Genomic DNA, 168,107 nt, shown 5'->3' on the forward strand with positions numbered 1-168,107 from the left:
TGATGTACGGGACCTCGGGCGGTACGGCCCCCGTCGCGCGCAGCAGCGCCTCCAGCGGGACGGCGTCCCAGCCGATGGTCTGCCCGTGGACGACGGTTCCGCCCGGTGCATCGCGGTCGACGATGCCGGGCACGCCGACACCGACCCCCAGGAGCCGCTCCGGCCCGATCCCGGCCCGCTCCAGGACGGTGGCGATCCCGCTGCTGATGTGGTCGACGATCGGGCCGACGTCGTAGCAGCCGCGCGGCTGCAACGGGAGCTCGGTGCGCGCCAGTTCGGTGAGCGTCAGGTCGAACAGCTCGACCCTGACCCGGGTTTCGCCGACATCGATGCCGATCATGTGCGCGCTGCCGGGCGCGACGCGCAGCAGCGTACGCGGGCGGCCGCCGTCCGAGTCGACGACGCCGGCCTCCTCCAGCAGTCCGTCCGCGACGAGTTCGCCGACCACGTTGCTGACGGATCCCGAGCTCAGCCCGGTCGCGGGTCCCAGTTCCTGCCGGCTCAGCGGCCCTCCGAAGTACAACTGCTGCAGCACGGCGCTGCGGTTGCCCCTGCGGAGGTCCCGCACCGTACGTCCACTGCGCCCCGTCGTCATCTGACTCCTTCCGCCCCTGACATCGATCGCAACATACCGTGCGCAACCGCCGGGCGCGATCCTCCGGCGCCGCTTATCTCACGTCCTAAATTAATTCCCCGGGTCCTTCGGCCGGCCTTCTTCGCGCCGCGCCGCGCCCGCCCCTCCTCCCGGGACGGGCGCGGTACTTCGTGGTGGGATGGGGGGCGGGGGACAGGTGAACGGCGCACGGAGAGGCGAGAGGTATGTCCGAGGACCAAGAGGGCACCATGCGGGCGATGACGTACGACACGTACGGCGGAGTGGAGGTGCTCTCCGAGACCCGGATCCCGGTACCCAAGGTCGGGCCCGGCGAGGTCCTCGTGCGGGTCCGCTGCGCCTCCGTCAATCCCGTCGACTGGAAGATCATGGCGGGCGGTCTCGACGGCCTGATGGACGTCGTGTACCCCGTCGTCCCCGGCTGGGACGTGGCCGGGACCGTCGAGTACGTGGGCATCGACACCCCGGAGTTCGCCGCCGGCGACGAGGTCGTCGCCTACGCCCGCAAGGACTACGTGCACGGCGGGACCTTCGCCGAGTTCGTCACCGTCCCCGTACGGGCCCTCGCGCCCAAGCCCGCCTCCCTGACCTGGCAGCAGGCCGCCGGGCTGCCCCTGGCCGGCCTCACCGCCTACCAGCTGCTGACGCGCCTGGACACCGGCAAGGAGGACATCGTCCTGGTGCACGGGGCCGCGGGCGGCGTCGGCTCGCTGGGCGTGCAGATCGCCCGGGCGCTGGGGGCGCGCGTCATCGGCACCGCCTCCGCGCGCAACCACGACCGGCTGCGGGAGCTGGGCTGCGAACCCGTCGAGTACGGTGACGGCCTCGCCGAGCGGGTCCGCGCCCTCGCGCCCGACGGGGTCACCGTCGTCGCCGACTTCGTCGGGGGAGTCCTCGACACCACCCTGGCGGTCCTGGCCGAAGGCGGCCGGCACGCCTCCATCGCCGACAACACGGTGCTCGGCTCCGGCGGCCAGTGGATGTGGGTGCGCCCCGCCGGGACCGACCTCGCCGAGCTGGGCCGGCTGGCCGACGCCGGGCAGCTCACCGTCACCGTCGCCGAGACCTTCCCGCTCGCGGAGCTGGCGGCCGCATTCGAACGGAGCCGGGAGGGGCACACCGCCGGGAAGATCGTCCTGGAGGTCTGAGCCGGAACGCACGACCGCGCGCCGCCCGGGTGGGTTCCGGGCGGCGCGCGGGGCGTACGGGGTGTCCTGCCGGGGATCAGGCGCAGGACCGAAGGGGAACAGGGCGTGGCCGTGGCCGGTGTCCCGCCGGGTCAGGCGCAGGCGTACGTACCGGACCGACGGGGGAGCGGGCGCCTACGGGAGGCGTCCGTCGGGGCCCAGGACGGTACCGGCCTCCGGGTGGAACTGGTCGTAGCCACGGTTGTTGCACTGCAGGCCGCCCTTGATGCAGTGCTCCACCATGGCGTTCAGGGTGCGCTCGTCCCACGCGTTGAAGAAGTCGTAGTGGAAGGTGTGACCGGACCCGCTGGACAGCCTCACTTGAGACATGTCACCGCTGACCGGGAAGGCCATCTTGAACTCGACCATCGGGACCGCGACCGGGTGGGAGGCGGGGCAGACGTTGTCGTTGTTGCCCGGCTTGGTCACCGGGTAGGCCATGTGCGCCTTGTGGTCCGGGACGTCGAGGTTCTTGCCGTCCCAGCAACTCGGAGACTGCATGCGGATGTTGAGCTGCGAGCCGGCCGGGCAGTTCGCCGGGAACTCGGTGTTCTTGAAGCTCTCGCCGCACTCCCAGCCCTCGACCCAGCCCTTGTGCGCGCGGAACTCCGCCGCGGTCTGGGTCGGGCTGCCGACGACGAAGCGCAGACCCTTGGGGAACGGGCGCACGCTCGTGTAGTCGGTGACCCCGGTCTTGTAGTAGATGGTCTGGGGGCCGGTGGGCAGGATCTTCTGGGTGCCGTTGAGGAGCGTCGGCATCCAGTAGCCCGACAGGTCGCCGACCGCGGTGCAGGCCGTGCTGCCGGCGCTCAGGGAGGCGGTGGTGCTGTTGGCGTCCGTGCCGGTGTTGCCCATGAAGGTGTGGTCGTGGGAGGCGCCGGGCCGGCCCGCGAACACGATCGGGTCGTCGGGCGCGGTCTTCGTGACCGAACAGTTCGCCTGGAACTCGTGGAAGTAGCGGTCCGGCGGGTTGTTCCAGGACGGGGTCACGCCGGTGACCTGCGGGACGGCCGGGATGTAGCCGTCGCCGTCGGGGTCGTCGCCCCCGGCGACCGCCGCCACGGCGGAGTGGTCCATGTTCATGTGGACGGCCCCGGAGTCGGGCGAGGCCTGCGCGGTGAGCGTGGTGGCGCCGAGACCGGCGGCGGCCGTGACGGCTATGGCCGCCGAGACCAGGAGTGCGGACAGGGCCCGCGGTCGGAGATGCATCGTTGGGTTCAGCTCCTTGTGGAGGGAGGGGAGGAGAGGGCGCAGGGTGGGAGAGCGCTCTCTCGGTTGCCCCGGAAAACGCGGGGCGGCCGGTGGCCGCCCCGCGAACCGGGCGTCAGGAGGTGATCAGGGGAAGGAGACGACGGTGGAAGGGGTCGTCGAGGTCCCCGAGGTCGGTGCGCCGGTGTTGTTGATGACGTGCTCGTACTGGCCGTTGCCGCCGAGCGAGACCACGAGGATGTCGTGGAACTTCACGCCGGGCTTCACCGGGACCTCGAAGCCGTGGTCCTGACGGATCGTCGGGTCCACGTTGTAGTAGCAGTAGCTGCCCAGGCCCCAGCCCTCGTGGGTGTTGACCGAGTCGGCGACCTTGTAGGCGGCGTACCCCTTGACCGAACCGTTCTGGATCGCGGCCTGGTTGGGGGCGTCGTACGCCTTCTCGTTCTGGAAGAAGATGGTGCGGCCGCGCTCGCCGTTCCACTCCACGTCGTACTTGTTGAAGTGCTCGACGAACAGGCCGGTGGCCAGCACGTCGTCACCGTTGACGCGGAACCCGTAGTCGGAGCGGTTGGTCTCCCAGCCCACCCCGTCACCGTGGTCGGCGCGCCAGATCCAGGTGTGGTCGACGATCGTGTCGTGGTTGTTGATCACCATGCCGACCGTGGCCTTGCCGGCGCCCGCGCCGCCGACGCGGATGAACACGTCCTGCACGGTGGTCGGGTTCGCCGCGTGGTCCGTGGTGGTGCCGGCCGGGCCGACCTCCAGCAGGCTCGGGGAGTTGACCTGGCCCGCGTCGACCAGGAAACCGGCGAGCTTGACCCCGTCGACGTCGCCGACCTTCATCGCCGTCACCCCGTTGTCCGGGACGATGGTGGCGAGGCCGAGGCCCAGGACGACCGTGTCCGCACGGTTGACCTGGATGGTCTGGTTGACGTGGTAGACGCCCGGGGTGAAGAGCAGGTGCAGGCCCTGGGCCAGCGCCTGGTTCATCGTGGCGGCGCTGGTGCCCGGCTTGACCACGTAGAACTGGCTCAGCGGGATCGAGGAGCCCTGCGGGGCTCCGTTGCCCCAGGAAGTACCGCGGGCGTTGGTGCGCTTGGCCGGGACGAACACCTTGTACTCGGCGCCGTCCAGGTAGAGGAACGGCTTCTCGCGGGAGACCGGAGTGGTGTCGAGGGTGGTGTAGCGGGGCTCCGGGAAGGCCTGCGCGGGCGCGCCCTGGGTGCCGGAGAAGACCTGGTTCCACACGCCGTTGGACCAGCCGCCGATGGAGCTGTCACGGGTGTACCACTGCTGCTGCGAGTAGTTGCCGACCTGGCCGTCGATCTTGGAGTCGGCGATGAAGCCGCCCGAGGACCAGCCGTAGCCGGACGGGGCGAGGTTGAGGCCGCCCTTGACGTGCATCCGGCGGAACGGGGCGGCCTGGGAGACGGCCCAGCGGTCGGTTCCGTTGACCGGGTTGAGCGCGAGGTTCTCGGCCGAACGCCAGAAGTTCTGCGTGGCGTTGCCGCCGAACCAGCCCGCGTCCACGGTCACGTCGCCGTTGATGGTGGTGTCGTCCGGGCTCAGCCCGAGGCCGGAGATCGAGGTGTAGAAGCCGATCTGGGCGTTGAGGCCGTTGTAGGTACCCGGCTTGAAGAGGAACTGGTAGCGCCCGGAGCCGAACTGCGCCGACTCCTGCTGCGCGAAGACCTGGTCCAGCTTGGCCTGGATGTTCGGCGTGGACGGGTCGAAGACGATCACGTTGGGGCCGAGGTCACCGCCGCCGGGGAGCTGCGGGCCGGTGCCGCCGGTGGTCCCGTAGACCTGGAACTCCCAGAGGGAGTAGCCGTATCCGGTAGTCCGCTGGGTGCCGTACACGCGGACGTAGCGGGCGGTGCCGGTGATGTCGTGGGTCTGCACGCCGCCCGTGCCGTTGGCCGTGGAGTAGGCCGTGGACCAGTTCGTGCCGTCCGTGGACAGCTCGACGCGGTACGCCTTCGCGGCGGCGGTCTCCCAGCGCAGGACGACCTGGCTCAGCTGGGCGGCCGCGCCGAGGTCCACCTGTATCCATTGCGGATCGGAGAACTGGCTCGACCAGCGCGTCCCGTTGTTGCCGTCGACGGCCGCGGAGGCGGGGGTGCCGGCACCCTCGGAGGAGGAGGCGGTGGCGGGCTTGCCCTGGGAGAGGAGCGTGGGGGCGGCGGTTGCCGCGGTGCTCGGCAGGAGCACGAGGAGGGCTGCGACCAGGACCCCGGCGAGGGAAGCCACGGTCAGCCGGGACGGACGCGAGGCGCGGGGCGCGCGGTGGGGTGGGTGGGCGGAGAGGAGGGGCATGCGGGGCTACTCCTGACGTTGTGGATCCGGGGGGATCGAAGCGTGAGTGAACTGCCCGGCGCCTGGGCCGTCAAGGGTTTGAGCGTTCATGAACTGAAGATCCAATGACGTGTCAAACGTGCATCAGGCCTGTGAACTTGGAGTTTCTTCAATCCTTGTGAAAAGTATTGACGAAAAAACTTCACAGGACTCTACTGATGCTCTGACCGCTCCGTCCCGCCGTGCCGGTCAGGGCGTGCCCCTCGGGTCGGGGAGGATCGGCCCGCGGTGTCCGTCACCGCGGGTCCGGTCTGATCCGTAGGGCATGCCCTGGGCGGGGCGGAGCTCCCGTCGGGACCGCTCACGACGTTCGGAGGGTGGGGTCCGATGGTCGGCCCGTGCCCTTCCCGCGTTCGTTACTTGTCGTCGGGGAAGGTCGGGGAAGCTCGGGCAACGTCAGGGAAGGTCGGGGACGGTCCCGCAGTCCGCCCACGTCACCTCGGTGCCGGGCAGTGTCGCGGACCAGGGCCCGGCCACGGACGCCAGGGTGCGTGCGTCCGGCGGCGTGTGGCCGAGGCCGATCGCGTACCGGGCCAGGGTCCCGGTCCGCTCGAAGGGGCGGGGCCAGGCGTGGGCGTCCGGGCACCCCGCCCCGGCCAGGGCGCCGAGCAGGGCGCGCAGCCGCCCTCGGGTGCGGCCGAGGTTCTCCTCGAAGTCACGGGGTCGCGAACCCGTCACGGTGACCACGGCCCAGGCGGCGTTCCGCCGGTGCGGGGGCGCGGCGACGCCGAGGGCGTCGGTGAGCCGCGCGGTGGGACTCTCCTCCAGCGCCTCCCATGCGGCGAACAGCTCCCTCGTGAGCAACTCGGCTCCTCCGGGGGTGACTTGGTCGGTGCAGCTACGGACCGGGGCGGAGGGGGTCAGCACGGTGACGGGATCACCGGCGGCGCCCTGGGCTGCCCGTGCCGGTGCCGGTACGGCTGCCCGCGCGGCTGCCGGTGCCGGTGCCGGCGTGGTCTGCGGCCGGTCCAGGGCCACCGGGGTGCGCCAGTCCCAGGCGGCCCAGGTGGCGAAGAAGGTGCGGAGCAGGGGCCCGGGGGAGAGGTCGGGGGCGGGAGCGGACCGTGCGGGCAGCCAGCACCGCCCAGGCGAGTCCCGGCAGCCCGCCGAAGGGTGCCGAGTCCAGACCGCGGGACCGGGCCCAGGCCTTGACCTCGCGCGCCAGCCGGGCGAACGCGGCATGCTCCGGGCCCGCGAAGTCCCGTACCGCCTCGGCGTCGCTCACCGCACTCAGCGCCACCGCCGCGGCCTCGCCCAGCTCCGCCCGCCGGGCGACGGCCCGTTCCGGCGGCACCGCCCCGGTGGCGACCACCACGAGGTCCACGTCCAGCCCGGCGACGCCGAGCCGCAGGCCCGGCACCCGGGCACCGGTCACCTCGCGCAGCCGCACCGCCCCGGGCAGCGCCGCTGCGATCCGTGCCCGCACCGCCGCCAGGTCGACGGCCCCGGGCAGCGCCGCGACCAGGTCCAGATCGGCCCCCTCCGTCGCACATCCCATCCGCCGCGACCCGACCAGGTGCACCACCCCCTCGGGCAGCGCCGCGACGATCCGCGCAACGAGGGCGTCGGCGAGAACCGCGCCGCCGCCTTCACTGCCGCCTTCACCGCCGGCCGCGTGACCGGCATCCGTACCGGCGTCGGCGTGCGCCCCGGCCCTGTCCCTGTCCCCGGCCCCGTCCGCCGCCGGCTCCGGCTCCGGGCTGCTTCGGACGGCGGGTGTGGGGCGGGCCGGTTCGGGGAGCCAGTGGGTCGCGCCGGTACCGAGTTCCACCGTGGCGCGGATCTCCATCGGGCCGTCCCCGCGCCGGGACAGCACGGCGACCGAGGTCACGCGGGCGGCCCGGGCGGCACCGAGGCGAGCCGCGCACTCGCGTTCCGCGCGGTGGGGATCGGTGCTGCGGCCCAGGGTCAAGTGGGGGGTGAACCCCTCCGCCCGGCCCCGGCAGCCCGGGAAGCGGGCGGCCAGGGCGCGGCGCAGCTCCTGCCACGGGGCGTCACCGGCCGCGGCCGGGTCGAGCCACAGGGTCGGGCCGAAGGAGTGCACGCCCTCCAGGCGCGCCGTGAACGCGGCCGTTTCCGCGGCCGCTTCGGCCAGCAGGGGCAGGGCCGCTTCGAAGGAGGACTCCGGTACGAAGCCGAAGAGCAGGTTCACGTGTGCGGGCCAGCGTTCCGCCTGCGGGTCATGTGCGCGGCGCAGCTCCTCCACGGCCTCGTCGGGCGGGAGCAGCCAGGCCACCGCCGTCCGTGCGGTGGGCCGGACGTCCAGGACCGCGTGCCCGGAGTCCGTGCCCCCGTCGGCCGCCGGGGTGAAGTCCAGGGCGGCCTCGACCCCGTAGTGGTCCGAGATGAACAGGCCCTCCAAGCCAGGGCTGTTGCCGCGCAGTGCGGCCTCCGTCACGTGAATCTCCTGCGACCGCAGCAGGATCCGGTCCAGACGAGCAGCCCGACCCGTCAACGACCCCACGGCCGCCAGCGGATTGGCGACCGGATCGAAGGTGGGGGTCCCGTCCTGCGGACCGTGCACCTCGGTCCACGCGTCCCGGAGTCCCAGCGCCGCGGCCGGCCCCGTGGCTCCCGAACGGCCGTCGTTGAAGTCTCCGAGGAGGACCGCGTCGGCGGCCTCGATGCCTGCCAACCCCTCTGAAATACGGGCCAGTTCGACCGTGCGCCGGTCCTCGCCCCGCTCCGTGTGGTCGCTCGTCAGATGGGTGGCCGCGACCACCAGCGGGCCGCGGGCCGTGTCCACGGTCACGGCGACGACCGCCTTGTGCGGACCCAGTACGTGAACGCCCGCCTCCCGCACCGGCAGTCGGCTCAGCACCAGCAATCCGCTCTCCGCCACGTCCCGGCCGCCCGGGTCCGCCGCGACGGTGTAGCCGTCCCGGACCCACGGTTCGGCGAGCAGCATGTGAAGAAGCTCCCGCTCCACCTCCTGGAGGGCGATCACGTCGGCGACGGCGGTCGCCAGGTCGGCCAGCAGCAGTGGTCTGCGCCGCTCGGTGGCGATGCGCGGGGCGTCGTACCGGTCCCAGAGTGTGTTCCACGTCAACAGGCGGATGCGGGAGGGGCGTTGGGCGTGGGAGGTCGCACCCTCGGGCGCGGCCCGCCATGCGCCGCCACCGGACGCGTCCCACGCGTACGGGGTCCGTGCGGTGAAGAACGGTGCGCGCAGCAGCCTCGGGTCGCGGACCCGCCCGGCCGCGGTGCCGTCGATGGTGTCGACGCCCGTCGCCCGGTCCCAGACCAGCTCGCCGTCGGCTTCCACGAACAGCACCCGGTGCCAGGGGATGTCGCCCCCGGGCACGAAGGACGGCAGGGGTACCCGCTTCGGCGCGGCTCCGCGCTGCAGCAGACCCAGCGTGAATCGCGCGGGATCGAAGCGGGGGTCCCAGCGGACCTGGTGGTAGAGCTCCTCGCTGGTACGCATCAGCCCTCCTCACGGGTCGCGGAGCGGGCCGCCGTGCCGACTGCCGTGCCGGGGGCCGGGCCGACTGCCGTGCCGGGGGCCGGGCCGGCCGCCGGGCCGATCGTGCCCGCCGTGTCCTCTACGGTTCCACCCGCCCCGATGTACCACGTGCGGTGCGCCTCACCGGGATAGGGCGGAACGAACCGCCGCAGCTGGGAGACCAGCACCTGCTCCGGTACGGGGTGGGTGCGCCGGGAGTTGCGGCGCATCAGCTCCGCCTCCCCGACCAGCAGGACGGCGTGGGTGACGAGCGCGTCACGCCGCCGGGCGACCGCACCGGCCAGCCCGCGCTGGTGGGCCGTGAGCGAGGTCGCGTCCCACACCACCGTGCCCCCGCGCCGTGCGGCCGAGGCGAGTGCGGAGTCCAGTCGGTCGAGGCCCTCGCGGAGCACGTCCGCGTTGTCCCGCTGGTCCGCTCGGGAACCCCGGGCACCGCGCAGGTCGTCGAGGCTGACGTAGGCCTCCACCCCGGGCAGGTTCCGGGCGTACGTGCTCTTCCCGCTGCCCGAGGGTCCGCAGAGCTGCACCAGCCGCGGGAAGGAGGCGCCGTCCCGCCACCGCCAGGTCGCCGCGACGGCCTCCTCGGCGCCGGTCAGTTTGCCCTGGCCGTAGGCGAGGCGCGCCTCGGCCCAGCAGCGGTCGGCCGCGTCGGCGCCCGTACCGCCGCCGCCGTTTCCGTCCCCACCGCAGGCCCCGTCCGCGTTGCCCGTCCCGGCTCCGGCCAGGGCCTCGCGCAGCGAGGCCCGCAGCGGCTCCAGCGGCGCGGGCCCGAGCAGCCCCGCCTCCTCGGCGTGCAGCGCGGACCACTCCACGCACGCTCCGGCCCCCTCGTCGCCGTCGCCGTCGCCGGATCCGGGGAGCGCCCCGGCCAGTGCGTGCAGCACTCCCAGATCGGCCGCCTCCGCCATCCGCACGAGCCCCGCCCGCCGTTCCGCGTCCGGATAGGGGAAGGGCGTGCGCAGCGCCGGGCAGAGCCCGACCAGGTCCGCGACCCGCCGTGCCGTCGCCATCCCGAGCGGGCCCGCCGCCAGCCGGGACGCGAGCACGGCCCGCGGGACGCCGTGCAGGGCCGCGGCCAGGATCCCGGCCAGCCGCTCCTCGCCGGACCGGCGCACGTCCAGCCCGTCGATGCGGTCCGCCACGTCGGCGACCAACCGCTCGACTCCCGCCGCCCCGACGGCCGTGTCCGCAGTGTCCCCAGTGTCCGCCCCCGCCGCTCGGAGCAGCCCGACCGCGCGGAGCAGCCCGGCCGCGTCCGGGTCCGCGCCCGACCGGGCGTCCCAGAGGGCGGCCGCGGGACCGAGCCCGTTCGGCACGACCTGGGCGTACATCCAGTGCGTGTCCGTGCGTACGTGCCCGCCCCGCACCCACTTGGCCACGCACCGCCCGAAGTCGGCCCGGTCGAAGCCGGCCGCGGTGCGGACGACGTACCCCTCCTGGCGCGCCGTGTCGAGCCGGAGCCGGCGCAGTGCCCGCTCGTCGTAGATCCCTCGCCACAGGACGCGCGGTCCCGGGACCCCGAGGCCGCGCAGGAAGAGCACGGTCCGGTCCCAGTCCAGGCAGTGGTCGCCGTCCCACACCGAGAACCCGTAGAACCACGCGTCGAGTTCCTCGTACGCGAGGGAGTGGCGGGCGTAGACGTTCTCCCCGCAGACCCGCCAACCGGCCGGTATCCCCGGGCCGATACGGCTCTGCAGGCCCTTCACCCAGGCCCGCGACGGATGGTGGCCCGAGTCGAGCGACCGCGCGTGCAGTCCGTCGGCGTACAGGGTGGTGTTCTCGCCGTCGAGCTTCTCGGTGACCACGACCTCGCGCCCGGCGAACCCGGCCTGCATGGCGGGACCGGTGGTGCGCACGTCGTCGGACGTCGCACCCGGGGACCAGGGCAGGTGCGGGGTCCGGGGGTAGTGCGTACGCATGATCCGCTCCCTGCGGGCCGGGGCTGGTGCCCGGTCACTCTAGGGAGGCGGAACCCGCCCGGACCAGCGAATATCGGCGGCTCAGTAACCGACGGTGAACCGCTTGCCCGGGTGCGCGTCGCGCTCGATCTCGTCCAGCAGGGCGACCGCGAAGTCCTCCGTGGAGATCAGACTGTTGCCGTGGTCGTCCACGACCAGGTCGTCGAGTCCCAGCCGGTACGTGCCCGTGCGGGTGCCCGGCTCGATCGTGGCGGCCGGGCTGAGGTTGGTCCAGTGGACCTCGTCGACCGGAACGGTCCGCAGGAAGTCGAGGGCGTCCCCGTGCGCGTGCATGAGGGCCACGACCGGCGCCGGAATCCCGGCCTGGTCCCAGACCATCGGTCCGCCGGGGGTGCGCAGGGAGCCCGCCCCGCCGACGGTGACCACGCGCGGCCTGGGGCCGTCCTCGCCGAGGGCCTGCACGCCGCCGATCAGTGCCTTCGCCGCGCCGACGAGCGTGCCGGGATCACCGGAGCCCGGACCGTAGGCGCTGACCACCACGTCCTGGCCGGCCGCCGCCCGGCTCACGGACGCGGTGTCGAGGACGTCGCCGCGTACGACGGAGATGTCCGCGGAGCTGGCTTCGGACTCGGCGAAGTGCGCGGGATCGCGCACGACGGCCGTGACCTCGTGTCCGCGCCCGAGTGCTTCGTGCAGCACACGGGATCCGATCATGCCGGTCGCGCCGAAGAGAGCGATCTTCGCCATGGCCACTCCTGGAGGTGGAGGCTGGAGGGTCCCCGGTCGGGGTCCGCCGGGCCCATCCAAGCGAATCCGGCGTCCCGCACCCGGCAGCGCCACGCGGTCGGCGGCAGCACGGTCGGCGCCGTCAACGGCACAGCGCCACGATCGCCGGATCCACCCTCCCGCGGGCCGCCGCGCACAGCGGAGCCATGTCGTACGTGCGGCTCGGCGCGGGCCGGCTACGGCGCGCCTTCGCGGCCGGTGCCGCGGGCTTCCTCGGCGCGGCCCGCCGGGGCCGCTCCGGCCGGTGCCTCGGGGCGGCGGGCGCGACCCGGCCCCGTGCCCGCGCCCGGGCGGCCGGCGCCGCGGGCGCGGCCGGCCGCGGCGCCACGGCGCTCCCCGGCAAGAGGGTCGGGGCCGCCCCCGGCGCGGGATCCTGCTCCTGCTCCGGGGCCGGGTCCGGATCCTGTGCCACCTCCGGCAGCGTCCCCAGCGGCCAGGCCTCCGCGGCCGGTTCCGGGAGGGCCGTCCGCGTCTGCGCCGGCCCGGACCGTGTTCCGTTCCCGGACCCGGGAGGGGGAACGGCTCCGGGCCCGCCCGGGCCCACGGTCACACATCCGGTCAGACACCCGGCCGCCAAGGCCAGCGCGACGATGATCAGGGGCATCCACGGTCCCCGGCGCGACTCCATCCGCCCACCCTGCCCGACGGACCCCCGCACCCCCGTACCCGCTCACCCGCACGGGTGGTCCGGATCTCCCGACGGGAGGGCTCAGCCGCAGGTCACGCTGTCCCTCGGCGTGTAACGGGTCTTCATCGTCTCGCGCTTGACCTCTTGCCCGCCCTTCACGAACACCCGGTCGACGGCGACGTCGAATCCCTCCAGCGGGGACTGGGGTTCGCACTTCGGGCCGGTGTCCGTGCGGACGGCGGGCGGCTTGACGTTCGTCCGCGGGCCCTTGGCCGCGCGGACCTCGTCGTACTTCTTCGTTCCCAGGAAGCTGATGGTGATCGAGGTGTCGGTGGCCTCGGCCTGGATGTAGAGGGCCTTGCCCGAGTCGTTGGCGAAGCGCAGGTCCAGGCTGCCCCAGGCCACGGTGGCCTCGCGGCCCTCCGGATAGCGCTCGATGTAGAAGGAGTGCGCGCCGTACTCGACGGGCTTGACCCCGGAGAAGAACATCGCGTTGAAGACCGTGGTGGCCACCGCCGAGACTCCGCCGCCGGAGGCCTTCTCGTACTGGCCGTTGTTGATGATCAGGCCGTCGACGAAACCGTTCTCCTTCGTGCGCTCACCGACGCGGCGGTTGAAGCTCCACGTCTCGTCGGGCAGCACGAGCGAGCCGTCGATCAGCTCCGCTGCCCGCCCGATGTTCGTCGTACGGTACGGGGCCTTCTCGAAGTCGACCGTGAAGGAGGACACCTCCTCCTTGATGCCCAGCTGCCCGACCGTGTCCTTGGTGAGCGAGGGCCGGACCTCCTCGGTGGCGACCTCGCCCGTACGCTCCGCCGCGCCCGTCCGCGTCAGCAGCGGCAGCACGGCCGCGGACAGGCCCTCCTCGGCGACCCGGCGTCCGGCCCGGCCCTCCTCGGCGACGGAGACCGCGCCGGCGGAGTCCTTGCGCAGCTTCGCCTCGACGGGCTGCGGCGTGGCCTGCCGCAGCGGACCGGCCAGCTCCGGGTCGGCGAGCAGAGCCTTGGCGTCGAGGCCGGGGGCGAGGCGGCCCCGGCCGTCGTCCTTGAGGCTCAGGTGCTTGGCGAGGACGGCCGGGCCGACGGGTATGCGCTTGCCCTGGACGGTCAGGGTGACCGGGGCGGACACGGCGGGTTCGGCGAACTCCTTCAGCGCCCGCTCCGTCTCCTGCTGCCCGATGCGGGGCTCCGTGGTCCTGACGGGGAGCACGACGGGTCCGCCGTCCGCGGGACGGGCGTAGGACGTGCGGAGCACCCCGAGGGAACCGTCGACGTCGAGTTCGGTACCGGTGACCGGGGCCACCGCCTTGGCCTTGCCCTTCTCGAAGGAGACCGAGCCCTCCCGGGCTTCTTGCCGGGTCCTGGCGCCGACCCCGTCCAGGGCGGAGCGGGCCGCCTTCTCGTCGAGGCGGACCACCGGTTCCACCGCGGGATCACCGGAGGAGAACAGCCGGCCGATGACGCTGACCGGGTCGGAACCGGAGCGGGCCGCCCGGTCCGCGGTGGCGGCGGTGTCCAGGGACAGGCCGAGCGTCGCGGGAGCGGCCTGCTCGGTGCGCTCCCCGATCCGCAGGGCCAGCGGGGAGGCGGCGGCCGGGCCGAGCGCACGGTTCAGGGTCTGCCGGGCCTCGGCGCGGCTCATCCCGCCTATGTCGATCCCGCGCACCTTCGTACCAGCGGCTATGTCGTCGCCCGCCAGCAGCAGGCCCGCGGCGTACAGCCCACCGAATCCGAGGACAGCGGCGCCGCCCGCCACGCCGGCCACGGCCGGAACGGTCCACCGCTTGCCGGTGGCCGCCCGGGTGCCCCTGCGGGGTGCGCGTCGCATGTCTGGTCTCTCCTCGGTCCGGTGACGTGGTCGGACCGGCGGTTTTCATGCCGCCAGTCCGCCCCGGGAACGTAGCAAGATCCGTGTAACCAGGTAATAAGGAGGTATAGGGGTGGCAAAGGGGAATGTGCCGATCTCCGTAACCCGGGGGGTGTCCGCGCTGTTGCACAGCCCGCGGGACCACCCGTGCGGAACGCCCCGTCGGGGCCCGCGCGATGGCCGCGATGCCGGCGCGACGGGGCAGCACGCCGCCCCCCGCGGTGCCCCTACGGTGAATGGAGTCCGATGCCGCAGCTGACCGACGAGGACGTGACCGAGGACACGGGCCCCGCCCCGGCCGCACCGGGGGCCCGCGCCGCCGTACCACCGGCCGCCGTACCCCCGGCGGTGCCCCATGCGTCACCGGCCGAGCGCCCCGGCACGTGGATGACCCCCGAGGAGTACGGGGCCTCCCGAGCCACCCTCTGGACCGGCGCCGTCGTCCTCGTCACCGATCCGGACGGCCGTGTCCTCGTGCAGAGCGTCGACTACCGGCCCGACCGGCTGCTGCCCGGCGGCGCCGTGGACGCCGGGGAGGCGCCCGCCGCCGCGGCGGCCCGCGAGGTGTACGAGGAGCTCGGCGTCGAGGGCCGCTACCCGCGCGGCCTCGCCGTCGACTGGATCCCGGCCGACGCACCCGGCATGCCGCCCGGTATGGGGTTCCCCGGCGAGATCCTCTACGTCTTCGACGGCGGCACCTGGACCCGGGACCGCATCGAGTCCGTCCGCCTCCCCGCGCAGGAGATCACCGCCGTCCACTTCGCCGAACCGGCCGAACTGCCCGCCCTGATGGACGCGGGCGACGCCCGCCGCGCCCTGTCCGCGCTCCGGGCCCGGATCAACGGCGGAGGCGCCGCCCTGCTGGAGGACGGCCGCCCCACCACCCCCACCGCCCTGGACCGGCTCGGCGTCCTGCGCAGCCCCCGCGGTGCGCTGCACGGCACCTGGCACCCGGGCCCGGTCCCCGCGCACGTGACGACGCGCGATCCGGCCGGCTGGCTCTTCGCCCCCGACGGGCGCGTCCTGCTGCTCGTCGCCCGCGCCACCGGCGCCGCCCACCTCCCGCCCCCGACGGCGGGCCGCACCGCGGGCGCGCTCCCGCTCGGGTACCGGTACGCCGACCAGGGAGCCCACCCGCGCACCGCGGCCCGGATCGTCGCGCTGCCCCCGGGCCCGGACCCGGCGTACGCACGGCTGCTGGCCACCCCCGAACAGGTCCGCGAACTGAGCGACTGGGGCCCGGCGGGCCACGAGGAACTCGCCGCCGTCCACACCGCCCGCGCCCACCTCGCCCTCCCGGCGCCGCCCCGCACCCCGCCGACCGAGCTCCCGGCGGAGGGCTGCCACTGGTGAGCGCGGTGCGGCTCAATCCTCGCCACGCGGGCCCCGGTCCCGCAGCATGAGGGCATGAGCGAGACTGCGATCACCTACACCGTCTACGTCCAGGCCGATCCCGCGCGCGTGTGGCAGGCCCTCACCGAGCCCGCGTTCACCCGCCGCTACTGGGGGCTCGACTTCGAGACCGACTGGCGGGTGGGCTCGACGATGGCCTGGGTGGAGCGCGGGGCGCGGACGAGCGATCCGGAGCAGGTGGTGCTGGAGTGCGTACCGGAGCGGCTGCTCTCCTACACCTGGCACACCTTCACCCCGCAGTGGGCCGCCTCCGTGGGCATCGGCGAGGAACTGCGCGCCGAACTGGCCCGCGAGCGGCGCACGAAGGTGACGTACGAGATCGAGCCGGTCGGTGACACGCTCGCCCGGCTCACCATCCTCCACGAGGACTTCGAACCGGGCGGCACCCTCATCGGCATGTGCGGGCGCGCCTGGCCGATGCTCGCGTCCAGCCTCAAGACCCTCCTGGAGACCGGCGCCCCGCTCCCCGAGCCGGGGCACGCCAACGACCAGGGCTCCGGCGGATACGAGAGCCACGGGGGCTGAGCGCGCGGCCCGGTACGCCGCCGGACACGGGGATGCGGGGTCCGCCGGCGGGGTCAGGTGCGCGACGGGACGGTGCAGCTCGGCCGCCCGTCGGGGATGTCCTTGCTGTCGTCGTACGGGTCGACCACGGGCCACGGCCGTGCGGCGGCGGCCGCCTCCCTGGAGAAGTAGGGGTGGACGAAGCCGTCGACCGTGCCGCAGTCGTGGTTGCCGAGCTGCCGGCGGTACCCGGCCGGAACCAGCTTCCCGGCCGTCACACCGGGGGACTCGGACGCGGCGTAGAGCAGCACGAGCTGCCTGCGGACGACCACCCGCGCCACCTCCTCCGTGCCCGGCGCGGGCCCCGGCTCCGGGTGCGGGGCCACGCGCCGCACGGCGTAGACGAAGGTGTAGTCGGCGTGGATCCTGAGCTGTCCCGGAGCGCCGCCCGCCTCGTAGGTCATCCGGCCGCGCACCCTGATGCCGCCTAGGGCCGGGGTGAGGCGGGCCGGGTCGAAGCGGGTGAACAGCTCGGTGGGATCGGCGTCCGGAAGCCCCGGCGCGCGCAGGTGCTCGGTCAGCTCGGCGCGGGCGGGCTGCAGCGGATCGAGCAGCTCCATGGCATCGGCGGGCCAGGCGCCCTGGAGCACCTCCGGATCCAGATTGGCCGCGACCAGGAACTCCCGGGCCCGGCGCAGTCCGTCGGCGACCTTCTCCTTCGGGACCGAACCGACCGCCGCGGCCGCGGGCAGCGGGAGCTCCTCCTTCTCGGACGCCCAGGTCCGGGCGGGCGAGCCGCGCAGCGGCAGGCCCGTCGTGGCCGGCCAGTCGTCGGGCCACGCCTGCTCGTCGAGCGCGGCGGCGTAGGGCTTGCCGTCGGGCCCCTCCTCCGGGGCGGTCACCAGCCACGCGGTGACCCCGGCGAGCGCCAGTGCGGCGGCCGCGCCGACGGCCAGCCGCCGGGCCCGCCGCCTGCGCTGCTCGGCGTGGAAGACCGCCCCGGGGTCCTGGCCCTGGCTCTGCGCCCCGTGCGGGTCCGGGCCCTGGCCCGGGTTTTGTGCCCAATGCGGGTGCGGGTGCGGGTGCGGGTGGGGGTGCGGGTCCGGGCGTGGGTCCTGGTCCTGGCCCTGCTCTTGCGCCCAGCGTGGGTCCTGGTCCTGGTCCTGGTCCCGGTCCTGGTCTCGTGCCCAGCGTGGGACCCGGGCCTGGCCCTGGTCCTGGCTTTGCGCCCAGCGCGGGACCCGGACCTGGCCCTGGTCCTGCCCCTGTCCCCGGTCCCCGCTCCGGCCCCGCCCGTGGTCCCGCCCGTGGTCCTGTCCGTCCGCGCGCAGTCGCGCGACGAAATCCGCCGGCTCCGTCATGTCAGGCCCCCGCCCGTGCTCTTGGCTCCGCTCCATCTCACAGGGCGTCACCGATATGGCACAACCCGGACCGAGATCACGTAACAGTCCTGTGACCTGCGCAGATGCGGGACGACCGGCTCCGCTGAGCCCCCGTCGCCCCCACCGTCGCCGTCTCGCGGGCGCTTGATGCCACCCTGACAACTCGCCGTTCACCGGGGTCGTGTGGAATGGCCGCATGGGGAGAAGCGAGCACCAGATGCGCCGAGGCGGCCCGGACCGCCCGACCGAGGGGACGACGGGCGCGGTGGCGGCGAACGTGCCGTCCGAGCACTGGCGCTACGCCCGGCACCTGGAGTCCCTGGCGGCCGTCTCCGGTCAGCCCGGGGAGGCCGAGGCCGTGGCCGCCGTGCTGCGCGACCCGGACCTGGTGATGGCCGAGAGCGCGGTGGTCACGCACCTCGACCGGCGGGCGGCCGGGCTGCTGGCCGACGAGGCCTTCCCGGCCTGGGCGCAGGCCGTCGGCGCCGCGCTGGGCGGCCGCACCTTCGCGGCCCGCCGACTGCGCGAGTGGACCCTGCTGAAGGCCGTCACGCGGGGCGAGCCCTGGTCCGCGGCGGAGCTCCTCGCCGCTTCCGACTGGTGCCAGCGCACGGCGGCCCAGTACCTGCACGCGGGCGAGGCCCTGCGGCTGCTCGCCGCGGGCGCCCGGACCCGCCGGGTCCGCAACGCGGCGGCGCAGCGGCTGCTGCGGCGGACCGTGGTCGGCTCCTGAGCCGCCCCGGACACCCGGAGGGGTCCCGGACACACCGGAGGGCCGGAACCGCACCCGCGGTCCCGGCCCTCCCGTGCGCTACTTCGTGCCGCGCCGCACCCGCGCCGCGGCGCGGGCCTCGGCGGCCTGCCGGGCCTCGATGGTCTTGCGGGACTCCTTGCCCTTCCCGGGCCGCCCGGGCCGGGTGCCGATCCCGCGGAAGCCCAGGTCCGAGCCCGAAGGCCGGCCCTTGGCGTCGGTGGCCGCGGCGCCCGCCAGGGGCACGCCGGAGGGGGCCTTCGCGCCGGTGATGCGGCTCAGCGCGGCCTCGCCGGAGCGGACCTGGGTGATGGTCGGCCGGATCTTGGCGTCGGCCATCAGCCGGACGATGTCGCGCCGCTGGTTGGGGGTGACCAGGGTGACGACCTTGCCGGACTCGCCGGCCCGCGCGGTGCGGCCGCCCCGGTGCAGGTAGTCCTTGCTGTCGGCCGGCGGGTCCACGTTGACCACGAGGTCGAGGTCCTCGATGTGGATGCCCCGGGCGGCGACGTTCGTCGCGACCAGGACGTTCAGCAGGCCGTCCTTGAACTGGCCCAGCGTCCGGGTGCGCTGCGGCTGCGACTTCCCGCTGTGCAGTCCCTCGGCGCGCACGCCCATGGCCCGCAGGTGCTTCACGAACTGGTCGACCCCGTGCTTGGTGTCCAGGAACATCAGCACCCGGCCCTCGCGCGCCGCGATCTCGGTCGCGGCCGAGACCTTGTCGGCGGCGTGGATGTGCAGCACGTGGTGGTCCATCGTGGACACCGAGGCGGACTGCGGGTCCACGGAGTGCCCGACCGGGTCCTTCAGGTACCGCTGGACGAGCGCGTCCACGTTGCGGTCCAGCGTGGCCGAGAACAGCATGCGCTGGCCGGCGTGGTGGCACTGGTCGAGGATCTCGGTGACCTGCGGCATGAAGCCCATGTCGCACATCTGGTCGGCCTCGTCGAGTACGACGATCTTCACGCGCTCCAGGTGCACGTCGCGCCGCCCGATGAGGTCGCTGAGCCGCCCCGGGGTGGCCACGACGATCTCGGCGCCGGTGCGCAGCGCGCCCGTCTGCTTGCCGATCGACAGGCCGCCGACGACCGTGGCCATGCGCAGCTTCAGGGCCTGCGCGTACGGGGCCAGGGCCTCGGTCACCTGCTGCGCCAGCTCGCGGGTCGGTACGAGGACCAGCGCGAGCGGCCGCTTGGGATCCGCCTGCTGTCCCGCCGTACGGGCCAGCAGGGCCAGGCCGAAGGCGAGGGTCTTGCCCGAGCCCGTCCGTCCGCGGCCGAGGATGTCGCGGCCCGCGAGGGAGTTGGGGAGGGTCGCCGCCTGGATGGGGAACGGCGCCGCCACCCCCTGGTCGGCCATCGTCGTCACCAGCTCAGGGGGCAGGCCGAGCTCCGAGAAGGACTCCACCGGCGGCAGCGCCGGCGTGGTCGTCCGGGGCATTGAGTACTCGCCCTGGGGGCCGAGGGTCCGCGGGGTCTTCCCGCCGCCCTTCGCACCGCCCTTCGGGCCTGCCTTCGCTCCGGGCTTGATGCCGAAGCGCCCATGAGGTGACGGGTTCTTCATGCAGAACCTTCCGTGAGACGCGTGTCAAAAATGGTGGGGCGAAATGTTCGGTCACGTTGATCGGGAGCGCGACGCGAAGGCCGCCAAAAGACGAATTTTACCATCGGGCCTACGGGGCCACGGGCCCGAGCTCCCCGGCCCGTACCCGGTCCAGATGGGCGGTGACCTCGGCCGTCGCCCGCCCGAACCAGTCGGCGATGACGGCGATCTCGTCGGGGGTGTACTCGGCGAACAGCGCACCGAGCCGGGCGTAGAAGGGCTCGTAGACGGCGAAGATCCGTGCGGCGGCGGCCGGTTCCGCGACCACCCGCACCCGGCGCCGGTCGGCGGGATCGGGCTGCCTGCTCGCGTATCCGGCGCGCTCCAGGCGGTTGAGCACCCCGGTCACCGCGCCGGTGGTGAGGTTGGTCAGCTCGGCGAGGTCGCCCGCACCGAGCGGGTCCTCACCGGCGCCCAGGATGTGGCCGAGGCAGGTCAGGTCGGTGACGTTCAGCCCCAGGAGCTGTGCCACCTCCTGCTGGCCGACGATGCCGAGAGCGACGTACCGGTCCATGCGCGTCAGCGCCTCCTGGACCGTGGCCGCGGGGCGGGGCTTGCCCTGCACGCGGATACTCCTTAGCATCTAAGTTACTTAGCTCGTGAGATAAATGGCTTTCCCCGTAAGAGAACGCCATCCGAGCCTACTGAACCGACGAAGCAGGGGAGAACGATGAGCGCTCACGGGCACGTGGACCTCGGCCACACGGTGGCGGGCTGGACCGGCACCTCGATCGCCCTGGTGGGAACTGCGGGGGCGGGCGCGTCCCTGTGCGCCGCCTGGACCCCCGGCATCTGGATCGGCCTGGGGGTCGTCGTGGCGGCGGCCCTCGTCACCTGGCTGCTGCACCTCGCCGGCTGGGGCAAGCCGAGCGGGCCCCGGCCGGAGAGCCAGTGGGACTGGCGGGTCCGCGACACCGCCGCGCACTCCGGCCACGCCGACTGCCTGGGCTGCCGGCTCAGCGGACCGCGGCGAGGTGCCGCAGCAGCCCTTGGCTCTCGATCCGCCGCGTCGTTGCCCGCTGCGGATAGCACCGCATGAACATCCGGGTGAAGTGCTCCCCGTAGTGGATCACCGCGGGCTCCGTGCCGCCGTACCCGCCCTGCTGCACCCGCGCCGGGTCGAGCGGGCGGATCCGGGCACCGAAGCGCGGCTCGTGGAAGTAGGCCAGGGCGTACCGCTCCCGGTCCGCCAGCCGCACCCGGTGCGGGGTGGACAGCAGGGCGCCGCCGGTCATGAACTGGAGGATGTCCCCGGGGAACACCGTCAGCACCCGCGGTACGGGCGGTACCGGGGTCCAGCCGGGCCGGTCCTCGGCGAAGCCCGCCGTGCTCTCGCCCGGCAGCCAGTTGCGCGGACGGTCCTCCCCCGTCACCGGAGGCCGTACGAAGAGCCCGCCCACCTCGTCCTGGGCGGCGATCACGAGCAGTCCGTAGTCGGTGTGGGCCCCGATCCCGCGCTCCGGCGTCCGCCCGGCGGCGGGGAAGCGCAACACCCGCATGTGGTGCCAGCCCCCGCGGGTCGGGCCCGCGAGCCGGTCGATGCCGGCCGGTCCGAGGCCGAGCCCGAGGGCCACGAGCCGCAGCAGCCGCTCCCCGAGCCCGCCGACGCCCGCCAAGTAGGCCTCCATGGCCGCACGGTAGCCGGGGGAGGGCCAGGGGACCGGGCCGTGGCAGGGCAGGCCCCCGGCCTCGGCCGGAGCGATGTCGGGGGTGATGGTGAAGATCTCCGAGGCGTCCGGCCGGCCGGCCGTCACCTCCTCGCCCGAGGCCGTGTACCCGCTGTACGAGGTGTCGTTGAGGTACCCGGCCTTCTCCTCGGCGGGCCGGGCGAAGAACCGCCGGCTCGCCGCCAGCGCGGCCCGCGTACGGGCCTCCTGCCGTCCGTCGGCAGCCACTTGGAAGATCCCGTCGCGCTGCCAGGCACGGACCATCGCCCCGCCGAGCATGATGTCCGCCGTCGTTCCCGTGATCCGAGCCGGCACCCGGAACGTCGCGAGCTCGCCCATGTCCGTCCCCTCTCGAAGACTCCTCCGGAGCGCCCCGCCGAGCCCCGTGCCGGGGCCCGCACGAAGGCCTGCTCCCCCGATTCACGGACGGGGCGGAGGAAAGTTCGAATACCCGGAAGCCCCCCGGTCGGCCGCGCTTGGCGTGTGCTCGGGCCGATCAATGGGCAGGATCGGGACCGGCCGCGTGTGCGGCCGGTGGAACGTTGTGAAGGATCAGTACAGATGGCAACTGGCACCGTGAAGTGGTTCAACTCGGAGAAGGGGTTCGGGTTCATCCAGCAGGACGACGGCGGTCCCGACGTGTTCGTGCACTTCTCCGCAATCCAGAGCACCGGCTTCAAGGAGCTGCTGGAAGGCGCGAAGGTCGAGTACGACGTGACGCAGGGGCCGAAGGGGCCCCAGGCGGAGCAGGTGGTCCCCATCGGCTAGCGCCGCTTCACGAGCCCGGCCCGTGAGCTGAGCCCCGCCTGCCGACCCGGCGGGGCTCACGCACGCCCGGACCGGCCGGGTAGCGTGGGCCGGATGATGACCGGCACGCCGGACACCCGGCTGATCGTGATCCGCGGCAACTCCGCCGCGGGCAAGTCCTCCGTGGCGGAGGGGATCCGCGACCGCCACGGCCGGGGCCTCGCGCTCGTGGGCCAGGACAACCTGCGCCGCGTCGTCCTGCGCGAGCGGGACACTCCTGGCGCGGCGAACATCGGCCTCATCGGCAGCGTGGCCCGCTACGCGCTGGACCACGGCTTCCACGTGATCGTCGAGGGGATCCTGTACGCGGACCGCTACGGCCCCATGCTCGACGCCCTGCGCCGCGCCCACCGCGGGCCGACGCACTTCTACTACCTCGACGTGCCCTTCGAGGAGACCCTGCGGCGGCACGCGGGCAAGCCGTATGCCGCCGAGTTGGGTGAGGCGGAGCTGCGGGACTGGTACCGGCCGCTCGACCTGCTGCCCGGCGACTGGGAGAGCGTCATCGGAGCGGAGCACTCGCTGGAGGACACCGTCACCCGGGTCATGGCCGAGACCGGACTGTCGGCGCAGGGCGGTCGTACCGACCCGTAGCGGAGGCCTTCCGGGGGTCAGCCCGCCCGGTGCAGGGCGATGAGGAGCAGCCAGATCCGGTCCGCCAGTGCGGCCGGGTCCGCCAGATCGCCGGGCAGGTCGCCGTGCAGCCAGTCCGCGAACACGGCGGTGAAGGCGGCGGCCACCGCCGAAGCCACCAGTTCGGGGCGCGGGGCCCCCACCGCGGCACGTTCGGCCCGGCTGCGTGCGCGCAGTTCCCGGTAGAGGCGTTCGCCGAGCGGGCCGCCGCCGCCCGGCAGGAGCAGGGTGCGGTAGAGCGGTGCCCGGTCGGCCGCGCCGCCGAGGAAGGCGGCCAGTGCGGCCGGGGGCCGGGCCGGGGGGAGGGCGGACGGATCCGTCTGCCAGGCGTGCAGGGCGTCGACCGCCGCGTGGACGACGCCGGCGCACGCGTCCACCGCGAGCGCGGTGAGGTCCTCGTAGTGCAGGTAGAACGTGGCCCGGCCGACGCCGGCCCGGCGGACCACCGCCGAGACGCTGACCTCGCCGAGCGGCCGGTCCGCGCACTCGGCGAGGAGGCTCTCGCGCAGCCGCTCCTTGGTGCGGGCGGTCCGGGGGTCGGTCCGCCCGTCGGCCTGCGGGTCGGTGTGCCCGCCGGTCCGCGGGGTCATCCGGCCAGCAGCGCCGCGCCCAGGGCGAGGGCTCCGGGCAGGGCCTGGGTGAGGAGGATGCGGCGGTTGGCGGTCGCGGCCCCGTACACCCCGGCGACGATCACGCAGACGAGGAAGAAGATCTGCGTGGCGAGCGAGTCGATGACCAGCGACCAGACCAGGCCGGCGGCGAGGAATCCGTTGTAGAGGCCCTGGTTCGCGGCGAGCGGGGCGGTCAGCCGGGCCGTGTCGGCGTCGAAGCCGGACAGGGCGCGGCCGGGCGGCCGCTGCCACAGGAACATCTCCAGGACCAGGAAGTACGCGTGCAGCGCGGCGACGAGGCCGATGAGGATCGTTGCGACCGTGTGCACGGCCACCTCCCGGGGGCGGGGCGAGCGGAGGGCGGCCCCTCCGACTTCCTGGACAACTGTACAGGAAGTCGCTGCGCGATCGACGGCCCGTGGCACGACTACGCTGACCGCATGACTGCGCTCGTATATGAAGACTTCGCCCCCGGACGCCACCGCGAGGCCACGCTGATCCGGCACGCGCTCGGCAGCGTGCACGAAGAGGCCCTGGTCGCGGGCCTGGCGGGCGGTATCGGCTTCATGTACTTCGTCTTCGAGTACGCCGGACGGCCGCCGATGCCGACGATCGTGGCCCAGGCCCACCCCGACCCCTGGGTCCAGGTCGCCCTCGGCCGCCTGCGCATCCCGTACGAGGCCACGCGCAGCGCCAAGCCGCGCTGGAACCGGGTCGAGGCCGCGCTCGACGCCGGGGCCCCGGTGTTCTGCACCGTCGACCGGTCCGCCCTGCCCTGGCACGGACCCGCCCCGGTGGCCGAGCTGGCCGCCGCCGATCCGTACGTGGTGGCCCTGGTCGGCTACGACGGGGACACCTTCCGGGTCGACGACCCGGCAGCCGGTCTGGACGGGGCGGGCGGCCCGTACGCGATCGGCCGCGAGGAGTTCGGTGCGGCCTGGTCCGGGCACAAGAAGGGCCGCCACCAGATGGTGGTGACCACCGGGAAGCCGGCCGGCGAACCCGACCTGGACGCGGCGGTCGCCGCCACCGTCTCGCGCCTCACCGGTCCGGTGCTCGGCAACCACTTCGACGTCAACTTCGGCTTCTCCGGCATGGAGAAGTTCGCCTCGCAGCTGCGCGACACCAGCACCCGGACGGGCTGGGAGCGGCGCTTCGCCACCCCCGAGGCCTTCGCCCTCGGCACTCAGCGGCTGTACGCCTGCCTGGAGGAGGAGTGGACCGCCCCGGGCGCCACCCGGCCGCTGTACGCGGACTTCCTCGACCTCGCCGGCCACGCCGAGGCGGCCGCGCTCTTCCGCGACTCCGGGCGCCAGTGGTCGCGGCTGGCGGAGCTGGCCCGCGCGGCGGACCCGGCGGCGGACGCCGAGGGCCGGCGTGAGCTCTTCGACGCCTGCGCCGAGCTCGTGGACGGAGCCCTGGTGCTGGAGCGGCGGGCGGCCGGACTGCTGCCGGAGGCCGCGCCCGCCGCGTAGGGGTGGCACGGGACCGCGTCAAAAGTTGAGTTGTTCAATTTTTGACGCGGTGAAACCTAGGGGCGTACGGTGGACAAACCGTCCCCGAGCATCCCTAAGGCCCCGTACCGCTCATGGAAATGACCCTCGTCTCGATCGTCGGCGTCAGCAGCATCGTCGCCGTCGCCGCCTTCTCGAAGCGACTCGGCCTCGCCGCCCCGCTGAGCCTGGTGGTCGTCGGCATCGCCCTCAGCTTCGTACCGGGCGTGCCGGCGCTCGCCATCGAGCCGGAGTGGGTCCTCGCGGGCGTGCTGCCACCCCTGCTCTATTCGTCTGCCGTGAACATGCCCGCGTCGGACTTCCGCCGCAACATCAAGGCGATCAGCGGTCTCGCGGTCCTGCTGGTGGTCGTCACCACCCTCGGGGCGGGCTGGCTCTTCCACTGGCTCATGCCCGGCCTCGGCTGGCCCGCCGCCTTCGCCCTCGGCGCCGTGGTCAGCCCCACGGACGCGGTCGCCGCGACCTCCATGGGCAAACAGCTCGGCCTGCCGTCACGGCTGCTGACCATGCTGGAGGGCGAGGGACTGGTCAACGACGCCTCCGCACTGGTCCTGCTGCGCTCCGCGATCGCGGCGATGGCCGGAACCGTCTCCCTGGCCGGGGTCGCCGGGAACTTCCTCTTCTCCGTGGCCCTCGCCACCGCCGTCGGCATCGTCGTGGGCCTCGTCAACGTCCGGGTCCGGGCCCTGCTCAAGGACAGCCTGCTGAACACGGCGATCTCCTTCGTCGTGCCCTTCGTCGCCTTCCTGCCGGCCGAGGAGTTCCACGCCTCCGGAGTCCTCGCGGTGGTCGTCGCGGGTCTCGTCACCGGCCACCAGGCCCCGCGCTTCCTCAGCGCCCAGGACCGGCTGGCCGAGGCCATGAACTGGCGCACCCTCGCCTTCCTGCTCGAAAGCGCCGTCTTCCTCCTGATGGGACTCGGCCTCAAGGGCCTCCTCGACCAGGTCGCCGCGGACGGACTCAGCGCCTGGCGCGCCCTGTTCATCGGCCTCGCGGCCGCCGCCCTGGTGATCGTGGCGCGCATGGTGTTCGTCGCCCCGCTCATCGCCTCCCTGCGCAAGGACGCGCAGCGGGCCGCCGAGAGGAAGCCCCGGCTCGACTGGCTGATGGACCGGCTCGGCGCACCGGAGTCCGAGCAGGAGACCAACCCGCTCAGGCCCCGCAGGGAGCTGACGCCCCGCCGCAGGGAGCAGATGAAGGAACGGGTCACCCGGGCTTCCGCCGACGCCGACTTCAAGGTCAACGAGAGCCTCGGCTGGCGCAGTGGCGTGGCCCTGGCCTGGGCCGGGATGCGGGGGGCGATCACCGTCGCCGCGGCCCAGACCCTGCCCGAGGACACCCCCTACCGCCCGCAGCTGCTGCTCATCGCCTTCGTGGTCGCCACCAGCACCCTGCTGCTCCAGGGGCTGACCCTGCCCGCCGTCATCCGGAAGGCGAAGATCTCCGGGGACGACCCGGTCCGCTTCCAGGAAGAGTACCGCCGGCTGCTCGACGAGGTGGCCGCCGCCGGCCGGGCCGCACTGGAGGAGCCGGGCCTCGTACGGGGCGACGGCAGCCCGTACGCACCGGAGGTCCTCGCGAAGGTCCGCGAGGACGCCCGGCTGGACCGGAAGGACACGGCCGGCAGCATTCCGGCCATCGAGGGAGCCCGCGAGCAGTACGTGGACCTGCGGCTCGGTGTGATCGCGGTGTCGCGGGACGCCGTGCTGGCCGCCCGCTCGACCGGGATCTACAGCTCGCAGGCCATCAACCAGGCCCAACGGGGGCTGGACCTGGACGAGGCCATGTTCCAGAGGCTCAGCGCCGCCACCGGCCACTGAGCCGCCGCCGGGCCGCCGCTCTCGCTCAGGCCTCCTCGACGCTGATCGCCGACACCGGGCAGGCCCGGGCGGCCTCCCGCAGCAGCGGGCTGCCGGCGCCGTCCTCGCGCCCCGGCAGCAGGGTGCCGAAACCGTCCTCGTCCTGGGTGAACACGGCCGGAGCGGTCAGCGCGCACTGCCCGGCCCCGATGCAGCGGTCCGTGTCCACGGAGACCCGGCTCACCCCGCTCACCACGCCACGGGGAGTTCGAGCATGCCCTGGATGGTGTCGCCGGGCTTGAAGGGGATCCGGTCCGGCTCGGTCGCCAACCGCAGACCGGGGAGCCGTGCGAAGAGGGTGCCGAGCGCGATCTCCATCTCCGCGCGGGCCAGGTTCTGGCCCAGGCACTGGTGGATGCCGAAGCCGAAGGCCAGGTGGTGCCGGGTGGGGCGGTGCCAGTCCAGGGTGTCGGGCTCGGTGAAGACGGCCTCGTCGCGGTTGATCACGGAGGTGGAGAAGATCACCCCGTCGTCGGCGCGAATGGTCGCGCCGCCGATCTCGATGTCCTCGGCCGCCACCCGCAGCATGCCGTCCGCGATCGACAGGAAACGCATCAGCTCCTCCACCGCCGCAGGCAGCAGGGACGGCTCGGCCCGCAGCTCGGCCAGCTGCTCGGGGTGGCTGAGCAGGGTGAACGTACCCAACGAGATCATGTTGGCGGTGGTCTCGTGCCCCGCGATGAGCAGGATCGCGGCCAGCGCGACCAGTTCCTCCACATCCGTCTCGCCGGTTTCGAGGCGCCGCACGATCAGCTCGTCGAGCAGCCCCTCGCCCGGGTGCTCGCGCTTGTGGCCGATGAGCTCGCGCAAGTAGCCGTCGAGCTGCTCCCGGGCGTCTTCGACGTCGGCGGGTTCCGGGCCGCGCAGCAGCCGCCGCGACTGGCTCTCGAAGAACTCGTGGTCCTCGTACGGCACTCCGAGCAGGGCGCAGATCACCATCGACGGCACCGGCAGGGCGAAGGCGCCGACCAGTTCCGCGGCGGGCCCGGCGGCGGTCATCGCGTCGATCAGCCGGTCCACGGTCTCCTGGATCCGGGGGCGCAGGGCCGCGGTGCGCCCCAGGGAGAAGCTCGGGATCAGCATCCGGCGCTGGGTGTTGTGGACCGGGTCGTCGACACCGAGCAGGGCGGCGCGCCGATTGCTCAGCCCCCTGAACCGCCTGGTGGGGGCGGGAAAGGAGAGGTTCTGCCGGTCGGCGGAGAGCCGGCCGTCGGAGAGCAGGGCACGCGCCTCGGCGTGCCCGGAGACCACCCACACGGAGCGGCCGTCGAAGAGGGTGACCCGGGAGAGCGGCCGGCCCGTCCGCAGTGGCGCGTAGGCCGCCGGCGGGTGGTAGGGGCAGGTCCGGTCCTGGGGGAACGCAATGGTCTTCTCGGACATACAGCACCTCGCACGCGATGGTTCCGTTTCGCCGGGATCCATTACATGCCTAAGGCACCTATCCGATCCACGGGACTTTCGGCCAGATCGTGCGCTTCGCCCGGATGGCGGAAGCGGAGCGCGCCGGGGGGTGCCTGGGGGCTATCCGAACGGCGAAAGCGGCCACGCCTACGGTGGGTTCGACGGGGCGCCGACCGGCGGGCGCCCCCTGCACGCCCCTCGGAGACGAAGTAGCGCTGGGCGGCGTGGTCCTTCCCATGATCTTCATGATCGGAGTGCTGGTGGTGTGTGTCGCCATCGCTCATTTCCAGCCGGAGGACAAGCGGGTCGGCTGCCTTCTGGTCGCGGGCGGCCTTCTCTCGGTGTGCGTGGTCACGCTCGCCGGGTTGTTGCTCGCCGTGAACACGGGCACCTGATCAAAGCCGGGCGTCCAGGAACGCCCGGAGCTGCTCCGCCGTCATCGGACCCGCCTGGGTGGCCACCGGCTCGCCGCCCGCGATGAGGACGGCGGTCGGCGCGCCCGTCACCTCGTACCGCTTGGTCTGCGCGGGGCAGCGGCCGATGTCCACGCGCACCGCCGTCAGCCGGGTCCCGTACTCCTGCGCCAGAGCGGCGACGACCGTGTCCATCGCGCGGCAGGGCTCCAGGGCCTTCGGCCAGCTGCCGCAGAAGTAGGCGAGCACCGGTCCGTCGGTCATGCGGAGGATGAAGTCGAACTCCTGGTCCTCCAGTGGCTGGTGTACCCGACGTGCCATGGGATGCTGCTCCGCTTCGTGTGCCGTGCGATCCGAACGGCTCCCATCATCGCCGCTCGGGCCCGTTGTCAGTGCCGTCTGTGAAGCTGACCGGTATGGACGACAGGATGCTCCGGCGCCGGGTCTACGGCGCCGACCACGACGACCCCGACCCGGGTCCGCTCCCGGGGCACGCCTACGGAGAGCTCGTGGGCGGGCCCCTCGACGGGCTGCTGCTCGACATCACGGGCTGGAGCGGCCCGCAGCTCGCCGAGGAGGCCCGGCTCCCCACGGAGATAGGGCGGTACGGTCCCGGCGGCCGGGCCCACTACCGCCGTCGCGCCGCCGATCCCGCCCACTGGGACTGGACGGGCGACAGCCGCTGACGCCGGGGCGCTGGGACGGGGGATGGCGGGACGGGGGGATGGCGGGGCGGCCGGCGAGGCCGTCTCAGCCCGCCGCGTTCCGGCCGACCCGGCGCGCCCACAGCACCAGCGGCACCTGGAGCGGCAGCCGGCCCAGGGCCACGGCCCGCTGGGCGGGGGAGCGGTGGCGGGCGTCGGCGGCCATCTTGACGTTCGCGGGGAACACCCCGACGAAGAACGCCGCCGTGGCCAGCGCCGCGACCCGGCGCGTGCGCGGGTGGGCCACCCCGGCCGCCAGGGCGAGCTCCGCCGCGCCGCTCGCGTACGTCCACCGGCGCGGGCTGCCGGGCAGCGAGCGCGGCACGATCGCGTCGAACTGCTTCGGGACGACGGCGTGCGCCACCGCCGCGCCCGCCAGCAGACCGGCGAGCAGGAGCGGTGAGGAAGGCATGCGCGGCATCGGGAATCCTCTCGGAGGGGCCTGGGCCCGGCGATCCTACTCGCCGGTAGCTCATGGTGGGGCGGAGACCGGAATCCCGGTCCTCACGCGCGTCCCGAAAATCTCCGAAGATTTTTCCGGGAAGCTGTCGATCCCGGCGTCTCCCGTTCGACGCAGGAGTGAGAGACGGGGAACGACCCCGCCCCACCACCGAGGAGTCACCATGCCGCGCTTCCTTTCGATGATCCGCATCGACGAGCAGAACCTCACCCCCGACACCCCCTTCCCCGCGGACTTCAACGACCGCATGGGCGCCCTGATGGAGGAGATCACCAAGGCCGGAGTCATGCTCGACACCGCCGGCCTGCTCCCCACCTCCGAGGGGACCCGGGTCACCTGGTCCGGCGGGAAGCTCAGCTACACCGACGGACCCTTCACCGAGACCAAGGAGGTCGTCGGCGGGTACGCCCTCATGCAGTGCAAGGACAAGGACGAGGCGCTGGAGTGGACCAAGCGCTTCCTGGAGATCCACCCCGAGAACTGGACGGTCGGCGCCGAGCTCCGCCAGCTCGACGGAAGCTGACGGGCAGCGCGGCGCGGCGACGGGCCCGTCCCGCGCCGCCCGTCCCGCGCCGTTTGCCCTGCCTCGTCATGGCTGCTCTGATGGGTAGCCGTGACGGCAGTGAGTACGACCCGAGCGGTCGAAGCGGTGTTCAGGATCGAGTCCGCGCGGATCATCGCGGGTGTCGCCCGGATCGTGCGGGACGTCGGCATCGCCGAGGAGATCACCCAGGACGCGCTGGTCGCGGCGCTGGAACAGTGGCCGGCCTCCGGCGTGCCCGACAGGCCGGGGGCCTGGCTGGTGGCCACCGCCAAACACCGGGCCATCGACCTCGTCCGCCGCAAGGAGACCTACGCCCGCAAGCTCGCCGAGGTGGGCCGCACCCTGGAGGACGTACCGCCGCCCGAGGAGGAGCCCGGGCTCGCGGACCCCGAGTCCATCGACGACGACCTGCTGCGGCTGATCTTCACCGCCTGCCACCCCGTCCTCGCCACCGAAGCCCGCATCGCGCTGACCCTGCGGCTGATGGGCGGCCTGACCACCCAGGAGATCGCCCGCGCCTTCCTCTGCCCCGAACCGACCGTCGCCCAGCGCATCGTCCGGGCGAAGCGGGCGCTCGCGAAGGCCGCGGTGCCCTTCGAGGTCCCGTACGGAGCCGACCGCGAAGAGCGCCTCGCCTCCGTGCTGGAGGTCATCTACCTAGTCTTCAACGAGGGCTACTCCGCGACCGCCGGCGACGACCTCGTCCGCCCCGCCCTGTGCGAGGACGCCCTGCGCCTCGCCCGGGTGCTGGCCGGGCTGATGCCCAAGGAGCCCGAGGTGCACGGCCTGGCCGCGCTGCTGGAGTTCCAGGCCTCGCGCATCGCCACCCGCACCGGCCCCGACGGGGAGCCGGTGCTGCTCGCCGACCAGAACCGGTCCAGGTGGAACCGGCTGCTGATCCGCCGCGGAGTCGAAGCCCTGCACCGCGCGGGCACCGGCCCCTACTCCCTCCAGGCCGCCATCGCAGGCTGTCACGCCGACGCCGTCCGCTACGAGGACACCGACTGGCCCACGATCGCCGCCCTGTACGGACGGCTCGTCCTGCTGATCCCCTCGCCGGTGATCGAGCTCAACCGGGCGGTGGCCGTCTCCATGGCCGAGGGCCCGGCGGCGGCGCTGCCCCTGGTCGACGCCCTGGCGGCGGAACCCGCCCTGCGCTCCTACCACTTGCTGCCGAGCGTGCGGGGAGACCTGCTGGAGCGGCTCGGCCGCCCGACGGAGGCCCGCGCGGAGTTCGAACGCGCCGCCTCCCTCACGCGCAACGCCCGCGAGCAGGACCTGCTGCGCGCCCGCGCCGCCCGCCTCTGAGACGTGCTGCCGGGCGGCTCGCGGGGATCGAACGTCGCGGGATCGGCCGTCGCGGGATCGGCCGTCGCGGGATCAGCCGCGCCGGGCGAACGCGGCCACGTCGAGCGGGGTGCGGTCCGGCCGGCGCGGCGGGGTCAGCGCGATGGGGCGGCGCAGCGATCCGTGCCGGGCGATCTCCCGGACCGTCTCGCGCAGGGCCTCCAGGAAGCCGTCCATGGTGCGGCGGGCGGCCGGTGTGTCCGAGTAGATGGAGTTCATGTGCAGCCCGTCCGTGTCCCGCTGGAACCAGGAACAGGCGCCGTTGGCCTGGGCCGACCACACGTGGGAGGTGGGCCGCCAGTCCTCGTGCCGCTCGGCGCCCGGGCACTTGCGCATGTCGATGTACGAGAAGAAGTTCACCGGGTACGGCCAGGAGCGGGCCGCGAACTCGCGGGGGGCCAGGAGCTCCCAGGCGCGTACGAACGGGACGTCGATGTGGCCGATCATCTCGTTGAAGCCCGCCCGCACCGAGGTCATCACCTGCTCGAAGTCCCGGCCGGGCGAGGCGTCGAACTCGATGGGCATGGTGTTGACGAACCAGCCCACCGAATTGCCCCACCCGGTCCGGCCGCGCTCGCTCACCGGCATGAACCCCCGGTAGACCCCCGGCCCGCCCGCCTCGCGCAGACAGACCGCGACGGCGGCGAGGACGCCCATGAACGGCTTGCCGCCCACCTCCAGACAGGCCTTCTCGAAGACCTCGGCCTCGGCGGCGTCCAGCAGCGGCGAGGCCTCGTTCACGATCGAGTACATCCGTCCCGGCTCCACCCCCAGTTCGAGCGGGAAGCGCGGGAAGAACTCGCCGCCGCCGCTCGCCATGAACTCCTTCCAGTAGCCGAGCCGTTCGTCGTCCGCGTCGATGGAGAGGTACCGGCCCCGCTGCTCCTCGGCGAAGTCGAGATAGCTCGGCGCGGGGGTCTCGTCGGGCAACTCGCCCCGGCGCAGGGCCTCGTAGCCCAGCTCGACCTCCTGGGCCACGATCGGCATCGACATTCCGTCGCAGACGATGTGGTCGAAGGCCAGATAGACGGTCGCGGAGTCCTCGCGCAGGACGGCGCCCATCGTGAACAGCGGCCAGGACAGCGTGTCGATGCTCCGCTTGAACCGCTCGACGAGGAAGCCGGTCAGCTTCTCGGTGCGGTCGAACTCGGCGACCTGGACGGTGTCCAGCGCCAGTTCGGCGGCGGGGATCGGGGCGCACGCCAACTCCCCGGCCAGGCGCCGGAACTCGCAACGCAGCACCTCGTGGCGGCGTACGAACGCCAGCAGCGCGCCGGTCAGGGCGTCCTCGTCCAGCGGGCCCGCGACCTCGAAGGTCACGGCGATCCACGACGCGGTCGGGTCGTCGGCGGCGCGGCTCTCCTCGGCGACGGTGAAGTGCTTGTCCTGGTTGAAGGAGGCCCTTCTGTCCGCGGCGCCGTCCGCGCCGTGGGCTCCGTCAGGGCCGGGGGACTGTGCCCCGGCCGTGGACCTCAACCGCCACTCGACGACCCGGCCGGGTGCCATGTGGTGCATCTCCAGAGGAAACTGCCGCATTCCGTCATCCCTTCGACCCCCGAGTCAACCCCGAGCGCCTAACGACACCCGGGCCACGGAAGTGACGCGCGCCGCGGGGTTCACCGCGGGCGGCGCGGGAGCGCAGGGAAGGCGGCCCCGTGGTACGGGCGCCGGCCCGCGCTCCGGCGGACCCGGCCGGCCCCCGGGGCGGATCAGCCCGCGGCGGCCTCCGGCGCACCCTCCGCACCCTCCGCGCCGGCCGCCGAGGCCGCCTCCGCGTGGGCCGGCGCGTCGTCGGGGCGCAGCTCGATGTGGTCCGCCGCCAGGTCCACCGCCACCCGGTGTTCCATGCCCAGGGCCTCCAGGAACTTCTGCGGCAGCTGCACGCGGCCCGTGCGGTCGAGCATCACGTACTCGCGCTCGCTCACCGATTCGGCGCCGTGCTCGTCGGTGACCGTACGGCGCAGCACCTCGCTGCTGGTGCGGCCGTCGCGCATGGCCACCGTGCGCCGGACCTCGCCCGCGACGAGCGGGTCGTGGGTCACGATGACCACGGTCGCGCCCAGTTCCCGGTTGACGGTGCGGAAGGCCTCGAAGATCGCCCCGCCCGTCTCGGAGTCGAGCTCGCCGGTCGGCTCGTCGGCGAGCAGCACCGCCGGATCGTTGGCCATCGCCACCGCGATGGCCACCCGCTGCTGCTGGCCGCCGGAGAGTTCGGCGGGGCGGCGGTTCGCCAGCTCGCCGATCTCCAGCGCTTCCAGGAGCTCACCGGTTCGGACCGCGTGACGCTTGGCGGCGGCCCGCCGCCCGCCCTTCAACTGCATCGGCAGGGCGATGTTCTGCGCCGTCGTCAGGAAGGGCAGCAGGTTGCGGGCCGTCTGCTGCCAGACGAAGCCGACCGCCTCGCGGCGGTAGCGCAGCCGGTCGCGTGCGGACATCTCCAGCAGGTCGTAGCCGCCGACGCTGGCAGTGCCTGCCGTGGGGACGTCCAGCCCCGCGAGGATGTTCAGCAGCGTGGACTTGCCGCTGCCGGACGCGCCGACCAAGGCCATCAGATCGCCCTGCGCCACGGTCAGTTCCAGACCCTGCAGGGCCTGTACCTCGACCCCGTCCGTGCTGAAGATCCGCACCAGGCGGTCGCAGGAGATGGCCGTGTCCGCCCCGTGCCGGCGGGGTTCGGCGGCGGCCAGGGCCTGCCGCCGCAGCTCCTCGTAGGTGGGCTGATCGCTGTTCACCGCTGGTCTCCCGCTCTCAACTCGGTCGTGATCTGTCGCCTGCCGGAGATCGCCGCCTCCGCGAGCACGGCCCCCGCGACGAGGGCGGCCAGGCCCAGTGCCTGGGTCAGCACGGGCGTGACGAGGACCTGCAGACCGGTCGGCACCCGGGTGCCGACCAGCGTGGACAGGTCCAGGGCCGGGCCCAGCAGCGCGACGGCGCCCGCCGCGAGCAGGGCGCCGCCGAGCGCGGCGGACAGGGCCAGGGGCACCGATTCCACCAGGATCAGCAGGATGCCCTGCCGGGGCCGCAGGCCCATCGTGCGCAGCCGTGCGAGCAGCGCCGCGCGGTCGGGGGCGGCCCGCACCAGGGTCAGCAGGACCGCCAGCAGCGCGAAGCCCGCGGCTCCGGCCAGCGAGGCCCAGAACAGCCGCTCGGCGGAGCGCTGGAGCGGGTCCGAGCCCAGCTCGGCCACCACGGCGGAGCTGGTCTGCACGCGATAGCGCTCCTGGGCGCCCGCCGGATCCGCGGAGCGGACCGCCTCCTCCAGCCGGTGCTGGTCGACCGGACCGAGGGCGAGCCAGGTGTTCGGCAGACCCATCTGCGGTACGGCGGCCAGTACTTGGGGTGCGGGCAGCACCACGGTGGTGGACTTCGCGCCGGGCCGGGCGGGGGTGCCGTCGACCACTCCGACGACCGCGAGCTTCAGCTCCCCGCCGTTGTCGAGCCGCAGCTGGAAGCCGGAGGTGTCGTCCTCGGCGAGGTCCCGGCTGATCAGCGCGGGCACCTTCGCGCCCGAGGTGCCCGCGGCTCCGGCCGCCAGCAGCGCCGGGTCGAACCGGCCGATGCCGGCCGCCGCGGACAGCCTCGCGTACTCCACCGGGTCCGCGACGACCACGGAGATCTGGGTACTGCCCGCCTTGGTGCCGTAGAGGAACACGTTGTCGTCGCTCCACACCTTCACCGAGGACCGTACGCCGGGCAGCGCGGCGGCCGCCTTCGTCAGGGCCTCCGGGAGGGTGCCGTTCGGCGCGGAGACCTGCGCGTCACCGCCGACGGTCGCACGGGCCGCCCCGGAGCGGGCGTCGGCCACCGAGGCGAGCACCGTGGCGCCGAAGCCTCCGGTGGTGACGGCCAGCAGCATGGCGATCAGCGGCAGTACGGAGGGGCGCGCCCGGCCACCGGTGCCCCGCGCGGCGCGCGCCAGCCCGAGGAAGCCGATCAGCCCCGGACCCCGCCCGGCGGCCCGGGCGAGTGCTCCGACCAGGGCGGGCTGGAGCCGGGCCAGCAGCAGGCCGCCGCAGAGCGCGAGCAGCAGCGGGGCCGCGATCAGCAGCGGATCCACCCCGGCGCCGGCCGGGGCCACCCCTCGCGAGCGGACCTCGAACACGGCGGCCGCGGTGGCCGCCAGTGCGAGCAGCTCCGCGACCAGCCGCCGCCGGGGCCCCGGCGGGCGCTTCGGCGACAGCAGCACGAAGGCCCGTACGGGAACGGCCAGCAGCGCCAGGAGCGTGGCGGCCGAGGCGGCGAGCACGGTGGCCGCCGAGCGGGGGGTCGGGAGCAGGACCACGGCGAGCACGGCCGCGAGCGCGGCGGCCGGCAGGACGGTGACGGCGTTCTCGGCGAGGAGCCGGCGCACGATGCCCGCGCGGGAACCGCCGCGGGCCAGCAGGAGCCGCAGCTCGGCCTCCCGCCGGTCCCCGGTGAGCCCGGCCGCCAGGCAGAACACCACGAACGCCACTCCGGCCACTCCGGCCGGGCCCATCGCGGCGAGCGGCGCGGCCGCCTGGCGCCGGGCCTCGGCCAGGGCGAACTGCTCGGGGAGGCGGGAGGTGAGCCTCAGGTCGCTCCGCCCGGTCTCCGCGGTGAGGCGCGTCGCGGTCGGACCGCCGAGGTACGAGGCCACCGCCTTGACGGTGGACGGGAGTTGATCGGCCCGCAGCGTCCCGGTGGCCACCGGGATCCGCCAGAAGTCCCGGTTGTCCCCTTCACCCCACTCGGGGAGCCGGCCGAGTGCCTCCGCGCCGACGAGGGCCTCGGTGCGCCAGAACGCTGAAGGAGGCTGGGTCGTGGTCATGTTGAGGCAGGCACGGAGGAGGCAGGTGTAGTCGGTCCAGTAGTCCTCGGCCTCGTCGTTCGCGGAGTAGAGGCCGACGACCTGCGCCTTCATCGTGGTCAGGTCCCGGCCGGTGGTGGTCTCCAGCACCATGCCGACCCGGATGCCGATGGTCTTCGCGGCGCTCTGCGACAGCGCGACGGGTATGGGACTGCCGGCGGTGGGGCCGGGCGCGCCCGGCCAGTGTCCTTCCACCAGGCGGACGTGCCCGGAGGCCGTGCGCAGATGGTGGAGGCCCAGCTGGGGCGGCACCCCGTCGGGGGCGGCCAGCCCGCGGTTGCCCAGCGGGCGGGCACCCGCGGAGGAACCGTGGACGGGGCCGTCGGGGGCGACGGCGAAACCCGGAGCGGTACGGGAGAGCAGGGTCCCCAGCACCTCGTCCAGGTTCTTCGCGCTCTCCTCCCCATAGCGCGGGCGGGCGGTGACGTACAGGCTGGTCTGGGCCGGCCCGCGCGCCTCCAGGAAGGACCGCAGCGCCTGGTCGGTGCCCCGGTCCATGGCGCGCGGCAGGGCCGCGGAGAGCAGGACGGCGACGAAGGCCAGGGCCGCGCCGAGCAGGGCGCTCAGCGGGGTGGCGCGCAGCCGGGTCCGCACCCAGGGTGCGGGCGGGGGCACGGCGTGCGGGGCGGAACCCGCAGGAGCCGGCGGGGTTGTCCCGCCCGGGGCGCGCCGCTCGGCGTCGGTCGCGGCCGGCCCGGTCATATGTCCTCCACGTGCCGCAGCCGGTCGGCCGGCTTCGAGCGGTTCTGATTGCGCCGGCCGCCGAAGACCGCCGACAGCAGCGGCACGGCGGCGATGGCGGCGGCGAGCAGCAGGGTCCGTCCCGCGGGCAGGTCCACCAGCACCTCGGGCACCGGGCGGCCGGCGGCCGGGGTCAGCACGGTCAGCGGGACGACGAGGTGGACGATGACCACGCCCAGCCCCACCCCGACCGCCGTGCCCAGCCCCACCAGCAGGCAGCTCTCGGCGGTGGCCGTCCGGGCCAGGTCTCGGCGCCGGGCACCCAGCGCCGTCAGCACCGAGAACTCCCGGGCCCGCTCGCGGGCCGCGGCCGCCGCGGAGGCGGCGAAACCGATCGCCGCCAGCACCGCGCAGGCCACCGCGAGCGCGGCCAGGGCGCCCTGCGGGCCCGCGCTGAGTGGATCGTCGAGCAGGGCGGCGGCCACCTCCTCGCGCAGCCGCACCTGCTGGGAGCCCGCGCCGGAGCGGAGTTCGGCGGCGGCGCGGGCCGGGGCCGGGTCGTCGGCGGAGGTGGCCGGCAGCCACCATTCGCCGGGCGTCGGCAGCTCCCGGCCGCCCGCGGCGAGCAGCCGGGCCGCGGTGTCCAGGTCGACGGCGATCGCGGTGTCGCCGGCCACCGGCAGCGAGCCGACCGCGGCGGTGACCCGGACCGGGACGGTGACGTCGTCCAGCTTGACCGGCACGAGATCGCCCACGCCCGCGCCGATCGCGGACAGGTACGTCCGGGTGGCGATCCCGGGAATCCCGGAGGCCGGAGCCGGCCCCGGCGTCAAAGCGGCCTGGACACCGCCGCGTTCACCGGAACCGTCCCGGTAGCGCAGCTTGACCAGGGCCGGACTGCTCGGCGCGGGCTGGGAGCCCGGGAGCAGTTCGACGGACGGGGCGCCGTCGTTGAGCGGCGGGGCCGCCACCTTCCAGTCGGGTGCGGGCACCGCGACCGGAGCCGCCGCGCCGTCCCGGGTCTGGGCGACCGCGAGGCCGCGTACGGTCAGCTCGTCGAAGATCTTGACCGTCTCACCGGGCTTCCCGGAGCCGTTCGCGGCGCCGGGCTCGGCGTTCGGATCGGTTCCGGGGAGCGGGCCCTCCCGGTCGTACGAGAACACGAGCCCGGCCACGCTCAGCGGGGTCGCGGCCGATCCGACGGGGGCGCCGAGCATCGCGCCGACGTGTACCGAGACGGTGGCGTCACCGCTGTCCGGGAGCTGCATCATCGGGGCCCGGTAGGTGATGCCGAACCGGTCGCGCAGCAGCAGTCCGAGGCCGGGGCGGCCGCCCGCGCCGGTGGGGCGTACGGAGACCGAGAGGTCGATGCGTTCCGGGTGGCCGGGCAGGGGGATGCCGGAGGCGGGGGCCGCGGACCGGGAGGCGGTGGCCAGCGGGGCGAACAGCTCCCGCATGCCGCGCCCGTCGCGCAGGTCCGCCCGCAGGGCGAGCCGGTCGGCGGCCGCCGCGTCCAGCGCCATCACCTGGCCCGTGCGCCCGCCCGGCAGCTCCTGCCGGGCCCGGAGCACCGGCAGGACGCGCTCCCCGCCGGGCAGCGCCGCGTACCGGCCGCCCCGGCCCAGCGCGGGCACGTCGCTGTGGGAGATCAGCAGGCCCCCGGCGGTCGTGAAGTCCGCCTGGTCGCGCTGGGACTCGGACCACGCGGTGTGCTGACCCAGGGCCAGGATCCCGCTGGACACCGCGAGGACGAGCAGCAGCACCGGCCCTGTGGCCCGCCTCGGCCGGCGGGCCAGCTGCCAGCCGACGAGCGCCGGCCCCAGCCCCCGGCCCCGGGCGGCGATCCGCGCGCCGAGCCGCGCCACGAAGGGCAGCAGGCGCAGCACGAGCAAGGTGCCCGCGCACAGCGCCAGCGTCGGGGCGGCGACCAGGACCGGGTCCACGCCGAACAGCCCGTCGGACCGTGCGGCCGGGCCGGAGCCGCCCGCGCCGTAGCGGGAGAGCTGCTCGTAGGCGAGTACGGCCAGGGCCACCAGCGCCAGGTCCGCGCCGGAGCGGGCGGCCCCGGCGACGAGCGCCTGGCGGCGGCCGGTCCGGTGCAGGGCGGCCGCGGCGGCGCCCCGCAGGACGACCGGGAGGGTGGTCAGCAGGACGCATCCCAGGGCGCAGCCCGCGGCGACGGGCCACAGCAGCCAGCTCCGGGTGACCGTGAACGGGACGTGCGCCAGCGAGCCGTAGCCGCCGAGCAGGCGCAGCAGCGGCGGGGTCAGCAGGGGAGCGAGCAGGGCGGCGGGCAGTGCCAGCAGCAGCGACTGGGCCGCGGTCAGGGCGCCGAGCCTGCCGCGGGAGGCGCCGCGCGCGGCGAGCAGGGCGCGCTCGCCCTCCTGGCGCTCCGTCAGCAGGTGCGAGACGAGCACCAGCGCCGCCCCGGCGAGCACGGCCAGTTGCAGCGCGCCGACCAGCAGGGTGGAGCGGGCGACGGTCAGGCCCGAGTGCAACTCGCCGAGCAGCGCCGCAAGCTCGGTCGACGGAGCGAGCCCGGAGCTGCCCTGGAGCTGCTTCAGGGCCTTGGCGGCCCGGCCGCGGACCGCCTCGGCTCCGGCCGCGTCCACGGTGGAGAAGTCCGCGGTGAGGAGCACGGCGCGGCTGTCCTGGACCAGCCCGCCCGCGGTGAAGGCGGAGTCGTCCACCAGGAGCGGCCCGTACGTGGCGAAGCCGGCGACCTGGAGCCCGCGCGCACCGAGCGGATCGAGCCGCCAGTACGGGGAGTCAGGCTCGGCCGCCCGGTAGACGCCCGTCACCAGCACGCTCAGCGGGGAGCCGCCGTACCGGTCGTCGAGCCGCACCTGCGCGGGCAGCGCGCCCTCGGTGAGCCCGAGCCGGTCCAGCGCCGCCTTCGGCACGGCCACCGGGACCGGGCCGCCGCGGTCGGAGACCGGTCCCGCGACGGGCTGCGGCCAGGTGCCCGCGAGGAGCCGTACGCGGTCCTGGGCGAAGGCGGCCAGCAGGGTCAGATCGGCGTCCTTGCCGGGGGTGTGCGGGCCGGGCAGCCCGTACGAACGGCTGCGCGCCACGCTCTCGGCACCGGCCGGGAGCCGGCCGAACAGCTCGCGCGCGAAGCCCCGTACCGCCTCGTCGTCCTTGGCGCGGTCGGCCGCCGGGTGCGAACCGGTGACCAGGACGGTGCCGCGCGCGAGACCGGGACCCTGGAGGGCCTGGCGCAGTCCGGCGTCGCCCACTCCGCGGGTGAACGCGAAGAGCGCGGTGAGCACGGTCGTGGTGATCAAAACGGTCAGCAGCACGGCGGCTGCGAGCGGCAATCGCCCGCGCAGCCGGCGCACGACGAAGCCGAGCATGTGCCTGTTCCTCCCCCGCACCGGACTGGTGCCCCCGGATATCGGACGATGCTGCCAGATTCGAACAGATAGCGGAAGGGACTTGCGTGAGTGGTGCAACGGATGAACAAATCGTCCGGACGGGACCGCAAGAACGCCGTTTTCGTCCGTTCATCCGCTTGGAGGGGGAGCCGCAGCATGACGCAGGACCAGGAACGGCGACAGGAACCGGGACGCGCACCGGAGCAGGACGCCGGGGCGGCGTCGGCGCTGACGACGTCGCCGACCGTGGCGCCGGTGGTGGCGCCGATGGTGGTGGTGCACGAGGTACGGCGCAGTTTCGGGACGGGCGAGCAGGCGGTGCACGCCCTGCGCGGCGTGTCCTTCGAGGTCCGCCGCGGCGAACTCACCGCGCTCAAGGGGCGGTCCGGCTCCGGCAAGACCACCCTGCTGAACCTGGTCGGCGGCCTCGACACCCCGACCGCCGGCAGCGTCGCCCTCGACGGCACCGACCTGGCCGGCCTCGACGAGGACGGCCGCCTCGCGCTGCGCCGCGACCGGATCGGCTTCGTCTTTCAGTCCTTCGGCCTGATCCCCGCCCTGACCGCCGCCGAGAACGTCGGCGTCCCGATGCGACTGCGCAAGGTACCGGCCAAGCAGCGCGAGGAACGCGCCCGCACCCTGCTCGCCCTCGTCGGGCTCTCCGAGCACACCGAGCAGCGCCCCGGCGAACTCTCGGGCGGCCAGCAGCAGCGGGTCGCCGTGGCCCGCGCCCTCGCCAACGAGCCCGACCTGATCATCGCCGACGAGCCGACCGGCCAGCTCGACTCCGACACGGGCCGGCAGATCATGCGGCTGCTGCGCGCGGTGGTGCGCAGCGAGGGGGTCACCGCACTCGTCGCCACGCACGACCCGGCGCTGATGGAACTGGCGGACCGGGTGGTGGAACTGCGCGACGGGCGCATCGTCGAGGCCCCGCCGCAGGACGCACCGGCTTCCGGGGAGCCGGCCGCGGCTCCGTAGGCCCTGCGGCGGCTACTCGGTGTGCAGGGCCGCTGCGATGGTCATCCGGGCCGCCGAGCGGGCCGGGACCAGCGCCCCCAGGACGGCGACCTCGACCAGTACGTCTACGCCGCCCTCGCCGCCGGAGCCAGTGGCTTCCTGCTCAAGGACGTCACCCCCGAGCACCTCGCCAACGCCGTACGCCTGGTCGACACGGGCGACGCGCTGCTCTCCCCGTCGATCACCCGCCGGCTGGTGGAGCGCTGCGCCTCGGCAGCGGCCGCGCGCGAGGGAGGCGGCCCGGCATCCCACCCCGACCTGGACGCCCTCACCCCGCGGGAGCGGGAGGTGCTCACCCTCATGGGCCACGGACTGTCCAACACGGAACTGGCCCGGGAGTTCACGCTCAGCGAGGCCACCGTGAAGACCCATGTGGCCCGGATCTTCGCCAAGCTGAGCCTGCGCGACCGCGCCCAGGCGGTCGTCCTGGCCTACGAGACGGGCCTGGTCACCCCGGGGACGGCGTAGGGGAGTTCCGCGCGGACCTCCCCGGCCGGCCCGGTGTCACGGCAGCTCGCGGGTGAGCCATACGTGCTCACCGCGATCGTCCGTGGCGACGCGGTGCCGCTCGAAGCCGAGCTTCTCGAGAACGCGCAGCGACGGCGTGTTCCACGTGCCGACGGTCGACCAGAGCCGCTTCCGCCCGGTCGCGGTGGCCGCATCGACCACCGCCCGGGCCGCCTCGGTGGCGTAGCCGTGCCCGTGCACGCTCTGGAAGAGCTCGTAGGCGATCTCCGGCTCGTCCAGGGTGGAGCGGCCGATGATCAGCCCGCAGTAGCCGATGAAATCGCCTTCCTCACGGCGCTGGACGGGCAGGAGAGCGATCCCCGTGCTCTCCGTCGCGGCAAGCAGCCCTGCGATGGCCGTCTGGATGTGTTCAACGGTGCCCACCCCTTTGCCGCGTTCGGCCACCAGATCACGGAACGCGGCGGCGTCCGACTCGACCCAAGGCCGCAGTATCAGCCGCTCGGTTTCGAGGTGGTAGGCCATCGTCTCGTACGTAGTCATGCTCCTCACTCTGCCCCACGGATCACTGCACACCACACCACCGGCGGAGTGCAGGAGGCGTGCCTCTCGGATCAGGCTGCGGGTGGGCCGGAGGCCGCCAGGAGGTGCAGGCGCAGGGCGAGTTGGATCTCCAGGGCGCGGGCGGGGGAGTTCCAGTCCTCGCCCAGGAGCCGGCCGATCCGGTCGAGGCGCTGCACGACGGTGTTCACGTGGATGTGCAGGGCCTCCTTGGCCTTGGAGAGGCTCGCTCCGTGGACGTAGTAGGCCTGGAGGGTGCGGACCAGCTCGGTGCCGCGCTGGGCGTCGTAGCCGATGACGGGGCCGAGCACCCGGTCGACGTAGCCGCCGACGTCCCCGTGGTCCCCGAGCAGCAGGCCGACGAAGCCCAGGTCCGGCAGGGCGGCACCGTGGCCGGTGTGGCCCAGCGCGTGCAGGGCCCGCAGGCAGCGTACGGCCTCGGCGTACACGGCCGGCAGTCCGCCGGGGTCGCCGGCCGGTCCGGCGGAGCCCACGGTGACGGGCGTGCCCAGCACCTGCCCCAGCTCGGCCGCCAGGGAGCGGGCGAGGTGCCCGGGCTGCCCGGCCGGGGCGAGCAGTACGACGTGCCCCTCGTGCAGCCCGGCCAGACCGTCGAGGGCGCGGGCGCGGCGGGCCGCCTCCGTCGACAGCCGGGGCCGCAGCGCCGCGTCGCAGTGCAGCACCAGGAGGGAGTGGGGGCGTGCGAGGTCCACGCCGAGTTTGCGGGCCCGGATCCGGCGGCTGCCGGTGTCGGGGGCGTGCCCCGGGCTCCGCGGGGTGAGCAGATCGCTGAGGAGTTCGCCGCGCACCCGGTCCTCGGCGTGGGCCACCGAGCGGCGGAGCAGCAGGAGCAGCGCGGTGACCAGGCCGGTCCGCTCGAACAGCCGCCGGTCGCTGTCCGACAGGTCGGTCCGGCCCGTCAGGGCGATGCTGCCGAGGAGTTCGGGCCCGGCCAGGACCGCGCAGACCCACACCCCGTCGACCGGAACGGCCCGGCCGCCTGAACGCGAGGCCGCCACACCCCGGGTGGGCGCGCCGATCGGCTCGGTGGCGACCCGGGCCAGCTCGGCGCCGTCGGCGTCGTGCACCACCAGCCCGCCCCGCAGCAGCGCGGCCACCTCCCGGGCCACATCGGTGACGTCCCCGCCGCGCAGCACCAGATCGGTGAGCCGGTCGTGGGTCTCGGTGGCCAGCCTCGCGGCCTCGCTGTGGGCACGGGCGGTCTCGGTGGCGGCGTTCAGCTCGACCAGCGCCGTCCGGGTCTCCTCCAGCAGCCGCGCCCCGTCGATCGCGACGGCCGCGTGGTCGGCCAGCGAGGAGAGCAGCGCGACCGCGTCGGGGGCGAACTCGCGCACCGACCGGTCGGCTGCGTAGAGCACCCCGATGACGTGCGAGGCGACGCGCAGCGGCACCCCGAGGATGCCCCGCAGCCCCTCCTCGCGCACCCCGGCGTCGATGGTGCTGGTGTGCCGGAAGCGGTCGTCGGCGCGGTAGTCGGAGCTGGCGTACGGACGCGCCGTCTGCGCGACGAGACCGCCGAGGCCCTCGCCCATGCCGAGGCGCAGCTGCTGGAAGGCGGCGGAGACGGAGCCGTCGGTGACGCGCATGAACGTATCGCCCACGACGGGGTCGTTGAGGGTGAGGTAGGCGCAGTCCGTGCCGAGCAGGGTCCGGGCGCGCCGCACGATGGCCCGCAGCACCGCGTCGAGATCGCGCAGCGCCGCGAGGTCGCCGGCGGTGTCGAACAGGGCGGTGAGCTCCGCCTCGCGCCTGCGGTGCTGGTCGAGCGTGCGCCGGATGTCCAGGGCGACCCGGGTCGCCTCCTCCACGAGGGCCTGGCCGTCGGCCCCGGCACCGGCGGTACGGGCCTGCGCGCCGGGCAGTGCGAACTGCTCGACGGGCGCGCCCTGGGCGAGCAGGTCCAGGAGCTGCCGCAATGCGGCCGCGGGCGCGGTGGGATCGTTCACGGGGGCCATGCTGGCAGCCCTTCGCTCCGGGGCGGCGAGCGGGTCCGCCCGCCGGACCGGAGGAACCGGTCACGGCGGGCGGCCCGTCGGGCGGCCGGCCCGTCGGGCGGGCGGACGCGGGCGGACGGACTCAGGCGGACGGACTCAGACGGGGTCGGAGACCGAGGCGGCGTACCCGCTCGCCCTTTCGGACCCCGCCGGCGCCGCTGCTTCCCCCTTCGGGACGGACAGGTCGCGGCCCCGGGTCTCGCGGGCGAAGAAGACCGTGAGGGTGGTGACGACGGCCGCCGCGGACAGGTAGACGGAGACCGGCACGGAGGAGTCGTAGTCCTTCAGGAGTTCGACGGCGATGATCGGCGCCAGCGCCCCCGCGACGATCGAGGCGAGCTGGGATCCCATCGAGGCCCCCGAGTAGCGGACCTTGGTGTCGAACATCTCCGAGATGAAGGCGGCCTGCGGCCCGTACATCGCCCCGTGCAGCAGCAACCCGGCGGTGACGGCGAGGGTGATGACGACGAACGACTTCGAATCCACCAACGCGAAGAACGCGAACGCCCACAGCGCCATGCCGACCGAACCGATCAGCGTCACCGGCCGGCGCCCGATCCGGTCCGAGAGCGCCCCCCAGGCGGGGATGGTCAGGAAGTGCACGGCCGAGCCGATCAGGAGCGCGTTGAGCGCGGTGGTCTTGGGGAGGCCGAGGTGGGTGGTGACGTAGACGAGGAGGAAGGAGGTGAGGACGTAGTACGAGATGTTCTCGCCGAAGCGGGTGCCGATGGCGGTCAGCACCTGCCGCCAGTCCTTGCGGAACACCTGCACCACGGGCGGCTTCTCGGCCTCCACCCGGCCCGCCGCCGCGGCCTGCGACGCGAGGAACACGGGCGACTCGGACACCGAGAGGCGGATCCACAGCCCGACCACCACGAGGACCCCCGAGAGCAGGAACGGGATCCGCCAGCCCCAGGAGAGGAACGCGGCGTCCGACTGCACGGCCGCGAGCAGCGCCAGCACTCCGGTAGCGAGCAGATTGCCCCCGGGAGCCCCGGACTGCGGCCAGGACGCCCAGAACCCGCGGTGTTCGGCGCCGCCGTGCTCGGACACGATCAGCACCGCCCCGCCCCACTCGCCGCCCAGCGCGAACCCCTGCACCAGGCGCAGCACGGTCAGCAGGATCGGCGCCCCGACCCCGATGCTCGCGTGGGTGGGCAGCAGCCCCATCGCGAAGGTCGCCCCACCCATCATCAGCAGACTCAGCACCAGCAGCTTCTTGCGCCCGACCTTGTCCCCGAAGTGCCCGAAGACCACCCCGCCCAGCGGCCGGGCGAGGAAGCCGATGGCGTAGGTGAGGAAGGCGATCAGGGTGCCCGTGAGCGGATCCGCGGTGGGGAAGAACAGCTTGTTGAACACCAGGGCGGCAGCGGTCCCGTAGAGGAAGAAGTCGTACCACTCGATGGTGGTGCCGATGAGGCTGGCGGCAACGATCCGCCGGATTCCGGTTGGAGCCTTAGGGTCGGTACCGGTGAAGGTCATGTGCACCACTTCCAGGTGTCTGCGGGAACGTCGGGCGTGGGCACAACGTAGGAGTCCGCAGGTCAGCGGCATATGTGGCGTGCCATCACAATCACCCCCACCTGAGTGTGCCCGATCACCACTCGGCCCGAACCGATCCCCGGGGCCCCTCCGGAAGCGGGTGGGAAGCCCCTGTCGGAATTGCAGAGTTGCGCCCGCTTTGGGGATGCGGTGCTGAGTCCCGTGCTGACTTGGTGCTGACCTGAAACCCCATGTCAGCACCCCTCGCAACCTGTCCCGTGCTGACTTGGTGCTGACTACGCAGCGTTGGGAGCGACGTTACTCCGGTGGGGCCGGCGTAGAAGGGGATGCAGCGGTAGAGCTCGGATCGACTCCGCTGCTGAGGCCCGGCTTGCGCTCGGGGGCGCCTGGCCCGACCTCGCGTGAAACCCGAGCGCTCGGCCTCATCTGGTGTGCCGCGGGTGTGCTGGCCGACGCGTCAACAAGGGCAGACCAGCGCGGGACCTAAGGTGATCGTGATGTTCTGGAACTGGATCGGACGGTCACACGATGATATCGCGCAGGCCCGCGAGGACTGGATGAATGGGTCGCGATTCGGTGAGGTGAAGGGCTACGACGGCCCTCCGATTCCGGCTCCCGAACTCCCGCCGACGCACCTGAAAGCCAGGGGGAGGGTGCGTTGACCTGCTGCTCTTTGTGGGGTGAGGGTCGGGTGCGGTGCTCGCTCCCGGCCCTCCGGTTTTGACTTCGCACGGGAGGTCGATGGGCATGGTGCGAGAGCCTTCGACGCCGCCGGTCGAGTCTCATATGTTGCCAGCTGTTACCAAGTTTGGTCGAACGAATGCTGACCTTTTGCTGACTCTACTGACGAGTAGTTAGATCTGACCGCTGGCTGGTCGAGTCCTCTTGCCTGCGAAGGATAGGGGTGGTCGCCGCTGCGCCGTCGGCTCCTACAATCGTGCCTTCGGGCCCGGCAGGGGCGCGCGATCCGTGGATGGAGTGTGCCTGGCGGATCTTGTGCACAAGTGACAGAGCCCTCGCTTGTCCAGTCCCCTCCACCAGTCTGTGACGGAACGTCGTGCGCGCGCCGGACGCCTACGGCTTTGAGGTGACCGGATGCTTCAGCTGAGCACCCTCTCTGAAGAATCTGGCGGCCGCGTCCATAGGTCCTGGAACCCGCCGGGGTGCGGGCCGCCGAGAGAGGGCACCACGCCCATGGGCTGCTGCTCCGGGGGGCCGAGGCATTCTCGTCCTGGTTGCCGTGGTCAAGATCGAAGGACAACGTCCAGGTGTTGCTGGACCGGCTTGAAGAGTCCGTACGGGATGTACTGCGGGATCTCCGACAGGGTCACCCACGCAACCTCAGCGATTTCGTCAGCGGCCGCCACGTGCGCGGCCCCGCCGACCACCTCGCAGGCTGTGTAGGACACTTGCCGACTGGTGATGGGATGGACCCGCTCGCCCAGCCGAACAACAGGGACCACGTCCAGGCCGGCTTCCTCCTTCGTCTCGCGGACGGCGGCTTCGTCGCATGACTCGCCCGGTTCGACTTTGCCCGCCGGGAATTGCCACGAGAGTTGGCCCTCTGCAACTCGTCGCCGTACGAGCAGTACTCGACCCTCATGAACCACAACGGCCCCGGCAACCCGACGCTGAGGTGGAGCATTGTCATTCAGCGACGTCTCTCGGTCACTCACGGCAGCCGCCGCCGTCCGGGGTGCGGAGGTCTTTGAGCGTCGGCGGGATGCCGGGGCTTGGTGACTTTCGCGAGCTCCTCGGTGTTACTGCGGTGAGTTGCATGGGTGCGACCCTCCGATCCTCATCCCTCGAAGAGCATTTCTTCCACTGCGGTCGGCGCCGCTGCCTCCTGCTGTACGCGCTCGAACTCGAGCTGCCATGCCCGCGCCTCTGCGTAAGCGACGTGGACCATACTGCCCGGGCACAGCACCAGTGCCCGGGGCTCGATCTTGTGGTCCTTGACCGATCCGTACCCGATCCGTTTGGTAGGCAACAAGGCGTGCGGAACGGAGCAAGAGGGGCATGGAGCCTTCGGGAGGGTCGCCATGTCACCAGGATGGCCCAATTAGTCCCGGCGCGGCAGGGAGCGCACGAGCGCGTACCGTGGCACATGGGTGAGCAGCTTCCTGTCGCCCATCTTGATTATTGGGGCCGCGCCCAGATGATCACCAGGCTGACGGCACCGGTTCCCAGCTTGAACAGGGCACCCTGAGCGCGCACGTGGCGACGTCGCCCGATGCCCTCCGCCAGGGCGGCATCCATTGAGGGGAGAGCTACGGCTTTCATTGCCGGCGTAGTTGCGCCCGTGCCTGGGACTCGGCCTGGCGGTCCCGCTCGGTACGCGCTTCCGCCAAGCGAGGCCGGAGGTCGGGTTCATGCAGGACGAGAAGTCCACAGTGTGCACGGAAGCGAAGCGCTGGTTCCAACTCGCCGTGCGGGGGCCGACCCGACTCGTCGGAACAGCGCAGTCCTGACCGTCGAGGGCCGCGAAACCTGCACGCCGTTCGTACATCCTCCGCTCCCATCACGACAGCGGCCTTCGCCTCGCCCGCTGCATAACCGGCCTGGTCGACGCGGACGACTGCATCGCCTGGTCCGATCCTCGCTGGGAGAGCGGTCGGATCCCGCGGGTCGGGGGCGAGGGCGTAGAGCTCGGCCCGGTAGGCGTAGCCGTCGGTGGTCCAGTCCCGGATGCGGCACAGGTCGGGCCGCGGCACTGCGGCGGGGAGGGTGCGGGAGGTGGACGGGCCGTTCCACAGCGTTCCACCCTCGATGCCAGCCTCGGCGCAGACCACGCGGAGCCAGTGCGGACCGGCCGCCGACGACAGGGTCCGGCCCCGGTACCCCCACACCCGGCGGCCGGTGGCGCGCAGGCCGAACTGATCGGCGGCGTGCTGCTGGGCGGCCAGCATCCGGTCGGCGGTGGCGGGGGTGGGGGTCTCGAACATGGCGGTCCTACCTCGGCTGGGAGACGGCTGCCGCGTCCTTGGATACCAGCTCGGTAGAGACAGCACGATGCCCCCATCCGAAAGTGAGGGGCACCATGAGGCTCGGCCCGACCGGATTTATTCGGCAGCGGGCAGCAGCCGCTCAAAGAACTCATTCACGACCGCCCCCACCGTGTCCGGCTGCTCCGGCGGCAACTCACGCGCCCCGAAGCGGTACAGCTCGTAGCCGGACAGCCTCAGATCCCGGTCCGCAGCCATCATCTCCCCGTACAGCTGCGGCGAAGCGATCTTCCGGACACCCTCGGCCAGCCGCTCCTCCCGGCTGTAGTGCTGCGCTCCGTCGATCTCGATCACGACCCGTGAGCCGTCAGGGAGCAGCATGAGGAAGTCCATCCGCTGCCGCTCCAGGTCCTTGTCGTTGGTGGGGTCTGTCTGGGAGTAGGGGTCGTAGTGGAGGTGAACCTCCGGGAGCAGGGCCGGCTGCTCGAAGCCCAGCGCGGGGTACAGCCGGTCGACCCGGGCGTAGTACGAGGAGAAGAACCTGCGCTGCGGCGGGGACGTCTTCGGCAGCGACTGGAACATCCGAAGACGCAGCAGGCGACTGACCGCGACGTCGTCCTTGCCCGCGGTGAGGTCCGGGTGCTCCGTACGCCACCAGTCGATGAGAGCCTGCACGGTCAGCCCCGACGACAAGAGCGGCCGGTCGTAGATCATCCACAGGTGCCGGTGCGTCGTGACCTTGATGATGTTCTGCGTCGCGTCGACCATCACGATCTTCGGCTTCGGCCCGAGGCCCGCGAAGATCAGCTGCTGGAACTGGCCATGCGCACTGCGAACCCCGTACGTCCGGAGCATCTCATCCACACGATCGCTCCCGACCTGCGTCACCACCCGCTGCGCAAAGGCGATCAGGTCTTGATCGGTCTTCACCGTGTCCAGGCGCACCCGCGTGTACGTGAACAGGCCGTCCTCGATGAACACCTCGCCCGGCGACTCCAGGCCCAGTCGACCAAGCAGGACCATCAGCCGTGACCCGTCCGGCGCGAACTCGACCAGTGCGTCCACGATCGCCTCGCGCAGCACCTCGGTCGGCACCGTCATCCGCATGTTTGCCCCCTCGCTGTCAAAATCGCAGCCCTGATGTCCATGTTGGCAGTGGGGTCCGACAACGGGCCTGCGGGGTGCCCACCGAAAGCCCGCTGCCTCCACGGTCCGGGCGTACCCGTAGCCGGGGAGAAACCGATCAGGCCGGAAGTGTGGGAGCCGGCTCGTCCGCGCCCTCCTCGCGATCGTCCTTCGGCCAATCAGGGTGCTCGGCGATCACGGCGAGTACAGAGCGCAGAGGCCACCCTCCGAACGCCCAACGACCCAGCTCGTAGCCGTCCACGGGGTAGATCCCATGGCGAATCCCGAACTGCATGGCCTTCGAGGTGAACGTCGAGTTCGTCACCATCATCACGGTGTCCGCGCCATGCTCCGGCCGGGCCGTCCCATTCAAGGAGTACATCTCGTCCGGCGTCACCGGCCGTCCCGTCGACCTGTGCTTGCACTGCACCACCACCCGGCCGTAGATGGGTAGGACGGCGACTATGTCCGCCCCTCTGTCGTTCGCCCCACCCCCCGCCTGGACGACCTCAGCCCCACTCCGGCGGAGCAGCTCGGCGACGAACTGCTCGAATAGCCGCCCATCCAGCGCATCCACATCGCTCAGCGAGTCCAGCGGCGGTGAGACCACCGGAGTCAGGGGATCCCTCCTCCCACGCCCTTGCGCCGCCCTCTCGGATGCCCACCGGTATGTCTCATCCAGCCGCTCGATGTCCTCGTCGCTGGAGACAATCCCTGATTCGACAGCGGCCTTCCGCCACTTCCGCGACTCGATGCAGCGAGTCGCGCAGGTGACCGACGGACCGCACCCGCAGTGCGTGTCGTAGTTCGCGTCGGGAAGGCCCACCCGAGCCATTCGCTCGTGCATCTCGGTGAGCCGGACATCGGTCATGCTCGCGGCCCGTGCAGCCGCAAGACGCTGCTCCCGGCGGTGATCCTGCTCGGCGACACCGAGCCGCTGCCACCGCTCGTCGAGTTCGACCCTCCGACTGACCACGCCGAGGATCGCAGCCGGCGGCAACTCGCGATACAGGCGCAGCCTCCGATCATCCCTACCCGAGTCCACGTCAGCCTTGCAGTCTGGACACAGCATGCCGCGCTCATACCTTGTGACCGGGTCGAAGTCCCGCACTGCGTGCTGGTAGTTGTTCGGCTTCCCGCAGATCGCGCAGTGACCGCACTGCCAGTACACCACCGCCAGGTACATCTCCTGCGGCTCCAGCATGGGGCCGTCCGGTATCCACCAGTGGTGACAGGCAGGAGCCTCGGCATCCAGAAGAAGGCCCACGTCGTCCAGCGCCCCGACCGGCATCCGCCTCCTTGCAGCCCAAGCCGCGACCTCGGGCTCCCTCGCCCGCCACCGCAGAAACCGACTGTCGTGGTGCTCGTGCCAGCTCACCGATGAATCTCCTCGCATCTCTCGGCCACGGCCTCACCCGCCCGCAACGAACAGGCGGGTGACTCCGGCCCCCACCACCCGATCATGCCGGTGGCCAAGCCCCCGTCCACTCCCAGGATCGTCTCCCAAGTGCCGTCGACTCCCCACCTGATCAGCCGCTTGTGGGCGGTCTGGAACGGGCCGAGCTCGTCGGGCAGGTACCGCCAAGGGGAGTTGGTGCGGTACTTCCAGGCGATGGCCTCAAGGGTGCGGCGGTGGTCGGCCCATCGCCTGCCGCGGACCGGATCGGCTGGCATCAGCGGCTCGATCCGGTCCCACATCGCATCGGTGATCACTAATCGGACGGACACATCCGATCAACTGACCAACGGATCAAAGAGACACGCGCTAGGCGATCGAGGCCCGGACCGTGCGCGCTTGCTGTGCAATCACCGGCGATGTGTGCTGAATCTCCGGAGTCAGGGTATGACGCCGCCGTTGCAGAAATTGTCGCTGCTCGCCAGAGTCCGGTAAGTGACTCCTTCCCAGCCGTTGGGGCGGTCAGCGAGGCGTGTGGCGGCCTCGTCCGCCAAGTAGTTGCGCACTTCCTGGGCCCCACCAGTGTGACGCAGAGCGGTGAGCAGGCTGAGGATGCTGCTCAGGGTTCGGTTCGCTTGGATGGCGAAGAGACTGGACAGTCCAAAAAGTCCGAAGTGGTACTGAACTCGGTCAGCGAGGACTTGATCCCAGGATGGCGAGGGGCTGACGAAGAATTCGAGCCAAAGAGGGCTGTCGTCCACGATCCTGGCGTCGAGCCAGTGGTCATCGTCGATGCGGTCGAGGTAGGGGTGCAGGGGAGTCGTCTGAAGACTCATCGGGAGGGCGTCTCCCTTGGCGTGGTTACAGTCGGCGCAGGCGGGCACCAGATTCAAGGGATCGACGCACAATGCAGGGAACGACTTCTTTGGCAGGACGTGGTCAAGGGTTCTCACGACCCCGTGTCCGCACAAGGGGCAACGATCATGTTGGGGGGCTGTTCTCAGCTGCTCGTAGATGACTCGACCGTTCTTGGTACCGAGCATGCCGTTCTCGTAGATCCACGCCACGGCTTCGGCCGCTGAGATACTCGGCAGAGCGAAGGCCGCGCACTCGAGGGTGTGCAGGGAGCCTTGTTGGGCCGCGCACCGGAATTGCTCGCCCGCTTCCTCGATGCTGTCAGTGGCGGCCAGAAGTCGTGCCTGGCGGGACGCGTTCCTGGTGCCGGCCACACACGCCTCGTAACTTTGACGGGCGGTGACCCTAGGCGGCTCCAGCGGCCACATCAGCGGCGCCCCTGCGACGTTTGGTAGGCGAGCAGAATCCGTGCGAGGCCCTTCGCTTCCCCGCCGAGCTGCCCGCCGAATCGCGCCAGGACCTGCTCGTACGTGCCCAGTTCCCGGACTGCCTTCTCGATCTCGGCGTGAAACCCCGACCGCCGGACTTCGAGGCCGAATATCTCGTGGGTGAGAACCCCGACGTTCTCGCCGTAGGTCTCGATCGATGGCCGCTACGGCTGCATGGTGCCCTGGCGGCTGACCTTCCAGACACAGGAGCGCGGGACCTCCTGCAGGACCACCGGCGAGTGGGTGCCCAGGACTGCGACCGCATTGCGGTCGGTGAGCAGGTCGGACAGGGCCCTGACGAAGGACGCCAGAAGCGGCGGATGCAGATGTCCTTCAGGCTCGTCGAGGAGCACCAGCGACCGCTCGGCGACGGTCTCCACCAGACGCGTCATCGTCAGCAGGACAATCGCATGTCCCGAGCTGAGACTGGAAAAGATCTCCAAAGCAGCGTCACGGTCGCTCGTACGGCCGAACACGCCGCGGTCCAGGAGAGCCTGCGCGAAGGAGCGGACCGGAGATTCGAAGAAGTACGGGTCGCTACCCAACGCCTCTAGCGCCTTGATCCAACTGTGGACTCGGCCGGCGGCGACAACCTCCTCCACGCTCTTGGCGAACTCCTTGCTTAGGTCAAGGCGCGTCTTGCGCTCCCGAGTCGGGCGCCCCAGCTCATCCACCTTGGCAAGGCCCACATACCTGTAGGAGACACCCGCAACGTTGTCCTCGGCCGCGGGAGGTGGTTGGCCGTCGGCAACGTCCAGCGCGCCGTCCCAGCCTTCCAGTTCACCCTGTTCAGCAGTGTCCTCTTCCGACTCGAACTGCTCCTGAGCCGGGTCGAAGGCGCTGAAGGTCACGCAGACCACGTTGACGAAGGAGCCGGGTCCATCCTCGCTCCAGATGAGACGTCCCACCTCATCGCTGTCCTCTTCCGGATGTACGACGGCCCTGGTGATGTCGCCGAGCACCGTGGTCTTTCCGACCCCGTTCCGACCGATCAGCACGTGAATGTTAGTGGGGGGCTGTGCATGCGGCTCGACTGAAAAGGAGAGGTGCCAGGGTTTCGTGGTACTGCCGTCCGAGCTACCGTGCCCGGCGGGGCCCAGGTAGTCGAAGCGGTACTCCGTGAGCCGGGGGCCGCCCTGCGCGATGCGCCGGAACTGGGCTGCCACCGTCCGTGACTCGAGGCTACGCAGCAGCGATGTGTGTGTGACGTCCCATTGCATGGCGGTCGCGAAGTCCGAGGGGTCGAGCGCCATATCGCACAGACCGCTCAAGACCGCGTGCCGCGTCTCGCTGCCAAGCTTGCGGATTGGGCTTGCTTCGCTTTGACGGACATCCGAGATCAGGGGCTTGGGCCCCGGAAGGATGATGTCCATCATGGAGAGCATGGCGAAGAAGAAGGTGCGTCCTCGGCGCTCGTTCACGGCGGAGTTCAAGGCCGAGATCGTGGGTCTGTGCCTGCGTGGTGACCGCTCGGTCGGCCAGGTGGCCAAGGACTTCGACCTGACCGAGACCGCGGTGCGGAGCTGGGTGCGTCAGGCCGAGGTCGATGCGGGCGATCGCGACGGTCTGACCAGCAGCGAGCGCGAGGAGCTGGCGGTTCTGCGGCGCGAGAACCGCAGGCTGCGGGAGGACGTAGAGGTCCTCAAGCGTGCGACGGCTTTCTTCGCGACGGAGACCCGGTGAACGTGCACCCGTTCATCGAGGCGGAGAAAACTGCAGGTCACAGCGTCAAGAAGGCATGTGAACTGCTCGAGGTCTCCCGAACCGCCTACTACGCCCGCCGCACTGGTGTCCCTGGTCCCCGCGCGGCGCGAGACGCTGAGCTGACCGAGCGGATCACCACCGTGCACCAGCAGTCACGCGGAACCTACGGATCCCTGCGCATTCACGCCGTCCTCAAGCGCGAGGGCGCTGGCTGCGGCCGCAGGCGGGTGGCCCGCCTGATGCGGCAAGCCGGACTCGCCGGCCGCCACCGTCGTCGACGGCACCGCACCACCATCCCCGACCCCCAGGCCGCCACGCGCCCTGACCTGGTCCTCCGCGACTTTCGGCCCGACCCGGCAGCGATCGACACCCGCTGGTGCGGCGACATCACCTATATCGCCACCGACGAGGGCTGGCTCTACCTGGCCACCGTCATCGACATCGCCTCCCGCCGCGTCGTCGGCTGGGCCACCGCCGACCACCTGCGAACCGAACTCGTCGCCGACGCCCTCGAGGCCGCCTGCCACACCCGCCGTCCGTCCGGCCCGGTGATCTTTCACTCCGACCGAGGCTGCCAATACACCAGCCGTGAACTCGCGATCCTGGCAGGGGAGTTCGGGGTCAGACTGTCCGTCGGCCGCACGGGTCAGTGCTGGGATAACGCCCTCGCAGAATCGTTCTTCTCCACTCTGAAGAACGAGCTGGGTGACAGTTGTCCCTGGCCCAGCAGGGCCGCCGCCCGCACCGCGATATTCGAGTGGATCGAGAGACCCCGTTGCCCAATTGGCTATGCGGCGAGAACGAGGGCGGCGAGGTGTGATGTCCGGGTCGGGGCGAGTGGTTGTCCAGTCCACCAGGCATCGAGGCGGAGCAGGTTGACGGCGGTGGCTGTGAGGATGTGTGCGAGAGCGGTCTCCCGTAGCCCTGCGTAGCGGGTTCTGCGAGTGCCCGCGGCTGTGACGGCCTGGTGGATCGTGCCTTCGACGCCGGAGCGGATCGCGTAGACGGCCTTCCATTCCTCGGTGGTCTGCTCGGCGCGGACGCGTTCAAGGACGGCGTCTTGATCTTGTGGGCGGACGGTGAGCTGGCGACCGTAGTGCGTCGAGTTGGTGCACTGTCCGCGGGAGGGGCAAGGCGCGCAGGTCTCGGTGGCGAAGCGGATGCGGATCGCGGATCGCTGGTTGTTGTCGAGCCCCTCGGTCCAGTAGCGGCTGTGGGCGCCGGCGGGGCAGGTTGCGCGGCGAGCGTCCCAGTCGATGCTGAAGGATGCCTTGTCGTAGCCGGTTGCCTGGACGGTGCGGCGGGTCATGGGCCGGACCGGGCCGATGACGCGGACACCTCGCCGGCTGGGCGCCGTCAGCAGGAGTTCCGCAGAGATGTAGCCGGCGTCCATCAGGTGTTCGCCCGGCAGGAGGCCCTTGGCGTCGAGCTGATCGTGGATCTCGTCGACGACCACGGGGTCGCCGACCGTGGCGTCGGTGGTCACCACGTGGGTGATCAGGTGGGGTTGGCCGGTCTCCTTGGCGTCGCAGGTTTCGGTGAAGTGGACCTTGTAGCCGTCCCAGGCCGAGCCGCGCTTGACGGCGTTGCGGGAATCGGGGTCGTAGGGCGAGGTGATCCGAGCTCTGCTGGGCGGAAGCTCGTTCTTCCCCCGCCAGGCCACCTCCTGCACTCCGTCCGTGATCGTGCGCTGGAACTGCTGGAGCCATACGGTCCGCAGGATGCCGACAGCCGAGACCTGAGTAAGCCAGGCGGGAGCGCTGGCCTCGAACGCCGCTTCGAGGAACTGGTAGCCGTCGGCCGCGATGCGCCAGGTCAGTTGGGTCCGCTCGCTCTCGTCGCTCGGTAGTCGGTAGGAGTCGACGCGGGCCCCGTACTGTTCTTGCCAGCTCCTTGGCATCCAGGAGGCGAGCCACTCGGGTGCTGCCACGGCAACCGTCTCGAGGGCGGCTCTCAGTGTCTCGCCGACGAACTCCAGGCGGTTGAGATCTCTCACTGCGGCGAGGATGTGGGTGGAGTCGGTGCGCTGCCGGCCCCGGCCGGACACGAGCTCCAGCTCGTTGAGCCGCACCAGCAGCAGGTCCAGGATCTTCTCCTCCAGCCCGTGGGCCAGGAGACGTTCACGGAAGCCGGTGAGCACGGTGAAGTCGAATCCGGGGTCGGCCAGTTCGAGGCCGAGCAAGTACTTCCAGTCGATTCTCGCGCGTACTGCATGGGCGGCCTGTCGGTCGGTCAAGTTCTCCGCGAACTGCAGCACGCTGACCAGTGCCAACTGTCCCGGTGCGACACCCGGTCGGCCCCGCACACCGAACGCTGACCTGAAGATCTCGTCATCGAAGAGCGGACCAAGCGCATCCCGCACCCGCAGCGCCAGGCAGCCCTTCGGGAACGCTGCTCGAGCCACCGTCCGCGTCCCCTCAGGAACCTCCCGACCCGAGCCTGCCCGCATCGACACCCGACTCTCCGCCCCACGACCGAACCACAGGCCTGCCACCCAAGCCCCGATCCTCAGGCTCCACCCCTCAGCCACCAGGCACGACCAAGACCAACAGCATTCACCCAATTGGGCAACGGGGTCATCGAGAGCTGGTACAACGTGCACCGCCTCCACAGCAGCCTCGGCTACCGCAGCCCCGCCGAATACGAAACCGCCCTCGCGGCCTGACCAACACACCAACCGTGTCCGTCAAAGCGGAACAAGCTCAGATGTTCTCGTAATAGAGGTCGCTCTGCCCCACGGAAAACCAGTACAGGCGCTGATCAAGTCCTGTGAGCGTGGAGAACGATCCTGCCTCGAGAGGCCTCTCGCCCCGAATGAGGTCGGCATACCCGATCTTTACCGCACCCAACTCGACGAGCGATCCGTGGTTACGGAACCACAGTTGGTAGAGGGTCATGTACTCATCGTCCGCTGCATAGCTGTCAGGCCCTGGATCACCGCGTGGCGACAGCAAGCAGGCGCGAGGACCGTTGTCCGTGGGACCGTCTCGATCGAGCACGATGAAGCGCAGTTTGTCCTCCTGGGCAACGTAAACGTGGAGCGGGTCACCGGCCCAGGCCGTGGTCTGTTGTCTCGCCTGAACCCAGTAGTCACCGGGACTCGCGGCACAACTCGGCGGTCAGAACTTGGGACCGTCTCATCGCCAGCGACACATGGTAGGCCGCACAACACTGCTGCCTCTTGCGATTCAAAAACTCTTGCACCTTCGCAGTTGTCGATGTGCGCGCTGCTGTACCTCGATGAGATGGAGCTAGCCTGCACCCTCGGCCTGCGACTACACGCGACCACCATGGCCTGGCGGACAGTGACCGGCGGCTTTCCCTTGTCAGCATGCCCAGGGCGGCGCCTCGGACCAGTCCTGCAGACGACCAGCAGGTTCTTCGTGTGCTGGTAGTACACAGCAGGCACCTCGCTGACCTGCCAGAACGGTGCCAGCTCGGCGTGGTGGTGGGGTGCTGGTCCGTGAATGGCCCGGATCTTGGTCCGCCGCCGACGGTCGACCATGCGTGGTGCGGCGAGGGCCTCAGGCGTGCACCGCTGGAGGGTTGGTGATGGCGGGAGCCCGGGCGGGGACCGGGATCTCGAAGTGGATCGTCCCGAAGCCGCGGTGCTGGCCCGTCGTACGGGCGTCGGAGATCTCGACCGCGAGGCTGCGCCAGAACGCCCCGGCGCCGGGGACGTCCACATGTGTGTGCAAGTGGCGAATGCGCAGGCCGTCCGGACCATGGCGCGAGCCAAGTTGTACCTGCGGTGGTCGGGGCGTACGTACACGCGCAAAAGTTGGCGGCATCACCGCCATGCCGGGCGGCACCACGCTCAGTTACTACAACAGCGACCTGGTCGAGCGGTAGACCGCGGGCAACTCTCCGCAGACCTTGACCCCGCGCAGCGGACCCGGACCCTCACGACCGAGTCCAACTCCATTGGTACCTGGACGCAGACCGCGTCGAAGGGCAACCGCTACGCGGGCGACGCCGACAGCCCCGGTGGATCACCGAGGACGCGGCCGGCGGGATCACCCCGCATGATGCAGGGCCTCGCGGGCGCGGCCTCACGGCCGCCAGGTCGAGTTCCGGGGAGACTGTCCTCCAGGTGTCGAACCTGCACGGTGACGTCGCCCTGGCCCTCCCGCTGGACGCGGCCAAGCCGCCGACCGCGATGAGCGCCTACGAGTACGGCAGGGTCCGCGCGGGCTCTCCCGCCACCCACTACCAGTGGCTCGGCTCCGCCGAGCGGTCCTCCGAGACCCTTGGCGGCACCATGCTGATGCGTGGACGTCGTATTAGCCTGGGTGTCCGATCGTCCGGAGAGCGTGCGTTCGTCATGGGGGACTTGTGTCATTCGATAAGGAATGGGCGGAGCTGAAGTCGGCTGCGGCCGATCGTCAGACGGCGATGCGGCTCAACCAACTCGATCCGAGCGGAGGTGGGCCGGGGCCGCAGGGGGATCTGCAGATGGATCGTCAGGATCTGGCAGCCGTGGGGGACGCGGCGTTCAGGCTCCAGCAGCGACTCGGCAGTGACGGGGACCACGCGAAGGCCAGTACCCATGAGGCTGCCGGTTCATTGAAGAATGATTTCGCGCTGGGCGCCGCCCTGTCGACTGTTGCGGACAAGTGGAGTGAGCAGGTCGGCACTCTGCTCGGAGCCTGCGCTCATATATCCAACCATCTCGACTACACGCAGAACGCGCATGCCGGGGACGAGTACTGGCTCACCACCCAGTTCAAGTTTGCCGAGCTGGACAAGGGCTTTGAGGAGAGGGCGCAGCACTGATGGACTTGGACGCACTGCGCTTCGCGGATTTCTCCAAGCTGGCCACCGCCGTGAGCGACTGGACCGCGATGGCAACCAAATTGTGGGAGATCGAGTCGGATGCCCGCGGTGATCTCGGCGGCAAGGCGGCGAAAGCCGATTGGGCGGGGGTGAACGCGACGGTGACGAAGGAGTTCATCGGCAAGACCGCCAAAGAGTTCGCCGATGCCGCCACGGAGGCCACGAGCATCGGGAACATCCTGCGCGACACCCACGGGGAACTCGTCGACTACAAGGCCCGTCTGAACGAGGCGATCCGGCGGGCCCTGGAGAAGAACCTCACGGTCGTCGCATCGGGTGGCGGCGGATTCACGGTCACGATGAACATCCACCCGGACAGGGCGGCCGAGGGCCATACGGTGCCCGAGCACACCGAGGCCGACGCGACCGCCTTCCGCGATGAGGTGCAGCGGATCCTGGAAGGGGCGACCGAGAGCGACACCACGGCAGCCCAGGCGCTGACGATGCTGGTCGGTCAGACGCCGTACGGGTTCTCAGACGCCGCCTACACCGACCGTGACCGGGCGGCGGACGCCATGAAGGACGCCGACCGCATCGCGAAGCTGCTCAAGACCAAGGGCGACGACATGTCCCCCGGGGAGTTCGACCAACTCAACCGCGATCTGGCCAGGTACAAGGACGACCGGCTCTTCCAGGAGACGCTCGCCACCTCCATCGGCCCGCGCGGCCTGCTCGACTTCTGGGCCGATCTGGCCGACCCGTCCGACGGCGGAGCCCTGCAACGCTCCCGGCACGACCAGCTCGGTGACTTCCAGCGCAACCTCTCCCTGACCCTGGCCGGCGCCACTCAGTCCGACAGCCCGGCCATGCGGAGCTGGGAGAACGACATGGTCAGACTGGGCGAGGAGCGCATCCAGACCCGTGGCAGCCAGGTCTACGGCTATCAGGTGATGAGCAACCTGATGCGCAACGGCGACTGGGACAACCGCTTCCTGAACGACTACGGCAACGCACTCGTGGCCACCGAGAAGAAGATGAAGCTCCCGGCCAACTACTGGAACGGCGGAGTCCCGCCTGTGCCGAAGATGAACTTCATCGGCGAGGACTTCGGCCGCGACCCCATGACAGGCTTCATGACCGCCCTCGCGGGCAGCCCCAACGCCGCGACAGAGTTCTTCAACGCCACCCAGCCGACCGACAACGCCCATTACGTCCTGGGCGATCGGCAGACCTTCGACGACACCCCACTCAACAGCAAGGACGGCAACTCCGCACGCGAGGCCACCGGCGCCGCCCTCGTCTCCGCCGCAACCGGGGTCAACCCGAACGACCCCACCGCCCGGCCGGTCGAGCTCACCCCCGAGCACCGCCAGGTCCTGGACCGATCGCTGAAGTACCTCTCCGAGCGGGGCGACGACTTCCCGTCCGAGATGCGCGACGACATGGCCAAGATCCTCTCGAGCCACAGCGATGTCGTGCACCACTCGGCGAGCGCCATGTCGGACGATTCGGACGATCCCCGCCTGCTCGACCGACATCAGCTTCTGGAGGTCAGCAAGCAGGTCTCCCGTGACCAGAACTCCTACGGCATGCTCAACGAGGCCATGAACCGCGAAATGCTCAAGGACATCCACGCAGAGCGCCCTCGTGACCCCGTCGAGACGCTCCAAGACGCGGGCCGCACGGTGGGCTTCCTCGAGGAGGCGCGCTATCAGGCCCTGAAGACCGACAAGGACGACCCCTCCTGGGATGCCAAGTGGGGATACCACGGTTTCGGCGGCGCAGCGAACTTCATCCCGGTCGTCGGCGACGCTGTTCAGCGTGGTGTGGACGCACTCGCCTACCAGTGGCAGCTCGACGAGCAGGCGCGGATCGAGGCGGGAGTCCAGGAGCAGAACCAGAAGGTGTTCACCCACAGGGAGAACCAGTTGAGGACGCTCTCCGAGGAGTGGGCCAAGGAGAACCCCGGGCACTCCTATACGCCACGCACTCTGGAGCAGGAAATCAACACGTCCGCGATTACAGGCAACAATGCGGCCAAGGGTTTGGCAGGTGCCCAGTGAGACGCCTTCGTACGGCCGCATCAGTGGCTGCGCTGTTGATGCTTTCGGCTGGTTGTACGCAGAGCAGAGGGTACGCGCTGCCCGGCGACATGTGCGGAGTGGCCGTCGACTCGGCCCTGCTCGAGCCGCTGCTCCCGCCGGGAGACCAGCTCGACCAGTCGACGTACGCGTCCAGGCCGCATGCTCCGCGCTGTGAACTGACCGTGGACAAGAAGACCGTCCTGACCGTGAAAGCTGACGTGACCACGGCGGATGAAGACGTCATGGGCGGCGTCATCGAACAGCGTCTGAATAGCTCCGGAAACCCAGTGCGGATCGACGTGGGCGGCGATGCACGCGTGGCCGACTCCATGGCCGTCGCCGTCGAACGATGCGTGTACGAGGGCAAGCCCAGCCAATTCGTCGTCGAGATCTATCCACCCAGCGAGACCTCTGACGTGGCCGGGCGCAGGGCGGCCCTGACCCGCGTCATGGCCGCGTACTTCCCGGCCGCCCAGAAGGCGGTCGGCTGCACTTCGTGAGCCGCCGCACCCGGACCGGTCCGGGTGCGGCGCTATTCGCCGTGGGCCACCTCCACCGTCGGCTTGAGCCCGTCCGGGACCAGGACTCGACCCGGACCTGGGCCGAGTGGGCGTGCGGCGTCCGCGATGCACAGCCGCGGTAGCGGGACGGGACTCCGGCCTCGACGCCAGACCTTGTGTTGCCGGGCTCCGGCAATGTTTCCGTCGGCTCACGGACTGGATCGTCCCTGGTCGGGCAATCGCGGCACGCGTTAAAGTCCAAAAAGCGCGTCAAGATCCGAGTGGGAACAGTCACCGGTCCCGTCGCGCGTACCGCAGGCACGGCCGGCGAGGCTGGGCGCCGGTTCGTCCCGGAAGGAACACGCGTCATGAAGTGGCAGTGGATCGGCCTTGCCCTCTTCTCCCTCACCCTGCTGCCGGCGGCTCTCGCGATGCTGGCCGACCGGGTGCCCCGCCGCTGGCGTGGGCGACTGGCGCCGGTCAGGCCGCGCGGCGTAGCCCTCCTGCTGATCTACGCGCTCGGGCCGGTCAACGCGATTCCGCGCCTGGCCGGTGCCTCTCCGGATACGACCCTGATGTGCACGGCGGTCGGTGGGGGACTGGCTGTGGCGGGCGCCCTGGTACTCGGCCTTGCCTCCTCCTTGCCCCGGCACCGCCCGAGGCGGAGGGCAGGGGAGCCCGTGTGATGGCGAGGACGTCCGCCCCGCGATGAACCCGAAGGTCTCGGAGAGGGGGAGCCGGCTCCGGAGCTCGGCTCTCCCCAGGCTTCGCGCGCCGGTCGAGGTGTCCGAGCAGGCGGGGCGGGCCGGCGCCCGCATCGGTGGGTTCGATTTGTTCTGCACTCTGTACAAGGGGGGATGAGATGGCTGTCGGGAACAGGAGACGAAGGAGTGCCGTCGCCGTGGTGACGGTCGGCGCCATCTTCGCGTTCGGTGCCGGTCTGTACGGGCTGAACGCGAGCGGTAGTTGGCCCTTCCCGTCGAGATACTGCTGGGGAGCGTGGGAGGAGGACAGCGGCCCGTCCTTCCTCGGTGAGGAGGCGTTGGCCAAATCCGGCTCCGAGCGCCGGAGCGAGGAGTCGCCGCCGCCATCGCCCGTCAGAGCGAACGCCACCTGCACACTCGCGGTCGCCTCCTCGGTAGCCGATGCCGACTCGACGCACCCGCTCACCTTCGACGAGCGCGTCGTCCTGGAATACCGGCCCGTCCCGGCCGGTGCCGAGGAGCGCCGTGCGTGGATGGCCCACTTCTTCGACGGTTCGGCCTCGCCGTTGCCCGACGGCCTGAACGGACTGGTCGCGGACGACCGGGCGATGCTCGTCCTCCCCGACTCCTGCGATGCCGACGGCAGGCCGTCCGTGGTGACGATCAGGAGCGAGAGCTGGGGAGACGGCCACCTGGGCAAGAAGGCCATGCCCTTCTCCATCGGCAGCAGGATGGACGTCGCCCGGATGCTGGTAGCCGCGGCCGAGGCCACCATGACGAAGGCCGGATGCACTCCGGGCAAGCCGCTGCGCCTGACATCGCCGCTGGCGGTCACGGCCGAGAAGGACGAGCCGGCCGCCGGCACGCTGTGTCGGATACCGGGGCTGACCTTCGAGTTCGGCAAGGGCTCGGCCTATCAGCAGCAGGTGGGGGCGGTGGGTCAGCGGCTCCAGACGTGCTCCGTGGTGTGGCGTGCGCGCGGGGTACCCGACGAGCCGGCCGCGCAGTTCGTGATGGCGGCCGAACCGCGCATCGTCGCACTCTTCGACGGGCTTCCCGAGGGCGTGGGTGAGGGACTCGTACGTGCCACGTGTGACGGGCGACCGACGGTCTTCTACGGAAATGTCGAGCCGGGGCTCAAGGTCTTGCGCCGCCCGGATGACCGGCAGATGTTCGTGAAGTTCGTCGAGTCCGTCAGCAAGCGCATCGGGTGCAAGGTCGGGGAGGCCACGTGAGTACGTACAAGAGCGGCTCCGGACCCGAAGACAAGTCGGTGGCAGACGGCGAAGAGCAGGTGGAACAGGCCGTGGCCGCCGCGGCAGAGGAGGCCCAGGCCCGTCTGCCGCAGCAGCCGGGCGCCTGCGTCCCTGGCCAGGATCAATGTTCCGTTCCCGTTCCCGTTCCCGTTCCCGGCACCGCCCGCCCCTCGCTGCTGCGCAGGGTGATGCGGAAGAGAACGGTGCGCACCGCCGTTGTAGGCCTTGCCGTCGGTGCTCTGCTCGGGGCCGGTGCGGTCGGCTGGAGAACGGGCACCCTGCCCCTGCTCGGTCCCGCACCGTGCTGGGACTCCATGAGCGACTCGACGATGACGGATCTTTTCGGTGACCGCCGGACCGAGGTCGAGGAGCAGAAGCTGCGTCCCGATCCGAGGGGGCGTGGCCTGGCCTACGGCCAATGCCGCATCACCAGTTACAAGGGCGACGAGGCCAGGAGGCAGCTGACCGTACGGGTACACCGACTGGACGGCTTCTACGGCAGCGACGCACGCCAGTGGCCCGAGGAGTTTCTGGCCGCCGGCATGGTGGCTCTGGGAGACGGGCTGCCCGGCATGGTCTCCTCGTCCCGAGCGTGGCTGCCGGTTCCCCAGTCCTGCACCGGAAGGCCCGGTCAGTTCGAAGGACCGGTCGTGGTCGACGTAGCCATGGGCTCCGCCGGTCTCGACATCGAATCCGAGTACGAGCAGGAGGACCGCGCCGCGCTGGCCCGCGCGGTGGTGGACGCGACCAACGGCGTCACACGCGACCTGGGCTGCTCCGGTGCTTACCCCGCACCCCACCCGACGAGGGCCCCTGCCGCCTGGCAGAGCATGCAGCCGGAATTGTTCTGCGGGATGAAGGGCCTCAGCCTCCCGACGGAATACCGAGGCGGGCTCGCACGTACCCGGATCAGTGGGGAGGGCGCGCCTGCCCGCGTCTGCGAGGCGGCCGGAGACATTCCCAGGGCCGTAGTCCGGATGACGACCGTCGTCGACCCGACCTTGGCGGACGTCTTCTCCCAGGACGTACTGAAGGGAGGCTCCAGCATCAAGGGGTCCAGCGGATACGGATCCTTCAGCGAGACACGGGCGGTGTACAGGGCGCAATGCCAGACCGGAGCCGTGATCTACGTCTTCGAACAGAAGGACAGGGCGGAGAAGGTCGGTTTCACTCTGCTCCGCGCGCTGATGCCCGCTTACATCGAGGCGGAGTCCGAGCGTATCGGCTGTGGCCCTGAGCAGGTGGTCATGTCTCGGCCCTGAACCTGCGAGCGATCGCGCGGATCAAGCAGGTTCTCACCGCTTTTTGATGCGGTGCAGCTGTATGTCACGGTTCACGAACAGGTGAACGTGGCCGCATCGCCAGCAGATGAGGCCGGTCGCCGATTCGTCGGCCCAGGCCAGTTTGAGGAACTCCAAGCCGAAGCTGTTGAGCTTGACCTCCCGCTTCCGGAACTCGTCACCCTGGCAGATCAGGCAGCGGATCCAGGTGGTTCCGATCGCAGCGTGCACGGGTTTGGCCATGCGTTGTCCCTTCTCGGCCGACACCGCAGCTCCTCCGAAGCCCTTCGGCCGGATTCTTCCGGTCCGGCCGGCCTGTGCGCATTGCCCAATCTCGGCAGTCTTCTCGTGCTCCTGATGCCGTACCGGCGCTGTCGGTCGATCGGCCGCCCACAGGCCTGTACGACCCCGGCTCTTGAGGTTAGGCTCTAACTAATGTTAGTGACTAACGAGAGGCTTGAAGGGTGAACCGTCAGGCGGTTGTGGTGGTGGGAGCCGGTCCGACCGGCCTCGCGGCGGCGTGCGGGCTGCGGCTGGCAGGCATCGCCGTACGGGTCCTGGACCGGGCGCCCGGGCCTGCTGCGACATCACGGGCTCTGGGCCTGCAGCCTCGCGGAGCCGAGGTACTCGACCGGCTGGGGGCCCTCGGGGACCTGCCCGACCGGTCGGTGCGGATCGGGCAGGTCCTGACTCATGTCGATGGGAAGCCTCTCGCCCGGCTCCGAGTGGGAGAGCCGACGAAGCTGGTGACACGGCCCGGTCTGCTCATGTCACAGGCAGACGTGGAGGCCCGGCTCCGCGCGCGTCTCCAAACCCTCGGAGTCGAGGTCGAGTGGGGCAGCGAACTGCTCGATGCCAGCCAGGAAGGGGCGCAGGTCGTACTCCGCCTCGCGGACGGCGAGGCGCGGACCGACTGGCTGGTGGGCTGTGACGGCGCGCACAGCCGCGTCCGCAAGGCGGCCGGCATCTCCTTCCCGGGGGTGCCCCTGGTCGAGCGGTTCTTCCTGGCGGATGTGACCGCCGGGCTGCCTCTGCCCAGGGACAGCGTGGCCGTGTGGTTGCGCGGCGACCGGATGTTCGGGGCCTTCCCGCTTCCCGGCGAGGACCTCTGGCGGCTGATGGCCCCTGCCCCCGCCGGCGTCGGAGTCGGTGACGAACCACTGGCCGTGCTGCGCGACCTGCTCGTCCAGGAGGCGGGCATCCCCTCCTCGGCCGTCCGCGCCGCCCACTGGACCTCCACGTTCAGGATCCAGCGCCGCCTGGCCGCCACGTACCGGCAGGACCGGATCCTGCTCGCGGGCGACGCCGCGCACATCCACAGCCCGTTCGGCGGACAAGGGATGAACACCGGCCTCGGTGACGCCGAGAACCTGGCCTGGAAGCTCGCCCTGGTCGCCGCCGGCCGTGCCGGAGGAGGGCTGCTCGACACCTACGAGGCGGAGCGCAGGCCGGTGGCGGCGGAGGTGTTGAAGTCCACCAGTGCCATGACCGGCATGATCCTGGGCCAGACCCGGTGGGCGCGGATGCTGCGCGACCAGATCTTCGTCCCGCTCCTCAACCGGCCTCTCGTGCAACGGCTCGTGTGGGAGAAGTCCTCGCAGCTGACCCTGACCTACCGGAGAGGACCCCTCGGCGGCGGCCTCCCGTACGGCCGTGGCAGTCGGCCGGGAGACCGGGTCCCGGACCTCGCCGGCACCGGCAGGGACGGCACGGTCACACGGCTGTACGCGCATCTGCCCGCCCACTGGGGCCTGCTGGTCCCCGTGGGAGGGGCGCCCGGGGGCTGGGAGGCGATCGCGGGCCGGCACCTCGGCGCGGGATCCGTCGCCACCCTCCGGGTTTCCGCCGTCAGTGGAGGGACCGCGGCCCTGGTGCGGCCCGACGGTCATCTCGCGTGGCGGGGAACCTCCCCTGCGGACCTCGACGAGGCGCTCACACGCATACTCGACAACAGCAGGCAGTGAACACGGCAGGTGCTCCGGAGGCAGCAGGTCCATGACGTCCCACCCCGAACCGAACCCCGGACTGCGCGAGCGCAAAAAGGCCCACACCCGCCGCACGATCCAGGAGCAGGCGCTGCGGCTCTTCCTGGCCCAGGGGTACCAGAACACGACCGTCGAGGAGATCGCGGCCGCGGCCGGGGTCTCTCACATGACCTTCTTCCGTCACTTTCCGACGAAGGAGGCGGTGGTCGAGTCCGACGACTACGATCCGCTCATCGCCCGCCTCATCGAGGAGCGGCCGCGGCATGAGGACAGCCTCACCGCCTTGCGCAACGCCCTGGTCCACGGCCTGGAGGCAGTCCACGCAGCCGACCGCGAGGCTCTGCTGGTCCGTACCCGTCTGATCTTCGAGACGCCTGCCCTGCGAGCCAGGACCTGGGACAACCAGTACGCCACCCAGCAGCTCCTCGCGCGGGCACTGCGCTCTCGCTCTCCCGCCGAGAGCGAGCTCGCCACCCGTGTCGTCGCGGCTGCCGGTCTTGCCGCGATGACCAGCGCCCTCGCGGCCTGGGTCGAGAGCGAGGGCGTCCTCGACCTGCCCGCACTGGCGGGCGAGGCCTTCGGCGCACTGCGCCCGGCGTAGGGGAGCGGCCCCCGGCCCGCAGGGCAACGGTTTGCGAGGCGGGGGCGGTCGGTGCCCTTGCGACCTCGAAGGCAGAAGGAATGCTGTTCAGGCAGGCCAAAGGCCGTAACGGCGTCGCCGTGACCATCGCCGAGCCCCTGGCAACCGTCGCCTGGGCGCACCATTTCCCCTTACTGAATGACGGCCCTCATTCCTTCCGATGCGCCACGCGGCAGATAGGCCCGATTTGGCGGATACTCGAAGGTGAGTGTGGGCTTTGCGCCGATGACTGAGGGGGAGTGTCACCCAGCCGTTCGCGCACCCGCGTGGGGCAGGAGGCGCCATGGAGCTGTGGCTGATCTGGTTGATCGTCGCCGGGGTGCTGGCTGTGGCGGAGATCTTCACTCTGACCGCGGCGCTGGGCCTGCTGGGCGTGGCCGCGTTGATCACGGCGGGGTCCGCGGCGCTCGGGCTGCCGATGCCGTTGCAGTTCCTGGTGTTCACCATCACCGCCGCGGGCGGCGTGCTTGTCGTCCGGCCCATGATGCTGCGCCGCATGCTCCGGCCTCAGGTGGAGCGGTTCGGCGTGGACGCGCTGGTGGGCCGGAGCGCCTATGTCGTCGCGGAGGTGACGGGGGCGGGCGGGCGGGTCCGTATCGGCGGTGAGGAATGGACGGCCCGCGCCTATGACGAGGCCCTGGTGATCCCTCCTGGCACGACCGTCGATGTCGTAGAGATCAGCGGGGCCACCGCACTCGTCTACCCGCAGGGGTGAACCATGGATGTTTCGGCGCTCTTCGTCGCCGGTCTGATTCTCGCGCTCTTCGCGGTCTTCACCGTGGTGCGGGCGGTGCGTATCGTGCCTCAGGCCCGCGCACGCAATGTCGAGCGGCTCGGCCGCTACCATCGCACTCTGAATCCCGGCCTCAATGTGGTCATCCCCTACATCGACCGTGTCTATCCGCAGATCGACCTGCGCGAGCAGGTCGTCTCCTTCCAGCCTCAGCCGGTGATCACGGAGGACAACCTGGTCGTGGAGATCGACACCGTCCTGTACTTCCAGGTCACCGATCCTCGGGCAGCCGCCTACGAGATAGCCAACTTTCTGCAGGCGGTCGAGCAGCTGACCGTCACCACGTTGCGCAACGTGGTCGGGTCGATGGACCTGGAGAAGGCTCTGACCTCGCGCGACACCATCAACAATCAGCTCCGCGGGGTCTTGGACGAGGCCACCGGAAAATGGGGCCTGAGGGTCAACCGGGTGGAGATCAAGGCCATCGACCCGCCGCAGTCCATCAAGGACGCGATGGAGAAGCAGATGCGGGCCGAGCGGGACAAGCGGGCCGCGATCCTCGGAGCCGAGGGACAGCGCCAGTCCCAGATCCTCACCGCCGAAGGCGACAAACAGGGTGCCGTGCTCCGCGCAGAGGGCAACCGCACGGCCGCGATCCTCAAGGGCGAAGGACAGTCCCGGGCCATAGACGAGGTGTTCCAGGCCGTACACCGCAACGACCCCGACCCCAAACTGCTTGCCTACCAGTACCTGCAGATGCTGCCCCAGCTCGCCCAGGGCCCGGGCAGCACCTTCTGGGTGATCCCCAGCGAGGTCACCTCCGCACTCGAGGGTGTCTCCCGCGCGTTCAGCGAGGTGTTGCCCCGGTCGCCAGCCACCCGCGAGAACACCTCGGACGACAAGTCCGCCCCGGCCGCGGACGACGCGGCGCAAGCGGCGGAGGCCGCGGCTCAGGCCCTCGCCGACGCCGCCGAGGCCGACAGCACCTCCGGCATCCCTCCCGGCCTCCTCGACGGCAAGTGAACCAGCGGTCGACCCAGCACCGGCCTGCACTCCCGACATGCAGCCCGCTGAATCCGCTCGCAGACGGCCAGACCCACAAAGAGGCAGGTGAGGACGTGGAACCCGAGATGGACGAAGAACGCGCCCTCGCAAGGATGGAGCGATGCCTAGCACGCGACGACCCGGAACTCGCCACCCGGATCAGCATGCTGAACGAGCAGTTCCCCCAGATGTGCGTCGACGGTCGGCCACGGCGGAACCGGCGGAAGACCGCCGCCATAGTGCTGGCCATGGTGGCCCTGCTGGGCCTGGTCCTCACAGTGCTCCTCACGAGAACGCCGCCCGATGAGAACCCAGGACGGCCAGTCGGCCTCGCCCCGCCCGCCGCCGCGCAGTCCCAGTGCCCACAGACCTCCGACCCCCTATTCGAAGAGGCACCTGATGCGTGCACGTGATGCCGCGGAGCGGTAGGCCCCGGTCGGCGTGGACACATACGACTCCGAGGCGGTCCGACCACTCGTGCACAAAAGCGCCTGCCTAGCCTGCCAGTGGCCGGTCCCGACAGCTGCGAGAGGCCCGGAGGCGCCGGAGGTTCCGCCTGATGCGTGATGCTGACCCCCGTGAACGCTCGGTCTTCCTGGGGCTGCTGCCCTGGCCGGAGCGCGTACAGGTGGCCCGCGCCCTGCGCACGGAAACGGTCGGCGGGCTGGTGCTGCTCGCTGCCGCCGTGGTCGCGCTGGCCTGGGCGAACAGCCCATGGAGCGGCAGCTACGAGGCACTGCGCGACGCCCACTTCGGCATACCCGCACTCGGGCTGGACCTGTCGGTCGAGCACTGGAGTTCCGAAGGACTGCTCGCGATCTTCTTCTTGGTCGCCGGCATCGAACTCAAGCGCGAACTGGTCACCGGGCAGCTGCGCCCCCCCCCGCCACCGCGGCCCTGCCCATCGTCGCCGCGGTATGCGGCATGGCGGTGCCCGCGGGGATCTACCTGGCCACGGTCGCGGCCGGCGGCGGCAGTGCTGAAGGCTGGGCGGTGCCGATGGCCACCGACATCGCCTTCGCCCTGGCGGTACTGGCCGTACTCAACACCCACCTGCCCTCGGCCATGCGTGCCTTCCTGCTCACCCTGGCCGTCGTCGACGACCTGGGGGCGATCCTGGTCATCGCCCTGTTCTTCACCAGCGATCTCAATCCGGCAGCTCTCGGCGGAGCAGCCGCCGGACTCGTCGTGTTCTACCTGCTGCAGCGATTCCGGGTACGCGGCTGGTGGTGGTACGTGCCCCTGGGCCTCGTCATCTGGGCACTGACCTACAACGGTGGCGTGCACGCCACCGTGGCCGGAGTCGCGATCGGCCTGATCCTGCGCTGCGCCCCCGACCGGAAAGCGGGTGAGAAGACGTCACCGGGTGAGCGGGCCGAGCATCTGCTGCGGCCGATATCGGCGGGTATCGCCGTCCCCCTGTTCGCCCTCTTCGCTGCCGGAGTGAGTATCTCGGCCCCAACGCTGGGCGAGGTGTTCACCCGCCCGGAACCGCTGGGTGTGGTCCTGGGCCTAGTCATCGGCAAGACGGTGGGAATCTTCGCCGGAACCTACCTGGCCGCGCGCTTCACCCGGGCCCGGCTCAATCCCGACCTTGCGTGGGCCGACGTCCTCGCCCTCGCGGAACTGGCCGGTATCGGTTTCACCGTCGCCCTGCTCATAGGCGAGCTCGCCTTCCCCGACCCGGTCGACGCCGAACACATCAAGGCCTCCGTCCTGCTCGGCTCACTGCTCGCCGCCGGCCTGGCCGCGCTGCTGGTCAAACGCCGCAACGTCATCTACCGCAGGCTGTGGGAGGAGGAGGACCTCGACGAAGACTCCGACGGCCTGCCCGACATCTACCAGCACGGCACGGATAACCCCGGTACACGCGCCCCGGGCGAGCGCTGAACCCCGCATCACCCCGACCGCCGCACGGTGCCCGCACAGTGGGACCCTCCCGGTCCGGTCGTCACGGAGTTGAGGAAGCGGAGGTCCGTATGCGGTACCGCCCTCGCGCCGTCGACGGACGACGTTCTTCCTCGCGCCGTGGCGGCGGGAGGGGCGGTCGGTCCGACTCTGCGGGGACCGGCCGCCGCGCGAGGGACGGCGGGCCCCGGTACAAGTGGGGTATGGATGTATGGCGCCCGCTCGGGAGGAGTCAGGGGTATCTGCCGATCGCCGATCACGGTCTGGTGGGCGACGGGCGGAGCTGCGCCCTGATCGGCCGGGACGGCGCGGTGGGTTTCATGTGTGTGCCCCGGTTCGATTCCCCGCCGCTGTTCGCCCCCGTGCTCGACCGGCGCCGGGGCGGAACTCTGATCCTCGCGCCCGTCGAGGTACGGCGCTCCCGCCAGCGTTACGAGCCGGCCACCGGGGTTCTGGTGACCGAGCTGGAAGGGCCCGAAGGCACGGTCGAGGTCACCGATGCCTTCCGTCTGAGACCGGGCTGCCGTCTGGAGGACGACGTCAGGGCCGGAACGGGACAGCTGCTCCGCCGGGCCCGGGTGGTCGCGGGGCGGGTGGCCCTGCGGGTCGTGGTCGAGCCACGCTCCCCGGCGGCCGCCCGATGGGGCCCGCACGGCTGGGAGCTGGCCTGTCCTGAGCAGGGTGTCACCGTGCGGATCGCCTCGACACGCCCCCTGCCCTGCCTGGACACCACAGTGGCTCTGCGGCAGGGTGAGGAGTTCACTCTGTGCCTGGACTGGGGTGGCGGACCCGCCTCGGACGTACACGAGGCGGAAGCGGGCATCGAGTCGACCATGCGGGCGTGGCGGCGGTGGGCCGTCCAGGTGCCGGCCGATGTGCCCCGGCCGGAACTGGTGCTGCGGTCCGCGATCACGCTCAAGCTGCTGGACCACATCGAGAACGGCGCCATCGTCGCGGCCCCCACATCCTCCCTGCCCGAGCACATCGGCGGATCCCGGAACTGGGACTACCGATACGCCTGGGTACGCGACGCGGCCTACGCCGTGTTCGCATTGCGCCGCATCGGGCTGCGCAGCGAGGCGGAGGGGTTCCTCAGCTGGGTGCTGGCCGCCCTCGCGGGCGGGGAGCGGCCGTTGGTGCTCTACGACCTCGACGGCCTGCCACCCCCCGCCGAGGTGATCGACCCTTACCTGGAGGGATACCGCGGATCGGCTCCTGTGCGCTGGGGCAACGCGGCGGCCGGGCAGGTGCAGCACGACGTCTACGGCGAGGTCCTGGACTGCGCTTTCCAGTGGGCGGCCACCGGCGGACGTCTCCCCGATGGCCTGTGGTGCCAGCTCGCGGCGCTGGTCGAGGAGGCGCGGACGGCATGGCGACGGCCCGATCACGGGATCTGGGAGGTCCGCACACCGGCCCGGCCGTTCACCTACTCCGCCGCGATGTGCCAGGTCGCCCTCGACCGGGGCGCCCGGCTCGCACGCCGGCTGGGCCTGCCGGGCGACGCGAAAGGCTGGAGCGCGGAAGCGGCAGCCCTCACCGACCGGATCCTCACCGACGCCTGGGACGACCGGGCCGGCGCGCTAACCGGGCAGCTGGGCGGCGGAGCCGGTCTGGACGCCTCCCTCCTCGCCCTGCCCCTGCGACGGGTCCTGCCCGCGGACCATCCCCGCATGGCCGCGACCACGCAGGCGATCGCCGAGCGCCTCGACGCGGGCGGGGGGCTGCTGTTCCGCTACCTGCCCGACGCCACCCCCGACGGACTCGAGGAACCCGAAGGCGCGTTCCTGCTCTGCAGCTTCTGGATGGTGGACAACCTCGCCGGCCAGGGGCGGACGGAGGAGGCCGACATCCTTTTCGAACAACTCTGCTCCTATGCCAGCCCGCTCGGCCTGCTCTCGGAGGAGATCGCCCCAGGTGACGGATCGCTCCTGGGTAACTTCCCCCAGGGCCTCAGCCACGTCGGGCTCATCTCCAGCGCGATCGTCCTCGCCCGCACCCGGCGCGGCATCAGGCCAGAGCTGTCCACTGCCGCCTGGTTCCAGGAATGAATCGCCCGCCCCGCACACAAGATCACCGATCACGCAAGCCGCTCGGCAGCGCCGGCCAGGCACTGCTCGGACGATCGGCGCGGGCTCCGATGCGTCTGGCGGGATCTACGGGAGGCTGAGAGCGGACACGACGCGAGGAGGTGCCAGATGGAGTGGGTCGTGACGTTCGCCGGAACGGCTCTGGTGCTGTTGATCCTGCGGGACGTGTTTCACACCCTGTGGCATCCGACGCGCCATGGGGGACTGAGCCGCCTGGTCATGACCGCGCTGTGGCGCCTCTCTTCCGTCCGGGGTTCGCGTCGCGGGGCTCCCGGACTGACAGGTCCGCTCGCCATGGTGAGCGTTGTCGCGTTGTGGGCCCTGACGCTCGTGGCCGGCTGGGCGCTGATCTACTGGCCACATGTCCCAGCGGGATTCGTGTACGCCAACGGACTCCGCCCGGCGGAGCACGCCGCCCTCCTCGACGCCGTGTACATCTCCCTGGTCACCGTCTCCACGCTGGGCCTCGGCGACATCGCACCCGCCGAGGGCTGGCTGCGCGTCGTGGCACCCTTGGAGGGCCTGGTCGGTTTCGCGCTCCTCACGGCGACGGTCTCCTGGATCCTCGGCATCTATCCGGCCCTGGCCCGCCGCCGGGCGCTCGCGCTACGCCTCTCCCACCTGTCGCGCACCCGCCCCTCGGCAGAGCAGGTCAACTCTCCTGCCGGTGCGGCCCTGCTGGACGGCCTTGCCTCGGAGCTCGCGGTCGTCTCGGTCGACTTCCTCCAGTACGCGGAGTGCTACTACTTCCACCACGGCGACGACCGCACATCGCTCGCCCGCCAGATCGGGTACGCCGTGGACATCGCGCACCAGGCCGCCGAAGCACAGCACCCTGACGTCCGGCTGGCCGGCGTCGTGTTGCGTACCGCTCTGGAGGACCTTGCCGACATCCTGGACCAGCACTTTCTGCACACCCGAGGCACGTTCCGACAGGTTCTTGACGCCTTCGCAAACGATCACGGTCGGCAAGCGGAATCCGGCGACCGCATGTCCGGTCATCCCTCTGACTGACGCGGCCCCGGCCGGGTATCTTGCCGACCATCGGCGTGGACATCAGGCCCACCGGGCAGTGTGCCCGGTGCGGCATCTCGTGGACGACGGAACCGAGCCGCATGCCCGAGCAGCCCCGTTCCCACGACGGCCCAGCACCAGACCAAGGCCTGTTCGGCCGCCTTCGCGAGCTCCTCGATCGGATGACCTGCCGGCACTTCGTGGGTGAGCGCGACGTCCGAGTACTTCTCCGGCGACGGTCCTTAGGGCAGCTCGCCCTGTCTCTCTGCATGCGGCCGCCTCGCCCATCCACTCGGCCGCAGCGGCCCCGCCGGAACGCCACCGCGCGAGTACGGCCCTCCTGAACCGTCGGCCCCGGCTCGCCGGCGCCAACCTCGGTCCGGTCACGACCGGTCAGTCGCCCGAGAGTTCCCGGCAGAGGTGGTTTCCGCGCGTGCGCCGACATCAGACGTCTCCGCGAGCGGCGCCCGCCCTGTGGGTGCCCCGGCCTGGGAATGCCGCATGCGGTGTCGGAGGCGGTACAGGACGGCTCCGGTAGCGCAGACCGCGAAGAGGAGGGCAGCGAGCCATACGTGGGTGGTACGGGGAGTGGCGTGTGAGGCGGGGGCGGCCCGGTGGACGGGGGCTGCGCGTGAGGGCTTGGATCCCGGTGCGGGCTGGAGGGTGCCGACCGCGTCGAGGTGCCCTGCGGAGGCGAAGCCCCAGTCGAGGAGGGCGCGTGCCTCCTGGTAGACGGCGAACCCACCGCCGTACTGGGGGTTCATCACGGTGACCAGCAGGGTGCGCCCCTCGCGGCGGGCAGCCGATACGAGGGTGTGGCCGGCGTTGGAGGTGTAGCCGTTCTTGATGCCGATGATGCCGGGGTAGCGATCGACGCCGTCTTCGCCCGTGAGCAGCCGGTTGGTGTTCTCGATGCCGTACGTCCACGTGGGTTTGCCGTGGCTGTTGGTGTCGCCGGGAAACCGGGCGTCGGCTTGTGCCGCGTACCGGGCGAAGGCGGGGTTCGCGAGGCCGGCACGGCCGAAGACGGCGAGGTCGTAGGCGGAGGAGACTTGGCCGTCGGCGTCGTATCCGTCAGGGGAGACGACATGGGTGTCCCCCGCTCCCAGGGAGCGGGCCTTGACCTGCATCCGGGTCGCGGTCTGCTCCCAACCGCCGTTCATGGCCGCCAGGACGTGGACGGCGTCGTTGCCGGAGCTGAGGAAGACGCCCCTCCACAGGTCTGCGACCCGATAGGTGCGGCCGGCGTCGAGGCCGACCAGGCTGCTGCCCTCGCCCACCCTGTCGAGTTCGGCGTCGGTAACGGTGTGAGTGCGGGTACCGGGCAGACCAGGAAGGGCCGTAAGCGCGAAGAGGGTCTTGAGGGTGCTGGCAGGCGGCAGAGGCAGGTGGGCGTTGTGGGCGGCGAGTACCTCGCCGGTACCGGCGTCGGCCACGAGCCAGGACAGCGCGGAGATGCCGTCGGGGAAGTCGGGGGCTCCTTTGCGTGCCCGAACGTGGGTTCCCGGCTGGTGCAGCAAGGATGGGACGGGAAGAGCCGCGGGCCGCGGAGGCGCGGGATCTGCTCGGGCCGTCCCGCCGAGGGCTGGTGCGAGAAGGATGCCCGCACCGGCCGCCAGGGCTGCCGCGCCGAAAAAGAGCCTGCGGAGGTATGAACTGATGGCCATTCAGTCAGGTTAGGAACGGCGGGGCCTGTACGCAGCGCGCGGTCGGCCGACCGGCCGTATCCGGTCATACGCCGGTGATGCCCCGGATGGCCTCCGCCCGGCATGACTAGCAGGCGTTCCGCTCAAGTGGTGGCGGGATTCGCGCGGTGGAACATGGCCATGGCCAACGCCGCCTGGGCCATTGCCCGGGCCGAAGAGCAGGCCACCCGGGTGTATCAGTCCCGCCGAGCTGCTGCCCTGGCGCTCTGGTGGAGACGGGTTCGGAGCGTTGCGGCGAATTCCTCGGCGCGGGAGAGTTGGACGCGTAGCTTCTCGACCTGCTCCGCGGCCGCCTGTTCGTAGGTCCGCACGCGCTCCAGCAGCGCTTCGCGCTCATCGGCGCCCAGCGTGTCATGGCCGTCGAGGCGGTCGGTGGACCGCAGCAGGTCGCGCATCTGGTCCAGAGTGAAGCCGAGAGGCTTCATCCTCCGGATGACCATGAGTCGGTGCACGTCGTTCTCAGTGTAGAGACGGAAGCCGCCCTGGGAGCGGGCCGAGGGGATGACCAGGCCTGTCTCCTCGTAGTGCCGGATCGTGCGCAGGGACAGCTCGGTCCGCGCCGCGACCTCGCCGATCTGCATGTGCTTGCCGTCCACGTCCGTGATCCACTGACCCTTCTCGTCCTCACCGAGCGGGCCCGATCGGACACCGCCACCCCCTACTCTAACGTTAGGGTAGAGTTGTGCTTGGTGAGGGCGGATTGACGTTGCTCCACCGTTGCCGTGTCGGGGCCGATGACGCCCCCGGCGAAGCCCCGATTGCCGCGGGAGAGAGCGTGCGCGAGTCCATGACGCCCGACGCTGCCGCCTGCCCGCCGTGACGCTTCGCCCCCGGACGTGAACCCCGGCCCCCTGTCGCGCGGGCCTGCTCGTCCCTTTCCGATCTTCCGGCTCCGCGCTCACGGAGCCGTCCGCGGTGTGCCGGCCCGGCACCACCGCGTCCTCCCGTGCACCCCGGCCTGCCGTAGGGGTGCCCGAGCACGACAGGTTGCTCTCTCTTGCCTTCCGCTGCTTCCGCTGTCTCCCCGGCCGCACGTCTGCGCGGCCTGAAGCCCGACTGGCTGTCCGATCCGAAGGTCTGGCGCACCGAGGTCCTGGCCGGCCTCGTGGTCGCGCTGGCGCTGATTCCCGAGGCGATCTCGTTCTCGATCATCGCCGGTGTCGACCCGGCGATCGGCCTGTTCGCCTCCTTCACCATGGCCGTGGTGATTTCGATCGTCGGTGGCCGCCGGGCAATGATCTCCGCCGCCACCGGCGCTGTCGCCCTTGTCATCGCACCCCTCAACCGTGAGCACGGCCTCGGCTACCTGATCGCCGCCGTGATCCTCGCCGGCGTCTTCCAGGTGGTCCTGGGTGCGCTCGGGGTGGCGAAGCTGATGCGGTTCATCCCCCGCTCGGTGATGGTCGGCTTCGTCAACTCCCTCGCCATCCTGATCTTCATGGCCCAGGTCCCGGAGATGACCGACGTGCCGTGGGCCGTGTACCCGCTGATCATCGGGGGCCTCGCCCTGATGGTGTTCTTCCCGAAGATCACCACCGTGATCCCCGCCCCGCTGATCTCCATCGCCATCCTCACCGTCATCACCGTCGGCGCGGCCATCGCGGTACCGACCGTCGGCGACAAGGGCGCGCTGCCGTCCTCCCTGCCGGTACCGGGCCTGCCTGACGTGCCGTTCAGCCTGGACACCCTGACCGCCATTGCCCCGTACGCGTTCGCGATGGCACTGGTCGGCCTGATGGAGTCGCTGATGACCGCCAAGCTGGTCGACGAGATCACCGACACCCACTCGAACAAAACCCGCGAGTCCGTCGGTCAGGGCATCGCCAACATCGTCACCGGCTTCTTCGGCGGCATGGGCGGCTGCGCCATGATCGGCCAGACCATGATCAACGTGAAGGTGTCCGGCGCCCGCACCCGCCTGTCCACGTTCCTCGCCGGCGCCTTCCTGATGGTCCTGTGCATCGCCTTCGGCCCGCTCGTCTCCGACATCCCCATGGCCGCCCTCGTCGCCGTCATGATCATGGTGTCCTTCGCGACCTTCGACTGGCACTCCATCGCCCCCAAGACCCTCAAGCGGATGCCCGTCGGGGAGATCAGCGTCATGGTGATCACCGTCGTCTGCGTGGTCGCCACCCACAACCTCGCCATCGGCGTCGTCGTCGGCTCGGTCACCGCCATGGTGATCTTCGCCAAGCGCGTCGCCCACCTCGCCGAAGTCACCGCCGTCACCGACCCCGACGACAAGACGGTGGTCTACCGGGTCAGCGGCGAGTTGTTCTTCGCCTCCTCCAACGACCTTGTCGGCCAGTTCGACTACACGGGCGACCCGAAGAGGATCGTCATCGACCTGAGCGCGGCCCACATCTGGGACGCCTCCTCCGTCGCCGCGCTCGACGCGATCGAGACCAAGTACGCCCAGCGCGGCAAAACCGTCGAGATCACCGGCCTGAACGACGCCAGCGCCGACCTTCACGGCAAGCTCACCGGCGAACTCACCGCAGGTCACTGACCGACCACCGGCATGACCACGCGAGGCTCCCGGCCGATGGCCGGGAGCCCACCGCCGTTCGCAGCCTCCGCGGACGAGCAGATGGTCGCGCGGATCAAGCTGCGCCGTGCGCCGCCGGGTAGACGGCCACCGCATGGGACTGCCAGACCCAGATGTCATGCTGCTGATCATGAAGCCATTCAGCATCGACGTTCCCGAAACCGTGCCGGGTGATCTCAAGATCCAACTGGGGCGAACCCGGCTGCCCACAGGGACTCCCGGCGACCGCTGGGCCGCGGGAACGGACCCGGACTGCCTTCGCGAGCTGCTCGGCTACTGGGCAGACGGATTCGGCTGGCGGGCACGCGAGCGCTGGCCCAACTCGTTCCCGCAGTACCTCGCGGACGTGAACGGGCAGACCGTGCACTTCGCCCACGTACGCGGGGTCGGCGCAGCCGGTGGCCCTGGTGGTAACGCATGGGTGGCCGTACTCGTTCGAGCAGATGCTGCCGCTCGTATCGCACCTCACCGATCCGGCGGCGCACGGCGGCGATGCGTTCGACGTCGTGGTGCCGTCGCTGCCGGGCTTCGGCTACTCCCCGCTGCCTGAGAGTGGCCCGGTAACGGATCCGGCGGTCGCCGAAACCTTGGCGCGGCTGATGACCGACGTGCTCGGATACTCACGCTTCGGCACCTACGGCGAGGACATCGGCAGACCTCACCGCTGCTGAACAGAAGTTTCTTTGTGCGCGGCGGCTATGAGCTGCCGCTGAAGGTCACGGGGAACTGGAGCAGTTGGGCAACAACCTGGTTGGGTGTCCCCACCGGAGCGAGGTCGAGGGGCTTCTGGAGCTGGTATACCGAGCCTTGGGGCGGGAACACAGGTGAGCAGGTTGCAGATCAGGGTTGCCGTCTGGGCGTTGGAGAGCACCACCGCCGGTCCGCCGCCCGGCGGCTTCTCGACCGTCAGGTTGTAGTTGAGGAACAGCGTGTAGCAGAACTTCGCGGGCGCGCCGGAGAGGACCTCCAGCAGACTCGGCGGGGTGTCGTCAACGTCTCCCTGGGCCATGGAGACCGTGCCGATCATGGGGCTGTCGGCCGACATCTCGAAGCCGATCACCTTCAGCTTGACGCCGCGCTTCCCGGCATCGAAAGAAAACTCTCTGCACGCAAACCCCGTGGCCACACCCCCTTGTGGCAGGCGCGGCGACCAAATGACAGTTATCTCGACCAGCCACAGTAGGCAGACGGGGCCTTTACTCGGGTCGGTTGTCCGGCAGATTCGTGCACCGATTCGATGCGGGGCTTGGTCCGGTTGGGTGGCGGAGGATGCCGCGGGCCGTGTTGTGGGTGGTGTCGGCGTGCGGAACGGGGTGGGATGGGTCTGCCCCAGGGTTGCGGTCGTCCCGAACGGCGGCTGCGGCAGGCCGTCTCCTCGCCCTTGAAGCTGTCATGTGACCGGGGGACGAGGAGACGGCCCTGCGGGCGCGGGGTCTTCTCCTTCAACCGGCGGGAGCCGATGTGCTGGAACGCAAGCTGCTCAAGGGCCGTACCGAGGTCACGTTCGTTCTTCCCGCCGATACACCGCCCGGGCCGGTCAGTGTGGTGGGAGACTTCAACGACTGGCAGCCCGGCATCCACGCCCTGGTGCCCCGCAAAGACGGCAAGCGGGCTGTCACCGTGGCGCTGCCCAGCAGCGGCACGCACTCCTTCCGCTATCTGGCCGCCGGAGACTACTGGTTCAACGACGACAGCGCCGGGGACCGTGAGGGCACCAACAGCCTCCTGCACACGTAGGAGTCCGGTCGCCTGCCGCAGGCGCGGCGAGGTGGTGGGCGTCGTGGGCCGTGTGGGCCGTCGGCCGTCACGAGCGAGTTCGTGAATCGTTGCCCCGGCATGACCGACTTGGTGGTGCAGATTCCTGCTGACTGGCTTGCCCGGGTATTCTTCTCGCTGCGGCGTGGCACCTCGGACCCTGCGCACACCCTGGCGGCGGAACTGCAGCCGTTCACGGAGAAGCCGGGCCAGAGGGTGCCGGTGCCCAGAGTGACGGTCCTGCGCACCGAGCTCGCGCTGCGCGGGGAACTGCGGCAGGTGGACGAAGCGAGCGGCGTCAACGGCTCTTCGAGGAAGCCGAGTACCTGATCCTCGCCCGCTTGGGGCAGAACGCAGGGGCACATGGGGCGTAGGCTGCTCTGCCCCACTCTCAGGGCCACTACCTCGACGACGAATTATTCACCCGCTTCCGCGCCAAGGCGGCCGAGCGCCAGGTCCCGCTCTACCTTCACCCGACGCTCCCGCCGAAACCGGTCCCAGAGGTTCCCTATACCGGTCCTAGGGCTCCCTATACGGGCAACTTCTCAGCCGACGCCGGCACCAGCCTCGTCTCGGCCGGGTGGGGTTGGCACCACGAGACGGGCACGCACGTGCTGCGCATGATCCTCGGCGGAGTCTTCGACCGGCATTGGACCTGCAGATCATGCTCGGCCGCCACGGAGAAGTGGTCCCCTGCATGTTCCCCGGGGATCGAGACCGCCGTCCCCACCGGCTTCACCGGCCTGCAACGCACCGTCCGGGAGTACCTGCGCGAAGCCTTCTACTACACCCCCGGAGGGCTGGACCCGGCCCTCGATGCTCGCCCCCGTCCAACGCCTCGTCGGCACCGATCGCATCATGTTCTCCACCGACTACCCGTACGCGTCTCTGGAGGATGCCTACTCCTTCCTCACCCACCTCGAACTCAGCCAGGAAGACAAGAAACTCACCGCCCACGGAATAGCCGAACGCCTCCTCCGCATCCCCCTCAGCCATCCAGTAGGCGGCAGGGCAACCGAGACACCGCTTTCCGACTGCTCGTATGGTTGTCCGGTGGAGGGCATACCCGTCCGGACCTGCGGCGGAGGGATTGATCTGCTGGCCGGCGGGCGGCCCCCGACGGGGACGGATGCAACGAGCCCTGATGCTCTGCGGGCCTGCGTCGTGGGGCCGGTGTTAGTCGCGATGGGCGGGGTGCCCGTCGGCGAGGAGACTGCCGTACGCCAGGCACAGCACGGGGAAGCCAAGCGTGTCCAGGGTGAGGCGAGCCGTCTCCACGTTGGAGGGTCGGTGTCCTGTCGCCGCGTCAAGCAGGTCGGTGACGTAGTGCAGGCCGCCGCCGACGAGGGCGAACCACGCCTGGTTCTTGCTGAACGTCTCGCTGTGCGCGGGGACCAGGCGGGCCGCGGCCTGCTGTATCTGTTCGCGGGTGACTTCATGCCGGGTGACCCCGGACCGGAAGGTGGTAGTCCAGAGTGTGTCCTCTCGGGTCGGCGCCGCGCTGTAGCGCATCGTACGGGCCTGTGCCACGGCGCTAGGAGCGGCGGCCGAGGACAGGCGTGAGGGGTGCGAGAGCGCAGGGGTCTTCTGGCGACAGGAATGCGCTATGAGTGGACACGGCCATGCTCTGGGCCCTACGCCGGGCGGCCCGGGGGAGCCCGGTGCGGTGATGAACAGCCACCGGGGGCGCAGCATGGAAGGGAAGCCCCCAAACGGCGCGCGCCCCCTTGGCGGGCTCCGCCCGAGGAGGGAGCCATCCAGGATGGGTGCACGCGAGTCGCTCCCGGGACAGGAGCGGGACCGCCGGGCGGCCACGTCACCGCCGGGAGGGCTGCTCGACCTGCTCAGTGTGGCCGCGGTCGTGCTCGACACCCGCGGGCGGATCGTGTTCTGGAGCCCGCAGGCCGATGAGGTGTTCGGCTACACGGCCGAGGAGGCCCTGGGCCAGTACGCGGCGCACCTGCTGGTCCACGAGGAGCACCAGGACCTCGTGGTCAAGCTGTTCGCCGAGGTGATGAGCACCGGGGCGTCCTGGGCCGGCGCGTTCCCCATCCGGTACAAGGACGGCAGCACGCGCCTGGTGGAGTTCCGCAACATGCGGCTGCTGGATGACCTAGGCGACGTCTACGCCCTGGGCATCGCCGCAGACCAGAGCACACTGGCGCGGGTGGAGACCGGACTGGCCCTGTCCGAGCGTCTGGTCTCGCAGGCTCCCATCGGCATTGCCCTGCTGGATGCCGACCTGCGCTACCTGCTGGTCAACCCGGCCCTGGAACGCATCAACGGCATTCCGGCCGCCGACCACATCGGCTGCCGCCCCGGCGACATCCTGCCGTTCCTCGACATCGACACCATCGAGTCCGCGCTGCGGCAGGTGCTGCTCACCGGCACACCGCTGATCGATCAGTACACAGTCGGCCGCACCCGGGCTGACCCGGATCACGATCACGCATGGTCGGTGTCGTACTTCCGGATTGAGACCCGCAGCCGTCGGGTGATCGGGGTGGCGAGCTCGGTGGTAGACGTCAGCGAACGCCACCGGGCCGCCATCGAGGCGGACCGGGCCCGGCGCCGCCTGGCTGTGATCGCCGATGCCTCCGCCCGAGTCGGCACCACCCTGGAGGTGGAGACGACCGCCCAGGAACTGGCCGAGGTCGCCGTTCCCGACCTGGCCGACATCGCGGCGGTCGACGTCCTCGACTCCGTCCTGGCCTTCCGCCGCACCACCCCCGCCCGGGAATCGGGCCCGGAGGTGTTCCGCGCGCTCGCCGTGGCCTCCGCCTACCCCACCCCGGCCGCCACCGCCATGAAGGCCGGCGACCTCGCCGCGTACGGCGCGGACCGCCTGATCACCCGGTGCGTCCACACAGGGCAGCCCATCGTCGTCGCCCAGGCCGGCGGCAACGATCTGCGGCGCATCGCCCGCGATGCCGACGGCGCGGCCGCCTTCGCCGAGGCAGGCGTCCACTCCTACCTCGCGGTGCCGCTGATCGCCCGCAACGAGGTCCTCGGCGCCTTCGACCTGCTGCGCGCCCGCAACCCGCTCCCCTTCGACGAAGACGACGTACTCCTCGCCGTGGAGCTCGCCGCCCGCGCCGCCATCGCCATCGACAACGCCCGCTGGCACCAGAGCGTCCGCAACACCGCCGAAACCCTTCAGCGCAGTCTCCTGCCCGGCCACCCGCCCTCACTCACCGGCCTGGACGTCGCCTCCCTCTACCAGCCTGCTCTGGCATCCCACGAGGTCGGAGGCGACTGGTACGACGTCATCCCGCTGGACGGCGACAAGACGGCCCTGGTGGTCGGCGACGTCATGGGCAACGGCATCGACGCCGCCGCGACCATGGGGCGCTTGCGCACCGCCACCTGCGCCTTCGCCGACCTAGATCTTGAACCCGACCAGGTCCTCCAGCACCTCGACAAGATCACCTGCGGGCTCGAGCACTACATCGCCACCTGCATCTACGCCGTCTACGACCCCCACGACCACCGGTGCCGCATCGCCAATGCCGGGCACCTTCCGCCGGTCCTCGCCGCGGCCGGCCGCCGCCCCCGGCTGCTCGACCTGCCCACCGGCGCACCCCTCGGCGTGGGTGGCATCGCCTTCCACACCACCGCCTTCGACCTGAACCCCGGCGACCGCCTCGTCCTCTACACCGACGGCCTCGTCGAAACGCGCCAGCACTCCATCGACGAACGCCTGAACACCCTGCTGCACACCCTGGACGGACCACGCCGGCCCTTGGACGACACCTGCCAGTGGCTCCTGCACTCCCTGCGACACCCCGACGACCACGACGACGTCGCCGTCCTCATCGCACAAGCCACACCCGCACCGCCTGGGCGCCATGCCACCTGACTGGGGTCGAGGCGGGCAGCCCCAGGACCGGGCCGATCCGGGCGGGGCCGAGTTTGCGGGCCCGGCGCAGGCCACAGACTTTCGCCTCGACGTCGGCGGGGGTGCGGTGCGGTCTCGTGCAAGGCCGGCTGGAGCGGTCGTGCAGCCCGGCCTCGCCTTCGGCCCGCCAGCGGCGGATCCACTTGTGGGCGGTGGCCCGCGATATGCCCATCTCGGCGGCCACGTGCGCGACCGGCCGGCCCGATGCGACGCGTTCGATCAGCAGCCGCCTCCCGAAGACGGTCAGTCTGGCATTACGGTGGGACACGAAGACCTCCGTGATGCAATGGGTTCCTAGACAGCTCCCACCACACCGGAGGTCTTCGCCATGTTCAAGACTTGTCCAGTGTCAACAACGCTCGTGCGCAATACATCTAGCCCGTCGGGACTTCCTGTGCGAGTACCTGGCGGGCGGGGTTCGGCCAACGCCGACGATGCGGAGAATGTGGACGTCACGTGGGTTCCGAAAGGCGCCCTCACCTGGTCGCCACCGGGGACGCGGAACACCTTCCCTTCCCGGACGGTATCTTCGATGCACAGGTGCGAGTGCGCCCTGTGCACTTTCCCCGACAAGGAGCGGGCAGCGGCCGAGTTCGCCCGCGTCCTGCGGCCCGGCGGCTGGCTCGGCATCACCGACGTCACCGCCACCGGCGACCGGCTCCGGGCAAACTCACCGGCCTCGGCGCCCGGATCGCCTGCATTGCCGATGCCCGGCCGCTGGACGAGTACATCCGAATCCTGGACGCCGCGGGCCTGCGCACGCTGCACACCGAACTCCACGACGGCGCGATGCTGCGGATGATCGACCAGATCGAGGCCAGGGTGAACCTGCTGCGGATGACCGCCCCGAACAAGCTCACCGCCGCCGACGTCGACCTCGACGCCGCCCCTGTGGTCCTCAGCGCGGCAGGCGGGGCTGTGGCGGACGGTGTGCTCGGCTACGCCCTGCTGATCGCCGAGAAGTCGGTGGAGCAAGTCCCTGTCCTCTGTACGAGTGGGTCCGCACGGCGAACGACGATCACGAAGAGTCTGGTGTCAGTACCTGCGCCTGAGCGGTAGACGACACGGCCCTGTACTGGCAAGTCGCGCCGAGAGGAAGACCCGGCCGCCTCTCGAAGGGTGCTCGGATGAGCCATCTATGCTGACCGCACAGCAAGACAGGGGGAAGGGACAGCTGGTGGACTGGTTCTGGTGGATTCTTATCATCTTCTGGACGGGAGGCTTCGCCTGGGCAGCCGACAACGTCCGCACCGCACTGCGCAATCGGCATGAGCGCAAGTTGCAGTTGCTGGAGGCGACTAAGCAGGAACGATTGGCCATCGAAACGGCGCACAAGCCGCCGGAGCCCGTATGCGGATGTACGCATCACCTCGCCAAGCACGACAAGCAGGGCCAGTGTCACGAACGCGTCGAGACGCCAACAGCCTGGGACGAGAACAAGAAACCCTTGCGCTACGAGGCGGGCCAGTGCAACTGCCAGCAGTACGTGGGACCGCAGCCTCTGTCGCAGGTGTTCGCGGAGGAGCTGACGGACCTGGCCTGAGTGCCCAGCCTGATCCGTTCATGACAGTTGCGGTGGGCTGGCCGGTGTCTGGTCTGGATGTGATGCGTTCAGACCGCCTTGGTGACGTCGGAGGTGGTCTGTGACCATGACCGGCAGCCGGAGCCCGCGCATCCGTCGCCCGCCTCCCGCGGTATACCGCGGGAGGCGGGCGGCTTTCGGGCCCGCCCGTCCGCTGGCGTCGACACCGGCGTGGGCCCGTCGCATACTGGCAGCAGGACCGACGGGCAGACCGGGGGCTGGGAGGTGCCGCGCATGGACTGGTGGGTCTGGGTGCTCGTAGCTCTGGCGGTCGTGGCGGTATGCTTGGTGTCGCTGCTCGGGGTGCAGGCCCGTCGTCGCGGCGGCGGGGTCATTGCGGGTGGCAAGCGCCCTCCGCGCGGTGGAAGCGGGTCGGGGCCGTGACCGGGTACGTGCGGGCGAGTGAGATCGCCAAGCTGCCGGTGGTGACCCTCGGCGGCGAGGACGTCGCCCAGGTCAAGGACATCGTCTTCGACGCGGCGCACGGTGGCGTGCGCTGTTTCACCCTGAGCGGTCGCGGAGTGTTTTCCGGCCCCCTCAGGCGTGAGCTGCTGTGGAGCCGGGTGCACGCTCTGGGGCCGGACGCGGTGATGGTCCGTGACGAGAACGCGCTCGCCGACGACGACCAGACCGCCAGGGACGCAACAGCCTCCGGCGGCGGGAACGTCATCGGGGCCCGGGTGATGACCGAGGGCGGCACAAGCCTCGGCAAGATCGTCGACGTGATCATCGACAGTGGCAGGAAACCGGCCGTGGCCGGGTACGAAGTCGAACCCGAGGGGCACGGACGCCACCGTGTCCTGCTGCCGGTGATCAACCCCGTCGCCATCTCCGGGGAGATGGTCCTCGTGCCGGACGTCACCGCCGAGTTCACCGCAGGTGACCTGGCCGGGTTCTCCGCAGCCGTCCACGGCCTGCGCACCCGCCTCGAACAGGAGGCCTGATGCTGTTCAGCCAGACCAAGGGCCGCGCCGTCGTCGCCCTGGTCACCGCCGAGACCCTGGCCACCGTCACCGGACTCGCCATCGCCCCGACGCCCGCCCGCATCGCTGCTCTCCGGCTCAAAGGCAAAGGCGCGGGCACCCTGGTGAAGTGGTCCGACGTCCAGACGCTCGGCCCCGACGCCGTCACCGTACGCTCCGCAGACAACATCCGCACCGACAGCGACACCTCGGTCCCGGCGGACAAGCACCACGACCCGATCGGCAAGCGCGTCCTCACCGAAACCGGCCAGGACATGGGCCTCCTCCACGACATCGACTTCGACGAAACCACCGGGCACGTCCAGCACCTCATCGTCGGCGGCCAGGAGATCCCAGGAGACCGCCTCCTGGGCGCCGGCACCTACGCCGTCGTCATCGCCGCCCCGTAGAGACCGCTGCGCACCGCTCACAGCGCGTGTATCGACCCAGCTTGGAGGACAAGGCCTCGACCCGAGAGAAGACCTCGGACGACAAGTCCGCCCGGGACGACGCGGCGCAAGCGGCGGAGGCTGCGGCTCGGGCCCTCGCTGATGCCGCCGAGGCCGACAGCACCTCCGGCATCCCTCCGGGCCTCCTCGACGGCAAGTGAACCAGCGGTCGACCCAGCACCGGCCTGCACTCCCGACAGGCAGCCCGCTGAATCCGCTCGCAGACGGCCAGACAGACGAACAGGCGGGCGGCGACGTGGAACAGCGTGCTGAACGAGCGATTCCCCCGGGTGTGCGTTGACGCTTGGCCACGGCGGAACCGGCGGAGGACCGTCGCTACGCAGGGGCTCTCTGCGACTGGAGATGAATGTCCTGGATAGGTGCTCAGTAGTCCGTCCGACGGATGTGCCGGACGCCGGGACGAGGCGAAGGAGGAGGGGTGAAGCCATGGACGCCATGGATCGGACTCCCCGTGTCGTGGTGGGGGTCGATGGGTCTCCTGCCCCGTACGAGGCGCTTCGCTGGGGGCTGCGGTATGCGCGTTTGATCGCAGGGACGGTGGATGCCGTGGCGGCTTACAACGTGCCGGATGCAGCGGTGGACTGGTCCGCTCCGGCGGGATCCGCAGAGGTCAACGAGGCGGAGGCCAGACAGGCTCTGAGCGACGAGGTCCAGAAGGCGCACCTCCCGGACGGCGACGTGCCGATCGACCGGCACGTCGTGTGGGGGAACGCGGCGGAGGCCCTGATCGAGGCCTCCGCCGGGGCGGAACTGCTCGTCGTGGGGAGTAGGGGCCTGGGGGCATTCACCGGCCTGGTGCTGGGCTCGGTCAGCCGGCGGTGTGCCTCGCACGCGGCATGTCCGGTTGTCATCGTGCGTCCGCAGACGGTTGGAGCCAGAGATGCTGACGAAGACACCGGCCAAGGCGTCTTCGGCCGCAGCTGACCGTCGGAGGCGTCGCCGCTTGGGCGAGACTCCGCCGCCCGTGCCGCTGAGGCACGCTGGGTTCCGGCAGTCGCGACCCACAACCTCGCCGTCGGAGTGGTCGTCGGCTCGGTCACGGCGGTGGTCGTCTTCGCCCGCCGCGTTACCCGCTTCGTGGACGTAACTTCCGTCACCGACCCCGACGGGAGCAGTCGTCTATGCCGTGACCGGGGAGCGCTTCTTCGACTCCGCCAACGACCTCATCGGACGGTTCGACTACGCGGGAGATCCCGACAGGGTCATCATCGACCTGTCGGCCGCCCATGCCTGGGACGCCTCGTCAGGCACGGTGCTCGACGCCGTCGGGACGAAGTACGCGGCGCGCGGCAAGACGGTCGAGATCACCGGGCTGAACGACACCAGCGCTGACCTGCATGCCAGACTCACCGGTGAGTTCGCGGGCCACTGATCAGCGGCCGCGCTCAGGGCCGGCCGGGAGTCTGCTTGTCGAGCTGGTTCTGCAGGTCGTCCCAGCGGATGGCGTCCCACCGGTCGGCGAGGCCGGCCAGCAGCGAGCGCGCCCCGTCGGCGTCCAGTTCTTGCAGAGTCAGAGTTCGGGCGTAGCGGGCGCGGCGCTCGAAGCCCTCGCAGAGCAGCGCCAGGGTCTCGGCCTTGTGTGCCTGCTCGGCGGGGCGGGTGAAGCCGAGTACGGCTCCCAGCACGGCCGACGTGAGGGCGAGGGCAGCCGCGGGGGCCTGGTTCTCCTCGGCGGACAGGATGGCCAGGCCTGCCACCGCGGAGAGGGCCGCGACGGCCAGACCCGCCCAGGTTTCGACGAACCTCCACCAGACCGCCCAGCCGCGCTGGCCGCGCGCGGTCCTCGTGGCAAGCCGCTCCAGGGCGGAGATCTCCGTAGCCGTCCGCTCGATCGCGGGGCCCTCGGCGCCTGTCCGAGCCCCCAAGGGGCCGCTAGCCTCATTAGAGGGGGCGTGCGCTAGCGCGTCGGGGGGAGTGGCGAGGCCGTGATCCGTCGTCGAGGCTGCCTGATCGTCGTGGTACTGCTGTGGATCGCTCTGGCGGGGTGCTCCCGCGAGACGGTCGGACAGGGTCCCTCCCAACGCTACGCCGCGGAACTCTCCCAGGACTGCTCGGAGAACTACATCGTGGTGTTCGCGCGGGGATCGAGTCAACCCCAGGAGGTCACCGGCCAGCCCGAGACCCGGCGCTTCTTCGACGCGATCGACGAGGTGCTGCGGCACGACGTCACGTTGGGGTTCGTGTCCGTGGAGTACCCGGCGCTCGGAGGGCAGGCGAGCAACTGGGAGGCGTACCGGACCAGGGCGGCATCGGGCGCCTACCACGACAGCCGACTGGCGGGTTCACAGGAGGCGGCCCGGTGGTTGAACGAACGCAACGCCCGCTGCGACAAGGCGGAAGCCGGGAGCAAGGACAAGCAGCCGCAGAGGTTCATCCTCGGTGGATATTCGCAGGGTGCACACGCGATGCGAGAGGCGTTGTTCCTGCTGGACGCACCGACGCGGGCTCGCGTGGCGTACGTCGCCCTGTTCGGCGATCCGACCTTCCGCGATTCGCGGATCGCGCAGGGGACGTACGCCAAGGGCGTCGAGGGCGTGTTCGGCGGTCCGAAGGACCAGGTTCCCGCCGGGCTCGCCGAAGTGTCACGTTCCTACTGTGACATGAAGGACTTCTTCTGCGGCGGAGGCCGAAAGCCTGGGGACCTGGTGACCAACCAAGTGAAGGAGCTGCTGGGCGCGGCGACCGGGCAGAAATCCGCTCACGCGCTCTATCCGTTCCAGGAGATGCACGACGCGGCGGCCCAGTATCTGAAGCAGCGCAGTCTGCCCGGCACGCTCCCGCGCGTGGACACGAACAGCGGCGGGTTCGAGGGCCGGTACGAAGGCGTCGCGGGGTGCCGGTTCGCGGGCGAGGTCGGGCAGTCTGAGCCGGGGCTCTACCTCTACCTCGTCCTGGACATCCGCCGCGAGGGTACGGACCTGGGCGGCCGCGAGCCGGTTGATCGGCTGACGGCAGTCCTCACCTACGAGGACACCAGCGCACCGGAGCGCAAGAGGCTCGGGCAGGCACAGCTGAAAGGGACCGGGACGGAGGGCCGGGTGGATCTGAGGCACGAGAAATGGCTCAGCGGAGGCAAGGGCCTCACCCCTCTCGACATTGTTGCAGGGGCCACCGCCGCCGTCAGGGGTGACGGCCCTGTAGCCGACGCGAAGAAGGTCACCTCCCTCGCGACGGCCCTCTCGGGCCACCAAGGCTGTTTCTACCGCCTGGAGTGAGCCTCGCCACCGCATTCGCAATCAACGGACGGGCAGGCGCAGCGGTCGGCCCTGCCGGGCGGCGGCGCGGAGCAGGACCTGACCGGGTGCGTTGCCTACGGGGGCTAATTCTTGGGCAGCCACGTCTTCCAGACGGACTCGTTCTCCTCGACCCACTTCTCGGCGGCCTTCTCGGGGGTCATCTTGTCGGCGGCCACGTACTTGGCGACAAGGTTCTGCTGCTCCGTGGTCCACCGGAAGTTCTTCAGGAACTTCGCCGCGTCGCTGTCCTTCGAGGAGAAGTCTGAGTTCATCCACTTCTTGAGCGGTACGTCGGGATAGGCGCAGGCGACGGCGTTCTTGTCCTGGTCGCAGCCCTCCTTGTACTCGGGCAGCTTCACCTCGACCAGGTCCAGGGTCGCGTTCATCCACTGCGGGGTCCACCAGTAGGTGAGGAAGGGCTTCTTGTTCTTGTACAGCTGCTCCAGCTGTGCCAGGTGGGTGGCCTCGGCCCCGGCCTCGATCGGCTTGTAGTTGAGGGCTAGGTTCTTGATCAGCGCGTTGTCGTACGAGACGTATGACGGGTCGCCCTTGATGAACTGGCCCTGGTCTCCGCTCTCCGGAGTCTTGAACAGGTCGGCGTACTTGTTCAGGTTCTTCGCGTCGACGACGTCCGGGTGCTCGTCCGCGACGTACTTCGGCACGAACCAGCCGATGTGTCCCGTGACGCCGAGGTCGCCCGCCGCGACGACGCTCTTGTTGCCCTCGACGTAGCGCTTCTCCTCCTGAGGGTGGCCCCAGTCCTCCAGTATGGCGTCGATCTTGCCTTGGCTCATCGCGTCCCAGGCGGGGGTCTCGTCCATCTGCTTCGTCTTGACCGTGTAGCCGAGCTCGTGCTCCAGCAGGTATGCCGCGACAGCGGTGTTGACCTCGGCGCCCACCCATGACGGGGTGTGCAGGCTGACGACCTTGGAGCTGTCGCCGGTGTCGGCCGCGCCGCACGCGTTGATGGTGAGCAGCGCGAGCACGCCCGCCGCCGCGATGCCCGTCCGGCTGGTGCGGGTTCGTGTACGGGTGTTCATGATCATGGTGAAGTGCCTTTCGTGGGGGAGGAGGTAAGGCAGGGGCCGGAGACCGGGCATGGGACCGCGTGTCATCGGTCGGCGGCGGTGGGCCCCTGGGCCGACGACGTGGCAGGCTGGGTGAGTTTGTCGAGCATCAGTCCCAGGCAGACGATGCCCGCGCCGGCGACCAGGCCAGTGCCGAGTTCGCCCGCGGTCAGGCCCTTGACCACGTCGAAGCCGAGGGCTCCGCCGCCGACCAGGCCGCCGATGACGACGACGGCGAGGACGAGTACGACGCCCTGGTTGGCGGCGACGAGAAGGGCGGGACGTGCCAGCGGCCACTGCACCTGTCGGATCTGTTGCCAGGTGGTGGCTCCCAGCGAGCGGGACGCCTCCATGGCCGCGGGGCTGACCTGCCGCAGGCCCTGGGTGGTGATGCGTACCACGGCGGGCAGCGCGTAGACGGCAGCGGCGGTGATCGCGGCGACCCGGCCGGCGTTGAAGAGCTGCACCACCGGGATGAGGTAGATGAACTGGGGCAGCGTCTGCATGGCGTCGAACACCGGGCGCAGCAGCCGTTCGGCCCACTTCACCCGGGCGGCGAGGACGCCGAGTGCGAAGCCCAGCAGCAGGGTGAGCGTGACGGCGACGAGCACCTGGGAGAGGGTGTAGAGGGAATTGCTCCAGATGCCGAGCACTCCGACGCAGGACAGCGCCAGGACGGCTGTGACCGCTCCGCGCCAGGTTCCCACCAGCCAGGCGATGGCGCCGGCCAGTATGAGGAGCGACCACCAGGGCAGTGCCTGGAGACCGTCGTTGAGCGGGTTGAGCACCCAGGTGGTGAAGGTGCCCGCCCAGACGTCCGTACCGCCGAGCACGGGCACGTCCTGGTAGAAGGAGCCGACGACCCAGTCCATGAAGGTGTTCAGCGGGGCGGCGAAGCCCACGGTCATCCCCATGGGCCAGGCACGCGCGGTGAACTGTGCCACCGCCAGGCCGGCCGCGGCGACCGCGAGGGCGATTCCGGCCGTCCGCCGTCCGGGGCCGGCGCCGGTGCGCGCTCCGGCCGCGGCCGTCGTACGGTCGAGCCACACGGCGATCAGGACGATCGCCAGGCCTGCCGTGAGGCCCTGCCCGAAGTCGCGGGTCTTGAGGGCCTGGTAGATGCTCTCGCCGAGACCGCCCGCGCCGACGACGGAGGCGATGACCACCATGGACAGGGCCATCATGATCGTCTGGTTGAGGCCGAGGAGCAATTGCGGGCGGGCCAGCGGCAGCCGCGCGGTGCGCAGCCGCTGCCAGCGCGTCGAGCCGAGGGAGCGGGAGGCCTCCAGCACCGATGCGTCGGCGCCCCGCAGTCCCAGGGCGGTCATGCGGACCATGGGCGGCGTCGCGTACACGACCGTGGTGATCAGCGCGGACGGGGTGCCGATGCCGAAGACCAGGACGAGCGGCAGCAAGTACGCGAACGACGGCAGCACCTGCATCGTGTCCAGCACCGGACGAAGGATCCGCTGGGCGGTGTCGGACAGTCCGGCGGCCAGGCCGAGCAGCAGTCCGAGCACGGAGGCCGCGGCGACGGACACCAGCATCAGGGCAAGCGTCTCCGCGGCCTCGTCCCAGAGACCCAGCAGCCCACAGCCGGCCAGCGACCCGAAGGCCACGCCCGCGTGCCGCAGTCCCTTGCGGCCCGCTCCCGACACGTACCAGGCGAGCGCCGCGGCGCAGACCAGTACCCCGGCCCAGCCTGCCGAGGTCAGCAGCCCGTGCACCCAGTCCACCGAGTCGGTGGCCGCGTTCGACAGGTGCAGCAGGAAGTAGAGGAACACCGGATGGGTGTCGCGGTTGTCCACCACCCAGTCGGCGAAGGAGTCCAGGGTGGGGACGAGGTCGATGCGCAGGGCTTGGGGCCAGCCCGCGTCGCCGAACAGTGCGGCGGCCGGCAGCAGCAGGGCGAGGACCAGGAGCACCGTCCGGGCGGAAGGCGGTGGGGGCCGCCGGACCGGCCACCACGAGGTGGCGTTCCGCTGGATTCGGGGGCGGTCGCCTTCGACCGGCGGGGCCGGCGCCGTGGTGCTCACGCCGTCACCACGTCCGCGTCGGCTGCCGGTGGTTCGACACCGGCGACGACCGCGAGGAGCGCCGCGTGGTCGACGATGCCGAGGAGGCGGCCGTCGGCCATGACACGGGCCGGTACGCCGTCCCGCGCGACGGCCGCGATGCCTTCCGCGACGGTGGCGTCCGGAGCCAGCGGGACACCCGTGCCGGCCTCGTGCGCACGCGCCGGGCGCATGGCCCGGGCGACGGTGACGACTTGCTCGCGCGCCACGTCGCGGACGAAGTCCCGTACGTAGTCGTCGGCAGGCCGGGTCACGATCTCCTCGGGTGTGCCCAGCTGTACGACGGCGCCGTCGCGCATGAGCGCGATCCGGTCTCCGAGTTTGAGGGCCTCGGAGAGATCGTGGGTGATGAAGACCATCGTGCGTCCCTCGTCCCGGTGCAGGCGGACGACCTCTTCCTGCATGTCGCGCCTGATGAGGGGGTCGAGGGCGCTGAACGGCTCGTCGAACAGCAGTACTTCCGGATCGGCCGCAAGGGCGCGAGCCAGCCCCACGCGCTGCTGCTGGCCGCCCGAGAGCTGGTCCGGGCGGCGGTCCTCCAGACCGGTGAGGCCGACCTTCTCGATGACCTCCAGGGCGCGGGCGCGGCGCTGTGCCTTGCCGACTCCCTGGATCTCCAGCCCGTAGGCGACGTTGTCGAGGACGGAGCGGTGCGGCAGCAGGCCGAAGTGCTGGAAGACCATGGCGGCGCGGTGCCTGCGCAGTTCGCGCAACTGGGAGGAGTCCATGGCGAGGACGTCCTCACCGTCGATGGCGAGGGAACCGGCGGTGGGCTCGATCAGGCGGGTCAGGCAGCGCACCAGGGTGGATTTCCCGGAGCCGGACAGTCCCATGACGACGAAGACCTCGCCCTTGCGGACGTCGAACGATACGTCGCGGACAGCGGGAGTGCAGCCGGTCCGCGCGCGGATCTCGTCGGCGGAGAGTCCCGTGCAGTGGGGATCGCCGGGGATCCGCCCGGCCTTCGGGCCGAAGACCTTCCACAGGTTCCGTACGGAGAACACGGGTTCGGTGATGGCGTCCATCAGGCATCGCCTCCCGGTACGGAGGCCTGGACAAGGATGTCGGCGCACCTCTCTCCGACCATCAGTACGCCGATCATCGGGTTCACCGCGGGAATCGTGGGGAATACGGAAGCGTCCGCGATGCGGATGCCCTCCAGCCCCCGAACGGTCAGATCCGGCGCCACCACGGCGAGCTCGTCGTCCTGCGCGCCGATCCGGCAGGTGCCGGCGGGGTGGTAGACGGTGTGCGCGACCTTCCGGGCGTACTCGCTCAGTTCCTCGTCGCCGGTCACCTCGGGGCCGGGGCAGACCTCCCGGACGAGCCAGGAGGCGAGCGGTTCCGCCTTGGCCACCTCGCGGGCGATCCTGATCCCGTCCACCAGGGTCCGCCCGTCGTGATCGTCCTCGTCCGTGAAGTACCTGAAGTCGAGGGCGGGCTTGACCGCCGGATCCGAGCTCGTCAGGTAGAGCCTGCCCCGGCTGCGGGGCTTGGGAATGTTGGGCGTCATCGACACTCCGTGCCGGGGTCGTTCGTACCCGAGGCGTTCCGGATTGTCGGTGAAGGGGATCTGGTAGAAGTGGAACATCAGGTCGGGTCCCGGCGATTGGGGGTCGCGTCGCACGAACAGGCCCGCGTCACTGTCCATCGCCGAGTTGTCGGGTATCGGCCCGTGCGTCTCCCAGACGATGACGGACTCCGGGTGGTCGAGCAGGTTCTCGCCGACTCCGGGGAGGTCGTGGAGCACCTCGATGCCGAGGGCCGTCAAGTCTTCGCGCGGTCCGATTCCCGAGTGCAGCAGCAGACGGGGGGTGTCCACGGCCCCGGCACAGACGACGACTTCGCGGCCGGCCCGTACGAGGACCTCTTCGCCGTCCTTGGTGCGTACGTGGACCCCGGTCGCCCGGGTGCCCTCGAACTCCAGCTGGTGCGCCCAGGTTTCCAGCATCAGGTGCAGGTTGGGGCGGTCCAGGAAGGGGTGCAGGTAGGCGACCGAGGCGGACGAGCGCCTGTTCCCCTCCGGCTCGTACGCCAGGTCGAAGAAGCCTGCGCCTTCGTGGAAGGGCTTCGCGTTGAATCCTTCCACGAGCGGTACGCCGAGGGCCGTCCGTGCGGAGGCCACGAAGTCGCGGGCTATGGCGTTGCGGTCCTTCTCGGCCACCGGCACGATGTTGTTGAGCAGCTTGCCGAAGTACGGCTCCATGGCGGCCGCGTCCCAGCCCTGGGCGCCGTGCGCGGCCCATTCGTCCCAGTCCGACGGCAGGGGCTTGAAGGCGATCAGGGTGTTGTGGGAGGAGCAGCCGCCCAGTACCCGGGCACGGCTGTGGCGGATGTGCGAGTTGCCACGCGGCTGCTCGGTGGTCGGGTAGTCGTAGTCGAGTTCCCCGCCGAGGAGGTCCATCCAGCGTCTAAGGGTGAGGACTTCTGGCCGGTCGACATCGGAGGGTCCGCCCTCGATGACGGCGACGGTGACGTCCGGGTCCTCGGTCAGACGGGAGGCGATCACCGAACCGGCGGTGCCGCCGCCGATGATGACGTAGTCATAGATGTATTCAGACATGACGGGCTTCTCCATGTGGCGTGCGTGTCTTCGACTGCTGGGGCGGGCCGGGCGCCGAACGTGCCTTGGGTGGCCCGGCTGCGGCGTCATCCCGAGAACCACCGCACGGGGCGCGGCGCGAGGTTTTGGTAGATGTGCTTGGTCTCGCGGTACTCGGCGAGCCCGGACGGCCCGAGCTCGCGTCCGGTGCCGGACTTTCCGAAGCCGCCCCACTCGGCCTGCGGCAGGTACGGGTGGAAGTCGTTGATCCAGACCGTTCCGTGCCGAAGCCTTCCGGCCACGCGCCGGGCCCGGCCGGCATCGGCGGTCCACACGGCGCCCGCCAACCCGTACTCGGTGTCGTTGGCCAGGAACACGGCCTCGTCCTCGGTGCGGAAGGTCTCCACGGTCAGCACCGGTCCGAAGACCTCCTCGCGGACCACGCGCATCCGGCGGTGGCACCGGTCGAGCACCGTCGGCTCGTAGAAGTACCCGCCATCGGGCCGGACCTCGCTGGGGCGCGGCCGGGCCCCACCGCTGCGCAGGACCGCGCCGTCGGCCAGCGCCGAGGCGACGTACCCCTCGGTGCGCTCCAGCTGCGCCAGGGAAACGAGCGGTCCGCACTCGACGTCCTTCTCGGTGCCCCGGCCCAGGCGGATGCGGTCCGCGCGTCGGGCGAGTTCGGCGACGAACCGCTCGCGCACCGACTCCTCGATGATGAGGCGGCCGCCCGCGGAGCACACCTGCCCGCTGTGGATGAAGGCCGCGTTGAGGGCCTGGTCCACCGCCGTGTCGAAGCCCGCCTGCGTCTCGCAGGCGTCGGCGAAGACCACGTTCGGATTCTTCCCGCCCAGCTCCAGGGCCACCTTCTTCACACCGGGCGCTGCTGCCTGTGCCACCTTGATCCCACTGGCGAGGCCGCCGGTGAACGAGACGAGGTCCACGTCCGGATGCTCGGCCAGGCGGGCGCCCACGGTCTGGCCCGCGCCGGTGACGATGTTCGCGACGCCGGGCGGGAGTCCCGCCTCCGTCAGCAGGGCGATGAGCGCGACGGTGGTCAGCGGAGTCAGCTCGCTCGGCTTGATGACGAAGGTGTTGCCGGCGGCCAGCGCGGGAGCGATCTTCCAACTTGCCTGCAGCAGAGGGTAGTTCCATGGAGTGATCAGTGCGCAGACGCCGACCGGTTCGTGCACGACCACGCTGTGCACGGTGTCCGTTCCGGCGTCGACGACGCGCCCTGCGCCTTCCGCGAGAACCAGATCGGCGAAGTAGCGGAAGGCGTCGGCAACGCAGTCGATGTCGATGCGTCCTTCCTCGGCGGTCTTGCCCGCGTCCCGGCTCTCCAGCAGCGCCAGTTCCTCACGGTCCCTGATCAGCAGGGAGGCGACCCGCCGCAACAGTGCGGCCCGCTCGGCGACCGGAGTGTCCGGCCAGGCGCCGGCGTCGAAGGCCGCACGCGCCGAAGCCACGGCGGCATCGGCGTCCTCTGCCCCGCCTTCGGCGACCAAGGCGAAGGGCAGTCCGTCCGCCGGATCGAAGACCTCGCGGCTGTCACCGGAGAGGGCGGTCCGCCACGTGCCCGCCGCATAGATGGTTCTTTGTGTTGACAAGAGCTAACAGCCTTCTGTTTCTGTTTGGTCAGCACCGGTCCCCCGGCAACCCCGAGTTTTTTCCCAGGTTTTGCTAAAGCATGCGCATGGAACTCGCAAAGTGGGATGCGTCTCAATGTGTACCCGGGTAATTGCGATGTCGTGTACCGACGCTCACCGGACGGCACCCAGGAAGGTCCTGGTCCGCTCCTGTTCGGGAGCTTCGAAGAGCTGCTCCGGAGGTCCCGACTCCAGGACTCGGCCGTGATCGAACATGAAGACCCGGTCCGAGATGTCCCGTGCGAAACCCATCTCGTGGGTCACGCACAGCATGGTGATGTCGGTGGTCCGCGCGATGTCCCTCAGGACGTCGAGGACCCCGGCCACCAGCTCGGGGTCCAATGCCGAGGTGACCTCGTCCAGCAGCAGGATGCCCGGCCGCATCGCCAAGGCGCGGGCGATGGCGACCCGCTGCTGCTGCCCACCGGAGAGCCGCACGGGATGTGCGTCGTGCTTGTCGTCGAGTCCCACCAGATCCAGGAGCTCCCGTGCCCGCTCCGCGGCCTCTTCCCGGCTCAGACCCAGTACGTGGACAGGTGCCTCCATGACGTTCTCCAGCACCTTCATGTGCGGGAAGAGGTTGAACTGCTGGAAGACCATGCCGATGCGCCGGCGCGGTCCAGCGAGGTACTTCTCGTCCGCGGGTACGAGGGAGCCGCCCCGGCCCGCCGGCATGTGGGAGAAGGGCTGCCCGTCGACGTGGATGGCGCCTTCCGTGACCCGCTCCAGGGTCATGAGCAAGCGCAGGATGGTGGTCTTGCCCGAGCCGCTGGGCCCGATCAAGGTCACCCGCTCGCCGCGGCCGACCCGCAGGTCGAGCCCGTCCAGCACCGTGTGGCCGCCGAAGCGCTTGACCACGCCCTCGAAGCGGACCATCTCCGAACCCACCGTCTCGGTCTCACTGGGCAAGGCGCTTCTCCAGTCGTCTCATCAGTACGGAAGTGGGGTAGCTCGCGAGCAGGAAGACGAGGGCGGCCAGAGTGAAGGCTTCGAGGTAGGCGAAGTGGACGCTGCCGTATTCGTTGGCCCGGTGGACCATCTCCTGGACGGCGATCACCGACAGGAAAGGGGTCTCCTTGAACATGGAGATCATGTAGTTGCCCAGTGCGGGCAGCACGTTGCGCACTGCCTGTGGCAGCACCACCGCCCACCACACCCGCCGCCGCGGCAGCGAGAGGGCGACGCAGGCCTCCCACTGCCCCTTCCCCACCGCGTCGATTCCCGCGCGGTAAACCTCGGAGGTGTACGCCGCGTAGTGGATGCCCAGCACCGCGATGCCCAGCGTCAGCGCGTCCAGTCCGGGGACGAGTACCCACGCGGCGAACAGCTGGATCATCAGCGGCGTCGATCGGACGAAGTCGGCGATGACCCGCAGGGGCAGAGTGACCCAGCGCGTCGGCGTGCGCAGTGCCACGGCGATCACCAGGCCCAGCACCATCGCGACGGCCGAGCCGAGAACGGTCGCGAGCAGCGTGATCCCGAAGCCGCTCAGGACCACCGGCAGACCCTCGCGGGCTGTTTCCCAGGACCACATCAGGAACCCCTCGGGTCTTGGCCGAGCCGGGTCTTCGCCGCTGATTCCGCCGCCCTCATAAACGAGTTGAGTACAGCGGCGATGGCGTAGTAGATCACCAGGACGGCGAGATATGCCTGGGCGGTGCTGCCCGTGAGGGACCTCAGCTGGTCCATCTCGAAGGTGAGGTCGGCGATGGTGATCAGGGACAGCAGGGGCGTGGCCTTGAGCAGCTGGATGAGCAGATTCCCGAACGGAGGGATCATCTGCACCCATGCCTGGGGCATCACGACCCTGACCATGCGCTGCCGCGGACTCATCCCGAGGGCCACAGCCGCCTCCCACTGGGTCCGGGGGACGGCTTTAAGCGCGCCGCGGACCACTTCGGATCCGTACGCGCCGAAGTTCAGCCCGAAGGCGACGACGGCGCAGGCCATGGGCTCCAGACGGAAGCCGAGCACGGGCAGGGCGAAGAAAAGCCAGAACAGCTGTACGTACAGGGACGTGCCGCGGAAGAACTCGACGGCGAACCGGGACGGTCCCCGCACGAGCAGCCGCGACGATCGCGTCAGGAGTCCGAAGGCGAAGGCCACGATCAGTGCCACGGCCGCGCTGAGCGCGGTGGCGAGGAGGGTCACCGCCACGCCCTCGCCGACGCTGGGCAGGGCCTGGACGAATTCCTCGAAGAAGTCGGTCATGTGCGGTGCTCGTCAGCCGGCGCAGAGGTCGACGGTGCGCAAGGTGGGCGGCGGTACCTCTCGTGCGGTGAACCCGTACTGGCCGATCAGAGCCACGTAGCGGTCCGGATCGCCGGTGATCTTCGCCAGCTCGCTGTTGAACACGTCGCGCAGGGCCGTTGAGCCGGGCCGGAAGACCGCACCGCCGGGGCTGTACTGAGGTGTGCCGTTCAGCTCCGGCACGAACGGCTCCAGGACCTCGACCGGTGCGTCCGCGTTGGCCCTGGCGAGCCAGCGCAGCGAGATGCCCGTCAGTGCCAGGGCGTCGATCCGGCCGGCCACCAGCGCGTCGAGCCCGTCCTGTTGCTTCGCGAGGGACTTGACCGAGGAGGCGCCCACACCGGCCCCCTTGGCATAGGTCGCCTCGACGGCGGCGGTCAGCACCCCCACGGTGACCCCTTTTGCGGCCACCGACTTCAGGTCGCTGAGGCCCTTGGGGTTGCCCTTGGGCACCATCAGAGCCGTGGGGGAGACAAACTCGGGCTCGGAGAAGGCGACTTTGGCGCAGCGCTCGGGGGTGATGGCCATGCCGGCGCTGACGACGTCGAAGCGGTCGGCCAGCAGTCCGGGGATCAGTGCGCCGAAGTCGGTGAGCGTGGGGCGCAGGTCGGCGACCCCGAGGGCGGAGAAGATCTCCCGGTGGAGCGTGGGTGCCTCACCGGCCAGCTGGTTGCCGTCCTTGAACCCGTACGGGGCCTCGCCCGCGAATCCGATGCGGACGTACCCCTGCGCGCGGAGCTTCTCCAGCAGCTTCCCGTCGTCGGCGGGAGCTCCGGTGCCTACCTGGGTGCGGCTGCACGCGCTCACCAGTCCCGGTGCCAGGACAGCGCCCCCGAGCAGCGTCGTTCGGGAGAGGAACCCTCTTCGGGAGAGGGCCTTGTGCTGGGGCATCTCGTTCCTTTCGGTGGCCGGGCGAGCGGGAGCGGGACCGGCCGGCCCGGTTCGTGCCGGACCGGGCGGTTGGGCCGGTCAGCCCACGGGGGTGAAGTCCTGCGAGGCGATGTATCCGGGGCGGCGCACCGGGGCGGCGAAGGGCTTCGACGGGCGGTTCTCGACGCTGTTGAAGACGAGGAACACGTTGCTGCGCGGGTAGGGCGTGATGTTGTCGCCCGAGCCGTGCATCGCGTTGCAGTCGAACCAGGTGGCCGAGCCGGCCTTGCCGGTGAAGAGCTTGATGCCGCAGGCCGAGGCGAACTTGGTCAGCGCCTCGTGCGACGGGGTGCCGGCGTCCTGCATCTGGAGGGACTTCTTGTAGTTGTCCTTCGGCGTCGCACCCGCGCAGCCCAGGAAGCTCCGGTGGGAGCCGGGCATGATCATCAGGCCGCCGTTGGTGGTGTAGTTCGGCGTCAGGGCGATGGACACCGACACGGTGCGCATGTGCGGCAGGCCGTCCTCGGCGTGCCAGGTTTCGAAGTCGGAGTGCCAGTAGAAGCCGCTGGCGCCGAAACCGGGCTTGACGTTGATCCGGGACTGGTGCACGTACACCTCGGAGCCCAGGATCTGTCGCGCGCGGCCCACGATGCGCGGATCGGCGGCGAGGGCCGCGAACGCCTCGCTGATCCGGTGTACCTCGAAGACGGAGCGGACCTCGCGGGACTTCGGCTCCACGATGGACCGGTCGTCGGCCAGCGTCGAGGGATCGCGGAGCAGCCGGTCCATCTCGGCCCGGTAGAGGTCCACTTCGTCGGGCGTGATGAGCTGGTCGACGGGCAGGAAGCCGTCGCGTTCGTAGCTCTCCAGCTCGTGGGCCCACATCGGTCCGGGCGTGCCGGGCTCGGACCAGACGACGGGGTCCTTGCGGCCGATGAGCACCTCCTCGGAACCTCGGGTCGGGTACAGGTCGGTCGTGGTGCGGGACGATGCGTTGGTCATGGTGGTGCCTGCCTCTCCTCTCATCGCTCTCAGCTGTCGTCAGGTTCGGTGAGCAGTGGGTACACGCCGTTCTCGTCGTGGTCCTCGCGGCCGGTGACGGGCGGGTTGAAGACGCACAGGCAGCGGAACTCGTGCTTGACGCGCAGGGTGTGCCGCTCGTGGCCGTCGAGGAGGTACATGGTTCCCGGTGTGATCGTGTAGGTCAGGCCTGTCTCCTCGTCGGTGAGCTCGGCCTCGCCCTGCGTGCAGACCACGGCCTCCACGTGGTTCGCGTACCACATGGACGTCTCCGTGCCTGCGTACAGGACGGTCTCGTGCAGGGAGAAGCCGACGCCTTCCCTGGCCAGGACGATGCGCTTGCTCTCCCAGGTGCCGGATGCCGCCCTGACGTGGCGGTCGGTTCCCTCGATGTCCCGGAACGAGCGGACGATCATGGTGGTGCCCTTCGTGGTGTGGGGGGTGCTGGTCAGGCGGTTTCGCGGACGGAGCGGGCGAGGATGCCGAGGCCTTCGTCGAGTTCGTCGGTGGTGATGGTGAGCGGCGGGAGCAGCTTCACGACTTCATCCTCGGGGCCGGAGGTCTCGACGAGCAGGCCGTGTTCGAAGGCCCTGCGGCACACCGCCGCGGCGCGTTCCCTGTGGGTGAACTCGATGCCCCACGCCATTCCGCGGCCGCGGTACGTCGCCCCGAGCCGGCCGTGTTCGGCGCACAGCTCGCGCAGCGCGCTCTCGACGCGTCCTCCCTGGACCAGGGTCCGCTCGCGCAGGGCGCCGTCGCTCCAGTACGTCTCCAGGGCCGCGGTCGCGGTGACGAAGGCCGGGTTGTTGCCGCGGAAGGTGCCGTTGTGCTCGCCCGGCTCCCACAGATCCAGTTCGGGCTTGAACAGGCACAGGGACATGGGGAGTCCGTAGCCGCTGATGGACTTCGACAGCGTGACGATGTCCGGGGTGATGCCCGCTTCCTCGAAGGAGAAGAACTCGCCGGTCCGGCCGCAGCCCATCTGTACGTCGTCGACGATCAGCAGCATGTCGCGGCGCCGGCACAGGTCCGCGAGGGCGCGGAGCCATTCCGCGCGCGCCACGTTGATCCCGCCTTCGCCCTGGATCGTCTCGACGATGACCGCAGCGGGGTGGTTGAGGCCGGAGCCCTGGTCCTCCAGCAGCCGCTCGAACCAGAGGAAGTCGGGGACCCTGCCGCCGAGGTAGTTGTCGAAGGGCATGGGAGTGCTGTGGACCAGGGGGATGCCGGCGCCGGCCCGTTTGAAGGCGTTGCCCGTGACGGCGAGGGAGCCGAGCGACATGCCGTGGAAGGCGTTGGTGAAGGACACGACCGACTCGCGACCCTTGGCCTTCCGCGCCAGCTTGAGGGCCGCTTCGACGGCGTTGGTCCCGGTGGGACCCGGGAACATCACCTTGTAGTTCAGTGCGCGGGGTTCGAGGACGTGGGAACGGAAGGTCTCCAGGAAGGCTCGTTTGGCGGTCGTCGACATGTCGAGCCCGTGCGTGATGCCGTCCCGCTCCAGGTAGTCGAGCAGGGCCCGCTTCAGGACGGGGTTGTTGTGGCCGTAGTTCAGGGACCCGGCGCCCGCGAAGAAGTCCAGGTAGCCGGAGCCGCGTTCGTCGTACAACCGGCTTCCCGTGGCGCGCTCGAAGACGGCGGGCCAGGCACGGCAATAGCTGCGCACCTCGGACTCGACGGTCTCGAAGACGGACAGGACCGGCTCGGTCATGGTCAAGGCAACTCTCCAGTCAGCATGGGGGGTTTGGGCTGCGGGCCGGCGGCATCGGTCCCGGCGCTCTTGCGGCGGCCAGCGGGTCAGAAGTGGAGCGGTCCGATGCGGTGGAGGACCTCGGTGTCGTGCCCGGACTCGGGGAACTCATCCGTCCTGAAGAGCACTTCACGCGTGAGCGTGGCGCCGTGCCGCTCGGCGTACGAGGCGAACAGCCGTTCTGAAGCGTGGTTCGTGGGCGAGATGGTGGTTTCCAGGTGGTTCAGTCCGTGTTCCGCTGCGACGTGAGCGGAGAGGCCGTCGAGCAGCGCTCCAGCGACTCCCAGACCGCGGACGGATTCGTCGACGGCGATCTGCCAGACGAGCAGTGTTCCGGGAGTGTCAGGCCGGAGGTACCCGCTGACGAACCCGACGACCCGTCCGGCGGAGTCGCGGGCCACAGCAGACGTGCCGGCGAAGTCACGGCACCAGAGGAGATAGCTGTAGGCCGAGTTGAGATCGAGCGTCCTGGAGTCGCGGGCGAGGCGCCACAGCAGTGGACCGTCCCCGGGGCGGGGGCGGTCGATGCGCATCGTCGAGGCGGTCGGAGCGGACGAGAGGTGCTTTCTGTATCGGGCCAGTTCTGCATGGGCAGTCATGCGGGCCGAAGTTACCCAGAGATGGGGCAAATTGCACGGAGCTAAGGGGTTACGGCAGATGGGCCACTTGTGGTACTGAAGCGGGCCTATCTGGAGGCGCGAGACATGGACAGCGAGACCATTTCCATAGGGAAAATCGCCATATTTTCACCTGCCCCTTCAGTTTGTAACGAAAATATAACGTCTTTGCCCTGTGCCAAATTTGCTACTTTAACGTTATGGATTTGTCGGTGACCTGAGGGTTTCGTTAGCGACTGGGCGGTCAGATGCGGCCGCATCCGTCCGGATGCTGGGCTCGAGTGCGGAGCGCTTGACATCATTTGCATAATGCAAAAATGATGGGACGACGGATACCGATGAGTAGCAGCGCAGCAGACCAGGAAGGCGGCGGACGCTTTGCCGCGGGGCGGGTTCCCGGGGTGAGGTGGCCCGGGTTCGCTGCGGCACGTGAAGCCCAGTGGGGCCTCGCCGCCCTGGCTGTTCTCGTAGGCGTGGGCTCCGGTCTGGGCTCCATCGTCTTCCGCTGGCTGATCAAATCGTTCACCTGGCTGTTCACCGGACAGGAGGACTACGCCGGTGCGGGACATGCGGCGAACCCTTACGTGCCGTGGCTCGGCCCTTTCTTCGTGCTGCTCACCCCGGTCGTCGGAGGTCTGCTCTACGGGCCGCTGGTGGACCGGTTCGCCAAGGAGGCCCGGGGACACGGAGTGCCCGAGGTCATGCTGGCCGTCGCCCGGCGCGGTGGACGAATCAGTCCCAACGTGTCGGTGGTCAAGGGTCTCGCCTCGGCGCTGACCATCGGTTCGGGCGGGTCCGTAGGTCGCGAGGGACCGATCGTCCAGATCGGCTCCGCACTCGGCTCCACCCTCGGCCGTCTGGCCCGGGTGGGCGAGGGGCGGATGAAGCTACTGGTCGCCTGCGGCGCGGCCGGTGGCATCGCGGCCACGTTCAACGCCCCGCTGGCGGGCGTCTTCTTCGCGATGGAGCTGATCCTGCGGGACTTCGCCATCGAGTCGTTCGGCGCGCTGGTCCTGTCCAGTGTCTCGGCGAGCATCATCGGGCGCGCGGCATTCGGGGACGTGGCCTTCCTCAGCCTGCCGTCCTTCCACGTCGAGCACCTTGCCGAGTACGGGCTGTTCGCGGTCCTCGGAATCGTGGCGGGCGCGGTCGGCGTAGGGTTCACCCGGATCCTCTACACGATCGAGGACGCCTGCGACTGGGCCTGGCGCGGACCGGAGTGGCTGCGTCCGGCCGTCGGCGGTGTGCTGCTGGGCCTACTGCTGCTGGCGCTCCCGGAGATGTACGGCGTCGGCTACCCGGTACTGCAGAACGCGGCGCAGGGCGAGTACACCGCGCTGTTCCTGCTACTCCTCCTGGCCGGCAAGATCCTCGCCACCAGCCTGACCATCGGCATCGGCGGCTCGGGCGGAGTCTTCGCTCCCAGCCTGTTCATGGGAGCCATGCTCGGCTCGGCGTACGGTGCGGGCCTGCAGCACCTGATCCCCGGGACCGCAGGCGACGCGGGCGCCTACGCGCTGGTGGGGATGGGCGCCGTGTTCGCGGGAGCTTCCCGCGCCCCGATCACGGCCGTGGTGATTCTCTTCGAGCTCACCGGCGAGTACTCGATCATCCTGCCGCTGATGCTCGCCATCGTCCTCGCGACGCTGACCAGCAAGCTGCTGTCCCGCGACACGATCTACACGCTCAAGCTCCGGCGCCGGGGCATCGACCTGGACGCGCCATCGCCGGACGCACCGCTGGGCGGTCAGAGACTCAGCGAGGTGATGGAGAAAGCCCCGGACCCGCTTGCGGCCGCATGTGGCCTGGCCGACGCGGCGGAATTCCTGTCCTTCTCTCCCCACGGAGTCCTGCCCGTGGCCGATGCCGAGGGAGGCTTTCGCGGAATCCTCACCGCCCAAGCGGTCGCCGAGGTGCTCGCCGAGGCACCCGAAGACGCGGACGGGGCGCCGAGGACCGCTGCGGACCTGGCCGAGCTGCCGCAGCCGCTCACGTCGGACATGCGCCTGGGTACGGCCCTCCACCACCTCGTCTCGGCGCCGGGGTCAGGCCTTCCGGTCCTGGATCCTGACACAGGAATCCTCATCGGGTGGCTCACCCACCAGGGCGCCCTGCGTGCTCTGCACCCCGTTCCGCAGCCTTCGACGGGACCGGATCAACGCGGAGGCGAGCACAGGCGGTAGAAAGGGGGTATGACCGATCTCCCGCACGCCGCGGCTTCCCCGTCCGGTGTGGACGACACCAGCGACGTGGACGACGTGACCCGCGCGCTCCTGACCGCTTCCCGCCTCCTCGTAGCGGTCTCCGCCCGCTCGCTCGCGGCCGCCGAGGACAAGGTCACGCTCGCGCAGTTCCGGATGCTGGTGGTGCTCGCCACCCGCGGCGCGGCAAAGCTGGTGGTGCTAGCCGAAGCCCTGGGGGTCAATCCGTCGACGGCGATGCGCATGGTCGACCGCCTGATCACCGCCGGACTTGCCGACAGAAAGCCCAATCCGGAGAACCGCCGGGAGACGATACTGACGGTCACGCCGAGCGGACTGCGGCTCGTGGAAGAAGTTACGGCCCGGCGCCGGGAAGAGATCGCGGCCATCGCCGCACGCATCGATCCGGGCCAGCGGGCTGCGCTGGTTGGAGCCCTCACCGCGTTCAACGCGGCCGGCGGGGAGCCTGCGGTGCACGACGCGGAGGGCTCCCTCTTCCCGCTGGGATGGAGCGAACCCGCCCAGCGGCGAAGCGAGGGGTAGGGAACGTGTACCCAGGCAGCCACCACACCCGGCGCCGTGTCACTGACGGCAGATCGCTCCTGTGGCCAGACCGGCCGACAGGGCGAAGCCGTGTAAGGGATCCCCATGGGTCAGACCCCCGAGCCCGCCAGCCGGCTGAGGAGAGCCATCATGACGGCGGTGACGGCGACGGCCGTGATCGCGAGCCGTACCGCGTGGCGATGCCGGTGTGATCGCCTGCGTCCGGCGATCCTGAGGTCGGTGACGGCGCTCCGGAGGGCCAGCGCGGCCACTGCGACAGCGGCGCACAAAAGTACCTTTCCCGTTGCCGCTCACCCCCTCTGCACCGACGTTAACAGGTCGGAACCCGGGCCCGTCCAGCAGCCTCAGGGCTTGGGGACGGTCATCGGGACAGAGGTTTAAAACGCCTCGTTGCGGCAAGTTGCTGGGTGAAGGGATCTCTCTTCGAGCCGGTGATCCGAGGCGAGCGAAGATGGACACCACAGTGTTCGCAATGCTGGACACTCATCCGGTGCGGGCGGAGGCCTCCGAGAAGGAAAAACTGGCCCATTGCATCGAGGCGTGTCTGCTGTGTGGCCAAGCGTGCACCGTGTGTGCCGACGCATGTCTCGCGGAGGTCGGTGACGATCTCACGCCGTGCATCACCGCGGCCATGGACTGCGCGGACCTGTGCGCCGTGACGTCCACGGTGCTGTCCCGGCGGACCTCCTCCGACGGCGTCCTCCGGCGCGGCCTGCTCCAGGCCTGCACCACGGCCTGCTCGCAGTGCGCGGACCGCTGTGTCGCTCAGGCGAAGGACCACCTCCACTGCCTTGTCTGTGCGGAGAGGTGCCGGGACGCCCAGCATGCCTGTAGGGAGCTTTCCTCCGTACTGGTGTGAGCCTTCGGACGCGGCGAACCGGAAACCGGGAGGTGAGCGCGGTAGTGCAGGGGTGGTTCTGGCTATCGGTCGTCCTCATCATCCTGGCTTTCGCCGCCGTGACGGCGCTCCTCGGGCAGGCCCGCCGCCGGCGCATCCGGCGGAGGCCCTCAGGCCGGGGCCGGTGACGTGACGGCTCGACGCGTCGGTTCGGCGGTCTGCCGACAGCGCAGCAGCAGCATGGCCGCGTCGTCGTGGAGAGGTGCACCGACGTACGCCACGACATCCTCGCGCAGGGCGTCCAGCGCGAGCTGGGGGTCGGGGTCCGACAGGATGCCGCCCCGCTCGCCCAAGGGATAAAAGGCCCCCTGGGCGTTTCGCGCCTCGGAGACACCGTCCGTGTACAGGAGCAGTTGGTCTCCGGGGCCGAAGTCGACGCCGTAGAGTTCGGGGCTCTCGGCGTTGCCCCAGGTCAGGCCGAGGGGGGGAGCGGGCTGACGGGGCTCGGGGAAGGCGGCCGGGTGTCCGGGCCGGATGAGCATGGCGGGCGGGTGACCGTAGTTGAGGAAGACGACGCCTCCCGCCTCCGTGATTTCGGCCAGCAGGGCAGTCACGAACTTCTCGCCGTCGCCCTCCAGTGAGCGCTGGACGGTGCGCTCCAACCTGGCCCCGACGCCGGGCAGCCCGGCTTCGTCGTGGGCGGCCTCCCGGAAGGCGCCCAATACGGTGGCGGCGGTCTCGACCGCTTCCAGCCCCTTGCCCTGCACGTCCCCGATGATCACCCGCACACCCCCTGGGACAGGCACCACCTCGTACAGGTCCCCACCGATCCGAGCCTCCGCAACGGCCGAGGTGTATGAGACCGCGGCGCGCAGATGCCCCGCGCTGCGCGGCACCGGTCGCAGCAGGACCCGCTGCGCCGCTTCCGCGATCGTGCGGACGTTCGCCAGCTCCCGCTCCTGACGCCCGCGCACCACCGCAGCGGTCACCCCGGCGATCGTCACCCCCGCCACCGCCGCCAGGGCGGTGTACCCGCGGCGGTTCTGGAACAGGCCGTCGTACAGGCCGAGCGCACAGCACAATGCCATCGCCACCACTCCTACGGCGGCCGTCCGGCGCCATCCTCCGGCCAGGCCGGCGAAGGCCGGCCCCAGGGAGACCAAGGGCAAAAGGCCGACACCCGGCCCGGCTGTGACGTCGGTCGCCGCGACAACGGCCATCACCACGAAGGGGATCGCGAGCAGCGCGGGTCTGGCCGGGAGGCTCCCGGAACGATGGAAATCCACGTCGCACTCCCGGGTCCTCGTCGGCGCGGCCGAAGGCTGCACCCGTCCATTTCGATCGACACGAACTCGGCTGTTGATCTGTACCTCGCCACGTGCCACGTTTAGACTATGCAAAAGTTTACTCAGCGCATCATATTGCGATGTGACCGTTACCCACCAGCTGCCTTCAGGCTCGGGACGTGGAACCCGGGGGCCCCGTGGTGATGTCGCGCAGCCGTTCCCGCCCCGAGCCGCCCACGGGCTGGCTCCGCACATTTGCCCGGCTCCCGATCGGTTTCTACCGGATAGGCCTTGGTCCGCTCTTCGGCAAGAGGATGCTTCTCCTACAGCACACGGGGCGCCTGTCCGGACAGGCCCGCGAGGTGTGCTTGGAAGTGGTGGCCCATGATCCGGTCCGTGGGACCTGGACCGTGGCCTCGGGATTCGGGACCACCGCACAGTGGTACAGAAACTTGCGGCACATCCCCAAGGTCACCATCCAGGTCGGACGGAGATTCCATGCGGTCAACGCCCACTTCCTCTCCGCCGAAGAAGGCGGCGAGGTGATGGCCGCATACGCTGCCCGGCACCCGAGGGCGGCGCGCGCCCTCTGCCGCTATCTCGCACTGGACGCCCCCTCGGATGCATCGGGCACCTTCCAGGAAGCCGGACGGAAGATACCCTTCGTGCGCTTGGACGAGGTGCCGCCCCGACGATGGGGCTGAGAACTCAGCGCTTCACGGTGCCCGACCCCAGCATGACGAGACCGGTCGTGAGGAGGGACAAGCCGATCACCAGCTCGGGGAAGCCGCGGATGTGGCAGGCGTAAAGGAAGCCACCGGTCACCGCGAACGCGGCACCGGCCCAGACGGCCGAGACTGCCATGCGGAACTCGGTGACGTGCCTCTGTAGACGGGTGAGGATTCTGGTGTCCGGCATCGGGATCAGCTTTCGGTCTTGAGAGGTCGGGTGCGCCGCGCCGACCTGTACGACCGTACGAGGCAGGCTGCGGCCGCGAGGCTGAACAGCGGGCCGGCCCCGGAACAGAGCATCACCACCGTGGGCGAGGCGCTCAGCATGCGGGGGATCGCGTTGAGGGGCACCAGGGCATAAAGGCAGAGTGCTGCCCACGCGTACGGGAGCGCGATCGGGCGGTCGCCGAGACGCGGAGGAGTCCACCCGGCGAGGATCGCCACCGGAAGCGGGAGCAGGAACAATGTCGCGGCAGCCAGGACTAGGGCGTGGTACGCCGGGTTTCCATTCATTCGTACCTCTCTGGGTGCGCGCCCAGACTAGACGCTGATGCATCACGTCGTACATGCCGGACTCCGGCAGGGAAACGAAGATCACGTTTCTGTCAGGGACGCGTTAAAGAGTCGTATGGAACGGATAAGGTGGCCAGTGGTGTGCCGGGAAGCCTGGTCGGCGAACAGGGGACGACTCTCTTCGTAGATCGGGGCTTCACATCATGGTGCTCGTCGTTGTCTTCGGCATAGCTCTGCTCGTCGCGGTGCTGCTGTCCGGGCTGGCCGCCCGCACGGTGCTGTCGACCTCTCTGCTCTTCCTACTGGGCGGGGCATTGGTCAGCGACGGATTCCTCGGGCTCATCCACATCACGTCCGACAGCGAGATCGTGGGCGTGACGGCCGATCTGGCTCTGTTCGCCGTGCTGTTCACGGACGGCATGCACGTGGCCTTCCCCACCTTGCGCCGGAACTGGAGGAACCCCGCGCGGGCGCTGGGGCTGGGGATGCCACTGGCGATGGCAGGGATGGCGCTGGTCACCCACTACCTGGTCGGCCTGGACTGGACGACCTCGTTCCTCGTCGGCGCCGTCCTGGCCCCCACCGACCCCGTGTTCGCCTCGGCGATCGTGGGGCGCAAGGAAGTGCCGGCCAAGTTGCGCCAGCTGCTGAACGTGGAGAGCGGCATCAACGACGGCCTGGCCCTGCCCGTCGTGCTCATCCTGATCGCCGCCGCAGGCCCCACCTCAGGGCAGGCGCAGTCGTCGGTGGGTGAGATCGCACTCGAACTCGCCCTGGGCCTCGTTCTCGGAACCGTGCTTCCGCTCGCCGTCGCGGGACTGGTGCGCCTGCACCTCCTCGGGGCCGAACCGAAGCTCCAGCCCCTCCTGCCCCTGGCGACCGGGATCATCCTCTACGCGGCGTGCCACCTGACCCACGCCAACCCCTACCTTGCGGCGTTCTCCGCCGGCGCGGTGCTCGCCTCGGTCTCGCCCGAGTCGAAGTCGGCCTTCGAGCCGCTGGGCGAGGCGCTCGCGGAACTCGCCAAGTTCGCAGCCCTGCTGGTCTTCGGCGCCCTGCTGACCCCCGCCCTGTTCGGGGACCTCTCGATGGGCGGATACGTGGCGGTGGTCCTTGCCATCGTGCTGATCCGTCCGGCGTCGCTGCTCGTGTCACTGTTGGGCGCGCGCATCGAGCGGCGCGAGAAGCTGGTCGCCGCCTGGTTCGGACCCAAGGGCTTCGCCTCGGTCGTCTACGGCCTCCTCGTACTCCAGGCCGGGATCCCGCAGGGCGAGATGGCCTACACACTCATCGCCGTCTGCATCGCGTTCTCGATCATCGCCCACAGCAGCACCGACGTGCCCATCGCCCGGCTCTTCCACGTCGACGACCTCGCGGGCATCCCGTCCGACGACGACCACCGAGACCAGACCCGACTCACCGTCCCGCGCGACACAACCGATCAGGAGAAGCACCGTGCCAGCCCGTGATCTCGCCGAGCCCTACCCCCATGTGACCACTGACGACCCCGCGATCGATGCCGTGAGGCTCCTGGCCGAGAAGGACTTGGCCGCTCTCCTGGTGCTCGACGCCGACGGCGTTCCGTACGCCGTCGTGCCCGGTTCGCAGTTGGTACGGCAACTGGTGCCCGAGTACGTGATGGAGGATCCGCTGCTCGCCGCCGTGATCGACGACCGGCACGCGGACGCGCTCACCGAGGGACTCGATGGCATGACGGTCTCCGAGTGGCTCCCCCGGCGGACCTTCAAGCCTCCCTACGTCGGCCCGGACGCAGTGGTGCTCCAGATCGCGGCCGTCATGGCCCGCGCGCACGTCCCCCTCGTCGCCGTGATCGAACACGGAGGCAGAGCCGACCAGGTACGCCTCGTCGGGGTCGTCACGGCCGCGGCCCTGACGAGGCACTTCCTCGAGGCGGGTGGCCGGGCGTGAGCGATTGGCACAGCTGGGCCGCCGTCGTCGTCTTCGCCGGCGCCTACGTCCTCATCATCAGCGAGAAAGTGCACCGCGTCGCGGCAGCTCTGGGCGGGGCCGGTCTGATGCTCGCCCTCGGTGCCACCGACGACGGCGCCGCCTTCCATTCCGATGAGACGGGCATCGACTGGAACGTCATCTTCCTGCTCATGGGCATGATGATGATCGTCGGCGTGCTCAGGCGGACCGGGCTCTTCGAGTACCTGGCGATCTGGTCGGTGAAGAAGGCCAAGGCCCGGCCGTTCCGGGTGATGGCCATGTTGATCGTCATCACGGCGGTGGCTTCGGCGCTGCTGGACAACGTCACCACCGTGCTGCTCGTCGCACCGGTGACACTGCTGGTCTGCGACCGGCTGCGGCTGTCCCCCGTGCCCTTCCTGATCGCCGAGGTACTGGCCTCGAACATCGGCGGCACGGCCACGCTCGTGGGTGACCCGCCGAACATCATCATCGCCAGCAGGGCAGGGTTGACGTTCAACGACTTCCTGGTCCACCTCGCACCGCTGTGCGTCGTCCTGGTGGCCGTCCTCGTGCTGATGTGCCGTGTGATGTTCGCCAGGCACTTCGTATACGACGAGAAGCGCGCCGCGGAGATCATGGAACTGCGCGAGCGCGAGGCGATCACCGATCCCCGGCTCCTGGCCCAGGGGCTGGGCGTCCTCGCACTGGTCGTCGCCGGCTTCGTCCTGCACCCCGTGCTCCACTACGAGCCGAGCGTCGTCGCCCTCCTCGGCGCGGGCCTGCTCATCGCGATCTCGAAGGTGGAGACCGGAGAGGTGCTCGGTGAGGTGGAGTGGCCCACCCTGGCCTTCTTCGCGGGCCTGTTCGTCATGGTCGGCGCCCTCATCGAGACCGGAGTCATCGGTGATCTGGCCGGCTCGCTCGCGGACGCGATCGGCGGGGACGAACTCGGCGGCTCCATGCTGCTGCTGGGAGGCTCCGCGGTGCTCTCCGGGATAGTCGACAACATCCCCTATGTGGCCACCATGGCCCCGATCACCAGCCAGCTCGTGGGCGACATGGGGGGCGACCCGGACCACGTGATGTGGTGGGCTCTGGCTCTCGGCGCCGACCTCGGCGGTAACGCCACCGCCATCGGCGCCTCCGCCAACGTCGTCGTCCTCGGCATCGCCGAGCGCAACCGCCACCCGATCAGCTTCTGGGAGTTCACCAAGTACGGCCTCGTCGTGACCGTGGTGACGGTTGCGGTGTCCGCCGGCTACCTGTGGCTGCGCTACTTCGCCCTGGCGTAGCTCAGGAATCGTCGGTCGGCCAGCCGAGGAGACGAGCACCGATCACGGCGGTCTGGAGGGTGTATCGGTTCAGCGGGTCGGCCGGGTCGGCCGCCGTCAAGGTGTGGATGCGCTCCAGCCGGTAGGTGAACGCCCGCACACTCAGCGACAGGCGGCGAGCGGCTTCTGCGGCCACGCAACCGCTGTCGAAGTAGGCGGTGAGCGTTTCGATGAGTGGCCGAGCGCCGCCCCGCGCCGAGCGCAGGGGGCCGAGGGTGCTTTCCACCAGGTCGGCCATGGCCTGCCGGTCACGTGTCAGGACGGGGTACACGAGCAGGTCGGCGGCGTGCAGTACAGGCCCGTCGAAGTTCATTCGCTCGGCGAGGTCGAGGGCGCCAAGGGCTTCCTCGTAGGAGTGGACGACTCCGCCGGGGCCCGGGTGGGGACGGCCGACGGCGACCTTGCCGCCGTCGGTGGCCGCGTGCGCATGCTTGGCGAAGAAGGCCAGGACGTCGGGCTGGTCCCCGGGGGCCACGCAGATCAGTCGGCCCTGCCTCGTGGTCAGAAGGATCTGTCGCCCCGGGAAGCGAGTCAGGACCGCCATCTCGATGCTCCGGGCGACCCGGAAGCCGTCACCGTACGGCTCGGGCCCGGCCGAGACGGCCACCGCGTGGGTCCGCGATAGGCGCAGCCCGAACCGCTCTGCCCGCTCCGCGAGGCGGCCGAGATCGCTGCCGGCGTAGAGCAGGTCGTCGATGAACTCGCGGCGCGCGGCCTCCTCCTGGCGGACCGCCTGCTGCTGGGCACGTTCGTAGCCCTCTACGAAGGCGTCGACGGCCTGCTCCACCACGGCCAGCAGCGGACCTGGCGAGGTAGGTGTGGGCCGCAGGGTCTGTGCCGCGGCGAGATGGTCCCGAATCAGCCCTCGCAACGGGAGACCGGCCTCTGCCGCACGTTCTCCCTCGGTGCGGCGGGAGTCCAGTTCATCCCGGTGGAGTCGGCGTCCAGTGGTGCAGGCCGCGGCGACGATGTCGGCATACCCCGCCAGATGATCCCCTGCTGACGTTCGCTCCGTCACGTACTTCCCCCGGTTCTGACACGCCCCTGACGCTTTCTTGACGCGGACCAGCGTGCCACGTGCCCCGTGCTTCACAGACATCGGCATCAAGAGCCCGTGAAGACTGTCGGTCACTGGCAGTGTGTGCCGATGGTGGACAGCGACAAGATCAGTCCACGGGGGGACGCGCTACTGCCCGGCCGGATCACCTTCACGGTGCCGGTGGTGGAGTGCTCATGTCTGATGAACGTGCCCTTGGCGACGGTCTTCGGTTCCGCGGGGGTGGGGGAGGGGCAGGATGGCGAGGTCGACGACGTCTGGGCGGTGGCCAGCAGTGTCTCGCGGACAGTGCTGTTCTGCCACAGTTTCCACGGCTGGAACCAGTGCAGCTCGGCGCCCAATACCAGCACCGCCGGGATCAGTCCCGGGCGAGCGCCATGCGGCGCCGTTTCGTCTCCTTCATTGCCGGTCCTTCTCCATGTGGAATCGTTCCCCGCATCCAACGGGATCCATGGTCCCGGGGCCAGGTCGTTCCCGATGACGAAAGGCCTACGTCGTCGGCGGCCCAGGAGATCAGTGCTGCCGGGAGGAGAACCAGACCGCGGCCGCAGCCGCCAGGGCGAGCGAACCGAGGGCGAGCAGCGGCAGTCCGGGGCCGGGGTGCAGGTAGAGGAAGGCACCCGCCGCCGACAGGGTCGCGCCGAACACGAGGAGAGGCGACACCGGCCCGGTGGAGGAGGGTCGGGGCATGGCATGTCTCCTGGAGGGAGGGAACGGGTGGTGGCGCCCCAGGCTTCCATACGGTGGGGCGGGGGTACAGGACCTCCCGCCCTCCGTTCACGTCACAGGGTGCGGAGCTTGGTGGTGAACACCTGGTTCGCAACCTTGTCGCCGAGGATGAGGCCGTCGGTGGCGTCCCACGGGTAGTGCACGCCGAGCCAGACGCGGCTGCCGACGTCCTATTTGGCGGCGGCGCTGAAGCTGGTGAATTGGCGGGTCTTGATCGGGCCAGCGGTTCGTCGGTGGTGAGGTCGAAGGCGATGTTGTCGGTGTTGAAGTCCATCTCCGAGGTGACTCGGGCGCACGTTCACACCGTCCGGACCGGATGGAGATCAGGTCCGGGTCGACAGCGACTTCGGGGTGTGCGGCCGCCAGGTGGGCGGCCGTGAGCCAGTGGGTTGTGGCGGGCTTGCCGTGCAGCGGTCCGGTGGCGGCCAGGACGTGCACGTCGGCGCATATCGATCCGGTGCGGTCCACATGTCCCTCCACCTCGTCCAGCCGCAGGTCGACCAGGAGCCTGACGCCGCGGGAGATGGTGGCCGAGCCGCCGTCGGCCGTCGCGGCCTCCACTTGGTAGCCGGGGGAGCGGACATCCGGATAACCAGGCGTTCGGCATCACCGATGGGGCTATGTCCCCGGTGCCTGCTACCCCCGACGGCCGAGGAGTTCGGCCAGGCCCCGGCGGGTGGCGGCCACGACTATGCGATCTTCGGGCTTGAGGACGTAACCGGGGTGCAGCTTCCACACCAGTCCGGGGCGACGGGAGGGCCCAGCGCCCGGCGCGGAGGCCAGGTCGGGGCGCCGGTCCTCTGGAGCCGCTGTGTCCAGGGCGATCACCCGCCATCCACCCGGGCGGAAGGACTCGGCGATGGTCCTGCCCTCCAGGTGCGGGTGCCCGGCCACGTCCAGGGCGGCGAAGACCAGGACGCGACGCTCCACCGGGATGGCGCCCAGCACCTGGCGGCCCATCATCGCGCCGGCGAAGGCGGGAGCTGCGAGGTGGGTGACGCTGCGGCTACGGGTCAGGGCGGCCGGGTGGGCGGCGCGCAGAGTGCGGTAGACGGCGGTGGCGAAGTCGTCGTCGAAGAGCCGTACTACGGCCCGCAGGTCGGGCTTGACGGCGCGGGCGTACAGGGTGGCTTCCAGGTTGGTGGTATCGGAGCTGGTCAGGGCGAGGAGCGAGTGTGCCCGGTGGATGCGTGCGGCCTCCAGCACTCCTTCGTCGGTCACGTCACCCATGACCACCGGCACGCGTAGCCGGCGGGCCAGGGCCAGGCCTCGTGCATCGGGGTCGGACTCCATGCACACCACCGGGATGTCCAGCTCCTGCAGCCGGGCCAGTACCCGTGCACCGATCTTGCCGAGCCCCAGCAGGACTACGTGGCCCGACAGCCCGCGCGGCGGCCGCCGCAGGACCGTCGCCGTGCGGAACGCGCCGAGCGCTTCCAGGGCGGCGGCCACCAGGACCGGCAGCAGGAGCAGCCCCACGAACCCGGCCAGGATCTGGAGGACTTGGCGTTGGGTGGGGTCGTCCACTGCGGGGTCGTTGATCGCGAAGATGTCGAGCAGCGTGATGTAGGCGGCGTGCAGGGGGTGGTCGCCCGTCGTCAGCCAGGACGCCACCGCGAGTGCGGTGACAGCGGCCACCATGCCGGCCAGGGACCACCGGAGCCGAAGTGAGAACAGGGAAGCCACGGGGAGGGCCCCGGCGCCAAGCCGTTGCGCGGATCGGTTGGCGCCGGTGTGCACGACCGCCTCGAGGGCCACGATGCCGCGCCCCGTGGCCGCGGCCACGGCCCGGTCGTCCGGGAGCAGCTGCGGACCGCGGTCCCCGCTGGATTCCGCGCCCTCCGCGCCGGCCGGGTCGCTGGTCGTCGCGGACAGCAACGCCAGGGTGCACAGTCCCGGATCGGCGACCTCTCCCCTTCCCCGCGGAGTGCGCTCCACCGCGCGCAGCAGCAGACCGTCGGCCTGGACCACCTTGCTGGTGCCCGCGACGGCGCTGGCCGCCAGAGCGGGGGCGGCCGTGTCGGCGTCCGAGAGCACGGTCGTGGAGGAGTCCAGCTCGCGCAGGTCGATTCCGGGCTCCGCCACCAGCGCGGCCTGGTCGAGGAGTTCTTCCAGGTGCTGGCCGAGCTTGCGGTTGTAGAGCCGGATCACCAGCCGCAGTCTCGGGTTCAGGCGCCGGGCAACCAGGGCGGCCCGGACGTTCGTGTCGTCGTCCTCGTAGACGAGTGCCAGGGCGGCGGCCCTGGCCACCCCCGCCGCGGCCAGCACCTCCTCATCCGGCTCCGCAGCATTCAGCACCCGCAACTCCCTCACGGCTGTGCGCTCCCCGCCGGCGTTCCGGGCCCGCGTGCGGGGAATCCGCTCGAACCGCCCCCGTCCCGGCGTGCCAGGAGCACCGCTCACAGTGGGCGGTATGGCACGGGCGGCGGGCGCCACGAGCGTCACCCGTTCCATGTATACGTCCCTGAGTTCTGAGGCCAGACGACGGGCCAGACCGTCGTCACCACACACGACCATCCGCCCATCGGGGAACGAGTGTTGAGGCTGCGCTGATATCGAAGACACCGCCCCAGGATGCCCTGATGGGAAAGACGGGCTGCGCCCCGGCCGTCCCCTCGCTCCGTATGGTGCGGCGCGAGGCCGTTCGGGGGAATCAGCGGCCAGGCGCGCACAGCGGGCGGAGTCTGTGGCGAAACATCGGAAATGACCGCTCCTGAACGCCGGGCCTGGAGCAGCGGCTCCTACGTGCGGGCGATCCACACCCCGCAGTGCACCCTGACCCTGTGCGACGCGGAGGGCTGGTGCTTCCCTCTGGACCTGCAACGGTGGTGCGCCCGGGCAGACGAGGGCGACGGGACGGTGCTGCGCCGGTGCGCCGGCCGGGTGCTGGACATCGGATGCGGGGCGGGTCGGCTGGTCGAGGCGTTGACGGCACGGGGGCGCCAGGTGCTCGGCATCGACGTCTGTCCCTCGGCCGTGATCACGACGGTGTGCCGGGGCGGCCCGGCCTTGAGCCGGTCCGTATTCGATCCGCTCCCCGGCGAGGGCCGGTGGGGGACGGTACTGCTGATCGACGGGAACATCGGTATCGGCGGTGACCCCCGACGGCTGCTGCGCCGGGTGCGAGACCTGGTCCACTGGGAAGGCCTCCTCCTGGTGGAGACCGCCGCCACTGACGTGGACGAACGCCGCCGCGCCCGGATCCACGCCGGGCAACGGCCCGTGAGCGCCGTCTTCCCGTGGGCCCTGGTCGGCACCGCCGCCCTGACCCGCCACGCGGCCTCGTCGGGATGGACCGAGGCCGATCGGTGGACCACCGCCGGAGGCCGTCACTTCGTCTCGCTGCAAGCCTGGCGCTGAGCCCAGCGGCCACCAGACCAGCAGCAGGACACCGGAGACGAAGGCGTGCACGCGGACGTGGTTCACGTTCACCCGCGGTACGGGCCCCTCGTCGTCGAGGCCCGGCTGAACAGGGCCTGCGCCGCCCGGTCGGTCACCGGGTACAGGGGGAGGAGTACGAGGTCGGGGAGGAGGGCTGCCCCGACGAATCACATGGCCACGCCGAAAGTGTCCCCTTCGAGCAGGCGCAGGCGGCGTCGCACTCCGGGCCCCAGGTGCCTCAGAGGCTGAGCGCCAGTTTGCCGCGCACCCGGCCTTCCGCGCTGATTCGATGCGCCTCGGCTGCTTCCTCCAGCGGGAGGACGGCCTGGACCTCGACGTGTACTACGCCTGAGTCGATGAGCGTGCCGATCCGGTGCAGTGTCTCGCCGTCGGGGGTGACGATGACACGGCGGGCGTTGATACCGGGGAGCCGGTGCGCCTCATCCAGGGGTTCCGGGAGTGTGATCAGGGTGCCGCCCGGCCGCAGGAGCCGCCACGATGCCTGCTGCACCGGACCTCCGACTGTGTCCAGGACGACGTCGAAGGGGTCCGCGGCGGACAGACCCGTGTGCATGCGGTCAACCGCCTCGTCGACGCCGAGTCGGCGCAGAAAGTCCAGGTTGCGGGCGGAGGCGGTGGCCGTGACGTGTGCGCCGAGGTGCCGGGCGAACTGCACGGCGAAGTGGCCTACACCACCAGCTCCCGCGTGCACCAGGACACGCAGCCCGGCTTTGGTTCCTGCAGCCTCCAGCGCCTGCCATGCCGTCAGCGCGGCCAGGGGTACGGCGGCGGCCTCCGCGTACGACAGCCGGACGGGCTTGGGGGCCACGGCGGAGATGGGGAGCACGGCCAGTTCCTGGTAGGCGCCGCCGTAGGGAAGCGGCAGCATCCCGTACACGGCCTCGCCGATCGCAGGGCCGCCGGGCACCGTGGTCCGCACCACTCCCGCGACGTCCCAGCCCATCCCCAGCGGGAACGGCCGATCGCTTCGTACCGCTCCCTCGCGGTGCTTCCAGTCGACCGGGTTCACCCCGGCAGCCCTGACCTCTATGAGGATCTCGCCATCCGCCGGTTCTGGGGACGGTCGCCGGGTGAGTTCCAGAACGCTTTCGTCGCCGTACCGGGAGAAGACCACTGCGCGCATCGAAGATGCTCCTGTTCCGTGTCTGTTCGTATCCGCCGCGTCCGTCGTGCCGCGGTGGGGTCCACGGTGCGGGCCCGGCGGAAGGGGAACCATTACCCTCCGAGTACCAGGCGAGGAGACGGGGATGGGGGTACTGGCAGGGACAGGTTGCCGGGGTGTCCGGCGTCGGATACTGGCGGGCATGAACCCAGACAATGAGCTCGGCGGCTTCCTGATGTCACGGCGCGCCCGCGTGACTCCGGTGGTGGCCGGAGTCACCACCGTCGGCCGGCGCAGGGTCGCGGGTTTGCGCCGCGAAGAGACCGCCGAGCTCGCGGGCGTCAGCGTCGTCTACTACACGCGCCTGGAACAGGGCCGCGCCCGCCATCCGTCCGATGCCGTGCTCAACGCTCTGGCGAGGGTGCTACGGCTCGACGCGGCCGAGCGGACCCACCTGTACGACCTCGCGCGCGGGCCCCGCCGCGCCTCCGTCGAACCGTCACCGTTCGATACCGCGAACCCGGCGCGGGACGTACCGGTACGGGACGGGCTTCGACGCCTGGTGACCGCGGTGGGTGCCGTCCCGGCGTATGTCCTGAGTCCTGCGATGGATGTTCTCGAGGCCAACGACCTGGCCCGCGCTCTCCTCGGAGCCCCGGCCCCGTCGCCCGGCGAGCAGCTCAACTTGGCACGTCACGTCTTCCTCGACGCCGCCGCCCGCGACCTGTATCCGCGATGGGAGGACGTGTCCGGCCAGACCGTCGGCTTCCTGCGCTTCACCGCCGGGCGCCGCCCCGATGACGCGCGGACGGCACGGCTGGTCGCCGAACTATGTCTTCGCAGCGTGGAGTTCCGGCTTCTGTGGGCGGCGCAGGAGGTGCGGGAGAAGTCGTACGGAACGAAGAGCTTCCAGCATCCCGTGGTCGGCGGCTTCGACCTCGCGTACGAGACCCTGGCGCTGCCAGGCGACGAGGGGCGGGCCCTGGTCGTCTTCACGGCGCCAGACGCCCGCGCGTACACCGCGCTGCGGTTGCTCGGCAGCTGGGCGGCACCGTCTCTGACTGGCACGTGAACGGGAGTACGCGATCACTCGGTGGTGCTCAAGGTAGGTGTGGCGGGGGTTGCCCGGTATGACGCGGTTAGCTTGAGCAGTCTTTGGGGCCCGCTCCCTCAGCGGGCCCCAAGACTACTGCGTGTGCGGTTAGCCGACGATTTCGATCTTGCCGTTGAGTGCGGCGCCCTCGGTGGAGACCGGCGTGGGCATAGTGCCAGCTTTGGGCGCGGTGAAGCTCTTGAGGAGCTGGGCCAGGTCGACGCCGGTGGTGGAGCCGAGGAGTTCCATGCCCTGGGCGACGTTGTCGGCAACGGTGCGGGTGAGCTTGCTCGCGCCATCGGTGGAGATGACGGTCATCTTGTCGATGGCGGACAGGGGTTCGGCGGCCTTGGCCACGACCTGCGGGAGTACCTCGACCATCATCTGGATCATCGCGGCGTCGCCGTAGCTCTCGAAGGCCTCCGCCTTCTTCTGCATGGCCTCTGCCTCGGCCGAGCCCTTGGCCAGGATGGCCGAGGCATCCGCGTCGCCCTCCAGGCGTACGGCTTCGGCGATCGCCGCGCGGCGGGCGCGTTCGGCCTCGCCCCGCTTGGCGCCCTCGATGGCCTCCGCCTCTGCCAGTGCGGAGCGGCGCTGCTTCTCGCCCTCACCGGTCAGGCGGGCCTTCTCCGCCTCGCCCTGGGCGGCGGCAATCGCGGCGAGGCGTTCGGCCTCGGCTTGCTTGACGCGGGCGACGCGCAGCGCCTCGGACTCCTGCTCGGCCTGGTAGCGGCGGGCGTCGGCGGGCTTGCGGACCTGGGTGTCGAGCTGGCGATCGGTCAGGGCGGCCTGGCGCTCGGCCACCTTCTCCTGCTCGCCGAGGATCTGCTGCTGGCGGTCGGCCTCGGCCAGCGGACCGGCGGCGTTGGCCTGGGCGGCCGCCGCGTCGGTCTCGGCCTTGATCTCCGCCTGGCGCAGGTAGAGGGTGCGCTCGGCGACCGCGATCTCCTCCTCCGCCTTCAGGCGGGCCTGCTCGGCCGCCCGGCGGGAGTTGGCCTCGGCGATGTCGGCTTCCTGCTTGGCGCGGGCGGCTTCGGGACGGCCGAGGTCTTCGAGGTAGGAGCCCTCGGTGGTGATGTCCTGGATCTGGAAGGCGTCCAGGACCAGGCCCTGCCCGGAGAGGCTGGCCTCCGCCTCCTCGGCGACCTGCCCCGCGAAGGCGGCGCGGTCACGGATGATGTCCTCCACCGACATGCGGCCCACGATGGCGCGCAGGGCGCCGGAGAGGACCTCCTGGGTGAAGCCGACGATGCCGTCCTGCTGCTGGAGGAAACGCTGGGCGGCGGCCCGGATGGCGTCCTCGTTGCCGCCGACCTTGACGATCGCGACGCCTTCGAGGTTCGCCTTGATGCCGCGCAGGGTGACCGCGCCGCGTACCGCGATGGGGATGTGCCGGCTGGACAGGTCGAGGGTGTAGCGCTGCTGGACGAAGGGGACGACGAACACCCCGCCGCCCACCACGACCTTCTGACCGCTGTTGTCGGTGGTGGTCTGACCCGTGGTCGGGTCGGTGGACCTCTTTCCGCGCCGGCCGGTGATGATGAACGCCTCGCTGGGGCCGGCGACCTTGTACCTGGTGACGACCACGAGGGCGAGCAGGACGAGGAGTACGACCACTCCGACGACCGCGGTGACGACTGGACTCATGAGGGATCCCCTCCTGCCCCCGAGGCGGCAGATCGATGATGGTGAAGCGTGAATGGGCTGGCGGAAGGATGCGTCAGTGCTCTACGGCACGGACGGCGACCGAGGTCGGCGACGGAGCGGCTGTCACCCACACCTCCGAGCCACGGGCCAGCGGGCCGTCGGCCGTCGCCGCGTACTTGACGGGCTGTCCGGCCAGCCGGAGCAGGACCTCTCCGTACCCCTCGGCGGGGATCGGTGTCACCACCGTGCCGGCGGATCCGACCAATTCTTCACCTCGCGGGGCTGCCCCGCTGTGGTCCCGCATCAGGGACCGGCTCAGCCGCCACGCCAGCCAGCCCGCCCCCGCCCCCGCGGCACTACCGGCGGCGGCTGCCGCTCCCGGCCCGAGTCCGGTGGACCCGAGCACGATCGCCCCCGTGAAACCGAGCATCGAAACGAAGCCCGCGACCACCGGCAGCGACAGCCACCCGTCGAACAGCCCGTCCAGAGCGCCGTCGAAGACGCCCTCCAGCAGACCGTCGAACACCAGCGAGAAGGCCAGCAGAACGATCCCCGTCGTGCCGAGCCCTAGAAACAAGCCCATGAGAACCTCCTGACCGACCTGCCGTACCGCTGGACAACGCGATCCTCGCACTGGTGACCGGACTGGTTCATTGCCTGCTTCCGGCAATCTTTATGCCTCTTTAACGCATGCCCTCTCGTCACTCTTCAATGGGCGGCAGTGACGGAGGCGGGAGGGCTGGGCCGGACAGGGCTCGCAGGAAACCGACCTGCCGAAGGGTTCTCAGGGGCTGATCGCCCGCATGCGTAATGACCAACCGGATCCCGCGCTGCCGGGCGGCCTTGAGCGCCGTGAAGAACGCCATGGCTCCATCCGGGCTGAGATGTGTCACATTGCGCAGGTCCAGCTCGAAGACGACCGTACGGGGGCGCGGTGCACGCCGCAGGCGGGCTCCGATGAGCCGGGAGTTGCGGCCGTCGATACTTCCCGCGGGGAAATGCACCACGCAGACTCGCCCCCGGGACCGGTAGCGGACGACGACGGTCGGCGACGGTCCCGGCGTCAGGGCCCGGAGCAGGATACGGCGAAGGGCGAGGGGAACCCTCCTGGCCTTGGCGATCACGGGCTCTCCCTGGGGTGGGCATGACGGATCCACTGCCGACCAGACTTCCCGGCGCACCTGCTGCACACCCTAGAGGAACACGGCGGCCCGTGATGAAAGCCTGCCTGGCGTCAACCCGGCAGGGACCGCAAGGGAAATGGGGAGGATGAGCGGGTGGCTGCCACCAGGCCGCTCGGATCTGCTCGCTACCCCGCCTTCCTCGTTCTGGTGATGAGGTGCCCGGCGAGTGTCAGTGCGGCTGCCGGCGCCCAGGCGAGCAACAGCAGCCACGTCAGCCAGACCGGCCCGCCGAGGAGGATCAGCACGAACATCAGGGCGAACGTTCCGGCGGCCAGTCCCGCAGACGTGCGCTTCGCCACGAGGGGTGAGGGACGGTGGCGGCCGTCACAGCGGAGGGGATGACGCACCTGGCACCAGCCGGATGTGAGCGCCCAGCCGACCATGCTCACGCTGACGGCCCCGAGCCCCGCCAGGAACAGCGGGGCGTCGGTCGGGTCGTTGTCGGTCCGCTGGGTGGCGCCCTGATAGGTCACCGACATCACGTGGCCGCTCCATACGCGCCCGGTGACCTGGTCTCCCTCGTGAAGGAGGGTGAACACGGGTCCGTCGCTGTCGAATTCGACCCAGCCGTTGCCCCGGTCACCTCCCGTCAGGCGCACCGAATGGGACACCGAGCGCCCCTGGTACTCAGAGCGCACGGCTGCCACGGTGAACCGAACCGTACCGATGCAGTGGGCGCTCGTCTGGACGGCGGGAGCGGGGCACTCGGGTTCCTGTTCGAAGGCGTTCCGCTCGGCCACCGCGGCGGGAACCAGGGCCAGGAGCACACACCCCAGGACCAGGGCAGCGAATCCGCACACCAACGCGAGCACACCCTGGGCTCGCACCCGTCGGGCCACCCACCGGGTCTGGCCCGCCCTGCGCCTGCCGCGCCTGCCCGGCCTCACTGGCCCATCCTCATGTGGTGCCGTCCGCAGCGGCAGCGTTCCGGTTTCACAGCGCCGGGCCCGCCGGTACCGATCGGTTCGAGGCGGGCGCCGGGTCCTCGTCCACGTCGAAGAGGCGGGCGATCGGTACATCCGTGCTGCTGTGCGCGATGATCGAGAAGGCGATGCAGACGGCGATCAGCGTGTATGCCTGCTCGCCTTGCGGGATGCCTGCCTGGAGGACGAGCAGCCCGTAGACGACCGAGGCGAAGCCCTTGGGCCCGAACCAGGCCGCCACCAGCTTCTGCCGCCGCTCAAAACCGGTGCCCAGCAGCGACAGAAGCAGGGACGCGGGGCGGATCAGTACGATCGCCAGGACGACTGCCACGTACCCGCCCACCGGCAGGTCACCGAACAGCTGCGGGGTCAGCAGCGCGCCGAACACCAGCAGGGCGGCGAACTTCGCGAGCTCCGCAAGCGACTCGAACGCGGTCTTCGCCCCGGGGGATGCGGAGGCGAAAACAGCGCCGGCGGAGAACGCTGCGAGGTAGGGGTTGGCGTGGGTGAGGTGGCACAGCCCGTACAGGATGATCCCGGTGGTCAGGTGCAGCAGCGGCTGGAGCTTGGGCTCCGCTCCGAGCAGCCGCAGCCGTACCAGGGCGGTGACCGCCAGAGGCAGCACTGCCCCGAAGGCCAGCCCCAGCGCCAGCTCCAGGCTGATCGTCGCCAGCGAGGACTCCGCGTGCCCCGATGTGGGGCCGGCGGCGGCGATCAGGATCAGCACGACGGGCAGGGCGAGCCCGTCATTGATGCGCTCTCCACGTTCAGCAGCTGCCGCAGCTTCGCCGGTACTTCCTTGCGGCTGACGATCGCGGAGGCGAACACCGGGTCGGTCGGCGCGAGGACCGCACCACCGAGGAAGGACGTCGTCCAGTCCAGCCCGACGAGGTAGTGGGTGATCAGCGCCATCCCTGCCATGGCCAGCGGCACGCCCAGCCCGAGCGCGCGGGCCGGGTTCTGCCAGTGCTCGAGCGGCGGTCTTCATCTGCTCGTCTTTCTTTCCATTGAGTCCCTTGGCCCGAGGGGCCCGTCCGGAGGAATCGGAAGCAAAGAGCAGGGCCGCGGAAGGAGCGGCCCTGCTCGTGAGACCTACCTACGGTGGCGTCCGGTGCCGTGGAAGAGCCACCTGATGCTAATTGCCCTCGCTTCGCTGGGCGAGCCGCTCGAAGGTCCATGCGCCTGCGAATACGACTGAGGAGCAGGCGAAGATCACGGTCGAAGCAGCCCTGCCCGATGTGGCCCAGAAGGCCATCCCCGTTATGAAGCCGATTACTCCAAGAAGGAAGAACACGCCTGAATTCCTTCGTGATTCGCTCACTGCAACTCCAGATCTCATCGTACTCAGCCTTCGGCCCGGCTCTCCAGCTTCGGGAGAGCAGGGCCGAAGACGCTATGTCATCGATGCCAGCTCGACCACCACGACGTCTTCTTGCGGTGGCCGTTGCTGACGGCATGGTGGCCGCCGCGGGTGGGGAGCCGCGGTTCATATTCCGCGGGGCCACCGGCGAGTTTGTCCGGCTTTGCGCGTCCTTCGGGCGGCGATTTAGAATCAAGATGTTAGTGCGCGGCTGGGGCGAAGTGCGTGTATCCCATTCCTAGGGTCAAGTGCCGTTTCTTGCTGCATGCCTTTTCTGCAGCCTTCTGGGTGAACCCTGGCCTCCATTATGACGGAGAATCCAAGATCCGCTCGCCCTCGTCGACCATCTCCTCGATGACCAGCGGGGATAGTCCTGAAAACGCCGTCTGCGCAAGCTTGTTGACATTCTTCACGCGAATGCCACCGACCCTTACGACTCTGGGTCGCCGCCGAATGTGAGGCAGGGCCCTTCGATTGGCAAACCCTCGGGAGGTCGATCGCAATTCGCGCGGCTGACCGGCCTGGCCGAACTCTCCCCACAAGCCGAAACGGCCCGTCGAATATCGACGGCCCGCCACGAGAAATCGAGGTTAGTCGCTCGGTGAGTGTTTGGTCAGTCTCGTCGAGCCGCCCTCTTCCCCTGGGTGATCAGATAGACGCAGCGGGCAATGATCGCCGCCGCCGCAATCGATACCACTGTCCTGATTGTGGCGGAAGAGTTACCCGAGAATGTGGCGACCGTCAGGGCAATTGCGATAACGATCGAAGACCGAGGGATTGCGCGAGTTAGAATGCCATCGTTTCCCAATGGATTTTTCATGCCCCATTCACCTTCCTGTGCACGTCGCAAAGCTCGGGTAGTTCCAGGCGTCATAGTAGTAGACGGTGACTCGGAGACGTCTCCCGTACCGGCTGGCCCGCCAAGACATAATGCCGTAAGCAACGAAAACGTGTGCGGCCACCCAGGGAACCTGGATGGCTGCATGGATTGCTCTACTTTTTCTGGCGCCTTCTGACCACGAGGACCGTGATCAGGCCGCAGGCCAGTCCTGCGAGCGCCCACGGGATACTCGGGCTATCACCGTTGAGGTGATAGCCGATGACGCAGAAGACGAGCGTCTCGATCAGAACGATGAGCGGCCACGTTCACGCGGTAGATTCAGGTTCAGGTGTCTCGTGGCGCCGCCGGGCGGCACGCATCTCCGCCAGCGCCACGACAACGACCCCGACGTTCAAGGGGAATGCCACCGCGTTGGCCACTTCAGGTATGTCGAAGGCACGAAGCGCGCTGGCGACGTTGGCGGCAAGGAAAAGGGCAAGGGGAAGACCTCGGCGCCACCAGGGCAGATCCTTCATCCGAACCACGATGACGGAACACCACAGTGTGAAAGCGGTAACGGCGATAGCGAATACGGCGACGGCGAACAGCATGGACGGACTTTCGTGCCGGGCGGTCGCGGGCAGTTGGCAGGACCGCAGTCGATCGATGATGAGCGGGGTGGGTGTGCCTCATGCGAGCGTGGGGCACACCCACCCGTTGTCGGGTCAGCGCTCAGGCATCATCCGTTGGTGTAGATGATCTGGTAGCTGGACACGTATGTCCATGATGTCCGGGCAAAGGAAAAACCACCGACCCGGGTCCACTTGAAGGGGGTGAACTGTATTCGGTAGGTGACCGCGTCTCGGTAGGAGTACTGGTAGTGGGTCTCGTGCGTAGCCAGGATCTTCTGCCGGCCGTATCCGTACCAGGCCACGACACGGCACTTGAGGACGTACTGCTTTCGGTAGGCGTACTGGCGCTTCCACGCGGTGATCGGCACGGGGCCCTTGTCGCCGCTGATGACGTCCCAGATCCAGTGGTAATTGTAGTCCTGCCAGCCGCCGAAACTCCATGCAGTGGTGTACAGGAACGTGGTGAAGGTGCGGCCGGTCCAGGCGTGCTTCGGCACTCGGCAGGTGGCGCACCCGGTCACGTCATCGCTGTTGACCGGGTCGGCGCATGCATAGTCAGCTGCGTTGCAGCTGCCGCCGGGCACGGGGTCGCTGGACAGGAACCGGCCGGTGGCCGGGTTGTACAGGCGCACGCCCATGAGCAGGAGGTTCGTCTGCGTCTCGGCGGAACGGTGCTGACTGCCGTGCCAGCCGTAGCGGACGGTGCTGGGGCCCGCGGTACGGTTGCCGTATTCGTCGGTGCCGAGGACCGTTGCGGCCTGGCCGGCCGCAGTCGGCAGCTGCACCATGACGTCGCCGTGCAGGTTGACGAGCTGGAGTACCGTGTCGCCGGTCTTGCTGGTTGTGGCTGCCAGCCCTCCGTCGAACCCGTCGACGTTGCGGGTCACCGCTCCGGTGGCAGTGTTTTCGACGATCCAGCGCGGGCTGTCCACCTCGGAGCTGTAGTGGTTCAGCTTGGACTGGGTCTGCGTCCAACTGCCGGAGGCGTTCGACTCGACCGTCCAGCCGCGGAAGCGGAGCTGGGAGTCGAGGGTCCAGGTCTGCCGCTGGGAGCCGGCCGTCTGCTGGCGTACCAGGTCGTTGGTGTAGTACGCGTGCGTAGTGCCAGGAGTTGCGGTGGTGCGGCCGAAGGCGTCGTAGGTGTAGCCGCTGTCGACGAGGCGGTCGGCGGTGTCGTAGGTGTGGGTGGTCGTGGTTGCACCGCTGGTGGTGCAGTCGAGGCCCGGGTCCGCGGCCGCGGTGGAGCGCGTCTTCCGGTTGGAGTTCTTGTCGAAGGTGTAGCTGCGGGTGACGCAGACGGCGTCCACCGTGTCGTCCTGTGCCCTGGTGAGTCGTCCTGCCTTGTCGTAGCTGTAGGTCTGGTTGGAGGTCTGCCCGGCGGAGCCGGTGTAGGAGGCCCGCTGACCGTGCACGGTGGGCAGCAGGTTCTCGGAAAAGAGGAGCGCGCCGTCGCTGTCGCGGGTGTACGTGCGCTCCGCCGGCTGTCCGGCGGGGTTGTTGGTCTGACGCATGGTGAAGCCGCCGGGCAGCTTCTTGTTCTGCACCTGGCCATCGGCGTCGTAGCTGACGGTGAAGGTGCCGGCCACCGAGTCGGTGATGGAGGACAGCAGGCCGCGCGGGTCGTTCGTGGTGTCGTATCCGTACGTGGTGCTCGACGGTACGTTGTCGCTGACCTGGACCGGCCGGCCGTCGGCGTCGTACGTGCTGTTGGTCACGCCCCCGTCGGCGTCGGTGTAGGAGATCAGGCGGCCCAGCTTGTCGTAGGACTTCCTGATGGTGCCGCCGTCGGTGGACGTGATCGCGTCCACCTTGCCACTGTTCGGGTCGTACGTCGTCGTGACAGCCGGGACGACCGTGCCGAGACCACCGGTGACGGTCACCTTGGTGGCCCTACCGGCGGGGTCGTACTCGGTCGTACGTCTGGACCAGCTCGGCCATCTCCCCATGTCCGACGACCTTCGGACGGCCCCCGGGCCTGACCAGATCCGCTACCGCCATCGCCTTGGACAGCCGCTTGAGTGGGGCCAGCCCAATGCGGAAGAGAAGCGCATCGGCCACCAGCATCGCGATGACCCCGGCGACCAGCACCATGGCCTCGCCGAAGTGCACAGGGGAGGAAACGGTGACCCACGGACTCAGCAGCAGCAGGGCAGCTGTGACCAGGACGATGGCGTTCATCACGAAGATCCGCCAAAACAACGACACGACGGACCTCTCCCCTCTGACCTCGCCCCCGTGTCCAGCACTTCAAGGGGTCCCTGTTACGTCCCTGACCTGCGAAAAGTAATCGGATGCATTCTTTGTGACCACGATCAGTCCGTCTATACATGCTGGCACCCATCTTTCACCCACCGAGAACCGCAGGGCGGTGACACCGGTCGGCACGGCATCCCCTCGCGGGGCAGAGGACTGCGGGGCGGCAGGATGTAGGGGCGGAGCACGCCAGGGGCGTACGAGTGCCTTCCGGCGGGATGCGTCGCCGCCTGGTCGTTCGGTCCCAAGGGCTTCGCGTCCAGCATTGCTCAAGGTGCGCAGGAGGCCGGCGCGACTCCCGAGCGGCCCGACTGTTTGCCTATAGTGCACGCGCACCGCTCCCCGCGGACGGAGCCCCGGCGCCCAGCCCGAGCTTCGTTGGCCGCATGGTGTTCCGGCGGACTGCAATCACGCGTCATCCCCAGCGCTTCCCCGTCAGCAGAGGACACGAACAGCATGACCGAGGTCACCACTCCCCGTCGCACGCGCGGCAGAACCCCGCGCCGGACCAGCCGCGGCAAGCGCGCCTTCCGCGTCATCGCCGTGAGCCTGCTGGCGCTGCTGCTGCTCGCGGGCGGCGCCGCCTGGTGGGGCTACAGCCACCTCAACGGCAACATCGACAGTGTCGACCTGGACCAGGCCATCGGTGACAACCGGCCGCAGAAGGTCGTCGCGGGCGCGCAGAACGTCCTGGTCCTTGGCTCCGACTCGCGGGCCGGCGCCAACGGCGAGCTCGACCACGGCGACGTGAGCGGTGCCCGCTCGGACACCGCGATGCTGCTGCACATACCCGAGGGCCACTCCAAGGCCACCGCGGTCAGCATTCCGCGAGACACCCTGGTGGACCGGCCCGAATGCAGGAAGAAGGACGGCAGCACGCTCCCGTCCGCGAAGCGGGTGATGTTCAACTCGATCTACACGGTGGCCGGTCCGGCCTGCGTGGTCAACGCCGTCGAGCAGATGTCCGCCATCCGCGTCGACCACCTTGTCGAGGTCGACTTCTCCGGCTTCAAGGAACTCGTCGACGCCCTCGGCGGAGTCACGGTCACCCTCGACAAGCCCATCCACGACACCAAGGGCGGCTTCACCCTGGAGCCAGGCACGCACAGGCTGAACGGCACCGACTCCCTCAAGTTCGTCCGTACCCGATACGGCTACCGCGACGGCAGCGACCTGGGCCGCATCGGCCTCCAGCAGCAGTTCCTGCTCGCGATGCTGACCGAGGTCAAGAACCAGGACGCGATGGGCAACCCCGCCCGCCTCTACAAGCTGGCCGACGCCGGAACCAAGTCCCTCACCACCGACTCCGACCTCGCCTCCCTCACCGCCCTGGCCGACTTCGCCAAGTCCATGAAGGGCGTCGACGCCAACACCATGGAGACGATCATGATGCCGGTCGCCTACGACAAGGTCGACCCCAACCGCGTCATCGTCGCCCAGCCCCAGGCCGGCCAGTTGTGGGAGGCCATCCGCAACGACCAGAAGATCCCCGCAGCGGCGAAGAAGTCACCCGCCATCGGCGGCTGACCCGCCGACACCTCATGCCAACGTTCCCCGTCCCGGCGGCCGAAACAGAAGCGTGCGGGCGCAGGCTGTGTAATGTGCGCGGCCGCATGCCCTAGCCTGACCGCGACAGGGAAAGCGCAAAAGGGGCGGCGGAGACCACGTAGCCGCCGCCCCTGGGCTTGGCGCCGCCCGTCAGGCCCCTGCCCGGCGGGTACACCCGCCCCCTCTTCGAGCTGGCGCTCAGGAGCCGCGCCTCAAGTCCGCTGCCAGGGGCTGTGCAACGGATCCAGATCCAATGAGGGAAGCGCAGTACCTCGGCCGCTGGACTGGGCATATTATGCGGCGATATTCGTGGCTGCTCCGCACATTTTCAGCCACTCTCCGTGCCTTGCCCTGGGAGACTCATGCGTAGATCCAGAGGGCTGACTGCTGCCCTCGTGCTGTCCGTGGCCGGTGCGGGTGCCGGCACCGGTCTGGTGCTGATGCCACAGGCGTCCGCCGTGACCGCACCCGTCGCCTTCACTGCGGACGAGCTGCCCACCTGGCAGCCCAACGGCATCGTCTGGTCCATGGCCGAGGCCGACGGCACCGTTTTCGTGGGCGGTACCTTCTCCGCCGTCCGCCCGCCCGAGGGATCGGGCGGCGGTAGTGAGCAGGAAGCCGTGAACTTCGTCGCGCTGGACGCCGCGACGGGCAACCCGGCCTCGTGCAAGCTGGGCTTCACCATCGGCGACGGCACCGCGACGGTCCGGGCGCTGGCCGTCTCGAAGGACAAGAAGACCCTGTACGCGGGCGGCTACTTCGGCGCGCTGAACGGGACGCCCGTCTCCAGCCTGGCAGCGATCGACATCGCGACCTGCGCCCCCAAGGCCTCCTTCCACCCTGGCTTCCCCGCCACCGTGCGCGGGCTCGCGGTCACGGACGACACCGTGTACGCGGCTGGCGACTTCAACACCGTGGAGGGCCAGACCCGCGAGCGGTTCGCCGCGGTCGACGCCGCCTCCGGTGCGCTGAAGCCGTTCACCGCGAACGCCGACGAGCCGGGCCGCGCCGTCGAGGTCACCCCCGACGGCAAGAACGTGCTCCTGGGCGGTGATTTCTTCACCGTCAACGGTGCCAACAGCCACGCGCTGGCCGTCGTCGACTCCACCACCGGCGCGCTCACCAAGGCGTATCCGAACGGCTACATTCCGACGAACTCGGTCGTGAAGGACATCTCCACCGACACCGAGGGCGGCTTCTACACGGGCAACGAGGGAACCGGTGGTGGTGTCTTCGACGGCCGTATCGGCCTGCGGCTCAGCGACTTCTCCGAGAAGTGGCGCGACCGCTGCCTGGGCGCCACCCAGTTCGTCCTGCCTTACCAGGGCGTGCTGTACAGCTCTTCGCACGCGCACGACTGCTCGCTGGAGGGGCAGTTCCCCGACGGCAAGCGGAACTTCCTGCTGGCTCAGCTGACCAACTACGAAGGCACCGCCCCCACGCCCGTGGGTGGTTACATGCCCAGTCCGCGCAAGCTCGGCTGGCATCCCACCGCGAACGACGGCATCGGCGAGGGCATTGGCCCGCGCGTCATGGCCGTGGCGGAGAAGAACGACGTCAAGTACATGTGGGTAGGCGGTGAGTTCACCCTCGTCAACGGCAAAGCGCAGCAGGGTCTGACCCGCTTCGCCTCCACCGGCGACGTCGGCGCCCCGACCACCCCGGTTGCCAGCGCCGCGAGCGTCAGGCCCGGCGAGGTCCAGGTCCGCTGGCGCACCAGCTACGACCAGGACGACAGCAAACTGACCTACCGCATCTACCGCAACGGCTCGGCCACCCCGATCGCCACGGTCACCGCCGACTCCCTGGAGTGGGAGCGCCAGCAGGCATCCTGGAACGACACCACCGTCAAGGCCGGCCAGTCCTACACCTACCGGGTCACCGCGACCGACGGGGCGGGCAACACCAGCGCCCTGTCCGCGACCGCCTCGGTAACGGTCCCGGCCTCTGCGCAGGCCTACCCCAGCCAGGTCCGTGCGGACGGCGCCAACCTGTACTGGCGCTACGACGACACCGTCAGCCCGTACGTCGCCGACTCCTCGGGCAGCGGCAACACCAGCGGCCTTCAGGTCAACACCCCGGCCCTGCGCGTCACATCGGGTGCGGTCTCCGGGGCCAGCACCGCGATGGGCTTCAACGGCACCAGCCAGCAGCTCTACAGCGACCACCGCCAGACCGTCGGATCCAGCTACACGCTGGAGACCTGGTTCAAGACCAACACCACGCGCGGCGGCAAGCTGATCGGGTTCGGCAACAACACGACCCGCAACAGTGGCAGCTACGACAAGCAGGTCTACATGGCCAACGACGGCCGGCTGGTCTTCGGCGTCTACAACGGCTCCACGCGCACCATCACCACAGGCCTGCTGGACCGCTACAACGACAATAGGTGGCACCACGTCGTCGCCACCCAGGGCCCGTCCGGAATGGTCCTGTACGTCGACGGCCAGAACAAGGGCACACTGAACGTCACCACCCACCAGGCCTACGCGGGCTTCTGGCACGTCGGCGGCGACAACCTCGCCTCCTGGCCGAACCGCCCCACCAGTAACTTCTTCGCCGGTCAGATCGACGAGACCGCCGTCTACCCGAGCGTCCTCTCCCAGGCCCAGGTCAAGAACCACTTCGACCTCGCCAACGCCGTCGACGACACCGTCGTCAAGGTCACCGCGGCTGAGGACACCTACATCAATCAGGGCGCCCCCTCCACCGCCTTCGGGACGACCACTTCGCTCGCCGTCCGCGGCAGCGGCTCCCTGTACGAGACCTACCTGCGCTTCAACCTTCCGGCCGCTCCGGCGGGCCAGGTCCTCAAGGCAGCCTCCCTCCAGGTCAAGACCACCACCCAGACAGGGGCCGGCACCACCGACACCGTCTCCGTTGTGCCTGTCACCGGCGCCTGGAGCGGCACGACGACCTACAGCACCCGTCCCACCCTCGGCACCACCCAGCTCGGCGCCATCACAGCCGTCCCCGACGGATCGGCCATCCACTCGGTCGACCTCGACAAGACCGCCGTCACCGCTGCCCTCGGCACCGGCTACAGCCTCGCCCTGACCAGCAGCGGCAGCGACCCCCTGTGGCTGTGGTCCTCCGAATCCACCGCCGCGGACGCCTCACCACAACTCATCCTCACCTTCGGCCAGCCGTAACGGCCGAATGAGCACGGTGCGGGGCCCAGCCGGCGAGGCTGGGCCCCGCACCTCGTTCTCCCCGTCTCAACACGGTTCTTCGTAGGGGGAAGGCACCGGGAAGTAAGCCTCAAGAAACGCGGTGACCGCGCGGTGCTGCTCCTTCGACGAGAGCGCGGTGCCGGCATCGTCGGCGAGGCAGAAGGCATCGACGCCACGGTCGTGGACCAGATCCGGCAGCCGTTCAATGGCCCCAGGCCGGTCGGTGGTGAGGTACACGTGGCTCAGGTCGCCCTCGACGGCCCGGCCTTCGGCCAGGGCCAGGTGCGCGGCGAGCGTGACCGGCGCGAGGTCCGTGGCCTTGCGGAAGACCGAGCGGCCGGTGACGTCGAGCCGGCCCGGCAGGACTTCCTCGACGCGGGCGTAGAGAGAGCGGCGCAGCGGGTACGGGGCGTGCGCCAGGATGTACGGGTACGTGCGGTCGGCGGCCTCTTCTACGGCCTGCCGGGTCACTCTCTGCGAGGCGCTGAAGACGTCGTCGTCCGATTCCGGGAGGGCCGGCGGCACCGCGCGCCGGTCGTGGAACACCTTGGGCAGGCCGGACGGAAGGAAGTAGTGCTGCGGCTGCTGTGGCCGGCCGAGGAAGATGTCGTCGTTGAAGTACAAGAAGTGCTCGGCGAGGTCCGGAATGCGGTGCAGCTGGCTCTCGATGGCGTGGGAGTTGAACACGGGCAGGCCGCCGGGGTCCGCGAAGAGATCCTGGTGGTCCACCACGGTGACGTGCGGATGACCTGCGGCCAGCCAGTTCGGGATCTGCTGGTCCGTGACGAGGAAGATGCGCCGGATCCAGGGCGCGTAGGCGGCGATGGAGCGCAGGCAGTAGCGCAGCTCCCCGCGGTCGCGGTACCGGTGCTCCGCGTCGTCCACGTGGGGCGACCGGGCGGCTCCCGCCGAAGCCGCCGCCAGATCGCGCCTGCGGCGCCAGGCAGGGTCGGCGGAGTCCACCCAGCTGATCACGGCATCGATGGGGAAGTCGATGTCGTGGGGGAACCGGCCTGCGAAGACGTCGACCACGGGATAGTCCCGATCACCGATGCGCCGGACGGTGGTGGCGGCCATCGAGGGCACCCACCAGCCGTACGGCGTCTCGCGCAGAGAGGCGACGCCCCCCTCGCCGGAGGTGGAGGGGTCCCAGAACTCGAGATCGCAGCCGAGCCCGGCGCCGTAGCGCAGGGTTCGGCCGGAGGTCACGACGCGTTGAACAGACAAATGCCCTTGACCTTGGCTTGAGGATCGGTCTCGGTGGTGGCGACGGCATGCGGCAGCCTTTCGGCCAGGACGTCGCCGAGTTCGCCGTCGCCCAGCAGCCGGGCGTAGACGGCCCGGCCGGCGAAGGCGGCGGCACACGCCTCCAGTACGGCGGAGCGACCTCCGGGAGCGATGACCACCCGGTGAGCCGGACCTCCGTCGGGCACCAGCCCGTACGCGATACCGGCCGCCTCAAGCGCCTCGGCCGTCATCCGCAGATTCGCGTCCCGCGCTGCAGCGGGCAGCAGGTCGTCGCGAACTAGGGCGAGACGGGCGCGGTACCGGACCACGCCCGGCAGGGTCTCCAGCAGCTCGTCCTCACGAGTCCGTGCTCGCCCCGCCGCCTGATCCTGAAGCCGCTCCCGCCGCGACGGTCCGGGCCGCGAGGGTACCTTCGAGGAGTGCTCCCGTGCCGCGCGGACCATCCGGCGCAGCGCAGCCGGAAGCGGGACGGGGGAAAGACGAAGCATTCGGTCTGCCACCTCACGAAACGGTGCCGTCCTGGGCACCCGAGGTGACGGAGCACAGGTGTGGACCGTCAGGCAGGGGCGGATGCCGATTTCACCCTAGCCTTCACTGTCGTTCATCTTTCACGCAAGTGCCCGAGGTCCCGGACCACGTCAGCACCGACCGTGTTTACGGGCCCGTGCGTCCGGGCTGGCCGACTCCCGAGCCCACCATCACCAGACCCGTGGTGAGGCAGGCGAGGCCGATCGGCATCTCGGGAAACCCGTGGCCTCGGCACTCCTGGACAACGTCACCACCGTGCTCCTGGTCGCCCCCGTCACTCTGCTGGTGTGCAACCGGCTGAAGCTGCCGGCCATGCCGTTCCTGCTCGCCGAGGTCTTCGCCTCGAACGTGGGCGGCACTGCCACGCTCGTCGGTGACCCGCCCAACATCATCATCGCCAGCCGGGCCGGACTCACCTTCAACGACTTCCTCGTCCGCCTCGCGCCGCTGTGCGCGGTCCTGATAGCGGTCCTGGTCGCGCTGTGCCGGGTCATGTTCGCCAAGTACTTCGTCTACGACGAGAAGCGCGCCCCCGAAATCATGGAGCTGCGCGAACGCGAGGCCATCACCAACCCGCGACTGCTCGCCCAGGGCCTGGGCGTCCTCGCCCTGGTCGTCGCCGGGTTCGTCCTGCACCCCGTCCTGCACTACGAACCCAGCGTCGTCGCCCTCCTTGGCGCCGGCCTGCTCATCGCGATCTCCAAGGTCGAGACCGGCGAGGTGCTGGGCGAGGTCGAGTGGCCCACCCTGGCCTTCTTCGCGGGCCTGTTCATCATGGTGGGCGCCCTGATCGAGGTGGGCGTCATCGGCGACCTCGGCAGCGCCCTCGCGGACACCATCGGCGGGAACGAGCTGGGCGGCTCCATGCTGATGCTCGGCGGCTCCGCCGTCCTGTCGGGGATCGTCGACAACATCCCCTACGTCGCCACCATGGCCCCCATCACCAGCCAGCTCGCCACCGAGATGGGAGGCAACCCCGACCACGTCATGTGGTGGGCCCTCGCCCTCGGCGCGGACCTGGGTGGCAACGCCACCGCCATCGGCGCCTCCGCCAACGTCGTCGTCCTCGGCATCGCCGAACGCAACCGACAGCCCATCACCTTCTGGCAGTTCACCAAATACGGCCTCATCGTCACCACCGTCACGATCGCCGTTTCGGCCCTCTACCTGTGGCTGCGCTACTTCGCCCTCGCCTGAGAAACGGCCCCTGCCTTCGGAGCGAGAACGGAGCACCCTTCAGATGCCGAACCGGCGTGCGGAAGCGATCTCGATAGGCCTCTGGTGGGCGGCGCCCACCATCGTCCTGTGGGGCGGAGGCCAGATCCGGCACGCACCGGCCGCGCTGACGGCATGCGCCGCCAGCGCCGCCCTCCTCATATCCCTTGGCGAAGCAGCCCACTGGCTGCGCCGCCGCATCCGCGAACGCCGTGCGGCCCACACGCCCCGCACTCGCTGAAGGTCGGTCTCACGCTTCGGATCCAGGCCAGCCCAGCAGCCGGGCGCCGATCACCGCCGTCTGGAGCGTGTACCGGTTCACGGAGTCGGCCGGGTCGGCGCCGGTCAGGTTGTGGATGCGCTCCAGCCGGTAGGTCAGCGCCCGCACACTCAAGGAGAGCCGGCGGGCGGCCTCGGTCGCCACACAGCCGCTGTCGAAGTACGCGGTCAGGGTATCGATGAAGGCCTGGGGCCCGCCGCGCCCCTTGCGCAGCGGCCCGAGTACGCTCTCCACCAGGTCCGCCATGGCCTGCCGGTCCCGCGTCAGGACCGGGTAGACCAGGAGGTCAGCGGCATGAAGTACGGGCCCTCCCAGGCCCATCCGCTCGGCGAGGTCGAGCGCGTTCAGCGCCTCCTCGTAGGAATGGACGACCCCGCCCGCGCCCGAGTGGGAGCGGCCTATCGCGACCCGGCCGCCGTCCGTGGCCGCGTACGCCTGCTTCGCGAAGTACGCCAGCACATCCGGCTGATCCCCGGGGGCCACACAGATCAGCCGCCCGTCCTTCGTCGTCAGCAGGATCTGCCGGCCCGCGAACCGGGCCAGGACCGCCGACTCGATGCCGCGGGCCACCGGGTATCCGTCACCGTACGGTTCAGGCCCGGCGGCCACCGCCACCGCGTGCGCCTGGGACAGGCGCAGCCCGAAGCGTTCGGCCCGCTCCGCCAGCCGGCCCAGGTCACTGCGCCCGTAGAGCAGGTCGTCGATGAACTCCCGGCGCGCGGCCTCCTCCTGCCGGACCGAGTGGTGCTGCGAACGCTCGTATCCCTCGGCGAAGGCGTCCACCGCCTGCCCGACCGCAGCCAACAGGCAACCCGCCGCCCCGGAGGACACCGTCGGAAGCACCTCCTGCGCCACGGACAAGTGATCCCGGATGAGCCCTCGCAACGGCAGCCCGGCTTCGGCCGCCTGCTCCCCCTGCGCCCGCCGGGAGTCCAGCTCGGCGCGGGTGAGCCGACGCCCGGTGGCACACACTCCCAGCAGGACCTCGGCGTACCCTGCCAGATGCTCTTCCCGTACTTCCCTGCTGCCCAAGGCTTCCCCCGATCATGACGCCTCGTTGACGCGGGAACCAGGGTGGCACGCGCAGTTCGGGACGCCGCCACCGGTGTCAGGGGTGCGTGAACGCTGCCCGTCTCCGGCAGTGCACTGCCGGATAGGTCCGTGTCGGGAGCCGCACGATCAGCGGTGCCGGGCGGAGACCCACACCGCCGCCGTAGCCGCCACTACGAACGCCCCGAGAGCGAGCAGCGGCATTGCAGGACTGGGCAGCACGTACAGGGCCGCGCCGACGCCGGTCAGGACGGCCCCGAAGGCGAAGAGCGGCGAAGTCTGCCCGGTCCGGGAACGGCGGGTCATGAGGTGTCTCCTGGCAGGGAGGGGGAGAGATGTGGCCCAGCCTCCCATGAATCGAGGCGTGGGTACAGAACCGGGTTCCCCTGCGGGGAGAAGGCCAGCACTTGGGGTACGAACAAGCCTGTACGGGCAGCCCATCCCGAACAGGGACGGCGCCGACTCTCAACAGGTCGCCGACGGTCCGGACAAAGATCGGGGCAGTGACCTTCCCGACAGCACGCGGCGTCGTGACTGGCGGATGGTGGCCGGGATTGTCTTCCTCGTCGTCTCCGCGCTGGGTTTGTTCCTCACCGCTGCCCTCCAGGAGACGTCGCAACTGGCCGACGCGTGGACGATAGACGACTGCCCGGCCGCGCCGCGCCCATGCTCATGGACCCCGGACGGTGACCGCTGTGTCGCGGTCGGCGAGCGGGACCCCGATGTGATCGCCAGTACGCGCAGCCCGTTCGTCGCCGTGGTCGAGCACGGGCCAGGCCGACGTCGACTACAGGGGGTGATCACAGCGGCGCGCTGCTTGAACGCCTCATGGCGGCAGCCGAGAGCGTCTGCCGCCGACGGCCGTGCGAGGGTCAGTCCGGGGGCGGGCGTCCGCCGATGACGAATGCGCCCAAGGCCCCCGCCAGCAACGCCCAGGGCAGGGCCGGCACCCCGGCCGACCGCCAGCCGGCCAGGGCGAGGATAAACGCCACCACCACCCCGGCCACCAGCGCTCGCGGATCCCGCAGAAATCGCCACTGCCGACGTCCGGCCCCGGGATCTCGCAGCTCGGTGATCGCTGTCCTGATCACGAGGGCGGCGATGACGATTGCCAGCCCCAGGAGCGTTGACCCCACCTGCCTCTCCTTCGCGTCAGCCGTTGGCGCCGGTCGTCGTCGTGGCGGGGGTGCGCTGGTAGATGTCGGGGATGCCGTCGGCGTCGGCGTCGAGGGTCTCCTCCTCGTACAGGCGCCGGTAGATCTTGTTCCGGCGCCGGAGCAGGACGGCGGCGAGCACGGCCGCGGTGAGTGAGGTGATCAGGACGGCGGCTTTGACGTGCTCGCCGACGGCTGCGCCGGGGAAGGCGAGTTCACCGATGAGGAGGGCGACGGTGAAGCCGATGCCGGCCAGGACGGAGAGGCCGAGGACGTCGGCCCAGGCGAGGTCGGGGTTGAGCTGCGCTTTGGTGAATCGGGCCGCGAGGTAGGTGCCGAGGAAGATGCCGAGGATCTTGCCGGCGACGAGGCCGATGACGACGCCGAGCGGTTCGGGGCCGGTGAACACCTCGGCCAGCGCGTCCCCGGAGATGGTGACACCGGCCGCGAAGAGCGCGAAGAGCGGCACGGCGACGCCCGCGGAGAACGGGTGCACCAGGTGTGCAACGCGGGCCCCCGGGGAGGTGGCCTCGCCCTTGTCGCGGGTGGTGCGCAGGATGAGGCCCATGGCGACGCCGGCGACGGTGGCGTGGATGCCGCTGTTGTACATCAGAGCCCAGATCGCGATGCCCAGCGGTACGTACCACCACCAGCCGCGCACCCGGAACCTCTGGAGAAGGTAGAAGACGACCAGTCCGGCGAAGGCCCCGCCGAGCGCCCAGAGGTTCAGGTCGGAGGTGAAGAAGACCGCGATGATCAGGATGGCGCCGAGGTCGTCCACGACGGCCAGGGTCAGCAGGAAGGCCCGCAGCGCGGCGGGCAAGTGGGTGGAGATGACCGCGAGGACGGCCAGCGCGAAGGCGATGTCGGTGGCCATGGGGACGGCCCAGCCGTCGAGGCTGCCGCCTCCGGCCCCGGCCGTGGCGGCGTACAGCGCTGCGGGTACGGCCATGCCGCAGAGGGCTGCGATGACGGGCAGGGCGGCGGTGGCGGGGGTGCGCAGCTCGCCGACGACGAGTTCGCGCTTGAGCTCGATGCCGGCGACGAGGAAGAAGACGGCGAGGAGCCCGTCGGCGGTCCAGTGCCCGACGGAGAGGTCCAGGCCGAGTGCGGGTATGCCGAAGTGGAAGTCGCGTATCTGCTCGTACGCCCCGCTCCAGGGGGTGTTCGACCAGACCAGCGCCACCACCGCGGCGGCCAGCAGGACCATGCCGCCGATGGTCTCGGTGCGCAGGGCTTCGGCGACGGCTTGACGCTCGGGCCAGGGCAGTAGCCCGAACAGGGTGCGCTGGCGCGGTGGGGTCATGACGGGGGTACCTCCGGGGCGTCGGCAGGAAATGGGCACACGGCCCCTAGGACGCCGACCAGACTTCCCGGCACACCCCGCGCTGCGGCATGGTGGCCGTCTTGACGCGTTCTTTACACCCTATCGACCATCCACCGATGCCGCCAGGGGGCTCCTCACCTGCAAAAACAAGGGTGAGCGGGTCCGTACACACCAAGGCGCGAGGTGTGTACGGACCCGCTCAGGAGCCGGGCCGCGGGGGCGGTCAGACGGTGATCTTCACCGGCTCCTGGTCTTCGTCCTCGTCGGCTTCGCTGTCCTGGCCGGCGTCGCGGCGGCGGACGAAGTCGAGGAAGGTGTTGAGCTCCCGCTTGACCACGGGGGCCAGCAGGTAGAGGCCGATGATGTTGATGACGGCGAGCATGAAGAGCACCGCGTCGGCCATGTCGATCAGGGTCTGCAGGGTGAGGAGCGAGCCGGCGACGGCGAACAGGGTGTAGAAGATCTTGAAGGTCAGCTCGCTGGTCCTGCTGCGTCCGAAGAGGTGCGTCCAAGCCTTCATGCAGTAGTAGCCCCAGGTCAGCACGGTGGAGATGGCGAACAGCATCACCGCGATGGTGAGGATGTACGGGAACCAGGGCAGGACCGTGCCGAAGGCGTCCGAGGTGATGGTCACGCCGCCGACGCCGCCGTCCTTGCGGGCCTCGGCCCAGCTGGCGGGGTTGGCGATGACGATCGTCAGGGCGGTCATGGTGCAGATCACGACGGTGTCGATGAACGGCTCCAGCAAGGCGACCAGGCCCTCGCTGGCGGGGTGCTTGGTCTTGACCGCGGAGTGCGCGATCGGCGCGGAGCCGAGACCGGCCTCGTTGGAGAACGCGGCCCGCTTGAAGCCGACGATCAGAGCTCCGAGGACACCGCCGGCGACGCCCTGCGGGTTGAACGCGCCCTCGATGATCGAGGAGATCGCCGACGGCACCGCGGAGACGTTGACGCCGATGGCGACCAGGCAGGCGGCGATGTAGATGCCGGCCATCGCAGGGACCAGCCTGCTGGTCACGGAGGCGATGGAGCGGATGCCGCCGAGGAGGACGACGCCGACGATCGCGGCGATGAGGATGCCGAAGAACAGGGCGCCGGAGGAGGAGCCCATCATGCCGCCCTCGCCGCCAGTGACGGAGACGAGCTGGGCGTAGGACTGGTTGACCTGGAAGAGGTTGCCGCCGAAGAGGCCGAAGAAGAGGATCATCGCGGAGGCGAGGACACCCAGCACCTTGCCCAGCTTCAGGCCCTTGGCGCCGAAGCGCTCGGCCAGGCCCTTGGGCAGGTAGTGCATCGGGCCGCCGGACACAGTGCCGTCGGCGTGCACCTCGCGGTACTTCACACCGAGCGTCACCTCGACGAACTTCGTCGCCATGCCCAGCAGACCGCAGAGGATCATCCAGAACGTCGCGCCCGGGCCACCGATCGACACGGCGACGGCGACACCGGCGATGTTGCCCAGGCCGACCGTGCCTGAGACGGCCGCGGTCAGCGCCTGGAAGTGGTTGACCTCGCCGGCCGAGCCCTTCTCGTCGTACTTGCCGCGCACCACGTCCACCGCGAGGCGGAACTTGCGTATCTGGACCAGCCCGAACCAGCCGGAGAAGACCAGGCCGGCGACCACGAGCCAGGCGACGATCAGCGGGAGCTGGGTGCCGGCCACGGGGACGGAGTAGAAGACGACGTCTCCGAGCCACTTGGCGATGGGCTCGAAGAATTCGCTGACGGCTTCGTCGACGGAGTTGGTGATGGTGTCGAGTGACATCTGGCTTTTACCTCGATACGCAGAACCGGCGCAGTGCGGTGCGTCGGTATGAATGCGGGCTTTGAGTGAACGCCGTTGTCCGATCGGCGACCCCGGGCGTCTTGGTCCGCGGACTCGGACCGTGACCCTCCCTGGCCGTGCAAAGCCGGTGCGAGCCGGCACTCCGCGATCCGGCGAGGGGTGGTGCCGAAAACGGAGTTGCGCATTCATAGCACGCTCTTTACGGGATCTTTAGTGATGCGAGTCACATTCCAGGCGGCTATGCGGCATTTCGCCAGGTTCGGTGATGCGATCGTTATCCGGATCTGAGGTGTCTCTGAGCGAACGCTAGCGGAGTGCGGGTTCGGACCTGGCCGCGACCGCGGCCACCTTCTGCTCTCCGAGGGTTCTCCCGGACGGTCATCGAAAGCCCGGCGGCCATCGGCCTGTGGCGTGGTGGTCCGGCGCGGCACCGGCTGCCCCGGAGCTCCCCTTGGTAGACAGGCACAGGGCGGGCAGACTCACTGACGTGCGCGCTGATCTCATCCGCCCCCGAAGGGAAGGGATGTGCGATGCCCCAGGCCGACTCCGACGGCGTGGCCCTCTTCTACGAGGAGACCGGAGGGGGAGAGTCGCTGGTGCTCGTGCACGGCTCCTGGAACGATCACAACAGCTGGACCCTCGCCATCGAGGCCGACCTCCGGGCCTCCTGCCGGGTGATCACCTACGACCGGCGCGGCCATGGCCGGAGCGGCGACGCCCCCGGCCAGGGCACCCGGCGGCAGGACGAGGACGATCTCGCCGCGGTCATCGAGCAGGTGGCATCGGGCCACGCGCACGTGGCGGGCAACTCCTTCGGCGCTTCCATCGTCCTGGGGCTGGCAGCCCGGCGCCCCGAGCTGTTCCGCAGCATCCTGGTGCACGAGCCGCCGCTCGTCGGGATCGTCGGCGACGACGCCGAGGCGCTCGCCGGGCTCCAGCAGATGCTGACCGCCACCGACGCCGTGCTCGACCACCTGCGAAAGAACGAGGACGAGCCGGGCGCCCGGCTCTTCGTCGAGGAGATCGCCCTGGGGTGCGGCATGTGGGACCAGATGCCGGACGGCATGCGCCAGACGTTCGTCCGGCACGCGCAGACGTGGCTGGACGAGCAGCAGGATCCCTGCTGGGCCGAACTGGACCTGGGCGGCCTCGCCGCCCGCACCACCCCCCTGCTGCTCAGTTCCGGTACCGAGAGCCCGGCGTGGTTCAGGACGGTCCTCGACCGGATTGCCTCGGCCGTCCCCCGGGCCCAGTGGAACGTCTTCACAGGGGCGGGCCACATCCCGCACGTCACCCACCCGCAGGACTACGCAACCGCCCTCACCCGCTTCATCCGCGACTCCTGAAGGCTCTTGACGGCTCTTGACGGCTTGTCAGCCGCGGGTCCGTAGGCCTGAAGTCGCAGTCGTACGAGCCGGGAAGGGGCCGGGATGGGCTGGCTGGTCACCGCCACGGGTGCGGCCCTGGTGCTGGTCGTCCTGAGGGACGTGTTCCACACCCTCTGGCACCCCACGCGCCACGGCGGGGTCAGCCGCCTGGTCATGACGGGGCTGTGGCGGATGTCGCCATCGCTGACCCGGCGCCGTCGGGCCTCCGGGCTGGCCGGCCCCGTCGCCATGGTGGCCGTGGTCGCGCTGTGGGCCTTGACCGCGGTCGTGGGATGGGCCCTGATCTACTGGCCGCACATGCCGGAGGCGTTCGCCTACACCTCCGGTCTGCGCCCCGCCGACCACGCGGGATTCCTGGACGCGGTGTACGTGTCCCTGGTGCATGTCTCCACCCTCGGCCTCGGAGACATCGCGCCCGCCGAGGGCTGGCTGCGCATCCTCGCGCCGTTGGAAGCCCTGGTCGGCTTCGCCCTCCTGAGCGCGACGGTCGCGTGGACACTCGGCATCTACCCGGCGCTTGCCCGCCGCCGCGCCCTCGCCCTTCGCCTGTCGCATCTCGCCCGCACCCATCCCACGACGGAACAGATCGACGCCGACGCAGGCGCGGCGATCCTCGCCAGCCTGGCCGCCGGGGTGTCCGTCGTCTCGGTCGACTTCCTTCAGTACGCGGAGTCGTACTACTTCTTCGACGGTGACGACCGCACGTCCCTGGCCCGCCAGATCACCGGCGCGATGAATCTGGCGGACCAGGCAGCCGGTGCCCGCCACCCTGATGTGAGGCTCTCCGCCGCCGTGCTCAGAGCCGCGCTGGACGACCTGGCCGCGATCCTCGACGAGCGCTTCCTGCATACCCAGGACGCGGCGCGCGAGGTTTTCGACGCCTTCGCACGTGATCACGGCCGTCACTCCGGATCTCAATGACTCTGCGAGAGTCGGCCGGGGCGATGCGTCCGTAGGCGAGCCCTACTTCCTGACGCGGTGCAGCCGGATGTCCCGGTTCACGAAAAGATGGACGTAGCCGCAGTTCCAACAGATGAGTCCGGTGGCCGATTCATCGGCCCACGCGAGCTTCAGGAACTCCAGCCCGAAGCTGTTGAGCTTGACCTCCCGTTCGCGGAACTCGTCGCTCTGGCAGATCAGGCAGTGGAGCCAGGTGTCCTCGATCGCCGCGTGCACCGGCTTGGCCATGACCCTTCCCTTCTCTTGTTCGGGGGAACCGTGTTCACGGTCGTGGGCCGTGCTCGTCCCGGGCCGCGTGTCGCCCTCCGGGGAGGGCGAGCAGGTGGCGCGGGTTCGTCGCACGGGTGATGGCGCTCTCCACGGCGGCCACACGGTCGGCGAGCAGGTCGAGCGCGGCCACCGCCCGGCTCAGAGCGTCGTCCCCCGAGCCTCCGAGGGCCTGGGCGCGGACGTACGAGGCGGTGATCTCGGCCCAGCGGGCTGCCTGATCCGAGGTGAGAGTGCCGCGCAGTACGCCCAGCTTGAGGAGGTTGGCCTCGGCTCCGGTGGTGAGGGTCTGGGCCTCTGAGGTGTAGTGGTCCTCGATCACGGCTGTCAGCTCGGCGTTGTTCATGGCAGGCGAGATGCGGGCCGCGATCTTGTTCATGCTGCGGTAGGAGCCCTGGAGCTGGAAGGGCGGTTCGGTGCGGCTCGCCTCGATTTGGGACGCCGAGGCGATGTAGGCGTCGTTCACCGCGAGGACCGTCTCCCGAGCAGTGAGGAGGTGGCGCAGCACGGCGAGGATGCGGTCCAGTTCGGCCGGGGGATACGGGTGGGTGAGCCGGTCGCGGTGGGCGGTGGGGTCTGCGGAGGCAAGCCGTACGAGGAGTTGCAGGTCGGCGCGGTCGCATCCGGCCAGCGGGGCGAGGACCGGGTTCGATGTCAGGGCGTTCTCGACGAAGCTGAGTGCGAAGACTTCCTCCTTGCCGGTCAGGACGTCGCCGAGGTTCCACGCGTCGGCGCGGTTGGCGAGCATGTCGGGGATGTGGAAGCGCTGTCCGGACGCGGTGTAGGGGTTGCCGGCCATGCAGACGGCGAAGCGCTTGCCGCGCAGGTCGCGGCCGTTCAGGGTCCGGGTCGCGTCACACAGCGGGATGAACTTCTGGAGCAGTTCCGGCGAGGTGTGCTGGATGTCGTCCAGGTACAGCAGGACATTGTTGCCCGCCTCCAGCGCGAAGATGATCTTCTCCAGTTCCCGGCGGGAGGCGGCGTCCGGGGCCTCGGCCGGGTCGAGCGAGGTGGTGTGGTGGCCGAGCGCCGGTCCGTCCACTTTGACGAGGAGCAGCCCGAGGCGCTCGGCGACGTACTCCATGAGCGTGGTCTTGCCGTAGCCGGGCGGTGAGACGAGCAGCAGCAGACCGCTGCTGTCGGTGCGCTTGGCGGCCCCGGCCGCCCCCAGCTGTTTGGCGAGGTTGTCGCCGACGAGGGGGAGGTAGACCTCGTCCACCAGGCGGCCCCGGACGAAGGAGGACATGACCCGGGGCCGGTACGCGTCGACGCGCAGCAGGGTGCGCTCGGAGGCGAGGAGGGCTGCGCGGCGTTGCTGGTAGGCGCGGAAGCCCGGGGCGGCGTGGGCGGCGAAGTCCGCCGTCCGGGCGAGGAACTCGTCCAGGCGCAGGGGCAGGGAGCGCCCGGTGATCCGCGGGTGGGCTCCGAGCAGTCCGGTGACGGTCGCCGTGGTCTCGCCGTTGGCGTCGTAGCGTTCCAGCGCCGGGCACAGTTCGACGGTTGCGGCTTCGGCGACGTCGCCGGCGTCGATGTCCTCGCCTGAGGCGGCCGCGTAGGAGGTGAGCCAGCCCTCGACGAGGTGCCGGCGTACGGTCAGGTCCGGGAGGGCGGCGAGATCCTCGTCGAAGGGTGAAGTGCCCACGCTGCGGTGAAACTTCTCGAGAAGGGTGCGGGCCGAAACAGACACCGCGAACCCGGCGGGGCCGGAGGTCAGCTCCTCGAAGAGGTATTGGGCCGCATGTGAGTGATCGGTTTGCCCATCAGCGAACCGGGCGATGTCCGCGGCGAGTTCGGCCCGCAGGCCGTCGATGGCGGGCGTGAGCCCGAACGTGTCGCGCGCCCGCGCCAGCGACATCGCGCGGCGCGTGTACGTGTCGCGCGACGCCTCCGTCGTCGCGTGGGCCCAGAACAGCGTGGCCGCCGCGCGCTCGTGTGGTGGGTAGCGCAGCGGTCCGGCGTTCTCGTGCAGGCGCAGCAGCACGCGGAGGAGGGCGGTGGTGTCGTGGTCGTGGACGCCGCGTTCGTATCCCTCGTCGTACGCGGCTTCGGCGGACCGCTGCACGAGCGCCTCCAGGTCTGCGTCGGCGAGCGTCTCGGCTCCGTGCTCGGCCAGCAGCCGTGCGGCCAGGTACTCGGCGCGGTACACCTCGGGCGACTCGGAGGGCAGTGTCCGCACCCAGTAGGGCCGGCTTGTGGCGAACTCCGGGTCGGTGACGGGACGGCGGTAGTCGGTGCCGGTCAGAGCGAATGCCAGGCCGTCCGGGTGCGGTACGAGTGTCAGCTCGGGGGCCTGGCTGGTGACGGCGAAGCGGTGGCGGCCCAGACGGATCGTCTTGCCGTCGGCTTCGAACAGCTCGCTGCGGTCACGCAGTGCACGTCCGGCTTCCTGCCGGGCGGCCAGCAGGCGGCCCTCCAGTTCCTCCGCCCGTACCTGGTCGCCCAATGCGCGCAGCTCGCCCGCCGTACGCCGGACCTTGGCCGCCATCGGGTCGGAAGTGAAGTACGTGTTGACCTCGTCGAGGCTCTCCAGGGCCGACGCCCGGCGGGCAACGGTCTCCAGCACTCGGCGCGCGGAGTCGGCCAGGGCCTCGGCGCGCCGGGCGCGGGCATCCTGAAGGGTCTGCCGCCGCGCCGCGAAGGCGTCGTGGACCTCGGTCTTCTTCTCCGTGATCTCGGCGAGGAAGCGGTCGTGCTCGACGAAGCGTGATTCCAGGTTCTCCAGGTGGAGCAGCAGGCGGGCGAGCTGGGTTTCGCAGTCCTCGGGCGTGGCGGCCGCGGCCAGCGCGCCCGTGACGGATTGGCCCAGCAGCGCGAACTCGACCGCGAACTCCGCCCGCCCTTCGCGGTCGAGGAGCTCGGCGCGGCGGGCGGTGAGCGTGGCGCGGGCCCGGTTCACGGACCCGAGGACCTCGGCGATCCGCTTGAGGATCGCGGTGCGCACGGTCGCGTCGCCCGTCTCCAGGCCCGAGACGACCTCGGCGAGAGTCTGCAGGCCAAAGGTTTGTTCATCCAGCCGTTCGCCGACCGGGACGGCTTCGGCGACGGTGACGATCGCCTCGGCGTCGGCGGTGAACTGTTCGGCCTCGGCCTGGTAGCCGGTGAAGGCGTCCTCACGCCGGAGGAAGGCCACGGCCCGCTGCGCGGCGGAGGCGATGTCGGCCGTCACGTCCGCGGTCAGGGTCTCGATGCCCTCGGTGTCGGCGTACCGCATCTCCTTGAGGGTGATCAGGTGTCCCTGCGCTCGCCGCAGTTCGGTGATGCGGTCGATCCACTCCTCGGCGGTGGCCGGGGCCTCGCCGCGGATGCGGCGGACCAGCCGGGCTATGACCTGAGCGGCTTCGGCGAGGGCGTCCGCGGCCTGCCGGGTGAGGGCCTGGACGCTTGCGAACTCCTCCAGTACCTGCGCGGCGGTGGACCGGACCTCTTCCAGCGGGCTGTCCAGGTCCCCGGTCTCCGGGTCGACGAGCCAGGGGAACCGGTCGGCGGCCCGGACGCAGGCGGCGAGCAGCGTCTCGTACACCGTCCCGGTGGGCGTGGCTCCGGTCTCGGTGGCCTGCCGGGCGATGGCCAGGCAGTCGGCGATGCCCCGGACCAGGTCGGCGTTGCCGATGCGGGCGAGCGGGCCGTTTCCCGAGGAAGAGGCGTAGGTGTCGGAGGTGTAGGGGGTGTGCCAGATCTGCACGGGGTGCATACGGGCGGGCTCGGCGGCGCCGGCGCGCAGGACGACGAGAGCGCCGTCGTCGAACAGGGCGTGGCCGTGGCAGGAGATGGGGGCGGCGACCTCCTTGCGGATCAGGTTGTAGGAGAGCAGCAGGCCGTGTCCCTCTGCGCGGGCGTGGAAGGTGAAGAGGACGTCCTCGCCGTTGGGAGAGCGCACGGCCTTCTCGAATTCCAGGTCCGTCGTGTCCGTGTCGAAGGTCTTCGCGGTGCCCGAGGCGAGGCAGTAGCCGCCGGGGAAGACGATGCCCTCGTCGTCCGGGAGCCGGCGGCAGGACCGGCCGATGCCGTCGAGGCGGACGACGGTGTTCGTGACGGTGTTGAAGACCAGGTGGCGCCTGGTCTCCTCCTTGTAGGGGCGGATCCGCAGCAGGATCAGCGTGCCCGCGGTGGCGTAGGCGATCTCGGCGTCGGCGAGGGACTGGAGCGGCTCGTCGACCGGCTCGCGGTGGATGCCCTCGCCGGTCTCGGTGTCGTTGTCGGTCTTGACGGTGAGCACGCCGCCGACCGTCGAGACGAAGAGCCGCCCGTCGATGGAGGTGTGGGGGTGGCGGCCCAGGACGTGGTCGTCCCGGGTGGTCTCCCGCCACTCGACGTCGTGAGCGGGCGGGAACACGTGGTCGCGCTCGCCCTGGGCGTCCAGGAAGCGTGCCTCGCCGGACGGGGTGAGGGACCAGCGCAGGACGCGGATGTCCTCGGCCTGCTCTCCGGTCTGGAAGACGGCCAGCAGCTTGCCGTCGACGTGGCGGAGCTGGAGCAGAGTCGCGCCCTGGTAGTAGCGGTGCAGCGCGCCGAACTCCCGGATGAAGCCGGGGTCGTCGAGGAGGCCGGGCACCGATTCCTCGGGAAGCGGGTTCAGGTCGCGGTCGTACAGGGCGAGCACGTCCCCGACGGACATCTCGCGCCCCAGGTGGGTGGCGCCGTTGTAGCCGAAGAGCACCACGTCCCCGATGGCGACGATGTCGCGGGGTACGCGGCTGTGCTCGGTGCGGATGCGCTCGGAGCCCGAGAGCGTGAGTCCGGCTCCGCCGAACTCGGCGATCCGGGCGGTGTTGAGGGCCTCCGCGCGCCGGGCCAGTTCACCGGCCTGCGCCGCCAGCCGGTCGCGCAGCACCTCGTACGACAGCACCTCGGACGTACGGGCGTCCATCGCCGTGGCCGTGGTCATGTGTTCCAGCTCCCTCGTATGCGAAGTGGTGCTCTTCCGGAGCCGCCGCCCCCTCCGCGGCGGCTCCGGAACGTGACCGCACCCCCGTGGCGGTCAGCTCTTGGCGGTGCCGTTCAAGCCGGCGAGTGTGGTCACCGGCGTGTCGGCCAGGCCGAGCTGCCGGGCCTTGGCCATCAGCTCCTCCAGCTGCCCCGATCCGGCCGGCATCAGCTTCATCAGCAGGGTCGAGACGGTCAGGTTCTGCACGTCGGACGTGGACACCGAGCCCAGCACCTTCGTGAGGTCCTTGGTGAAGGAGCCGGAGCCGTCCAGCCAGGGCCCGGCCAGGGTTTGGGCGGTCTGGGAGTTGTCCATGAACCCGTCCACGGCCCGGCCCATCGACATCGCCCCCACGATGCGGTCGAAGAACGCCGACTCGCCGCCGATGATGCTGATGTCGGCGCTCTCCAGCCCCGTCGCCAGCACGGTGGCCTGCGCCTCGGCTACCTGTCGCTGCACGTCCAGCCCGGCGAGCCGGATCTCCTTCTCGGCCGCCAGGCGCAGCCGGTACTCCTCGTGGCCGCGCGAGGCCTCGTCCAGCGCGGCCATGGCCGCCGCCTTCTCGGTCAGGCCCTCCGCCTCCGCCTTCAGCTTCTCGCCGATCGCGGTCGCCTCGGCCAGCGCCATCTCGCGGGCGCCGTCGGCCTCCGCCTTCAGCCGCGCCGTCGTGGCCCCGGCCTCGGCCCGGCCGGTCTTCTCGATCGCGTCCGCTTCCTTCTCCCGTACGGCGACCGCGGCCAGGCCTTCCGCTGCGGCCTCGGCCTGGATGCCCTCGGCGAGGCGGATCTTGGCGCGGGCGTCGAGGTCCGCGGTCTTGTTTCGGGCCTCGGCGAGGGTGAGCTCCTCGGCCGCCCGGTGCACGGCCGCCTGCTCGGCGGCCTCCGCCGCCTTGATGTCCTTGACCAACTTCTCCTGGGCTTCCGCCTCGGCGCCGATGACGATCGCCTGCCGGGTACGCTCGGCTTCTTCCACCGTCCGCAGCCGCTTGATGGACTCCTCCTGCTCGGCGACCGTACGGTCCACCGCGATCCGCTCCCGCACGACCTCGGCGATGTCCCGCTTCTCGGTCTCGACCTCTTTGTCGGCGGCGATCCGGCTCAGCGCGGTCTCCCGCTCCCGCGCGATGACCTCCAGCATGCGGTCCTTTTCGATCCGCTCGTTCTCGATGGCGATGACCCGCTCGCGGTTCTTCTGCGCGACGGCCACCTCGCGGGCCTGGTTCTCGCGCTGGATACCGAGCTGCTCCTCCGTCCTGAGGAAGGCGCCCTGCGCCCGCAGCCGTTCCTCCTCCACCACCCGCGCGGTCTCCGCTTCCTCCCGCGCCCGTACCGTCGCGATTTCGCGGTGCTGCTTGATCTCGGCGTCGGCCTGGCGGCGCTCCAGTTCCAGGATGGCCTCGCGGGCGTCGACGTTCTGCCGGGTGAGTTCCTTCTGCTCGTGCTGGCGGAACTCGTTGGTGCGGACGCTCTCGATCGCCGTCAGCTCGGTGATCTTGCGGATGCCCTGGGCGTCGAGGATGTTGCCGGCGTCCAGCTGGGACAGCGGAGTCTGCTCCAGGTAGTCGATCGCCGCGTCCTCCAGGCTGTAGCCGTTCAGATCGGTGCCGATGATGTGGATGATGCGGTCGCGCAGTTCGTTGCGCATCGTGTAGAGGTCGGTGAAGTCGAGCTGCTTGCCGACCGTCTTGAGCGCCTCGGAGAACTTGGCGTTGAACAGCTCCTGCAGGGTCGCCTTGTCGGAGGCCCGCTGCGTGCCGATGGCCTGGGCGACCTTGATGACGTCCTCGACGGTCTTGTTGACGCGGACGAAGAAGGAGATGCGGATGTCGGCGCGGATGTTGTCCTTGCAGATCAGACCGTCGCGGCCGGTCCGGGAGATCTCGATGGTCTTCACCGAGATGTCCATGACCTCGGCCTTGTGCAGCACGGGCAGCACCACCTGCCCGGTGAAGGTCACATCGACCTTCCGCATCTTGGAGACGATCAGGGCCTTGCCCTGCTCGACCTTGCGGAACAACCGGGTCACCACGAGCAGAGCGGCGACCCCGAGGAGGAGAACGACGATGACGAGCGTGCCAAGGCCCAATGAGATGGCATCCATGAGGAATCCCCACGTGAGAAGTCGAAGCTGAGAAGCCCGGAGGCCAGGAAGGCGGCGGATCAGCCGCGCGGGTCGAGCGCCGCATCGAAGGGCGCGACCCAGAAGAACTCGCCTGCGTCGTCATACGCGTAGAGCAGCGCGGTGCTGCCGAGCGTGAGCGGATCGCTCCCGTGCTGGCGGACCTGGACGAGCGCGGTGGAGCCGTCCCCTGCCGTGACCTCGGCCTGGCCGAAGCCCGCGTCCACCCGCCCCGTGCGGATGACGCAGGTCAGACCGACGAAGTCCAGCCGGGACGGCCCGGGTTCGTCAGGGAAGAGCTTCGCCAGGGGCCGTACGAGCGAGCGCGTCACGCGCCACGACAGGTACACCGAGCCGAACAGCAGGACGGTGCCGAGGAAGTGCACCACAGCGCCGGGCCACGCCGTACGGGCAAGGAGCACCGCCCCGGACAGGCTGATGAACCAGGCCAGGGCGATCAGCAGCGAGGCGGACACCGTGCCGGGCACACCGCCGAGGCCCAGAGCGCCTCCGCTCGCACCGGCGTCGAAGCCGTCGTGATCCGCGGCCCCGCACAGCACGAGCAGCCAGAACCCTAGGACGACAACGAGGGCCGCGGTGAACAGCACAGTGGGAAAGCCGAGTGCGGCATTGATGAACTCGTCCACGCGTCTCCCCCTCCCGTATCCCCGTCCCGATCCGGACATGCCGGTCTGCAACACCGGTTTCCCGTGCCCGGCACCCGGTCCGCATGCTCTTCGGCTCACGCCCATCCTGCCTTGCACGCACGTCTGTTCACATTGCCGGTGACCGGCAATCTTTACGCTGCTTTAACGCCGGACGGAGGCGTCCTGACTCCTGCACCACAATCGCGTTAGTGTCTAACGTGAGTTAGGGGCTAACCGAGAGTGGGGCGGTCGTGACTTCTATGACGGTTGTGGTGGCTGGTGCCGGGCCGACCGGGCTGGCGCTGGCCTGCGGACTGCGCGCGGCGGGAGCCTTCGTCCGGGTGCTGGACAAGTCGCCGGGACCGGCGATGACGTCGCGGGCCCTGGGCCTACAGCCTCGCGGGGCGGAGGTCCTCGAACGCCTCGGGGCGCTCGGCGACCTGCTCGAGCGGTCGGTGCGGATCGCGCACGTCGTCACGTACGTCGACGGCCGGCCCTTGGCACGGCTCCCGGTGGGGCAGCCCACGAAGCTGGTGACCAGGCCCGGCTTGCTGATGTCCCAGGCCGAGGTCGAGGCCCGGCTCCGGGACCGCCTGGCCGAACTCGGCGTCGAGGTCGGATGGGGTCGCGAACTGCTGGACGCACGCCAGACCACCGACCAGGTCACCCTCCACTTCGCCGACGGCGAGCAGCAGGCCGACTGGCTGGTGGGGTGCGACGGTGCGCACAGCCGCGTACGCAAGGCCGCCGGCATCGGCTTCCCGGGTACGCCTGTCGTCGAACGCTTCCTGCTCGCCGACGTGACGGCCCGCCTGCCGATCCCCAGGGACACGGTCGGGGTCTGGCTGCGCGGGGACACGATGCTCGGGGCGTTTCCGCTCCCGGGCGAGGACGTGTGGCGGCTGATGGCGCCCGCGCCGGGCGGATCCGCCGCGGACCCGATGCCGGCGCTGGCGGAGCTGCTGCTGCACGAGGCGGGCATCCCCGCCGGCGTCGTGCGCGAGGCGCTGTGGACCTCCACGTTCCGGATCCACCGGCGTCTGGCCTCGTCCTACCGCCAGGGAAGGATCCTGCTCGCCGGTGACGCCGCGCACATCCACAGCCCCTTCGGAGGACAGGGCATGAACACAGGCCTGGTGATGCCGAGAACTTGGCCTGGAAGCTGGCCCTGGTCGCCGCCGGCCGTTCCGGGGACTGCCTGCTCGACACCTACGAGGCCGAGCGCAGGCCCATCGCACGCGAGGTACTGGCATCCACCAGCGCCATGACCGGCATGGTCCTCGGACAGACCGCATGGGCGCGGGCCTTGCGCGATCACGTCTTCGTCCCCCTGCTGAACCGGCCCCTCGTGCAGCGCCGGCTCTGGGAGAAGTCCTCCCAGCTGACCCTCACTTACCGCCGAGGCCCGCTCGGGACCGGCCGTCACCTCCCCGGCTCGGCCCCGCGGCCCGGCGACCGCGTACCCGACCGTGCCTGCGTCCGCCGGGACGGCACCGCCACCCGCCTCTACGAGGAGCTACGCGCGGGCTGGGCCCTGCTCACGCCCGGAGTGGCCTCCGCCGACCACGAGGCGGTCGCCCGCCGCCGCCTCGGTGCGGACCACGTCACCACGCTCACCGTGCCGGAGAGCCGGCAGCACACCCTTCTGGTGCGACCCGACGCCCACCTGGCCTGGCGCGGAACATCGCCGGCCGCCCTGGACAAGGCGCTGGCCCGCATACTCGACATCGGCACAAGGCAGCGAGCATCGAGAACACCCGGAGGCGGCACACACATGAGCACGTCCCCCACGCCGACTCCGGGGCTGCGTGAACGGAAGAAGGCGCAGACCCGCCGGACGATCCAGGAGCAGGCGCTGCGCCTGTTCCTGTCCCAGGGGTACCAGAACACCACCGTTGAGGAGATCTGCGCCGCGGCCGGGGTCTCCCACATGACGTTTTTCCGGCACTTCCCCACCAAGGAAGCCGTCGTGGAGTCCGACGACTACGACCCGCTGATCGCCCGGCTCATCCAGGAGCGACCGCCGCACGAGGACAGCCTCACCGCTCTCCGGAACGCCCTGGGCCAGGGCCTGGAGATGGTGTACGCCACCGGCAAGGACGCCCTGCTCGTCCGCACCCGGCTCATCCTCGACACGCCGGCCCTGCGCGCCCGCACCTGGGACAACCAGTACTCCACGCAGCGGCTCTTCGCCGACGCCCTCCGATCACGCAACCCCGACGAGAGCGACCTCTCCACCCGCGTCGCGGCAGCGGCAGCCCTCGCCGCCGTGACCACCGCCCTGGCCTCCTGGGTCGAAAGCAACGGCGCCATCGACCTGCCCGCCCTGGTCGACGAGGCGTTCCGCGCCCTGCGCCCAGCATGACGGTGTGACACATGCCCACTGTCCTCCTGGCAGGCCGGAAGGCAGCGGATCAGCTGAGCTCGGCAAAGGCCTCCACGGCACGGGTCTTGCCGGTGACGATGATGACGTCGCCCTGTTCGACCACGGTTTCGGCGGTGGCGTGGGTGAAGTCGTGGCCGGGGCGCTTGATGCCGACGACAGTGACGCCGTACTTGCTCCGTACGGCGCTCTCGCCGAGAGCCATGCCGGTGGCGGCGGTCGGCGCGATCGTCTTGACCAGGGCGTAGCCGTCGTCGAACTCGATGAAGTCGAGCATCCGCCCGGTGACGAGGTGAGCCACGCGCTCGCCCATCTCGTGCTCGGGCAGGACGACGTGGTGGACACCGAGGCGTTCGAGGATCTGGCCGTGCTGGCGGCTGATGGCCTTGGCCCAGATGTTGGGGACGTCCTCCTCAAGGAGATTGGAGGCGATGAGGATGCTGGCCTCTATGTCGGTGCCGATGCCGACGACCACGCTGGGGAACTCGTGCACGCCCAGCTGGCGCAGCACCACGGGGTCGGTGCAGTCGGCCACAGCCGAGTGGGTGAGGATGTCGCTGTGCTTCTGGACCAGGGCCTGGTCGGTGTCGATGCCCAGGACGTCCCAGCCACGGCGGGTGAGTTCGTTGGCCAGGGAGCTGCCGAACCGGCCAAGGCCGATGACGGCCACGCGCTGGTCGGTGCTGGTGGGGCTGCCGAGGTCCAGGAGCCGCTTGCGGCGGCGACGACGCAGGGAGTGCAGGTAATTACCCAATGACGGGTCGCTCCTCGGGTAGCTGGTAGCGGCGGGTCCGCTCGCGCAGGGCGAGCGACGAGACGAGCGTGATCGGCCCGAGGCGGCCGACGAACATGAGCAGGATCAGGATCAGTTGACCGGAGACAGGGATGTCGGCGGTGATTCCGGTCGACAGTCCGACCGTGCCGAAGGCGGAGACGGCCTCGAACAGCACGTCCTCGGCAGGGGCCTTGGTGACGGTCAGCAGGGCGAGGGTGGCGGAGATGACCAGGCCGATGCCCAGCAGCGCCACGGTCAGTGCCTGTCGCAGGGAGTGCGGGGCGAGGCGTCGGCCCATCACGGTGGAGTTCGGCTCGCCGCGCACCTCGGCGAGCATGGCCGCGGCCAGGACCGAGAAGGTCGTGACCTTGATTCCGCCCGCGGTGCCCGCGCTGCCGCCGCCGATGAACATCAGCGTGCAGGTGAACAGGATGGTAGAGGCGTTCAGGGCGCCCATGTCGATGGCGTTGAGGCCTGCCGTACGACTCATCGCGGAGTGGAAGAAACCGTTCAGGATCTTCTCGTCCTCGTCCCAGTCGAACGAGCCGAGCGTGCCCGGGTTGCTCCACTCCATCAAACACGTGAGTACGGTGCCGACGAACAGCAACAGGGCGCTCGTCACCAGCGTCAGTCGGGTGTGCAGCGACCAGTTCCGGCGCCCGGTCGTGCGGCGCCGGGTGCGGTGGCGCAGGAGCTCCAGCAGGACCGGGAACCCGAGGCCGCCCAGGATCACCGCCACGGCGATGGGAAGCGTGACCCACGGATCCTGCGCGTACGGGGTGAGGCTGTCGCCGTGGAGGCCGAAGCCGGCGTTGTTGAACGCCGAGACCGCGTGGAAGAAGCCGGAATAGGCGGCTTCGCCGAAGGACCTGCCGTATCCGAAGCGCAGCCGCAGGGCCAAGAGCGCGCCCACCGCCAGCTCCACGATCAGCGTGCACCCGGCGACACCGAGCAGAACTTGCCGTACATCGCCGATGCCCAGGCTCTTGGTCTCGGCCGCCGCGGTCAGCTGCATCCGCAGCCGCAGCTTGCCGGAGACCAGCAGCGCCAGCAGCGAGGCCATAGCCATGATGCCGAAGCCGCCCACCTGGATCAGCGCCAGGATGACTCCCTCGCCGAAGCCGCTCCAATGCGTGGCGGTGTCCACGACGACCAGCCCGGTCACGCACACCGCCGAGGTGGACGTGAACAACGCCGTCACGAGGCCCGTCGCGGAGCCGTCCTGGGAGGAGAGCGGCAGCATCAGCAGCACCATGCCGACGGCGATCACCAGCGCGAACGCCGACACCACCGTGCGCGCCGGATGGGCGGTGAACAGCGAGTGCCACACCCTGGCCGCACGTCCCGCCACCTGACAGTCTTCCCTCCGACTCGGCACAACCTTCCGGCCCAGGCGTCAAGAACGCTCAGTCTGCCAGCGGCACAGCATCCGCCGCAGTATGGGCCGGGTCGGCTCGAGTTACGACAACGCCCTCGCCGAGTCGTTCTTCCAGGGCCTCAAGCGCGAGTTGCTCCACGTACGCCGCTGGACCTCGAAGGCCCAGACCCGCATCGAGCTGTTCCGCTGGCTGTCGTACTACAACCGGCGCCGTCGGCACTCCGCGCTCGGCTACCTCACACCAGCCGAGTTCGAACAGCAGCTGGTCACGACACGTACGCTGTCACTCGTCGCATGAAAACCGGTGTCCACTCCCGAGGATCAGCCTCAATGATCGTCTACCCCTTCGAGATGGACACCATCGTCACCCTCGCCGAGAACCGGCTCGTCGCCACGCACTACGGCCTCTACAACACCATCTGCGGTATCGGCATCACCGCCGGGAACCTCCTCACCGGAGTCGCCCTCGACGCCGCCCGCCGCGCCGGACTCCCGGCCCTGCCCTGGCTCTTCCTCACCGCGCTCGGCCTGGCCTGCGCCCTGTCCGTACGGCGCCTGGGGTACGGCAGCAAGCTGCCCGCCGCAGAGGGCGCTGACGCGCGGCCCGAGAAGCAAGCCGCACCGAGCCCGGGATGAGATGCAACCCGCAGGGGGCGATGCGCGCATCGCCCCCTGCGGGTATGTGAGGTCAGTGCTTCTGGTCTGACTCTACGGCGCGGCGTTCCCCGACCGGCGAGGACAGCGCCGGGGCGTAGAGCGTGGCAAGGGGCTCGGGGCCGGCGTATCGACGGCATGAACACTGTCGGCCTTCTTCTGCGGCAGAGGCCGTGGCCGGCACGGACGCGTAGCACAGCGCGTCCCGTGCGTCGTGGTAAGCCAAGTGGTGGCCACAGCCGCATATGGGTTCAGGGTCGCTCAGGGCTCGCGCCTTCGCTTCACGGCGCTCACTCGCCGCCTTCTTCAGCCGGTCGTAGGCCCCGCCGGCCACGCAGCCGCTCGCGAGGACGACCAGCGCGATTTCAAACCCGGTCAAGACGAGCTCCTCAGATACTGCCCTGCACAGGCGAAGTCGTACGTTCACGTTCTCGGTGCTGTACCGGAGCGAGGTCAGTCTCGGGAGGAGCCGAACAGGATCCTGTACGCGACGAGCAGGACGAGGGATCCTCCGATCGCCGCGCCCCATGTTGTGAGGTCGAAGAAGTGCCGCTCGATGGGCTTGTCGAGCAGCACCTCGGACAGCCAGCCGCCGATCAGCGCCCCCACGATGCCGATGACCGTGGTGCCGACGATGCCGCCAGGGTCCCGGCCGGGCATGAGGAGCTTGGCCAAGGTCGCTGCGAGGAAACCGAGGGTGATCCAGCTGATGATGCCCATCGTGGTGGCTGCCTTCGTACGGGTCTCAAAGGGGGTCAGTGCTGCGCCGTGCCGGGGGTGTCCTGGCCGGTGTGGATCACGGTGCCCTTGATGACGGGGGAGCCGGGCTGGGTGCCCGGCTGCGCGACGGGCGCTTCGGAGGATGCGGCGTCGCCCTTGATGGCCCGGGCTTCGCTCTTGAGGATCCGGGCCGACTTGCCCATGGAGCGGGCCAGTTCGGGCAGCTTCTTGGCGCCGAAGACGACGACGATGGCGATCTCGCTGATGCCGAACACGGTGCGTCTCTCCTGGATGGCGGCCGACGTGGCCTGCTGCTGTGTACGGATGGAGGGTGTGCCGGTGGGGGTCGGGACAACGAGGGTCCACGGCGCCCCGGCGGCCGAGGTCCTACAGGTGTGCGGCGATGTCGGGGAGCAGGTCCTCGAAGGTTCGGCCGTTGGCCGGCTCTCCGATGGCGCACATGCGCCAGGTGCCGCTCGTGCGGTCGACCTTGGCCATGATCTGTGCCGTGTGCTTGCCGCCGCCCGAGAGTGTGTAGCGCGCCAGTTCCTCGCCGGTGTTCTCGTCCAAGAGGCGGCAGAAGGCGTTGTCGACTTCGGCGAACGTCTGGCCGGTGAAGGAGTTGACGGTGAAGACCACCTGGTCGACGTGAACGGGCAGGCGCTGGAGGTCGACGAGGATCGATTCGTCGTCGCCGCCCTGACCCGCACCACCGGTGAGGTTGTCGCCCGTGTGCCGGACGGAGCCGTCGTTGCTCACGAGGTGCTGGAAGAACACGACGTCGACCGCCTCCGTGCCGGCGAAGAGCACGGCCGAGGCATCGAGGTCGACCTCGCGGGCGGTCAGCCGGCCGAAGAGGCCCCGGCGCTGCGCTGCCTTCCAGCCCAAGCCCATGCGCACGACCCGGATCGATCTGTTGCTGGCCTTGTCCAGGATGATCTCCTGGCCCTTGCTCAGGTTGATGCTCACGGCCTTCTCCTGGTGTTCGGATCGTTGAGGCGTCCGGGAGGTGCCGCCGCGGCGCCTGAATCTACATGACTGTAGTAGCAGGTCAAGGGTGTCGTGCCGGGTCGTGGTGAAGGTGGTGTGTGGGCCCCGGGCAGGCGGTCTCCACGTGGTGACCGCCTGCCCGAGGGCCGCGGGCGTAGGGCCTCAGACGCCGACGCCGTAGTCGGCGGCGATGCCCGACAGGCCCGAGGCGTAACCCTGCCCGACGGCGCGGAACTTCCACTCCTCGCCGCTGCGGTAGAGCTCCCCGAAGACCATGGCGGTCTCGGTCGAGGCGTCCTCCGAGAGGTCATAGCGGGCGAGCTCGGCACCGCCGGCCTGGTTCACCACACGGATGAAGGCGTTGCGGACCTGGCCGAAGCTCTGGCCACGGTTCTCGGCATCGTGGATGGAGACGGGGAAGACGATCTTCGTGATGTCTGCGGGCACCGTGGCGAGGTTGACCTTGATGGATTCGTCGTCGCCTTCACCCTCACCGGTGAGGTTGTCGCCGGTGTGCTCGACCGAGCCGTCAGGGCTCTTCAGGTTGTTGTAGAACACGAAGTGCTGGTCGGAGGGGACCTTGCCCGCGTCGCCGACGAGGAGGGCGCTCGCGTCCAGGTCGTAGTCCGTGCCGGTGGTCGTGCGGACGTCCCAGCCCAGGCCGACCAGTACGGCAGTCAGACCCGGCGCCTCCTTGCTCAGAGAGACGTTGCCGCCCTTGCTGAGGCTCACACCCATGTCGACGTTCCTTCCGCGTGTCGGAACCACGGCGCGGATGGCCGAGGCGCATTTGTCGTACAGTCCGGAAATCTACATGAGTGTAGAAGTAGAGTGTGCGGTGAAGTGCGCTGACGCGGATGGGTGTTGGCGATGTGGCGGGGTGACTGTGACTTGGGGGGGGCATGTCGGGTGAGGACTCGGTGAGCTGGGAGTCGGCGGTGCTGGTCGGCGGACCCGCCGAGGGGGTGCGCGTCCGGGTGGTTGGCCGCCCGCCGGTTTTGCAGGTGACCTTCCCGTGCGAACTGGAGGCGGACACCGACGCCGTAAGGGTGGAAGCCCTGTACGTGTACCGCCGGGATGTGCGGCAGGCCTCTGACGAGGAGGCGTTGACGTATGGCTTCGACGGGGCCAGTCCCTGAGGGGGCATCCGGTGGTACAGGTGCGTGGCTGGTGGGTTCAGCCCTGTGGAAGGGCTGAGCCCGGTGTCGCTCCCTTGGAGACCTGCTCGATCATGAGCTGCACGACGGCCAGCACTTCGCGATCGCTCACGGAGTAGACGTGTCGGCGCCCCTCCCGCCGTGCCCGGACGAGGCCGGCAGATCGGAGCTGGGTCAAGTGCTGGCTGACGGTGGGCAGTGCACGTCCCACGCGCGCGCCGAGGTCCGACACGTCGCTGTCCTTCTCCGCCAGGGCCCACATGATGTGCAGCCGGGCGGAGGAAGCGAGCAGCGCGAACGTCGCAGCGGCATGGGTGAGCACCTCGTCGGACGGATCCCCGCACCCGTCGCTGCGGGCTGATTCGGCCGCCCCGTTGCTCATCAGGCACTCTCTCTGTCGATCGGACGCAGATCTGCGAAGCCGGAACTGCGTTGTTCCATGTCGTGCGTTGCGTGTCGCACGGTCACCGGCTCAACCGAAGAGCCCGGAGTAGTCGCTGCCGACTGTCAGCGTGATCACTCGGGGCGCCGCGCTGGGGTCCGTCTCGGGACTGACAGCTGTCTTGAGGCGGGACACGAGGGCCTCGGCGTGCGCCTCAAGGCCGGTCGGTAGATGGGTCACACGGGTGTGCTCCGCGATCCGCGGAGCGTTCCCGATGCCTGTCACGGTGTAACCGGCCGAGCGCAACTGGGCGGCCACGGCCGCGGCCGCGCCTGGCTTCCCCGTTCCGTTGGGCACCAGTACTTGCACGCTGCCCGCGGCGACGGACGGGGCGGACGCGAGTCGGGTTTGGTGATCTCCTCGTCCTTGGCCAGGGCGCTGAAGAGAATGCGAGTCTGCGGGTACTGCCATGAGATGTTTGCTCGATCTGTGGGGATGTCCACCTCCCGGGGATAGTTCGGCACGATGACGAAGGCGAGCCGGTCCTTCGGGATGTCCCGGAGCTCGGACGCCAGGCCGTACAGCGGTCGGATCCGGCGAGTGCGTTGTCGGTGGTGACGGATTTGGTCGCCGAGTCGAGGAATCCGTACACGTCACCTGGGCTGGTCAGCTGCTCCTGTGCCTTGGCGGCCAGGGCCTGCATGAACTCCTGCTGGCGTCCGATGCGTCCGATGTCCGAGCCGTCCCCGACGCTGTAGCGGGTGCGGACGTATCCGAGTGCCTTCTCGTCCTTGACGATCTGGCATCCCGCGTCGAGGTCCAGGTGTGCCTTGACATCGTGGATGGCCTGCTGCGGGCAGACTTCGATGCCGCCGAGGGCGTTGACCATCCCCTTGAAGCCCTGGAAGTCGAGCGTGATGAAGTGGTCGATGCGCAGGCCGGTGTTGTGCTCGACGGTCTTGATGGTGCAGGCGGCTGCTCCGCCGACATCGCCTTTGGCGCCCCCGATGGCGAACGCCGAGTTGATTTTGAAGTGACGCGGGGCGGACCGGGTGCCGTCGCCCCGGTCGCAGGCCGGCACCTCCACCCAGGAATCGCGCGGGAGCGAGACGACGGCGCCCCACTTCCGATCGGCGGCAATGTGCAGAACCATCAGCGTGTCCGACTGCATGGTGGCCAGGCCCTTGCCATATTTGGCGTTGGCCCCATCGCGGCTGTCCGATCCCACCAAGACGATGTTTTTGGCCCCCGGGCTCAGGCTGGCCGGGCGGTCACCGCCGAGCATGTCGTCGATGTCGGAGGCGCTGATGTTTGCCCTCCAGCCTCTGATAGAGCCAGCCGCCGGCGCCCGCCGCGAGCAGCACGAGGCCGGCCAGAATCCCTGCGAACCACAGGACCGCCCGGCCGCGCCCGGTGAGCCGAGCTTTCTGATGTCGCCGACTTCCGGGTACTGGCTTATGGTGCACGCGCGTTGCGCAAAGGTCCCCGCCCACTGACTGCCGCCTTCCATCCGCGGGCCCATGGGCCTGTCATCGCCGTACACCCCCGTGCCGACGGATGACGTAGGAGTCAAGAATCTACAACGATGTAGAAGTCTGGTGGTAGCGGGGGCACAGTGGAAGGGCAGCCGGGCTCGCGATGATGTATGCCACGGCGCATGGTGAGCTGCAGTGCGACGGTGTGCCGTCGCCAAGGCTCAGTACGATGAACCGCACTTCACGTGGAAACCGCGATCCCAGGACGGGAGGCTTGAGCATGACAGCCCGGCACAGCACGGGGGACGCACTGCCCCCGCGACGAGGTCAAGGCGAGCTGGAGGCCCAGATCCTTGCCGTACTCGGCACGGCCCCGGGACCCGTGACCGCGGGCTGGGTACAGGAGCGTCTCCCGGGAACTCTCGCCTACACCACGGTCATCACGATCCTGACCCGCCTGCACGCCAAGGGCGCGGTCGCCCGAGCACGCGCCGGCCGTTCGTTCGAGTGGGTCCAGGTGGCTGACGAAGCGGGGCTCGCAGCGCTGCGGATGCGCAAGGTCCTGGACGGCGAGGCGGACCGGGAGGCGGTACTGACCAGCTTCGTCACCTCGCTCTCTCCGGGGGACGAGCAACTGCTGCGGGGTCTTCTCGCGCAGACGGACGAGGAAGGGGACGGCTGAACTCCCATGGGAGTCTTCGTCTTCCTGCCCCTGGTGCTGCCGTTCACCGCGTGGCCCATCGCGCGACTGGCCGAGCACCACCTTCATCTGCGGACCGCGACCTGGCTGCTGTCCGCCATCGCCGCGGTGCTCGCGGTGTGCAGCACCCTCTGCCTGGCCCTGCTGATGGTGGTCGGCACCGCCCAGCTCCCCGGGAACCCGCTGCCCGACGGCTGGTCGGATCCTGAGGTACGCGATGCGGTGCCCTACGACGAAGTCGCGGGTAGGGCTGCCATCCCGGCCCTCCTGGCCGTTCTTGTTGGTTGCGCGGGCATCACCTGGCGCCACTTCCGCGTGCGACGCGAGGCACTGCGGGCCCTCGCTGGACTGCCCGACCGGAGTGTGGCCGTACTGCCCGACGACATGGCGTACGCCTACGCGCTCCCCGGACCTCGGGACCGGATCGTGGTGACCGCCGGGATGCTCGCCGAACTCGACGGCCGCGAGCGCCGGGCCCTGTTCGCTCACGAACGTGCCCACCTGGCCTCGCGCCACCACCGCTTCCTGCTGGCCACGCAGCTGGCCGCGCGGGCCAACCCCTTCCTTCGCCCCCTGTGTACCTCGGTCGCCTACACCACCGAGCGGTGGGCCGACGAGGAAGCGGCGGCCGTGACCGGCAACCGCCAAAGCGTCGCCCGGGCCGTGGCCAAGGCGGCACTGGTGACCCAGGGTGCCCCGAGCACGACCCTCGCCCACTTCGCCGCAGCGGGTCCCGTGCCGCGCCGGGTGGCCGCTCTTCTCGCTCCCGCCCCTGTCGCGCTGCGCTGGCCACCTGTGTTCACCCCGGCCGGCCTCGCCGCGTGGGGCGCCACGGCGGGCGCCGCCGCCTCCGCCCTGTCGTCGGCGAACGCCGCGTTCACCTTGTTTTTCATCCTCAAGGCAGCGACACCGCTGTAGGGGAGCGGCCCTTCCCCGGCCCCGCTGGTCACCGGGGGGGCCTCTATGTCCTTCGTCAAGGACGTGGTGCCGGGTATGAGGCTGTTTTTGGGTGGTCATGCGGTGAGGGCGGGGGCTGGGGTTCTGGGCTCGTAGAAGGTGCCGTCTCGGAGCATGGCGAACAGGACGCTGATGCGTTGGCGGGCGAGCCGCAGGAGTGCCTGGGTGTGGGTCTTGCCGCGGGCGCGTTGGTGGTCGTAGTAGGTGCGTGATGCCGGGTCGGCGTTCTTGCAGGCGAAGGCGGAGAGGAACATGGCCCGTTTGAGTTGCCGGTTTCCGCCGCGGGGTGCGTGTTCGCCGTGGATCGAGGTGCCCGACGACTTGGTGGTGGGGGCGAGTCCGGCGTAGGAGGCGAGGTGGGCGGCGCCGGGAAAGCCGGTGCCGTCGCCGACGGTGACCAGCAGGACGGCGGCGGTCCTGACTCCGACTCCCGGCATCGAGGTCAGGACTGGGTGAAGAGGGTGGGCCTCCAGCAGGGTGCTGATCTGGGATTCCAGTGCCCGGCGCTGGTCATGGACCGCGGCGAGCGAGGCGGCCAGGGACGGGATCACGATGTCAAGGGTGCCCGTGCCGGGAACGACGACGGTCTGCTCGTCGAGAGCGTCGAAGATCTCGTCGATCAGCCTCTGTGCCATCCGCGGGGCCTTGGGGCGGATGAGTTCGACGAGTCTGCGGCGGCCGGCCTTGCGCAGTGCGGCCGGGGATCCGTATCGCTCGAGGAGCCAGGTGACGGCCCGGTGGTCCAGTCGCGGGCCGAGCACGCGCTCCAGCGACGGGTGGAACTGGGTGAGCAGGCCGCGTATCCGGTTGGAGGTGCGGGTGGCTTCCGCGGTGAGGTCCTGATCGAAGCCGGTCAGCACCGTGAGCTCGGCGGTGATCTCGTCGGTCAGCTCCAGCGGACGCAAGGTGTGGGGCATGGTGCGGGCGGCGTCCGCGATGACCGCGGCGTCCTTCGCGTCGGTTTTCGCCTCTCCCGGGTAGAGGTCGGCGATCCGTCGCATGGCCAGTCCGGGCAGGTAGGCGACCTGGCAGCCCGCGTCGCGGGCGACGGTCAGGGGCAGAGCACCGATCGAGGCCGGCTGGTCCACGATCACCAGTACCGTGCCGAACTTCGCGGTCAGCTTGTCGAAGACGGCCCGCAGTTTCGGTTCGCTGTTGGGCATCGGCTTGTCGAAGACCTTCTTGCCCGCCGGCGTCAGTCCGTGGCCGTGGTGAGCGCTCTTGCCGACGTCCATACCCAGGAAGACGCCCACATCGCCGGTGTCTTACATCGCACCCCTCCCGGGTGGTTGACCGTCCCGGCCTCGGCAGTGGCACCGTGCTCGCGCATCCACGTTATGCAGACCTGCCGCCCGCGAACTGCCCGGCATCGCGCCAGGCCAGGCGGTGGCCGGACCTCTCATCAGCGTCTCCGACGGCACCCCACGGGCCCGGCGACACCACCCCCCAGGTCATCACTTCGACAGAGGGGACACAGTCATACCGGGCCCGGAGGCCAGCGGCCCCATTGCAGGACCGCGAAAAAGATAACGGGGGGGCGAGATCAGGCCCGGGCCTTGACTCGTTCGAAGGCTGCCACGCCCACGGCGGCGAGCCCGATCTGGATGGCCCACTCGATCCAGTCGATGCCCTTGGTGTCGGCGACGCCCAGGGCTGCGGCGATGACGGTGCCGACCAGTGCGGCCGCGATGCCGATGGCGATGGTCCACAGGAATCCGATGCGCTGACGGCCCGGCAGAACCAGTCGCCCCAGTACACCGACGATGATTCCGATGAAGATCGCGCTGATGAGCCCGGAGATTTCCACGCCCGCTCCCTTCTGACTCGTTCCCTCGTGGCTAGAGGTCGAACTCGTACGGAGGCAGGTCGAGCGTGTAGCAGGCCTCCCGTACGACAGCCTGTTCGGTCTTGTCGAAGTCGCCGTCCGCCCCGCCGATGACGATGCCGATCTGGATGACCGCGCGCGCCTCGGCGGGCTTCTTCTTCGCCTTGGCGATCTCCTGCAACACGGCGACCTTGCCGAAGTCGAAGTCGGCGGTCAGCTTGTTGAGGTTCTCGTCGAAGCGACGCTGGAGGTCGGAGGCGTCGAAGTTCTGCAGCACCTCGTTGGTGGAGATCAGCTGTGCCACCCGGCGCCGTTCGGACGGGTCGATCGTGCCGTCGGCCGCGGCGACCAGCGCGCACATCGCCATGCTCGCGTCGCGGAACGCGCCGCTCTTGAGGTCGTTCTTCTTCGCCACCAGCTGCGTCTGCATCGTCGATGCGGATTCCTTGATCCGGTCCCACAGGGCCATGGCAACTCCGTATTCGTCGGGTGCCGGTCCGGAGAGGCTCGGTCGAGGTTCCGGACCGGTGATTTCTACAATGCTGTAGAAGTTATCAGCAGGAGTGCCCCAGCGAAGTCTGCCCCCGCTGCCCGCCTCTATCCGGTGCGAAGTGATGTCCCTGGCGTGACGATCGACCACGGACGCGCCTACGCGACGTCGATGGGGCAGTCGCCTCGTGGGTCCGGCTGCGGATCGGCAGCTGGGGCCGAGTCGTAGCCTTGGAGGCTGCCGCTCGGCCCGAGCCGCCCCCACGTCGGCCCACGCAGCCCCGGGGGCGCGGGAGGGCGCTAGTACTGCAACGGTTCTTTCGTTGACGGGTTGGCAGCTTCTGGTGGTGTGTGGCCGCGTCGTTTGTAGTGACTGAGGCGGGCCTGGTGTTGTCGTCG

At 70.3% G+C, this 168,107-nt stretch carries 148 protein-coding genes and 13 pseudogenes (1 of these 161 running past the window's edge); 69 read left to right on the plus strand and 92 right to left on the minus strand.

The annotated features are described in order from the left end of the window. On the minus strand, nt 1–595 hold the 5' portion of the coding sequence (locus ACIA8F_RS19145) for an ROK family protein (protein WP_399380129.1). Its footprint begins 770 nt before the window's first position; 595 of the gene's 1,365 nt are visible here — the first part of the coding sequence; it begins with the start codon at nt 593–595; its stop codon lies off the left edge, out of view. Between the two features lie 248 nt (nt 596–843). Between ACIA8F_RS19145 and ACIA8F_RS19150 the strand changes: the two genes are divergently transcribed. Next, complete coding sequence (locus ACIA8F_RS19150; protein ID WP_399380377.1) at nt 844–1,761, plus strand: NADP-dependent oxidoreductase; 918 nt, start codon at nt 844–846, stop codon at nt 1,759–1,761. Between the two features lie 174 nt (nt 1,762–1,935). Here ACIA8F_RS19150 and ACIA8F_RS19155 read toward each other — a convergent pair whose 3' ends face one another. The 7 genes from ACIA8F_RS19155 to ACIA8F_RS19185 all read right to left on the minus strand — a co-directional run bounded on the left by ACIA8F_RS19155 (nt 1,936) and on the right by ACIA8F_RS19185 (nt 13,990). Then, a complete protein-coding gene (locus ACIA8F_RS19155; RefSeq protein ID WP_399380131.1) occupies nt 1,936–3,009 on the minus strand; it encodes a DUF1996 domain-containing protein in 1,074 nt (357 codons plus the stop codon). A gap of 126 nt (nt 3,010–3,135) precedes the next feature. Next, the gene (locus tag ACIA8F_RS19160; protein ID WP_399380133.1) at nt 3,136–5,325 is read right to left on the minus strand and encodes a discoidin domain-containing protein; all 2,190 of its coding nucleotides are present in this window, start codon (nt 5,323–5,325) and stop codon (nt 3,136–3,138) included. Between the two features lie 435 nt (nt 5,326–5,760). After that, on the minus strand, nt 5,761–6,168 hold the full coding sequence (locus ACIA8F_RS19165) for a hypothetical protein (RefSeq protein WP_399380135.1): 408 nt from the start codon (nt 6,166–6,168) through the stop codon (nt 5,761–5,763). A 73-nt stretch (nt 6,169–6,241) separates the two neighbouring features. Then, nucleotides 6,242–8,791 (minus strand): RNA repair domain-containing protein, encoded by a 2,550-nt coding sequence (locus ACIA8F_RS19170; protein ID WP_399380136.1) that lies wholly within the window; start codon nt 8,789–8,791, stop codon nt 6,242–6,244. Continuing rightward, the gene (locus tag ACIA8F_RS19175) at nt 8,791–10,749 is read right to left on the minus strand and encodes an RNA ligase family protein (protein ID WP_399380138.1); all 1,959 of its coding nucleotides are present in this window, start codon (nt 10,747–10,749) and stop codon (nt 8,791–8,793) included. Before ACIA8F_RS19175 ends, ACIA8F_RS19170 begins: the two co-directional genes overlap by 1 nt. 81 nt (nt 10,750–10,830) lie before the next feature. After that, nucleotides 10,831–11,496 (minus strand): NAD(P)-dependent oxidoreductase, encoded by a 666-nt coding sequence (locus ACIA8F_RS19180; RefSeq protein ID WP_399380139.1) that lies wholly within the window; start codon nt 11,494–11,496, stop codon nt 10,831–10,833. A 748-nt stretch (nt 11,497–12,244) separates the two neighbouring features. After that, a complete protein-coding gene (locus tag ACIA8F_RS19185) occupies nt 12,245–13,990 on the minus strand; it encodes a VanW family protein (RefSeq protein WP_399380140.1) in 1,746 nt (581 codons plus the stop codon). Between the two features lie 285 nt (nt 13,991–14,275). Between ACIA8F_RS19185 and ACIA8F_RS19190 the strand changes: the two genes are divergently transcribed. After that, complete coding sequence (locus tag ACIA8F_RS19190) at nt 14,276–15,382, plus strand: NUDIX domain-containing protein (RefSeq protein ID WP_399380142.1); 1,107 nt, start codon at nt 14,276–14,278, stop codon at nt 15,380–15,382. Between the two features lie 54 nt (nt 15,383–15,436). Beyond that, complete coding sequence (locus ACIA8F_RS19195; RefSeq protein WP_399380143.1) at nt 15,437–15,967, plus strand: SRPBCC family protein; 531 nt, start codon at nt 15,437–15,439, stop codon at nt 15,965–15,967. A 53-nt stretch (nt 15,968–16,020) separates the two neighbouring features. Here the strand turns inward: ACIA8F_RS19195 and ACIA8F_RS19200 are convergent, their stop codons facing one another. Next, the gene (locus ACIA8F_RS19200; protein WP_399380144.1) at nt 16,021–17,307 is read right to left on the minus strand and encodes a hypothetical protein; all 1,287 of its coding nucleotides are present in this window, start codon (nt 17,305–17,307) and stop codon (nt 16,021–16,023) included. 217 nt (nt 17,308–17,524) lie between these two features. On the opposite strand from ACIA8F_RS19200, the gene ACIA8F_RS19205 reads away from it, so the two are divergent. Continuing rightward, nucleotides 17,525–18,061 (plus strand): hypothetical protein, encoded by a 537-nt coding sequence (locus tag ACIA8F_RS19205; RefSeq protein WP_399380145.1) that lies wholly within the window; start codon nt 17,525–17,527, stop codon nt 18,059–18,061. Nucleotides 18,062–18,139: 78 nt separating this feature from the next. Here ACIA8F_RS19205 and ACIA8F_RS19210 read toward each other — a convergent pair whose 3' ends face one another. Next, a complete protein-coding gene (locus ACIA8F_RS19210; RefSeq protein WP_399380147.1) occupies nt 18,140–19,642 on the minus strand; it encodes a DEAD/DEAH box helicase in 1,503 nt (500 codons plus the stop codon). A gap of 109 nt (nt 19,643–19,751) precedes the next feature. Beyond that, nucleotides 19,752–20,246: a MarR family transcriptional regulator gene (locus ACIA8F_RS19215; RefSeq protein WP_399380148.1), complete on the minus strand. Its 495-nt coding sequence runs from the start codon at nt 20,244–20,246 to the stop codon at nt 19,752–19,754. Nucleotides 20,247–20,351: 105 nt separating this feature from the next. Between ACIA8F_RS19215 and ACIA8F_RS19220 the strand changes: the two genes are divergently transcribed. Continuing rightward, nucleotides 20,352–20,720 carry an HGxxPAAW family protein gene (locus tag ACIA8F_RS19220; RefSeq protein ID WP_399380150.1) on the plus strand — a complete coding sequence of 123 codons (369 nt, stop codon included), beginning with the start codon at nt 20,352–20,354 and terminating at the stop codon, nt 20,718–20,720. Here ACIA8F_RS19220 and ACIA8F_RS19225 read toward each other — a convergent pair. Further along, a complete protein-coding gene (locus ACIA8F_RS19225) occupies nt 20,638–21,687 on the minus strand; it encodes an isopenicillin N synthase family dioxygenase (RefSeq protein WP_399380152.1) in 1,050 nt (349 codons plus the stop codon). The two genes, ACIA8F_RS19220 and ACIA8F_RS19225, sit on opposite strands and share 83 nt — an antisense overlap. 222 nt (nt 21,688–21,909) lie before the next feature. On the opposite strand from ACIA8F_RS19225, the gene ACIA8F_RS19230 reads away from it, so the two are divergent. Together ACIA8F_RS19230 and ACIA8F_RS19235 are read left to right on the plus strand one after the other, a co-directional pair. Beyond that, complete coding sequence (locus ACIA8F_RS19230; RefSeq protein WP_399380153.1) at nt 21,910–22,116, plus strand: cold-shock protein; 207 nt, start codon at nt 21,910–21,912, stop codon at nt 22,114–22,116. 96 nt (nt 22,117–22,212) lie between these two features. Then, nucleotides 22,213–22,749, plus strand: a complete 537-nt coding sequence (locus ACIA8F_RS19235) for an AAA family ATPase (RefSeq protein ID WP_399380379.1) — start codon at nt 22,213–22,215, stop codon at nt 22,747–22,749. A gap of 17 nt (nt 22,750–22,766) precedes the next feature. Here ACIA8F_RS19235 and ACIA8F_RS19240 read toward each other — a convergent pair whose 3' ends face one another. Further along, on the minus strand, nt 22,767–23,378 hold the full coding sequence (locus tag ACIA8F_RS19240; protein WP_399380154.1) for a TetR/AcrR family transcriptional regulator: 612 nt from the start codon (nt 23,376–23,378) through the stop codon (nt 22,767–22,769). Next, entirely contained in the window at nt 23,375–23,728 is a 354-nt protein-coding gene (locus ACIA8F_RS19245; RefSeq protein ID WP_399380155.1) for a DUF1304 domain-containing protein, read from the minus strand. Before ACIA8F_RS19245 ends, ACIA8F_RS19240 begins: the two co-directional genes overlap by 4 nt. Nucleotides 23,729–23,839: 111 nt before the next feature. Between ACIA8F_RS19245 and ACIA8F_RS19250 the strand changes: the two genes are divergently transcribed. Together ACIA8F_RS19250 and ACIA8F_RS19255 are read left to right on the plus strand one after the other, a co-directional pair. Further along, nucleotides 23,840–24,874: a BtrH N-terminal domain-containing protein gene (locus tag ACIA8F_RS19250; RefSeq protein WP_399380157.1), complete on the plus strand. Its 1,035-nt coding sequence runs from the start codon at nt 23,840–23,842 to the stop codon at nt 24,872–24,874. 113 nt (nt 24,875–24,987) lie between these two features. Then, the gene (locus ACIA8F_RS19255; RefSeq protein ID WP_399380159.1) at nt 24,988–26,733 is read left to right on the plus strand and encodes a cation:proton antiporter; all 1,746 of its coding nucleotides are present in this window, start codon (nt 24,988–24,990) and stop codon (nt 26,731–26,733) included. Between the two features lie 25 nt (nt 26,734–26,758). Here ACIA8F_RS19255 and ACIA8F_RS19260 read toward each other — a convergent pair whose 3' ends face one another. Both ACIA8F_RS19260 and ACIA8F_RS19265 read right to left on the minus strand, forming a co-directional pair. Beyond that, entirely contained in the window at nt 26,759–26,965 is a 207-nt protein-coding gene (locus ACIA8F_RS19260; RefSeq protein WP_399380161.1) for a ferredoxin, read from the minus strand. Then, nucleotides 26,962–28,152 (minus strand): cytochrome P450, encoded by a 1,191-nt coding sequence (locus tag ACIA8F_RS19265; protein WP_399380163.1) that lies wholly within the window; start codon nt 28,150–28,152, stop codon nt 26,962–26,964. Before ACIA8F_RS19265 ends, ACIA8F_RS19260 begins: the two co-directional genes overlap by 4 nt. 257 nt (nt 28,153–28,409) lie before the next feature. On the opposite strand from ACIA8F_RS19265, the gene ACIA8F_RS19270 reads away from it, so the two are divergent. Further along, nucleotides 28,410–28,568: a hypothetical protein gene (locus ACIA8F_RS19270; RefSeq protein ID WP_399380165.1), complete on the plus strand. Its 159-nt coding sequence runs from the start codon at nt 28,410–28,412 to the stop codon at nt 28,566–28,568. Here the strand turns inward: ACIA8F_RS19270 and ACIA8F_RS19275 are convergent, their stop codons facing one another. Further along, nucleotides 28,569–28,907, minus strand: coding sequence for a thioredoxin family protein (locus ACIA8F_RS19275; protein WP_399380166.1), 339 nt, complete (start codon nt 28,905–28,907; stop codon nt 28,569–28,571). A 95-nt stretch (nt 28,908–29,002) separates the two neighbouring features. Here ACIA8F_RS19275 and ACIA8F_RS19280 point away from each other — a divergent pair, with 95 nt between their 5' ends. Next, a complete protein-coding gene (locus tag ACIA8F_RS19280) occupies nt 29,003–29,272 on the plus strand; it encodes a hypothetical protein (protein WP_399380167.1) in 270 nt (89 codons plus the stop codon). Nucleotides 29,273–29,336: 64 nt separating this feature from the next. On the opposite strand, the gene ACIA8F_RS19285 is transcribed toward ACIA8F_RS19280, so the two are convergent. After that, nucleotides 29,337–29,711 carry a hypothetical protein gene (locus tag ACIA8F_RS19285; RefSeq protein WP_399380169.1) on the minus strand — a complete coding sequence of 125 codons (375 nt, stop codon included), beginning with the start codon at nt 29,709–29,711 and terminating at the stop codon, nt 29,337–29,339. 202 nt (nt 29,712–29,913) lie between these two features. Here ACIA8F_RS19285 and ACIA8F_RS19290 point away from each other — a divergent pair, with 202 nt between their 5' ends. After that, nucleotides 29,914–30,273, plus strand: a complete 360-nt coding sequence (locus ACIA8F_RS19290) for a YciI family protein (RefSeq protein ID WP_327251158.1) — start codon at nt 29,914–29,916, stop codon at nt 30,271–30,273. A 99-nt stretch (nt 30,274–30,372) separates the two neighbouring features. After that, nucleotides 30,373–31,602, plus strand: coding sequence for an RNA polymerase sigma factor (locus tag ACIA8F_RS19295; protein WP_399380171.1), 1,230 nt, complete (start codon nt 30,373–30,375; stop codon nt 31,600–31,602). A 72-nt stretch (nt 31,603–31,674) separates the two neighbouring features. Here ACIA8F_RS19295 and ACIA8F_RS19300 read toward each other — a convergent pair whose 3' ends face one another. The 4 genes from ACIA8F_RS19300 to ACIA8F_RS19315 all read right to left on the minus strand — a co-directional run bounded on the left by ACIA8F_RS19300 (nt 31,675) and on the right by ACIA8F_RS19315 (nt 40,506). After that, nucleotides 31,675–33,177, minus strand: coding sequence for a condensation domain-containing protein (locus ACIA8F_RS19300; RefSeq protein WP_399380173.1), 1,503 nt, complete (start codon nt 33,175–33,177; stop codon nt 31,675–31,677). Nucleotides 33,178–33,350: 173 nt separating this feature from the next. After that, entirely contained in the window at nt 33,351–34,373 is a 1,023-nt protein-coding gene (locus ACIA8F_RS19305) for an ABC transporter ATP-binding protein (protein ID WP_399380174.1), read from the minus strand. Beyond that, entirely contained in the window at nt 34,370–37,171 is a 2,802-nt protein-coding gene (locus ACIA8F_RS19310; RefSeq protein ID WP_399380176.1) for a hypothetical protein, read from the minus strand. The genes ACIA8F_RS19305 and ACIA8F_RS19310 overlap by 4 nt, the downstream gene beginning before the upstream one ends. Continuing rightward, a complete protein-coding gene (locus ACIA8F_RS19315; protein WP_399380177.1) occupies nt 37,168–40,506 on the minus strand; it encodes an FtsX-like permease family protein in 3,339 nt (1,112 codons plus the stop codon). Before ACIA8F_RS19315 ends, ACIA8F_RS19310 begins: the two co-directional genes overlap by 4 nt. 288 nt (nt 40,507–40,794) lie before the next feature. Here ACIA8F_RS19315 and ACIA8F_RS19320 point away from each other — a divergent pair, with 288 nt between their 5' ends. Both ACIA8F_RS19320 and ACIA8F_RS19325 read left to right on the plus strand, forming a co-directional pair. Beyond that, nucleotides 40,795–41,508, plus strand: a complete 714-nt coding sequence (locus ACIA8F_RS19320; RefSeq protein ID WP_399380381.1) for an ABC transporter ATP-binding protein — start codon at nt 40,795–40,797, stop codon at nt 41,506–41,508. 87 nt (nt 41,509–41,595) lie between these two features. Further along, nucleotides 41,596–42,015: pseudogene (locus tag ACIA8F_RS19325) on the plus strand (LuxR C-terminal-related transcriptional regulator); the annotation flags it as partial. 36 nt (nt 42,016–42,051) lie between these two features. Here ACIA8F_RS19325 and ACIA8F_RS19330 read toward each other — a convergent pair. The 3 genes from ACIA8F_RS19330 to ACIA8F_RS19340 form a co-directional block, all read right to left on the minus strand. Beyond that, nucleotides 42,052–42,555: a GNAT family N-acetyltransferase gene (locus ACIA8F_RS19330; RefSeq protein ID WP_399380179.1), complete on the minus strand. Its 504-nt coding sequence runs from the start codon at nt 42,553–42,555 to the stop codon at nt 42,052–42,054. A 71-nt stretch (nt 42,556–42,626) separates the two neighbouring features. Continuing rightward, the gene (locus ACIA8F_RS19335) at nt 42,627–44,549 is read right to left on the minus strand and encodes a helix-turn-helix domain-containing protein (protein WP_399380181.1); all 1,923 of its coding nucleotides are present in this window, start codon (nt 44,547–44,549) and stop codon (nt 42,627–42,629) included. Nucleotides 44,550–44,684: 135 nt separating this feature from the next. After that, nucleotides 44,685–46,070: an MFS transporter gene (locus tag ACIA8F_RS19340; RefSeq protein ID WP_399380182.1), complete on the minus strand. Its 1,386-nt coding sequence runs from the start codon at nt 46,068–46,070 to the stop codon at nt 44,685–44,687. A 512-nt stretch (nt 46,071–46,582) separates the two neighbouring features. Between ACIA8F_RS19340 and ACIA8F_RS19345 the strand changes: the two are divergent. Beyond that, nucleotides 46,583–46,753, plus strand: a pseudogene (locus tag ACIA8F_RS19345) (pirin family protein); the annotation flags it as partial. A gap of 582 nt (nt 46,754–47,335) precedes the next feature. On the opposite strand, the gene ACIA8F_RS19350 reads toward ACIA8F_RS19345, so the two are convergent. The 6 genes and pseudogenes from ACIA8F_RS19350 to ACIA8F_RS19375 form a co-directional block, all read right to left on the minus strand. Continuing rightward, a complete protein-coding gene (locus tag ACIA8F_RS19350; protein WP_399380383.1) occupies nt 47,336–47,746 on the minus strand; it encodes an NUDIX hydrolase in 411 nt (136 codons plus the stop codon). A 1,407-nt stretch (nt 47,747–49,153) separates the two neighbouring features. Continuing rightward, the gene (locus ACIA8F_RS19355) at nt 49,154–50,143 is read right to left on the minus strand and encodes a hypothetical protein (RefSeq protein ID WP_399380184.1); all 990 of its coding nucleotides are present in this window, start codon (nt 50,141–50,143) and stop codon (nt 49,154–49,156) included. Nucleotides 50,144–50,279: 136 nt separating this feature from the next. Next, on the minus strand, nt 50,280–51,539 hold the full coding sequence (locus ACIA8F_RS19360; RefSeq protein ID WP_399380186.1) for a restriction endonuclease: 1,260 nt from the start codon (nt 51,537–51,539) through the stop codon (nt 50,280–50,282). Nucleotides 51,540–51,613: 74 nt separating this feature from the next. Then, nucleotides 51,614–51,889: pseudogene (locus ACIA8F_RS19365) on the minus strand (transposase); the annotation flags it as partial. A gap of 108 nt (nt 51,890–51,997) precedes the next feature. Continuing rightward, the gene (locus ACIA8F_RS19370) at nt 51,998–52,786 is read right to left on the minus strand and encodes an HNH endonuclease (protein WP_399380188.1); all 789 of its coding nucleotides are present in this window, start codon (nt 52,784–52,786) and stop codon (nt 51,998–52,000) included. Between the two features lie 278 nt (nt 52,787–53,064). Further along, the gene (locus ACIA8F_RS19375) at nt 53,065–54,276 is read right to left on the minus strand and encodes an AAA family ATPase (protein ID WP_399380190.1); all 1,212 of its coding nucleotides are present in this window, start codon (nt 54,274–54,276) and stop codon (nt 53,065–53,067) included. A gap of 7 nt (nt 54,277–54,283) precedes the next feature. Between ACIA8F_RS19375 and ACIA8F_RS19380 the strand changes: the two genes are divergently transcribed. Then, complete coding sequence (locus ACIA8F_RS19380; RefSeq protein WP_399380192.1) at nt 54,284–54,583, plus strand: transposase; 300 nt, start codon at nt 54,284–54,286, stop codon at nt 54,581–54,583. 2 nt (nt 54,584–54,585) lie between these two features. After that, a pseudogene (locus ACIA8F_RS19385) lies at nt 54,586–55,359 on the plus strand (IS3 family transposase); the annotation flags it as partial. A 32-nt stretch (nt 55,360–55,391) separates the two neighbouring features. On the opposite strand, the gene ACIA8F_RS19390 reads toward ACIA8F_RS19385, so the two are convergent. The 3 genes from ACIA8F_RS19390 to ACIA8F_RS19400 form a co-directional block, all read right to left on the minus strand. Then, nucleotides 55,392–57,053, minus strand: a complete 1,662-nt coding sequence (locus ACIA8F_RS19390; RefSeq protein ID WP_399380384.1) for an IS1182 family transposase — start codon at nt 57,051–57,053, stop codon at nt 55,392–55,394. A 253-nt stretch (nt 57,054–57,306) separates the two neighbouring features. Continuing rightward, nucleotides 57,307–57,501 carry a hypothetical protein gene (locus tag ACIA8F_RS19395; protein ID WP_399380194.1) on the minus strand — a complete coding sequence of 65 codons (195 nt, stop codon included), beginning with the start codon at nt 57,499–57,501 and terminating at the stop codon, nt 57,307–57,309. A 627-nt stretch (nt 57,502–58,128) separates the two neighbouring features. Further along, nucleotides 58,129–58,302 (minus strand): hypothetical protein, encoded by a 174-nt coding sequence (locus ACIA8F_RS19400; RefSeq protein WP_399380196.1) that lies wholly within the window; start codon nt 58,300–58,302, stop codon nt 58,129–58,131. Nucleotides 58,303–58,939: 637 nt separating this feature from the next. Between ACIA8F_RS19400 and ACIA8F_RS19405 the strand changes: the two genes are divergently transcribed. The 6 genes from ACIA8F_RS19405 to ACIA8F_RS19430 all read left to right on the plus strand — a co-directional run bounded on the left by ACIA8F_RS19405 (nt 58,940) and on the right by ACIA8F_RS19430 (nt 65,186). Further along, nucleotides 58,940–59,380, plus strand: a complete 441-nt coding sequence (locus ACIA8F_RS19405; protein WP_399380198.1) for a hypothetical protein — start codon at nt 58,940–58,942, stop codon at nt 59,378–59,380. Next, nucleotides 59,380–61,443 (plus strand): hypothetical protein, encoded by a 2,064-nt coding sequence (locus tag ACIA8F_RS19410; protein WP_399380200.1) that lies wholly within the window; start codon nt 59,380–59,382, stop codon nt 61,441–61,443. The genes ACIA8F_RS19405 and ACIA8F_RS19410 overlap by 1 nt, the downstream gene beginning before the upstream one ends. 23 nt (nt 61,444–61,466) lie before the next feature. Further along, entirely contained in the window at nt 61,467–61,964 is a 498-nt protein-coding gene (locus ACIA8F_RS19415) for a hypothetical protein (RefSeq protein ID WP_399380202.1), read from the plus strand. A gap of 368 nt (nt 61,965–62,332) precedes the next feature. Beyond that, nucleotides 62,333–62,650: a hypothetical protein gene (locus ACIA8F_RS19420; RefSeq protein WP_399380204.1), complete on the plus strand. Its 318-nt coding sequence runs from the start codon at nt 62,333–62,335 to the stop codon at nt 62,648–62,650. Between the two features lie 176 nt (nt 62,651–62,826). Further along, the gene (locus ACIA8F_RS19425) at nt 62,827–63,903 is read left to right on the plus strand and encodes a hypothetical protein (protein WP_399380205.1); all 1,077 of its coding nucleotides are present in this window, start codon (nt 62,827–62,829) and stop codon (nt 63,901–63,903) included. Beyond that, nucleotides 63,900–65,186, plus strand: a complete 1,287-nt coding sequence (locus tag ACIA8F_RS19430; protein WP_399380206.1) for a hypothetical protein — start codon at nt 63,900–63,902, stop codon at nt 65,184–65,186. Before ACIA8F_RS19425 ends, ACIA8F_RS19430 begins: the two co-directional genes overlap by 4 nt. Before the next feature lie 33 nt (nt 65,187–65,219). Here the strand turns inward: ACIA8F_RS19430 and ACIA8F_RS19435 are convergent, their stop codons facing one another. After that, complete coding sequence (locus ACIA8F_RS19435) at nt 65,220–65,471, minus strand: hypothetical protein (RefSeq protein WP_399380207.1); 252 nt, start codon at nt 65,469–65,471, stop codon at nt 65,220–65,222. A gap of 221 nt (nt 65,472–65,692) precedes the next feature. On the opposite strand from ACIA8F_RS19435, the gene ACIA8F_RS19440 reads away from it, so the two are divergent. The 8 genes and pseudogenes from ACIA8F_RS19440 to ACIA8F_RS19475 all read left to right on the plus strand — a co-directional run bounded on the left by ACIA8F_RS19440 (nt 65,693) and on the right by ACIA8F_RS19475 (nt 74,615). Further along, a complete protein-coding gene (locus tag ACIA8F_RS19440) occupies nt 65,693–67,168 on the plus strand; it encodes an FAD-dependent monooxygenase (RefSeq protein ID WP_399380385.1) in 1,476 nt (491 codons plus the stop codon). Nucleotides 67,169–67,199: 31 nt separating this feature from the next. Next, a complete protein-coding gene (locus ACIA8F_RS19445; RefSeq protein WP_399380208.1) occupies nt 67,200–67,790 on the plus strand; it encodes a TetR/AcrR family transcriptional regulator in 591 nt (196 codons plus the stop codon). A 322-nt stretch (nt 67,791–68,112) separates the two neighbouring features. Beyond that, nucleotides 68,113–68,544, plus strand: coding sequence for an NfeD family protein (locus ACIA8F_RS19450; protein WP_399380210.1), 432 nt, complete (start codon nt 68,113–68,115; stop codon nt 68,542–68,544). Nucleotides 68,545–68,547: 3 nt separating this feature from the next. Further along, entirely contained in the window at nt 68,548–69,585 is a 1,038-nt protein-coding gene (locus tag ACIA8F_RS19455) for an SPFH domain-containing protein (RefSeq protein ID WP_399380212.1), read from the plus strand. A gap of 107 nt (nt 69,586–69,692) precedes the next feature. Further along, on the plus strand, nt 69,693–70,019 hold the full coding sequence (locus ACIA8F_RS19460) for a DUF3040 domain-containing protein (RefSeq protein ID WP_399380214.1): 327 nt from the start codon (nt 69,693–69,695) through the stop codon (nt 70,017–70,019). A gap of 146 nt (nt 70,020–70,165) precedes the next feature. Beyond that, nucleotides 70,166–71,496: pseudogene (nhaA, locus tag ACIA8F_RS19465) on the plus strand (Na+/H+ antiporter NhaA). A 221-nt stretch (nt 71,497–71,717) separates the two neighbouring features. Continuing rightward, the gene (locus ACIA8F_RS19470) at nt 71,718–73,562 is read left to right on the plus strand and encodes a glycoside hydrolase family 15 protein (protein WP_399380216.1); all 1,845 of its coding nucleotides are present in this window, start codon (nt 71,718–71,720) and stop codon (nt 73,560–73,562) included. Nucleotides 73,563–73,709: 147 nt separating this feature from the next. Further along, nucleotides 73,710–74,615 carry a potassium channel family protein gene (locus ACIA8F_RS19475; protein WP_399380217.1) on the plus strand — a complete coding sequence of 302 codons (906 nt, stop codon included), beginning with the start codon at nt 73,710–73,712 and terminating at the stop codon, nt 74,613–74,615. Nucleotides 74,616–74,998: 383 nt separating this feature from the next. Here the strand turns inward: ACIA8F_RS19475 and ACIA8F_RS19480 are convergent, their stop codons facing one another. Further along, complete coding sequence (locus tag ACIA8F_RS19480) at nt 74,999–76,282, minus strand: D-alanyl-D-alanine carboxypeptidase family protein (RefSeq protein ID WP_399380218.1); 1,284 nt, start codon at nt 76,280–76,282, stop codon at nt 74,999–75,001. Nucleotides 76,283–76,497: 215 nt separating this feature from the next. Next, nucleotides 76,498–76,917: a MerR family transcriptional regulator gene (locus tag ACIA8F_RS19485; protein WP_399380219.1), complete on the minus strand. Its 420-nt coding sequence runs from the start codon at nt 76,915–76,917 to the stop codon at nt 76,498–76,500. 401 nt (nt 76,918–77,318) lie between these two features. Here ACIA8F_RS19485 and ACIA8F_RS19490 point away from each other — a divergent pair, with 401 nt between their 5' ends. The 3 genes and pseudogenes from ACIA8F_RS19490 (at nt 77,319) to ACIA8F_RS19500 (ending at nt 79,540) form a co-directional block, all read left to right on the plus strand. Continuing rightward, a complete protein-coding gene (locus ACIA8F_RS19490; RefSeq protein WP_399380221.1) occupies nt 77,319–78,830 on the plus strand; it encodes a SulP family inorganic anion transporter in 1,512 nt (503 codons plus the stop codon). 169 nt (nt 78,831–78,999) lie between these two features. Beyond that, nucleotides 79,000–79,242: pseudogene (locus tag ACIA8F_RS19495) on the plus strand (epoxide hydrolase N-terminal domain-containing protein); the annotation flags it as partial. A gap of 25 nt (nt 79,243–79,267) precedes the next feature. Then, nucleotides 79,268–79,540 carry an alpha/beta fold hydrolase gene (locus ACIA8F_RS19500; protein ID WP_399380222.1) on the plus strand — a complete coding sequence of 91 codons (273 nt, stop codon included), beginning with the start codon at nt 79,268–79,270 and terminating at the stop codon, nt 79,538–79,540. Here ACIA8F_RS19500 and ACIA8F_RS19505 read toward each other — a convergent pair. Continuing rightward, nucleotides 79,528–79,995 carry a hypothetical protein gene (locus ACIA8F_RS19505; RefSeq protein ID WP_399380223.1) on the minus strand — a complete coding sequence of 156 codons (468 nt, stop codon included), beginning with the start codon at nt 79,993–79,995 and terminating at the stop codon, nt 79,528–79,530. The two genes, ACIA8F_RS19500 and ACIA8F_RS19505, sit on opposite strands and share 13 nt — an antisense overlap. A gap of 335 nt (nt 79,996–80,330) precedes the next feature. On the opposite strand from ACIA8F_RS19505, the gene ACIA8F_RS19510 reads away from it, so the two are divergent. The 3 genes and pseudogenes from ACIA8F_RS19510 to ACIA8F_RS19520 all read left to right on the plus strand — a co-directional run. Further along, on the plus strand, nt 80,331–80,606 hold the full coding sequence (locus ACIA8F_RS19510; protein WP_399380225.1) for an isoamylase early set domain-containing protein: 276 nt from the start codon (nt 80,331–80,333) through the stop codon (nt 80,604–80,606). A gap of 99 nt (nt 80,607–80,705) precedes the next feature. Continuing rightward, nucleotides 80,706–80,954, plus strand: a complete 249-nt coding sequence (locus tag ACIA8F_RS19515; protein WP_399380226.1) for a hypothetical protein — start codon at nt 80,706–80,708, stop codon at nt 80,952–80,954. A 486-nt stretch (nt 80,955–81,440) separates the two neighbouring features. Further along, nucleotides 81,441–81,596 (plus strand): annotated as a pseudogene (locus ACIA8F_RS19520) (hypothetical protein); the annotation flags it as partial. Between the two features lie 204 nt (nt 81,597–81,800). On the opposite strand, the gene ACIA8F_RS19525 reads toward ACIA8F_RS19520, so the two are convergent. Then, complete coding sequence (locus tag ACIA8F_RS19525; protein WP_399380228.1) at nt 81,801–82,154, minus strand: hypothetical protein; 354 nt, start codon at nt 82,152–82,154, stop codon at nt 81,801–81,803. Between the two features lie 232 nt (nt 82,155–82,386). On the opposite strand from ACIA8F_RS19525, the gene ACIA8F_RS19530 reads away from it, so the two are divergent. Beyond that, the gene (locus ACIA8F_RS19530) at nt 82,387–84,483 is read left to right on the plus strand and encodes a SpoIIE family protein phosphatase (protein WP_399380230.1); all 2,097 of its coding nucleotides are present in this window, start codon (nt 82,387–82,389) and stop codon (nt 84,481–84,483) included. 4 nt (nt 84,484–84,487) lie between these two features. Here the strand turns inward: ACIA8F_RS19530 and ACIA8F_RS19535 are convergent. Further along, a pseudogene (locus tag ACIA8F_RS19535) lies at nt 84,488–84,790 on the minus strand (helix-turn-helix domain-containing protein); the annotation flags it as partial. A gap of 264 nt (nt 84,791–85,054) precedes the next feature. Between ACIA8F_RS19535 and ACIA8F_RS19540 the strand changes: the two are divergent. The 8 genes and pseudogenes from ACIA8F_RS19540 to ACIA8F_RS19575 form a co-directional block, all read left to right on the plus strand. Next, nucleotides 85,055–85,324, plus strand: coding sequence for a class I SAM-dependent methyltransferase (locus tag ACIA8F_RS19540; protein WP_399380231.1), 270 nt, complete (start codon nt 85,055–85,057; stop codon nt 85,322–85,324). Continuing rightward, the gene (locus ACIA8F_RS19545; protein WP_399380233.1) at nt 85,321–85,581 is read left to right on the plus strand and encodes a hypothetical protein; all 261 of its coding nucleotides are present in this window, start codon (nt 85,321–85,323) and stop codon (nt 85,579–85,581) included. The genes ACIA8F_RS19540 and ACIA8F_RS19545 overlap by 4 nt, the downstream gene beginning before the upstream one ends. A 118-nt stretch (nt 85,582–85,699) precedes the next feature. Beyond that, the gene (locus ACIA8F_RS19550; protein WP_399380386.1) at nt 85,700–86,065 is read left to right on the plus strand and encodes a hypothetical protein; all 366 of its coding nucleotides are present in this window, start codon (nt 85,700–85,702) and stop codon (nt 86,063–86,065) included. Nucleotides 86,066–86,484: 419 nt separating this feature from the next. Further along, nucleotides 86,485–87,048, plus strand: coding sequence for a PRC-barrel domain-containing protein (locus ACIA8F_RS19555; protein ID WP_399380235.1), 564 nt, complete (start codon nt 86,485–86,487; stop codon nt 87,046–87,048). Continuing rightward, complete coding sequence (locus ACIA8F_RS19560; protein WP_399380237.1) at nt 87,048–87,476, plus strand: PRC-barrel domain-containing protein; 429 nt, start codon at nt 87,048–87,050, stop codon at nt 87,474–87,476. Before ACIA8F_RS19555 ends, ACIA8F_RS19560 begins: the two co-directional genes overlap by 1 nt. 41 nt (nt 87,477–87,517) lie before the next feature. After that, nucleotides 87,518–87,676 carry a hypothetical protein gene (locus ACIA8F_RS19565; RefSeq protein WP_399380239.1) on the plus strand — a complete coding sequence of 53 codons (159 nt, stop codon included), beginning with the start codon at nt 87,518–87,520 and terminating at the stop codon, nt 87,674–87,676. Between the two features lie 286 nt (nt 87,677–87,962). Beyond that, on the plus strand, nt 87,963–88,460 hold the full coding sequence (locus tag ACIA8F_RS19570; protein WP_399380241.1) for a universal stress protein: 498 nt from the start codon (nt 87,963–87,965) through the stop codon (nt 88,458–88,460). 69 nt (nt 88,461–88,529) lie between these two features. Continuing rightward, nucleotides 88,530–88,908, plus strand: a pseudogene (locus tag ACIA8F_RS19575) (STAS domain-containing protein); the annotation flags it as partial. A 13-nt stretch (nt 88,909–88,921) separates the two neighbouring features. On the opposite strand, the gene ACIA8F_RS19580 reads toward ACIA8F_RS19575, so the two are convergent. Beyond that, nucleotides 88,922–89,401 (minus strand): hypothetical protein, encoded by a 480-nt coding sequence (locus tag ACIA8F_RS19580; protein WP_399380243.1) that lies wholly within the window; start codon nt 89,399–89,401, stop codon nt 88,922–88,924. Nucleotides 89,402–89,461: 60 nt separating this feature from the next. Here ACIA8F_RS19580 and ACIA8F_RS19585 point away from each other — a divergent pair, with 60 nt between their 5' ends. Further along, nucleotides 89,462–90,751, plus strand: coding sequence for a cutinase family protein (locus tag ACIA8F_RS19585; RefSeq protein ID WP_399380245.1), 1,290 nt, complete (start codon nt 89,462–89,464; stop codon nt 90,749–90,751). Nucleotides 90,752–90,855: 104 nt separating this feature from the next. On the opposite strand, the gene ACIA8F_RS19590 is transcribed toward ACIA8F_RS19585, so the two are convergent. From ACIA8F_RS19590 to ectA, 13 genes are all read right to left on the minus strand, one after another. Further along, entirely contained in the window at nt 90,856–91,812 is a 957-nt protein-coding gene (locus ACIA8F_RS19590; RefSeq protein ID WP_399380387.1) for an ABC transporter substrate-binding protein, read from the minus strand. Nucleotides 91,813–91,883: 71 nt separating this feature from the next. Further along, nucleotides 91,884–93,875: an ABC transporter permease gene (locus ACIA8F_RS19595; RefSeq protein WP_399380247.1), complete on the minus strand. Its 1,992-nt coding sequence runs from the start codon at nt 93,873–93,875 to the stop codon at nt 91,884–91,886. Next, on the minus strand, nt 93,872–94,939 hold the full coding sequence (locus ACIA8F_RS19600) for a glycine betaine/L-proline ABC transporter ATP-binding protein (RefSeq protein WP_399380249.1): 1,068 nt from the start codon (nt 94,937–94,939) through the stop codon (nt 93,872–93,874). Before ACIA8F_RS19600 ends, ACIA8F_RS19595 begins: the two co-directional genes overlap by 4 nt. Further along, nucleotides 94,939–96,477 (minus strand): GMC family oxidoreductase, encoded by a 1,539-nt coding sequence (locus ACIA8F_RS19605; protein WP_399380251.1) that lies wholly within the window; start codon nt 96,475–96,477, stop codon nt 94,939–94,941. The genes ACIA8F_RS19600 and ACIA8F_RS19605 overlap by 1 nt, the downstream gene beginning before the upstream one ends. An 86-nt stretch (nt 96,478–96,563) precedes the next feature. Continuing rightward, nucleotides 96,564–98,066, minus strand: a complete 1,503-nt coding sequence (locus ACIA8F_RS19610) for an aldehyde dehydrogenase family protein (RefSeq protein ID WP_399380253.1) — start codon at nt 98,064–98,066, stop codon at nt 96,564–96,566. A gap of 153 nt (nt 98,067–98,219) precedes the next feature. Beyond that, entirely contained in the window at nt 98,220–98,981 is a 762-nt protein-coding gene (gene ehuA, locus ACIA8F_RS19615) for an ectoine/hydroxyectoine ABC transporter ATP-binding protein EhuA (RefSeq protein WP_399380389.1), read from the minus strand. A 22-nt stretch (nt 98,982–99,003) separates the two neighbouring features. Further along, on the minus strand, nt 99,004–99,639 hold the full coding sequence (ehuD, locus tag ACIA8F_RS19620) for an ectoine/hydroxyectoine ABC transporter permease subunit EhuD (RefSeq protein WP_399380255.1): 636 nt from the start codon (nt 99,637–99,639) through the stop codon (nt 99,004–99,006). Next, nucleotides 99,639–100,316: an ectoine/hydroxyectoine ABC transporter permease subunit EhuC gene (gene ehuC / locus ACIA8F_RS19625; protein WP_399380257.1), complete on the minus strand. Its 678-nt coding sequence runs from the start codon at nt 100,314–100,316 to the stop codon at nt 99,639–99,641. The genes ehuD and ehuC overlap by 1 nt, the downstream gene beginning before the upstream one ends. Nucleotides 100,317–100,328: 12 nt before the next feature. Then, on the minus strand, nt 100,329–101,246 hold the full coding sequence (gene ehuB / locus ACIA8F_RS19630; RefSeq protein WP_399380259.1) for an ectoine/hydroxyectoine ABC transporter substrate-binding protein EhuB: 918 nt from the start codon (nt 101,244–101,246) through the stop codon (nt 100,329–100,331). A gap of 78 nt (nt 101,247–101,324) precedes the next feature. Beyond that, on the minus strand, nt 101,325–102,227 hold the full coding sequence (gene thpD, locus ACIA8F_RS19635; protein WP_399380262.1) for an ectoine hydroxylase: 903 nt from the start codon (nt 102,225–102,227) through the stop codon (nt 101,325–101,327). Between the two features lie 29 nt (nt 102,228–102,256). Next, complete coding sequence (locus ACIA8F_RS19640) at nt 102,257–102,661, minus strand: ectoine synthase (protein ID WP_399380264.1); 405 nt, start codon at nt 102,659–102,661, stop codon at nt 102,257–102,259. 32 nt (nt 102,662–102,693) lie between these two features. Beyond that, nucleotides 102,694–103,962, minus strand: coding sequence for a diaminobutyrate--2-oxoglutarate transaminase (gene ectB / locus ACIA8F_RS19645; protein ID WP_399380266.1), 1,269 nt, complete (start codon nt 103,960–103,962; stop codon nt 102,694–102,696). An 80-nt stretch (nt 103,963–104,042) separates the two neighbouring features. Further along, nucleotides 104,043–104,528, minus strand: coding sequence for a diaminobutyrate acetyltransferase (gene ectA / locus ACIA8F_RS19650; protein ID WP_399380391.1), 486 nt, complete (start codon nt 104,526–104,528; stop codon nt 104,043–104,045). Nucleotides 104,529–104,950: 422 nt separating this feature from the next. Between ectA and ACIA8F_RS19655 the strand changes: the two genes are divergently transcribed. Then, nucleotides 104,951–106,795, plus strand: a complete 1,845-nt coding sequence (locus ACIA8F_RS19655) for a chloride channel protein (RefSeq protein ID WP_399380268.1) — start codon at nt 104,951–104,953, stop codon at nt 106,793–106,795. 9 nt (nt 106,796–106,804) lie between these two features. Further along, complete coding sequence (locus tag ACIA8F_RS19660; protein WP_399380270.1) at nt 106,805–107,356, plus strand: MarR family winged helix-turn-helix transcriptional regulator; 552 nt, start codon at nt 106,805–106,807, stop codon at nt 107,354–107,356. Nucleotides 107,357–107,466: 110 nt separating this feature from the next. Here the strand turns inward: ACIA8F_RS19660 and ACIA8F_RS19665 are convergent, their stop codons facing one another. Continuing rightward, complete coding sequence (locus ACIA8F_RS19665) at nt 107,467–107,628, minus strand: hypothetical protein (RefSeq protein WP_399380272.1); 162 nt, start codon at nt 107,626–107,628, stop codon at nt 107,467–107,469. A gap of 757 nt (nt 107,629–108,385) precedes the next feature. Then, nucleotides 108,386–109,435, minus strand: a complete 1,050-nt coding sequence (locus ACIA8F_RS19670; RefSeq protein ID WP_399380393.1) for a PP2C family protein-serine/threonine phosphatase — start codon at nt 109,433–109,435, stop codon at nt 108,386–108,388. A 269-nt stretch (nt 109,436–109,704) separates the two neighbouring features. Here ACIA8F_RS19670 and ACIA8F_RS19675 point away from each other — a divergent pair, with 269 nt between their 5' ends. After that, entirely contained in the window at nt 109,705–110,205 is a 501-nt protein-coding gene (locus ACIA8F_RS19675) for a nitroreductase family deazaflavin-dependent oxidoreductase (protein ID WP_399380395.1), read from the plus strand. A 4-nt stretch (nt 110,206–110,209) separates the two neighbouring features. On the opposite strand, the gene ACIA8F_RS19680 is transcribed toward ACIA8F_RS19675, so the two are convergent. Beyond that, the gene (locus ACIA8F_RS19680; protein WP_399380274.1) at nt 110,210–110,419 is read right to left on the minus strand and encodes a hypothetical protein; all 210 of its coding nucleotides are present in this window, start codon (nt 110,417–110,419) and stop codon (nt 110,210–110,212) included. 529 nt (nt 110,420–110,948) lie between these two features. Between ACIA8F_RS19680 and ACIA8F_RS19685 the strand changes: the two genes are divergently transcribed. From ACIA8F_RS19685 to ACIA8F_RS19695, 3 genes are read left to right on the plus strand one after another with little or no spacing between them, the layout of a single operon-like run. Further along, entirely contained in the window at nt 110,949–112,214 is a 1,266-nt protein-coding gene (locus ACIA8F_RS19685) for a cation:proton antiporter (protein ID WP_399380276.1), read from the plus strand. Next, nucleotides 112,201–112,674: a CBS domain-containing protein gene (locus tag ACIA8F_RS19690; protein WP_399380278.1), complete on the plus strand. Its 474-nt coding sequence runs from the start codon at nt 112,201–112,203 to the stop codon at nt 112,672–112,674. Before ACIA8F_RS19685 ends, ACIA8F_RS19690 begins: the two co-directional genes overlap by 14 nt. Beyond that, nucleotides 112,671–113,969, plus strand: coding sequence for an SLC13 family permease (locus ACIA8F_RS19695; RefSeq protein ID WP_399380280.1), 1,299 nt, complete (start codon nt 112,671–112,673; stop codon nt 113,967–113,969). The genes ACIA8F_RS19690 and ACIA8F_RS19695 overlap by 4 nt, the downstream gene beginning before the upstream one ends. 1 nt (nt 113,970) lies before the next feature. Here the strand turns inward: ACIA8F_RS19695 and ACIA8F_RS19700 are convergent, their stop codons facing one another. From ACIA8F_RS19700 to ACIA8F_RS19715, 4 genes are all read right to left on the minus strand, one after another. After that, entirely contained in the window at nt 113,971–115,026 is a 1,056-nt protein-coding gene (locus ACIA8F_RS19700; protein WP_399380282.1) for a PucR family transcriptional regulator, read from the minus strand. 110 nt (nt 115,027–115,136) lie between these two features. After that, nucleotides 115,137–115,508, minus strand: coding sequence for a hypothetical protein (locus ACIA8F_RS19705; protein ID WP_399380284.1), 372 nt, complete (start codon nt 115,506–115,508; stop codon nt 115,137–115,139). Nucleotides 115,509–115,578: 70 nt separating this feature from the next. Further along, the gene (locus ACIA8F_RS19710; RefSeq protein WP_399380286.1) at nt 115,579–115,755 is read right to left on the minus strand and encodes a hypothetical protein; all 177 of its coding nucleotides are present in this window, start codon (nt 115,753–115,755) and stop codon (nt 115,579–115,581) included. A gap of 675 nt (nt 115,756–116,430) precedes the next feature. After that, the gene (locus ACIA8F_RS19715) at nt 116,431–118,311 is read right to left on the minus strand and encodes a potassium channel family protein (protein WP_399380288.1); all 1,881 of its coding nucleotides are present in this window, start codon (nt 118,309–118,311) and stop codon (nt 116,431–116,433) included. 186 nt (nt 118,312–118,497) lie between these two features. Here ACIA8F_RS19715 and ACIA8F_RS19720 point away from each other — a divergent pair, with 186 nt between their 5' ends. After that, a complete protein-coding gene (locus ACIA8F_RS19720; protein WP_399380291.1) occupies nt 118,498–119,154 on the plus strand; it encodes a class I SAM-dependent methyltransferase in 657 nt (218 codons plus the stop codon). A 259-nt stretch (nt 119,155–119,413) separates the two neighbouring features. Here ACIA8F_RS19720 and ACIA8F_RS19725 read toward each other — a convergent pair whose 3' ends face one another. Beyond that, nucleotides 119,414–120,319: an NADP-dependent oxidoreductase gene (locus ACIA8F_RS19725; protein ID WP_399380293.1), complete on the minus strand. Its 906-nt coding sequence runs from the start codon at nt 120,317–120,319 to the stop codon at nt 119,414–119,416. A gap of 181 nt (nt 120,320–120,500) precedes the next feature. Here ACIA8F_RS19725 and ACIA8F_RS19730 point away from each other — a divergent pair, with 181 nt between their 5' ends. Next, nucleotides 120,501–121,370 carry a helix-turn-helix transcriptional regulator gene (locus ACIA8F_RS19730; RefSeq protein ID WP_399380295.1) on the plus strand — a complete coding sequence of 290 codons (870 nt, stop codon included), beginning with the start codon at nt 120,501–120,503 and terminating at the stop codon, nt 121,368–121,370. A 129-nt stretch (nt 121,371–121,499) separates the two neighbouring features. On the opposite strand, the gene ACIA8F_RS19735 is transcribed toward ACIA8F_RS19730, so the two are convergent. From ACIA8F_RS19735 to ACIA8F_RS19770, 8 genes and pseudogenes are all read right to left on the minus strand, one after another. After that, complete coding sequence (locus ACIA8F_RS19735; protein ID WP_399380297.1) at nt 121,500–123,038, minus strand: flotillin family protein; 1,539 nt, start codon at nt 123,036–123,038, stop codon at nt 121,500–121,502. Nucleotides 123,039–123,111: 73 nt separating this feature from the next. Continuing rightward, complete coding sequence (locus tag ACIA8F_RS19740; RefSeq protein WP_399380299.1) at nt 123,112–123,621, minus strand: hypothetical protein; 510 nt, start codon at nt 123,619–123,621, stop codon at nt 123,112–123,114. A 118-nt stretch (nt 123,622–123,739) separates the two neighbouring features. Further along, on the minus strand, nt 123,740–124,162 hold the full coding sequence (locus tag ACIA8F_RS19745) for an STAS domain-containing protein (RefSeq protein WP_399380301.1): 423 nt from the start codon (nt 124,160–124,162) through the stop codon (nt 123,740–123,742). A 185-nt stretch (nt 124,163–124,347) separates the two neighbouring features. Continuing rightward, nucleotides 124,348–125,022 carry a hypothetical protein gene (locus tag ACIA8F_RS19750; RefSeq protein WP_399380303.1) on the minus strand — a complete coding sequence of 225 codons (675 nt, stop codon included), beginning with the start codon at nt 125,020–125,022 and terminating at the stop codon, nt 124,348–124,350. A 133-nt stretch (nt 125,023–125,155) separates the two neighbouring features. Further along, nucleotides 125,156–126,114: pseudogene (locus tag ACIA8F_RS19755) on the minus strand (cation:proton antiporter); the annotation flags it as partial. Nucleotides 126,115–127,651: 1,537 nt separating this feature from the next. Beyond that, complete coding sequence (locus ACIA8F_RS19760; RefSeq protein ID WP_399380305.1) at nt 127,652–127,936, minus strand: hypothetical protein; 285 nt, start codon at nt 127,934–127,936, stop codon at nt 127,652–127,654. Nucleotides 127,937–128,064: 128 nt separating this feature from the next. Then, nucleotides 128,065–129,903, minus strand: a complete 1,839-nt coding sequence (locus ACIA8F_RS19765) for an RHS repeat-associated core domain-containing protein (protein WP_399380307.1) — start codon at nt 129,901–129,903, stop codon at nt 128,065–128,067. Further along, nucleotides 129,848–130,162 carry a hypothetical protein gene (locus tag ACIA8F_RS19770; RefSeq protein ID WP_399380309.1) on the minus strand — a complete coding sequence of 105 codons (315 nt, stop codon included), beginning with the start codon at nt 130,160–130,162 and terminating at the stop codon, nt 129,848–129,850. The genes ACIA8F_RS19765 and ACIA8F_RS19770 overlap by 56 nt, the downstream gene beginning before the upstream one ends. 504 nt (nt 130,163–130,666) lie before the next feature. Here ACIA8F_RS19770 and ACIA8F_RS19775 point away from each other — a divergent pair. Both ACIA8F_RS19775 and ACIA8F_RS19780 read left to right on the plus strand, forming a co-directional pair. Then, complete coding sequence (locus ACIA8F_RS19775) at nt 130,667–131,737, plus strand: LCP family protein (RefSeq protein ID WP_399380311.1); 1,071 nt, start codon at nt 130,667–130,669, stop codon at nt 131,735–131,737. A 383-nt stretch (nt 131,738–132,120) separates the two neighbouring features. Further along, nucleotides 132,121–134,910, plus strand: coding sequence for a DNRLRE domain-containing protein (locus ACIA8F_RS19780; protein ID WP_399380313.1), 2,790 nt, complete (start codon nt 132,121–132,123; stop codon nt 134,908–134,910). Nucleotides 134,911–134,976: 66 nt separating this feature from the next. Here ACIA8F_RS19780 and ACIA8F_RS19785 read toward each other — a convergent pair whose 3' ends face one another. Together ACIA8F_RS19785 and ACIA8F_RS19790 are read right to left on the minus strand one after the other, a co-directional pair. After that, nucleotides 134,977–136,140 (minus strand): Stealth CR1 domain-containing protein, encoded by a 1,164-nt coding sequence (locus ACIA8F_RS19785; RefSeq protein ID WP_399380315.1) that lies wholly within the window; start codon nt 136,138–136,140, stop codon nt 134,977–134,979. After that, nucleotides 136,137–136,487: a hypothetical protein gene (locus ACIA8F_RS19790; protein WP_399380317.1), complete on the minus strand. Its 351-nt coding sequence runs from the start codon at nt 136,485–136,487 to the stop codon at nt 136,137–136,139. The genes ACIA8F_RS19785 and ACIA8F_RS19790 overlap by 4 nt, the downstream gene beginning before the upstream one ends. A 442-nt stretch (nt 136,488–136,929) precedes the next feature. On the opposite strand from ACIA8F_RS19790, the gene ACIA8F_RS19795 reads away from it, so the two are divergent. Together ACIA8F_RS19795 and ACIA8F_RS19800 are read left to right on the plus strand one after the other, a co-directional pair. Continuing rightward, nucleotides 136,930–137,904 (plus strand): SLC13 family permease, encoded by a 975-nt coding sequence (locus tag ACIA8F_RS19795; protein ID WP_399380319.1) that lies wholly within the window; start codon nt 136,930–136,932, stop codon nt 137,902–137,904. 43 nt (nt 137,905–137,947) lie between these two features. Further along, nucleotides 137,948–138,163 (plus strand): hypothetical protein, encoded by a 216-nt coding sequence (locus ACIA8F_RS19800; protein WP_399380321.1) that lies wholly within the window; start codon nt 137,948–137,950, stop codon nt 138,161–138,163. Between the two features lie 9 nt (nt 138,164–138,172). On the opposite strand, the gene ACIA8F_RS19805 is transcribed toward ACIA8F_RS19800, so the two are convergent. From ACIA8F_RS19805 to ACIA8F_RS19825, 5 genes are all read right to left on the minus strand, one after another. Next, a complete protein-coding gene (locus tag ACIA8F_RS19805; RefSeq protein ID WP_399380323.1) occupies nt 138,173–139,234 on the minus strand; it encodes a PucR family transcriptional regulator in 1,062 nt (353 codons plus the stop codon). A 147-nt stretch (nt 139,235–139,381) separates the two neighbouring features. Continuing rightward, entirely contained in the window at nt 139,382–139,558 is a 177-nt protein-coding gene (locus tag ACIA8F_RS19810; protein ID WP_399380325.1) for a hypothetical protein, read from the minus strand. Nucleotides 139,559–140,124: 566 nt separating this feature from the next. Continuing rightward, nucleotides 140,125–140,388 (minus strand): hypothetical protein, encoded by a 264-nt coding sequence (locus ACIA8F_RS19815; protein ID WP_399380327.1) that lies wholly within the window; start codon nt 140,386–140,388, stop codon nt 140,125–140,127. Nucleotides 140,389–140,404: 16 nt separating this feature from the next. Next, nucleotides 140,405–141,712: a Na+/H+ antiporter NhaA gene (gene nhaA / locus ACIA8F_RS19820; protein WP_399380329.1), complete on the minus strand. Its 1,308-nt coding sequence runs from the start codon at nt 141,710–141,712 to the stop codon at nt 140,405–140,407. Nucleotides 141,713–141,956: 244 nt separating this feature from the next. After that, nucleotides 141,957–143,498, minus strand: coding sequence for an alanine/glycine:cation symporter family protein (locus ACIA8F_RS19825; protein ID WP_399380331.1), 1,542 nt, complete (start codon nt 143,496–143,498; stop codon nt 141,957–141,959). 551 nt (nt 143,499–144,049) lie between these two features. Here ACIA8F_RS19825 and ACIA8F_RS19830 point away from each other — a divergent pair. Next, nucleotides 144,050–144,865, plus strand: a complete 816-nt coding sequence (locus ACIA8F_RS19830; protein WP_399380333.1) for an alpha/beta fold hydrolase — start codon at nt 144,050–144,052, stop codon at nt 144,863–144,865. Nucleotides 144,866–144,949: 84 nt separating this feature from the next. Next, nucleotides 144,950–145,828 (plus strand): potassium channel family protein, encoded by an 879-nt coding sequence (locus ACIA8F_RS19835; protein ID WP_399380335.1) that lies wholly within the window; start codon nt 144,950–144,952, stop codon nt 145,826–145,828. A 42-nt stretch (nt 145,829–145,870) separates the two neighbouring features. On the opposite strand, the gene ACIA8F_RS19840 is transcribed toward ACIA8F_RS19835, so the two are convergent. From ACIA8F_RS19840 to ACIA8F_RS19855, 4 genes are all read right to left on the minus strand, one after another. Next, nucleotides 145,871–146,095, minus strand: coding sequence for a hypothetical protein (locus tag ACIA8F_RS19840; protein ID WP_399380337.1), 225 nt, complete (start codon nt 146,093–146,095; stop codon nt 145,871–145,873). Nucleotides 146,096–146,129: 34 nt separating this feature from the next. Further along, entirely contained in the window at nt 146,130–151,019 is a 4,890-nt protein-coding gene (locus ACIA8F_RS19845) for a DNA repair ATPase (protein ID WP_399380339.1), read from the minus strand. A gap of 93 nt (nt 151,020–151,112) precedes the next feature. After that, a complete protein-coding gene (locus ACIA8F_RS19850) occupies nt 151,113–153,158 on the minus strand; it encodes a flotillin family protein (protein WP_399380341.1) in 2,046 nt (681 codons plus the stop codon). 59 nt (nt 153,159–153,217) lie between these two features. Further along, the gene (locus ACIA8F_RS19855) at nt 153,218–153,823 is read right to left on the minus strand and encodes a hypothetical protein (RefSeq protein WP_399380343.1); all 606 of its coding nucleotides are present in this window, start codon (nt 153,821–153,823) and stop codon (nt 153,218–153,220) included. A gap of 272 nt (nt 153,824–154,095) precedes the next feature. On the opposite strand from ACIA8F_RS19855, the gene ACIA8F_RS19860 reads away from it, so the two are divergent. Together ACIA8F_RS19860 and ACIA8F_RS19865 are read left to right on the plus strand one after the other, a co-directional pair. Beyond that, complete coding sequence (locus ACIA8F_RS19860; protein ID WP_399380346.1) at nt 154,096–155,091, plus strand: FAD-dependent monooxygenase; 996 nt, start codon at nt 154,096–154,098, stop codon at nt 155,089–155,091. Next, the gene (locus ACIA8F_RS19865) at nt 154,974–156,188 is read left to right on the plus strand and encodes a TetR family transcriptional regulator (RefSeq protein ID WP_399380348.1); all 1,215 of its coding nucleotides are present in this window, start codon (nt 154,974–154,976) and stop codon (nt 156,186–156,188) included. The genes ACIA8F_RS19860 and ACIA8F_RS19865 overlap by 118 nt, the downstream gene beginning before the upstream one ends. 49 nt (nt 156,189–156,237) lie before the next feature. Here the strand turns inward: ACIA8F_RS19865 and ACIA8F_RS19870 are convergent, their stop codons facing one another. Then, a complete protein-coding gene (locus tag ACIA8F_RS19870; RefSeq protein ID WP_399380350.1) occupies nt 156,238–156,960 on the minus strand; it encodes a potassium channel family protein in 723 nt (240 codons plus the stop codon). Then, entirely contained in the window at nt 156,953–158,332 is a 1,380-nt protein-coding gene (locus ACIA8F_RS19875) for a TrkH family potassium uptake protein (protein WP_399380352.1), read from the minus strand. Before ACIA8F_RS19875 ends, ACIA8F_RS19870 begins: the two co-directional genes overlap by 8 nt. Nucleotides 158,333–158,390: 58 nt before the next feature. Between ACIA8F_RS19875 and ACIA8F_RS19880 the strand changes: the two are divergent. Both ACIA8F_RS19880 and ACIA8F_RS19885 read left to right on the plus strand, forming a co-directional pair. Next, nucleotides 158,391–158,657: pseudogene (locus ACIA8F_RS19880) on the plus strand (integrase core domain-containing protein); the annotation flags it as partial. Between the two features lie 29 nt (nt 158,658–158,686). Beyond that, a pseudogene (locus ACIA8F_RS19885) lies at nt 158,687–158,995 on the plus strand (MFS transporter); the annotation flags it as partial. A 471-nt stretch (nt 158,996–159,466) separates the two neighbouring features. Here the strand turns inward: ACIA8F_RS19885 and ACIA8F_RS19890 are convergent. The 4 genes from ACIA8F_RS19890 to ACIA8F_RS19905 form a co-directional block, all read right to left on the minus strand. Further along, nucleotides 159,467–159,733, minus strand: coding sequence for a GlsB/YeaQ/YmgE family stress response membrane protein (locus ACIA8F_RS19890; protein ID WP_399380354.1), 267 nt, complete (start codon nt 159,731–159,733; stop codon nt 159,467–159,469). A 35-nt stretch (nt 159,734–159,768) separates the two neighbouring features. Next, nucleotides 159,769–160,008 carry a twin-arginine translocase TatA/TatE family subunit gene (locus ACIA8F_RS19895; RefSeq protein WP_399380356.1) on the minus strand — a complete coding sequence of 80 codons (240 nt, stop codon included), beginning with the start codon at nt 160,006–160,008 and terminating at the stop codon, nt 159,769–159,771. 112 nt (nt 160,009–160,120) lie between these two features. Next, on the minus strand, nt 160,121–160,702 hold the full coding sequence (locus ACIA8F_RS19900; RefSeq protein WP_399380358.1) for a TerD family protein: 582 nt from the start codon (nt 160,700–160,702) through the stop codon (nt 160,121–160,123). Nucleotides 160,703–160,885: 183 nt separating this feature from the next. Then, the gene (locus ACIA8F_RS19905) at nt 160,886–161,461 is read right to left on the minus strand and encodes a TerD family protein (RefSeq protein WP_399380360.1); all 576 of its coding nucleotides are present in this window, start codon (nt 161,459–161,461) and stop codon (nt 160,886–160,888) included. A 164-nt stretch (nt 161,462–161,625) separates the two neighbouring features. On the opposite strand from ACIA8F_RS19905, the gene ACIA8F_RS19910 reads away from it, so the two are divergent. Further along, nucleotides 161,626–161,862: a hypothetical protein gene (locus ACIA8F_RS19910; RefSeq protein ID WP_399380361.1), complete on the plus strand. Its 237-nt coding sequence runs from the start codon at nt 161,626–161,628 to the stop codon at nt 161,860–161,862. A gap of 37 nt (nt 161,863–161,899) precedes the next feature. On the opposite strand, the gene ACIA8F_RS19915 is transcribed toward ACIA8F_RS19910, so the two are convergent. Beyond that, a complete protein-coding gene (locus ACIA8F_RS19915) occupies nt 161,900–162,262 on the minus strand; it encodes an ArsR/SmtB family transcription factor (RefSeq protein ID WP_399380363.1) in 363 nt (120 codons plus the stop codon). 90 nt (nt 162,263–162,352) lie between these two features. Then, nucleotides 162,353–163,641: pseudogene (locus ACIA8F_RS19920) on the minus strand (LCP family protein). 376 nt (nt 163,642–164,017) lie between these two features. Between ACIA8F_RS19920 and ACIA8F_RS19925 the strand changes: the two are divergent. Continuing rightward, nucleotides 164,018–164,419, plus strand: a complete 402-nt coding sequence (locus ACIA8F_RS19925) for a BlaI/MecI/CopY family transcriptional regulator (protein ID WP_399380364.1) — start codon at nt 164,018–164,020, stop codon at nt 164,417–164,419. 6 nt (nt 164,420–164,425) lie between these two features. Next, nucleotides 164,426–165,355 (plus strand): M56 family metallopeptidase, encoded by a 930-nt coding sequence (locus tag ACIA8F_RS19930; RefSeq protein WP_399380366.1) that lies wholly within the window; start codon nt 164,426–164,428, stop codon nt 165,353–165,355. A 95-nt stretch (nt 165,356–165,450) separates the two neighbouring features. Here ACIA8F_RS19930 and ACIA8F_RS19935 read toward each other — a convergent pair whose 3' ends face one another. The 3 genes from ACIA8F_RS19935 to ACIA8F_RS19945 all read right to left on the minus strand — a co-directional run bounded on the left by ACIA8F_RS19935 (nt 165,451) and on the right by ACIA8F_RS19945 (nt 167,688). Continuing rightward, nucleotides 165,451–166,629 carry an IS110 family transposase gene (locus ACIA8F_RS19935; RefSeq protein WP_399380368.1) on the minus strand — a complete coding sequence of 393 codons (1,179 nt, stop codon included), beginning with the start codon at nt 166,627–166,629 and terminating at the stop codon, nt 165,451–165,453. 308 nt (nt 166,630–166,937) lie between these two features. Beyond that, nucleotides 166,938–167,201 (minus strand): GlsB/YeaQ/YmgE family stress response membrane protein, encoded by a 264-nt coding sequence (locus tag ACIA8F_RS19940; RefSeq protein WP_399380369.1) that lies wholly within the window; start codon nt 167,199–167,201, stop codon nt 166,938–166,940. Between the two features lie 31 nt (nt 167,202–167,232). Beyond that, entirely contained in the window at nt 167,233–167,688 is a 456-nt protein-coding gene (locus ACIA8F_RS19945) for a tellurite resistance TerB family protein (protein WP_399380370.1), read from the minus strand. Nucleotides 167,689–168,107: the final 419 nt, after the last annotated feature.

The organism is Streptomyces sp. NPDC051563 (assembly GCF_044454225.1).
Lineage (GTDB): Bacteria > Actinomycetota > Actinomycetes > Streptomycetales > Streptomycetaceae > Streptomyces.

Bases quoted from the DNA above. Each gene is read 5' to 3' on its own strand.
- ACIA8F_RS19150 (WP_399380377.1), top strand. From the start codon at position 844: ATGCGGGCGATGACGTACGACACGTACGGCGGAGTGGAGGTGCTCTCC.
- ACIA8F_RS19155 (WP_399380131.1), bottom strand. From the start codon at position 3,009: ATGCATCTCCGACCGCGGGCCCTGTCCGCACTCCTGGTCTCGGCGGCC.
- ACIA8F_RS19160 (WP_399380133.1), bottom strand. From the start codon at position 5,325: ATGCCCCTCCTCTCCGCCCACCCACCCCACCGCGCGCCCCGCGCCTCG.
- ACIA8F_RS19170 (WP_399380136.1), bottom strand. From the start codon at position 8,791: ATGCGTACCAGCGAGGAGCTCTACCACCAGGTCCGCTGGGACCCCCGC.
- ACIA8F_RS19175 (WP_399380138.1), bottom strand. From the start codon at position 10,749: ATGCGTACGCACTACCCCCGGACCCCGCACCTGCCCTGGTCCCCGGGT.
- ACIA8F_RS19180 (WP_399380139.1), bottom strand. From the start codon at position 11,496: ATGGCGAAGATCGCTCTCTTCGGCGCGACCGGCATGATCGGATCCCGT.
- ACIA8F_RS19185 (WP_399380140.1), bottom strand. From the start codon at position 13,990: ATGCGACGCGCACCCCGCAGGGGCACCCGGGCGGCCACCGGCAAGCGG.
- ACIA8F_RS19190 (WP_399380142.1), top strand. From the start codon at position 14,276: ATGCCGCAGCTGACCGACGAGGACGTGACCGAGGACACGGGCCCCGCC.
- ACIA8F_RS19195 (WP_399380143.1), top strand. From the start codon at position 15,437: ATGAGCGAGACTGCGATCACCTACACCGTCTACGTCCAGGCCGATCCC.
- ACIA8F_RS19200 (WP_399380144.1), bottom strand. From the start codon at position 17,307: ATGACGGAGCCGGCGGATTTCGTCGCGCGACTGCGCGCGGACGGACAG.
- ACIA8F_RS19205 (WP_399380145.1), top strand. From the start codon at position 17,525: ATGGGGAGAAGCGAGCACCAGATGCGCCGAGGCGGCCCGGACCGCCCG.
- ACIA8F_RS19210 (WP_399380147.1), bottom strand. From the start codon at position 19,642: ATGAAGAACCCGTCACCTCATGGGCGCTTCGGCATCAAGCCCGGAGCG.
- ACIA8F_RS19220 (WP_399380150.1), top strand. From the start codon at position 20,352: ATGAGCGCTCACGGGCACGTGGACCTCGGCCACACGGTGGCGGGCTGG.
- ACIA8F_RS19225 (WP_399380152.1), bottom strand. From the start codon at position 21,687: ATGGGCGAGCTCGCGACGTTCCGGGTGCCGGCTCGGATCACGGGAACG.
- ACIA8F_RS19230 (WP_399380153.1), top strand. From the start codon at position 21,910: ATGGCAACTGGCACCGTGAAGTGGTTCAACTCGGAGAAGGGGTTCGGG.
- ACIA8F_RS19235 (WP_399380379.1), top strand. From the start codon at position 22,213: ATGACCGGCACGCCGGACACCCGGCTGATCGTGATCCGCGGCAACTCC.
- ACIA8F_RS19240 (WP_399380154.1), bottom strand. From the start codon at position 23,378: ATGACCCCGCGGACCGGCGGGCACACCGACCCGCAGGCCGACGGGCGG.
- ACIA8F_RS19250 (WP_399380157.1), top strand. From the start codon at position 23,840: ATGACTGCGCTCGTATATGAAGACTTCGCCCCCGGACGCCACCGCGAG.
- ACIA8F_RS19255 (WP_399380159.1), top strand. From the start codon at position 24,988: ATGGAAATGACCCTCGTCTCGATCGTCGGCGTCAGCAGCATCGTCGCC.
- ACIA8F_RS19265 (WP_399380163.1), bottom strand. From the start codon at position 28,152: ATGTCCGAGAAGACCATTGCGTTCCCCCAGGACCGGACCTGCCCCTAC.
- ACIA8F_RS19270 (WP_399380165.1), top strand. From the start codon at position 28,410: ATGATCTTCATGATCGGAGTGCTGGTGGTGTGTGTCGCCATCGCTCAT.
- ACIA8F_RS19275 (WP_399380166.1), bottom strand. From the start codon at position 28,907: ATGGCACGTCGGGTACACCAGCCACTGGAGGACCAGGAGTTCGACTTC.
- ACIA8F_RS19280 (WP_399380167.1), top strand. From the start codon at position 29,003: ATGGACGACAGGATGCTCCGGCGCCGGGTCTACGGCGCCGACCACGAC.
- ACIA8F_RS19285 (WP_399380169.1), bottom strand. From the start codon at position 29,711: ATGCCGCGCATGCCTTCCTCACCGCTCCTGCTCGCCGGTCTGCTGGCG.
- ACIA8F_RS19290 (WP_327251158.1), top strand. From the start codon at position 29,914: ATGCCGCGCTTCCTTTCGATGATCCGCATCGACGAGCAGAACCTCACC.
- ACIA8F_RS19300 (WP_399380173.1), bottom strand. From the start codon at position 33,177: ATGCGGCAGTTTCCTCTGGAGATGCACCACATGGCACCCGGCCGGGTC.
- ACIA8F_RS19310 (WP_399380176.1), bottom strand. From the start codon at position 37,171: ATGACCGGGCCGGCCGCGACCGACGCCGAGCGGCGCGCCCCGGGCGGG.
- ACIA8F_RS19315 (WP_399380177.1), bottom strand. From the start codon at position 40,506: ATGCTCGGCTTCGTCGTGCGCCGGCTGCGCGGGCGATTGCCGCTCGCA.
- ACIA8F_RS19320 (WP_399380381.1), top strand. From the start codon at position 40,795: ATGGTGGTGGTGCACGAGGTACGGCGCAGTTTCGGGACGGGCGAGCAG.
- ACIA8F_RS19330 (WP_399380179.1), bottom strand. From the start codon at position 42,555: ATGACTACGTACGAGACGATGGCCTACCACCTCGAAACCGAGCGGCTG.
- ACIA8F_RS19335 (WP_399380181.1), bottom strand. From the start codon at position 44,549: ATGGCCCCCGTGAACGATCCCACCGCGCCCGCGGCCGCATTGCGGCAG.
- ACIA8F_RS19340 (WP_399380182.1), bottom strand. From the start codon at position 46,070: ATGACCTTCACCGGTACCGACCCTAAGGCTCCAACCGGAATCCGGCGG.
- ACIA8F_RS19355 (WP_399380184.1), bottom strand. From the start codon at position 50,143: ATGCGGATGACGGTGCCGACCGAGGTGCTGCGCGAGGCGATCGTGGAC.
- ACIA8F_RS19375 (WP_399380190.1), bottom strand. From the start codon at position 54,276: ATGATGGACATCATCCTTCCGGGGCCCAAGCCCCTGATCTCGGATGTC.
- ACIA8F_RS19380 (WP_399380192.1), top strand. From the start codon at position 54,284: ATGGCGAAGAAGAAGGTGCGTCCTCGGCGCTCGTTCACGGCGGAGTTC.
- ACIA8F_RS19390 (WP_399380384.1), bottom strand. From the start codon at position 57,053: ATGCGGGCAGGCTCGGGTCGGGAGGTTCCTGAGGGGACGCGGACGGTG.
- ACIA8F_RS19395 (WP_399380194.1), bottom strand. From the start codon at position 57,501: ATGACCCTCTACCAACTGTGGTTCCGTAACCACGGATCGCTCGTCGAG.
- ACIA8F_RS19410 (WP_399380200.1), top strand. From the start codon at position 59,380: ATGGACTTGGACGCACTGCGCTTCGCGGATTTCTCCAAGCTGGCCACC.
- ACIA8F_RS19420 (WP_399380204.1), top strand. From the start codon at position 62,333: ATGAAGTGGCAGTGGATCGGCCTTGCCCTCTTCTCCCTCACCCTGCTG.
- ACIA8F_RS19425 (WP_399380205.1), top strand. From the start codon at position 62,827: ATGGCTGTCGGGAACAGGAGACGAAGGAGTGCCGTCGCCGTGGTGACG.
- ACIA8F_RS19445 (WP_399380208.1), top strand. From the start codon at position 67,200: ATGACGTCCCACCCCGAACCGAACCCCGGACTGCGCGAGCGCAAAAAG.
- ACIA8F_RS19450 (WP_399380210.1), top strand. From the start codon at position 68,113: ATGGAGCTGTGGCTGATCTGGTTGATCGTCGCCGGGGTGCTGGCTGTG.
- ACIA8F_RS19455 (WP_399380212.1), top strand. From the start codon at position 68,548: ATGGATGTTTCGGCGCTCTTCGTCGCCGGTCTGATTCTCGCGCTCTTC.
- ACIA8F_RS19460 (WP_399380214.1), top strand. From the start codon at position 69,693: ATGGACGAAGAACGCGCCCTCGCAAGGATGGAGCGATGCCTAGCACGC.
- ACIA8F_RS19470 (WP_399380216.1), top strand. From the start codon at position 71,718: ATGGATGTATGGCGCCCGCTCGGGAGGAGTCAGGGGTATCTGCCGATC.
- ACIA8F_RS19475 (WP_399380217.1), top strand. From the start codon at position 73,710: ATGGAGTGGGTCGTGACGTTCGCCGGAACGGCTCTGGTGCTGTTGATC.
- ACIA8F_RS19480 (WP_399380218.1), bottom strand. From the start codon at position 76,282: ATGGCCATCAGTTCATACCTCCGCAGGCTCTTTTTCGGCGCGGCAGCC.
- ACIA8F_RS19515 (WP_399380226.1), top strand. From the start codon at position 80,706: ATGACCGACTTGGTGGTGCAGATTCCTGCTGACTGGCTTGCCCGGGTA.
- ACIA8F_RS19530 (WP_399380230.1), top strand. From the start codon at position 82,387: ATGGGTGCACGCGAGTCGCTCCCGGGACAGGAGCGGGACCGCCGGGCG.
- ACIA8F_RS19540 (WP_399380231.1), top strand. From the start codon at position 85,055: ATGCACAGGTGCGAGTGCGCCCTGTGCACTTTCCCCGACAAGGAGCGG.
- ACIA8F_RS19545 (WP_399380233.1), top strand. From the start codon at position 85,321: ATGATCGACCAGATCGAGGCCAGGGTGAACCTGCTGCGGATGACCGCC.
- ACIA8F_RS19560 (WP_399380237.1), top strand. From the start codon at position 87,048: ATGCTGTTCAGCCAGACCAAGGGCCGCGCCGTCGTCGCCCTGGTCACC.
- ACIA8F_RS19570 (WP_399380241.1), top strand. From the start codon at position 87,963: ATGGACGCCATGGATCGGACTCCCCGTGTCGTGGTGGGGGTCGATGGG.
- ACIA8F_RS19590 (WP_399380387.1), bottom strand. From the start codon at position 91,812: ATGAACACCCGTACACGAACCCGCACCAGCCGGACGGGCATCGCGGCG.
- ACIA8F_RS19600 (WP_399380249.1), bottom strand. From the start codon at position 94,939: ATGGACGCCATCACCGAACCCGTGTTCTCCGTACGGAACCTGTGGAAG.
- ACIA8F_RS19605 (WP_399380251.1), bottom strand. From the start codon at position 96,477: ATGTCTGAATACATCTATGACTACGTCATCATCGGCGGCGGCACCGCC.
- ehuA (WP_399380389.1), bottom strand. From the start codon at position 98,981: ATGGTCCGCTTCGAGGGCGTGGTCAAGCGCTTCGGCGGCCACACGGTG.
- ehuD (WP_399380255.1), bottom strand. From the start codon at position 99,639: ATGTGGTCCTGGGAAACAGCCCGCGAGGGTCTGCCGGTGGTCCTGAGC.
- ehuC (WP_399380257.1), bottom strand. From the start codon at position 100,316: ATGACCGACTTCTTCGAGGAATTCGTCCAGGCCCTGCCCAGCGTCGGC.
- ehuB (WP_399380259.1), bottom strand. From the start codon at position 101,246: ATGCCCCAGCACAAGGCCCTCTCCCGAAGAGGGTTCCTCTCCCGAACG.
- thpD (WP_399380262.1), bottom strand. From the start codon at position 102,227: ATGACCAACGCATCGTCCCGCACCACGACCGACCTGTACCCGACCCGA.
- ACIA8F_RS19640 (WP_399380264.1), bottom strand. From the start codon at position 102,661: ATGATCGTCCGCTCGTTCCGGGACATCGAGGGAACCGACCGCCACGTC.
- ectA (WP_399380391.1), bottom strand. From the start codon at position 104,528: ATGCGCATCGACCGCCCCCGCCCCGGGGACGGTCCACTGCTGTGGCGC.
- ACIA8F_RS19655 (WP_399380268.1), top strand. From the start codon at position 104,951: ATGAGTAGCAGCGCAGCAGACCAGGAAGGCGGCGGACGCTTTGCCGCG.
- ACIA8F_RS19660 (WP_399380270.1), top strand. From the start codon at position 106,805: ATGACCGATCTCCCGCACGCCGCGGCTTCCCCGTCCGGTGTGGACGAC.
- ACIA8F_RS19670 (WP_399380393.1), bottom strand. From the start codon at position 109,435: ATGGCCGTTGTCGCGGCGACCGACGTCACAGCCGGGCCGGGTGTCGGC.
- ACIA8F_RS19675 (WP_399380395.1), top strand. From the start codon at position 109,705: ATGTCGCGCAGCCGTTCCCGCCCCGAGCCGCCCACGGGCTGGCTCCGC.
- ACIA8F_RS19680 (WP_399380274.1), bottom strand. From the start codon at position 110,419: ATGCCGGACACCAGAATCCTCACCCGTCTACAGAGGCACGTCACCGAG.
- ACIA8F_RS19685 (WP_399380276.1), top strand. From the start codon at position 110,949: ATGGTGCTCGTCGTTGTCTTCGGCATAGCTCTGCTCGTCGCGGTGCTG.
- ACIA8F_RS19710 (WP_399380286.1), bottom strand. From the start codon at position 115,755: ATGCCCCGACCCTCCTCCACCGGGCCGGTGTCGCCTCTCCTCGTGTTC.
- ACIA8F_RS19715 (WP_399380288.1), bottom strand. From the start codon at position 118,311: ATGGTCGTGTGTGGTGACGACGGTCTGGCCCGTCGTCTGGCCTCAGAA.
- ACIA8F_RS19720 (WP_399380291.1), top strand. From the start codon at position 118,498: ATGACCGCTCCTGAACGCCGGGCCTGGAGCAGCGGCTCCTACGTGCGG.
- ACIA8F_RS19725 (WP_399380293.1), bottom strand. From the start codon at position 120,319: ATGCGCGCAGTGGTCTTCTCCCGGTACGGCGACGAAAGCGTTCTGGAA.
- ACIA8F_RS19730 (WP_399380295.1), top strand. From the start codon at position 120,501: ATGAACCCAGACAATGAGCTCGGCGGCTTCCTGATGTCACGGCGCGCC.
- ACIA8F_RS19735 (WP_399380297.1), bottom strand. From the start codon at position 123,038: ATGAGTCCAGTCGTCACCGCGGTCGTCGGAGTGGTCGTACTCCTCGTC.
- ACIA8F_RS19740 (WP_399380299.1), bottom strand. From the start codon at position 123,621: ATGGGCTTGTTTCTAGGGCTCGGCACGACGGGGATCGTTCTGCTGGCC.
- ACIA8F_RS19760 (WP_399380305.1), bottom strand. From the start codon at position 127,936: ATGCTGTTCGCCGTCGCCGTATTCGCTATCGCCGTTACCGCTTTCACA.
- ACIA8F_RS19765 (WP_399380307.1), bottom strand. From the start codon at position 129,903: ATGGGGAGATGGCCGAGCTGGTCCAGACGTACGACCGAGTACGACCCC.
- ACIA8F_RS19775 (WP_399380311.1), top strand. From the start codon at position 130,667: ATGACCGAGGTCACCACTCCCCGTCGCACGCGCGGCAGAACCCCGCGC.
- ACIA8F_RS19780 (WP_399380313.1), top strand. From the start codon at position 132,121: ATGCGTAGATCCAGAGGGCTGACTGCTGCCCTCGTGCTGTCCGTGGCC.
- ACIA8F_RS19800 (WP_399380321.1), top strand. From the start codon at position 137,948: ATGCCGAACCGGCGTGCGGAAGCGATCTCGATAGGCCTCTGGTGGGCG.
- ACIA8F_RS19810 (WP_399380325.1), bottom strand. From the start codon at position 139,558: ATGACCCGCCGTTCCCGGACCGGGCAGACTTCGCCGCTCTTCGCCTTC.
- nhaA (WP_399380329.1), bottom strand. From the start codon at position 141,712: ATGACCCCACCGCGCCAGCGCACCCTGTTCGGGCTACTGCCCTGGCCC.
- ACIA8F_RS19825 (WP_399380331.1), bottom strand. From the start codon at position 143,498: ATGTCACTCGACACCATCACCAACTCCGTCGACGAAGCCGTCAGCGAA.
- ACIA8F_RS19830 (WP_399380333.1), top strand. From the start codon at position 144,050: ATGCCCCAGGCCGACTCCGACGGCGTGGCCCTCTTCTACGAGGAGACC.
- ACIA8F_RS19835 (WP_399380335.1), top strand. From the start codon at position 144,950: ATGGGCTGGCTGGTCACCGCCACGGGTGCGGCCCTGGTGCTGGTCGTC.
- ACIA8F_RS19840 (WP_399380337.1), bottom strand. From the start codon at position 146,095: ATGGCCAAGCCGGTGCACGCGGCGATCGAGGACACCTGGCTCCACTGC.
- ACIA8F_RS19845 (WP_399380339.1), bottom strand. From the start codon at position 151,019: ATGACCACGGCCACGGCGATGGACGCCCGTACGTCCGAGGTGCTGTCG.
- ACIA8F_RS19850 (WP_399380341.1), bottom strand. From the start codon at position 153,158: ATGGATGCCATCTCATTGGGCCTTGGCACGCTCGTCATCGTCGTTCTC.
- ACIA8F_RS19890 (WP_399380354.1), bottom strand. From the start codon at position 159,733: ATGGGCATCATCAGCTGGATCACCCTCGGTTTCCTCGCAGCGACCTTG.
- ACIA8F_RS19905 (WP_399380360.1), bottom strand. From the start codon at position 161,461: ATGGGTGTGAGCCTCAGCAAGGGCGGCAACGTCTCTCTGAGCAAGGAG.
- ACIA8F_RS19910 (WP_399380361.1), top strand. From the start codon at position 161,626: ATGTCGGGTGAGGACTCGGTGAGCTGGGAGTCGGCGGTGCTGGTCGGC.
- ACIA8F_RS19915 (WP_399380363.1), bottom strand. From the start codon at position 162,262: ATGAGCAACGGGGCGGCCGAATCAGCCCGCAGCGACGGGTGCGGGGAT.
- ACIA8F_RS19925 (WP_399380364.1), top strand. From the start codon at position 164,018: ATGACAGCCCGGCACAGCACGGGGGACGCACTGCCCCCGCGACGAGGT.
- ACIA8F_RS19930 (WP_399380366.1), top strand. From the start codon at position 164,426: ATGGGAGTCTTCGTCTTCCTGCCCCTGGTGCTGCCGTTCACCGCGTGG.
- ACIA8F_RS19935 (WP_399380368.1), bottom strand. From the start codon at position 166,629: ATGGACGTCGGCAAGAGCGCTCACCACGGCCACGGACTGACGCCGGCG.
- ACIA8F_RS19945 (WP_399380370.1), bottom strand. From the start codon at position 167,688: ATGGCCCTGTGGGACCGGATCAAGGAATCCGCATCGACGATGCAGACG.